The sequence below is a fragment of the Pseudoxanthomonas sp. YR558 genome (assembly GCF_900116385.1).
GTDB lineage: Bacteria > Pseudomonadota > Gammaproteobacteria > Xanthomonadales > Xanthomonadaceae > Pseudoxanthomonas_A.
Map to the genome: position 1 here is coordinate 1,694,376 of NZ_FPCI01000001.1, position 230,686 is coordinate 1,925,061.

The 230,686-nt window shown below is 64.8% G+C and carries 174 protein-coding genes, 2 tRNA genes and 2 pseudogenes (1 of these 178 running past the window's edge); 65 read left to right on the forward strand and 113 right to left on the reverse strand.

The genetic code is table 11. The features are described 5' to 3' along the window. Positions 1-36: 36 nt before the first annotated feature. Both BM365_RS08130 and BM365_RS08135 read left to right on the forward strand, forming a co-directional pair. On the forward strand, positions 37-693 hold the full coding sequence (locus tag BM365_RS08130; protein WP_093488153.1) for a protein-L-isoaspartate O-methyltransferase family protein: 657 nt from the start codon (positions 37-39) through the stop codon (positions 691-693). 22 nt (positions 694-715) lie between these two features. Further along, a complete protein-coding gene (locus tag BM365_RS08135) occupies positions 716-2,062 on the forward strand; it encodes a TolC family outer membrane protein (RefSeq protein ID WP_093488155.1) in 1,347 nt (448 codons plus the stop codon). A 178-nt stretch (positions 2,063-2,240) separates the two neighbouring features. Here the strand turns inward: BM365_RS08135 and BM365_RS08140 are convergent, their stop codons facing one another. Then, positions 2,241-3,461 carry a CaiB/BaiF CoA transferase family protein gene (locus BM365_RS08140; protein ID WP_093488157.1) on the reverse strand — a complete coding sequence of 407 codons (1,221 nt, stop codon included), beginning with the start codon at positions 3,459-3,461 and terminating at the stop codon, positions 2,241-2,243. Next, positions 3,458-4,759 carry a lipid IV(A) 3-deoxy-D-manno-octulosonic acid transferase gene (waaA, locus tag BM365_RS08145; protein ID WP_093488159.1) on the reverse strand — a complete coding sequence of 434 codons (1,302 nt, stop codon included), beginning with the start codon at positions 4,757-4,759 and terminating at the stop codon, positions 3,458-3,460. Before waaA ends, BM365_RS08140 begins: the two co-directional genes overlap by 4 nt. Before the next feature lie 87 nt (positions 4,760-4,846). Between waaA and lpxL the strand changes: the two genes are divergently transcribed. Continuing rightward, positions 4,847-5,731: an LpxL/LpxP family Kdo(2)-lipid IV(A) lauroyl/palmitoleoyl acyltransferase gene (gene lpxL / locus BM365_RS08150; RefSeq protein ID WP_254772666.1), complete on the forward strand. Its 885-nt coding sequence runs from the start codon at positions 4,847-4,849 to the stop codon at positions 5,729-5,731. On the opposite strand, the gene BM365_RS08155 is transcribed toward lpxL, so the two are convergent. From BM365_RS08155 to BM365_RS08180, 6 genes are all read right to left on the reverse strand, one after another. Continuing rightward, positions 5,722-6,627: a lysophospholipid acyltransferase family protein gene (locus BM365_RS08155; RefSeq protein ID WP_158253535.1), complete on the reverse strand. Its 906-nt coding sequence runs from the start codon at positions 6,625-6,627 to the stop codon at positions 5,722-5,724. The genes lpxL and BM365_RS08155 overlap by 10 nt on opposite strands. Next, the gene (locus BM365_RS08160) at positions 6,617-7,939 is read right to left on the reverse strand and encodes an O-antigen ligase family protein (protein ID WP_093488165.1); all 1,323 of its coding nucleotides are present in this window, start codon (positions 7,937-7,939) and stop codon (positions 6,617-6,619) included. The genes BM365_RS08155 and BM365_RS08160 overlap by 11 nt, the downstream gene beginning before the upstream one ends. Continuing rightward, entirely contained in the window at positions 7,911-9,050 is a 1,140-nt protein-coding gene (locus tag BM365_RS08165; protein WP_093488167.1) for a glycosyltransferase, read from the reverse strand. The genes BM365_RS08160 and BM365_RS08165 overlap by 29 nt, the downstream gene beginning before the upstream one ends. Before the next feature lie 36 nt (positions 9,051-9,086). Then, positions 9,087-9,284: a zinc-finger domain-containing protein gene (locus tag BM365_RS08170; protein WP_093488169.1), complete on the reverse strand. Its 198-nt coding sequence runs from the start codon at positions 9,282-9,284 to the stop codon at positions 9,087-9,089. A 145-nt stretch (positions 9,285-9,429) separates the two neighbouring features. Next, a complete protein-coding gene (locus BM365_RS08175; RefSeq protein WP_093488171.1) occupies positions 9,430-10,008 on the reverse strand; it encodes a YceI family protein in 579 nt (192 codons plus the stop codon). A gap of 23 nt (positions 10,009-10,031) precedes the next feature. Beyond that, positions 10,032-10,619 (reverse strand): malonic semialdehyde reductase, encoded by a 588-nt coding sequence (locus BM365_RS08180; protein ID WP_093488173.1) that lies wholly within the window; start codon positions 10,617-10,619, stop codon positions 10,032-10,034. A 138-nt stretch (positions 10,620-10,757) separates the two neighbouring features. Between BM365_RS08180 and BM365_RS08185 the strand changes: the two genes are divergently transcribed. Beyond that, complete coding sequence (locus BM365_RS08185; RefSeq protein WP_093488175.1) at positions 10,758-11,708, forward strand: mitochondrial fission ELM1 family protein; 951 nt, start codon at positions 10,758-10,760, stop codon at positions 11,706-11,708. 4 nt (positions 11,709-11,712) lie between these two features. Here BM365_RS08185 and glnE read toward each other — a convergent pair whose 3' ends face one another. The 4 genes from glnE to BM365_RS08205 form a co-directional block, all read right to left on the reverse strand. Then, positions 11,713-14,529 (reverse strand): bifunctional [glutamate--ammonia ligase]-adenylyl-L-tyrosine phosphorylase/[glutamate--ammonia-ligase] adenylyltransferase, encoded by a 2,817-nt coding sequence (gene glnE / locus BM365_RS08190; protein WP_093488177.1) that lies wholly within the window; start codon positions 14,527-14,529, stop codon positions 11,713-11,715. 34 nt (positions 14,530-14,563) lie between these two features. Next, on the reverse strand, positions 14,564-15,232 hold the full coding sequence (gene lipB / locus BM365_RS08195; RefSeq protein WP_093488179.1) for a lipoyl(octanoyl) transferase LipB: 669 nt from the start codon (positions 15,230-15,232) through the stop codon (positions 14,564-14,566). Continuing rightward, complete coding sequence (locus tag BM365_RS08200; protein ID WP_093488181.1) at positions 15,220-15,498, reverse strand: DUF493 family protein; 279 nt, start codon at positions 15,496-15,498, stop codon at positions 15,220-15,222. Before BM365_RS08200 ends, lipB begins: the two co-directional genes overlap by 13 nt. Before the next feature lie 99 nt (positions 15,499-15,597). Beyond that, positions 15,598-16,509: a CsgG/HfaB family protein gene (locus BM365_RS08205; protein ID WP_093488183.1), complete on the reverse strand. Its 912-nt coding sequence runs from the start codon at positions 16,507-16,509 to the stop codon at positions 15,598-15,600. A 271-nt stretch (positions 16,510-16,780) separates the two neighbouring features. Here BM365_RS08205 and BM365_RS08210 point away from each other — a divergent pair, with 271 nt between their 5' ends. Then, positions 16,781-17,644 (forward strand): EamA family transporter, encoded by an 864-nt coding sequence (locus BM365_RS08210; protein ID WP_093488184.1) that lies wholly within the window; start codon positions 16,781-16,783, stop codon positions 17,642-17,644. Between the two features lie 59 nt (positions 17,645-17,703). Here the strand turns inward: BM365_RS08210 and BM365_RS08215 are convergent, their stop codons facing one another. The 8 genes and pseudogenes from BM365_RS08215 to BM365_RS08250 form a co-directional block, all read right to left on the reverse strand. Then, positions 17,704-18,906, reverse strand: a complete 1,203-nt coding sequence (locus tag BM365_RS08215; RefSeq protein WP_093488186.1) for a D-alanyl-D-alanine carboxypeptidase family protein — start codon at positions 18,904-18,906, stop codon at positions 17,704-17,706. 112 nt (positions 18,907-19,018) lie between these two features. Then, on the reverse strand, positions 19,019-20,161 hold the full coding sequence (locus tag BM365_RS08220; RefSeq protein ID WP_093488188.1) for a septal ring lytic transglycosylase RlpA family protein: 1,143 nt from the start codon (positions 20,159-20,161) through the stop codon (positions 19,019-19,021). Continuing rightward, entirely contained in the window at positions 20,158-21,294 is a 1,137-nt protein-coding gene (mltB, locus tag BM365_RS08225; RefSeq protein WP_093488190.1) for a lytic murein transglycosylase B, read from the reverse strand. Before mltB ends, BM365_RS08220 begins: the two co-directional genes overlap by 4 nt. Before the next feature lie 61 nt (positions 21,295-21,355). Further along, positions 21,356-22,492, reverse strand: coding sequence for a rod shape-determining protein RodA (rodA, locus tag BM365_RS08230; RefSeq protein ID WP_093488192.1), 1,137 nt, complete (start codon positions 22,490-22,492; stop codon positions 21,356-21,358). Then, on the reverse strand, positions 22,489-24,462 hold the full coding sequence (gene mrdA, locus BM365_RS08235) for a penicillin-binding protein 2 (RefSeq protein WP_093488194.1): 1,974 nt from the start codon (positions 24,460-24,462) through the stop codon (positions 22,489-22,491). Before mrdA ends, rodA begins: the two co-directional genes overlap by 4 nt. 3 nt (positions 24,463-24,465) lie before the next feature. After that, entirely contained in the window at positions 24,466-24,951 is a 486-nt protein-coding gene (gene mreD, locus BM365_RS08240; RefSeq protein WP_093488195.1) for a rod shape-determining protein MreD, read from the reverse strand. Between the two features lie 74 nt (positions 24,952-25,025). Beyond that, positions 25,026-26,021 (reverse strand): annotated as a pseudogene (mreC, locus tag BM365_RS08245) (rod shape-determining protein MreC); the annotation flags it as partial. 171 nt (positions 26,022-26,192) lie between these two features. After that, positions 26,193-27,239, reverse strand: a complete 1,047-nt coding sequence (locus BM365_RS08250; RefSeq protein WP_055937350.1) for a rod shape-determining protein — start codon at positions 27,237-27,239, stop codon at positions 26,193-26,195. A gap of 318 nt (positions 27,240-27,557) precedes the next feature. Here BM365_RS08250 and BM365_RS08255 point away from each other — a divergent pair, with 318 nt between their 5' ends. Further along, a complete protein-coding gene (locus BM365_RS08255; protein ID WP_093488199.1) occupies positions 27,558-28,490 on the forward strand; it encodes a carbohydrate kinase family protein in 933 nt (310 codons plus the stop codon). 214 nt (positions 28,491-28,704) lie between these two features. Continuing rightward, positions 28,705-30,054 carry a GGDEF domain-containing protein gene (locus BM365_RS08260; RefSeq protein ID WP_158253534.1) on the forward strand — a complete coding sequence of 450 codons (1,350 nt, stop codon included), beginning with the start codon at positions 28,705-28,707 and terminating at the stop codon, positions 30,052-30,054. Between the two features lie 18 nt (positions 30,055-30,072). Here BM365_RS08260 and BM365_RS08265 read toward each other — a convergent pair whose 3' ends face one another. The 6 genes from BM365_RS08265 to BM365_RS08290 form a co-directional block, all read right to left on the reverse strand. Beyond that, positions 30,073-30,810 carry a hypothetical protein gene (locus BM365_RS08265; RefSeq protein WP_093488203.1) on the reverse strand — a complete coding sequence of 246 codons (738 nt, stop codon included), beginning with the start codon at positions 30,808-30,810 and terminating at the stop codon, positions 30,073-30,075. Continuing rightward, positions 30,807-31,784, reverse strand: a complete 978-nt coding sequence (locus tag BM365_RS08270) for an alpha/beta fold hydrolase (RefSeq protein ID WP_093488205.1) — start codon at positions 31,782-31,784, stop codon at positions 30,807-30,809. The genes BM365_RS08265 and BM365_RS08270 overlap by 4 nt, the downstream gene beginning before the upstream one ends. A 3-nt stretch (positions 31,785-31,787) precedes the next feature. Continuing rightward, positions 31,788-33,701 carry a M1 family metallopeptidase gene (locus BM365_RS08275; protein ID WP_093488207.1) on the reverse strand — a complete coding sequence of 638 codons (1,914 nt, stop codon included), beginning with the start codon at positions 33,699-33,701 and terminating at the stop codon, positions 31,788-31,790. Between the two features lie 84 nt (positions 33,702-33,785). Next, positions 33,786-34,547: a bifunctional demethylmenaquinone methyltransferase/2-methoxy-6-polyprenyl-1,4-benzoquinol methylase UbiE gene (gene ubiE, locus BM365_RS08280; RefSeq protein ID WP_093488209.1), complete on the reverse strand. Its 762-nt coding sequence runs from the start codon at positions 34,545-34,547 to the stop codon at positions 33,786-33,788. Between the two features lie 44 nt (positions 34,548-34,591). Beyond that, a complete protein-coding gene (locus tag BM365_RS08285; RefSeq protein ID WP_139227358.1) occupies positions 34,592-36,190 on the reverse strand; it encodes a metallopeptidase domain-containing protein in 1,599 nt (532 codons plus the stop codon). Positions 36,191-36,424: 234 nt separating this feature from the next. Next, positions 36,425-38,047 (reverse strand): metallopeptidase domain-containing protein, encoded by a 1,623-nt coding sequence (locus BM365_RS08290; protein WP_139227360.1) that lies wholly within the window; start codon positions 38,045-38,047, stop codon positions 36,425-36,427. 146 nt (positions 38,048-38,193) lie between these two features. On the opposite strand from BM365_RS08290, the gene BM365_RS08295 reads away from it, so the two are divergent. Further along, positions 38,194-38,640: a nucleoside deaminase gene (locus BM365_RS08295; protein ID WP_093488217.1), complete on the forward strand. Its 447-nt coding sequence runs from the start codon at positions 38,194-38,196 to the stop codon at positions 38,638-38,640. Between the two features lie 17 nt (positions 38,641-38,657). Here BM365_RS08295 and BM365_RS08300 read toward each other — a convergent pair whose 3' ends face one another. The 13 genes from BM365_RS08300 to BM365_RS08360 form a co-directional block, all read right to left on the reverse strand. Then, positions 38,658-39,122, reverse strand: coding sequence for a DUF2269 family protein (locus BM365_RS08300; protein ID WP_093488219.1), 465 nt, complete (start codon positions 39,120-39,122; stop codon positions 38,658-38,660). Between the two features lies 1 nt (position 39,123). Next, a complete protein-coding gene (locus tag BM365_RS08305) occupies positions 39,124-40,440 on the reverse strand; it encodes an SDR family oxidoreductase (protein WP_093488220.1) in 1,317 nt (438 codons plus the stop codon). A gap of 43 nt (positions 40,441-40,483) precedes the next feature. Continuing rightward, complete coding sequence (locus BM365_RS08310; protein ID WP_093488222.1) at positions 40,484-40,819, reverse strand: zinc ribbon domain-containing protein YjdM; 336 nt, start codon at positions 40,817-40,819, stop codon at positions 40,484-40,486. A 94-nt stretch (positions 40,820-40,913) separates the two neighbouring features. Then, entirely contained in the window at positions 40,914-42,305 is a 1,392-nt protein-coding gene (gene hslU, locus BM365_RS08315) for an ATP-dependent protease ATPase subunit HslU (protein WP_093488224.1), read from the reverse strand. A 38-nt stretch (positions 42,306-42,343) separates the two neighbouring features. Then, a complete protein-coding gene (gene hslV, locus BM365_RS08320; RefSeq protein ID WP_093488226.1) occupies positions 42,344-42,895 on the reverse strand; it encodes an ATP-dependent protease subunit HslV in 552 nt (183 codons plus the stop codon). 85 nt (positions 42,896-42,980) lie between these two features. Further along, positions 42,981-43,856 carry a tyrosine recombinase XerC gene (gene xerC / locus BM365_RS08325; protein WP_093488228.1) on the reverse strand — a complete coding sequence of 292 codons (876 nt, stop codon included), beginning with the start codon at positions 43,854-43,856 and terminating at the stop codon, positions 42,981-42,983. Positions 43,857-43,884: 28 nt separating this feature from the next. After that, positions 43,885-44,556, reverse strand: coding sequence for a DUF484 family protein (locus BM365_RS08330; RefSeq protein WP_056879244.1), 672 nt, complete (start codon positions 44,554-44,556; stop codon positions 43,885-43,887). After that, positions 44,553-45,383, reverse strand: a complete 831-nt coding sequence (gene dapF / locus BM365_RS08335) for a diaminopimelate epimerase (protein ID WP_175502054.1) — start codon at positions 45,381-45,383, stop codon at positions 44,553-44,555. Before dapF ends, BM365_RS08330 begins: the two co-directional genes overlap by 4 nt. Before the next feature lie 25 nt (positions 45,384-45,408). Beyond that, on the reverse strand, positions 45,409-45,621 hold the full coding sequence (locus BM365_RS08340) for an LPS translocon maturation chaperone LptM (RefSeq protein ID WP_093488232.1): 213 nt from the start codon (positions 45,619-45,621) through the stop codon (positions 45,409-45,411). A gap of 43 nt (positions 45,622-45,664) precedes the next feature. Further along, positions 45,665-45,997, reverse strand: coding sequence for a YbaN family protein (locus BM365_RS18140; protein ID WP_233210947.1), 333 nt, complete (start codon positions 45,995-45,997; stop codon positions 45,665-45,667). Positions 45,998-46,315: 318 nt separating this feature from the next. Further along, complete coding sequence (locus BM365_RS08350) at positions 46,316-48,487, reverse strand: S9 family peptidase (RefSeq protein WP_233210921.1); 2,172 nt, start codon at positions 48,485-48,487, stop codon at positions 46,316-46,318. A gap of 65 nt (positions 48,488-48,552) precedes the next feature. After that, positions 48,553-50,658: a prolyl oligopeptidase family serine peptidase gene (locus tag BM365_RS08355; protein WP_093488236.1), complete on the reverse strand. Its 2,106-nt coding sequence runs from the start codon at positions 50,656-50,658 to the stop codon at positions 48,553-48,555. Positions 50,659-50,734: 76 nt separating this feature from the next. Then, positions 50,735-51,049, reverse strand: coding sequence for a hypothetical protein (locus BM365_RS08360; protein ID WP_093488238.1), 315 nt, complete (start codon positions 51,047-51,049; stop codon positions 50,735-50,737). Between the two features lie 142 nt (positions 51,050-51,191). Between BM365_RS08360 and BM365_RS08365 the strand changes: the two genes are divergently transcribed. Continuing rightward, positions 51,192-51,776 carry a lipocalin family protein gene (locus BM365_RS08365; RefSeq protein ID WP_233210920.1) on the forward strand — a complete coding sequence of 195 codons (585 nt, stop codon included), beginning with the start codon at positions 51,192-51,194 and terminating at the stop codon, positions 51,774-51,776. A gap of 24 nt (positions 51,777-51,800) precedes the next feature. Here the strand turns inward: BM365_RS08365 and BM365_RS08370 are convergent, their stop codons facing one another. After that, positions 51,801-52,772, reverse strand: a complete 972-nt coding sequence (locus BM365_RS08370) for a helix-turn-helix transcriptional regulator (protein WP_093488242.1) — start codon at positions 52,770-52,772, stop codon at positions 51,801-51,803. A 203-nt stretch (positions 52,773-52,975) separates the two neighbouring features. Between BM365_RS08370 and BM365_RS08375 the strand changes: the two genes are divergently transcribed. Both BM365_RS08375 and BM365_RS08380 read left to right on the forward strand, forming a co-directional pair. Further along, entirely contained in the window at positions 52,976-53,626 is a 651-nt protein-coding gene (locus BM365_RS08375; protein WP_093488244.1) for a hypothetical protein, read from the forward strand. Between the two features lie 343 nt (positions 53,627-53,969). Then, positions 53,970-54,707, forward strand: a complete 738-nt coding sequence (locus tag BM365_RS08380) for a DUF481 domain-containing protein (protein WP_093489604.1) — start codon at positions 53,970-53,972, stop codon at positions 54,705-54,707. 7 nt (positions 54,708-54,714) lie between these two features. On the opposite strand, the gene hemC is transcribed toward BM365_RS08380, so the two are convergent. The 4 genes from hemC to BM365_RS08400 all read right to left on the reverse strand — a co-directional run bounded on the left by hemC (position 54,715) and on the right by BM365_RS08400 (position 58,134). After that, positions 54,715-55,623, reverse strand: a complete 909-nt coding sequence (hemC, locus tag BM365_RS08385; RefSeq protein WP_093488246.1) for a hydroxymethylbilane synthase — start codon at positions 55,621-55,623, stop codon at positions 54,715-54,717. 37 nt (positions 55,624-55,660) lie between these two features. Then, a complete protein-coding gene (locus BM365_RS08390; RefSeq protein ID WP_093488248.1) occupies positions 55,661-56,395 on the reverse strand; it encodes a LytR/AlgR family response regulator transcription factor in 735 nt (244 codons plus the stop codon). A 95-nt stretch (positions 56,396-56,490) separates the two neighbouring features. After that, positions 56,491-57,171 carry an alpha/beta hydrolase gene (locus BM365_RS08395; RefSeq protein ID WP_093488250.1) on the reverse strand — a complete coding sequence of 227 codons (681 nt, stop codon included), beginning with the start codon at positions 57,169-57,171 and terminating at the stop codon, positions 56,491-56,493. A gap of 36 nt (positions 57,172-57,207) precedes the next feature. Then, entirely contained in the window at positions 57,208-58,134 is a 927-nt protein-coding gene (locus BM365_RS08400; protein ID WP_093488252.1) for an energy transducer TonB, read from the reverse strand. A gap of 325 nt (positions 58,135-58,459) precedes the next feature. On the opposite strand from BM365_RS08400, the gene BM365_RS08405 reads away from it, so the two are divergent. Beyond that, complete coding sequence (locus BM365_RS08405; RefSeq protein ID WP_254772669.1) at positions 58,460-60,664, forward strand: sensor domain-containing protein; 2,205 nt, start codon at positions 58,460-58,462, stop codon at positions 60,662-60,664. Here BM365_RS08405 and BM365_RS08410 read toward each other — a convergent pair. The 6 genes from BM365_RS08410 to BM365_RS08435 form a co-directional block, all read right to left on the reverse strand. Then, on the reverse strand, positions 60,639-61,487 hold the full coding sequence (locus tag BM365_RS08410) for an NAD-dependent protein deacetylase (RefSeq protein ID WP_093489606.1): 849 nt from the start codon (positions 61,485-61,487) through the stop codon (positions 60,639-60,641). The two genes, BM365_RS08405 and BM365_RS08410, sit on opposite strands and share 26 nt — an antisense overlap. Positions 61,488-61,519: 32 nt before the next feature. Then, a complete protein-coding gene (locus BM365_RS08415; protein WP_093488256.1) occupies positions 61,520-63,025 on the reverse strand; it encodes a tryptophan halogenase family protein in 1,506 nt (501 codons plus the stop codon). Between the two features lie 12 nt (positions 63,026-63,037). Then, positions 63,038-64,024, reverse strand: coding sequence for a cupin-like domain-containing protein (locus BM365_RS08420; RefSeq protein WP_093488258.1), 987 nt, complete (start codon positions 64,022-64,024; stop codon positions 63,038-63,040). A 13-nt stretch (positions 64,025-64,037) separates the two neighbouring features. Beyond that, complete coding sequence (locus BM365_RS08425; RefSeq protein WP_093488260.1) at positions 64,038-64,739, reverse strand: SapC family protein; 702 nt, start codon at positions 64,737-64,739, stop codon at positions 64,038-64,040. A 117-nt stretch (positions 64,740-64,856) separates the two neighbouring features. Then, the gene (locus BM365_RS08430; protein ID WP_093488262.1) at positions 64,857-67,844 is read right to left on the reverse strand and encodes a TonB-dependent receptor; all 2,988 of its coding nucleotides are present in this window, start codon (positions 67,842-67,844) and stop codon (positions 64,857-64,859) included. Positions 67,845-68,201: 357 nt separating this feature from the next. Further along, positions 68,202-69,212 (reverse strand): LacI family DNA-binding transcriptional regulator, encoded by a 1,011-nt coding sequence (locus tag BM365_RS08435; RefSeq protein ID WP_093488264.1) that lies wholly within the window; start codon positions 69,210-69,212, stop codon positions 68,202-68,204. Between the two features lie 428 nt (positions 69,213-69,640). On the opposite strand from BM365_RS08435, the gene BM365_RS08440 reads away from it, so the two are divergent. Both BM365_RS08440 and BM365_RS08445 read left to right on the forward strand, forming a co-directional pair. Further along, positions 69,641-71,011, forward strand: coding sequence for a glycoside hydrolase family 30 protein (locus BM365_RS08440; RefSeq protein ID WP_093489608.1), 1,371 nt, complete (start codon positions 69,641-69,643; stop codon positions 71,009-71,011). A 4-nt stretch (positions 71,012-71,015) separates the two neighbouring features. Beyond that, positions 71,016-71,840 (forward strand): polysaccharide deacetylase family protein, encoded by an 825-nt coding sequence (locus tag BM365_RS08445; protein ID WP_233210918.1) that lies wholly within the window; start codon positions 71,016-71,018, stop codon positions 71,838-71,840. Positions 71,841-71,847: 7 nt separating this feature from the next. Here BM365_RS08445 and BM365_RS08450 read toward each other — a convergent pair whose 3' ends face one another. From BM365_RS08450 to BM365_RS08460, 3 genes are all read right to left on the reverse strand, one after another. Then, positions 71,848-72,798, reverse strand: coding sequence for a hypothetical protein (locus BM365_RS08450; protein WP_139227362.1), 951 nt, complete (start codon positions 72,796-72,798; stop codon positions 71,848-71,850). A 591-nt stretch (positions 72,799-73,389) separates the two neighbouring features. Further along, positions 73,390-74,409, reverse strand: a complete 1,020-nt coding sequence (locus tag BM365_RS08455) for a sulfotransferase family protein (RefSeq protein ID WP_158253533.1) — start codon at positions 74,407-74,409, stop codon at positions 73,390-73,392. Continuing rightward, positions 74,406-75,416 carry a glycosyltransferase gene (locus BM365_RS08460; RefSeq protein ID WP_093489611.1) on the reverse strand — a complete coding sequence of 337 codons (1,011 nt, stop codon included), beginning with the start codon at positions 75,414-75,416 and terminating at the stop codon, positions 74,406-74,408. The genes BM365_RS08455 and BM365_RS08460 overlap by 4 nt, the downstream gene beginning before the upstream one ends. Positions 75,417-75,699: 283 nt before the next feature. Between BM365_RS08460 and BM365_RS08465 the strand changes: the two genes are divergently transcribed. Beyond that, entirely contained in the window at positions 75,700-76,419 is a 720-nt protein-coding gene (locus tag BM365_RS08465) for a response regulator (RefSeq protein ID WP_093488268.1), read from the forward strand. Beyond that, a complete protein-coding gene (locus BM365_RS08470) occupies positions 76,416-77,831 on the forward strand; it encodes a sensor histidine kinase (protein ID WP_093488270.1) in 1,416 nt (471 codons plus the stop codon). Before BM365_RS08465 ends, BM365_RS08470 begins: the two co-directional genes overlap by 4 nt. A 4-nt stretch (positions 77,832-77,835) precedes the next feature. Here the strand turns inward: BM365_RS08470 and BM365_RS08475 are convergent, their stop codons facing one another. The 12 genes from BM365_RS08475 to BM365_RS08530 all read right to left on the reverse strand — a co-directional run bounded on the left by BM365_RS08475 (position 77,836) and on the right by BM365_RS08530 (position 111,911). Next, positions 77,836-79,965: a TonB-dependent receptor family protein gene (locus BM365_RS08475; protein ID WP_233210916.1), complete on the reverse strand. Its 2,130-nt coding sequence runs from the start codon at positions 79,963-79,965 to the stop codon at positions 77,836-77,838. 111 nt (positions 79,966-80,076) lie between these two features. Then, the gene (locus BM365_RS08480) at positions 80,077-81,078 is read right to left on the reverse strand and encodes an OmpA family protein (RefSeq protein WP_093488272.1); all 1,002 of its coding nucleotides are present in this window, start codon (positions 81,076-81,078) and stop codon (positions 80,077-80,079) included. 11 nt (positions 81,079-81,089) lie between these two features. Next, positions 81,090-84,500, reverse strand: coding sequence for a TonB-dependent receptor (locus tag BM365_RS08485; protein WP_093488274.1), 3,411 nt, complete (start codon positions 84,498-84,500; stop codon positions 81,090-81,092). Continuing rightward, complete coding sequence (locus BM365_RS08490) at positions 84,497-94,069, reverse strand: SdrD B-like domain-containing protein (protein WP_093488276.1); 9,573 nt, start codon at positions 94,067-94,069, stop codon at positions 84,497-84,499. Before BM365_RS08490 ends, BM365_RS08485 begins: the two co-directional genes overlap by 4 nt. 534 nt (positions 94,070-94,603) lie before the next feature. After that, positions 94,604-96,127 carry a tryptophan halogenase family protein gene (locus BM365_RS08495; RefSeq protein ID WP_093488278.1) on the reverse strand — a complete coding sequence of 508 codons (1,524 nt, stop codon included), beginning with the start codon at positions 96,125-96,127 and terminating at the stop codon, positions 94,604-94,606. Positions 96,128-96,193: 66 nt separating this feature from the next. Beyond that, the gene (locus BM365_RS08500) at positions 96,194-97,177 is read right to left on the reverse strand and encodes a carbohydrate kinase family protein (RefSeq protein ID WP_093488280.1); all 984 of its coding nucleotides are present in this window, start codon (positions 97,175-97,177) and stop codon (positions 96,194-96,196) included. Positions 97,178-97,349: 172 nt separating this feature from the next. Beyond that, entirely contained in the window at positions 97,350-98,501 is a 1,152-nt protein-coding gene (locus tag BM365_RS08505; RefSeq protein ID WP_093488282.1) for a LacI family DNA-binding transcriptional regulator, read from the reverse strand. A gap of 75 nt (positions 98,502-98,576) precedes the next feature. Then, positions 98,577-100,976, reverse strand: coding sequence for a GH92 family glycosyl hydrolase (locus tag BM365_RS08510; RefSeq protein WP_254772682.1), 2,400 nt, complete (start codon positions 100,974-100,976; stop codon positions 98,577-98,579). A 198-nt stretch (positions 100,977-101,174) separates the two neighbouring features. Continuing rightward, positions 101,175-104,276 carry a TonB-dependent receptor gene (locus BM365_RS08515; protein ID WP_175502055.1) on the reverse strand — a complete coding sequence of 1,034 codons (3,102 nt, stop codon included), beginning with the start codon at positions 104,274-104,276 and terminating at the stop codon, positions 101,175-101,177. Between the two features lie 312 nt (positions 104,277-104,588). Continuing rightward, positions 104,589-107,891: a GH92 family glycosyl hydrolase gene (locus tag BM365_RS08520; protein ID WP_093489614.1), complete on the reverse strand. Its 3,303-nt coding sequence runs from the start codon at positions 107,889-107,891 to the stop codon at positions 104,589-104,591. A 43-nt stretch (positions 107,892-107,934) separates the two neighbouring features. Beyond that, positions 107,935-109,215 (reverse strand): AGE family epimerase/isomerase, encoded by a 1,281-nt coding sequence (locus BM365_RS08525; protein ID WP_093488286.1) that lies wholly within the window; start codon positions 109,213-109,215, stop codon positions 107,935-107,937. Further along, positions 109,212-111,911, reverse strand: coding sequence for a beta-mannosidase (locus BM365_RS08530; RefSeq protein ID WP_233210914.1), 2,700 nt, complete (start codon positions 111,909-111,911; stop codon positions 109,212-109,214). The genes BM365_RS08525 and BM365_RS08530 overlap by 4 nt, the downstream gene beginning before the upstream one ends. A 264-nt stretch (positions 111,912-112,175) precedes the next feature. Here BM365_RS08530 and BM365_RS08535 point away from each other — a divergent pair, with 264 nt between their 5' ends. Then, complete coding sequence (locus BM365_RS08535; RefSeq protein WP_093488290.1) at positions 112,176-114,524, forward strand: GH92 family glycosyl hydrolase; 2,349 nt, start codon at positions 112,176-112,178, stop codon at positions 114,522-114,524. A 15-nt stretch (positions 114,525-114,539) separates the two neighbouring features. Here the strand turns inward: BM365_RS08535 and BM365_RS08540 are convergent, their stop codons facing one another. Genes BM365_RS08540 through BM365_RS08550 form a run of 3 tightly spaced genes read right to left on the reverse strand, consistent with a single transcriptional unit; the run spans position 114,540 to position 117,306 of the window. After that, a complete protein-coding gene (locus BM365_RS08540; RefSeq protein ID WP_093488292.1) occupies positions 114,540-115,289 on the reverse strand; it encodes a copper homeostasis protein CutC in 750 nt (249 codons plus the stop codon). After that, a complete protein-coding gene (locus BM365_RS08545; RefSeq protein WP_093488294.1) occupies positions 115,286-116,299 on the reverse strand; it encodes a glycosylasparaginase in 1,014 nt (337 codons plus the stop codon). Before BM365_RS08545 ends, BM365_RS08540 begins: the two co-directional genes overlap by 4 nt. Next, positions 116,296-117,306, reverse strand: a complete 1,011-nt coding sequence (locus tag BM365_RS08550) for a glucokinase (RefSeq protein WP_093488296.1) — start codon at positions 117,304-117,306, stop codon at positions 116,296-116,298. Before BM365_RS08550 ends, BM365_RS08545 begins: the two co-directional genes overlap by 4 nt. A gap of 626 nt (positions 117,307-117,932) precedes the next feature. Here BM365_RS08550 and BM365_RS08555 point away from each other — a divergent pair. The 3 genes from BM365_RS08555 (at position 117,933) to BM365_RS08565 (ending at position 119,296) form a co-directional block, all read left to right on the forward strand. Beyond that, positions 117,933-118,025, forward strand: a tRNA-Ile gene (locus BM365_RS08555). 71 nt (positions 118,026-118,096) lie between these two features. Beyond that, complete coding sequence (locus tag BM365_RS08560) at positions 118,097-118,648, forward strand: 3'-5' exonuclease family protein (protein WP_093488298.1); 552 nt, start codon at positions 118,097-118,099, stop codon at positions 118,646-118,648. Further along, entirely contained in the window at positions 118,649-119,296 is a 648-nt protein-coding gene (locus BM365_RS08565; RefSeq protein WP_093488300.1) for an antitoxin PaaA2 family protein, read from the forward strand. 70 nt (positions 119,297-119,366) lie between these two features. On the opposite strand, the gene BM365_RS08570 is transcribed toward BM365_RS08565, so the two are convergent. The 6 genes from BM365_RS08570 to BM365_RS08595 all read right to left on the reverse strand — a co-directional run bounded on the left by BM365_RS08570 (position 119,367) and on the right by BM365_RS08595 (position 124,594). Further along, positions 119,367-119,888, reverse strand: coding sequence for a cyclophilin-like fold protein (locus BM365_RS08570; RefSeq protein ID WP_233210913.1), 522 nt, complete (start codon positions 119,886-119,888; stop codon positions 119,367-119,369). A gap of 27 nt (positions 119,889-119,915) precedes the next feature. Next, positions 119,916-121,094, reverse strand: coding sequence for an MFS transporter (locus BM365_RS08575; RefSeq protein WP_233210912.1), 1,179 nt, complete (start codon positions 121,092-121,094; stop codon positions 119,916-119,918). Positions 121,095-121,187: 93 nt separating this feature from the next. Further along, positions 121,188-121,976: a carboxymuconolactone decarboxylase family protein gene (locus BM365_RS08580; protein WP_093488304.1), complete on the reverse strand. Its 789-nt coding sequence runs from the start codon at positions 121,974-121,976 to the stop codon at positions 121,188-121,190. Then, positions 121,954-122,445: a (R)-mandelonitrile lyase gene (locus tag BM365_RS08585; protein ID WP_093488306.1), complete on the reverse strand. Its 492-nt coding sequence runs from the start codon at positions 122,443-122,445 to the stop codon at positions 121,954-121,956. The genes BM365_RS08580 and BM365_RS08585 overlap by 23 nt, the downstream gene beginning before the upstream one ends. A 57-nt stretch (positions 122,446-122,502) precedes the next feature. After that, complete coding sequence (locus BM365_RS08590; protein ID WP_093488308.1) at positions 122,503-123,531, reverse strand: alpha/beta hydrolase; 1,029 nt, start codon at positions 123,529-123,531, stop codon at positions 122,503-122,505. 13 nt (positions 123,532-123,544) lie between these two features. Then, the gene (locus tag BM365_RS08595; protein WP_093488310.1) at positions 123,545-124,594 is read right to left on the reverse strand and encodes an NAD(P)-dependent alcohol dehydrogenase; all 1,050 of its coding nucleotides are present in this window, start codon (positions 124,592-124,594) and stop codon (positions 123,545-123,547) included. Between the two features lie 139 nt (positions 124,595-124,733). Between BM365_RS08595 and BM365_RS08600 the strand changes: the two genes are divergently transcribed. The 5 genes and pseudogenes from BM365_RS08600 (at position 124,734) to BM365_RS08620 (ending at position 130,661) form a co-directional block, all read left to right on the forward strand. After that, the gene (locus BM365_RS08600) at positions 124,734-125,621 is read left to right on the forward strand and encodes a LysR family transcriptional regulator (RefSeq protein WP_093488312.1); all 888 of its coding nucleotides are present in this window, start codon (positions 124,734-124,736) and stop codon (positions 125,619-125,621) included. Between the two features lie 343 nt (positions 125,622-125,964). Next, positions 125,965-126,687: pseudogene (locus BM365_RS18145) on the forward strand (2Fe-2S iron-sulfur cluster-binding protein); the annotation flags it as partial. Positions 126,688-126,769: 82 nt separating this feature from the next. Then, positions 126,770-127,762, forward strand: coding sequence for an FAD binding domain-containing protein (locus BM365_RS08610; protein WP_093488316.1), 993 nt, complete (start codon positions 126,770-126,772; stop codon positions 127,760-127,762). An 11-nt stretch (positions 127,763-127,773) separates the two neighbouring features. After that, positions 127,774-129,960 carry a xanthine dehydrogenase family protein molybdopterin-binding subunit gene (locus BM365_RS08615; protein WP_093488318.1) on the forward strand — a complete coding sequence of 729 codons (2,187 nt, stop codon included), beginning with the start codon at positions 127,774-127,776 and terminating at the stop codon, positions 129,958-129,960. A 230-nt stretch (positions 129,961-130,190) separates the two neighbouring features. Beyond that, a complete protein-coding gene (locus BM365_RS08620) occupies positions 130,191-130,661 on the forward strand; it encodes a YybH family protein (protein WP_158253532.1) in 471 nt (156 codons plus the stop codon). A gap of 145 nt (positions 130,662-130,806) precedes the next feature. On the opposite strand, the gene BM365_RS08625 is transcribed toward BM365_RS08620, so the two are convergent. Together BM365_RS08625 and BM365_RS08630 are read right to left on the reverse strand one after the other, a co-directional pair. Next, positions 130,807-131,922 carry an alpha/beta hydrolase family protein gene (locus BM365_RS08625; protein ID WP_093488322.1) on the reverse strand — a complete coding sequence of 372 codons (1,116 nt, stop codon included), beginning with the start codon at positions 131,920-131,922 and terminating at the stop codon, positions 130,807-130,809. Positions 131,923-132,111: 189 nt separating this feature from the next. After that, complete coding sequence (locus tag BM365_RS08630) at positions 132,112-132,912, reverse strand: transglutaminase family protein (RefSeq protein ID WP_093488324.1); 801 nt, start codon at positions 132,910-132,912, stop codon at positions 132,112-132,114. Between the two features lie 322 nt (positions 132,913-133,234). On the opposite strand from BM365_RS08630, the gene BM365_RS17990 reads away from it, so the two are divergent. The 6 genes from BM365_RS17990 (at position 133,235) to BM365_RS08655 (ending at position 144,236) form a co-directional block, all read left to right on the forward strand. Then, on the forward strand, positions 133,235-133,393 hold the full coding sequence (locus tag BM365_RS17990) for a hypothetical protein (RefSeq protein WP_158253531.1): 159 nt from the start codon (positions 133,235-133,237) through the stop codon (positions 133,391-133,393). 176 nt (positions 133,394-133,569) lie between these two features. Continuing rightward, complete coding sequence (locus BM365_RS08635; protein WP_093488326.1) at positions 133,570-142,272, forward strand: glycoside hydrolase family 94 protein; 8,703 nt, start codon at positions 133,570-133,572, stop codon at positions 142,270-142,272. Next, positions 142,269-142,529 (forward strand): hypothetical protein, encoded by a 261-nt coding sequence (locus tag BM365_RS08640; protein ID WP_175502056.1) that lies wholly within the window; start codon positions 142,269-142,271, stop codon positions 142,527-142,529. Before BM365_RS08635 ends, BM365_RS08640 begins: the two co-directional genes overlap by 4 nt. A 555-nt stretch (positions 142,530-143,084) precedes the next feature. Then, complete coding sequence (locus BM365_RS18150; RefSeq protein ID WP_233210911.1) at positions 143,085-143,297, forward strand: tyrosine-type recombinase/integrase; 213 nt, start codon at positions 143,085-143,087, stop codon at positions 143,295-143,297. Positions 143,298-143,383: 86 nt separating this feature from the next. Then, positions 143,384-143,725 (forward strand): cupin domain-containing protein, encoded by a 342-nt coding sequence (locus tag BM365_RS08650; RefSeq protein ID WP_093488328.1) that lies wholly within the window; start codon positions 143,384-143,386, stop codon positions 143,723-143,725. Positions 143,726-143,753: 28 nt separating this feature from the next. Continuing rightward, positions 143,754-144,236: a DUF421 domain-containing protein gene (locus tag BM365_RS08655; protein WP_093489616.1), complete on the forward strand. Its 483-nt coding sequence runs from the start codon at positions 143,754-143,756 to the stop codon at positions 144,234-144,236. 39 nt (positions 144,237-144,275) lie between these two features. Here BM365_RS08655 and BM365_RS08660 read toward each other — a convergent pair whose 3' ends face one another. Beyond that, the gene (locus BM365_RS08660; RefSeq protein WP_093489617.1) at positions 144,276-144,896 is read right to left on the reverse strand and encodes a hypothetical protein; all 621 of its coding nucleotides are present in this window, start codon (positions 144,894-144,896) and stop codon (positions 144,276-144,278) included. Positions 144,897-145,309: 413 nt separating this feature from the next. Between BM365_RS08660 and BM365_RS17995 the strand changes: the two genes are divergently transcribed. From BM365_RS17995 to BM365_RS08685, 6 genes are all read left to right on the forward strand, one after another. Further along, complete coding sequence (locus tag BM365_RS17995) at positions 145,310-145,474, forward strand: hypothetical protein (RefSeq protein WP_158253530.1); 165 nt, start codon at positions 145,310-145,312, stop codon at positions 145,472-145,474. Positions 145,475-145,641: 167 nt separating this feature from the next. Further along, a complete protein-coding gene (locus BM365_RS08665) occupies positions 145,642-146,394 on the forward strand; it encodes a hypothetical protein (protein ID WP_093488330.1) in 753 nt (250 codons plus the stop codon). Positions 146,395-146,457: 63 nt separating this feature from the next. Further along, positions 146,458-146,859, forward strand: a complete 402-nt coding sequence (locus BM365_RS08670; RefSeq protein WP_093488332.1) for a host attachment family protein — start codon at positions 146,458-146,460, stop codon at positions 146,857-146,859. Further along, positions 146,856-147,203, forward strand: coding sequence for a thioredoxin family protein (locus BM365_RS08675; RefSeq protein WP_093488334.1), 348 nt, complete (start codon positions 146,856-146,858; stop codon positions 147,201-147,203). The genes BM365_RS08670 and BM365_RS08675 overlap by 4 nt, the downstream gene beginning before the upstream one ends. 12 nt (positions 147,204-147,215) lie before the next feature. Next, positions 147,216-149,312 carry a catalase gene (locus BM365_RS08680; RefSeq protein ID WP_093488336.1) on the forward strand — a complete coding sequence of 699 codons (2,097 nt, stop codon included), beginning with the start codon at positions 147,216-147,218 and terminating at the stop codon, positions 149,310-149,312. A 54-nt stretch (positions 149,313-149,366) separates the two neighbouring features. Continuing rightward, a complete protein-coding gene (locus tag BM365_RS08685; RefSeq protein ID WP_093488338.1) occupies positions 149,367-149,624 on the forward strand; it encodes a hypothetical protein in 258 nt (85 codons plus the stop codon). A 13-nt stretch (positions 149,625-149,637) separates the two neighbouring features. On the opposite strand, the gene BM365_RS08690 is transcribed toward BM365_RS08685, so the two are convergent. Further along, positions 149,638-149,820, reverse strand: a complete 183-nt coding sequence (locus tag BM365_RS08690; protein WP_093488340.1) for a hypothetical protein — start codon at positions 149,818-149,820, stop codon at positions 149,638-149,640. Between the two features lie 116 nt (positions 149,821-149,936). Between BM365_RS08690 and BM365_RS08695 the strand changes: the two genes are divergently transcribed. Further along, positions 149,937-151,637, forward strand: coding sequence for an ABC1 kinase family protein (locus BM365_RS08695; protein ID WP_093488342.1), 1,701 nt, complete (start codon positions 149,937-149,939; stop codon positions 151,635-151,637). A 19-nt stretch (positions 151,638-151,656) separates the two neighbouring features. Here the strand turns inward: BM365_RS08695 and BM365_RS08700 are convergent, their stop codons facing one another. Beyond that, positions 151,657-152,700 carry an SDR family oxidoreductase gene (locus BM365_RS08700; RefSeq protein ID WP_093488344.1) on the reverse strand — a complete coding sequence of 348 codons (1,044 nt, stop codon included), beginning with the start codon at positions 152,698-152,700 and terminating at the stop codon, positions 151,657-151,659. A 950-nt stretch (positions 152,701-153,650) separates the two neighbouring features. Between BM365_RS08700 and BM365_RS08705 the strand changes: the two genes are divergently transcribed. Then, positions 153,651-156,572 carry a bifunctional diguanylate cyclase/phosphodiesterase gene (locus BM365_RS08705; RefSeq protein WP_158253529.1) on the forward strand — a complete coding sequence of 974 codons (2,922 nt, stop codon included), beginning with the start codon at positions 153,651-153,653 and terminating at the stop codon, positions 156,570-156,572. Positions 156,573-156,802: 230 nt separating this feature from the next. Here the strand turns inward: BM365_RS08705 and BM365_RS08710 are convergent, their stop codons facing one another. The 11 genes from BM365_RS08710 to BM365_RS08755 form a co-directional block, all read right to left on the reverse strand. Continuing rightward, on the reverse strand, positions 156,803-156,994 hold the full coding sequence (locus BM365_RS08710; protein WP_056878581.1) for a hypothetical protein: 192 nt from the start codon (positions 156,992-156,994) through the stop codon (positions 156,803-156,805). A gap of 603 nt (positions 156,995-157,597) precedes the next feature. After that, complete coding sequence (locus BM365_RS17790; RefSeq protein ID WP_139227364.1) at positions 157,598-158,401, reverse strand: hypothetical protein; 804 nt, start codon at positions 158,399-158,401, stop codon at positions 157,598-157,600. A gap of 118 nt (positions 158,402-158,519) precedes the next feature. Then, positions 158,520-159,467: a hypothetical protein gene (locus BM365_RS08715; protein ID WP_139227366.1), complete on the reverse strand. Its 948-nt coding sequence runs from the start codon at positions 159,465-159,467 to the stop codon at positions 158,520-158,522. Positions 159,468-159,709: 242 nt separating this feature from the next. Beyond that, a complete protein-coding gene (locus tag BM365_RS08720) occupies positions 159,710-161,251 on the reverse strand; it encodes a GH39 family glycosyl hydrolase (RefSeq protein ID WP_233210945.1) in 1,542 nt (513 codons plus the stop codon). Between the two features lie 149 nt (positions 161,252-161,400). After that, complete coding sequence (locus tag BM365_RS08725; protein WP_093488352.1) at positions 161,401-162,294, reverse strand: NAD(P)/FAD-dependent oxidoreductase; 894 nt, start codon at positions 162,292-162,294, stop codon at positions 161,401-161,403. 107 nt (positions 162,295-162,401) lie between these two features. Further along, the gene (locus tag BM365_RS08730) at positions 162,402-162,989 is read right to left on the reverse strand and encodes a TetR/AcrR family transcriptional regulator (protein ID WP_093488354.1); all 588 of its coding nucleotides are present in this window, start codon (positions 162,987-162,989) and stop codon (positions 162,402-162,404) included. Between the two features lie 26 nt (positions 162,990-163,015). After that, positions 163,016-163,849 carry an oxidoreductase gene (locus BM365_RS08735; protein ID WP_199186268.1) on the reverse strand — a complete coding sequence of 278 codons (834 nt, stop codon included), beginning with the start codon at positions 163,847-163,849 and terminating at the stop codon, positions 163,016-163,018. Between the two features lie 15 nt (positions 163,850-163,864). Then, entirely contained in the window at positions 163,865-166,963 is a 3,099-nt protein-coding gene (locus BM365_RS08740; protein WP_093488358.1) for an efflux RND transporter permease subunit, read from the reverse strand. Next, positions 166,960-168,060, reverse strand: a complete 1,101-nt coding sequence (locus tag BM365_RS08745; protein ID WP_093488360.1) for an efflux RND transporter periplasmic adaptor subunit — start codon at positions 168,058-168,060, stop codon at positions 166,960-166,962. Before BM365_RS08745 ends, BM365_RS08740 begins: the two co-directional genes overlap by 4 nt. A gap of 77 nt (positions 168,061-168,137) precedes the next feature. Beyond that, on the reverse strand, positions 168,138-168,755 hold the full coding sequence (locus tag BM365_RS08750) for a TetR/AcrR family transcriptional regulator (protein ID WP_093488362.1): 618 nt from the start codon (positions 168,753-168,755) through the stop codon (positions 168,138-168,140). A gap of 105 nt (positions 168,756-168,860) precedes the next feature. Next, a complete protein-coding gene (locus tag BM365_RS08755; protein ID WP_093489618.1) occupies positions 168,861-169,415 on the reverse strand; it encodes a TetR/AcrR family transcriptional regulator in 555 nt (184 codons plus the stop codon). 176 nt (positions 169,416-169,591) lie between these two features. Between BM365_RS08755 and BM365_RS08760 the strand changes: the two genes are divergently transcribed. The 3 genes from BM365_RS08760 (at position 169,592) to BM365_RS08770 (ending at position 172,202) form a co-directional block, all read left to right on the forward strand. Further along, the gene (locus BM365_RS08760) at positions 169,592-170,383 is read left to right on the forward strand and encodes an oxidoreductase (RefSeq protein ID WP_233210910.1); all 792 of its coding nucleotides are present in this window, start codon (positions 169,592-169,594) and stop codon (positions 170,381-170,383) included. Positions 170,384-170,420: 37 nt separating this feature from the next. Next, positions 170,421-171,431, forward strand: coding sequence for an NADP-dependent oxidoreductase (locus BM365_RS08765; RefSeq protein ID WP_093488366.1), 1,011 nt, complete (start codon positions 170,421-170,423; stop codon positions 171,429-171,431). A 339-nt stretch (positions 171,432-171,770) separates the two neighbouring features. After that, the gene (locus BM365_RS08770; protein WP_233210944.1) at positions 171,771-172,202 is read left to right on the forward strand and encodes a tyrosine-type recombinase/integrase; all 432 of its coding nucleotides are present in this window, start codon (positions 171,771-171,773) and stop codon (positions 172,200-172,202) included. 83 nt (positions 172,203-172,285) lie between these two features. On the opposite strand, the gene BM365_RS08775 is transcribed toward BM365_RS08770, so the two are convergent. Next, positions 172,286-172,558 carry a metal/formaldehyde-sensitive transcriptional repressor gene (locus BM365_RS08775; RefSeq protein ID WP_093488368.1) on the reverse strand — a complete coding sequence of 91 codons (273 nt, stop codon included), beginning with the start codon at positions 172,556-172,558 and terminating at the stop codon, positions 172,286-172,288. A 50-nt stretch (positions 172,559-172,608) separates the two neighbouring features. Here BM365_RS08775 and dmeF point away from each other — a divergent pair, with 50 nt between their 5' ends. Beyond that, complete coding sequence (gene dmeF, locus BM365_RS08780; RefSeq protein ID WP_093488370.1) at positions 172,609-173,553, forward strand: CDF family Co(II)/Ni(II) efflux transporter DmeF; 945 nt, start codon at positions 172,609-172,611, stop codon at positions 173,551-173,553. Positions 173,554-173,735: 182 nt separating this feature from the next. On the opposite strand, the gene BM365_RS17795 is transcribed toward dmeF, so the two are convergent. Continuing rightward, positions 173,736-174,008, reverse strand: coding sequence for a hypothetical protein (locus BM365_RS17795; RefSeq protein WP_139227368.1), 273 nt, complete (start codon positions 174,006-174,008; stop codon positions 173,736-173,738). Positions 174,009-174,065: 57 nt separating this feature from the next. Further along, complete coding sequence (locus tag BM365_RS08785; RefSeq protein ID WP_093488372.1) at positions 174,066-174,542, reverse strand: Hsp20/alpha crystallin family protein; 477 nt, start codon at positions 174,540-174,542, stop codon at positions 174,066-174,068. Between the two features lie 567 nt (positions 174,543-175,109). Here BM365_RS08785 and BM365_RS08790 point away from each other — a divergent pair. Beyond that, positions 175,110-175,928, forward strand: coding sequence for a transglutaminase family protein (locus BM365_RS08790; protein ID WP_093488374.1), 819 nt, complete (start codon positions 175,110-175,112; stop codon positions 175,926-175,928). Positions 175,929-175,958: 30 nt separating this feature from the next. On the opposite strand, the gene BM365_RS08795 is transcribed toward BM365_RS08790, so the two are convergent. The 4 genes from BM365_RS08795 to BM365_RS08815 all read right to left on the reverse strand — a co-directional run bounded on the left by BM365_RS08795 (position 175,959) and on the right by BM365_RS08815 (position 179,087). Next, the gene (locus BM365_RS08795) at positions 175,959-176,384 is read right to left on the reverse strand and encodes a response regulator (RefSeq protein ID WP_093488376.1); all 426 of its coding nucleotides are present in this window, start codon (positions 176,382-176,384) and stop codon (positions 175,959-175,961) included. Beyond that, entirely contained in the window at positions 176,305-177,474 is a 1,170-nt protein-coding gene (locus BM365_RS08800) for a two-component system sensor histidine kinase NtrB (RefSeq protein ID WP_093489619.1), read from the reverse strand. The genes BM365_RS08795 and BM365_RS08800 overlap by 80 nt, the downstream gene beginning before the upstream one ends. A gap of 385 nt (positions 177,475-177,859) precedes the next feature. Continuing rightward, complete coding sequence (locus BM365_RS08810; RefSeq protein WP_093488380.1) at positions 177,860-178,234, reverse strand: CSS-motif domain-containing protein; 375 nt, start codon at positions 178,232-178,234, stop codon at positions 177,860-177,862. A 271-nt stretch (positions 178,235-178,505) separates the two neighbouring features. After that, positions 178,506-179,087, reverse strand: coding sequence for a TetR/AcrR family transcriptional regulator (locus BM365_RS08815; protein ID WP_093488382.1), 582 nt, complete (start codon positions 179,085-179,087; stop codon positions 178,506-178,508). A 173-nt stretch (positions 179,088-179,260) separates the two neighbouring features. Here BM365_RS08815 and BM365_RS08820 point away from each other — a divergent pair, with 173 nt between their 5' ends. Further along, the gene (locus BM365_RS08820) at positions 179,261-180,211 is read left to right on the forward strand and encodes an alkene reductase (protein ID WP_093488384.1); all 951 of its coding nucleotides are present in this window, start codon (positions 179,261-179,263) and stop codon (positions 180,209-180,211) included. Positions 180,212-180,724: 513 nt separating this feature from the next. After that, the gene (locus tag BM365_RS08825) at positions 180,725-181,057 is read left to right on the forward strand and encodes a YkgJ family cysteine cluster protein (RefSeq protein WP_093488386.1); all 333 of its coding nucleotides are present in this window, start codon (positions 180,725-180,727) and stop codon (positions 181,055-181,057) included. A 492-nt stretch (positions 181,058-181,549) separates the two neighbouring features. Here BM365_RS08825 and BM365_RS08835 read toward each other — a convergent pair whose 3' ends face one another. Beyond that, entirely contained in the window at positions 181,550-182,002 is a 453-nt protein-coding gene (locus BM365_RS08835) for a fasciclin domain-containing protein (RefSeq protein ID WP_233210909.1), read from the reverse strand. A gap of 613 nt (positions 182,003-182,615) precedes the next feature. On the opposite strand from BM365_RS08835, the gene BM365_RS17800 reads away from it, so the two are divergent. Further along, on the forward strand, positions 182,616-182,858 hold the full coding sequence (locus tag BM365_RS17800) for a hypothetical protein (RefSeq protein ID WP_139227372.1): 243 nt from the start codon (positions 182,616-182,618) through the stop codon (positions 182,856-182,858). Between the two features lie 524 nt (positions 182,859-183,382). Here the strand turns inward: BM365_RS17800 and BM365_RS17805 are convergent. Together BM365_RS17805 and BM365_RS17810 are read right to left on the reverse strand one after the other, a co-directional pair. Further along, a complete protein-coding gene (locus tag BM365_RS17805; protein WP_139227374.1) occupies positions 183,383-184,186 on the reverse strand; it encodes a DUF5677 domain-containing protein in 804 nt (267 codons plus the stop codon). Next, positions 184,179-184,910, reverse strand: coding sequence for a hypothetical protein (locus BM365_RS17810; RefSeq protein WP_139227376.1), 732 nt, complete (start codon positions 184,908-184,910; stop codon positions 184,179-184,181). The genes BM365_RS17805 and BM365_RS17810 overlap by 8 nt, the downstream gene beginning before the upstream one ends. A 1,742-nt stretch (positions 184,911-186,652) precedes the next feature. Between BM365_RS17810 and BM365_RS08840 the strand changes: the two genes are divergently transcribed. Together BM365_RS08840 and BM365_RS08845 are read left to right on the forward strand one after the other, a co-directional pair. Next, positions 186,653-189,001, forward strand: coding sequence for a Mu transposase C-terminal domain-containing protein (locus BM365_RS08840; protein WP_093488390.1), 2,349 nt, complete (start codon positions 186,653-186,655; stop codon positions 188,999-189,001). Then, positions 188,994-190,028, forward strand: a complete 1,035-nt coding sequence (locus tag BM365_RS08845) for an AAA family ATPase (protein ID WP_093488392.1) — start codon at positions 188,994-188,996, stop codon at positions 190,026-190,028. The genes BM365_RS08840 and BM365_RS08845 overlap by 8 nt, the downstream gene beginning before the upstream one ends. Before the next feature lie 1,522 nt (positions 190,029-191,550). On the opposite strand, the gene BM365_RS08855 is transcribed toward BM365_RS08845, so the two are convergent. Continuing rightward, positions 191,551-191,626, reverse strand: a tRNA-Ile gene (locus tag BM365_RS08855). A gap of 988 nt (positions 191,627-192,614) precedes the next feature. Here BM365_RS08855 and BM365_RS08865 point away from each other — a divergent pair. The 3 genes from BM365_RS08865 (at position 192,615) to BM365_RS08875 (ending at position 195,868) form a co-directional block, all read left to right on the forward strand. After that, positions 192,615-193,400: an HNH endonuclease gene (locus BM365_RS08865; protein WP_093488396.1), complete on the forward strand. Its 786-nt coding sequence runs from the start codon at positions 192,615-192,617 to the stop codon at positions 193,398-193,400. Between the two features lie 183 nt (positions 193,401-193,583). Further along, a complete protein-coding gene (locus BM365_RS08870; RefSeq protein ID WP_158253527.1) occupies positions 193,584-194,960 on the forward strand; it encodes an AAA family ATPase in 1,377 nt (458 codons plus the stop codon). After that, a complete protein-coding gene (locus BM365_RS08875) occupies positions 194,957-195,868 on the forward strand; it encodes an HNH endonuclease (protein WP_093488400.1) in 912 nt (303 codons plus the stop codon). Before BM365_RS08870 ends, BM365_RS08875 begins: the two co-directional genes overlap by 4 nt. 222 nt (positions 195,869-196,090) lie before the next feature. Here the strand turns inward: BM365_RS08875 and BM365_RS08880 are convergent, their stop codons facing one another. From BM365_RS08880 to dtd, 5 genes are all read right to left on the reverse strand, one after another. Beyond that, on the reverse strand, positions 196,091-202,483 hold the full coding sequence (locus BM365_RS08880; protein WP_139227378.1) for an HTH domain-containing protein: 6,393 nt from the start codon (positions 202,481-202,483) through the stop codon (positions 196,091-196,093). A gap of 412 nt (positions 202,484-202,895) precedes the next feature. After that, a complete protein-coding gene (gene mdoH, locus BM365_RS08890) occupies positions 202,896-204,866 on the reverse strand; it encodes a glucans biosynthesis glucosyltransferase MdoH (RefSeq protein WP_093488406.1) in 1,971 nt (656 codons plus the stop codon). A 2-nt stretch (positions 204,867-204,868) separates the two neighbouring features. Next, on the reverse strand, positions 204,869-206,413 hold the full coding sequence (locus tag BM365_RS08895) for an OpgD/OpgG family glucan biosynthesis protein (RefSeq protein WP_093488408.1): 1,545 nt from the start codon (positions 206,411-206,413) through the stop codon (positions 204,869-204,871). A gap of 149 nt (positions 206,414-206,562) precedes the next feature. Continuing rightward, the gene (rpoD, locus tag BM365_RS08900; protein WP_093488410.1) at positions 206,563-208,416 is read right to left on the reverse strand and encodes an RNA polymerase sigma factor RpoD; all 1,854 of its coding nucleotides are present in this window, start codon (positions 208,414-208,416) and stop codon (positions 206,563-206,565) included. Positions 208,417-208,517: 101 nt separating this feature from the next. Then, positions 208,518-208,958, reverse strand: coding sequence for a D-aminoacyl-tRNA deacylase (gene dtd, locus BM365_RS08905; RefSeq protein ID WP_093488412.1), 441 nt, complete (start codon positions 208,956-208,958; stop codon positions 208,518-208,520). A 94-nt stretch (positions 208,959-209,052) separates the two neighbouring features. Between dtd and BM365_RS08910 the strand changes: the two genes are divergently transcribed. From BM365_RS08910 to BM365_RS08925, 4 genes are read left to right on the forward strand one after another with little or no spacing between them, the layout of a single operon-like run. Further along, positions 209,053-209,952 carry a lauroyl acyltransferase gene (locus BM365_RS08910; protein ID WP_093488414.1) on the forward strand — a complete coding sequence of 300 codons (900 nt, stop codon included), beginning with the start codon at positions 209,053-209,055 and terminating at the stop codon, positions 209,950-209,952. A gap of 24 nt (positions 209,953-209,976) precedes the next feature. Next, positions 209,977-211,434 (forward strand): tetratricopeptide repeat protein, encoded by a 1,458-nt coding sequence (locus BM365_RS08915; RefSeq protein ID WP_139227380.1) that lies wholly within the window; start codon positions 209,977-209,979, stop codon positions 211,432-211,434. Then, on the forward strand, positions 211,434-211,934 hold the full coding sequence (locus BM365_RS08920; RefSeq protein WP_093488418.1) for a PH domain-containing protein: 501 nt from the start codon (positions 211,434-211,436) through the stop codon (positions 211,932-211,934). The genes BM365_RS08915 and BM365_RS08920 overlap by 1 nt, the downstream gene beginning before the upstream one ends. Further along, complete coding sequence (locus tag BM365_RS08925) at positions 211,934-213,460, forward strand: PH domain-containing protein (RefSeq protein WP_093488420.1); 1,527 nt, start codon at positions 211,934-211,936, stop codon at positions 213,458-213,460. The genes BM365_RS08920 and BM365_RS08925 overlap by 1 nt, the downstream gene beginning before the upstream one ends. A gap of 22 nt (positions 213,461-213,482) precedes the next feature. On the opposite strand, the gene BM365_RS08930 is transcribed toward BM365_RS08925, so the two are convergent. The 7 genes from BM365_RS08930 to def form a co-directional block, all read right to left on the reverse strand. Continuing rightward, positions 213,483-214,511: a CDP-glycerol glycerophosphotransferase family protein gene (locus BM365_RS08930; RefSeq protein WP_093488422.1), complete on the reverse strand. Its 1,029-nt coding sequence runs from the start codon at positions 214,509-214,511 to the stop codon at positions 213,483-213,485. Continuing rightward, positions 214,511-215,326, reverse strand: a complete 816-nt coding sequence (locus BM365_RS08935; protein ID WP_093488424.1) for a glycosyltransferase family 2 protein — start codon at positions 215,324-215,326, stop codon at positions 214,511-214,513. The genes BM365_RS08930 and BM365_RS08935 overlap by 1 nt, the downstream gene beginning before the upstream one ends. A gap of 66 nt (positions 215,327-215,392) precedes the next feature. Continuing rightward, positions 215,393-216,460 (reverse strand): glycosyltransferase, encoded by a 1,068-nt coding sequence (locus tag BM365_RS08940; protein WP_093488426.1) that lies wholly within the window; start codon positions 216,458-216,460, stop codon positions 215,393-215,395. A gap of 116 nt (positions 216,461-216,576) precedes the next feature. Next, a complete protein-coding gene (locus BM365_RS08945; protein WP_254772683.1) occupies positions 216,577-217,860 on the reverse strand; it encodes an O-antigen ligase family protein in 1,284 nt (427 codons plus the stop codon). 183 nt (positions 217,861-218,043) lie between these two features. Then, positions 218,044-219,339: a 16S rRNA (cytosine(967)-C(5))-methyltransferase RsmB gene (gene rsmB / locus BM365_RS08950; protein ID WP_255412351.1), complete on the reverse strand. Its 1,296-nt coding sequence runs from the start codon at positions 219,337-219,339 to the stop codon at positions 218,044-218,046. Next, the gene (gene fmt / locus BM365_RS08955) at positions 219,336-220,256 is read right to left on the reverse strand and encodes a methionyl-tRNA formyltransferase (RefSeq protein WP_093488432.1); all 921 of its coding nucleotides are present in this window, start codon (positions 220,254-220,256) and stop codon (positions 219,336-219,338) included. Before fmt ends, rsmB begins: the two co-directional genes overlap by 4 nt. A 71-nt stretch (positions 220,257-220,327) precedes the next feature. Next, on the reverse strand, positions 220,328-220,840 hold the full coding sequence (gene def, locus BM365_RS08960; RefSeq protein ID WP_093488435.1) for a peptide deformylase: 513 nt from the start codon (positions 220,838-220,840) through the stop codon (positions 220,328-220,330). A 132-nt stretch (positions 220,841-220,972) separates the two neighbouring features. Between def and BM365_RS08965 the strand changes: the two genes are divergently transcribed. From BM365_RS08965 to BM365_RS09005, 9 genes are all read left to right on the forward strand, one after another. Beyond that, complete coding sequence (locus BM365_RS08965; protein WP_093488437.1) at positions 220,973-222,097, forward strand: LysM peptidoglycan-binding domain-containing protein; 1,125 nt, start codon at positions 220,973-220,975, stop codon at positions 222,095-222,097. A gap of 78 nt (positions 222,098-222,175) precedes the next feature. Then, entirely contained in the window at positions 222,176-223,351 is a 1,176-nt protein-coding gene (dprA, locus tag BM365_RS08970; RefSeq protein ID WP_233210908.1) for a DNA-processing protein DprA, read from the forward strand. Next, positions 223,348-223,821, forward strand: a complete 474-nt coding sequence (locus BM365_RS08975) for a DUF494 family protein (RefSeq protein WP_093488439.1) — start codon at positions 223,348-223,350, stop codon at positions 223,819-223,821. The genes dprA and BM365_RS08975 overlap by 4 nt, the downstream gene beginning before the upstream one ends. 27 nt (positions 223,822-223,848) lie before the next feature. Further along, positions 223,849-224,571 (forward strand): GYF domain-containing protein, encoded by a 723-nt coding sequence (locus BM365_RS08980; RefSeq protein ID WP_093488441.1) that lies wholly within the window; start codon positions 223,849-223,851, stop codon positions 224,569-224,571. Positions 224,572-224,621: 50 nt separating this feature from the next. Then, positions 224,622-225,524 carry an RDD family protein gene (locus tag BM365_RS08985; RefSeq protein WP_093488443.1) on the forward strand — a complete coding sequence of 301 codons (903 nt, stop codon included), beginning with the start codon at positions 224,622-224,624 and terminating at the stop codon, positions 225,522-225,524. 64 nt (positions 225,525-225,588) lie between these two features. Next, a complete protein-coding gene (locus BM365_RS08990) occupies positions 225,589-226,626 on the forward strand; it encodes an RDD family protein (protein WP_093488445.1) in 1,038 nt (345 codons plus the stop codon). Positions 226,627-226,832: 206 nt separating this feature from the next. After that, positions 226,833-229,334 (forward strand): DNA topoisomerase I, encoded by a 2,502-nt coding sequence (locus BM365_RS08995; RefSeq protein WP_093488447.1) that lies wholly within the window; start codon positions 226,833-226,835, stop codon positions 229,332-229,334. Between the two features lie 21 nt (positions 229,335-229,355). Next, positions 229,356-229,919, forward strand: a complete 564-nt coding sequence (locus BM365_RS09000) for an L-threonylcarbamoyladenylate synthase type 1 TsaC (RefSeq protein ID WP_093488449.1) — start codon at positions 229,356-229,358, stop codon at positions 229,917-229,919. 60 nt (positions 229,920-229,979) lie between these two features. Next, positions 229,980-230,686 carry the 5' portion of a DUF4124 domain-containing protein gene (locus tag BM365_RS09005; protein WP_233210907.1) on the forward strand. Its footprint extends 16 nt past the window's final position, so only the first 707 of its 723 coding nucleotides appear in the window; the start codon lies at positions 229,980-229,982; the stop codon falls past the right edge of the window.

Below are 230,686 nucleotides of genomic sequence, written 5' to 3' on the forward strand. Positions count from 1 at the left end.
GCCCGGCCCAGCCTCCCGCGTCGGATGACCACCCCCATGACGATCAACTACACCCAGGCCCGCGAAAACATGGTCGAGCAGCAGGTACGTCCCTGGGACGTGCTGGATGCGCGCGTGCTGGAGACGCTGGCGACGCTGCCGCGCGAGGCGTTCGTAGCCGAATCGCACCGCGCGCTCGCCTACGCGGACCTGGAACTGCCGCTGGGCCACGGCCAGTCGATGATGAAGCCCATCGTCGAAGGCCGCACCCTGCAGGCGCTCAAGCCGCAGGCCGCTGAAGACGTGCTCGAGATCGGTACCGGCAGCGGCTATCTCACCGCCTGCCTGGGCAACCTGGCGCGCGAAGTCGTCAGCCTGGAAATCCAGCCGGAACTGGCCGCCGCCGCGCGCGCGCGCTTGGACGCGACCGGCTTGGGCACCAACGTCCGTATCGAGAACGTGGATGCGCTCACCTGGGACACCGATCGTCGCTTCGACGTAGTCTGCGTGACCGCCGCCGTCGCCACCGTGCCGGCGCGCTTCCTGCAGTGGCTGCGCCCCGGTGGTCGCCTGTTCGTCGTGCGCGGTGCGTCGCCGGTGATGGAAGCCGTGCTGCACGTCAACGATGTCAACGGTCCTCGCATCGAATCGTTGTTCGAGACCGACCTCCCCTATCTTGTCGGCGCCGCGCCGGCGCCCCAGTTCGTCTTCTGAAGCATTACAAAAAGGAACCCGCATGAGCCGTCGCCCCCTCGCACTTGCGCTCGCCCTGGCCCTGCCGTCCGCGGCCAATGCCACCGACCTGATGCAGACCTATGAGCTGGCGCGTGCCGGCGACACCACGCTGTCCATCGCCGAATCCACCCGGCTGATCGACAAGGAAGGCGCCGTGCAGGCCCGCGCCTTGTTGCTGCCGCAGATCTCCGGCAGCGCCGGTTATGACCTCACGCACAGCAGCCGTCCGGGCGACCCCACCGGCGACGGCAAGAGCCGCAGCTACGGCGCCTCGCTGAACCAGACGATCTTCGACTGGAGCCGTATCGCCGATCTGCGTGGCCAGAAGGCCATCAGCCAGGCCGCCGATTACGACCTGGCCTCGGCGAACAACGACCTGATCACCCGCACGTCGGCCGCCTACTTCAACGTGTTGATCGGCATCGAATCGCTGGCCGCCGCGGAAACCAACGAAGCGGCCTCCAAGAAGCAGTTCGACTACGCGCAGAAGCGTCTCGACGTGGGCCTGGCGCCGATCACCGACGTGCACGAAGCCCGCGCGCAGTACGACAGCGCTCGCGCCAACACCATCCTGGCCCGCAACGCGCTGGACGACAGCTACCGCGCGCTGGCCGAGATCACCGGCCAGCCGATCAGCGGCCTGAAGGGTCTGCCGGACGACTTCCGTCCTGAACTGCCGGCCGAACAGAACGCGCAGGCATGGGTCGATCGCGCAGTCGAGCAGAACCCGGACCTGAAGTCGGCGCAGTACCAGTTGGAGTCGGCGCAACACGGCGTATCCAGCGCGCGTGCCGGCCACTACCCCACCCTGAACTTCCGCGGCAATTACTCCAACGGTACCGACTGGGACAGCGTGCCGGGCACCCTGTCGCAGGATGGCGAAGGCTACTCCTGGGGCGTGACCCTGACCGTGCCGATCTTCTCCGGCGGCGCCACCCAGTCCGGCGTGCGCCAGGCGCTGGCCCAGCGTGATCGTGCCTCCGATGGCCTGGAGCAGACCCGCCGTGCGCTGATCCGCAATACCAGCAACGCCTATCAGGCGCTGGTCGCCGGCGTCAGCGAAGTGGAGGCTCGCCGTCTGGCGGTGGTCTCCGCGCAGAGCGCGTTGGATGCCTCGCAGGTCGGCCTGGAAGTCGGTACCCGCACCGTGCTGGACGTGCTGCAGAACCAGCGCACGCTGTTCCAGGCGCAGGTCGAGTACGCGCAGGCCCGCTACAACTTCCTGCAGAACCGTCTGCTATTGGAACAAGCCGCCGGCACGCTCGACGGCGCCGACGTACAGGACGTCAACCGTCTGCTGACCGCCGACGCCGAAGCGCGCCTGTCGTCGCAGCCCGTTTCGCAGTAACCCCCGCGCACTTCGCGCGCACGCAACGGCGGGCTTCGGCCCGCCGTTGTCGTTTTCGCACGGGGAGAAGATCCTGTAGGAGCGACGTAAGTCGCGACCGGACGCTCACTGATCGACGGCCAGTGAGCCTACGCTGAAGGTTCCAGGTCGCGACTTACGTCGCTCCTACAGAGGTCTTTCAGATCGCACCGCTTGCCCGCAGCGCCGCGATCTCGCTGTCGCTGAAGCCGGCTTCGCGCAACACGCCGTCGGTGTGTTGCCCCAGCAAGGGCGGTGCTCGCGGCGGTTCGACCGGCGTTGCCGACAATCTCAATGGACTACTTACCAGCGGCACCGCGCCGGCCAACGGATGCGGCGTCTCGACGACCATGCCGCGGGCCAGCACCTGCGGATCGGCGAAGACATCGTCGAGATCGTTCACCGGCCCGCAAGGAATGCCGGCTGCTTCCAGCGATGCCAGCCACGCGCTGCGCCCGCGCGTGCGGAACGCGTCCTGCAACACCGAGATCAACGCATCGCGATGGCGCACCCGCGCCGCGTTGGTCGCGTAGCGAACGTCCTGGGCCAACGCCGCGAGTCCGAGCAGTTCGCACAGCCGCGCGAACTGCCGGTCATTGCCGACCGCGACGATGAGATGCCCGTCGGCCACGGCGAAGACCTGGTACGGCACGATGTTGGCGTGTGCATTGCCCTGCCGTGGCGGCCGCTCGCCGCCGACCAGTGTGTGGCTGCCGAGGTTGGCGAGCATCGCGACCTGCGCATCCAGCAGGGCCATGTCGATGACCTGCCCTTCACCCGTGGCATCGCGATGGCGGAGCGCGGCGAGGATGGCGACGGTGGCATACATGCCAGTGAAGAGATCCGATACCGCCACCCCCACCTTCTGCGGCTCGCCATCGGCTTCACCCGTAAGACTCATCAAGCCGCCCAGGCCCTGCACGGCGAAGTCATAGCCTGCGCGCTGCGCATACGGTCCGTCCTGGCCGAAACCGGTGATCGAGCAATAGACCAGACGCGGGTTCAACGCGCGCAACGCAGCGGCATCCAGGCCATGGCGCGCCATGTCGCCAACCTTGAAGTTTTCCACCAGCACGTCGCATTGCTGGGCGAGGCGACGGATGACGTCCTGTCCCTCCGGGATCGACATGTCCACCGTCAGCGAACGTTTGTTGCGATTGGCGCACAAGAAATACGCCGACTCGCCTGTTTCGTCGCCGGACGCATCACGCAGGAAGGGCGGGCCCCAACCGCGCGTGTCGTCGCCGGTGCCCGGGCGCTCGACCTTGATGACGTCGGCGCCCAGGTCGGCGAGCACCTGCGTGCACCACGGACCCGCCAGCACGCGCGTGAGATCCAGCACGCGCACGCCGGACAGGGCACGCGGCGTGGCAGCGCTCACGCGACGGGCGCCGGCAGGTGCGGCGCGATCATCACCAGGGTGCGCGCGAGTGCACCACGGCCGTGTTCGACCAGTGCCCTGCCGTGGGCGGCGACCGCTTCGCGGCGCACCTGGTCACCCAGCAGATCCTCCAGCGCGCGTGCGACTCCAACGGCATCCGGCGCGATGACGAGTGCATCGGCTTCCTTCAGGCGGCGGGAGATCTCGCTGAAGTTGTGCAAGTGCGGGCCGGTGACGGCGGGCGTTCCCACCGCCGCGGGCTCGAGCAGGTTGTGGCCGCCGATCGCTTGCAGGCTGCCACCAACGAAGGCCACGTCGGCGCAGGCGTAGAACGCCATCAATTCGCCTAGCGTGTCGAGCACGAACACGTCATCGTCGCTGGCGGGCCACTGATCCGCACGACGCGTGCCCACCTTCCAGCCCGCTTCGCGCGCACCTTCCGCCACCCGGGGGAAGCGTTCCGGGTGCCGTGGCGCCCACAACAGCAGCAGGTTCGGCCAGCGCTGGCGCAGACGGGCGTGGATCTCGCGCACCGGCGATTCCTCGTCCTCGTGCGTGCTCGCCGCGATCCACACAGGGCGACCCTGGGGGAGGTGCCCACGGAAGCCCGCGACCACCTCCTGCACGTTGGCCGGCACCGGAATGTCGAACTTGAGGTTGCCGACATCGCGCACCTGTTCTGGCGCCGCACCGAGCTGGACAAAACGCGCGGCATCGCCTTCGGACTGCGCCGCCACGCGGCGCACCGTGCGCAACGTGCGCGCGATCAGTGGACGCAATACGCTGTAGCCTCGCAGCGAGCGCGCCGATAAGCGCGCATTGAGGATGTAGACCGGCACCTTGCGGTCGTGGCAGCCGAACAGCAGGCTGGGCCACAACTCGGTTTCCATGATCAGCGCGAGCCGTGGCGGAAAGTGGTCGAGGAAGCGTGCGACCGCGCCGGGCAGGTCGTAGGGCGAGTAGACATGCAGCACGCGGTCGCCCCATAGCGCGCGCACGCGTTCCGAACCGGTGGGCGTGATCGTGGTGACCAGCAGCCTGAGCCCGCGGTGTCGTTTCAGCAGTGCGTCCACGACGGGCGCGGCGGCGTTGACCTCGCCCACCGACACGGCGTGCAGCCACACATCGACCGGACGCGGCGAGGCGGCGTAGCTGCCATAGCGCTCGTTCCAGCGCTGGAAGTATTCCGGATAGCGGAAGCCACGCCAGATCAGGTGGTAGACGGTGACCGGCGTCAGCACGTACAGCACCACCGAATACAGGGCGCGCAGCAGGCGTTCGGCGGTTCGGTTCGGCATCGTCGACAAGGATACCCGGGGCCGCCGCTACAATGGGTCATGGCCGAATCCGAGAAGCGATCCCCCGGCGCGAACGAGCGCCCTCCCATGGGGCCGCGCCAATGGCCCTCCTGGGCCGGCGTCGGCCTGGCCTGGCTGGCTGCGCGCGTGCCGTGGGCCCTGCAGCGTCCGTTGGGGCGTGCCATCGGCGCCCTGCTGTTCGCGCTGATGCGCGGGCGCCGGCACGTGGCCCGGCGCAACATCGCGCTCTGCTTTCCCGAGATGGAGGCTGCCCACCAGGAAGCTCTCGCACGCGCGAGTTTCGGCGAACTCGGCATCGGTCTGTTCGAATTCGCACGCGCCTGGTGGGGCAGCGTGGCGCCGATGCGCGGCAACGTGCGCGTGGAGGGCCTGGAGCACCTGGCGGCCGCGCAGGCCGGCGGGCGCGGCGTCATCGTCGTCTCGGGCCATTTCACCACGCTGGAGATTTCCGCCCGCCTGATGTGCGACTACGCACCGCTGGCCGGCATGTACCGCCCGCACGACCAAGGGGCGATGGAGTGGGCGGTGAAGCGCGGACGCCTGCGTTACGCCACCGCCATGTTCACCCGAGACGAGTTGCGCCCTGCGCTGAAGCACCTCAAGCAAGGCGGGCTGTTGTGGTTCGCGCCAGACCAGGACACGCGGCGCGGCGAGAGCGTCTTCGTGCCGTTCTTCGGCCATCCGGCTTACAGCCTGACCTCCACGCATCAACTGGCGCGATTGTCCGGTGCCGCCGTCATGGCGTTCTCGCACGTCCGCCGCGAGGATGGCGGATACACGCTGAAGCTGTCGCCCGCGTTCGAGGATTTCCCGTCTTCCGATGCCACCGCCGATACCGCACGCGTGATCGCCGCCATCGAGGGGATGGTGCGCGAGGCGCCCACCCAATATCTGTGGATCCACCGGCGCTTCAAGCGTCAGCCCGACGGCCGCGGCGAGCTCTACCGGTAGAGGCCGGGCTCGCCCGGTGGTCGCGTCTTGAAGCGACGGTGCACCCAGAGATACTGCTCGGGATGCTGGCGCACGACGGCTTCGAGTTCCGCCATGTAGCGCCCCGCATCCTGCGCGGGATCGCCGCTGGGCCAGCCGTCCCACGTGGGTTCCACACGCAGCTTGTAGCGTCCCTCCGCATCGCGGTGGAACCAGAAGGGCAGCACCGCGGCATTGCCGCGCCGGGCGAGATCCGGCGTCGCCACCAGGGTGGCGGCCCGGACGCCGAAAAAGGGCACGAAGGCGTTCTGGTAGTTGAAATCCTGATCAGCCGAGTACGCCACGATGCCGCCGCGAGACAGCGCGCGCAGCAGGCCGCGCACGTCCTTCTTGCCGATGACATCGGCGAAGGCGCGGCGGCGCGCGCCATCGAGCCAGCGCTCGACGCAGGCATCGTTGTTGTGGCGCGCAACGATCGTCACGCGTTCGCCCAGCGCTTCACCGAGCAGGCGCGCGCACAGTTCCGAATGCGGAAAGTGGCCGCCGAACAGCAACACGCCCTGCCCGCGTTCGCGCGCGGCACGCACGTGCTCGAGGCCTTCCACGTCGGCGAGGCCGCGGAGCCTGCCAGGCGACGCGAACCAGCCGCGCACCAACTCCAGCACGCCGGTCACGGTCGCGCGCAGGTTGTCGCGCAGCAGGCGGACCCGTGCCGTCTCATCCAGCTCCGGAAAACACAACGCGATGTTGGTGGCCGCATAGCGGCGCCGCTTGCCCAGTGCAGGCCAGAGCACCCACGTCGCTACCGAGCCGAGCGCGAGCAGCGCACGCTGCGGCAGTGCCGCGATCGCGGTGGCGATCAGGTTCGCGGGTGCGATGAAGGCGCAGCGCCGCGCACGTGCGGCCTCATTCGTCATCGCGCGCCAGCAGGCTGCCGGCATACAACGCGGCCAGCAGCAGCGTCAGTCCACCCCAGAACGTGGAGTAGAACGCGAGGTGCGTGTTGAACGGGAATACCGTCACGGCCAGCGCCAGCATCGCCGGACGCGCGCGCTCCTTCGCCTGGGGCGTGGCGTAGCGCCAGGCGCGCCACGCGAGCGCAGCCCCCGCCAGCCACAACAGCAGACCGATGACGCCGGTCTCGCTGAGCACTTCCAGCACCAGTTGGTGCGCGTGGAACGCGGGTCCCTGGCCCCAGGCCGGCCGCGACGCGGGGCTGGCGTCGCAGTCCGGGTAGGCCTGGCGGAATCCGCGCGCGCCGACACCGTTGATCGGGTGCTTCGCGATCATGCAGGTGGCGGCGGACCAGATCTGCGCGCGGCCCGACAACGCGGTATCCACGCCGGCTTCGTCGGCGGTCAGCGCATGCGTGGTCAATAGGATCCGCTCGCGCACCTGCGTCGAGGCGACGGTGAGTACGCCCAACAGCAAAAAGCCGAACCCGAACACGCCGAGCAGTCGCTTCCAGCCCAGCAGTTTCCAGCCCGAGAACACCAGCACCAGCGCATAGGTGATCCACGCGGCACGGGCGCCAGCGAGAAGCACCACCACGCCGATCGCCGCGGATGCGAGCAGCCAGCCCGCCACGCGCAGGCGCGCGGCGGCCGCGAATAACAGGAACGGCGATAGACTGGCCATCACCACCCCTAGCTTGCGATTGCATGGGCCGAGGAAGCCGCTCAAACGATCGATGCCGGCCATCTGTTCGACCGTGCACATGGGCCGCCCACTGATCCATTGCTTCAGCTGGTCCAGGCCCCAGAACAACGGACTGGTGCCGAATGCCACCTGCGCCAATGCATCGAGCGTCCAGACACCCACGATCACGGCCAGTCCGTTGAACGTGGTGCGGCGCGCGCGCGCATTCGCCACCGACGCCGCCACCAGCCACAGGAACGGCAGGTAGCGCAGGTCAACCGCAGCTTCCCGCAATGCACGCCCCACATCGACGGCGTCGATCGCCGAGATGGCTTGCGGCAACCAGTAGGCGGCAAACAGCGCGCTTGTCAGGGCCCACGCCGCGCCGCTCAGCAAGCGCGTGCCGCCGCGAAAGCGCCCCAGCAGCAAGCGCACGATCGCCGCCAGCGCTCCGAGCACCATCACGGCCTCCGCGTAGCCGGGTGCCGGCCACAGGGCGACGAACGTCAGCACCCACGCGGGCGCCCAGCGCCAGCCGTGCCGGTCGCGTCTTGCGGTCGTGTCAGGGGTCGATGGCGGGTCGGCAGTCATCGGCAAGATCGTGGTAGAGGGCGAGCGTGGCGTCCTGCATCGCGCGCAGGGTGTAGGCATCCATCGTAGCCAATCGCGATGGCGGATGGGCGAGCATCGCCGTCACGGTAGCGCACAGGCGATCCTCGTCGAAGGTCGGCACGGCACCTTCCGGCTGCAGTTCGGCCAACAGTTCGCCCACGCCACCGTGCGCCCAGCCCACGACGGGACGGCCGACCGACAGGCTCTCGATGACGGTGCGGCCGAAGGCTTCCGGCTTGCGCGACAGCTGCAGCACCACGTCGCTGGCGGCGTACGCGCGTGCGATCTCCGAGGTCGGCGCGGTGATCGCGAGCGTTTCCGCGACACCGCCACGCTGCGCCTCGGCTTCGAGCTCGGCGATGTAGGGTTCGCGACCCGGCTCGCGCGTACCCGGCATCCACAGGCGCGCGTCCATACCGGCCTCGCGCAACCGCCTGAGCAGCGACAGCGCGTCGCCATGCCCCTTCAATCGCGTGCCGCGTCCTGGCAACAGGAGCAGCGGGCCATCGCCGGCCAGCGCGGGGTGCTGTTGGGCCGCCCACGCGCGCGCGGAAGGATCGGGCGAAGATGCGCGCGGGAATTGCGCGGGATCGATCCCACGCGGGATGACGACGAGCTTCGAGGGATTCGTCCGCGGATAGTGCTGCAGCAGATAGCGGCGCACGGTATCCGACACGCAGATCACGCGTTCGCCCTGCGTCATCACCGCGCTGTAGCGGCTCGGCGAGTTGAGACCGTGCATGGTGGTGATGAAGCGGGGTCGCGATGCGGCAGGCATGCCGCGCACCGCCCACAGCCCGAGCCATGCCGGCAGGCGCGAACGGGCGTGCACGATGTCGGCGCCGGCCTCGGCGACCAGCCGTCGCAACGCGCCGACATGGCGCAATGTCAGCAGCGACTTTCGGCCGATCTCGAGCGTGATGTGTTCCGCGCCGGACGCCTGCAGCGTCGGCACGAGGCGACCGCCGGCCGACACCACGATGGCGCGATGGCCGGCCCGCACCAGCGCATCGGCGATCTCAAGGGTGGAGCGTTCGACACCGCCGGATTCCAGCGCCGGCAGCAGTTGGACGACGGTCAGTCGGCGCATGGTCGGCGGGCCATGCGAGGGGCCGGCATCGTCCGGTCAGTCGGCCAGGACGAAATGCGAACCGCAGTACGGGCACTGCACCTCGCCGCCTGTGGCGTCCTCGATGGGCAGGTACACGCGCGGGTGCGAGTTCCACAGCGCCATCGACGGCAGCGGGCAGCTCAGCGGCAGGTCGGCGCGGCTCACGGTGTAGCGCTTCTCGGCGTTGGCGGGCGCGGTGGCGGTCTGGCTCATGACGGTGCACGGTGTGAAACAGGGGCGGCCAGTCTACCAGCCGCTCCCGGACGCCCCAAGGCGCAGGGCCGGGAACGAAGAACGCCGCCCGGGACAGGGCGGCGTTCTGGAGCGCATCGGCCGGGAAAAGGCCGAGGGACGCGGCTTACTTCTTGGCGTCGGCGGTCGCTTCGGTGGTGATCTTCAGCGTCACGTCGTCGCTGACCATCGGGGCGTACGCGCCCACGCCGAAATCGCTGCGCTTGACGGTGGCAGTGGCGTCGAAGCCGATCGCCGGCACCTTCTTCATCGGGTGCTCACCGACCTTGTTCAGGGTCACGTCGAGCACGACCGGCTTGGTGATGCCCTTGATGGTCAGGTCGCCGGTGACCTTCAGCTTGCCCTCGCCCGCGGCTTCGACCTTGGTGCTCTTGAAGGTGGCGGTGGGGTACTTGGCGGCGTCGAACCACTTGTCACTGGTCAGGTGGTCGTAGAACTGGTCGGCCAGCGCGCTCAGGCCGGTCAGCGGCAGGGTGACCTGCACGCTCGAGGCGGACACCTTGTCGGCGTCGTACACCAGGGTGCCGTCGGCCTGGCCGAAGTTGGCGCTCGGGTTCGAGTAGCCGAAGTGGTTCCAGCTGGCCAACACATTGGTGTGGCCTGGGTCGAGCTTGTAGGTCACCGGTGCAGCGAAGGCGGAACCGGCGAACGCGAACAGGGCGGCAACGAGCAGGGTCTTGCGCATGGGGAATCTCCAGGGGGTGGGGGTCAGAGGATGCGTGCGGCTTCGTCGAAGCCCAGGCGCGGGGAACGCGGGAAAATGCTGGCCGGGTCGCCATGGCCCAGGTTGACCAGGATGTCGGACTTGATCGCCGTGCCGGCGAAGAAGGCCTCGTCGACCTTCGCGGCGTTGAAACCGGTCATCGGGCCGGCGTCCAGGCCCAGCGCGCGTGCGGCGACGATTAGGTAGGCCGCCTGCAGGCTCGCATTGCGCAGCGCAGGCTTGGTGCGGTTCTCGCGCGGACCGTCGAACCAGGCCTTGGCGTCGGTGTGCGGGAACAGGAACGGCAGCTTCTCGTGGAAGTCCTCGTCGCGACCGATGATCACGGTAACCGGCGCCGCCATCGTCTTGGCGTAGTTGCCTTCGTCCAGCGCCGGGCCCAGCTTGGCCTTGGCCTCGGCCGATTTCACGAACACGAAGCGCGCCGGGGTGGTGTTGGCCTGGGTGGGACCGAACTTCAGCAGGTCGTACAACTGCCGCAGCGTCTCGTCGCTGACCTCGCCACCGAAAGCGTTGTAGGTGCGGGCGGTGCGAAACAATTGGTCCAGCGAAGCGGCGTCGAGAGCTTGGGGCATGGGAAACCTGCGGCAGGAAGAAGACGGAGCCCGATGTTCCGGGCCAGCAAATGCGGGGGCAGTGTAGAGTGTCCTGACTATGGCAACATCCAGCCGCCCCGGAACGGATTGTTTTAACCAGTGGAACGAAAACGCCCCGTGACGGCCGATTCGCCCCGCACCTGCACCTTCACCGACGGCCATGCCGGCAACGTGCGCCAGGCGCTGGCGCTGGCGCGCGCACTGGGGCGGGTGGCGGACGAGATCGTGCTGCTGCCCCGAGCGCCCTGGCGCTGGTTCGCGCCGCGAAGGTTGCCGGGTGCATCGCAATCGTTCGGACCGGCATTCCAGACTGCATGGAACACGCCCCCCGCGCTCGCCATCGGTTGCGGCCGGCAGGCGGCGCTGGCGACGCGCTTGCTGCGCGAACGCGGCAGCCGCACCGTCCAGATCCTCGACCCGCGCCTCGACCCGTCGCACTGGGACCTGGTCATCGCGCCGGCCCATGACGGACTTGCCGGACCCAACGTGCTGACCCTGCTCGGCAGCCTCAACCCGGTCGACGATGCCTGGCTATCGGATGCCCGCACGGCGTTTCCGTCCTTCGCCGCCCTGCCCTCGCCGCTGACCGCGCTGCTGATCGGCGGCGACAGCGCGCACTACGCTTTCGATATCGATGCGTTCGCGCGGCTCACCACCACCCTCGACGACGCGATGGGAGCGGGAAGTCTGTTGATCACGGCATCGCGCCGGACGCCCGCCGATGTCGCGCAGGCCCTGCGCGCGCGTTACGCATCGCGTGCGGACACCTTGCTGTGGTGCGATCCGTCCGACGGCCCGAATCCTTATGCAGGCCTGCTGGCCTGCGCCGACCGGATCGTCTGCACGCCAGAGTCGGTCAACATGCTGTCCGAAGCGTGCGCGACGACGGTGCCGGTTTATGTGTTCGAGCCGGCACGCGTCAGCGGACGCCCCCGCCTGTTCCTGGATGCCCTGCTGGAACGCGGACGTATCCGCGCATTGACTGCTGCAATCTCGCCTTTCGATGTCGAGCCGTTACGCGAGACGGCTCGCATTGCCGCCGAGGTACGCGCGCGACTGTCGCTCTGATCCGTTACGCCGTCGCGTCGAAGTCCAACCCGTGCGCGGACGTCGTCCGCATCACCAGCTCACGCGCAGCCGCCAGCGCCGCGTTCTCCACCACCAGGCGCGGACGCCGGTCCAGGGTGCAGGCGAGGCCTTCCGCCACGAAGGTCGCATGCACGGCATCCAGCGCAGCGGCCTGCTCCGGCGACAGCACACCCGCTTCCACCAGTGCGACCAGCAAGCCGGGCGTATCGCGCGGCCGCTGCAGGCCCGGTCGCCGTCCCGCATCGCGCAGCACCAGGTACTGCAGCAGGAATTCGAGATCGACTAGGCCGCCCGCGCCCTGCTTGAGATCGAAGCGCGCGGCATCGCTGCGGTCGAGCTCGGTGCGCATGCGCGCGCGCATCTTCACCACCTCGGCGCGCAACGTATCGGCATCACGCGGATGGGCCAGCGTTTGGCGGCGGACCTCTTCGAAGGCGTCGCGCAGGGACAGGTCGCCGGCCATCGCGCGGGCACGGACCAGCGCCTGGTGTTCCCAGGTCCATGCGCGTTCGCGCTGGTATTCGGTGAAGCTCGCCAGCGACGACACCAGCAAGCCTTTCGCGCCGTCGGGGCGCAGGCGCACGTCGACGTCGTACAACCGTCCTGCCGCCGTGACCGCGCCGAGCAACGCCACGATCTTCTGCGCGAGGCGCGCGTACCAGCGCCCCGCTTCCAGCGGACGCGCGCCATCGGATTCCGCGCCCGCCGGGGCGTCGAACAGGAACACCAGATCGAGGTCCGAACCGAAGCCCAGTTCCTCGCCGCCCAGGCTGCCGTAACCGACCACCGCGAAGCGTCCGTCGGGCACGCGGCCATGCGCGGCCAGCACGTCGCGTGTCGCCACCTGCACCACGACGCGGACCACCTCGTCGGCGAGCCAGGCCAGCTGGCGCACGCTGTCGCGCGCCGCCTGTCGTCCATCCAGCGCGGCCAGCGCCACGCGGAAACTCAACGCCAGGCGTCGTTCGTTCAAGAGGCGTAGACAGGCTTCCGGATCGTCTTCGAGCAATGCCGCTTCGCATTCGGCGCGTAGCTCGGCGCGGTCGGGCATCGGCCCGGCCACGCGCGTGTCCAGCAACTCGTCCAACAACAACGGGTACTGCGCGAGCCGCTCCGCGAGCAGCGCGCTGCGCGCCAGCACATCGACCAGGCGCGCCAGCGCGCTGGGCTGCTCGTCGAGCAGGGCGAGATAGCTGGCACGACGCAGGATCGCCTGCAACAAAGGCAATACGCGGCGCAGCGCGGCATCGGGCTGGCGCGAGCGCACGCAGGCGTCGAGCAGCGATGGCACGACGCGATCGAGCCGTGCGCGGGCAGCATCGGATAGCGCACGCACGCCGCTGGATTGCGCGAACTCACGCAGCGCGTGGTCCGCGCTGCCCGGATCGGCGAACCCCGATGCCGCGAGCGGCGATGCATCTCCTCCTTCCGGCAATGCACGCCAGTACAACGCCAGCGCGCCCGGCTCGGCATCGCGCTGGCGCGGTGCGAGCAGTTCCGCGAACTCTGCCGACACGCGTTCGCGCTGCACATCCAAGTCGGCGCGCAGCGCGTCCCAATCCGGATAATCCAACCCGCGCGCGATGCGGTGGCGGTCCAGCGCCGACTCCGGCAAGGCGTGCGTCTGCGCATCGCGCAGCATCTGCAGGCGATTCTCCAGGCGGCGCAGGAAGCGATAGGCTCCCGCGAGCATCTCGCCTTCCTCTTCCGATACCTGTCGCGTAGCCACCAGTGCGGGCAAGGCCACGCGCAGGCGCCGTTCGCGCAGCGCTGCTTCGCGCCCGCCACGGATGAGCTGCAACGCCTGCACGAGGAATTCGATCTCGCGGATGCCGCCCGGGCCGCGCTTGATGTCGTCGGCCAGTTCGCGGCGCGCGACTTCGGCGGCGATGGCCGCCTTCATCTCGCGCAGGCCATCGAGCGCGGTGTAGTCCAGGTAACGCCGGTAGACGAAGGGGCGCAACGACTCCAGCCACTGCTCCCCTGCCTCGATGTCCCCAGCCACGGCGCGCGCCTTCAACCAAGCGTAGCGCTCCCAATCGCGGCCCTCGCGCTGGAAGTACTGGTCCATGCCGGCGAATGACAACGCCACGCGCCCGGCGTTGCCGAACGGCCGAAGGCGCAGGTCGACGCGATGGCAGAAGCCGTCGGCCGTGGGTTCATCGAGCAGTTTCGCCAGGCGCTGGCCCAGCCGCATGAAATAGTCCTCTGCAGCGAGCGAACGCGCGCCGTCGGAGTCGCCGCCCTGCGGATAGGCGTAGACCAGGTCGATGTCGGAGGAGAAATTCAGCTCGCCGCCGCCCAGTTTGCCCAGGCCGAACACCACCAGTCGCTGCGCACTGCCATCGGCGGCACGCACCACGCCGTGGCGTTGCGCGAATTCGACTTCCAGCGCGTCGAGTGCGGTCTGTAGGCAGACCTCGGCCAAACGCGTGGTGCCCGCCAGCGTGTCGTCCACGGTGTCCAGGCCGTGCACGTCGCGCCACACTAGGCGCGTGGATTCGGCCGTACGGTAGCGGCGCAGCAGTTCGGGCCACTGCGTCGTGTTGTCCGCGAGCAGCGCGGGTACCGGCCATGGCGCAGCGCCGTCATCGTAGAGCAGCGTCGCGAGCAGGTCGGGCTGCCGGCGCAATGTTTCCAGCGCGAAATCGCTGGTGGCGATCACGCGCGATACGCGTTCGACCTTGCCAGGATCGGCCAGCAGCGCATCCGATGAAGTCGACGCGGCGCGCAAGCGCGCCAGGCCGCGTTCGGTCAGTGCATCGCATTCGGCATTGAGGGACAGGGTCGCATCGTTCATGGCGACCGATTGTGGCACGCGGCCAAGGCCGTCGTTATGCGGCCTGCGACAGATCCGGCAGGGCGGTGTCGTGGCGAAGCGCAAGGCCGAACTGGTCCGCCATGTGCTTCAACAGCACTGGCTTCACCTGGTCCATGCCGTTCGGGCCGCCGAGATCGGCCAGCGAAACCACCTGCAGACCCTGATAGCCGCAGGGATTGATGCGGTGGAACGGCTCCAGGTCCATCGCGATGTTGAACGCCAGGCCGTGGAAGGTGCAGCCGCGTCGCACGCGGATGCCCAGCGCGCCGATCTTCGCACCGGCGACATAGACGCCGGGTGCGCCATCCTTGCGCGCGGCTTCGATGTTCCACTCGGCCAGCGTATCGATCATCGCCTGCTCGATCTTGCAGACGTAATCGCGCACGCCCACCTTCAAGCGCTTCAGGTCGAACAGCGGATACGCCACGATCTGGCCGGGGCCGTGGTAGGTCACCTGGCCGCCACGATCGACATGCACCACCGGGATGTCGCCCGGCGCGAGCACGTGCTCGTCCTTGCCGGCCTGGCCCAGGGTGAACACGGGATCGTGCTCGACCAGCCACAGCTCGTCGACGGTGGCGTCGGTGCGCGCGTCGGTGAAACGCTGCATGGCGCGCCACACCGGTTCGTACGGCTGGCGACCGAGCTCGCGGACGATGCAGGGCGCGCTCACAGCGTCCACTTCACTTCCGGATGCTCGCGCAGCGCGTTGTGCGCGGCGTCGTACTGGGCGCGGTCGTCGGCACGGAAGCGGATGCGCACGGACACGTACTTGCCGTTGCTCGAGTGCTTCCAGCTGATGTCCTCGTGCAGGACCTCCACGCCGGCCGATTCCAGCAGGCGCGGCAGCTCGCTTTCCAGCCCGGTGCCGGCGGTGCCCATCGCGCTGAGCTCGAAGGTGCCGGGGAACTGGAAGCCGTGTTCGGGGTTGTCGGATTTGATTTCCATGCGGGAATTATTGGGACGCGGGGCCTGAAAGCCAAGCCGTGGCCCCGGAAACGCGAAGGGCCGCCCTGCGGCGGCCCTCCGGCGGACAGCGGTCGCGGTTCAGCGCGCCAGCTGCACCAGGCTGGACGAGACCCAGCCCTTGTTGCCCAGTTCGTCCTCGACTTCCCACATGACACCCTCCTTGTTGCCGGTGGGGTACAGCATCATGCCGGGGTCGAGGTCGCGCACCGCCTTGCCGGTGCCCTTGGGGTTGGCGAACAGCCGGCCCGGCTTGGTCATTTCCACCGCCTGCTGGGCGTTGGATGCCGAGGCGTTGCCGGACACGCCGCCCAGCTGGGCGACCAGATCGGTGTAGGCCTGCAGGTAGGCCAGCGTGATGACCTGGCCGATCTCGGTGTTGGCGTAGCCGCTGGCGCCGCCGCCGCCCCAATGGCTGCCGGTGAACAGGCTGCCGCCCGCGCCCCAGCCGATGTCGGTCTTCTTGGCGCTGCCTTCTGCCATGGCGACCTGCTCGGACGAACGCACGTCGGTGACGGTCAGCACGACGTCGGCGGTCTTCTTCTTGAAGTCCAGCCCACCGACCACGCGGCCGACGTTGCCGCCCACCAGACCGCCCAGCAGGCCGCTGATGGCGTTGCCGCCGGCGTTGCTGTTCTGCGAGATCAGGTCCGGCACCAGCACGTAGTCCGCGGCGCGGATCTGGCCCTTGCCGATGTTGGAACGGTTGCGCAGCTCGCCGCTGGAGGCCAGCGCGCGCTCGCTCATCGCCGCATCCATGCCCGCGCCGCGGTCGACGAGGGTGAAGCAGCGCGACTTGTTGACGAACACCTTGATCAGCTTGGACGGTGCCGGCAGCTGCTGGCCGCTCCACCAGTTCACGCCGTCCTCGGGCTCGATCACCGAGATCGTGCCCAGCGGCTTGGCGCAGGTCGGGATTTCCGCCATCTGCTGCTTGCGCTGGTCCTGAGCGCTGGCGCGCTGGGCGAATGCGGGCGTCGCGGCTGCCGCCATCAACAGGCAGGCCGTCGCCAGTACCGTGTTTCGTGTTCCCCTGTTCACTCGTGCATCTCCTTGAAAAATGGTGATCCGCGTGGCGCGGGTGATTCCGTGGGCCGGGCGGACGACGCGGGCCGCGTCGCACCTCCCGGACCCGATGATAGGCGATGGTGGCCGTCCTTCCCGATAGGCACGCGAAGAGCGGGATGCGACGGCCATGCGGCGCGCGGCCACATCGGCCCGCGTTCAGGCGCGATAATTCCGCTCTCCTCCTCAGAGTTCGGCCGTGGTCTACCTGCTCATCAGCGTCGCCTGCAGCGTGCTCGTCTCCGTGCTGCTCAAGCTGATGCAGCGCCGCGGGATCGATACCGCGCAGGGCATCACCTGGAATTACCTGGCCGCCTCGCTGCTGTGCTTCGGCCTGCTGGATCCGCCGCTGGCGACCCTCCGCCACGCGGGCACGCCGTGGACCGAGCTGGTACTGCTGGCGCTGCTGCTGCCCGGCATCTTCCTGGCGCTGTCGGCGTCCGTGCGCGCTGCGGGCATCGTGCGCACCGACATCGCACAGCGGATGTCGCTGGTGCTGTCGCTGCTGGCGGCGTTCCTGTGGTTCGGCGAGCAGGCGAATGCGCTCCGCATCGCCGGCCTCGTGCTGGGCGTGGTGGCGATCGCGTGCCTGGTGGCACGGCCGGAACGCGGCACGCGCGGCGACGGATGGCAGGCCTGGGCGCTGCCGCTGCTGGTGCTGGTCGGCTACGCGAGCGTGGATGTACTGCTCAAACGCCTGGCCGCGGCCGGCACCCCGTTCGCCGCGTCGCTCCAGGTGGCCTTCATCGCGGCGTTCGCAGTGATGCTGCTCGTGCAGGGACTGCGCCTGTGGCGTTCGCGGATCGCGCCAACGCGGGCCGCGCTGGGCACGGGCCTGCTGTTGGGCACGCTGAACTTCGCCAACATCCTGTTCTACGTGAAGGCCCACCGCGCGCTACCGGATCATCCGGCGGTGGTGTTCTCGATGATGAACATCGGCGTGGTGGTGCTGGGCACCCTGGTGGGCGTGTTCGGTTTCGGCGAGCGGCTCAACCGGCTGAACCTGCTGGCGATCCCGCTGGCCATCATCGCCATCGGGCTGATCGCCGCCGGCATCCGCTGACGCCAGAAACGAAGAAGCCGGCATGCGCCGGCTTCTCCATCATCATGCGGCGAGACGGATCACTCCGACTCCCACCACATCCAGAACGCATCCCACAGACGCTTGAAGAAGCCGGCCTCTTCGATGGGAGAGATCGCCACCAGCGGCGACTGCGCAACCACCTTGCCGTCCAGCGTGACCTTCACCGTGCCGATGGCCTGGCCCTGCGTGATCGGCGCGACCAGCGTCTTGGGCACGTCCATCGTCGGCTTCAGATCGCCGTAGCGGCCACGCGGCACGCTGACCAGCATCGGCTGGGCGACGCCCAGTTGCACTTCCTTGGTCTGGCCCTTCCACACGCGCTGGCTGGCGATGACCTTGCCGGGCTCGTACAGGCGGTGCGTCTCGTAGAAGCGGAAGCCCCAGTTGAGCAGCGCCAGGCTGTCGTCGGCGCGCTGCTTCTCGGAGGTGGAACCCATCACCACCGCGACGAGGCGCTGGTCGCCACGCTTGGCCGAGCTCATCAGGCAGTAGCCGGCGGCCGAGTGGTGGCCGGTCTTGATGCCGTCGACGCTGGCATCGCGCCACAACAGCAGGTTGCGGTTCGGCTGGGTGATCGTGCCGACCGTGAATTCCTTGATCTTGTTGAAGGCGTACTGCTCGGGATAATCGCGGATGAAGGAGCGGCCCAGCAGCGCGAGGTCGTACGCGGTCGAGTAATGCTCCGGCGCGGACAGGCCGTGCGCGTTGACGAAGTGCGAGCCCTTCATGCCGATCTGCGCGGCGTAGTTGTTCATCAGCGAAGCGAAGGCTTCCTGGCTGCCGGCGGCGTGCTCGGCCAGCGCGATGGCGGCGTCGTTGCCCGACTGCACGGCCATGCCCTTTTCCATGTCCAGCAGCGCAGCGGTCTTGTTGACGGCAAAGCCGCTGTAGCTGCCATCCGTGCCGGCGCCGCCCTCGCGCCAGGCGCGCTCGCTCATCATCACCTGGTCGTCGGGCTTGATCTTGCCGTTCTTCTGCTCGGCCGCCAGCACGTACGAGGTCATGACCTTGGTGATGCTGGCCGGCTCGACGCGTTCGTTGTAGTTCTCGCCCGCCAGCACCTGGCCGGTGATGTAGTCCACGAGCACCCACGCGGTGGCGGTGGGCTTGGGCGGCGGCGGGATCTCGACAGGCGCGGCGGGCGCGGCAGCGACAGGTGCCGGGGTCGGCGCGGGGGTCTGGGCAATAGCCAGGCCCATGGCGGTGGTCGCGAGCGCGGCGAGGACGAAACGGAACTTCATCGGCGGAAAACTCCTGGCAAGGCCGTGGGCCTGACGATTCAAGGCCGATATTGTAGGGACGCCGGCCCGCCCGTGGGTTGGAAGAACGTAAAAAACCAGCGGTTTCCCGCGACTATTCGCGCACCAGTTGCGGACGGCCGAAGCCGAGGCCCGCGATGCGGCCCGCCAAGGCCTCCGCCGTCGCCGCATCCGGCGCACCGACGCGCAACCGCCACAGGGTGCCCCCGTTGCCAGGCACATCGGTCAGCCGCGCGTCGGCGATACCGGCCGCCGCAAGGCGGGCCAGTGCACGATCGGCGTTGTCCCGACTGGAGAAGCTGGCCACCTGCAATTGCAGCGGCGACGTCGTAGCGGGCGCCGAGGCCGGCAGCACGGACGCGGCCGCGGGTGCCGTCACCACCGGTGTGGCCGCGCCACCGGGCTTGCCGGTCGCCACGCGCACGCCGTTGGCCTGCATCCATTGTTCGAACCCCTGCGCGGTCGTGGCCGTGCCCTGGGGCAAGCGGTCGACCAGCGCATCCATCGCCGACGGCGTCGCCGGGGGCGTGGTGGCCATCGGTGCGGATACCGCGGGCGCGTCGGCCAGCGCGCGTCCATCCGGGGCCAGGCCACGCACTTCGACGCGCCCGGTGCCGCGCTGGGTGATGCCCAACTTCACCGCGGCGGCGTAGCTCAGGTCGATCACGCGCCCTTCGTGGAACGGGCCACGATCGTTCACCCGGACAACGACCGACTTGCCGTTGTCCAGGTTGGTGACGCGCGCGAAGCTCGGCAGCGGCAGCGACTTGTGCGCCGCGCTGTAGGCGTACATGTCGTACACCTCCTGGTTCGACGTGCGACGGCCATGAAATTTGTTGCCGTAGTACGACGCGGTGCCCTGCTCCACGTAGTCGTCCACGCGATCGAGCACGCGGTACTGCTTGCCCAGCACCGTGTACGGCGATTTGTTGCCCACGCGCGAGCGCGCCTCGGCGGTGACGACGGGCTCGTGGATGCAGTCCAGGTCGGGCACGTGATCAGGGGTGGTGTCGGCCACGCCCGGCTTGTACAAGCCGCCGGCCTTGTAATCACCGCGCGTGGACAGGTCTTCCTGCGCGGGCGCGTAGCGCGAACAATCCTTGCCCGCCGTCGGGCGCGAGGGCGACGAAGGCGATGTCGTCGCGCCACCGGACAACGGCGGTGGCGGGGCCTTCTTCGGTGCCGTGCTGCACGCGGCCAGGGCGACGACGACCATCGGCAGCGCGAGCCACTTCATGCCGGCGGAATCTCGCGGCCGGCGATGGCCTGCGACAGCTGGTACACCGCCATCGCGTACATCTTGGAGTTGTTGTAGCGGGTGATCGCGTAGTAGTTCTGGAAGCCCAGCCAGTACTGCTTGCCGTCGGCGCCGTCCAGCTGCACCAGCGTGGCGGTCGCGTCGGGCGCGACGGCGTCGAGCGGGCGGTAGCCCTTCTCGGCCAGCTGCGCGAGTGTGTAATCGGGCGTCCAGGTCTCCGGGTTGAATTCCGGATAGCCGTCCTGCAATTGCGCACGCGCCACCACCGCGCCGCCCGGCACCCAACCGCCGCGCTCGCCACCCTTCTTGCGGAAGTAGTTGGCGATCGAGGCAAAGATGTCCGGATACGTGGTGAACAGATCGCGGCGGCCGTCGCCGTTGCCGTCCACCCCGAACTCGCGGTAGCTCGACGGCATGAACTGGCCCAGGCCCATCGCGCCGGCGTAACTGCCGGTCAGGGTGGCGATATCGAGCTTCTCTTCGCGTCCCAGCGCGAACAGCTGCGCCAGTTCGTCGCGGAAGAACTGTTCGCGGCGGTACTCGTAGGCTACGCGTTCGGGATTGCCGCTGCGCGGGTAGCGGAAGGCCAGCGTGTACAGGGCGTCCAGCACCTTGTGCCGGCCGGTGAAACCGCCGTAGTTGGTCTCCACGCCGATGATCGACACGATCACTTCGGGCGGCACGCCGTACTGCTGCTCGACGCGCGCGAGTTCGTCGCGGTGCTGCGCCATGAACGCACGGCCGCCGTCGATGCGCGTCTGCGTGAGGAAGCCCACGCGGTACTCGCTCCAGGGCTTCACGCGCTCGGCGGGGCGCGACATCGCCGCGACCACACTGTCGAGGAACTGCGCCTTGGCCAGCGTCGCCTCGATGTCGGCCGGCGCGATGCCGTATTTCGTCGCGGTGTCGCGCACGAATTGCGCACGCGCCGTGGGAAAGTCGACCGGCGCGAGCGCCTCTGGCGGCACGTCGGCCACGCGCTCCACCGAGGTTTCGGCGGGCGTCGTCGTCGCAGCGGGAGGAGTCGCCGAGGAACCCGGCGGCGGCGGTTGCGGTGTGGCGCAGGACGCAAGGGCCAGCACCAGAAGACAGGGAAGTACGCGTCGCATCATCGGCGCGAGGGTAGCACGCGATTTTCCGTGCAGGGTGAACAGAGCACTGCGCGGCGTAGCCTCAATAGCCGTGCACCGGCCGGTGCGCGCGCACCGCCATCACCAGGCCCAGGCCGGCGAGCAACGACACGGCCGACGTGCCGCCATAACTCAACAACGGCATCGGCACGCCGACCACCGGCAGCAGGCCGGACACCATGCCGCCGTTGACGATCACGTAGACGAACAAGGCCATGCCCAGCGTGCCGGCGATGAGTCGTGAATAGGTGTCGCGCGCATCCATCGCGATCCACAAGCAGCGGCCGACGACGAACAGGTACAGCAGCAGCACCACGGCCACACCCATCCAGCCGAACTCCTCCGACAACACAGAGAAGATGAAATCGGTGGTGTGCTCGGGCAGGTAATCCAGGTGCGACTGCGAGCCTTGGCCCCAGCCCTTGCCGGTCCAGCCCCCGCCGCCGATGGCGATCTTCGATTGCAGGATGTTCCAGCCGGCGCCCAGCGGATCGTTCTCCGGATCGCGGAAGGTCAGGATGCGGTTCTGCTGGTATTCGCGCAGGAACGAGAACCACGAGATCGGCGCGAACATCACCAGACCCACGGTCGTGCCACCGAGCACGCCGGCGGTGATGAACCACCACCACGACAGGCCGGCCAGGTACAGGCCGAACACACCGCTGGCCGCCACCAGCATCGCGGTACCGAAATCCGGCTGCAGCAGGATCAGGCCGGTCGGCAGGCCGATCAACAGCGCCGACACGATCGTGGTGCGCCAGCCCGGCGGCAGCGGCTCGCGGTGCAGGTACCAGGCCAGCATCATCGGCAACGCGATCTTCAGCAGTTCCGAGGGCTGCAGGTAGAAGAACTTCAGGTCGATCCAGTGCGCGCCGTGCTTGCCGGTGCCGATGAACAGCACCAGCACCAGCGGCACGAGCGCGACCGCAAACACGCCGGGCGTCCACGCACGCAGCCGCACCGGCGTCACCCGCGACAGCGCCCACATCGCCGCCAGGCCCACGCCGAAGCGCACGCCCTGCGCGAGCACCAGGCGCGAACCGAGCGCTTCGCCCCCCGCGCTGTACAGCACGGCCAGGCCGACCGCCATCAGCGCCAGCAATGCGCCCAGCAGCGGCCAGTCCAGGGTACGCAGCAGGTAGCGCAGGGCGTCCAGCGCCCAGCGCAGCAGGTCGCTCATCGCCGCTCTCCCTGCGGTGCGGGGGATGGCGTCGCCGACGGCGGCGCGGCGGTCGGCGCCGCGGCGGGTGCGGCCGGCGGCGCGACGGTCGCGTCGGGCGTCATGGGCACGCCTGCCGGGTCCACCTTCTCGGGCATCTGGCCGAGCAGGTAGGCGTCGAAGATCTTGCGCGCCATGGGGCCCGCGGTGCTGCCGCCGTAACCGCCGCCTTCCACCGCGATCGCGATCGCGATCGTCGGGTTGTCCGCGGGCGCGAAGCCGACGAACAACGAACGGTGGCGCAAGTGCATCGGCAGGCTGCGCGGATCGACTGCCGCAGTACCGCGACGGCTGATCACCTGCGCAGTGCCGGTCTTGCCCGCCATCAGGTAGGACGCGCCCTGGGCCACGCGCCAGCCGGTACCGCCGGGCTGCATGGTGTCCTGCATGCCCAGGCGCACGACGGCGACGTTGGCCGGATTCGGGCTGATCGGCACGGCCGCCGGCTGCGGCATCGATTCCCACGGACGATCGAACCCGATCCGCGATTGCGCCACCAGGTGCGGTCGGCGCAGTTCGCCGCTGGCGATGCCGGCCGTCGCGCGCACGAGTTGCAGCGGGGTGACCTTCCAGTCGCCCTGGCCGATGGCCACGTTGACGGTATCGCCGGGATACCAGCGCTCCTTGCGCGCCTTCAACTTCGCCTGCGGCGAGGGCAGGATGCCGCCGATCTCGCCGCGCAGGTCGATGCCCGTGGGCTCGCCGAAGCCGTAGTACGCCATGTACTCGTCGAACTGCTGGATGCCCAGGTCCAGCGCGAGCCGGTAGTAGTAGGTATTGACCGATTGCGAGATCGACTTGCGCAGGTTGGTCACGCCGTGGCCGCGCCGGCTGGCATCGCCCCAGCCGCGACTCGTACCCGGCAGATAGAACATGCCGGTCGACACCACGGTGTCCTCCGGCTTGCGCTTGCCGCTGTCCAGTCCTGCCAGCGCGATCAACGGCTTCAGTGTCGAACCCGGCGCCACGCCGCCCAGCACGAGGCGGTTGAACTGCGGCCGCGACGGATTGTCGTTGAGCAGCTTGAAGTCCTTGCTGGAGATGCCGTTGACGAACAGGTTCGGGTCGTAGCTCGGCAGGCTCACCATCGCCAGCACCTCGCCGGTACGCGGATCGACCGCGATCGCCGAACCCTCCAGCTCGCCGAACGAATCCACGATGGCTTGCTGCAGCTTCGCGTCCACGCTCAGGCGCAGGTCGGTGCCGGCCTGCGCGGGGACGCGCCCGACCACGCGCAGCGCGCGGCCTTCGACGTTCGTCTCGACTTTCTCGTAGCCGATGCGTCCGCGCAGCTGCTCGTCGTAATAGCGCTCGAGCCCGGTCTTGCCGATGTGGGTCAGCGCACTGTTGATCTCGCCGAGTTGCTCGAGATCCTTCTCATCGACACGGCCGACATAGCCGACGATGTGCGCGAACAATTCGCCATAGGGATAACGTCGCGTCAGGTAGGGCACCAGCTCCACGCCGGGATAGCGCCAGCGGTCCACCGCGAAGCGCGCCATCTCCTCCTCGGAGACGCGCAGCTTCAGCGTGATCGGCCGAAAACCGCGCGACGCCTTGCGCGTGGCTTCGAACCGTTCGATGTCCTCGGGGGAAAGCTCGATGATCCTGCCGAGTTCGGCCACGAGCTTGGCCGGCTCCTTGACCTTGTCCGGCGTGATGTCCAGTCGGAAGGCGGGGACGTTTTCCGCCAGCAACAGGCCATTGCGGTCGTAGATCGTGCCGCGGCCAGGCACGACGGGGCGCGGCCGGATGCGGTTGGCTTCCGAGCGCGTGGCGTATTCGTCGTGGTCCAGCACCTGCAGCTTGAAGTACCAGGCCGCCAGCGCGACGAGGCACGCGCCGACCACGGCGAAGCCGATCACTGCGCGGCGGCGGAACTGGTCAGCCTCGGCATGCGGATTCTTGCTGCGCCGGCGCAGGCCCGCCATCGCTCAGCCCCGCTTGCGGCGGCCGAGCCGCAGCGCATCCATCAGCACGAACAGCGGCGGCCAGAACAGCATGCCCACCGCGGGTGCCCACCAGTACGTCCATGGCAGGGTGGGTTCGCCGAGCGCCAGATGCACTACCGTGGTCACGATGCGGTCGTTGAGCAGCAGGCCACCGATGGCCAGCGCCTGCTGTGAGACCGGGAAGAAACGCAGCCGCGCACGGAAGCGCTGCAGGATGAAGGCCATGATCAGCAGGCGCAGCGCCTGTTCACCCAGCAGCGTGCCGAACATCAGGTCGGCGATGAGTCCGATGATGACGGCGAAGCCCAGGCCCGCGCTGTCCGGCGCCTCGATGACCCAATAAGCGAGCACCAGCGCGAGCCAGTACGGACGCAGCGGCTGCAGCAGGTCCGGCAGCGGCAACAGGCCCAACAACAAGGCCACGATGATGCTCAGCGGCATCAGCCAGCCGGTACGTGCGCGGCTCATCGCTGCGGCTCCTGCGGTGGCGTGGCCGCAGGTGGCGTGCCGCCGGGCCCGGACTGCGCACCCTGCGCAGGGACGGAAGGTGAAGCGGCTGGCGCACTCGCAGGCGCTGGAGCCTGCGGCTGTGCGGGCGTGGACGACGCAGCCGCAGGCACCTCGGCTCCCGCACCCTGTGTCGTGGGGGCGGCTTCGGGCAGGAACCTCGTCGGATCAGCCGGCGGAAGCGGCTGAGGTGGCGCCGATTTCAGCAGCAGGACGTCGCGACCGCGGTCCAGGCGCGCAGCCGGGGTCACGTCGCCCACGAGGAAGGCATGGCTGTCGTCCGGCCGCAGCGCGGCGACGGTGCCGACCGGGAAACCGGCAGGAAACCGCCCGCCAAGGCCCGACGTTACCAGCACGTCCCCAACCTCCACGCCGCTGTTCAGCGGTACGTCGGCCAGTTCCAGCAGATCGCTGCGGCCGCGCCCGTAGACGATCAGGCGCACACCGTTGCGCGCGACGACGACCGGCACGGCGTGATCCGGGTCGGTCAGCAGCAACACCGTGGCATGCGCCGGCGTGGTGTCGATGATCTGGCCCATCAGGCCACCGGCATCGATCACCGCTTGGCCCAGGGTCGCGCCGTCGCGGCTGCCCGCATCCAGCACCAGGCGCTGCCGACCGGGCGCGAGGTCGATGTCGAGCACGGGCGCGAGCTGGACATCCAGGCCGCGCGAGGTCTTCACGCCGAGCAGTGCGCGCAGTTGCGCGTTGTCCGCGGCCGCGGTCTGCAGGCGGGCCAGGCGTGCATTGGCCACCAGCATGTCGTTGCGCAGGCGCCGGTTTTCTTCGATCAGGCCGGTGCGGGTGGCGGCATCGTCCTGCACACGCGTGGTGACGCGGCCCGGCAGGCCGGCCAGCCACCACAACGGCTGGGTGACCACGTTGGCCTGCGCGCGTACCTGCGCCAGCCAGCCGCCACGATGGTCGAGCACGACCAGGGCGATCGTCAGTGCGAGATACGCGAGCAGCCGCAGCGTGCTGGCGACTTCACCGGGGCGTGATGCGACGGGAGGACCGGCGTAGGAAGGCACTGGGGGGCCGTCAGGAGGAAGGTCGGCGGCAACGCCGCCCGCAAGGAACAAGGGTAACGCGCAGATCGTAAGGAAGGCGCAGGCCGGCCGGTTCCGCTTCGCCTGCGACGCGCATCCGCGTCCCCCTCCCCTGTACCGCCCGCGGTGCGGGCGGCCTTACCGCTGTGCCGTTCACTCCGGCGCGAAGAACTCGTTGCCGTGCATATCGACCAGCTCCAGCGCGCGGCCGCCACCACGGGCCACGCAGGTCAGCGGATCGTCGGCGACCTGCACGTGCAGGCCGGTCTCCTCGCTGATCAGCCGGTCCAGGTCGCGCAGCAGCGCGCCGCCGCCGGTCAGCACGATGCCGCGCTCGGCTACGTCGGCGCACAGCTCGGGCGGGGTCTGCTCCAGCGCCAGCTTGACCGCGCTGACGATGCCGGACAGCGGCTCATGCAGCGCCTCCAGCACTTCGTTGGAGTTGATCTTGATCATCTTCGGCACGCCCTCGGCGAGGTTACGGCCAGAGATCTCCATCTCCTGCACTTCGGCCTGCGGGTAGGCGCAGCCGATTTCGAGCTTGATGCGCTCGGCCGTGGCCTCGCCGATCAGCATGCCGTGGTTGCGGCGCACGTAGTTGGTGATGAACTCGTCGAAGCGATCGCCGCCGATGCGGACCGACTGCGAGTAGACGATGCCGTTCAGCGAGATGACGGCCACTTCGGTGGTGCCGCCGCCGATGTCGATCACCATCGAGCCGCGCGCCTCGGTGACCGGCATGCCGGCGCCGATCGCGGCCGCCATCGGCTCCTCGATCAGGTAGACGTCGCGCGCACCGGCCTCTTCTGCCGATTCCTTGATGGCGCGACGCTCCACCTGGGTGGAGCCGGCCGGCACGCAGACCAGCACGCGCGGGCTCGGACGCAGGAAGCGCGACTTGTGCACCTTCTTGATGAAGTACTTCAGCATCGCCTCGGTGTAGGTGAAGTCGGCGATCACGCCGTCCTTCATCGGGCGGATGGTGGTGATGTGGCCCGGGGTACGGCCCAGCATCTGCTTGGCCTCGGCGCCGACCGCCGCGACCGAGCGCGAGCCGCCGATGGCGCGGTCCTGGCGTACCGCCACGACCGAGGGTTCGTTGAGGACGATGCCCTGCCCGCGCACGTAGATCAGGGTGTTGGCCGTGCCCAGGTCGATGGACAGGTCATTGGAGAACATGCCGCGGAGCTTCTTGAACATCGGGGGACGGGTTCCTGCTGGGGGCTGGAAAATCGCGCGAGGCTGGCGATTTTTTGGGCAAAAACGAAGTCGGCTAGCCTAACAATCCGGCATGGAGCGGGCAAGGAAAAATCTCGTGAATCCGCGGGGAAAACCCGATACGCCGGCATCGCGCCGCGGCTCCTCCAGCGTCGCCGGTGCGCGCGACGTCCCCAGCCAAGACTGGTCGCCGCCGGTCCCAGCCGGTAACCTTCGCACCGGCGCGCCGGGAATGGGGCGCACGTCCCGCTTTTTCCGGGCGGCCCGGGACGGCCGCACCCTCTCCAGCCGAGTTCGCCGATGTCCGCATTGATCTGTGGTTCCCTTGCCTACGACACCATCATGGTGTTCCCGGACCAGTTCAAGAACCACATCCTGCCGGACAAGGTGCACATCCTGAACGTGTCGTTCCTGGTGCCGCGCATGCGCCGCGAGTTCGGCGGCTGCGCCGGCAACATCGCCTACAACCTGAAGCTGCTGGGCGGCGACCCGATCCCGATGGCCACGGTGGGCCAGGACTTCGGCCCCTACCGCGAGCATTTCGTCGAGCAAGGCATCAACCTGTCCCAGGTGAAGGTGATCGATGAGCTGTTCACCCCGCAGGCCTTCATCACCACCGACCACGACAACAATCAGATCACCGCGTTCCACCCGGGCGCGATGATGCGCAGCTACGAGAACCACGTGAAGAACGTGCCCGGCGTGACCTTCGGCATCGTCAGCCCCGACGGGCGCGAGGGCATGCTGCAGAACGCGGCGGAATTCGCCGACGCCGGCATCCCCTTCATCTTCGATCCCGGCCAGGCCATGCCGCTGTTCAACGGCGAGGAACTGCGCCAGTTCATCGAGCTGACCGACTACGTGACGGTCAATGATTACGAGTCCAACCTGCTGCAGGAACGCACCGGCTGGAGCGAGGCCGACATCGTCAAGCGCGTGAAGGCCTACATCACCACGCGCGGCCCGCACGGCTCGCTGATCCACACGCCCGAGAAGACCTACGACATCCCGCCGGCGCACGAACGCCGCGTGACCGACCCCACCGGCTGCGGCGACGCCTTCCGCGCCGGCCTGATCTACGGCATTGAGAAGGGCTACGACTGGCTGACCATCGGCCGCATGGGCAACCTGATGGGCGCGCTGAAGGTCGAACACCCGGGCACGCAGAACCAGCGCTTCGACTTCGACGAGTTCAATGAGCAGTTCAAGCAGCAGTTCGGCTACGCGCTGTAACACCAGCCGTCCGAGCACTTTCCCGACCGCCATAACCATGGCGTAAGGTAGCCCCGGGGCCGTCGAGCATGTCGCGTCCCCTCGCAGTCGGTCATCGGGCAGGGGCAACATGGTCGTGCAGGTTCGGCATTCCACTCCACGGGACCCCGCGACCCACGAATCGCCGTTCGCGACGTTTCGCCGGCTGGCCCTGCAGGCCCTGTTGGTGGCTTGCATGGTCTTTGCCGCGAGCGGTCTCGGCATCCTGACCCGCCCGGAACACCAGCTGGCCTCGTTCTGGCCTACTAACGCGCTGCTGTTGGGCCTGTTCGCCCGCAAACCCCGGCTGGCTTCGCCCGCTGGCTGGGCCGCTGCTGCCCTGGGCTACGTGGCGGTAGACCTGCTGACCGGGACCTCGCTGCCCACTACGCTGCGGTTGACGATGGCGAACCTGGCCGGCGTGCTGGCCGGCTACCTGCTCTTCCGCCATGTGCGACACGAAGACCGGCGCTTGCAGCACCCACTGTCGATGCTGTGGGTGCTGGCCGTCTCGGCCGTGGCGGCGCTCGGGGCCGCGCTGGCCGGCAGCCTGAGTTCGCACGCGATGATGCGCATGGGCTTCCTGACCGCGAGCGGCTTCTGGTTCTCCGCCGAGCTGGTCAGCTACGTGGCCATCCTGCCCGTCGTGCTGCTGGCACCGACCCCCACCGGCTTCATGCGAACGCTGCGCGGGCAAGCGGGCCGTGTGCGGCAGCGGCCTGCCTTGGTGCTACCGGTGGTGGCGTTGGCGCTGGCGATCCTGCTCGGCGTGGCCATCGGCGGCCCCGGTGCTATCGCCTTCCCGGTCCCGGCGCTGCTGTGGTGTGCGCTGGCCTATCGGCTGTTCACCACCGCCCTGATCACCCTGCTGCTGTGCATGTGGACGTTGATCGCCATCGCCACCGGCATCATCGATCTGCAACTCCTGGAAAGCAGCGTGCAACCGGTGATTTCCCTGCGGATGGGCATGGCCCTGCTCGCGGTGGCTCCGTTGACGGTCGCCAGCGTCAACGCCGCCCGCAACCATCTGCTCGCCACGTTGAACCATGCCGCGGACCACGACGCACTGACGGGCGTGCTCAACCGCAGCGCCTTCCTCCGTCGGGGCCGGCGGCAGCTCGACCAGTCCCGCGAGGACGGGGTGCCCGTTGCCGCGATGATGCTGGACCTGGATCACTTCAAGTCCGTCAACGACCGCCACGGCCATGCCGCCGGCGATGCGGTGCTGGCGGCGTTCGCGCAGCGCGTTCGCACTCACCTGCGCGAGGACGGCCTGTTCGGGCGCTTCGGCGGCGAGGAATTCGCGGTGCTGCTGCCGGGCGTGCAGGCCGATGCCGCGCTCGCCGTCGGCGAACGCCTGCGCCACATCGCCAGCGAACCGGTGATCCTCGACGACGGACGCGCGTTGGACGTGACCGTCAGCGTCGGCGTCGCGACCTCGTTGGGCAACCGTCTGGAACGCCTCGAGGACCTGCTGCACCAGGCCGACAACGCGCTCTATCGCGCAAAGGCGATGGGGCGGAACAGGGTCATCGCCGCGCCGTGAGGCGCTGCGCGGCGTTGCTTAATCCCACCCGGGCATCTGGCTGCCATCAAGCCCGCCCACTTCGAACACCGCCTTACGCAGGCTGCCATCCTTCACCGGGAACTCGATCTCCAGCACTTTCGTCTTGCGGGCCAGGCGCCACAGCGCCTTGTTGTCGTCGATGAACATCGCCGTGGCTTCGTCGGTATCGGGCCGGTTGGCCGACATCTTTCGCGCCGCTGCGCCGTCGGCGACCACGCTGACGCTGCAGCGGCTGTAGCACGCCTTGGCGAAATCGCTGGCCTGCAACACCAGGTAGCTGCTGCGCTTCCACTTCGGATGGTCGCGGAACACCAGCTGCACCGGCTTGGCGCCGCTGCCATCGACGTCGACCGGCTCTTTGCTGAGGAGGGCCGCCGAACGCTGCGTGCCACCCTCCGCGGACACCTGCGAGTAGTCCCACAGCGATTCCATCCGCCGTTGCTCGCGTGCCCCCTCGGCCTTGGCCTTGACCTCCTCCAGGCCGGGCGCGATGCGCTTGGCCGCCGCGCTGTCCGGGTACTGGTCGAGCAACGCCACGCCATGGATGCGCGCCATGTCCCAATCGCGCGAAGCCAGTGCGCTGTCGTACTTCTTCGCCACTTCGTCGGCCTGCTGTTCCTGCGCCGCCGCCTGCACCGCGGCGGCCGCGGCGCGCTCGGCCTCGCGGTCGCCGCAAGCCGCCATCGCGACGGTGCACGCGACCAGCAGCAGACCCTTCCACACATGCTTGTTCATCTTGCCGTTCCTCGTTGGATCAACAGGGCGATGGAGGCCGCCACGTCATCGGGTCTTTCCATGATGGACATATGGCCGCAACCATTGAGTGAAACCTGCATGGCCTGCGGCATCTTCGCGGCATACAGCGCCATCGCGCTGATGTCGATCACCTTGTCCTGCCGGCACCAGAGCAGCAGCGCCGGCTGCCGGATCGCAGCCGCTGCCTCGCCGGGTAGGAAGCGCTCGCTGCTGCGCCCGATGCGATCCAGTACCTGCTGCTCGAACGGTGCCTGTGCGATGCGCCAGTCGATCACCGCGCGCGAGACAGGCCATGGCAGCGGGGGCTGCGAGGCGCGATCGTTGAACACCGTGTCCAGGTAACGCTGCAGGGAGGCTTCGTCACTCACGGCGAACGGGTTGCCGCCGGCCAGCACCTCTTCGCCGAATCGGTTGTCGCGGAAGCGCACGCCGGCGGCATCGATCAGCGCGACGCGCGCGACCAGGTCGGGATGGTCCGCCGCCACCAGCGCGACGATGCCGCCGCCCATCGAATGCCCCACCAGCACGATGGGGCTGCCGTCGCGCCGGATGCCCTTCAGGAACTGCGCCAATCGATCGGCCTGGGCCAGGAACCCGTAGTCGGCCCCTGCGATGCGCTGGCTTTCGCCCCAGCCGGGAAGATCCGGAATCACCAGGCGGTAGTGCCCACCCAGGCGCTCCGCCAGCGGGTACCAGTTTTCCTTGCTGCCGGTGAAGCCATGCACCAGCACGACGGTGGGGGCGCCCGGCTCTGCTGCCTCGCGCGTGTCGTAGGCCCAGCGATGGTCGCCCACGCGCACGCGCGCCTCCGACAGGCCGATCCACCATCCTTGCAACGCCATCGCGGCGCGCAACGGCGCCATCGGGTCGCGCCATATCCAGACCGCGACGCCGCAAACGAGAACGGCCGCCACGAGGGCGACCGTCCTTGCACGGGTCGAACGGACCGGCATGCCTTACTTGCCTGCCGAGGCCTTCGCCAGCACGGCCTCGACCGAGCCGGTCGTGATCGGGTGGTAGCCCGGCTTGGCGCGCGCGAAGGTGTCCTGCGCGAAGGCCAGGCCATCGGGCGTCTTCACCAGTTCCTCGTAGATCGGCATGATCAGCTTGCGGCGACCGACGCGCTCGATGAACTTCGCGATCTCCGGGCGCGCATCCACGTAGCCGCTGCGGATCGTCAGCGGGTACCAGCGCATGGCGATCTCACCGTTGGCGGTGCCGGTGAAGTGGTAGGCATCATCCAGCTGCTTGACCTGTTCGACGGTCAGCTTGTCGCCCATGCCTTCGATGAAATGCACCCACTGCTGGGTGATCCAGGTATTGGTGACCTGCGGGTTGGGCAGCTGGCCGCTGCCCTGCCAGGCAATGCGCGCGGTGTCGGTGTTGGAGAAACCGCGGGATTGCACCTGGGGCGCACCAGCCGGGATGCCCGGCGCGTAGATCCATTCCTGGATCTCGGCGTCGCTGACCAGGTTGGGGTGCTTGTCGAACAGGTTCTTCTTCGCGTACGCCAGGAACTGCTCCGTGGTGATGCTCTGGAAGGCGAAGTGATCGAAGTAGCCGCGCAGGAAGGCGTCGAACTCCTGGCGACCGAAGCGTTCCTCCAGCATCTGCAGGAACCACGCGCCCTTGTCGTAGGACACGGCGCTCAACGCGTCGTCAGCATCCAGCTTCGTGCCGGGCTTCACCGCCAGCGCCTGGGTGGCCTCCGGCATGGTGACGATTTCCTTCCTCAGGCCATTGCGCGCGATCGCGTACTCCATGCTCGACTGTTCTTTGCCGTACAGGGATTCGACGATGCGGTTCTCGACGTAGCTGGTGAAGCCTTCGTTGAGCCAGCCATGCTTGGCGCTGGAGAACGTCACCAGGTTGCCCGACCAGCTGTGCGCCAGCTCATGCGCAATCAACGAGACCAGCGTCTTGTCGCCGACGATCACGGTAGGCGTGATGAAGCTCAGACGCGGGTTCTCCATGCCGCCGTACGGGAACGACGGCGGCAGCACCAGCATGTCGTAGCGGTCCCAGCGATAGGGACCGTACAGCCGCTCGGTGGTGGCGATCATCTTCTCGGTGTCTTCGAACTCCTTCGTGGCCTTGTCGACCATCGCCGGTTCGGCCCAGACGCCGCTGCGCGCGGAGATCGGCTTGAAGACCAGGTCGCCGGCGGCGATCGCCATCAGATACGACGGGATCTTCTGCGGCATCTTGAAGGTGTAGTCGCCATCGCGCGCGGCAGCCGGATCGTTGTCGGCGCTCATCAGCACCATCACGTCCGGGCGCGAGGTCACGTGCGCGCTATAGGTGTAGCGAACCTGCGGCGTGTCCTGCAGGGGCACCCAGCTGCGCGCATGGATCTGCTGCGACTGGCTGAACATGAAGGGCAGCTGCTTGCCTTCGGTCATCTCCGGCGTGAGCCACTGCAGGCCCGAGGCCTCCGGGGAGCTCGTATAGGTGACCTTGACCTTGGCGTTGCGCGCGGGGGTCTCGATGGTCAGCTTGCTGCCCAGCACCGGGTCCTTGGCGGCCAGCGCGTACTGCAGCGGGGCCCAGGCATTGTTTGCTTCGCCCTCGACCTTCGCGATGGTCAGGTCGCGCGTGTCCAGCACCAGCTGGGTGGCGGTCTTGTCCTTCCAGTCCAGCGTATAGGTGGCGGTGCCGCCGATGGTCTTGGCGTCGAAATCGACCGCAATGTCCAGTGCCAGGTCGGCGATGGCGACCTTCTGGGGCTCAGCGTAGGAGTGCTCGTCGTGGTCGGCGACCTGGGCGACGGCGGGTTTCTTGGGCGTGGCCACGGGGGTGGACTCGGGTTCCTTGGAGCACCCGGCCGCCAGCACGGCGGCGCAGGACAACAGCAAAGCCAGTGAACGCATCAGGGGACTTCCAGCGATCGGGGGAAGCCCCCAGTTTACCGCGCCATGCGGCGGCCAGCCCCTACGACCCCTGACCGGTACCCGTCAGACCTTGTAACCGGTGTGGATGGCGACGATGCCGGCAGACAGGTTGCGGAAGCTGGTCCGGGCGAAGCCGGCGCCGTCCATCATTCCCTGCAACGCCGCCTGGGGCGGGTGCTGGCGGATGCTCTCGGCCAGGTACTGATAGCTGCCGGCATCCTGCGCGAACAGCTGCCCCAGCTTCGGCAGCACCTTGAACGAATGGAAGTCGTACACCGGCTTGAACCAGTCCACGGTCACTTCCGAGAACTCCAGCACGCGCGCCTGGCCGCCCACCTTGAGCACGCGGTGCATCTCGCGCAGCGCGGCGTCCTTGTCGGTGACGTTGCGCAGGCCGAACGCGATGGTGACCAGATCGAAGCTGGCGTCCGGGAACGGCAGCGCCTCGGCGTTGCACTGCACGTACTCCAGGCCCTGCACCAAGCCGCGATCGGTCATGCGGTCACGGCCCACCGAGAGCATGCCGGCATTGATGTCGCCCAGCACGATCTGCCCGACATCGCCCACGCGATCCTTCAGCAAGGCGGCGATGTCGCCGGTGCCGCCAGCAAGGTCGAGCACGCGGTCGCCGCGCTTGACCTGGCAAGTGCCGACGAAATAGCGCTTCCAGACCCGATGGATGCCGAGGCTCATCAGGTCGTTCATCAGGTCGTACTTGCCGGCGACCGACGTGAACACCTCGCCGACCAGCTTCTGCTTGTCTCGGGCGGCGACGTCACGGAAGCCGAAATGGGTGGTGCCGCGCTCGTAGGGGGATTCGCTCATGCCCCGATTATCGCACTACGGCCGGGCCGCGTGGCCCCGCCCACTCAACGCTCCAGCAATGCGCAGAGCATCGGGTGCCGCAGCAGCGCAGGCAACGCATCGCAGCGCCCGCGGGCCGTCGCGGCGCGCGCCGTTGCGACAGGCGGCGACGGCGTTCCCGTGTTCACGGGCGGCTGCGACGAAGCGGTCTGCGTGGCGGGCTTCACCAGCGCCGGGGCCGGCGAGCTCATCGACCTTGGGCGCGGGCCGACGCGAATCCGGAAACCGTCCGCCGTGGCTGCCACGACCTCGATCCAATGCCGCTCGTCCGGGGTGTTCCAGCGCTCGCCGACCTGCAACATGGAGCCTTCGTTGTTGGATACGTCGGCTGCGGGGGTGTCGGTATCGATGCTGTAGGCGATGCCGTAATCCTCCAGCTTGTGGATGATCACCGCGTCACCCGCCAGCCTCGACTCGTACGTGCCCGTGCGGCGACGCGCCTCCAGCGTGTAGATCACCGTCTTGTACGGATCCGGTTGCGCCGGCGTCGCCAGGACGACCAACTGCGTGTTGGTCGAACCTTGCAGACTGCCGGCATCCAGCACGAACTCCTGCGTCTCACCGTTGTCGGACGCGATGACGCGCTTGCGCGTGGCGGGCAACCAGCCCAGTCGTTCACGCTGGTACATGTTGACGTGCTTGGGCAGCGTGCCGAACGTGGCGTCGCTGGTGGCGTTGCGCCAGGCATCGCTCATCAGATCCCACGGATTGTCGTAGGTATCGGCGTCGCCGTCCGAGTTGTTGGAGTGCGGCAGGCCGTAGCCATGGCCCATCTCATGGGCGAGCGGCGCGAGGTTGGCGAACGACCAGGGTGGGCTCCACGTCACGCGTGTGCAGGTGTAGGCCCCGTCGAGCGTTGCGCAGGCACCGCCGCCCCAAGCGTTGCCATCCAGTTCGCCGTTGAACATCAGGTTCACGCCCTGCGCGCCGCGGAAATCGACGTCGACGTCCGCCGCTGCGGCACAGTCGGCGAAGAGCTGCGACAGTTGTGCCTTCTGCTTGCCGTTGACCAGCGCCAGGTAGGCCTCGCGCGGTTGCGGCAGCGTGTACCAGCCGTGCGCGGAACTGCCGGCCAGGTCGATCTGTCCGTACGACACTTCCGACCAGTAATGGCCGAGTTGGCCCGGCGCATCGCCGTACTGGGACTGGAAGAACTCGCGCGGCTTCTGCTCGGCGGCGATGTCGGCGAACTTGCACATCAACGTTACCCAGCGGGTACTGCCCAGTACCGGGGCCGAGGCCATCACGCGACCCTCCGCGCCCAACGCTGTCGCGCGCGCGGCCACGCGACCGGTGGGCACTATCGCGCCGATCGACGGCGACGAAGACGCTGCACGCGCTGCTTTGGACAACGGAGATTCGTATGAAACGGCGACATGGCGATTGGCCAGCGCATACAGATCACCTGCCGCACGACGCGCCTGCGCGGCATCCAGCGCGACACGCTGTCCTGGCGCGGTCTCGAGCCAGACATCCAAGTGCGGCGCTGCCTGCGCGCGGCCGGGCAGCGCGCGCGGGGGATCCGCCCACTGCAACTGCAGGATGCCTTGCACGACGGTGTCCGCGTACGACGGCGGAACCACGAACATGCACGCCAGTGCCAACACGAATCCGACAGCCCACGCATGCGCGCTCGACCGTCGCGTATCGGCGGATCGTTGATGGACCACGCGCGACTCCACTCACGGCTGGCGCGCCGGAATGGCGGCGCCATGCTGCGGTGTCGGCCGCTACGCGGGCGGCTTGAGAGTTTCTGTCCGCGGATGTTCCGAACTGCGATGCGCGTCCGCAATTGCGATGGCGAATCGCGGTCGTGATGTCGGGAATTTCCCTACACGTCAGCGCTCACGCGTGGTGCATGCCGCCGCGCGCGCACTCCCCATTCGGCTGCAACGCTCCGTGGACGATGCACGTTCGCCCTCGGGAGCGACCTGCGCTCCCGTCGACGAAGCGGCGGAGGATGCCGACACACCACTGGCTTGCAAGCGGGGCGGCAACGGCGCGCTCATCACCCGAGGCGGGCCGACGGTCAGCAGGAACCCCGTGGCGGTCTGCGCGGTGACGGTAACCGCGTGCGTCCCTTCCGGCGTCAGCCAGCGTTCGCCGACCTTGAACATCGACCCTTCGTTGTTGGACGTGTTCGCCGGCGGCACGTCCGCGTCCACGCTGTATGCCGTACCCGACGCCTGGATCTTGTGGATGATGACCGCATCGCCCGCCAGCGACCCCTCGTAGGCGCCCTCGCGCTTGCGTGCCTCGAGTGTGTACACCACCGTGGCATAGGGATCGGCCTGTGGCGACAGCGACAGTACGAGCATCTGCACGTTGCCGGATCCAGCCAAATGCGCGTAGTCGAGCGCGATCTGGCGTGTTGCGATGTCGCCAAGCGTGAGGACCTGCTGCCGCGCAGCGTCCACCCAGCTCAGGCGATGGCGCTGGAAGATATTGATGTGCTTGGGCCGCGCACCGTAGGTAGCATCGCGCACCACGTTGCTCCAACCATCGCTCATGACGTCCCAAGGGTTGTCGTAGGTGTCGTCGTCGCCGTCGGAGTTGTCCGAATGCGGCAGGCCGTAGCCATGCCCCATCTCGTGGGCGAGCGGTGCGAGATTGCTGAAGGACCACGGCGGATTCCAGGTCACGCGCGTGCACAAGCTCGCGCGACCTTCCAGCGGCGCGCAACTGCCGCCGCCCCAGGCGTACCCGTCGAGGTCCCCATTGAACATCATGTTCACGCCCTGCACGCTGCCGAAGTCGACCGCCGCATCGGCCGCCGCGCCGCAGTCGGCGAACAGCTTCTTCAGATCCGCCTTGTCCTTGCCGTTCTCCTGGGTGACGTAATAGCTGCGCGGTTGCGGTAGGGCGAACCATCCGTAGGCGCTGCTGCCGGTGAGGTTGATCTTGTTGTAGGACACTTCGCGCCAGTAGTGGCCAAGCTGGCCGACGCCCTCGCCGTATTGCGACTGGAAGAACGGCAAGGCTTTCTGTTCCGTCGCGATGTCGCTGAACTTGCACATCACCGTGACCCAGCGGGTGACGCCATTGATCGGCGCGGCGGCGGCCACGCGCGCGGTGACCGCGCTGGCCTGTGCGGACTGGGCGGTGCGGTCCGCCGGTACGATGGCTTCGATCGAAGGCGCGGCCGACATCGCTTTGCCGGGGGCTCCGAATGCGACCGCCACGCGCCGGTTGGCGAGTACGTACAGATCGCCCGCGGCGCGGCGCGCCTGCACGGGATCGAGCGCGATGCGGCTGCCGTCGTCTTTCACCAGATGCGCGTTGAAACGGGATTTCGCCCGCGCCTGTCCTGGCGGCGCCGGGGCCGGATCGCCCCACTCCAGTTGCAGCAGCCCCTGCTCGATGGTCTGGGCACGCGCGTTGGCGACGCCTGCGGTGGCGAGCACGAGCGTGGCGACGATCGCCCATGCGCGACCTGTCGTGGCGCTTGTCTTCATGTCCATGGTCCCCTGGCTCCCTGGCGTGGCGACGCAGTCCACGGCCCCTGGATGCCAGAGGGTCCCTTTCCGTGCTGCGAGTAGCGTCACAGTAGGCGATATGTGAAGCTGGATTCCTAGAGCCGCGTCACGCTCCCCCGCCCGAGAACCCCATGATCGACTACCGCGCCCTGCTCGAAACCGCCATCGCCGAAGCCCGCCAAGGCCTGGCCGAAGGCGGCATCCCGATCGGCGCGGCGCTCTACCACGATGACGGGCGCTTGCTCGGCTGCGGCCACAACCGTCGCGTGCAGGAAGGCGACCCCTCCGTGCACGGCGAAACCGATGCCTTCCGCAAAGCCGGTCGCCAGCGCCGCTACCGCGACACCATCATGGTCACCACACTGGCGCCGTGCTGGTACTGCAGCGGGCTCGTACGCCAGTTCAACATCGGCACGGTGGTGGTGGGCGAATCGGTCACGTTCCAGGGCGGCATCGAATGGCTGCGCGAGTCGGGCGTCAACGTCATCGACCTGCAGAGCGAGGAATGCATCACGATGCTCGGCGACTACATTCGCGCCAATCCCGAGGTGTGGAACGAGGACATCGGCGAGGACTGAGCTCGCCGGGCGCCGGATCAGGTGGGTTTCATCACCATCAGCCAGAAGATGGCGATGACGCTGAGAAAGGCCGGCCAACCCAGCCAGAACCACCACCGCATGGCACGGTGATACGCAGGCGGCAGCGGCGTGCCGTCCCCAACGGCGCGTTGCGCGAGGTTGCGCGCGCGAACCTGCAGCCACAGTACGGGCAACCAGCACGCGCCGATCACGAAGAACAGCATCAGCGCCGCCTTAACCCACAAGACGTCCAGCGGCAGGCCGAGCAGATGCGTCAGCCAGACGCCCGTGACCAGTTGTACGACCACCGCCGGCGCGGTGAAGCAGGCGTCGGCGATCACCACCGTCCGTGCCGTCGCGGCGATCACGCGCGCATCGCCACGCAGGTGCGCGAGCCACATGAAGAACGCAATGCCCAGCCCGGTGCCGAACAGCAGCGTCGAGGCGAGGATATGGATCCACTTCACCCACAGGCAGGTCATCTCAGCGCCGCTCCGTCAGGACCCACAGCATCGCCAACGCCGGCATCAGCACCAGATTCTTCGCCATGCCACCCAGCGGGTCCCACCACGAGGCAGGCACCAGGCCCCCAAGCACCAGTGTGTAGGTGAGCAACAAGAGCAGCATCGCGCCGATGGCGGTGCGCGACCGCCAACCGCTCGCCAACCAGAGGCCGAGGACGAGATCGGCCGCACCGCCTGCGCGCGCCAGCATCACCGGCTCCCAGGCCGCCACCGACGTATCCGCCGAGAGGCGCAGGATGTCCGCCGCCGGCGTGATGAAGCCCGCCAGCGCCGACAGCAGCCACAAGCCCACCACGGCCCAACGCAAGGCGGGCGCGAGGAAGTAGAGCTGCGCATGCCAACGGTCCTGCACCTGGCTGGGCACCTGGCCCAGCGCTTCGGCGAGCGCGCGAGGCCGCAGGCCGAAAGCGGCCGTCAGCCGCTCTGTCGCATCCGGCGTGGTGGTATTGCCCCTTCGCAGCATGCGCCACATCGTCCGTCCCACCGGTCCGCGGCCCACCGCCTCCATCGCCGCTACCGCGAGCGACACGCAGGCCTCGGGCACGGCCACCACGCGCTCGCCGGGAATGCGCAGCCAACGTCGCCATTGACGCTGGTAGTCGCGCAACGACATCGGCGCGGGGCCGCCCACTTCGTAAATCCCACTGACCGTGTCGTCGGCCGCGCGCGCGACCAATTCACCCAGATCCTCCACTGCAACGGGCTGCACCTGCCATCGACCGTCGCCCGGCAACCATTGCGCGCCGGGAAAGCCCGCCAATGCACGCAACAGCGAGGTGCCGCCGTAGGAGCCGCTTACCGAATAGACCACCGACGGACGCAATACGACGGACGACAGCGCGAGCCCGCCGAGTTGTTCGTCGAAGCGATGTTTGGAGGCGACGAACGGCCCATCCTCGGGCAGGCCCAGGGCGGATATCTGCACGAAGCGCCTGATGCCGCGCGCTACGCAGGCCTCCGCAAGCGCCAGCGGTGCGACCACATGCACGATCTCGAACGTCTGTCCCGCTCCCTCGCGGAGGATGCCTGCGGCGTTGACCACCGCATCCACGCCGTCCAGCAGTGGCACCCAGTCCTCTGGCCGCCGCATCGCCTGCAGATCGCACGCGCGCTCGTCATCCGCGAGCCGAGTTCCCTTCGGCCGCACGGCACGCAGGACGCGCCAGCCATGGCGGCGCAGCGCCGCCACCAGGTAACCACCGATGAACCCCGCACCCGCCACCACCAACACCGTTCGCGCCTTGCCGTCCGGAGATGCCTGCGAAGGGATGTGCATGCGGTCGTTCCGTGTCCGTCGAGGGTGATGGGAAACGCGCGGGTCAGGCCTTGCGCACGAACTCCGACTTGAGCTTCATCGCGCCGATGCCATCGATCTTGCAGTCGATATCGTGGTCGCCGTCGACCAGGCGGATGTTCTTGACCTTGGTGCCGACCTTCACCACCAGCGACGAACCTTTCACCTTCAGGTCTTTGATGACGGTGACGGTGTCGCCGTCCTGCAACAGGTTGCCGTTCGCGTCCTTGATGACGCGCACTTCATCGCCGGCGGCGGCATCGGCAGACCATTCGTGGCCGCACTCCGGGCACACCAGCTGCACGCCGTCCTCGTACGTGTAGGCGGAAGCGCATTGGGGGCAGGGAGGCAGCGTACTCATGGGAAAGGAGAAGGAGTGCGGGGATGCATCGATTGTAACCGACGCCCCCATGCACCCCGGAAACGAAGAACCCGCCTCGCGGCGGGTTCGGGACTCAGAGGATGTAGCGGCTGAGGTCGGGGTCCTGCACCAGCTCGCCCAAGTGCGCATCGACGTAAGCGCGGTCGATGACCACGCTCTGGCCATCGCGGTCGGGCGCTTCGTAGCTCAGCGTGTCCAGCAGGCGCTCCAGCACCGTATGCAGGCGGCGCGCGCCGATGTTCTCCTGGCGCTCGTTGACCAACGCGGCGATCTCGGCGAGACGGTCGATCGCATCATCGCTGAAACGCAACGCGACGCCTTCGGTCTTCATCAGCTCCACGTATTGCTTGCTGAGCGCCGCCTTCGGCTCGGTGAGGATGCGGATGAAATCGTCCTTGCTCAACGCCGACAGCTCGACGCGGATCGGGAAACGCCCTTGAAGCTCCGGGATCAGGTCGCTGGGCTTGGCCAGGTGGAATGCGCCGGAAGCGATGAACAGGATGTGGTCCGTCTTCACCGTGCCGTACTTGGTCGATACGTTGCTGCCTTCCACCAGCGGCAACAGGTCGCGCTGCACGCCCTCGCGGCTGACATCGGCGCCGCCGACGTTGCCGCTGCGCTTGGCGACCTTGTCGATCTCGTCGATGAAGACGATGCCGTGCTGCTCGCAAGCCTCGATCGCGGCCGCACGGATGTCGTCCTCGTTGACCAGCTTGCCGGCTTCCTCTTCGACCAGCTGCGGACGCGCTGCCTTGATCGTAACCGTGCGTTTGTGGGTCTTGCTACCGCCCAGGTTGGAGAACATCTGGCGCAGCTGCTGGCCCATCTCCTCCATGCCCGGCGGAGTCATGATGTCGACACCGACGTTGGCGGAGAGCTCGAGTTCGATCTCGCGCTCGTCCAGGTCGCCATTGCGCAGCTGGCGGCGCAGCTTCTGCCGGGTCTCAGATTCCTTCGACGACGGCTCCGCGCCGATGTCAACGGTCGTGGTGGCGGTGTTCGCGCCGAAGCCGAACCCGCCGCCGGCGCCCTCGCGGCGCGGCAGCAGCGCGTCGAGGATGCGGTCTTCCGCACGCTCCTCGGCCTGGGTGCGCATGCGCGCCTTGGCCTGCTCGCGGTACATCTTCACCGCGGTATCGGCCAGGTCGCGGACGATTTGCTCGACGTCCTTGCCCACGTAACCGACTTCGGTGAAGCGCGTGGCTTCCACTTTCACGAACGGCGCATTGGCCAGCGTCGCCAGGCGCCGCGCGATTTCGGTCTTGCCGACGCCTGTGGGGCCGATCAGCAGGATGTTTTTCGGCATGACTTCGTTGCGCAGGCCTTCATGCAACTGCATGCGGCGCCAACGGTTGCGCAGCGCGATGGCCACCGCACGCTTGGCCGCGTGCTGGCCGACGATATGGCGGTCGAGTTCCTGCACGATCTCGCGCGGGGTCATCGTGGATGAAGTGTTTTCTGTCATGGGGATGGATTCGTTGGAATGCGAGCGGGCGTCGGAGCTCAGAGCTCTTCGACCACCACGTTGCGGTTGGTGTAGATGCAGATGTCGCCGGCGATGTTCAGCGACTCGACAGCGATGGACTTCGCATCGAGTTGGGTGTGGGCGAGCAGCGCGCGCGCGGCGGACAACGCGTAGGAGCCGCCCGAGCCGATGGCGATGATGCCGTCCTCCGGCTCGATGACATCGCCGGTGCCGCTGATGATCAGCGAGGTTTCCTTGTCGGCGACGGCGAGCAGCGCTTCGAGCTTGCCCAGGCGGCGCTCGGTGCGCCAATCCTTCGCCAATTCCACGGCAGCGCGCGTCAGCTGGCCGTGCTTCTCCAGCTTGGCTTCGAACAGTTCGAACAGCGTGAACGCATCCGCCGCGGCACCGGCGAAACCGGCCAGCACCTGTCCGTCGCGACCGAGCCGGCGCACCTTGCGCGCATTGCCTTTCATAACGGTGTGGCCCAGCGTCACCTGGCCATCGCCCGCGACGGCGACATGGCCGTTGCGGCGCACGGACAGGATGGTGGTGGCGTGGAAGACGTTCGGGTTCTGGCTGGGGTCCATGGAGGCCTCCGGGGTGTTCCCACAGAGGTGGGGACGCCGCTCCCCGGTTCAAGCATGACCTTTGGGAGAAGGCCCCTCCACGCGGCTACTTCTTCCGCTTGGCCCGAGGATGCGCGGCGTCGTAGACCTTGGCCAGATGCTGGAAGTCCAGGTGCGTGTAGATCTGCGTGGTCGCGATGTCGGCGTGGCCCAGCAGCTCCTGCACGCCACGCAGATCGCCGGAGGATTCGAGGATGTGGCTGGCGAAACTGTGCCGCAGCATGTGCGGGTGCACATGCTTGAACAGGCCCTGACGCTGTGCCAGTTGCTTGATGCGGATCTGCACGGCGCGTTGCGAGAGCGGTCCGTCGCCACGACCGGGAAACACGAACGCTTCGTTACCAGCAGGACGTTCCTGACGCCACTCGTCCAGCGCGCGGCGCGCGTGCGACCCCACCGGCACGCGTCGTTCCTTGTTGCCCTTGCCCAGCACGTTGACCATGCCACCGGCCATGTCCAGGTCGCGCCAGCGCAGCAGACACAGTTCGCTCAAGCGCAGGCCGGAAGAATAGAACAGCTCCAGCAAGGCGCGATCGCGCAGACCCAGCGGCGCATCGGTGGGCACTTCCACCAAGCGTACCGCTTCGTCCGCATCCAACACTTGCGGCAGCTTGCGCGGCGCCTTGGGAGCGCGCAGCGCCGCGGCCGGACTGGCCGCGATGCGGCCATGCTTCAACAGCCATTGATAGAAGCTGCGGCACGCCGAAAGCCGCCGCTGCAGGCTCTTGGGCGACAAGCCGCGGCGATGCTCGGCGGCGACGAAGCTGCGCAGCTGTTCCGCCTGGATATCGGCGACGTCGGCGATCTCTTGTGCCTGCGCCCACTCCGTCAGCGCGGCGAGATCGCGGCGGTAGGCATCCAGCGTGTGCGCGGAAACGCGACGCTCGACTTCGAGATAGGCGAGGAAGTCGGCGACGGTCATGCGCGCAGGTCCGCGCGATGCGCCCGGGTCAGGCGAACCGCTTCAGCGCCGTCGCCAGCGTCTCGCCCATCATGCGCAGGAACAGTGTGCCCATGCCGGGATAGAAACGGTTGCTGTCGCGGCTGCCGACGGCCACCAGGCCGATGCCGGGCAACGGCAGCAACGCCGACGAGGCGACTTCTTCCGCACGCGAGCCGTACAGCAGCACATGCTTCTCCGGCTGCAGGCGCCCGCAGATCGGCTCGCCATCGCGGAGGCAGTCGCGGAACGGTGCCATGTGCGGATTATCGGCCGGCACGACCTGCAGCCATTCGCTCTCTTCCAGTCCCGCGACGGGCTCGAGCAGGACGATGCTGACGCGGTCGCCGTTGAAATCCTCGGCCAACGAGGCGGCCATCGCCCGCACGGTGTCGGCGGCGCTGCCCTGCTTCATCAGCGTGAGCGCCAACTGGTGCGTACGCACGGCCAGGCGCTCGTTCTCCTGCGCGTTGCCGAACAGGTCGTTGAGGCGCTTGGACAGTTCGCGATTCTTGTCGCGCAACACCTCAAGCTGGTAGCTGGCGAGCGACGCGGTAGGGCCATCGTCGCGCGGTACCACCAGGCTCAGCGCCAGGTCGGGGAACTGCTTCAGGAACGTCGGGTGCCGCCGCAACCAGGCCGCGACTTCGTGGGCGCCCAGCTTTTCGAGTGTCTCGCTCATGCTTTCCATTCCCCTTCGAATACGAATGCCGCCGGCCCGGACATGATGACCGGCGCGTCGTCCGACGGCCAGCGGATGCGGAGTTCGCCGCCCGGCAATGCAATGGCCACGTCGCGGTCCACCCGGCCACGGCGGATCAGCACGGCCGCCGCCGCGCAAGCGCCACTGCCGCAGGCGAGCGTTTCGCCGACGCCGCGCTCGTAGACGCGCAGGCGCACGCGGTCGCGCGCGACCACTTCGGCGAAGCCGACGTTGACCGATTCCGGGAAGTGCGCCGAGCGCTGCAGCAGCGGACCGTAGTGGTGCACCGGCGTATCGTCCACCGACCGCACTTCGATCACGGCGTGCGGATTGCCCATCGATACCGCACCGAAGCGCAGCTTCACGCCCTCGTCCACGCTCGCGTCGTACTCGCCGCGTGGCTCGCCGAACCCGTGCAGCGGGATGCGGTCCGGCACGAACTCGGGCACGCCCATGGCGATGGCGTAGCGGTCCTCGCCGAGCCGCTCGACCCCATGCGTGGCCAGCGGACTGTCGACGACGAACGTGTCGCCGCGCGCGACACCGTCGCGCACCAACCAGGCCGCCACGCAGCGCGCGCCGTTGCCGCATTGCTGGGAGGGCGAGCCGTCGGCATTCCAGATGCCGTACGCGGCGACGGCCCCGGCCGAGCGCGGGGCTTCGATCGTGAGGATCTGGTCGCAGCCCACACCGCGATGGCGGTCGGCCAGGCGCGCGGCGAGCGATGCGTCGGGCGGCGCCAGGCCGTCGCGGAGATCCAGCACGACGAAGTCGTTGCCGGCGCCGTGCATCTTGGTGAAGCGCATGGACGTCTCCCGCGTGCGGGCCGGCTCAGCCATTCCCGTCGGTGGCCGGCACCGTGGCGGGATCGATCGGCGGTTCGGCGGGCACGGCGGGCGCGGGCGTCGTCTCGGGGGTCGTCGCCGGCGTCACCGGCGCGTCTTCCGCGGGCTTTTCCGGGAGGAACAGCGGGCCCTTGGCTCCGCAGGCGGACAGGACCGCCATCAGGGCGGCAGCGGCGAGAAGACGGGCGTTCCGATTCATGCCGCGAGTATAGCCACAGGCCGATGAACGCGGCGGCCGAGGGTCAGCCTGGTGGCTCCGGCCGCCGCCACAGCCACAGGCCGACCACGGCCATGCAAACGATCGGCAAAGCCACCATCCACCAGTGGTGCGAACCGACCCACTGCATCAGCGCGAGCAGGATCACGGCGCTGGCGAGCATCGTCCACGTGGCCGCCCACTTGGCGCGCCGCGACACCGCGCGATGCAAGTGCCAGTCGTGGATCATCGGGCCGAAGCGCGGGTGCGTGACCAGGTAACGATGCAGCCGGTCCGAACCGCGCGAGGCCGCATAGGCCGCGATTAGGATGAAGACCGTCGTCGGCAACCCCGGCACGAACACGCCGAGGATGCCCATGCCCAGGCTTGCGTACGCCAGCAGCCACCACGCCCAGCGGAACCGGGCGGGCCTGGGGTCGGGCAGATCGCGGGGTTTGGGGGAAGACGTATCGGGCACCGCGCCCTTGTACCCCAAATCCGCCGCTGATGGCGCGAACACGACGTGCGCGCAGCGGACGACCGCGCCCCACCTCGCCATGGCCCACCTCTCCGTTCCGCTGCTGCTCTCCCCCTGTTATCGGCGGGAAGGCCGCGACGCTGGAGCGCCGCTCATCGGCTGGCCCTGAAAAGAAAAAAGCCGGGTCGCCCCGGCTTTCTTCGTGCCTCGCATCGCTGCTTACTTCGACGCGACGCCCAGCTGGTCCAGCATGAAGGCGAACATTTCGGCGCGCTCGCGGTACTGGCGGAAGCGACCCGACTTGCCGCCGTGGCCCGCTTCCATGTTGGTGCGGAACACCACCGGGCCCTTGCCGGTGTTGAGGTCGCGCAGGCGGGCGACGTACTTGGCCGGCTCCCAGTACTGCACCTGCGAATCCCACAGGCCGGTGCCGACGAACATCGACGGGTAGGCCTTGGCCTGCAGGTTGTCGTAGGGTGAGTAGGTCAAGATGTAGTCGTAGTAGCCCTTCTCTTCCGGATTGCCCCACTCGTCGTACTCATTGGTGGTCAGCGGAATGGTGGGGTCCAGCATCGTGGTGACGACGTCGACGAACGGCACCAGGGTCAGGATGACCTTGTACTTCTCGGGGGCCATGTTCGACACCGCACCCATCAGCAGGCCGCCGGCGCTGCCGCCCATCGCGGCCACGCGATCCTTCGCCGCGTAGCCTTCCTTCACCAGGTAGTCGGTGACGTCGATGAAATCGGTGAAGGTGTTGACCTTGTTGTAGAGCTTGCCGTCGTCGTACCACGCGCGGCCCATTTCCTGGCCGCCGCGGATGTGAGCCAGCGCATACACCACGCCGCGATCCAGCAGGCTGACGTTGGTGATGCTGAAGTTCGGATCCATCGAGCTGCCGTAGCTGCCGTAGGCGTACTGCAGCATCGGCGCCTTGCCGTCGCGGGCGACGTCCTTGCGGTACACCAGGGTCACCGGGATCTTCGTCTTGCCATCGCGGGCCGGCGCCCACACGCGCTCGGTCACGTACTTCGAGGCGTCGTAGCCCGGCACGGGCTGCTGCTTCAACTGCCGGCGCTCGCCGGTCTTGGTATTGATCTCGTAGGTCGTGGCCGGCGTGGTCATCGACGTGTAGCTGTAGCGCAGCCAGTCGGTACCGGTTTCCGGATTGGCGGACAGGCCCATCGAGTAAGCCGCTTCGTCGGCCTTGACGTAGTCGCTGCTGCCATCGGCCTTGATCACGCGCAGGCTTTCCAGTGCGTTGGCGCGTTCGGCCACCACGCTGAAGCCGTCGAACAGTTCGAAGCCCTCGACGAACACGTCGGCGCGGTGCGCGATCCAGTCCTTCCAGTCCTTGCGCGAGGTCGAATCGGTCGGCGCCGTCACGATCTTGAAGTTGGTCGCGCCATCGGCATTCGTGCGGATCACCCAGCGATCGCCGAGGTGGTCGGCCTGGTACTCCACATCGCGCTCGCGCGGGGCCAGCACGGTGAACACGCCCGGACTCGCGGCCGGCGTGCAGCGCATCTCGGACGACACGGTGCTCTCGACGCTGATGCAGATGAACTTGTCGTCGCGGCTGCGGCCGATGCCCATGTAGAAGCTGTCGTCTTCCTCTTCGTAGACCAGCTTGTCCTGGCCGGCCGGCGTGCCCAGCGCGTGCGACTTCACCCGCTTGCTGAGCAAGGTCTCCGGATCCTTGTCCACGTAGAACAGGGTGCGGCCGTCATCGGACCAGACCAGGTTCGGCTCGGCGTTGGTGACCGTGTCGGGCAGGATCTCGCCGGTCTGCAGGTTCTTGAAGCGGATGGTGTACTGGCGGCGGCCGTTGGTGTCGTCGGCGTAGGCCAGCAGTGTGTTGTCCTGGCTGACTTCGTAGTCGCCGACGTTGTAGTAGTCCTTGCCGGCGCCCAGCGCATTGACGTCCAACAGCACCTGCTCACCTGTGAAATCGCCGGCTGCGTTCGCCGCCTGGATCGACACCGCATCGACGCCCGGGCCGTCCTTGCGGCGCGCATGCACGGGGTAATCCTTGCCGGTCACGAAGCGCGCGTAGTACCACCAGCCGCGTTCGCGGTACGGCACGCTGGCGTCGTCCTGCTTGATGCGGGCGACGACCTCGTTGTACAGCTTGTCCTCCAGCGGCTTCAACGGCGCCATCACCGAGTCGGTGTAGGCGTTCTCGGCGTTGAGGTACGCCAGCATCTCCTTGTTCTCGCGCTTGTCGTCGCGCAGCCAGTAGTACTCGTCGTTGCGCTCGGCGCCGTGCGGGGCCTTCACGACGTGCGGCTTCTTGGCCACATCGGGCGCGGTAGCGGTGGCGGCGAGGGCGGAGGTGATCGGGGTGCTCATCAGGACGGTTGCGGCAAGCAGGAAGGAGGTCGTCTTCATGGATGGGGTCCGGGAATGCGGGATGCAATGGCAGCGCCCCTCCGCGAGGGAGGGGCGCCGGGGACTTACTTGGCCAACTGTTGCCAGAGGAAGGTGTAGGCCAGCGCGCTCATGTGCGCCGCCTGCGCGTTGTTCGCCGCGCCGCCGTGGCCACCTTCGATGTTCTCGTAGTAGCGCACGTCCTTGCCCGCTTCCAGCATCTTGGCGGCCATCTTGCGGGCGTGGCCCGGGTGGACGCGGTCATCGCGGGTGGAGGTCATGAACAGCGAGGGCGGGTAGTCCTTCTTCGCGTCGAACAGGTGGTACGGCGAGAAAGTCTTGATGAATTCCCAGTCGGCGGTGTCGGGGTTGCCGTACTCGGCCATCCACGAGGCGCCCGCCAGCAGGTGGCTGTAGCGCTTCATGTCCAGCAGCGGGACCTGTACGACCACCGCACCGAACAGCTCCGGGTACTGGGTCAGCATATTGCCGGTGAGCAGGCCGCCGTTGCTGCCGCCCTGGATGCCCAGGCGCTTCGGCGAGGTGATCTTGCGGGCGACCAGGTCCTGCGCGACCGCAGCGAAGTCCTCGTACGCCTTGTGGCGATTGGCCTTCAGCGCCGCCTGATGCCAGCGCGGACCGTACTCGCCGCCGCCACGGATATTGGCGACTGCGTACACGCCGCCCTTCTCCAGCCAGCCCTTACCCACGCCGCCGGAGTAGCCGGGGGTCAGCGAGATCTCGAAGCCGCCGTAGCCGTACAGCAGGGTCGGGGTGCTGCCGTCGTACTTCAGGCCTTCCGGGCGGACCAGGAAGTACGGCACCTTGGTGCCGTCCTTGGACGTGGCGAAGTGCTGTTCGATCGTCTTGCCCGAGGCATCGAAGAACGCCGGCATCGACTTCAGCTGTTCCGGCTGCTTGCCGATCTCGGCGAGCGACAGCGTGGTCGGGGTCAGGTAGTCGGTGACGGTCAGCCACACCGCATCGCTGTCGTCGCTGTCCACGTCGCTGACGCCGATGGTGCCGAAGGACGGCGCGCCGACGAAGGCGCTGGTCTTCCAGCCCGAGGCCGACGGCGTGAGCACGCTCAGGCGGTTCTTCACGTCTTCCAGCACGTTGAGGACGAGGTGGTTCTTCGTCCAGGTGAAGCCGGCCAGCGAGGTCTTGTCGGTCGGGGTGAACAGCACGTCGAAGTCGCGCTTGCCGGCCATGAAGTCGTCGAATTTCGTCGCCAGCAGGCTGCCCGCAGCGTAGGTCTTGCCGCCGACGGTCCACGCTTCGCGCAGTTCGAGCGTCAGCCATTCCTTGTGCACGCCCTTGTTGGCCGAATTCTGGACATCGATCTTGGCCAGCTTGCCGTCGGCACCGCGCAGGTACAGCTCATCGTTGTAGAAGGCGATCGTGCGGCTGACGAAATCGCGCTGGAAGCCGGGCGTGTCGTCGTGGAATGCGGCGATGTACATGTCTTCCGCCGTGCCTTCGTAGACCACCGAGGCCGATATCAGCGGCGTGCCGCGCTTCCATTCCTTGACGATGCGCGGGTAGCCCGAGCTGGTCAGGCTGCCGGCGCCGAAGTCGCTGTAGACGTAGACGGTGTCGGCATCCTTCCAGCCCAGCGCGCCCTTGGCTTCGGGACGGTAGAAGCCGTCCTTCAGGAACACCTTGTTGGCCAGGTCGAATTCGCGGGTCTCGTCGGCGTCGGCGCCGCCGCGCGACAGCGCGACCAGGCAGCGGGTGTAGTCGGGCTTGCGGCAGTCGGCGCCGTGCCAGACCCAGTTCTTGCCCTCGGCCTTGTTCAGCGCATCGAGGTCGAGCACGGTCTCCCACTGCGGCTGGGCCTTGCGGTACTCGGCCAGCGTGGTCCGGCGCCAGACGCCGCGCTCGTGCTGCTTGTCCTTCCAGAAGTTGTAGTAGAAATCGCCGATCTTCTGCACGCCGGGGATCTTGGCGTCGGAATCGAGGATGGCGCGGATGTCCGCTTCCAGCTGCTTGAAGGCCGGGGTCGAGGCGATCTCGGCCTCGGCCTTGGCGTTGACGCCCTTCACCCAGTCGAGCTGTTTCTGTCCCTCGACGTCCTCCAGCCAGGCATACGGGTCGTTGGACACGTCAGCCTCCTTGGCGTGGACGGGGGCGGTCATGGCGCCCGCAACGGCAAGGCCGGCGGCCAGGCAGGCGTGGGTGAGTCTGGGCATCGGGAGTGGCTCCGGAGGTGCAATTCATGAACCTCTCACGCTAGCACAAGGCCCGGAGGCCACCCCATGCCGAAGGTCAGGCCGCCTTGACCAGGGCCGGGTGGCGAGCGCGCAGGCGGCGGGCCTGCGGGGTGCGGCGGCGGGCGGCATAACGAAACCGGCGCGCTGCCGCGGGCAGGCGGAACCGGTGCAGCGCCCACCATGCCGCGGCCGGCATGCCCACCAGCCATAGCGGTAGCCACCCCAGCGTGTCGGTGCTGGCGCGCGCCAGCGGCACCAGGAGCACCAGCGCCAGGCCTGTCAGCACCACCCGACGCAGCACGCGGTCCAGCGCGGCATCGGGGCGATCGGAAGCACCTGGGCGGGACGAGGTGAATGACGCGATGGACATGGCGAGTGGCTCCCGTGAGTTGATGTCGGTACGACGTCACACTCGCGCACCTGCATCTCACGGGTTGCGACATCCCCGGTTAACATCGCCGTCGCATCCTGATGACTAGCGTGTCCGTATGACAGGGAGGAAGGAGTCCCGCATGCCCATGTCGTTGTTCTCCCGCGTCGCCCGAAGTGCCCTGATCGCCTTGCTGCTGGTGCTTTCCGCCGGCTGCGCCAGCCGTGGCGAGGCGCAAGGGGGTCCGGCGCCCGTGGACCTGCCCCGCTTCATGGGCACCTGGCATGTGGTGGCGCACATTCCCTACTTCGCCGAACGTGGGCACGTCGCCGCGCGTTATGAATATTCCTTCCGCGACAGCGACAAGGTCGGGGTGGCCTACCACTACCGTGAAGGATTCGACCAGCCCGAACAGGTGCGCGAAGCCCGCGCGTCGGTGAAGGAAGCCTCCGGCAACCGCGAGTGGACGTTGTGGTTCGTCGGCGTGGTGCCGGCCAAGTGGCGCATCGTCGACGTGGCCCCGGACTACTCCTGGGCACTGATCGACTACCCGGGCCGCGACATGGGCTGGATCCTGGCGCGCGATCCGGTGATGGACGACGCGCAGTATCAGGACCTGGTGAAGCGCGCGCGCGACCACGGCATCAATGCCCGCCAACTGGTCCGCGTACCGCAGCTGCCCGCACAGCTCGGCAAGCCGGGCTTCGGCGAGTCGAAGGGGCCCTGAGGTTCGGTCGGACCGCTTGGCGGCTTATTTCTTCTCGTAGTTCGATAGCGCGAGTTCCAGCAGCGCCTTCGCCTGTTCGCGCAGCACGGCGGGTTCGACGATCTCCGCGTCGGCGCCGTAATGCAGAATGTCCATCAGCAGCTCGCGCGAAACGCTGTAGGGGATCTTGAGCTCGTAACGACCGTCGGGCAGGTGGCGGCCCTGTTGCTTGGAATGCCATTGCTCGTCGGCGACCCAGCGCGCGGCCTTGGCGCTGAACAGGATCGTCGCCCAGCCTTTCGGTTCGCCGGAGAAGATCCCGTAGCTCGATGCCAGGTGCTGGTTGAGTTCCTCGTTGGGCAGGTCGCGTGCGGGTTCTTCAGCCAACCGCGCGTTGCCCACGCGATCGACGGCGAAGCTGCGCAACGCGTTGCGCTCGTGGTCCCACGCATCCAGGTACCAGTTGTCGCGGTAGTGGGTGATGCGTTGCGGCGACACCGTGCGGCGCGTGCGCTCGTCGGTGGAACGCGCGCGGTATTCGAACTGCAGCTGCTTCCGTTCCAACACCGCCGAGGCGACGGTGCGGAAGCTCGCTTCGTCCAGCTTGCGGCCGCGATGCGGGATGACCCGTACGCGGTCTACCGGCCAATGCGACACGCCGGCATGGTCGGCCAGCAGTCCTTCGATGCGCTTCTGCAGCGGCGCCAGCGCGCCCGACAGCACGCCGCCGCCGGTACGGACCAGTAGTTGTTGTGCCGCGAGCAGGGCATACAGTTCTTCCGAGCTCAGCCACAGGCCCGGCAGCTCGAAGCGCTCGCTCTCCGCGGCGTGGTAGCGGAAGCCCGCTTCACCATCGCCCTCGATCGGCGCCATCAGCGCATCGCGCAGGTACGCCAGGTCGCGGTAGACGGTAGCGCGCGAACAGCCGAGCTCCTCCTGCAGGCGTTTCACCGTGACCGGGTAGCGCGCCGCCTTGAGGATGCGGTGCAGGGCGGTAATCCGTTCGATCTTGTCCATGGGGGGCACGGCAGGGGGCGTGGCCGGATTATCGCCGACGGGTGGCCGTTTTCGCTGCCCGCCTGACGTTGAGCGGAATACAGGGGACAAGCGCCGGCGGCGCCTTGGGCCCGTGCGGTGCCAGGCGTCCCGGCGTGTTTGCGCCGCCGGAACACCCTCAACGCACGGACCCAAGACGCTGCCCCTTCGACGAGGCTGCCGCCATGCCTTTGCGTACCGCCCTGCTGTCCACGGCTACCCTGCTGATCCTGTCCGGCCTGGCCGCATGCCAACGCACACCGCCTGCGGCGGGAGGCACGACCGCCTCCACCGCCGCGCCGGTGCCGCCGCATCGTGTCTCTGCAACGGATGCCGTCGCGGAGGTGAAAGCGTCGATGCACCGGTTTCTGGATGCCCGCAGTTTCCATGCCCGGATGGAGATGGACGGCGCACACCCGATGACCAGCGAGATGGAGTACGTCGCCCCGGACCGCTACCGGATCACCCTGCCCACCGGCACGCAGACCGTCATCGGCAACATGTTGTACATGCAGGTGAACGGCCGATCCACGCGCGTTCCGCTGCCTCCCGAGACGCTGGCCCCCTGGCGAGATCCGCTCAAACTCCAGCAGGCCCAGCAAGGCCTGTCTGCGGACTTCCTCGGCGAAACGGAGATCGATGGCGTGTCGGCCAGGCACTACCGCGTCCGCAACACGGTGCCCGAGCCGGTGGCGTTCGAGTACTGGATCGGAGCCGGCGGCTTGCCCTTGCGACTGCGCCACGACGGCACCGACAACGAAGGCCGCGCCTACACCGTGGTGCAGACGTACTCGCGCTACGACGATCCGGCCATCGCCATCGAAACGCCACCCTGAACGTTCGGTTGGCAGGCGACCAGGACCGGTACTACAACCGTGACGAGGGTCGCCGCCCGTGCGTTCATCCATGGCACAATCCATGTCGCAAACCTGAATCGGAACAAGCACTTGGCTTGTGACTCGATCGGGTGACGCCTACCATGTAACCGATTACACCCTCCCCCGAGGCCCCATGTCCCCGTCCGCGCCCTCCTCCCTGCTGACGCTCGCCCTGCTCACCGTTCTGGCTTCCCCGGCCCTGGCCGCCGACGTACTGCTCCCGCGCAACGAGAAGGTCGACGTGGCCAAGAGCACCAAGTCCTTCGGCAAGGAGGCGACCACGCTCGTGCCGGTGGTGGCCATGGCGGTGCGACCGATCCCCGAAACCCCGGCCGCGCCGCCGCCGCCGACACCCAAGCTGACCGGTGGCGGTGAGCTGGGTTTTGCAGCCGCCAGCGGCAACAGCAACACCGAGAGCTTCAACGGCCGCCTGGACCTGACCTACACCGACGGTGGTGCCTGGCGACACAGCGCCAGCCTGTTTGGCCTGCATTCGCGGTCGGAGTACACCCGCACCAACGACGACGGCAGCATCGTGCGCGACACCCGCACCACGGCGAACCGGTACACGGTCAACGCCAACAGCGCCTACCTCATGGACGATCGCGGCACGCTCAACACCGCGCTACGCCATGAGGAAGACGACTTCGGCACGTACAGCCGTCAGCAGTCACTCAGCCTCAGCTACGGCAACCGGGTGATCGAGAACGAACGCGCCCACCTCGACCTGCAGGTCGGCCCGGGTTATCGCCGCGCCTACGACACCGTCGATGGGCGCACCGAGGCCAGCTTCATCGGCCGCGGCCTGATCGACATGCGCTACGCGCTCACCGACAGCACCGAGATCGTCAACAAGCTGCTGGTGGAATCGGGCGAATACAACACCTTCGCGCAGAACGACCTGGGCGTGTCGGTGACGATGAACTCGCATCTGGCCCTGAAGGCGGGCTGGCAGGCGCGCCACAACAGCGACGTGGCCGAAGACATCAAGAAAACCGACACGCTGACCACGATGAACGTGGTCTACCGCTTCAAGTAAGCGACGGTCAGGCCAGGAACGCGCCCGCGCCCTGGTCCAGCAGCTGCGCAGCCACGCGGCGCCCCAGCGCTTCCGGATCGCTCACCGCGCCCGCGCTTTCGGCCCGGATCACCTGGCCCTCCGCGGCGGAGCCCACCAGCCCCACCAGCACCAGCGCGTCGCCTTCGCGTTGCGCGAACGCCGCCACCGGCACGTGGCAACTGCCGTGCAGCGCGCGGTTCATCGCGCGCTCCGCCTCCACGCACAGGCGCGTAGCGGCATCGTCCAGCGATGCGAACAACGCGTGCACGTCGGGATCTTCCGCGCGGCATTCGACCGCGATCGCCCCCTGCGCCGGCGCAGGCAGCCAGTCCGGCGCCTGCAGGCGCGTGCGGATGCGCGCATCGAAGCCTAGTCGCTGCAGGCCCGCGCACGCCAGCACGATGGCGTCGTAGTCGCCCGCATCCAGCTTGGCCAGGCGCGTGTTGACGTTGCCGCGTAGGTCGAGCAACTGGAGGTCCGGCCGCAACGCGCGCAGTTGCGCCTGACGGCGCAGCGAAGACGTACCAACGCGCGCACCCTGCGGCAGCGCCGCGATGCCGTCGTAATGGTTCGAGACGAAGGCATCGGCGGCGTCGGCGCGCGTGAGGATCGCCGGCAGCGCGAACGGGCCTTCCAGCTCCATCGGCACATCCTTCAGCGAGTGCACGGCGCAGTCGGCTTCGCCGCGCAGCATCGCGAGTTCGAGCTCTTTGAGGAACAGACCCTTGCCGCCGATGGCCGCCAGCGAGCGGTCCAGCACCTCATCGCCGCGCGTACTCATCGGTACCAGTTCCACGACCAGGCCCGGATGGACGGCGCGCAGGCGGTCGGCGACGTGTTCGCTCTGCCATAGGGCGAGCGGGCTCTTGCGGGTGGCGATGCGCAGCGTGGTCATGCGGGCATTATCCCGCATGCCGCGACGTCCGCGGGCCTCAGAGCGTCTTGACGGTCTCGCGCAGGCCGGCCACGCAACGCCGGCTGACTTCCAGCGGCGCCTTGCCGTGGCGCAGGATCGCCTGTACGTGGCCATCGCCGACGCGCTTGATCTCGACCAGTTCGTGGCGCGCCACCAGGCAATTGCGGTGGATGCGCACGAAGCGCCCACCGAACTCTTCCTCCAGCGATTTCAGCGACTCCTCGATCAGGTCCTCGCCGCGCGCGTGATGCACCACCACGTACTTCTCCTCGGCCTGCAGGTAGTGCACCTCGTCGACCGGGATCAGGCGCAGGCTGCCGCGCAGACGCGCGCACAGGTGGGTGCGCGGCTGGCCACTCGATGCGGCCGCAGGCGCCTGGGTCTCGCGCCCGGCAATGAACGTGCGTGCGCGCTCCAGTGCCGCGGCCAACCGTTCGGCGCGAATGGGCTTCATCAGGTAGTCGATCGCGGCGGCCTCGAAGGCCGACAGCGCGTGCTCGTCATAGGCCGTGCAGAACACCACTGCCGGCCGCGGGTCGAAGGCGGCCAGATGCCGGGCTGCTTCCAACCCGTCCACACCGGGCATCGCGATGTCGAGCAGGACCATGTCCGGGCGGTGCTGCGAACAGGCTTGCAGTGCATCCAGGCCGTTCTCGGCCTCGGCCACCACGTCGATGCCCGCATGTTCGGCCAGCAACGCGCGCAGGCGCTCGCGGGCGAGGGGTTCGTCGTCGGCTATGACCACTTTCACGGCAAAGGCGTCCTCGATGAACGTTGGCGTGATCCCCCGTGGCCTAGGTTACCCATGGCGGCGCCACGCGTCACCCGGGTGGGGACGCATGGGGATTACAACGCAAACCGCCGTTCCATCCAGTCACCCAGGTCACGGATTTCCTCGGCGCAGACCTGGTGCGCCATCGGATAGCGGTGCCAGGCCACGTCGAAGCCCATATCCCCGAGCGCCCGGGCGCTCTGCTCGGCATGGACCAGCGGGATGACCGGATCGCCCGTGCCATGCGCCATGAAGACCGGCTGCGAGGTCGCTGCGGCAGCGAGGTGCGACGCCGCCTGCGACGCACCCGGCAGGTAGGTGGACAGCGCGATCAGGCCAGCCAGCGGTACCTGCCGCCGCAAGCCGGCGGACAGGATGATGGCACCGCCCTGCGAGAAGCCGGCCAGCAGCAGACGCTCCGGCCTGATGCCGCGTGCATGTTCGCGCTCGATAAGCGCACCCACCTGTACAAGCGACTCCTCGATGCCCGCACTGTCCGCACGGGTCGGGAAGTCCATGCCGACGATGTCGTACCAGGCGCGCATGCGCACGCCGTTGTTGATGGTCACCGCGCGCACCGGCGCATGCGGAAACACGAAACGCAGCGCGGGCCAGCCGGGTCGCACGAGTTCGGGCACGATCGGCGCGAAGTCATGGCCGTCGGCGCCCAGGCCGTGCAGCCACAGCACGGACCATTGCGGGGAAGGACCGGTGTCCTGTTCGACAGTGTCGAGAAGCGGGTCGGGGGTCGTCATGCCGCCATTCTCGCCGCAGTGCCACGTGGAAACCAATCAGTCCGCGCCACCCTCCGCGTCCGCGGGCAACCGGAACCGCACCGTGCGCTGCGAGGCATGCGCCTGTCCGCTCGGTTCGAAACGCCAGCGCTGCGCCACCGCCAGCGCGGACGCGTCGAACAGCCCGGCAGGTGACGACGACAGCAGGCGCACGTCGCGCACGCTGCCATCGGGCTGGATGGTGAAGGCCACGTCCGCCTGCCCTTCGATGCGCGCGCGCAAGGCGGGCAATGGGTAGCGCGGCTGGGCGTCCTGTATCAGGCGAGGCGTGCGGATCATCGGCGCGGCACGGGCGGCCGCAGGTAACGGAGGAGGCATCTCGGCCATGACCGGCGCTGGCGGTGGCGCGGGGTTGGCCGCCGCGGGTGCGCTCGCGGATGCGGGCGCCGGTTCATCGGCCACCGCGGGTGACGGCGGCGCGGTCGTCGGTCGCGGCGCGACCATCACCGACGGCGGCGGCGTTTCCAAGGCCGCGACCGTGGCCTGCGCGGCCTGTTCCCGTTGCAGCGCTGCGATGTCCTTACGCAGGCGCGGCAGGGCGGGCGCGCGCGCGTCGACTCGTTCGATCAACACGAGCAACCGTTCGCCCTCGGCCGCATCGCCGCGCGCAATGGCCTGCTCGGCGGCGATCACGACGTAGGGCTGCAGCTCGGCCAGCGCGGTTTGCGCACGTGCGGCCTCGGTCGCGTCCTCACGGGCCGCCAGATAGTGTTCGATCGCGTTGTCGCCGCTGGGCGACATCAGCCGTCGCTCGGCCAGCGCGCGGGTCGCGCGCGCGTACGGCGTCACTGCGTCGTCGTCGCTGTCGGGCAATACCGCACGGATGGACGCCCCGGACGCCGGCTCTCCCGACGCGGGCCCGGGCGCTCGCCCACATGCTGTCAGGCCCACCACCAACGCCAGGCCCATTCCGATCTTCTTCATGCTTGGATCACCCCCGTCATGCGGCCGGCAAGCCTAGGCGGCCTTCATGACGGCGATGCGTCAGGGCGATGCATCGACCGCCCCTGTCCTTTCGGACACTGGACACCGGCTTCGCTCGCGTCGCGTCGGCAAGGCCTCAGGCATGCGGATGATATGGAACCGTTTGCATGCATCCACCCACGCGTGCGGCGCGTAAGTTCGGGTAAAGTGCTTTGATCCGGGGCCGATACCGTTTCGTATGGCCCCACCCCGGGGCGGCGTAGCAGGGACTGCCGTGGCGAACCCGGACCATCCGACGGATAACGTTCTTGGGGAAGACGCGACCGTGAGGCCCACTGCCATCGCCATGCCTGCCTTGTCTGCGCCTGCCGAACCCGATGTGTCCTGGGTCATCGACCACAGCGACAACGCCGTCGTGGTCTGCGACGACGACGCCCGCATCACCTACATCAACCAGGGCTTCACCCGGATGCTCGGATACACCCTGGACGAAGTGGCGGGCCGCCGGCCCAGCGACTTCCTCGCGGGCCCGCATACCGATCCCGAAACCGTCGAATGGGTGCGTGGGCAGTTGAATGCGCAACAGGGATACCGCACCGAACTGCTGGTCTACGCCAAGAATGGCGTGCCGCTGTGGATCTCGGCGGTGGTCAACCCCGTGTTCGACGGCGATCGCGGCGCGCGCTACCTGCTCGGTGTCTATACCGACATCACCCACAGCAAGCTGCACGAAGAGCTGCACCGCAAAGTGCTGGGCGCGATCGTCCGCGAACAGCCGTTGCAGGACGTGTTGACGCTCGTCTGCCGCGAGGTGGAAAAAGTGATGCCGGAGGCGGTGGCGTCGGTGATCGCACTCGACGACTACGGCCACCTGCGCGTGCTCGCCGCACCCAGCCTGCCCGACCACATCGCCGGCGCCGTCAACGGCGAGCGCGCCGGTCCGATGGTGGGCGCGTGTGGCTCGGCTGCATGGAGCGGGCAACCGGTGGAATGCACCGATATCGATCGCGACCCGCGCTGGCAGGCCTACAAGGCACCCTTCCTCGCGCTCGGCATCCGTGCCTGCTGGTCCAGCCCGATCAAGGGCCACGATGGCCGCGTGCTGGGTACCTTCGCGCTGTACTACTGGGAAAACCGCGCCCCGGACGAGTTCCACCAGCGCGTGGTCGACGTCTGCCTGCACCTCTGCGCCCTGGCGATGGACCGCGAACGCGCGCGCGCGCGCATGCACCAGCTGTCCTTCTTCGACACCCTGACCGGGCTGCCCAATCGGGCGCTGTTCAACAACAAGGTCGAGCAGATGCTGCTGGACGCCGCGCGCCGGGACAGTGCGGTGGCGCTGCTGTTCGTCGACATCGACCGCTTCAAGATCGTCAACGACACCCAGGGCCATACCGCCGGCGACGCATTGTTGCGCGAACTGGCCCGGCGGCTGAGCGGGGAACTGCGCGAGGCCGACGTGGTCGCGCGCCTGGCCGGCGACGAATTCGTGCTCGCCGTACCCGACTACGACGCCGAGGACGCCGCCAATCTCGCCGACCGCCTGATGGCGCGCCTGTCGCAGCCGGTCAATGCCGGCCGGATGATGCTGACGCCTCAAGCCAGCGTGGGCGTGGCGATGTTTCCCAGCGACGGCTGGGACGTGGACTCGCTGGTGCGCCACGCGGATATCGCGATGTATCGCGCCAAGTCCGAGGGCGGCGCCCGCATCGTGTTCTACAGCGTCGAAATGAACCAGGCCATGCAGGAACGCCTGGCGCTGGAGAATGCGCTGCGCGAAGCCGTGCGCAGCGGCCAGTTGCGCCTGCACTACCAGCCGCAGGTCGGCATGGACGACGACACCCGCCTGCACGGCGTGGAAGCCCTGTTGCGCTGGCGGCATCCGGAGATCGGCGAGATCTCGCCCGGGACCTTCGTGCCGATGGCCGAGGAATGCGGCTTGATCGACGATCTCGGCCGGTGGACGCTGGAAGAGGCCTGCACGCAGATGGCGGACTGGCGCCGTCGCGGCGTGCCGGTGCCGCGCGTGTCCGTCAATCTGTCGGCGATCAACTTCGAGCAGCAAGACCTGCCCACCTTCATCGGCAACGTACTGGGCAAGTGCGGCCTATCGCCCGACGAACTGATGGTGGAGGTGACCGAGAGCGTCATGCTGGCGCAGAAGCCGGAGGTGCTGGCGAACATCGATGCGATCCACCGCATGGGCGTGCACTTGTCGATCGACGACTTCGGTACCGGTTACTCCAGCCTGAGCCACTTGCACCGCCTGCCGATCAGCGAGCTCAAGCTCGACATGAGCTTCGTCCGCGACCTCGAGCACAGCGAATCGGCGCGGGCGCTGACGACCTCCATCCTGCGCATCGGCGAGAGCCTGTCGTTGAAGGTCGTGGCCGAGGGCGTGGAGAACCAGGCCCAGCGCGCGGTCCTTGCCTCGTTGAACTGCGACATCCTGCAGGGCTATTACGTGTCGCGGCCGCTGTCCCCGCATTCGCTGGAGCGCTGGCTCAGCCTGCAATCGCCGGCGGAGTGACGCGGTAGCGCCCGCCGTCCAGCAGGAACGCCAACGCGTCGCCGCAGGGCGCGGCGATCCGGAACTGGAGCAGATCGTCGGCACGCGTACGCCCCAGGTTCACGGCCGCCACGGGCATGCCCGCGCGCATTGCGGCATGCACGAAGCGCAGACCCGAATACACCATCAGCGACGAGCCCACCACGAGCATCGCATCGGCGCGCTCCAGATGCGCCATCGCCGCCTGGACACGCTCGCGCGGCACGTTTTCGCCGAAGAAGACGACGTCAGGCTTGAGCATGCCGTCGCACGCATGGCAGGTCGGGATACGAAACACGCTGAAGTCGCGTCCTTCCAGGTCCGCATCGCCATCCGGCGCCGCACCGGCGGTCAGGCCCGCCCACTCGGGATTCGCGTCGACGAGCCGGACCTGAAGCGCTGCGCGCGACGATCGTGCCCCGCAGCCGAGGCAGACGATGTCGTCCAGCCGCCCGTGAAGGTCGATCACCGACCGACTGCCCGCAGCCTGGTGCAGGCCGTCCACGTTCTGGGTCAGCAGCATCTCGCATGATCCGTGCGCCTCCAGGGCCGCCAGCGCACGGTGCGCCGCATTGGGGTTGGCCTCCGCGATACGTGGCCACCCCAGCAGGCTTCTCGCCCAGTAGCGCTGGCGCGTCGCCAGATCGCCAACGAAAGCCTGGTAGGTCACCGGCGGCGTGCGCTTCCATGCCCCCTGCTCGTCCCGGTAGTCGGGAATGCCGGAGCCGGTGCTGCAGCCGGCGCCGGTCAGCAGGAACAAGCGGCGGTGGGCCGCCACGAAATCCTCGAGTCGCGTATCGCTCATGCCGGCAGCATAGGCGATGCGTCGCGCGGCGGTCAGGGTTTGGGCGCGGGGCAATAGCTGCGCAGGTAGTCCATGTGCGCCGGCATCTGCCGCGCGGTGTCCAATACGTTGCGGCGGATGTCGTCGAGGAAACGTTGCAGGTCTGGCGGAGACATCACGTCGGCGGTGGGATGGTACCGCTTCGGCACGATGCCCTGCCCCATCATCACCTGGATCCAGGAATTCTCGCCGAACAATTCGCCAGGTACGTGGAACACCGTACCCGTCTCACGGAACAGCTCGATGCGGTGGCGCAGCGTCGCCGGGATTTCCATCTCTGCGATCTCGCGCCAGTAGGGCGTGTCGCGGCGGTCGCTGACGTGGTAGTGCATCACCACGAAATCGCGCACGTGCTGCAATTCTTCGTCCAGGCGCGCGTTGTACTCGTCGATGGCCGGCTGCGTGATGGCCTGCGGGAACGTCTGCAAGAGCCTCACGATGCCGCGCTGGATCAAGTGAATGGTGGTCGATTCGAGCGGCTCGATGAAACTGCCGGCCAAGCCCAGCGCGACGCAGTTCTTCGCCCAGCACTGCTGCCGCTGCCCAGGCTTGAAGCGGATCGGCCAGGGCTGCTTGATGACCTCCCCCTCGACGCTGGAGAGGAATTGCTCGCGTGCCTCATCGTCGCTGATGTGGCGGCTGGAATAGACGATGCCGTTGCCCACCCGGTGCTGCAATGGGATACGCCACTGCCACCCCGCCGTTCCCGCGATCGCTCGCGTGTACGGCACGGCGTCGCGGACGGCAGTGGTCTGAGTGGCCAGTGCGCTGTCGTTGAAAAGCCATTGCGACCAGTCGGTATAACCCACGCCCAGCGCCTTGCCGATCAGCAGGGCGCGGAAGCCGGTGCAATCGATGAACAGGTCGCCTTCGATCACGTCGCCACGCTCCAGCTTGATCGAGGAGATGCAGCCGTCGGCATCGGTGGCGACGTCGACGATCTTGCCCTCGATTCGCTTGCATCCGTGACGCTCGCTGAAGCCGCGCAGGAAGCGCGCATACAGCGCGGCGTCCATGTGGTAGGCATAGTTCACATGGTAGCGAGGCAGGTGCGAGAAACGATCTTGGAGCGCGGCCTGAAGTTCGATGCAGTAATCGCTGTAGTCGCTGGCGATGCCCTCCGCATGGCCGCGTAACCAGAAATGCTGGAACCCCGCCGACCAGTGATCCTTTCCGCTGATGCCGAAGGAATGGATGTAGCGATGGCCCAGCTCTTTCCAGTGTTCGAACGAGATCCCCAGCTTCACGGTCCCCTGCACGGCCGCCATGAAGTCCTGCTCCTTGATGTCGAGCAGGCGGTGGAACACGACGAGCGTCGGGATGGTGGCTTCGCCGACGCCGACCGTGCCGATCTCCTCGGACTCCACCAGGGTGATGTCGAGCGTCTTGCCCAACGTCTTGGATAGCGCCGCGGCAGCCATCCAGCCGGCGGTACCGCCGCCGGCGATGACGACGCGCTTGATGGTGCGGGGCGTGGCGATGGGATCTTGGTTATGCATGCGGTGGGGCACTCAACGGTTCAGGCGCTGCAGCAGCAGCGCACGCAGGTGGCGGACGCGCGCCTCGTCCATGGACGACAGCGAGCGACGCGCGGATTCGGGGATATGTCCGGCATCGGTCGCTTCCTCGTAGCCGAAAACATAGTGATCGAAGACATCCTTCCAGATCGCGCGCTCGTGCGCGGGCAGGTCGCGCACGCTCATGATCGCGAGCATCAGCGCATTCATCGGCGTATCCATCCAGCCTGGCGAACGCCGCCACCAGTAATTGACGAGCACGTTGAATGCCTCCAGCCCTTCCATGTGGTGCCACCACATACTGGGGATGAGGACCGCATCCCCGGGACCCAGCTCGGCCTGAAAGGCGTTCCGCAGCGCGTCCGCGAAACGCGGGAAACGCTCCGGATCGGGCGATGCGAAGTCGACCAGGCTGACCGCCTGACCTGCGGGCGTGTGGTCGAGCGGGCCGACGTACAGGTTCTCGAGCTGGTCCGGAGAGAACAGCGTCACGCGACGACGGCCGGCCACCACGCACGCGAGGTTGTCCGGCACGTCCTGGTGCGCCGCGATCCGGCTTCGATTGCCGATCCAGATGCTCGCCAGCGGATCGCGCGGATCGAGATCCACGTCGTTCTCCGCGCGGAATCCCGGCAAGAACGTGTCCAACGTGGTGGATGCCACGTAGATCGACGGTGGCGCCGGGGCGTCGAGGTACTTGCGCAGGGTGTCCAGCGCGACGGACAGCGGTACTTGCTCCCGCCGGAAGTTGAAGCCGCTCAGGTCGTCGTTGTAGAACACGCGCCCCTGCATCTCGGGCGCGGCCACAGTCGCGACGACCGGCATGGTGCCGTGGTCGAAGCGCTTCAGGTAGTCCATGGCCGCCAGCGCAGACGTCCTGGCGGCTTCCACCATGGGCCAGCGCGACGCCACGCCGCGCAGCACCAACGGCAAGGTGGAATGCAGGAGCTCGCCTATTGGCGCGCCCGGCTCGACGTCCATCTCGCGGATGGGCTCAGGCTGCGGAAGCACGGCGTCGGTTCGTCCGCTCGATCAGATCGCGAAACCGCGACATCGAAGCCAGCACCATGTAGATAGGCTGCAGATGCCCCGCCCGCGCGAGCGTCTCCAGACTCGCACCATCCAACGCCCCAAGCCGCGCTTCGTCGATGGTGTGGAAGCCGGCGAGGCGGTTGTTCGACCCGTCATCCAGGCGGACGTCCAGCACGAACGATTCCAGCAGCGCGTGCCGCTCCAACGCATCGATGAACGCAGGTGTGGCGCTGACGCCGTCATGTAGGGCCAGTAGGACCGACTTGATCCGCTCCAGGTGCTCGGTCGCGACTCCGTGTTCATGGAACAGCGCCTCGCCACCTCCGATGCGCGGATGGTCCATGTCCACGTGGATCAAGCGCTCCTCGCCGGCGACACCGACGAGGAAAGGCTGGCGCCGGATCCCGAGCGGCACGTACGTCGCGTCCCAGCGGTCGCCATCGAGGAACAGGTTCGTGCCTTCCTCGAGTCCCATCAGGGCGAACGGCACGAATCCTGCGTCGCGGCCGCGCCGGAACACGATCGGATAGTGTCCCTGGATGTCCCGGAACTCGGCGGGGAAGGTCAGCACCTGCATCACGGCATCGCCGAGCGCAGCGCCGTGGCCGGCACGCACGCGCAACGCACGGTGTTCGGTGGGGGTCAACAGGACAGGCTTGCTCATCGGCTCTCGCAGGCGTGAGGGCAGCACATCATGACCAAAGCATCGTGCCCGATCACGCCGTGCAAAGAAAGACGGAGCCGCCGGCTTGCCGGCGACTCCGTCGGTCCATCCCTGCGATCAGAACTTGTAGCGCAGGCCGAACATATACCGCGGACCGGTCTGCGTGGCGAACCGCACCATGTTCTCGTGGCGCGCATGGGTGCGCATCGTCTCGTCGGTGAGATTGATGCCTTCCAGGCTGAGCGTCAGTCGCGGCGTCAGCTGGTAACTGACGTTCATGTCGAACTGGCCGTACTCTTCGACGTAGTTCGGGTTGTTGCCCTGCCCGCCGACGCCGTTGAAGAACTCGTCGCGCCAGTTGTAGGCCGCGCGGATCTGCCACGGCCCCTTGTCGTAGAACGCCACCAGGTTGGCGGAGTCGCTCAGTCCCACCAACGGGTACTGGTCGCCCAGGTCCGTGTTGTCGAACGTCAGGCCCGAATCAACCTTGGTGTAGTTCGCCGCCAGGCCGAAGCCGCTGTCGCCGAACAGGTGCTGCACGTTGATTTCGAAACCATCGAGCTTGTCCGAACGCTGGTTCGCCGGCACGGTGATGTTGAACCCGGCGATCGGATCGCCCGGCTGGCCCGTGATGGTTCCCGCCGCCACATCGACGCCTGGATCATTGGCATGGTTGGTGAAGATGTAGGTGCGGATGCAATCGCCATCGGTGGGCAGGCAGCCCGCCGCCAGGGCGTTGTTCCAGTAAGTGCCGCCCACCGGCGTGTGCAGCGCGAACGGTTCTTCCCGGACCACGGTATCGCTGATGAAGTTCTTGATGTCCTTGCGGAAGTAGCCGATGGAGAAATAGCTGCCTTCGCCGTAGTACCACTCGAAGGACAGGTCGAAATTGTCCGAAAGCAGCGGTTCGAGCGCCGGATCGCCCCGGTTGCCGTCGCCACCGGTGATACGGACCACGTTGGCGAGTTGCTGACCACCGCGGATCGCGCCCCATCCCGGCCGACCGATGGTCTGGCTGTAGCTGCCTCGCAGGACCATGCTCTCGCTGAGGTCCAACTTCAGATCGAGGTTGGGCAGGAAGTAGTCGTAATCGCCCTCGCGCCGGCCGAACGTGCGCTCATCGGCATAGTTCACGTAGAGCTCGTTGGCCGCGACCCAGGAGATGGTCTCGCCCACGCGCTCCAAGGCAGTGGATACGACCTCGGTCTTCTCGTAGCGAACGCCCAGGGCCACGCTGAGCGGCATCGACCAGTCGAACTTGGTCGTCCATTGCACGTACGCGCTCTTGGACTTCTCGGACGTGCGCATGTCGTCCGTGAACTCGGTCGGCATCTGGTAGCAGGTGGCGCATCCGGATTCGGTGATCGCCGCCTGGCGCAGGCGCTCGAAGTCGAACACCAGGAAGCCGTCGGTCCAGTTCGGGTTGTTGCTGTTGCCGAAGGCATCGAAGTACCGCGACATGTGGTCGACGTACCAGATGCTGTCGTCGTAATCCGCCGGCGTACCCACGCCGCCCCAGGTGTCGCGCTGCATGACGGCCGACGCCGAGCGGTTCTGCACGTCGATCGCCGACACGCCGAAGTCCAGCCCGGAATACTCGCCGAACTCGAAGCGACCCTTGGCCTGCAACTGTTCGACGTCGGACTTGTTGTAGCTGTTCTGGAACACCGAGCCGGTGACCAGCGCCTGCGACGGCAGCACCTCGGTCTGGCCGGGCGGGAGCTGGACGTTGACGATCGGGATCTCGCCGCTGTAGTCCACCGTGGTCGTGCCACGGATGTACGCGGCGACGCCCAGCACGCCTGCGGAGCCGAGCGGACTGTCCGGCTTCGATTCAGACGTGGAGTTGTGGTAATCGAACTCCAGGCTCAGGTTGTCGGTGACTTCCCATTCCACGTTGAAGCCCAGCGAATCGCCGGTGGTCTTCGTTGCGAGCTGCATGCCGCCCATGGAGAGGTCGGCGCCGGTCATGTCTTCGGAATAGATGATCGGCGCAGCTACCGGACCATCGGTCCAGGAACTGTCGCCCGGACCGTAGTTGAACCACACCGACAACTCGCTGCGCTGCTGCTGCACCTTGTTCTCGATGTAGTTGTAGTCCAGCGTGGTCGTGACGCGGTCGCTCGGCGCCCACTGGAACGTCACTTGGCCATTGGTGCGCTGGCGCTGCACGCCATTGACGCTGTAGCCCGTGTTCTGCGGGCGCGCATAGACGTCGTCAGGGCCCGGCCTGTTATCGATCCGGTCGTAATACGATTCGCCCGGCAGCGGCAGACGCTGCCAGCTGTTGGAATTGTCACCGTAAAAGGTCAGCCAGCCATCGGCGACCGAGGCCTGGTTGAAGCCCGAATCGCGCTCCTGGTAACTGCCGCTGAGCGCGATGCCGAACCGGCCATCCGCGAACGTCCTGCTGAAGATGCCGGACATTTCGCCGGTGAAATCCTCGCCCTGCTGCGTCTTCGGCAGATTGCCGTTCGACGTATCGTGGACGGTCTTCAGGCCGAAGCTCGCGACCGGTTCGGCTTCGAGCGGACGCGCCGTCCTGACATCGATGGTGGCACCGATGCCGCCCGTCGGGTTGTCGGCACGGCCGGTCTTGAAGACGCGGATCTCCGAGATCGATTCGCTGGCTAGGTTGGCGAAGTCGAACGACCGCGAGGTCGAGTTGCCCGCACCGCCATTGCCGAGATTGGACGCCGGCATCTGGCGACCGTTGAGCAACACCAGGTTGTAGTCCGGTCCCATGCCGCGAACGGTGACCTTCGAGCCCTCGCCGCTGGACGTGCGGTCGATCGATACGCCGCTGATGCGCTGCAGCGATTCGGCCAGATTGGTATCCGGGAACTTGCCGATGTCCTCCGCCACGATGCCATCGACGACACCTTGCGCGTCGCGCTTGAGGTTCATCGAGGACTCGAGGCTGGCGCGGATGCCCTTCACCACCACTGTATCCAACGTGGTCGGGTCGACTTCGGTAGCCGTCGTCGACGGCGTTGTGGTGGTGCTCTGCGGCTCGGCTTGCTGGGCCCATGCGGGACTCGCCATGGCGATCAGCAATGCGGACGTGAGCACCCGCTTCCTTGGAACGGACTGCACTTGCTTCATGGACTTTCCCCTCTCCGGAAATTCACGAATAGCGTGTTGGTATGCGTTGGCGCGACGTGCTCGAGGCCCCCTGTCCTCTCACATTGGGCCGCATTGGACGCGCGATTGACAGCGTTGTCAACTTTCCCACAATTGCTCCGCTGAGCGCAGAAAACCCCTTGTTTTAAGCTGTTTCATCGATGCTGCGGCGCAGCTGAAATCGTTTTCCATTCTTCGCATCGCTTTATCGGATGGAAGAAATTTGTTGCCCGCCGGTGCGGAAGGTTTTTGATTGGTATGGCGATCGAGGCCACTCAGCGCGCAGGGCTAGACCTCGCGCTGGCCGCGATCGATGAGTGGAAAAATGCGCGCGTGCCCTCAGCGCCGCGCAGGCGACTGGGTCGACTCCCGGAACACCACTTCGTGCTCGACATGCACCATGCCGCCCGCCTCCGCCGTGCGAATGCGGGCCAGCAGCTGGAGCGTAGCCAGTCGGCCCATTTCAGAGGTGGGCTGACGGACGGTGGTCAACGCGGGATAGATATGGCGCGCGATGGGCGTGTCGTCGAAGCCGCACACCGAGATGTCCCGGGGCACGGCCAGGCCACGCTCGCAAGCCGCACGGATGACGCCGGCCGCCATATCGTCGTTGGCGGCGAAGATCGCGGTCGGAGGGCGCTTGAGGTCGAGCAGGCGGTTGCCGGCTTCGATGCCCGACTCGTACGAGAAGGCGCCCTGTACCACGAGGTCCTCGTCGAAATCGAGCCCCGCCTTGCGCAGCGCCTCGCGATAGCCTTTGAAGCGCCATTGGCATGCGCCGTGCGCGGGCGGGCCCTTGATGTGGGCGATGCGTCGATGGCCTTGCGCGACAAGGCCTGCCATCAGTTCTAGCACGGCTGCGGTCTCGTCCATCGATACGCCGATGCGGTCCTGCGGGTGCTTGGGTGCAATGCAGGCGAAAGGCACGTCGTGCTGCTCGAGGAACTCGAGCACCGCCGGGTCGTCGGTCAGCGGCGGGATCAACACCACGCCGTCAGGTGCGAAGTGCTCGAAGACCACCTTCAGATCCTCGGCCTTGCGTTGCTTGGCCGATCCGACGGGTGCGAGCACCAGGTTGTAGTGGTTGTCGCGACAGGCATCCAGCATGCCGCTCTGGATCTCCATCAGGTAGTTGCGCGAAGGATTGTTGTAGACCAGCGCGATGACGTAGGAACGTTGCCCTGCAAGGCTGCGGGCGGAGAGATTGGGCCGGTACTGCAGTTGTTCGACTGCCTTCATGACGCGCTGGCGCATCTCGTCGCGCACGTTGGGCTCGTTGTTGAGCACGCGCGACACGGTCTTCATGGACACGCCGGCGGCGGCGGCCACGTCCTCGATCCGACTACGCATTCGGCTGCTCCCGCTCCACTCCGCACATCCTCCTGGCAAGACCCCGGATTCTGACAGCGACGCCCGTTCCCTGGATACCGCAGCGCGTGCCTGCACGCTGCAGCGGCTCCCCGATCGCGCCATCCACACATGCGACGCGCGCGAATCGTTGTTGCAAAGCAGCACATCAGTGCGATGGACGCGCGATGCGATGTGCCCTGCATCGCGCGTCCCGCCACCGAACACCGCTTACGGTTGACACCAAGATGTACCAACGGTATGACAGCGCTGTCAACTACCGCGTGTCCGGCAAGCCGTTGCCGGCACTGCATCCACCTTCGAGAGGCACCACGATGCATTCCACCCGTATGTTCGCCGCCGTCGCGCTGGGCGTGACGATGGCCGCCGGCCTGACGCACGCCGATGCCGCGCAACCCCGGGAGACTCCCATGCCGACGTCGGCGACCGTCACCATCTACACCACCGCGCAGGACACCGGGCAGCGCCTGAGCAAGACCGGCACCGCCACCTTGAAGGCCGGCCACAAGCTCACCGAGGTCGAGAATTCGGTTTTCGTCGATCCCGCGAAGCGCTTCCAGTCGATGCTGGGTATCGGCGGCGCGATCACCGATTCCACCGCCGAGGTGTACGCCACGCTGTCGCCGGACAAGCGCGGCGAGTTCATGAAGGCGTACTACGACAAGGATGCCGGCATCGGCTATTCGCTGGCGCGCACGACCATCCACAGCTCGGACTTCAGCTCGGCCAGCTACACCTACGTCAAGGAAGGCGACAAAGCGCTGGCGTCGTTCTCGATCGACCACGACCGCCAGGCACGCCTGCCGATGATCAAGCAGGCCATCGCGGCCGCCGGCGGCGACCTGCCGCTGTTCGCCAGCCCGTGGAGCGCGCCGGCCTTCATGAAGACCAACAAGCACATGCTGCGCGGCGGCGCCTTGCTGCCCGAGTACCGCCAGGCGTGGGCGAACTACTTCGTCAAGTTCATCCAGGCGTACGAGAAGGAAGGTGTCCCCATCTGGGGCATCACCGTGCAGAACGAGCCTATGGCCACTCAGACCTGGGAATCGATGCTCTACACGGCGGAAGAAGAGCGCGACTTCCTCAAGGACTACCTCGGCCCGACGATGCACAAGGCCGGCTTCGCCGACAAGAAGATCATCGTGTGGGACCACAACCGCGACATGATGCTGTACCGCGCACAAGTGATCCTCGGTGATCCCGAGGCGGCGAAGTACGCTTGGGGCCTGGGCTTCCACTGGTACGAGACCTGGGCGGGCTTCGACCCGATGTTCCGTAACGTCGCCGCGGTGACGCAGGCTTTCCCCGATAAGCCCGTGCTGCTGACCGAGGCGGCGGTGGAGAAATTCGACCCCGCGCGCTACCAGTACTGGCCGAACGCCGAACGCTATGGCACGTCGATGATCAACGACTTCAACAATGGCGCCGTGGGCTGGACCGACTGGAACATGCTGTTGGACGAGAAGGGCGGCCCCAACCATGTGGGCAACTTCTGCTTCGCCCCGCTGCATGCCGATACGCGCACGGGCGAACTGATCTATACGCCCAGCTACTACTACATCGGCCACTTCTCGAAGTTCATCCGCCCGGAAGCTCGCCGCGTCAGCACCGCCACCAGCCGCAGCACACTGCTGGCGACGTCCTTCGTGAATCCGGACGGACGCTTGGCTACGGTGGTGATGAATCCGACCGACAAGGAGATCGCCTACAACTTCTACGTCGGCCAGGCCTCGACCGTGGTCACCATCCCGGCGCGCGCGATCCAGACGCTGGTTAACTGACGCCGTGACATTCTCGCTGCGCCCGATGCGCTGCTGGCCGCTGGCGTTGCTGCTGGTGGCGACGCACGCACTCGCCGCGGAACCGTTTGCCTGGCCGGGCGGCAAGCGAGCCGCCGTCAGCCTCGCCTACGACGACGCGCTGCCGTCGCAACTGGACCATGCGATCCCGGCGCTGGACCGGCACGGCCTGAAGGGCAGCTTCTACCTGACGCTGGCGTCGGACACGCTGCGCACGCGTCGGGAGGCGTGGGTAGAGGCTGCCCATCGTGGGCACGAGCTCGGCAACCACAGCCTGTTCCACCAGTGTTCTTCTTCGCTGCCGGATCGGGCGTGGGTGCCGCCGCATCGTGATCTCGACACGACCACGGTCGCGCAGATGGCCGATCAGGTGCGCCTCGCCAACGTCATGCTCGCCGCGCTGGATGGCCGTACCGCGCGCACGATGACCGTGCCCTGCGGCGACACGCAGGCGCAGGACGGCAACTACATCGATGCCGTGGCGTCGGAGTTCGTCGGTATCAAGCTGGGCCAGGGCGGCGTGGTGGTGGACATGGCGACGCTCGATGTCGCGGCCGTGCCGGTGGATGTCCCGGTGGGCGTCACTGGCGAGCAGCTGATCGCGCGCGTCGAGGAAGCCGCGCGACGCGGCACCCTGGTCAGCTTCACCTTCCATGGCATCGGCGGCGACTACCTGTCGGTATCGAACGAAGCACACGACGCGCTGCTGCGGCACCTTGCCGCCCATCCCGATGTGTACTGGGTGGCGCCTTTCGTGGACATCATGCAGTACGTCGCGCGCGTGCGCTCCACCCAGCACACGACACCCTAGCCCGCGCTCAACGATCGCAGGACACCAGCTTCTTGCGGGCGTGCCACAGGGCGCGCCGCGCCAGGGTGTAGGCCATATCCGCTTCGCGCGGCAACAGGTGTTCGGCGCGCACGGGATCGGCACCATGCGCGAACGCGTACTCGATGCCCTCCAATTGGGACAGGTGCAGGCGCACCGGTCGCGCGAAGTCGGCGAAAAGCGATGCTTTGCAGTGCGCGAAGTCGCGGCCAAGCAGCGCCAGTTGGCCGCGAATGGCCCGACTCGCTGCCCCCTCCAGTCCCGGCGCCGGCTCCTCCGCGATCGGCGCAGCCTTGTACGCATCGCCAGTGGCTTCGCTACCCAGGTCCGCGATCCGCTCGTGCAAGGCGGGATTGAAGCGCACCGGCGGCGGCGGCCGTGCGCGCGCGGGTTGGTCGCCCGTACCGAGCGGGATACTCACCGCCCCGCCCGTGACCGTGCCGTGCGCGTTCTCCAGCGCGACGTCGCCCGCCGTGCCCTTGCCTCGCCACACGCGATCAAAACGGGTCTCGCGGTACTCGACCGGATTGACGCGATCGAACGGCCCGCGCGCGCCCGCCTGCCGCCCATCCGGCGGGCTGCCGGGCGGTTGCCCGGGTGCGGGCGGCAAGGCGCCGATGCCCTCGGGCACACGCACGCGCCCGTCGCGCCCATACAGACGCATCTGCGACGGCACCGGCTGCGTGGACGTCGCGACAGCCGATGTGGGCTGTGCCATGGGCGGCGCATGCGACGTGGCACCGCTACGCGCCGCAGCATCGAGGCGTGCAGGGTCCATCACGGCGTCCGGGGAAGCGCGTTCCCGGACGATGAAGCGCAACCGCAGCGGCGACGCTTCCCCTTCGGCCAACTTCGCCGTCGGATGCTGAAACAGCAGCACCATCAGCGCGAACGCCATGACGGCCGCACTGGAGACGCCTGCGATGAGGCGATCCAGCACGTCCGTATCCGGCGCGTGCGCACGCGGATCAGGCGGCACGCACTACCACGCGAGCCGACCACTGATCGCAGCTCACTCCCTCCTGCACGACGGATAGGGTCACACAGGATCTTCGATGTCGTGGGGTTCGCCCGGCGGAGGCGGATATCCCCGATCCTCGAGACAGGCGTCCAGTAGCGCCCGCTGGTCATCGCTCAATGCTGACGGGGGCGCGTCACGGTCACCGGACGAAGGAGGGGGCAAGTCGAGTTCGTCCGCACACGTCGCGATCGCTGCATCGATATCGGGCGGCGGGAAAGGCATATCGCCATGGCCCCGTGGCGGAGGTGGCGGCCCACCGGGCCCGAAGGCGTGTGGCAACGAACGGTGCGCATGAGGGAACGGCGTGCAGCAGGCCGCAAGGCCGATGGTCAGCCCGGCGAGCGCCAGGCCACGCAGGAAAGGAACGTAAGACACGCGATTTCCTCGCAGGATCAGGGTGAACACGGGCGACGATGGAGCAAAGCCGGCACGGGGGACGGAACGGGACGTGGGAGAGGTTGGCCACCGTGCCGTCCCACCATGCCGGGCGGAACACGGATGCAGCATGAATCACGCGTGTGGCATGCGAATGCCGGCCTGTGTCAGCCTCGTCGCACGCGATGCCGGCAGGTGTGCGACCGCGCGTATGCCCACGCGGCTGGCAAGGGCGGATTCCACCCAGCGACGCTGCGCGGCGTCGAGCACATCGCCGAACGGATCGCGCGCCTGCAGGGGTTCCAGGTTGCCCGCCTTCCACGGCTCGTCCGTGCGGATCAGGCCACCAGCGAGGGTGCGATAACGCGACCACAGCGTGTCGTCGGGTTCGCAACCGAGGAAGGCCAGCACGCGGCCCATCGTATCGCGCGGCGTCCGCACCAGTGCTTCGTAGCTCACGTGCAGGTGGCGTGGATCGTTGCGCCAGCGTTCGCTTTCACGTCGCGCAGTGTCCCAGCGGTCCACGCACTTCTCCAACGACAGGAACGGTCGCCAACCGGGATGGTCGCGAGCGGCGCGGTACAACGAACCGACAACCTGCGTGCCTTCGCGTTGCACATGGATGAAGCGTGCGTCCGGCACGCCGCTGCGCAGATGGTCGATGTAGAACAGGTGATCAGGCGTCTTCTCGACCCAGATCGGCTTGTGCATGGCCAAGGCATGGGCGTCGAGGGTCCGCACGAACGCGTGCAGCTGCGCGGCGAGCCGCCATCGATCCCGGTCCGGCGCATCGACGGGAAGGTTGAGCTGGCGCAGGAACGTCCAGGTGCGCTTGGCGCGGCGCGGATCGACCAGCGACCAGCGTGTGAACGCATCGCGACGCCAGTGCCTCAAACGGGCCATGGGCGCGCGGGGTCGGTCGGCATCGCAACGACGGTGCTCCTCACTGCCGAGCATCATCGGCAGGAAGTGGGTCTCCGGTTGTGATCGGATCTGACGGTGCGCATGCAGCAGCGACTGCAGCAGTGTGGTGCCGGAACGGGGGCAGCCGACGACGAACACGCGGCGCCGTACATGACCCGCCTGCGTACGGCTCGCGGCTTCTCTGAGAGCGTCGGCCAGGCAGGCCTGTTGTTGAAGACGACGCGCGCTCACGAAGCACACCCGGTGGCGAGGCCGGGGGTCGTCTCGCCAAACAGCATGGGTACGGTCGCCTGCACGCGCGCATGGAACGCGCGGCGGCCCGCAAGGAAATGGGTGCGCGCCGCCTCGCCCATCGCGGCGCGCTGCCAACCCGTGAGGCACAAGGCATAGTCGACCGCGCGTTCGATCGCCTCGATGGTGACCTCATGGGTCGTATCCAGCCCTTGCCTCCGACCGGGTAGCGCCTTCATCAACACGCCACGGTCCGGCGTCACATGCTCGTTCATCGGCGCTGCATCGGTCGCCAATACCACCGCGCCCACGCTCATCGCCTCGACGAGATGATGACCGTAGCCCTCGACTTCAGAGGGGCAGACGTGAAACACGTGCCGGTTCTGCAACCACCGTAGCGCACTGTCGTCGAGGTAGCCGACGTGATGCTCGATGTTCGTCGCAGCCGGCCCTCGGCGTGCATGGCGCTCGGCCTGGACGACGGTAAGTCGCGGCCACTCCGGGTGCCGGCGCCAGGCCGCCAGCAGTACCTTGGTGCCCTTCGACGCGCTGCTGCCGGCGAGATGGAAGAAAGCGCGTTCGCGCGCCACCGACACATCGCGCCGGTCATCGCTGGTGAAGCCGAGATACGCCGTGGGGCACCCGCGCGCCTCGAACAACCGCTGCGCATGCCGGGTCTTGCACAGGACCAGGTCGAATCGCGGCAGCAACGGCTGCCACTTGTCGAGCAGCCATTCCGGGTTGGGCACCAGCACGTTGCGTTTTGCCAACGGCAGGCAGCGCGGATAGACGCGCTCGAGGAACACCTGCACATCGAGACGGCCGTGGCGCAGTCGGCTCGCCCAGAGATCCAGCTCCATCGCCTTGCCAGAACGGCCACCAGCGCCGAACGCAACCCGCTCGCAGTCCAGTCCGGCATGGAACAGGCCCTCCGCCATCAACCTGAGGTCGCGGCTGAGGCCCACCCCGTTGTCGCGGGTGAGCAGACGCAGTGAAGGAGCGGGCATGGCGTGCACCGGTGTCGGGAGAGTCGTGAGCCTGCGCGGGCGATGTCGCGTGGATTTGCCCCTGTGTCGCCGTTCGAAATGCCACACGACACACAGCGCCACACGCCGACACACCGGCGCCATGCGTAGCGGGCACGCTGCCTTGGTGTTGGCGTCAGACCAACCGTGTCCTCAATCCCCGGAAATCCTTGCCGCCACACCGCGTGGCGGCACTTTTTTCCTCGGTAGGGCCGGTCCCGGGATGGCGCATACTTCCCATGGACGCCGCCTGCGACGCTGCACGATGGACCTGAGCTCCCACATCCTGGTGGTCGACGACGACCCCGAACTGCGCACCCTGATCGGCGATTTCCTGCGCGACCACGGCTATCACGTGGAGGTGGCGGCCGATGTGGCGACCATGCGCGAAGCGATCGCTCGCCGACGGCCGGACCTGGTCGTGCTCGATGTGATGATGCCGGGCGAGGACGGCCTGTCGGCGGCGCGTCGGCTGGCGAACGAGGGTGGCCCGCCCGTCATCATGCTCAGCGCGCTCGGTACCGACACCGACCGCATCATCGGCCTGGAAGTCGGCGCCGACGACTATCTCGCCAAACCCTGCAACCCGCGCGAGTTGCTCGCGCGCGTACGGGCGCTGCTGCGGCGCAATCCGCCCGCAGCGGAAGGCGAGCCCGCGCCATCCGGCGGCTTGCAGTACCGCTTCGATGGCTGGAGCCTGGATGTGGCGCGGCGCGAGTTGCGCGATCCGACGGGCATGCACATCACGCTGTCCGATGGCGAGTTCAGCCTGCTGCGCACCTTCGTCGAGCACCCGCAACGTGTCCTGAGCCGCGACCAGTTGCTGGACTACGCGCGCGGCCACAACGTGGATGTCTACGACCGCGCCATCGACAGCCAGGTAAGCCGCTTGCGTCGCAAGCTCAGCGAACGTGGCGGTCCGGACATGATCCGGACGATCCGCAACGAGGGCTACATGCTGCTGCCGTCGGTCGTGCGCCGATGAGCGCACGCCTGCGCCGCATGCCGCTGTTCGCGCGGACGTTCCTTCTGCTGCTGGCCGCGCTTGCGGTGGCGTACGCGATCGGCATGGCGGTACTGCTGTATCGCCCGCCGGTGGACGGCATCGCCTTCAGCGAACTGACGGCGCTGCTGTCATCGCGCATGCCCGCGACCGGTCCGGACCTGAAGGTCTACGACGCGGAACAACCGCCCATCCCGGACCCTGCGCGCTACCGCGCGTCGCCCTTCGTGCGCGACCTGCTTGCGCAATGGCTGGGCAGCGACGCGCAGCATGTGCACTTCTATCACCTGCAGGGGCCGCAGCCGTTCTCGCCGGCACAGCGTGCGCCGGGCGGACCGCCGCCCATGGCCGGCGCCGGGATGCAGGCACCCCCCATGGACGGTCCCACCCGTCCGCCGGAAGACGCAGGCAATCCGGCGGCGCAACGCTTCCCACTGGCATGGCGACCGGATGCCCCGCTGCGGGGCGATTTCGTCGCCGCGTTCCGACAGACCGACGGACGTTGGCGCGTCGTCGAGAACACGCGCAACCGCACGAGCTTCATGATCCGGCTCGCCACGCTGTTCCTCGCCGGCATGCTTGCCCTGCTGCCCCTGGCGTGGTGGTTCTCGCGCGCGCTTGCCGCACCGATCCGCCAGTTCACCCGCGCGGCCGACCGCATGGGACGCGAAAGCGGCGCGCCGGCACTGCCATTGACCGGCCCCAGCGAGTTCGCCAGCGCAGCCGCCGCGTTCAACGCCATGCAGGCGCGCCTGGACCGTCTGCTGCAGGAGCGCAGCGAGATGGCAGGCGCCATCGCGCACGACCTGCGTACGCCGCTCGCGCGTCTGGCGTTCCGGTTGGATGCATTGCCGGACGAAAGCCGCGACAAGGCGAGTGCCGACATCGCCGAGATGTCGCAGATGATCGATGCCACCCTCGCCTTCATCCACGACCAGAACCGCCGTCCACTGCGCGAGCCCCTCGACCTCCGATTGCTGGTCGCAGGCGTGGCCGACAGCCTGCGCGACACGGGGCACGATGTACATGTCGAGCCCGGCGCGCCTGCGCCGATGAAAGGCGATCCGCTGTCGCTGCGGCGCATGGTGGGCAACCTCGTCGACAACGCGCTGAAGTACGGGCATCGCGCGCGCATCACGCTGTCGCCCGAAGGACAGGGCTATCGTCTTTGCGTGGATGACGAGGGTCCTGGCATCGATCCGGCGCAGACGGAACAGCTGTTCATGGCCTTCGTGCGCGGCGAGGCATCGCGCAATCGCAGCACCGGCGGGATCGGACTCGGCCTGGCCTCGGTGAAGCACACCGTGCTCGCGCACGGTGGCGAGGTACAGCTGTCCAATCGCAATGAAGGCGGCCTGCGCGCCAGTGTCTACCTACCGCGCGGCGCCGAATGACCCATCACTGGGCAGCCCAGTGCCAGCGGGCACCCAACGTGAAGGTGCGTCCGGCGCCGGGTTCGTAGAAGCGCCCGTTGCCTTCGTTGACGATCACCGAACCGATGTGGAACCGGTCCATTGCGTTGTCGATGCGGCCGAACACCTGCAGGCGTCCGTTCGCCCACGACCACGCGCGATCCGCTTCCAGATGGAGCAACCCATAGCCCGGCGCACGTTCGCTGCCGGTGTCGTTGACGGTGACATCGCCCATGCCGACCAGCTGCGCCGCGGCCTGCCAGCGCTCGCCCTGCCAGCGCAACCGCAGCGATGCCTGCTGGCGCGCAATGCCGGGGATCCGGGTTCCCGCGGCGACCTGCACGCCGGGCGTGGTGCAACCGGCAGCGGTGCAGATCGGGAAGCTGTCGCGGAAGGTCGCGTCCAGCCAGGTGTAGGCGAACTGCACCCGCCACGCATCGCCCAGCGGCACATCCGACTGCAGTTCGAACCCCTGCCGGCGTGCGGCGCCCACGTTGCGGTAACTGCTGCGTCCACCGACATTGCGCGCCACGGCGAGTTCGTCGTCGGTATCGGCACGGAACACCGCCGCTTCCAGCGTCGTCCCGCCTGCCGCGCGCCACTTCGTGCCCAGCTCGAGGTTGCGGCTGGCCGCCGGTCGCAGGTCGAAGGCCAGGCCGGCGGCGCCATCGGCGCGATAGCCCAGTTCGTTGAAGGTCGGTGTCTCGAAACCTCGACCGATCGACGCATACACGCGCAGCGCGTCTTCCGGCGCGAACACCAAGCCTGCCACCGGCATGACACGGTCGTACGCGACCCTTCCGCTGTCGTCGGGATTGGTCGCGGTGACGTAGGCATCGTCGGACGTGAAGGTGATGCGGCTGCGGCGCGTGCCCGTCAGCAATGACCAGCGCGGTGCAAACTTCCACCAGGCCTGCAGGTACTGGTCCGCGTTCTCCACTTCGTTGCGTTCATCCCGCTGCAAAGCGCCGCGCACACCCAGCACGAGGCCGACGAAGTTCTCGTAGCCGCGGCGCCGCTGGCGTTGCCGGTCCGCATTGAGGCCGGCCGTGAGTTCCACCGGTTGCCCCGCGAGCTGCCCTTGCCACGACCAACGCAGATCGGCGCCACCGTAAGTGGTGTCCAGATCGATGACGCCACCGGAATTCAGCGGATTCCCTTGCGCTGCAACCGGCAGGGCGAGGAACTGCTCGACGTCGCGCTGACCGCCATACCCCATCACCCGCACTTGGTGTCCCTCGCCGAACGGGAGCGCATAGACCGCACCCATCTGGTCCTGGGAAGCCGACTTGCGCGTGTTGAACGCGATGGCCACCGGCGACGCCTGCCGTGGCGCTTGCCACGCCTGCGCCCGCGTCAGTCCCAGCGGGTCTTGCGCATCGGGCGCATCGAAATGATTGGCGACCAGATCCAACGTGCCCGTGCCAGGGCGGAAACGCAGCAGGACATTCAACGACTCGCGGCGTGCGGCCGCGTGCTCGCGGTAGCCCTGCGTATCAAGCACCGAGGCCGCCAGGTTGTAGCCCACGACATCGCCCGCACCTCGCAGGCGTGCGCCCAGCAGATAGGTGTCGTGGCTCGCGGCGCTGGCCTGCAGCCGCGCATCGCGTCCTTCTTCGGGAAGGTCGCTCCATGCCTGGATCACGCCACCGGACGAGTTGCCGTGCAGTGCGGAGAAAGGCCCGCGCAGGATTTCGACACGGTCCGCGCCCAGCATGCTGAAGTGCGACACCTGGCCCTGGCCATCCGGCATCGTCGCCGGCACACCATCGGCATACAGGCGCACGCCACGCACGCCGAAGGTGGAACGCGCGCCGAAACCGCGGATCGAGAGCTGTGTGTCCTGCGCGAGGTTCTGGCGCTCGCGCGCCTGCAGCCCGGGAATGCCGTCCAGCACGTCGGACAGTGCGGCCTGCGTGCGCGCGCCGCCGTCGCCCAGCGACACCACGTCGATGGAGGCCGGCGTATCGAAAGCAGTGACGCTTTCGAGCCGCGTCGCGGTGACCACCACGCGGTCCAGCGTCTCCGCCCCCTGTGACGTGCCATCGACCGCCAATGCCGCGGGCGACAGCATCGCGCCGCCCACCATCCATGAGAACCGCGATGTTGCGCGCATGCAGGAAACCGAACCGAGAGGCGGACGCTCGATTGTCCCATAACTCCCGGAACCCGCCCGACACCGCCGAGAACGCGGCAACGCCGCGTCACGGCATCCACAGGGACGTGCTTATCGCGCGACGCTGAACCGAACCTCGACCCGGCGGTTCGGAATCAGGCATTCGCGCAAGGCAGCCTGCGGCTTCACACCGTCGCACTGCTGCACCTGCTCGCCGTCGCCCTTGAAGCTGTAGCTGACCTTGCTGGCGTCAATGCCGCGCTCGACCAGCAGCGCACGCACGGTTTGTGCACGACGCTCCGACAGTGCCTGGTTGTAGTCGTGGCCACGGCCCTGCAGTCGATCCGCGTGACCCACCAGCTCGATGCCGGTGAGCGTCAGGCCTTCTTCGCGCAGGCGGGCCAGTTCGCGATCCAGGCTTTGCAACGAGTAGGCGCGGATGTCGTTGCGGCCGGAGCGGTCGAACTCGAACAACACGTTCGCGGTCAACACCGTGTCCGCCGGCAACACCGCCGGCGTGTTCGGCGTGGCGCCGCACTGGCGCGAGAGCGCTTCGGCATCGCTCACCCAGTCTTCGGCGATCTGGATGTACGGCTTGGCGTGGCGCCACTGCTGCTGGTTGAACTCATTGCCGGCGTGCACAAGCTCCACTTCGCCGCATGCGACCGCCTGCTGCGCGCAGGCGAAGCCGGGCGTACCGTGGATCGCGCCCAAGCGCTTCCAGAGATCCTCGCGCACGCGCGCGGCGTTGTTCACCAGCGGCGTGTCGGTCGGCAGCGGCGTGACGCCCTGCTCCATGCCGACGATCAGCTTCTCAGACTCGCTCAGTGCTTCCTGCGGGAAGGCGCTGCGGTCGTTGCGCGAATACTCGTGGAACGAGACGTCCAGCCAGCACTGCGCTTTCGACAGGTGGTAGTCGCGGACCGGTCGGCCGCCATCGTTTAGCGCCTGGATGCGCCCCTGGGTGTGCTCGTAGCCGGTGAGGTCGGCGTGGATCGCCTCGTCGGTGATGCGGTCGCGCGCCGGCGTCAGCTGCGTCTGCTGGGCATGCGCGGTGGAGACGAGGCCGGCCAGCACGGCGGCGCACAGAAGGGCGGTTTTCGTATGGGTCATGTCGGTAATCCTCAGCGCACCGGATCGCGGTAGCGGGCGTCTTCCCTGCGGAAGAGGTCTTCGTCGAACTTGAAGCGCAGGCGGATGAACGCGCCCTGCTGCGTGTACTCGTAGCCGGTCAGGTCATCGTCGCCGCGGAAGCCGGTGGCGTTGTAGCCCACCGACAGCCACAGGTTCTGCCGCAGCAGGCGACCGACTTCCATGCCGAACGCATACTGGTTGGCACCGTCCTGGCCCCGGAAGGTCGAACCCAGCACGCCGATGTCCCAGTGTTCGGTGATGTCGTAGACGATGCGGCCGGACACCAGCACCGCGTTGAAGTCGTCGTCGACGCGACCGGTGTCGGCGTAGAAGAAGCTGTCCTGCTGCCACTTCGCCGCCACCCGGCCGGTGAGCCACCATGGCCGCGACGGGTGCCAGTCCGCGTGTGCCGAGACGATGTGCGCGCTGCTGCGGATGTCCTGGCCGGTATCCGAGCCGAAGCCGGTACCGTCCATGCCGCTTTCGTCCTTCTCCAGCTTGTACTCGTAGCGGGCCAGCGCATTGACGCGGTTGGTGTCGGTATCGCGATACGCCGCGCCGATCTGGAAGCGGTCCTGGAGCACGTCGCCGCGCGCGTCGTACTCGGTGCGCAACAGGTAGTTGCGCGCCAGCAGCGTCCAGTCGCGGTTCAACTTGCGCGCCGCCAGGAACTGCAGCAGCGTGGTGTTGTAGGCCTCGTTGGTCGGCGTGCCGGCGACGTCGTCGGAGATGCGGTGTTCCAGCCGTACGTTGCCGCGCCACAGCGGATTGGCGCTGTAGTCCAGCGCAAAGCCGATGCCGGTGGAATCGCCGATGCTGCCGGAGATGACGTTGGTGTGCTCCAGCGTTGTATCCAGGCGCAGGCCTTCGCGCAGGTCCCAGCGGTTGCGCATGCCCGAGGCAGCCTGGATATCGCGGCCGGCGATGGCATCGCGCAGGCGGTACTCGGAGAACAGCTGCGTGTCCTTGATGAAGCTGGTATCCACACCTAGCGCGACCGTATCCGCTTCACGCCCATCTTGGGTCAGGCCGTTCACGCCGCTGATGCCGGTCTGCTTCTCGTAGCGGCCGTAGATCCGGCTGCGTTCGCGCAGCTGGTAATCCATGCCCAGCGCCACGCGGTTGCGGTCCTCGCCATGGATGTCCTGCTCGATTTCGCCGCCGATGCTGAAACGGTCGCTGGCGCGGTAGCCGGCACCGATGCGCAGCATGTCCGATGACAATTCGGTGCCCACCGGCAGGCCGCTGGCCACGTCGTTGGGATTGCCGCTGCTGATGATCGGCAGGCCGGTCAGCGGATCCAGCGGTTGCTGGCCGTAACCGAGCGCACCACCGCCCGAGCCGGTGGCATACCCGCCAGACAGCCCGCCGATGTTGCCGTAGCCGCTGCTAGTCGCCCAGGTGTAGTACGCGCCGACGGTTTCGCGGATGGCGCGGTAGCCGAAGTCCAGCGTCAGCCTGTCGGTGACCTTCACCCGCGTGCCCGCACTGGCGGCATCGCGCTCGCCACCATCGGGATTGCGGTCTTCGCTGCGCAGGCCTTCGGCATACAGCTCGAAGCGCTCGTTGAGGCGCCAGCGCGTGTTCACGCTGTACTCGCCGCGACCGCCGTACAGCGGCGACGCCGGGTTGTTGAACGCGGGATCGGACTGGCCGGCGAACAGTTTGAAGTCCAGCGCCTTGCTGGCATGTCCCAGTTCGACCCGCCATGCATCGCCTTCCACCAGCCCGCTCAAGCCCTGCAGGCCCGGCGTGCCGTACTGGTTGACGCTGTTGGTGTTGACCTCGCTGCGCGTGCGCGCGGCTTCGGCGACCAGCCAGGTGTTGGCGCCCAGCTTGTAACCAATGTTCGCGCTTCCCATCTCGAAGGCGGCAAAAGGATTGCGGTCGTCCACGTAGGAACCGCCGATCTCACCGTTCGCCCCGAGACGCAGTTGCGCATCGGCGCCCACCACCAGGAACTTCTCGGTGCCCTGGTCCAGTTCGTAGGTGATGCGCAGCGACACCGGGTTGAGGTCGCTGTCGAACGAGGGCAGGAAGCTGTTGAGCAGGATGCGGCCGGAGAATGGCTCGAAGCTGTAGTCGACCAGCCGGCCCAGCGGACGCACCGAGACGATGCGCGAAGGCTGGTTGCGGTCGCGCACGACCACTTCCACGCGCTCGCTGCCTTCCAGCACTGCATTGTTGCGCAGGCCGTAAGGGCCGCTGCCAGCGGCCGGCAGTTCTTCGATCACCTGGCGCAGCGAATCCTCGATGGCGAACACGTTGCCGCGCACGCGCGCATTCTCGAAGTGCCAACCCAAGCCGGTCGCGGTGCGGTTGTACGTGCCCAGCACGCGCTGGCCCGCCCGCGCACCGAAATCCACGCCGGTCTGCGTCGCGATGTTGTCGCCGGTCTGGAAATCGCCGTACAGCAGGTAGCTGCGGTCCTTGTCCACGCGTACGTACAGGCGCTCCGCCGACCGCGCATCGAAGCCGCGCAGCGACGCATCGCCGTACACCGGATAGAACTCTTCCGGCTGGATGTCGCGCAGCAGGCGCGCGCGCACCTCCTTGTCCGAGTCGTAGGCGGCAGTCAGCAGGTACTCGCCCTTGATCGTGCCCTTGACGAAGAACGCAGCACGCGCCGCGCCGTTGGCTTTGCCGTTGTTGAACTGCTTCTCCCAGCGGCGGATCTCGCGCTCGAATCCGTCGCCCTGCTGCGTGCCGTTGATCAGGCTGTCGCCCTTGCGGCGGAAGTTGATGACGCCTTCGATCAGGCCGGTCGCGATCAGCTCCCGCATTTCCGGCACGAAACCGATGACGCCTTCCGCGCTGTGGCTGCCCGAGGTCACGCGCAACAGCACATCCTGCGGATCGTGCGGTGCCAGCAGCTCGAACTCGGCGCGCCCGTCGCGCACCGGCAACTGGATACCGGGCGTGACCTCATCGGCGTCCAGCCGGCCCGGACCGAACTCGTCCGTGCGACCGTCGGCCAGCTTGATGCGGCCGCCGCTGTGCTCGATGGTGGCGAACGACTCGCCCGCCATCGGTTTGCCGTCGGCGCCGTACAGCTGCACGACCACCTTGACCGGCGACTGGCCATCGGCCGGCACGCCGTCGCGGTCGACCTCGACGACGACGCGGTCCACGCCGGCGTTGACGCTGTAGTCGACGTTGCCAGGCTGCGCGTACAACGGTTGCGACGCGGTGCGCTGCGATTCTGGCGATTGCGGGTAAAGCGGCGTGGCCTCGCCCAGAACGGGCGTGAAACGCTGGTCGCCGGAAACGGCCTGCGCCTGCACAAGCGCCGGCGTCACCGCCAGGGCCAGCGCCAGCGCGAGCGGATGGAACGAAGGACGCGGAGCAGGCATGGCACGGGATTCCATGAAGATCGACGGACGCGGGGCGAAGCGGCTCATGGCTGCATCTCCCCGTTGCGTGCGCCATCCGTGCTTGTCGGCCCACTCGTCGTGGGCCTGGGGTCGACGATCGGCCGCTGGTTGGCCGAATCGGTGCCCTGCTGCGGTGCGCGTGCCGGCTTGCTCTCGAATCGCAACGGCTGTTGGTTGCGCTCGGTCTCCGGCGCGCGGATCTCGCCCTGCGTGCGGCGCGCCTTCACCTGTTCGATCACCGGGTTGGAGCAGCTGCCTTCGATGAAGTCGGCGCGATGCAGCTCGCCGTTCTTGAGATCAATGAACAAGCTGTCCGCGTCGCCCAGATTGCGGTTGCTGCTGGTGGTCAGGCGCGAACCCACGGGCAGGGTCGACGGATCGACCTTCAGCGTGTGGCTCTTCGGCGGCAGGCCGCAGTAGCTGTACTTGCCTTCCACGTCGCTGACCATCCAGGTGCCGTCCTCGAAGTACATGCGCACACCGGGGATGCCCAGTTCTTCTTTGTCCTGCACGTGGTTGACGTTGCAGTCCACGAAGATCTTGCCCAGTACGCAGCCTTCGTCGGCGAACACGCCACCACTGACGATCACGCGGTACTCGGCCGGATTGGACGGCACCACGCCGCCGTTCGGATACGGCGTCAGCGTGGTCGGATCCACACAGCCGCCGTCGATCGAGCAGCCCCAGGCGCGCGCGCGGTTGATGCCGTCGCCCTGCTGGCTGCCGACGCCCACGCGCACGCGATACGTCAGCACCTTCTGCTGGCCGACCGCGAGCGGTCCGACGTCGAACACCAGCGTCGGGCCCGGCTTGCCGAGCGGATTGGCGATGCCGGCGTTGTCGACGCGCGCGGTGCCATCGATGAAGGTGAAGCCGTGCGGCAGGCGGTCGATTACGTTGACCGTGCCCATCGATGCACCCGCGGTCTGGCGGATGGTGATCGTGTAGACCAGGCTATCGCCCACTTCCACGGTCTTGCGGTCGCCGGTCTTGGTGATGACCAGGCCCGGCGCGATCTGCGGATCCAGCGGGATGTGGTTGTGCACCGGCACGGCGACGCCCGAACCCAGCGTCAGTTCCAGGTAATACGTCGTCGACGTCCCGACCGGACCGGTCGGCGCGGTCGCGTTGGTCTGCACCGGATAGCCTTCGCCCGGCGTGGACGGCGGCGTCAGCGGCGAGGTCTCGGCCGGAATCATGCCGGACTCGAACGTGTAGCCGGCCGGCGGCGTCACCGCCAGCTGGAAGCGGCACGATGCGGGCGCGTCCGGCCCCAGCAGGAACTGGTAGAAGCCTTCCGCACCTACCCTCATGGATACCGACGTGCCCTGCACGGTGTAACCGCCCAGCGCGGCGTTCAGCACGTGCTGCTCGGGCGAGTAACCCGCACAGGTGCCGATCGGCGTCAGGGTGACGCGCGAGCCGGGGACCGGCGTACGCGTGGTCGCGTCGTAGACCACACCGCCCGGATTCAGCGGCAGGCTCTGCTGCGGCAGGTTCGCACCCGGCGCCAGCACCACCGACAGGTGCGTGCTTCCGCCATCGCTGCTGCGGCAGGAACTGGCGGTGCCATTGGCGATCGCGCTGGCGGCATCGCAAGGCACCGGCGGACCGGCGATCGTCTCGCCACTCACCGGCAGGCCCCACACCACGCCCGTCGCCGGATCGCGGAAGCGGATGCTCAGCGGAATGCCCGGCACCTGGTCGGCGATCGAGTACGAGCCGTCGGCGCCGGTGGTCGTCGTGCCGACGACCTGGCCATTGCCGTTGACGACTTCGACCACCCAGCCGGACAGGCGGCGGTCGCCGCCGTCGATGCGGCCGAAATCGCTGCCCTGGTCGAACCACACCGTGCCCGAGACGGATGCCGACAACTGCACGGGCGTCGGCAGGCGGCAGGCGTTCTGCGTGATCGCCGGATCGCACACTGGCAGGTCGCCGGGGTTGCCTTCGAAGTCGGCGCGTTCGTCTGGCGTCGGCGTGCGGAACTCGTTCTCGCCACCACCCTCGACGATCACCGCGTTGTTCACCGGCGTACCGGTGGCGGCCGTGGCCGCGACGCGCACCGACGCGACGATGGTGTCGGCCGAGGTCACGCCAGCGCCGATCACCGTGCTGCTCGCGCAGCGGAAACGGTCGTCGCCGAGCGCGCCGGTGCAGGTCCAGCCCGCGCCCACCGGCGTCGCCGCCAGCGTCAGGCCGGCCGGCAGGCGGTCTTCCACCACGTACTCGCCTGCGCTGGGCTGCTGCCCGATATTGCGTACGCGCAGCGTGTAGGTGGCGGTGTTGTTGACGGTGAAGATCGCCGGCGTGGCGGTCTTGCTGACCACCAGGTCGGGCGAATCGCCGATCTCGCCGAAGTTATTGTCGATCGACGCGCCACCCGGCGGCAGCACGATGCCGCTGATCGCCGACGGCGTGGTCGTCACCGGCGTGGCGGTGCCGACGGCCGTGCCGTCGATGGTGCCGGCGCTGGTGATCCCGTTGAGCGTTTCCGGCGGCTGCGTCGGTTCGGTCACGGTGTACGTGCCCGGGCGCAGGTCGTCGAAGCGGTAACGGCCGTCGGCATCGGTGGTGACGGTGACGTTCACCGTCTGGCCGAGGTCGTCGGTGCCGGTCAGCACCACCTGCACGTTCGCGTAGCCGCCCTCGCCCGTGTCGATGGCGCCGTTGTTGTTGCCGTCGTTGTAGACGCGGCCGCTGATCGCGCCGGCCGGGACTTCGCCGAAGTCGTTGCCGGTGACGTCCTCGCCCACGCCCAGGGTGATGCCGCTGATGACGGATGGCGTAGAGGTCGGCGGCGTCGCAGTGCCGCCACCGGTGCCGGCGTTGGTGATGCCGTTGAGCGTGCCGGTGGGCTGCTCGGGCTCGGTGATGGTGTACGTACCCGGCGGCAGCTCGGTGAAGGCGTAGGTGCCGTCCGGCTGCGTGGTCACTTCGCGGGTGATCGTGTTGCCGGCCAGGTCGGTGCCGGTCAGGCGCACGACGACATTGCCGATGCCTGCTTCCGACGGATCGACGACGCCGTCGTTGTCGGTATCGCGCCACACGCGGCCGCCGATCGAACTGTTCAGCGGGATCTCGCCGAAGTTGTTGCCCACCGAGTTCGCACCGGGCGTCGTCAGATCGATCGCACTGATCGCGCTGGGCACGGTGGTGATCGGCGTGGCGGTGCCCGACGGCGTCCCGCCGATGGTGCCGGCGACGGTCTGTCCGTTGCTGGTACCGGTCGGCTGCGTCGGTTCGGTCACCGTGTAGGTGCCCGGACGCAGGCCTTCGAACGCATAGTCGCCGTTGGCGTCGGTGGTGGTGCTGAGCGAGACACTCGCGCCGGTGTCGTCGGTGCCGGTCAGCGTGATGGTCACGCCATCGATGCCGGTCTCGGCCGCACCCGACTGCAGGCCGTCGTTGTTCGCATCGAAGAAGACGCGGCCCGACAGCGCCACGCCGAGCGTTTCGCCGAAGTTGTTGTTGATCGACGCGCCACCCGCGGGCAGCACGATGCCGGCGACCGCGCTGGGCACGGTCGCGACCGGCGTGGCGGTGCCGCTGGCGCTGCCGCCGACGGTGCCGGCCACGGTGGAGCCGTTGATCGTGGTCACGCCGCCGACCACGGGCTGGGCCGCCTGTTCGCTGACGGTGTAGGTACCGGCCAGCAGGTCGTCGAAACGGTAGTTGCCGTTGGCGTCGGTCACGATCGCGATGACCGCATTGCCCAGCGCATCCACGGTGCCCGCGGGCAACGAGACGCTGACGCCGGCGATGCCGTTCTCGCCCGCATCGCGCACGCCGTTGTTGTTCGCATCCAGCCACACGTTGCCGGACAGCGCTGCCGCGCGTTCGCCGAAGTCGTTGCCGCTGGAACCGCTCGCCGGCAGGTTCGTGACGGTGATGGTGTTGGTCGGGTTTTCCTGGCCGTTCGCCAGGCCGGTCGGCTGCGTCTCGACGATGCGGTAGTTCTGGCCGGTGATCGCACCGCCATAGCTGTAGCCGCCGCTCGCGTCCGTCGTGAGCGTGACCGGCGGCAGGTCGTCCGGCGTGCCGAACACCCCATCCGGGCCCGCACCCTCGATCACCACGGTCACGCCCGGAAGGCCGGACTCGCCCGCATCCTGGCCGCCGTCATCGTCGCGATCCAGGTAGACCGTGCCGCTGATGATGGCGTTGGCGAGTTCGCCGAACAGGTAACCGGTGGCCGCCTGGCCCTCGGTGATGACGATGCCGTCGATGACGTTCGACGTGGTCGCCGTGCCCGGCGTCGCCGCGTTGCCCGGCGTGTGCCGGCCATCGATGTAACCGACCGGCTGGGTCTCGGTGATCGTGTAGCTGCCGGTCGGCGGCAGCAGGTCGCGGAACACATAGGCACCGCTGGCGTCGGTCTGCACGGTGACATTGACCGGATGGCCGAGTACGTCGGTGCCGGTCAGCGTGATCGTGGCGTTGGCAATCGGATTCTCGCCGCCATCGAAGCTGCCGTTGTCGTTGTTCGCCGCCGTAGTCGAGAAGTCTTCGTACACCGCGCCCGCCAGCGATCCCAGCGTTTCGCCGAAGTCGCGGCCGGAGACGCCGACCGAGGGCAACGCGGCGACGTCGATGACGTTGGTGGGGTGCTCGGTGCCGTTGCCGTAGCCCGCGGGCTGCGTCTCGGTGACGCGGTAGTTCTGGCCGACCACCAGGCCGGTGAACTGGTAGGCACCGGTGGCATCGGTCTGCAGCACCACCGGCGCAGGATCGTCGCCGTTGCCGAAGATGCCGTCGGCGCCCGCGCCGGTCAGCGTGACGGTGACGCCCTGCAGGCCGCCGTTCGGCCGCGAGTTCGTCGTGCCGGCATCGCCCGCATCGAAGTCGCCGTTGCCGTTGCGGTCGACGTAGACGCTGCCGCTGATGCCGGCCACGGCGTCTTCGCCGAAGTTGAACACGGTGCCGTCGGTGCCCGCGCCGAGATCGATGGTGCTGATGCGGTCGGTGGTGGCGGCATCGCCGGCCACGCCCGTGCCCGGCGTACAGCCGGTGGCGCACGCGACGCCGCCGATCAGCCCGGCGTTCACCGCGGTCGGACGGTTCTGGTAGGTGCCGGCCGGCAGGACTTCGCGCAGCGTGTAGACGACCAGCGGATCCAGGTTGGCGAAGCTGTACGCGCCGCTCGCGTTGGTCTGTGCGGTGGTGATGACCACGCCGGTGGCCGCGTTCAGCAGTTCGACCGTGGCGTTGGCGATGGCGCCATCGCCGCCGTCGCGCACGTTGTTGAAGTTGCCATCGACGTAGACGAAGCCGGACAGCGAAGGACGGCGCACTTCCGGGAAGTTGTAGCGCACGCCGGCCTGGCTCGCGCCGACGGCGATCGCGCTGATCGCCGAGTTCGGCGCGCCTGCCACATACGTTCCGCCCAGCGACGGCGCACTGCCGCCCGCGGTCGGCGGATCGATCGGGCCGTTGACGTAGCCCGCAGGCTGCGTCTGCGTCAGCGTGTAGCCGGTCGCGTCGGCCGGCGACAGGTTGGCGAAGCTGTAGGCGCCGTTGGCGTCGGTGGTCGTGGTGCGGTTGACTGGGTTGCCGTACGCGTCGGTACCGGTCAGCGTAATGGTCACGCCAGCGATGCCGGGCTCGGTCGCGGTGCCCTGGTGCGTGCCGCCGTTGGCGCCCGCGCGATTGCGATCCTGGAACACCACGCCTGCCAGCGACGAGCGGGTGACGAGGATGTCTTCCGTGCCCGTGTTGTTCGTCGGGTTCGGATCCACCTGCTCGGTGGTGATGCTGGTGGTGTTGATCTGCGCCGTGGCACCCGGGTACGTCGTCCAGCGCACGGGAATGATCACGCGCACCTTGCCGGTCACCGTCATATCGCCGAGGCGGCAGGTCAGCGCCAGGCCTGCGGCCGTGCATTGGCCCGTACCGTTGGGCTGCTCATCCCCGCCCGGCAAGGGTCCCTTCTTCTGCCAGGTCGTGCTGCCGAGGATTTCCAGGCCGGCGGGCAAGGTATCGGTGATCACGGTACCGGTGCCGTTCAACGGACTGGTGCCGGTGCGGTCGCGCGACAGGCTGGCGCCGGGACCGTTGTTCGCGCCTTCGATCACCCAGTAGAACGGCTGGCGCAACGCGACCGTGGTTGCCGGCGATGCCGGCAACGCCACATCGGGATCACTGCTCGGAAGATCGGTGAACACATGCTTGGTCACGCCCACGTCGGCGCGTGCGCGGATCGAAGTCTGCTCGTCGACGCTGTTGTCGGCCGTGTTGAGATCGAGCTCGGCGCCGCCCACGGTGACGTAGTTGCGGGCGGTATCGCCGCTCGCACCCGGCGGCGTTTCGTAGCGGTACTGCACGTAGATGTAGCTGGTCGCGTTCACGCCGAGGATGCCGGCGGTGTCGCTCGCACCGAAGCCCGCACCGGGCACGTCGCATTCGATGCTCAGTCCCGTGTCGCCCGGCGTCGTGCCGGTGCCGGTGAACGGATTCACCGAAGTGACCGTGCAACCCGCCGTGCTGAAGCCGGCGGACGGACCGCCGATCGGACCGGGCGCGATGCCCATGAAGCGCACCTGGCGGCCGTTGGGCACGCGGTAGGTGTCCTGGATCCTGACGTTCGTCGCGACCGACGGCCCCACGTTCCGCACCGAGATGCGGTAGGTGATCAGGTTATTGGCAGGATTCAGGGCGTCGTAGCCCAGCGGATCGACGCCGCCGGTGAACCCGAGATCCGTCTTGTTGACGATCAGGTCGGCCACGCCCTGCTGGAAGGTCAGCGACGCGGTCTTCTGGTCGTCCGCGACCGAGGTGTCGGTGTTGTAGTCGAAGGCACCGTTGGCATCGCTACCCGTCGCGCCACCGGCGATGCTGAAGCCCGCCGTGTTGTCGAATTGCCGACCGGTCGGATTGTTGCCGCTGTTGACGTTCGGGCGGATAGTCACCCGCATGTCTTCGCTCTGCCGATGCGCCATGTTCAGCGCAGGGCAGTCGATCGCCAGTTGCAGCGGCGCACCGGTCGGGTTGGCATACGACATGCCACCGGCCGTGTTGGTGGCGGTCAGGCCGCCCGCCGGCGTGGCGGTGCACGCCACGGTGCCCGGCGTGCGCGTCGCCGAAACCAGCACGAAGCCGGCATCGTTGGCCGGAATCGTGAAGGTGTCGCGGAAGACCACGCCGGGCACGGCGGCGGTGCCTTCATTGAGGTACGACATCACGTACTGGCTGTTCACGCCGGCGCGGCCGACGTTGCCGGTGGTGATGTTCTTGGCGGTCGTGCGGATGTTCGCTTCGCGCTCGATGCGCACCCAGTCGCTGGCCTGGTTGTTGGCGCCGTTGACCTCGCCCACCGAATCCGCAACGGCCGGATCCACCGCGACGCCGGCGATGTTGCAGAACGCGCCCGATGCGGGCGCGCCTACACCGCAGCTGCCCGGGCTCTGGCCGACGCTGTCGAACAGCGGCCGCGAGACGGTGATGACGATGTCGGCGAACGCGCCCGGATTCAGCGCGGTCGTATTCGACCGGCAGACGATCGACGCGCCGTTGACGGGACAGTTCCAGCCGGCCGGCGCATTGACGGAGATGCCCGTGCTGGGCAGGCCGTTCGACGCCGGTACGAAGCCCGGCAGCGTGTCGTTGACCACGATGCCGGTGGCGGGCACCGCGTCGGTGATCGCCAGGTTGGTCACGCGCAGCGTGTAGGTAAAGCTGTCGGTGCCGACCGCGATGGTGTTGTCGCCCGCGCCGGGCGCGTTGGTCCACTTCTCGATCTGCAGGTCGACGCGATCGTTGGTGGTGCGCGTGCCATCGCCCGCGCAATCGTTGGTCGTGTTGCGGTCTTCGTCGATGCTGCCGGTGAGCGGTTCGAGCGAACCGCCCGAACCGCCGGTGCAGGCGTTGTTCGTCAGGGCGATGTCGGCGGTGCGCGCGCGCGTGATGATGCGCAGGTCGGGCGCATCCTGGTTCCTCGCCAGCGGATAGCGCGAGGCATCCAGATCGCAGGTGACGACCTGGGTCGGGCCACCCGAATTCCAGACGGGCGGCGCCACTGAACAGGTCCATTCGCCCGCGTTGCCGCCGCTGACGTATTCCTCGCCCGGCGCCAGCGTATCCACGACGCGCACGTTGCCGGTGGCCGCACGCGGACCGTAGTTGTGGACGGCGATGGTGGACGTCATGCGGCTGTCGCTGTCGTCGCCGGTGCCGGGCCAGATCGCGACCAGGGCCGGCGCCTTGCTCTTCGCTAGGCCCAGGTCGGCGCCGTCGGGCACCACGCTGAAGGTGGTGCTGCCGGTGTTGTTCGTGGACACGGGATCCGCCGTGTCAGAGGCCACCGTGGCCGTGTTGGTCACGTTGCCGCTGCTGTTGGCACCGTTGGACGGCACCATCGCCTCGATGGTGAAGTTCACGATCGCGCCCACCGCGAGATCGCCGGCAAGCGTACAGCCGCGCACGGTGTCGCCCGCACTCGTGGTGCAGGCCCAACCCGCGGGCTGGTTGCCGCCGGTGACGGTGAATCCGGCAGGCAACGTGTCGGTCCAGCGGGGGTTAGTGGCCGCGCTGGGGCCCAGGTTGCGGACCTGGATGTTGAACGTGATCGGCTCGCCCGCGATCGCCGGCGCCGGATTGGCGCTCTTGCTGATCATCAGGTCGGCGCCGGGCGTCACCGGCGTGGTCACATCCGCCGTGTTGTTGCCCACGTTCGGATCGGGCATCGCACCGGCGTTGACCACCGCCGCGTTGGTGACGTTGCCACTGCCGACGTTGACCTTCGCGCGAAAAGTGAAGGAACTGCTGGTGCCGCTGGCGAGTGATCCGGCGTGCGTCGCCGTCATCGTGCCGGCGTTGAACGTCCAGCCCGACCCGAGGAAGCTGCCCGGCACCAGGCTGACGCCGGCCGGCAACGTATCGACGACATTGAAGCCAGCCGACGCATCGGGGCCATCGTTGAACACCTGCAACGTGTAGGTGACCTCACCGCCGCCGATCACCGGCGACGGCGTCGCCGACTTGGTCAGCCGCAGGTCGCCCGACTGCTGCAGGGTGGTGCCCTGGCTCAGGTGGTTGTTGTCGGTGTCGCTGTCGCTGCCATAGAAGGGGTGCGTAGGCGGCAACGCGTTGAGCGCTTCACCTGCACCGGGCAGCGTGCCGGAGAAGCCCACTGCGCCATGGATCTGCACGGTGCCGGCCGTCATCCCGGCGGTGTTCATCTGGATGTCGAAGGCGGCCGACGACGCGGCCTGCGTCAAGGTCGGGATGTCGCAACGGATCCGCACCGGCGAACCGCCGAGGCTCGTGCAGAACGCGGGCAGCGTGCCGGGCGTCGCGCCCACCGGCAGATCGAACAAGGCAACGGCATTCGACACCGTATCGATGTCGCCGTTCTCCACCACCACGTGATAGACGACGGGGCCGCCTACCGGGGTCGGGTCGTAGCCGGTATCGGATAGGTTGCTGATCTGCAGGTCCGCGCCCCAGGCAGCAGGCGCCAGGCAGCACAGTGCCAGGAAGGCCAGTCGTCGCCAGGACGAGCGCTTCGGTGCCTGCCATTGCAGAGCGTGCCGCTGGGGTAATTCAGATTTCGCACATACGCGCGCAGCGACACCTGCCGCCGGGCCAGACTGCTTCATCACTTTGAATTTCCCCTGGTACCGCACCCATCGCGTTCGCGATGCCAGCTCTCCAACCCGGGCCTACGGGGCACCTGTGGTCATGGAAAGCAGTGCGTCGATCAATCTTTATGCGGCCGGCAAAGCGCAGCCGCATACCCCGACAACGGGGCGAATTGTGTAATTCGAATCACACTTGGTCAAGACGCCTATCACAAATGTGATGTGATTCATGTATGTGAATACATAAGCAAGCGGTCTCACGCGGTTCCCAGGCGCAGGTAAACCCCTGAATCGGCGGGCGATGCGGATGCACTGGACCTGTGACGTCGCGGCGTTCAGCCGATCAGGGCTGACGCGAAGTGCGTCGAAAGAGGCGCGCCGACAGGATCGCTAGGGATTTCATCGTGGCTGCTCGAATCGAGTCCCGATTCCCCCGCCCCATCGCGCAGCGTGGACGCCGGCAAGCCCGCATCAAACAACGACCCTGCGCCGGTGACGGCACCGGGTCCTCGCGGACGGCTCAACATCCGCTGCCCGTCGCGGGCAGCCGCGTCACATCGCCAGCGCCTTGCAGTGCCTATCGATGAATGCCTGATGCGACGGCATCTCCGCCGCGCACATTGCCAGGGACCGACGCACGCGCTCGACATGATCGACGAGCGCCTGTTCCGGCATGTCGTCGACGATCGGATGGTAACTGGCGGGAACGATGCCTTGACCGAGCATCACCTGGACCCAGCTGGGCAGCGCGAAGAATTCGTCACCGCTGCGGAAGTACCGACCTCCGTTCCGGAACATGTCGATCTTGTGACGCAAGGTGTCGGGAATGGACATCGTCCTGCAGTAGTCCCAGAACGTACTGTCGTTCCGCCGCGTAGCGCAGTAGTGGAGTATCAGGAAATCACGGGTACTTTCGTACTCGAACGCGGATTCCTCATTGAACTGGCGCGCGAGCAGCGGATCGAAACCCCGGTTCGGGAACAAGCCGAGCAGGCGCTGGATCCCCGACTGCGCCAGGTAGATGCTGGTGGATTCCAGCGGTTCCATGAACCCGCTGGCAAGGCCGAGAGCCACGACGTTCTTGTTCCACAGCTTCTTGCGCACACCGGTGGTGAAGCGCAACGGGCGTGGATCGGCGAGGGCGCGGCCGTCGAGATTCGCCAGCAGCGTGGCCGCGGCTTCGTCGTCGCTGATGTGTTCGCTGGAGTAGACGTAGCCGTTGCCGACCCGGCTCTGCAGCGGAATGCGCCATTGCCATCCTGCGGAAAGCGCGGTGGCGCGGGTGTATGGCGTGGGTGGCCCCATCGTGGCGCACGGTACCGCCATGGCCCGATCGCAGGGCAGCCAGTGCGTCCAGTCGTTGTAGCCGGTCCCCAAGGTCTGTTCGATCAACAGGCCGCGGAAGCCGGAGCAATCGATGAACAGCTCGCCCTCTACCCGCTCTCCGCTCTCGAGCACCACGGCTTCGACGAAGCCATCCTCGCCACGCTGCTGCACGCCGGTGATCTTTCCCTCGATGCGCTGCACCCCTCTGCTTTCCGCCAGTCCGCGCAAGAAGGCCGCGTAGAGTCCGGCATCGAAATGGTAGGCGTAGGCAATGTCGGCCAGCGGCGATTCCATCGGCGCGTTGGCGGGGCTGGACATGAACTTTCCCAGCGGCGCGGCCACCGTAGCCAGCGAATAGTCGCCAATCGGCGGGGCGCGGCCCGCGAGGAAGAGCTTGAGCCAGAACTGGTGGAAGGGCAGCGGCCCGACGCCCTGGCCGATCTTGCCGAAGCCGTGGATGTAGGAGTCGCCGATGCGGTCCCAGTCATTGAACTGGATGCCCAGCTTGAATGTCCCCTGGGTGCGGGCGACGAAATCGAACTCGTTGATGCCCAACAGCCCGGCGTTGAACTGCTTCATGTAGGGAACGCTGGCCTCGCCGACGCCGACGATTCCGATCTCCTCGGATTCAACGAGGCGGATCGATGCCTGCTTGCCCAGGTACGTGGCCAGCGCGGTAGCGGCCATCCAGCCCGCACTGCCACCTCCCACGACGACGACGGACGTGATGCGATTGTGGGTGGCCGTCATGATGGGCTCAGTCGGTAGGGAAGCGTGGCCCGCCGGACGCGGGAGGGATGTTGCGCGCTGCGGGTTCTAGGCCACCAGCGCATCCACTTCTAATACGGACGGCATGGCGGCGAACGCGCCTTTGCGCGTGACGGCGAGCGCGCCCACCGCGGCGGCAAACCGGATGGCGTCCGCTACTGCGTCCGTGTCGGACAGAAACGATGCGAAGCCGGCCAAGAGCCTGTCATCGCGCGTCATATGGAACAGCAGCCCACCCACAAATGCATCTCCCGCAGCCGTGGTGTCGCGAGCGGTCACCCGGAAGGTGTCCACCGTGCCGCGGCTGGCACGCGTATACCATCTGATCGGGCTCGCACCGTCGGTGATCACCAGAAGCTGTGCCCGATGCTGCCAAAGGCGCGCCATGACAGCGTCCTCCCCGCCCAACGGGCCCGCCAGGTACTCGAACTCTTCGCGCGACAGCTTCACGAGGTCGGCCTCGACGAGTGCCTGCCAAAGCCGCGGCGAGGGATCCTCACCTTTCGGCCACAAAGCGGGTCGCAGGTTCAAATCGATGCTGACGACCGCGCCGCGCGCGTGCGCGCGACGCATTCCTTCATAGGTCGCCTCGGCGATGCCGGCTTCGGTCAGGCTGTTCGAGCAGACATGGAACACGCGCGTACCGTCGAAGCAAGCCGGCCCGAAGTCCTGGGCACGGAACAACAAGTCCGCTGCCGGCGGTCGGTAGAAGCTGAAGCTGCGCTCGCCATGTTCGTCCAGCGCCACGAAGGCCAGTGCCGTCTTCGCCTCGCTGGTGCGCACGATGCAGTCGGTGGCGACGCCGGCCGATGCCAGGCTGTCGAACAGGAAGTCGCCGAACATGTCGTTGCCCAACATGCCTGCGAAATGGACATCCGCGCCCAAGCGGGCCGCGGCCACCGCGACGTTCGCGGGCGCCCCGCCGGCGAATTGCAGGAAGTTGCGCGGCTCCTCCGGCGACGCAGGCGGCTGCGCCAGCATGTCGATCAACGCCTCGCCGAAACAGACGATCTTGCCGGTGGAAAGACTCATGCGGCGCCCCCGGATCGACGTACGCGCGACAGGATCGGGACCTCGGTGCGAACGGAGGTCGGCGTGTGTGATGCGGTGTGGTTCATGGGGTACGGGGCGATGGAGAAGAGGAAGGATGGCGGCCGCGATCGCACAACGTCGCGTGGCGGGAAGGCGCGCGGCGTCGCGAAGATCATTTCTGGCGCGCTCCGCTGCTCTCGCGAACGGATAGCGTGACCGGGGCGATCGTCCTGCGGGGCGATGCGCCGGCCTCGAGTTGCCTGAGCACGAGCTGCGCCGCCTGCCGTCCGCGCTCGCGCGGCTGCGCAGCCAGCGTGGTCAACGGCGGTGTGCTCACCGCCGCTTCGGGAATGTCGTCGAAGCCGGTGACTGCGAAGCCTCTGCCGGGCTGTATGCCTCGTGCGACCAGGCCCAGCATGAGGCCCAGCGCGACCGTGTCGTTGTAACAGACCGCCGCCGTCGGGGGAGCGTGCTCGCCGAACAGTTCACCGGTACGCGCAGCCGCTTCCAGACGGTTCGGCGCCGACTCGATCAACCAGGCCGGATCGATGGGCAGACCGGCCGCCCGCATCGCCTGCGCATGGCCCGCGCGCCGCTGGCGGCACGAACTGGAGTCGGCATGTCCGCCGTAGAACGCGATGCGGCGATGGCCTTGGGAGATGAGGTGTTCGGTGGCGAGCTGCGCACCGTGCTGGTTGTCCAGCCCGAGGAAACCCCAGTCGTCGGCGCCGGTCAGTTCGCGGTTGAAGAGCAGCACGTTGGCGCGCGCGTCCAGCACTTTATGCAACTGCGTGGCATCGCTGCCTTCGGCCGGCGAGAGGATCACGCCGGCCGGCGTGTGCTCCATCAGCGAACTCAGCACCGCCTGCTGCCGCTCGGGCGACTCGCCCGTGCTACCCAGCAGGGTCACGAAACCCTTCTCGCCCAACGCCTCATCGACACCGGCCGCGAACTCGGCGAAGAAGGGATTGGCCAGGTCGTTGATGACCAGCGCGACGCTGGACGACGTGCGCCGGCGTAGATTCGCTGCGCCGCGGTTATAGACGTAGCGCTGCCGCTTGAGTTCGGCTTCCACCCTCGCCCGCGTGTCCACGTGTACCAGCGGACTGCCACGCAAGACCAGCGACACCGTGGCGCGCGAGACACCGATGGCGTTGGCGATATCCGTGACCGTGACCACGCGCTGCGGTTCGCGGGCGCGTTCGGTCGCTGCCGGTTTGCCAGCCTTGGGCTGGGGCGCCGCGCCTGCCTTCTTGGCCGCCTTGGACGCGGCGGCCTTGGGCGTGCGTGTCGCACCCGGCCGGGACGGGCGTTTCTGACTCATATGGATCGATCCATTGCGACGGTACGCCCAGCGTAAACCATCACGTCGGCCCCCACGCTCTCGCGCCGCGACGCCTCAATGCCCCACTCCCGACGCCAAGATCGGATCGGCCGCGCAGGGCGATGCCGGCAGATCCTCTTGCCGCGTACCCCAGCCCTGCGGCTGTGGCGTGTCGGTCAGATCGAAGCGCAGACGGCCGCCTTGGCGCAGGCGCTCCCAATCCAGCCAGACCGCCGCATGCGGACGACCGTCCAACGAGACGCCACGGATATACCTGGGCTTGCCATCACCGGCCTGCTGCGCCTCGATGCGCAGCGTGCGCCCCGGCGCCACATCCACGTCCACACGGGAGAAGCGCGGGGCGTGCAGCACGAATTGCCCCGTGCCCGGCACCACCGGGTAGAGGCCCATCGCACTGAACAGGTACCACGCCGACATGGTGCCCAAATCATCGTTGCCGGTGACGCCATTCGGCGCGTTGGTGAACAGCTGCTGCGCCGCATGCAGGACCGTGGAGGTCTTCCATGGCTGGCCGATCAGCGTGTACATCCACGGCACGTGCAGATCCGGCTCGTTGTTGGGGTTGTAGCGAAACTGGTTGTAGTAGCTGTAGGGCCCCACTACCCATTCCTTCCGTGCCGCGCCAGCAGGGTCGGACACCAGCGCCTCGTAGGCGAAGAAGTCGTCCAGGCGACGGCCGGTTTCCTGTGCTCCGTGCATGGCCTGCACCAGCCCCGACACGTCCTGCTGTGCCAGCCACTGGTACTGCCAGGCGGTGCCTTCATGGAACCCATGGTGCGATCGTGGGCTGTAGTGGCCTTCGGACGGCGTGTACCACGCACCGTCAGCGGTACGCGGACGCGGGAAGCCGCTGAAGCCGGCTTGCTCGTCGCGCACGGTAGCGTCCCAGAGCGTCTGCCAGTTTCGGCCACGGCGCTTCAGCACGGCCGCATCGTCACCGTGTCCGAGCGCGTCGGCCATGATCGACAGCGAGCAATCGGCCAGGGCGTACTCCAGCGTGGCCGAACCGCCGTGGTGGGGATCCACGTCCATGCCCTTGGAGGGGAATGCGCGGTCGTACTGCACGAACCCCTGCGCGAGGTAGTTGGGATTGCCGGAGCGCCCAGCATGCCGCGAGTTCAGCGGTGGTACCTCGAACGCATTCTTGCGTAGCGCCGTGTACGCATCCGCTTCGCGCCCCTGGAGGGCGCCGAACCGCCACAGATCCACCAGGAAGGGCGTCACCGGGTCGCCCGTCATGATGTTGGTCTCGAAGCTCGCGTAGCCCCAGCGCGGCAGCCAGCCGCCTTGCGCGTCGATGGCCAGCAGCGTGCGCGCGATATCGGTAGCACGCTGCGGTCGCAGCAGCGCGATCAGCTGGTTCTGCGAACGATACGTGTCCCACAGCGAGAAGTACTCGTAGTAGGTCCAGCCCTCCGCGCGATGGATGACATCGTCGTAGCCGCGATAGCGGCCATCGGCATCGCTGCCGGTCATCGGCTGCAGGAGCGCGTGGTACAGCGCGGTGTAGACCACCGTCCGGTCGTCGCGCGTACCGCCATGCACACGTACGCTGGACAGTTCGGTATCCCATACTTTCTGCGCGCGCGTACGCATCGCATCGAAACCGAGGAGCTTGCCGCCCACCTTGCCGTCGCTTTGCAGATTGTCGCGCGCGCCCTCCGCATCCACATGCGATATCGCCGAGATCGCGGTGACCGAGCGGTCCTTGCCCAGATCGAAGGTCAGCCACGCGCCACTGGGCTTGCCTTCGCCCTCCATACCATGGCGCGAACCCGGCACGCCTCCCGCTTCGCCCCACGTGCCGAACGCCTTGAACGGCCGATCGAACTCAAGGCGGAACCAGGTCGTGTACTGGTGGCCACCGCAGAAACTCTGGGTGACCAGCTTGCCTTCCACCGCCCGGTCGCCCACCACCGTCACCGTGCTTCCCGTCACCGCATGGCGTTCGTTGGCCTGCCCGATGTTGACCAGGACATGGCCCTCGCCCATCGCGGTGAAGGTGTAGCGCTCGGCTGCAGCACGGGTCAGGGCCGTGGCCTCGGCATCGATGCCGCCGTAGTCGGTCAATCGAACCTTGTAGTAACCCGCTTGGCCGCTCTCGTCGTCATGCCGGTAGCGCGACCCATAACGACTGTGGTCGAACGTCTTGGGGTCGGCCGTATCGAAATCGCCGCCCGGGCCAATGCGTCCGGTCACCGGCAACACCGACACCTGCCCGCCCTGTTCCCAGCAACCCGCGCCGGACAGGAAGGAATGCCCGAACCCTCGAATCTTGGAGTCGTCGTAGCGCCAGCCCGAATAGTGCGAGCCGATGGGACTGACTTGGATCATGCCGAACGGGGCGGACGCGCCGGGGAACGTGTTGCCGTCATCCTTGCTGCCGATGAACGTGTTGACCTCTGCACTCGGCCCCTGCGTGGCCGCCGTCGCCGGTACCGCCAGGACGAACATCAGCGGCAACATGCGAAACAGAGGAAGGAGCGAGCTGGGGTTCATGCGTTCATGCCCTGTCTTGATTCAGCGCACACGACGGCGATCGAGCCGTCGCATGCAAAGGAAAAGTGGCCCGGCTCACGCCGGGCCGTTGGTCCCACGCCGCCCGTTGCCGGGCGGGAGAGAAAGCATGGGGCCAAAACACGAAGCACGATCTCAGAACTTGTACGTCAGGCCCAGGTACGCCATGCGGCCCGCATAACCGTTGGTGTAGAAGCGGTCCTTGGTGTCATTGCCCAGGTGCGCGCGGGTCTCCTCCTCGGTCAGGTTCAGCACCGAAGCGCTGATGGTGAGCGCCGGGGTGATGTTGTAGGCCGCATTGAGGTCGACCTGGTAGTACGGCTCTTCGTAGACATTCAGACCGTTGACCAAGCCCTGCACCACTTCACCGCGGCGGTTGTACGAAGCGCGCAGCAACAGGTCTTGCGTCTCGTAGAACACGGTGAAGTTGGTCTGGTTCTTGGCGCTGCCGGGCATTGAGGTCTTGCCCACTTCGGTACCGTCCTCCAGCGACACGGCCGCCTTGCTGGCGTCGTTGTACGTGTAGTTGAACTGGAAACCGAGGCCGAAATCCAAGGTGTGCTGCGCGTACAGTTCGACGCCTTGCGAGACCGCATCCTGGCCACCGGCCTGGGTGCTGTAGTTCTGCACGGTGACGGTCTGGCCGCCGACGACCATGTTGACGTCGGTGATCACGTTCACGGCGAAGTTCTGGACGTTCTTGCGGAACAGGCCCACACCAGCGACCGAACCCGGCCGGAAGTACCACTCCAGCCCCAGGTCGAACTGGGTGGCCTTGTAGGGTTCGAGCCCCTTATTGCTGCCCGAACCGTACCACCCCAGTTCACCCGCGCCACCGGTCAGACGGCGGTCGTCGACGTATTCCTGGCTGTAGTACTCCAGGCTGCCGGGCGATGCGATGTCGCCGTAGCTGGGGCGCGACATCACCTTCGACGCGGCCGCACGGAGCACCAGGTCATCGGTGAGGTCGTAGGCGAGATTGAAGCTCGGCAGGATGTCGGTGTAGGTGCGGTCCAACGCGGCGATCTCGTAGGACTCTGGGCGCGCCACGCGCTCATGGAGCCTCCAGTAGCCTTCGCTGCCGCAGTACGTGTCGGCGGGCGCGCCGACCGGAGTCGCGGCACCCTGCACGCAGGCCAGCGGGTTGCCGTCCGCGCCGTCGAAGAAGTAGTCGTCGTAGGAGGTGATCTTGTCCGTCGAGTCGGCATGCTGCTTCGTGCGGGCGATGCGTACGCCGACGTTGCCGCGCAGGCGTTCGGTGCGGAAGTTCGCCTGCAGGTAGGTGGAGTAGATCTTCTCGTCGACGTTGTAGACGAAATTCTCTTCCTCCCGCGTCTGCATGGCACCGTAGGTGCTGTTGAGGTAGGCGATATAGCCCGGGAAATTGATCGCTGGGAATGCGCTGGCGCTGATTCCACCCGGCAGATTGCCCAGTTGGGTGATCAGGTTCGGCGCGAACTGGGTGGCGACACTGTTGCAGCGGCCGGCCCAATAGCGATTGTCGTAGTCGCTGGGATCCGTGCCCGGGCACACCCAGTAGCTGTTGCCGGTGCTGCGGTGGATACCGCCGTCACGGCCCTTGATGCCGAACTGGAGCGATTCGAAGACGTCGCCATCGAAGTGCCACGTGCCGTCCACCTGGGCGTACTTCTGCTTGGTGTCGTTGCGGGTCCAGGACGAACCGGTCGAGCCGAGGTCGACCTGCAGGATGCCGTTCTGCAGGTTTTGCATCAGCTCCGGCGAGAACGTCATCGTCGGCGTGCCGGTCAGGTCCCACGCGCTGGCGTAGTTGCCGTTCGTCCAGCTGCCATCCGCATTCTGCAGGCGCGGCTTGATCGGCAGCGAGAATTGCAGCTCGGGACCGCCCTTGGCCCAGGTGCGACCGACCTTGAAGGACAGGTCCAGCTTCTCGCCTTGCCATTCGCCACCGAAATCGGCGGTCTGAGACAGCGACTTCTCGATGTTGTAGCTGCCGGTGATCTGCGGCGTCGGCACAGTGCAGTCGTCCGATCCCCAGCCACCCGGCGCCATACCGGCTGCGGCGGCTTCATCCTCACTGCAGTAGTAGGGCTTGTTGGGATGCAGGCTGTAGTTCGCGCCGGTGACGATGGTGCCGCTGGGGTCCAGGGTGAGTCCGTCGAGCAGGCGACCACCGCGCCAGTTGCCGTCGCCGTAGTAGCGCGCGATGTTCCATTCCGGAATCTTCAGCGTGTTGGTCTGGGAATCCTGCGACAGGTCGAAGCGGAAGTAGTTCGCCGTCAGGGTCAGGTTGTCGGTCGGCTTGAACTGGAACGTCAGCTGGCCACCCTTGCGCTCGCGCTCTTCTTCCTTGACGTTGAAGTTGACCGACGTCGGCATCATGAAGCCGGTGTAATAGTTCCCGTTCTGGTCCCAGAAACCCGTGCCGCCCCACCAGTTCGAGTTGAAGTCGGAAGGCTTGCCGTTGACGTCGACCGCCGTACCGCCTTCATCGCGGCCGTACCACTGCCAGCTCTCGGTGCTGGCGCCCATGGTGCGGGTGGTGCGCTTCTGCTGCGTGTAGCCGACGAAGACGCCGAAGCGGTCTTCCTGGTCGTGCCAGGAATAGGACCCGGAAACCTGACCGTCCGTCTTCTTGGTGGTGTCTGCCCACGTGCCTTCGATGTTGACGAAGCCGGAGTTCGGTTCCAGCTCGAGCGGACGGCGGGTATGCAGGATCACCGTGCCGCCGATGCCGCCTTCGTCGATGCGCGCTTCCGGCGTCTTGAACAGCTCGGCGCTGCCCAGCATGTTCGAAGGCAGCAGGGTGTAGTTGAACGAACGGGTCGGGTCGCCGTTGGACTCGGCGCTCGCGATGTAGTTGCCGTTCAATTCGGTCAGGACGAGTTCCGAAGACAGGCCTCGCACACTGACGTTCTTGCCCTCGCCACCATCGCGGCTGATGAGCACGCCCGGCACGCGCTGCAGCGCATCGGCAACGTTCTTATCGGGGAACTTGCCGACGTCCTCCGCGGTGATCACTTCGACGACGGCGTTGGCGTTGCGCTTCTGTTCCAGGCTCTGTTCGATCGAATAGCGGTAGCCCTTCACCGTCACCGTGTCCAGGTCCGTGGCCTGCGTCGATGCCTGGTCGGAAGCGGCCGGCGCAGCGTCAGCCTGCTGGGCGAACGCGCTGCCGGAAACGGCGGCGGTGGACAACGCGATGGCGATCCCGACGTACAACGTGCTGCGATTGCGTGCGTGTGGCGTGCATTTCATTTCAATCACCCTCTCCCAAGATTGATCGGCTGCTGACGCGATGGATTTGTATCGATCTAAATTTGCGGAAAATAAAAAAGAACCACTGCTGCGAGACACCCCGTGCTCCTAAAACGGCACGCCGCGGCAGCCTCGCCTCCTCCCTGACTCCGGATCGAATTAGATCGGTCTAATTCGACGAATTGCATAATTATCACAGCCCTCCCCGGGATGCATGCTGCCTCGCAGCAACCCTGGGCGACGGGACGACAAGCGGGGCGGGCGGCGATGTCCGGCAGGGGCGCTGGACGCTCCCCGCCGGACCCCGTCCGCTCACTGCATGACCCGCCCGCCTGTCGGCTGCAACAACTCGATCTCCGACCACGCCACTTCACCGCCACCGTCGAACCGCAGGCGGTATTCGGCATAGTCGCCCGGCCGCTCGATCCGGAACGGCCGCAACTGCCGAACCCAGGGAAACGCTTGGTCGCGACGGCGGTCCAGCTCGACCCAGGCGCCATCTGCATTTCGCGCTTCAAGCGCCCAAGACGCGCCCGTGATGGCCGTCTCCGCGCTGGAGAGCGTGTAATGACTAGCGTGCACGGGCGCAGCGAAACGGAAATCGACCTCCGCGCGCGCCGGCAGTACCTGCGACGTCGCGGCATCGTCGTCGACCAACGCCGCCGCCCGTCGCGTCGCGCCTTGCATCGCGACGCGGGCGTTCGATGCCACGTCGACGAGGCCACGCGGCGTATCGCCGACCGCGGTCAGCGACGGCGGCAAGGCATCGACACCGCCGCCCCAGGTGGATGGCGTGTCGCCCATGACGAACTCCAGGGTGGCGCCACCGGCGATGTCCTCATGGCGGATCCAGGCCTTGTTCCAGGGCTGACCGTTGACCTTCAGCGACTGCACGTACACGTTGGCGGCACTGTTGTTGTGCGCAATGACGGTCAGGCTGCGGCCGTGACCCAGGTCGACCCGCACGCGCTCGAAGGCGGGTGAGCCGATGACGTACTCGGGCGCCCCCATCCGCAAGGGATACAACCCGAGCATGCCGAAGAGGTACCACGCCGACATCTCGCCGTTGTCTTCATCGCCGGGATAACCCTGCCCGATCTCGCTGCCCAGGTAGAGCCTGCGCATGATGTCGCGGGTGATGTGCTGCGTTTTCCAGGGCTGTCCCGCCACCACGTACATCCAGGGGATGTGGTGCGATGGTTGATTGCTGTGCGCATACATGCCCATGCGCACATCGCGTGCCTCGGTCATTTCGTGGATGACATCGCCGTAGGCACCGGAGAACTGCTTCTCCGCCGTTTCCGGCGTGGCGAAGAACGCGTCCAGACGCTTCGCCAGCCCGTCCTCGCCCCCGAACAACGAGGCCAGCCCGGCGCCATCATGAGGCACCGTGAAAGCGAAGGTCCATGCGTTGGCTTCGGTGTAATCACCACCCCAGACGCGCGGATCGAACCGGCTGGCGGGCGTGTGCCAGTCGCCTTCCGCCGTCCGGCCGCGGAAGAACCCGGTCGCGGGATCGAACAGATGCGTGTAGTCGGTCGCGCGGGCCTGGAAATACTCGGCTTCTTCCCGATAGCGCCGCTCGCGCGCCGGGTCCTTCTCGTCAGCGGCGAGCGCCAGACCCAGTTGGGCCAAACCGAAGTCGTTGAGCGCACCCTCCAATGTCCACGACAAACCTTCGTGCACGCTGCTGTCGGCGTAGCCGCGATACATCGACCGCACCAGACCCTTCCGCCCCACATTCGAGACCGGAGGCACGACCGTGGCATTGCGCAGCGCGGCCTCGTAGGCTTCGTGCGCGTCGAAGCCACGCACACCCTTCAACCACGCATCGGTGAACGCCACGTCAGAACTGGTACCGACCATCAAGTCCGCATAGCCGGGCGAGGACCACCGGGCGATCCATCCGCCATCCCGATACTGCTGAAGGAATCCGTCGACCATCTCGCCCGCACGCTCGGGTGCGAACAACGCGTAAGCGGGCCAGCTGGTGCGGAACGTGTCCCAGAATCCGTTGTTGACGTAGATCTTGCCCGCACGGACGGTCGCGGAGGTGCGAAGCGCATCGCCGCCGGCGTTCTCCTTGGACCAGCTGTTCTGGTCGGCGTGCCGCCAGTCCGGCCTGTCGGCGGTGCCGATGTTCTCGTGCGCGACATTCGGATACAGGAACAGTCGGTAAAGGTTGGAATAGACCGTCACCCGCTGATCTTCGCTGGCGCCTTCCAGCCGCACCCCGCTGAGAACTACGTCCCACGCCGACTGCGCGCGCGATCGGACGCGCTCGAACGTTTCGCTGCCGATCTCCTGCTCGAGATTGCGACGCGCCTGCTCCACCGAGATCAGCGAGGTCGCGATGCGCATCGTCACCTCGCCATTCCCATTCGGCGAGAACTTCACGTAGCCCGTGGGCCGACCGGTTTCGATCTTTCCGCTGCCCCGCCAGGGTTGGTCGAAGCGTGCGTAGACGAACATCCGCGTCGCGCCGTTGGACAGGCCGCTACGGGTGTCGGTGTAGCCTTGCAGGCTCTGGCTGGACGCATCCAACGTCAAGCCGCCACGCGCATCCACATTGTCGAACAGCAGGTTGGCGTCGCCCTCCTTCGGGAAACGGAAACGGAAGATCGCTGCACGCTCGCTCGGCGCCAGCTCGGCACGGACGCCGTTGTCGAAGTCCACGCGGTAGGTGTACGGGCGAGCGTCCTCGCGGTCGTGCGAGAACGACAATGACCGCTTCTGCCGATCGGCCTCGGGCACGCCGGTCGCCGCCGAAGGCATGACCTGGAACGTCTGCCGATCACCCATCCAGGGGCTCGGCTCGTGGCTGATCGATAGCGCCTGCAATCTTGGCCGGTTGTCGGGTCCGTTCTGCTCGTTCCACCGGTACAGCCAGCTCAACGATCCGGCGTCGGTGACCGGCGTCCAGAAGTTGAAGCCGTGCGGCATCGCTGCCGCAGGGATGTTGTTCCCTCGCGAGAACGTGCTGTTGGACTGCGTGCCGCGCGTCGTGAGCACATAGTCGCTAGGACGCCTATCGCCGGGCTGCCCGCGTTGAGCGATCACGATGTCGTCGATCCAGCCGGCAGCCGCGCTGCGCGACCCAGGCTGGAGTTGCAGCTCGACCGCGCGGATGCGCTTACCTCGCAGCGCCGGTACGTCGCCCACCCGCACCTGCTTGTAGGCCCATTGCTGCGGATAGAGCGTCATGGATGCCGCCTGCCCGGCCGCGGTGACTAGCGCGCCGTGCTGGTCGTGCGCACCGATCGAGGACAGGCGCACGTTGTCATCGAAGACCACGTCCAACGACACACCCGTGGACGCTGCTGCGTCGTCCGCGACAATCTCGGGCAGCACCATCCACGACAACGTCGTGTCCTTTTCCACCGTGATGTCGACGTCGAACAACATCACGCGTCCGGCAGTGTCCGCGTGGTAGTTCAGCGCATGGTCGCCGCTGTAGCCCTTTCCGGCCTTGGCGGCGTAGGGCTGCGCTGGACCGTCGCCGATCGTGATGCGCACCGCCCCCGCCGGCGCACCAGCGGGTGCCGGCTCTCCCGCTTCGAACGAGGTGGCGAAACGCGCATCGCCCGCGAACGCCACGTGCGAGGCCAGCAGCATCGCGATGGCGACCGGAAGGATCCGGCCGCGCACGAGGGTCGACTCAACCACGCGCGCGCAGTACGGCAAGTACGTCATGGCAAGCTCCCATCGTGTGGTAGTCGGTCTTCCCTGCGGGGCTCTTGTCGTCGTCGTATTTGCGGTTGCGCCGGTCGAGAATACGGAACCAGGCACCGTGGACATGGTCGATCATGTGCGTCCAGGCGTAGTCCCACAACCGGTCGTACCACTGCCAGTAGCGTTCCTCGCCGGTGGCGACGGCCAATCTGGCCGCACACGCCAGCGACTCGGCCTGCACCCAGAAATACTTGTCGTCGTCGCAGATGAAGTAGCGGCCATCCGGAAGCGAAGGGCCTTCGATGTCCTTGCGCAACGACTCGGGCGCGAAGCCGTAGACCAGACCGCCGCTTTCCGCATCCCACGAGGCCGCCATCGACCGGTCGAACAATTCCGCGGCCTTCGGCACCAGCCAGTCCGCCGGCGAGCCGACGCGGCGCAGGTGGCCGTCGAGGATCAGCAGCAGTTTGGCCCATTCGGTCTGGTGGCCCGGCTGGAAGCCCCAGGGACGGAAGAGGTGCTTCGGATCGTCGCGGTGGTAGTCGGTGTCCACGCGCCACTGCGCGTCGTAGTGCTCCCAGACCAGGCCGTCGGCCTGGGCCGCCTGGCCACGCGTCATGCGGTCCGCCAATTGCAGGGCGCGTTCCAGATACCTTGCCTCGTGGCTCGCCTCGTACGCGGCAAGCATCGCCTCGCACATGTGCATGTTGGCGTTCTGCCCGCGGTAGTCACTGAACCGCCAATCGCGCGTGGCTTCGTCGCGGTACAGGCCATGTTCTGGTTCCCAGTACCGCGTCTCCAGCAGCGACCAGTGCGCCTCCATCCACGGACGGCAGGCTTCGACCCCGGCCTTCAGGGCGATGGAGTAGGCCAACAGCACGAAGGCCGCACCGTAGCAGTGCTGCGTGGTGTCTTCCGGCTGACCGTCACGCAACGTCCAGAAGTAGCCGCCGCTCACCGGATCCAGGTGGCGTTCGCGCAGGAATACCAAGCCGTGGCGCACGGCGTCCATGTAAGCCTGATGCAGCGCCGGATCTTCGCCTCCGAACTCGATCGCCGCCGTCGCGTAGTTGAAGACGAAGCGCGTGCTGCTGACCAAGTGACGGTGGGACGCGTCGTATACGCGGCCATCGTCCTTGAAGTAGTGGAAGAAACCGCCTGCCGGATCGATGCAGCGCGGGTGATAGAAGGCCATCGTGCGGCGGATGTGGTCGCGCAGGAAGGCTTCACTGCGGAAATCGTCGTGCGCGGGAACGGTCAGACTCATGGGGTAGCGGTGCTCCGGGGAGAGGAAGGTGCGGACAGGACATCCGCCAAGGTGCTGACGTGCAAGGCCTCGCGCAGCGCGTCTGGCGTGGCGCTTGACGATATCCGCAGGGCGATAAGCTCGCCGGGCAGCAGCGTCATCGCGTTGTCGGAGATATCGGCTTCGAGATCGCCGAAGTCGATCCACACCGCGCGCGCCAACGCGTCAGCGGTCAGGTCGAGCGTCGTGCCCTGCCGGTCATGGCGCAGCCGTGCCTGCACAGGGGACGAGGGCCATGCGACGTGCTTTGCTTCGGTGAAGTACACCACGTCACGCGAGGCCGGCTCGCCGGCGACGCTCAGGTCGAAGACCGCCACGGTCCGTGAGGGATCCGCATTGCCGAGCAGCTCCGCATCATCGTAGGCGCCCAGGCGCATGGCCGACAGCGGCGGCACATCGATCGTCTTCCGCTCCTCGCGCAGCACCCGGCCGTGCAGGTCCATCACCCGCATACGCCATTCGCCCTGGCGTGACGTGGTGCGATCCGACACTACGGCGACCGTGGTGCGTCCCTCCTTGCGCAAGGCCGTGACGGCCACCGGTGCGAAGAAGCGTCGCGCATGAAATTGCAGGGCCTTCCAGCGCCCGAACCAGTCGATGCCCGACCACGACGCGCCGGGCCAGACATCGTTGAGCTGCCAGTAGAGCGAGCCCATCGTGTGGGGTCGGCTGGCGCGATGGTGCCGCGCGGCCAATCCGATGCCTTCCGCCTGCATCACCTGGCTCAGGTATACGAAGTCGCCGAAGTCTTTCGGCTCGCCGAACTCCATGCGAATGTAGTGCAGGAGGCGTTCATTGCCCTTGCCTGCCATGAATTTCTGATGCGCCTCCACCGTCGGCGAATCCGTACGCTGGTCTGCGCGATCGATCACGCGATCGATCGTGCGGCGCACCGGCCATGCCTGCAAGCCGTACTCGGACATGAAGCGCGGCGTGACGTCGAGGTAGGCCGACGGCGGACGCGCCGGATTGCCCCAGACTTCCCAGTAATGCATGTCACCGCTGGTGGGTGTGTTCGCCAGCTCCGCCATGTCGTCGCTGGGCGAGCTTGGCCAGTACGCGATTCCACCCCCCTCCTCGGTCACCACACGGCGCAGGTCGCGGTCGAACAATTGCACGTACCCGTCCCAGACCCGGGCTGCGAACGCGGGATCGGCCTCCTTCAGCGTCTTGCCGTGGCCCCAGTACTTCCAGGCGATCTCTTCTTCGTTGTTCCCGCACCACAGCACGAGGCTGGGATGGTTGCGAAGGCGCCTGACCTGATCCTGCGCCTCGGCGACCACGTTGGCCCGGAAAGCGGAGTCGTATGCCGGCTGCATGCCGCCGCCGAACATGAAGTCCTGCCACACCAACACCCCGAGCTCGTCGGCGATGTCGTAGAACGCATCGCTTTCGTAGTAGCCGCCGCCCCAGCTGCGCACCATGTTCATGTTGGCGTCGACGGCGGACTGCAGGACGCGCCTCAGCTGCGCGGGCGTCACCCGCGAGGGGAACATGTCGAATGGGATGGCATTCGCGCCCTTGGCGAAGATCGGGATGTCGTTGACGACAAAGGCGAACTCCTTTCCCCCCGCATCGGGCTTGCGGCTTAGTTCGACGCTGCGCAGGCCGGTGCGCACGCTGCGGTGGTCGGCGACGTCTTCTCCCTGCAGGACCTCGGCTTCGAACGTGTACAGCGGCTGCGCGCCGTAGCCGGCGGGATACCAGCGCTGTGGGCGCTCGATGCGCAGCGTCTGCGGGACGCGGCTGACGCCTGCCGGCAAGGCGATGCGACGTGTTGCGACGATGGCCCTGCGTCCTTCGGGCGTGGTCTGCCATACACGCATCACGTACCCGCCCGGAGTGACGACATCCACCGTCGGAATCACCGTGATCTCGGCGACATCGGCCGTCACGCGATCCTGGCGTATCTGCAGGTCCTGAACGCGCGCGACGTTCCAGCTGGTCAGCTGCACATCTCGCCAGATACCGGCCGTGACGTAGCGCGGCCCCCAATCCCAACCGTAGTGATAGCCGGGCTTGCGCACGAAGTTCGCCGTCAGCACATCTTTGGGTTCGTCCCCGTAAGGCGAAGGGTAATTGCCGGCAATGCGATGCGGCATGTCCTGCACGTGCGGCAGCAGGCGCCCGATCGGCGATCGCAGCACCACGCGCACTTCATTGGGGCCCTCGCGCAACCGCCCCTCCACCGGGATGCGCCACGTGCGGAACGCGTTGTCGGCTTCCAGTACTTTCTCGCCGTTAATGAACACTTCGGCGAATGTGTCCAGGCCATCAAAGGCCAGTTCGCTGCGCGCTGCATCGCGCATCGCGGCCGTCGCCCTGAAGGTGGTGCGATATTCCCAGTCTGCCAGGCCGATCCACTGCAACCCGGCCTCGGGCGCGCCGACGTACGGGTCGGGGATCAGACCGTGCGCGAGCAGATCGGTATGCACGGTGCCCGGCATCGATGCGGCACGCCATACCGTGAGATCGTTCGACGCGGCCTGTGCGGTCGACGGGACTTGCCGGAACTCCCAAGCCTGGCCCAAGCGCTCCCGGTCCACCGCGTGGGCTGCCGCCGTGAGCGCCAACAGTGCGATCACGCAGAGGGCGCGCACCCCTTCCAAGCTGCACAGCGCGCGGAACGCGACGAACATCGTGGCTCGTGTCTGCATGCGGGTTCCTGTGGCGGCGGCCAACATCGGGTGATACCTCGCCTCCTGCAGGCGCATCCAGGATGTGGCCACAGACGGTTTTGGATCGATCCAATTTGCGATAGATTTATCATGCCCTCCAGGATGTTGCATGTTGCTCCGCAGCAGCCAGCAGCGACGCACCGGAAGGATGATCAAACGCACGTTCCGTCGCCCGCGCAATGATCACCGGGCGCCCCTGTGCTAGCTTTCCGGCGAATTCAACCGATCCAAAAGGGTGCGGCAATGAAGCAGCTGGGCGCGATGGCGGCCGTGTGGATGGGGCTCGCGGGGGCATCCGCCCTCGCATCGGACGATGTGCTTGCAGCGCCGGTGGACGTCGGTGAGGCGGCCTATCAGGCGGTTGATCCTTTCATCGGCACCGGGGGCGAGGGCCACACCTACCCCGGCGCCACGGTGCCGTACGGCATGGTGCAGCTTTCGCCGGACACCCGCATCCAGCCCAGAAAGGATGGCTACGGGTGGGCGGCAGGCTATCGCTACGACGACACGACGATCGTTGGCTTCTCGCATACGCACTTCTCCGGCACCGGCCACTCCGATCTGGGCGACTTGCTGCTGATGCCAACGACCGGCGAACTGAAGCTGGATCGCGGCGATCCCGACACGCCCCGCAGCGGATACACGTCGCGCTTCCGTCATGCCACGGAAACCGCGCAGCCCGGCTACTACGCCGTCACCCTCGACGATCACCAGGTGCGTGCCGAACTCACCGCCAGCCTGCGCGTGGGCATGCATCGCTATACCTTTCCGAAAGGCCGACCCGCGCACGTGGTACTGGATCTGCGCACCAGCATGTACGACTACCCCGGGAAGGTGTCCTGGTCGCGGGTGCGCGTGCGGCCGGACGGTACCGTGACCGGCTTCCGCGAAACACGCGGCTGGGCACCCGGTAGGCAGCTCTACTTCGCCGTGCGCTTCTCCCAGCCGATCACCGGCTACCAGCTGCACAACACCGAGCAGGACATCCCCTACAAGGGTTTCCCGCCGCCGGGGGAAAAGGATCCTCGGCAACGCGCGCAGATCGAAGGGCGCCAGCTCGTGGCCGCCTTCGACGTCGCCCCACCCGTCGGCCAGCCCCTGCTGGTGAAAGTGGCCATCTCGCCCGTCAGCGAAGAGGGCGCCATCGCGAACCTCGATGCCGAATCGCCGGGTTGGGACTTCGACGGCATGCGCTCCGCTGCCAAGCAGCAATGGCGCGATGCGCTCGGCGCCATCGAGGCGCGCGGCACGCCCGCCCAACGCACGAGCTTCTACACCGCGCTCTACCACACCCTACTTGGCCCTACGCTTTTCATGGACAGCGACGGGCGCTATCGCGGGCCGGACAATGCCGTACACCAGACGAAGGGATGGACGAACTACTCCACCTTCTCCCTATGGGATACCTATCGCGCGCTGCACCCGCTGACCACGTTGGTACAGCCGGAACAGCGCACCAACGATTTCGTCAATTCCCTGCTCGCCTCGCGCCGCGAAAGCCCTTACGGCGTACTGCCCGTGTGGTCGTTCCATGGCCTGGAGACCTGGTGCATGATCGGGTATCACGCGGTGCCCGTCATTGCCGATGCATACATGAAGGGCATCCGCGGCTACGACGCCGACGAAGCCCTGCAGGCGATGGTGGCCAGCGCCAACCACGGCCCGTACGACGGCATCGCCGCGTATCGCGAACTGGGTTACGTGCCGATCGATGAGGAAGGCGAGGCGGCGAGCAAGACGCTGGAGTACGCCTACGACGACTGGACCATCGCACAGATGGCGCAGGCGATGGGCAAGCGCGATGTCGCGGATGCGTTCAACCGTCGCGCGGACAACTGGAAGAATGCCTTCGATCCTGCCACGGGCTTCATGCGCGCACGCAAGCGGGATGGGGCATTTCGTGAGCCGTTCGACCCGGCCGCCAGCGGCTACGGCACCGACTACACGGAAGGCAACGCTTGGCAGTATTCCTGGTACGTGCCGCAGGACATCGCCGGCATGGCGAAAGCGCACGGCGGCAGCGACAAGCTGCTGGAACGCATCGACGCGGTGTTCGATGCCAAAGTCGATCCCGCGGTGTTCGAACACATGGAAGACATCACCGGCCTGATCGGGTGGTACGCGCACGGCAACGAGCCCAGTCACCACGTCGCCTACCTGTACGCCTACGCAGGCCAGCCCTGGCGCACGCAGGCGCGGCTGAAGCAGATCATGGACACCCAATACGCACCACGACCGGACGGCCTGGCGGGCAATGACGACCTGGGCCAGATGTCGGCGTGGTACGTGTTCACTTCGCTGGGTTTCTATCCGGTCACGCCGGGCAGCAACCAGTACGTGCTGGGCCGTCCGTTCCTGCCCCGCGCCACCCTGCACCTGCCCAACGGCAAGCGTTTCACGGTCGTCGCCGACGGACTGGACGATGCGCATCCTTACGTGGGCGGTATCACGCTCGATGGCAAGCCGCTGGATCGCACGTATCTGGAGCACGCGGAGATCCTTGCCGGCGGCGAACTGCGCTTCACCATGCAAGCGGCCCCCCAGCGGACACGCGTCGGTCAACTGGAATTGCCGTACTCGATGTCGCGATGAGGCAGCGTGGGCTCGCTACGCCAGAGCGCCTGTATCCAGTGCGATGCGCAGCGCACGGACACGCTCGGAGTCGGTCTCAGACCAGTCGGACGCGAGCCCTTGGAGAGCGGGGACCTGGAACCGCATCGCTGACGAACGGGACGTCTTGGCGGAGGCATGGAACTCACGAGCACCGGTAGCGCGGGCAAGTGCGACGACATTGTCGGCCGTAATGCCCGCACCCGGCATCACCACGATCCGTTCTGCGGCTTGACGCACGCGCGCTGCGATGGCGTCGGCACCCTCCACGGCCGTACTGGTCCCGCCTGACGTCAGTACCCGCGTGAACCCCAACTCGATCACCTGCTCCAAGGCCGTCGCAGGATCGCGCACGACATCGAATGCCCGGTGGAATGTCACCGACAACGGCCCTGCCGCAGATATGAACTGGCGGCACAGCGATGGGTCGACGTCTCCATCGGCATCCAACGCGCCCACCACGATGCCGTCGCATCCCAACCGGACGCAGCATTCGATGTCGCGAAGCATCACGTCCGCATCCTGCGACGTGTAGAGGAAATCGCCGGCTCGCGGACGTACGAGCACAAACAACGGAATGCCCAGTTGCTCGCGCGCTGCGGCCAGCGTGCCGTAGGAAGGTGTCGTGCCCCCTGATTCCAGCCCTTCGCACAGCTCCACGCGGTCCGCGCCGGCCCGCTGCGCCGCCAGCGCGGACGAGAGCGAGCCCGCTGCGATCTCGAGCACGCTACGCGCCGTGGTGCTCACGCGCCCTCGCCATAGATCGACTCCGAATCCTGCAGTGCGTCCTGCCTGCCGGCGTCGCAGACCGCATACACGAAGCCCGCGTGCAGCGCGAAAGCACCCACTTCGCCATGCCGATCGATCGCCAGGAAACAGACCTGCAGCGATTTGCTGGCCTCTGGTCGCTTGCGCACCAGCCGCTCGATGGCTTCGCGGCAAGCCTCCATCGGCGTGCGCCCCTGCCGCATCAACTCGACCACCAGGAAGCTCGCCGCGTTACGGATCATCTCCTCGCCCACGCCCGAGGCCGTCGCGGCACCCACCTCGTTGTCTACGTACAGGCCCGCGCCGATGATGGGGCTGTCGCCCACGCGCCCATGCATCTTCCACGCCATGCCGCTGGTCGTACACGCCCCGGCGAGACGGCCATTCCGGTCGATGGCCAGCATGCCCAACGTATCGTGGTTTTCCTTGTTGCCCGGTCTCAAGGTGCGCTCGGCATTGATCTGCGGCGCATAGTTGGCGCGCTCACGCCATGCCCGCCATGCCTGCTCGGCATCCGACGTCAGCAAGCGCTGCCTGTCGAACCCCTGTGCTACAGCGAACTGTTGCGCGCCCTCGCCGACCAGCATCACGTGCGGCGTGTCTTCCATCACCCGCCGGGCGACGCTAATGGGATGCGCGATGTCCTCCAGCGCCGCGACCGCACCGCAGCGGCCATCGCCGTCCATGATGCTGGCATCCAGCGTCAACACGCCGTCCCTGTCGGGATTCCCGCAACGGCCGACCGTCGGGTTGCACAGGTCGGCCTCGGCCCAACGTGCGCCCTGTTCGACCGCATCCAGCGCACTGCCACCTGCCGACAAACGCGCCCACGCCGCCTGATTGGCACCTACGCCGAAGTCCCATGTGGACACCACACGACCGCCCTCGGGCGCGCGGCGATCCGGAGACCCGACGACGCCGCCGCGTGACATCGCCATCGTCGCCGTCGAAAGAGCCATTTGGCCCAGGAACCTTCTCCTGCCTTTCATGCGTACTCCTCGGGAAGATGCCCGGGGCGAGTATCGGGATGCGTCCGCCAGTACATGGCCGCACCCGCCAGCCCCAGTTGCCCATGATCGATGCGCCAGATGGGCGGCGGCAACCGATGCGTCGTGAACCTATCGGCGTAGCGCTGTTGGAAGGGCCCACCATGCAGGAACGAGGCGATGTGCGTCGTTACTCCGCCTGCCAGGTAGACCTCACGCGCGCCCAGCGTCAGCGCCAGGTCTGCGACAAGACTGCCGAGCCAACCGCCAAAAACATCCAGCGTCTCCCGGGCTACCTCGTCACCGGCCAGTGCCGCGTCGACGATGTGTTCCGACCGCTGATGACGAGGCGTCTCACCGCGCATGCAGGTCAGGATGTCGTACAGGTTCATCATCCCGGTGCCCGACAGCACGCGCTCGTTGTCCACGTGGCGCCACCGTGCAGCGAGGTGGCGCAGCACCTCCAGCTCCAGCGGTGTGTTCGCTGCCAGGGAGGCGTGGCCGGACTCGGTCAGGAGCACCTCAGAACCTTGGCGATCGAGGCACATCGCGGCACCGAGACCGGTGCCCGGTCCGAGCACCAGCGCCGGTGCCCGCATGCCATCGTCCCTCTGTCCCGGTAACAGCGGAACAAGCGCGCGTCGCTGGATACCCGGAAGGGCATGCGCGACTGCACCGAAATCATTGATCAGTACCAGCGACGCAAGCCGCGCGGCATTGGCAGTTCGCGCAACAGAGACTTCCCACGGCAGATTGGCATTCACCAAACGGTCGCCGTGCAGGTAGCCAGCGATGGCGACGACGGCATCCCAGTCGGCCCGTCTAGCCGCATCGCCCGCTACCCGACTCAGATAAGCATCCAGGATATGCGCAAGGCTGGCATGTTCCCCACAGCGATAGACCACCACATCCCGTATCGCGTGGCCATCCTCGGTCCATCCCAGCCTCGCATTCGTCCCTCCGACGTCGGCGACAAGGCAGGCCCTGAGGTCGCTTCGCACAGCATCCACCGATGACCCCCTTGAAGGCAGCGTTTGAAGGCACGCCTAGATCATCTCATTTAATCGATCCAAATCGGCGGCTAGTGCCAACACCGGAGATCTCGCCGGGGAAGGCTTCTCTGTTCGGCAAGTGTAGATATCGCGAAAACTATGGTTGATCACATAGCTTTTTTTCGGGATTCTTCAATGATTCCCGGATCAATTCTGGTATTACGCCGGAATAGTGACACCGCATACTCTGAAATAAAGACAGATTTCGCCTCCACGAGCGACGTTCGGTCCAGAGACTACGAAGAAATAACGTCACTAAGCGTGTCGAGAGGCATGAGGCGCGATACGCCACCCCCGGATCGATCTGTCGCGCGCCACTGGAGCGCGACCGGATGATCCACTTTTGGTGCTTTCTGCGCTGACATGCGGCCCGGTCAGTGGCAGCCATTCACGTCTGAGGCCAAGAGGTTCACAAGGACGGGGACCCTCTTTAGTTTGCAATTCGTCCTGTTACCCGTAATGCCCCAAATTTGGGAGCGACATTCGGCTGACCTCTTGCTTTGCCGTCCAGACTTGCTAGATTCGCTCCCGTGGACATCATCTGCCGCCCGCTCCGAATACCTGGCTGATCAGTCGACTGATCAGCCCCTGTAGCTCAATGGTTAGAGCAGCGGTTTTATAACCCGTCAGCGCCAGATAAGCGGCTTATGCCGGTTCGAGTCCGGCCAGGGGCACCAAGTCTGTTATTCCTGTGCCCGCGGTTCGGGGAGAACAGGATTGGCCAAGAAGTACGAGCCAAGCTAACGTCATGACCTACCTCTTCCTAGACACCGAATGGGCGGACCCGACCGGTTCCGAGCTAGTGAGCTTGGCGCTCGTCAGCGAGGACGGAATCCATAGGTTCTACGCCGAGCGTGATCCCCTGCCGGATATGGCAACCGACTTTGTGCGGTCGGTGGTCTATCCCCTGCTGGAGCGGGGTCAGTGGTGCATGCCCGACCAAGCGATGACAACGGGGCTACGAGCCTTCCTGGCAGCCGTTGTCGACCCCATTGTGGTGGCTGACTACCCCAACGACCTGGCACTTCTGCAGTACGTGGTAGCGGGCTTCGATCTCCCAGACGATCAGGCTGCAGCATGTGGACCGATCCCTAAACCCGTGATGACGAGAATGCTCAAGGAAGGTGCCATGGGCATGTTGATTGAGGACTACTTCGCAGGTCACCCCGGTGCTGCGGCTCGGCGCCATCATGCACTCATTGATGCAGAGGCCCTGCGCATGGCCTGGCTGGTCGTTACGGGGCGTGTTTCTACGCCGCCTTGGGCGACGACCATGCTCCGCCATAAGGCCCAGTCTTAGATGATCCGACTCTTCCTCGACACCGAATGGGCCAACGACGCGCTGCGTGAGCTCGTCAGCTTGGCCCTAATCAGTGAGGACGGCGAGCATGTCTTCTACGCGGAGCGAGATCCGCTACCTGGCATGCCCTCCAGCTTCGTACGCGAGAGTGTTTACCCGCTCCTCGACCGCGGGGAAGCGGCGATGAAGGACAGCGCCATGACGCACGCGCTGCGGAGCTTCTTGGAGCCCCTAGGTGATTGCGAGATCTTCGCAGACGCGCTGCTGGACTTCTCGATGCTCAGCCGGGTATGGAACGGAGTTGACCGGACACAACCCGGACCGCCATTCCGTACGAGGCTTGCTCGCGAAGGGAACCTGATGCCGAGGGTTGAGCGCTATTTTGAGCTCAACCCCGATCAGAGAGCGCTTCGGCACCATGCTCTCGTAGACGCTATGGCACTTCGATCGGCTTGGATCGTGGAGTACTACGGCTTTGATGGCGTTGTCGGCAGCGCTACCTCATACGATCCCCACTATGACGAATGGTTACTGACAAAGATTAGGGCGGCGAGAGCTGATCCCCGGCCGTCCATCCCTCACGAGATCGCCATGGCGACGCTCATGAAGCGCCTCGAAGGCATGAGAGCGGGGAAAGACGATAACTAGCCGGTTCGATGTCTGCTAACGGCCAGAAGCGGACCTAAGCGCACTCGGCCGATCGTCTGCTTCAAACTGGCTAGTTCTCGGTGAACGTCACTCTGCTGTTGCGCGGTCCGAGTGCCTCGCTGAGGCCATTGGGATCGTCAACACGTCCGAGCCGTGTATACGAGTACGACGAACGGAATGTCTTGTAGAAGATGACAACCGTACTGGAGCCGTAAAGCATTAGATCGCCGTTTTGTATCGTGCCTGGACGCTCTGCATGGGTTGGCAGCGCTTGCGGCATATCGGCGTGCTTCTCATTGCCGTTGAGCTCTGCCATATCGAGCGTCAAGGGAAGTCTGGCCACGAACGCGCGCGCGGCCGCGGTATCGGCGAAGGTTATTGCGAAACGACGTTCTCCGACGGTCATCCACATGCGGGCTTCCTCTGGGAGAGAAGATGTACGACTTGTATCCTGGGTAACGATAACGGGCGCCTCGAATTGACTGGCCTTGCATCCTCCCATGACCGTCAGGCTGAGCAGCACGCTCAGCCCTCGCAACCATCCGTCTTTCGACGGACGATTATCGGTGAAACCAGCAGTGTTGGAACTCATGGCACGACTCCTCGAGGGATGGACTGTTTAAGTCGATGGATGCACGTGCGATCGTGCGGCCGTCCGTGTCAGAAAGGCGGCAAACAGGAGCACGGCGGCGCTCACCACGAAAGTCGCCTGGTAGCCGGCATGGTCGAACAGCAATCCACCTGCGGTTGAGCCCAGGGCGATGGCCAGTTGGACCACCGCTACCATCAGTCCACCCCCTGCTTCTGCGTCCTTGGGCAACTCCTGCGCAATCCAGCTCCACCAGCCGACGGGCGCGGCGGTGGCCATTAGCCCCCAAAGACCCAGCAGGATCGCGACGCCGGTCACCCATGCACCCAGCGGGATGAGCGCCAGCGCGATCGTGCCCATCAACACCGGGATGGTAACCAGCGTCCGATAAACGCCGTGTTTCAGGAAGGTACCGATGACCGCGGTGCCAATGAAGCCCGCAACGCCAATCACCAGAAGCACGAGTGAAAGTGTCGATACCGTCGCGTGCGTGACCGTTTCGAGGAACGGCCGGACGTAGGTGAACAACGCGAATTGCCCCATGAAGAACGCACCACAGGCCGCCATACCCAGCGCGACCGATCGGCGCTGAAGCAACCGGAACACGTTGACCGACGCGACCACGTTCGCGGCGGGCATGGTGGGCAGGCTGATCCACTGCCAGACCAGCGCCACCAACGCCACGGGCACGAGACAGGAAAACGTGCCGCGCCAGCCGATGATCGAGCCCAGATAGCTTCCCAGGGGCGCCGCGATCACAGTCGCCAGCGCGTTACCGCCATTGAAGATGGCCAAGGCGCGTGGCACCTGCGAGGGCGGCACCAGGCGCATGGCCGTGGCGGCGGACATCGACCAGAATCCGCCGATCACTACGCCCAGCAGTGCACGGCCCACCATGTAGGTGGCGTAATTGGGCGCCCAAGCCACGACGGCACCTGACACCGCCATCAGGCCAGTCAGCGCGAGCAGCAAGGACTTGCGGTTGATATTGCGGGCCACAATGGAGATCGACAGGCTGGTCAGCACCGCGAACGCGCCGGAGATGGCGATGCCGTAGCCCGCGGCCCCCTTGCTGACTGCCAGATCGGCGGCGATCGGCGTGAGCAGGCTGACGGGCATGAACTCCGACGCAATCAATGCGAACACGCACAGCGTCATGGCGAACACACCACCCCACCTCGCGGGTCGTGTCTGCGTCAGATCTTCCATGCCCTCAGCCGGCACGGTGGTTGCAGCGCCCGTCATGCCCTTGACCCCGGTCGTTTGGCATACTGATAAAAGTTGAATGCTGTGGTTTGCATGTCAGTGAGCACCAGTTGCCCGGGTTGCATTGGACAGTGCTTGCCGGGCACGGTATGCGGATTCACTGCCCACGTGATTGGCCAGCACTTCAGCAAGCTGCCGCAGTTGGTCGGCGGTGATACCCACATTCATGCTGATGCGCATGTGCGATTGCAGCTGGGATTCCGCGCCCGGCAGCATGGACAGCATGCTGACCGTGGCGATCTCCCGGCTCTGCCAGTCGAGGTTGTCGCGCTCGAAGATGTCGCCGAACAGGTGTGTCTTGAGGTATTCGTCGATGACCGGTGCGAAGTCGAACAGCGGGCCCTCTGCAGGCTTCGCCAACAGTCTGGTCTGGTTTGCGGCACCCGCCGCTAGGAGTGCATCCCCTTGCGGAATCACCTTGCCGGGTCCGCGTCCGGGCGCATCCTCGATGCCGCGCTGCCTGCGCGCGTCCAGGACGGTCATGAACTCGTCCAGTGCGTTGAGGCTTCTGGGAAAGCCGGCGTAGGCGTAAACCTGCACCAGGACCTCTTTGACATCGCTCACCGTCAGTCCCGCGTCCAGGCCCCGCTCGAGGGCAGCGCCCAGCCCGGCCATCTCTCCCGATGCAGCGAACGCCGCAATGGGGACGATGGCGCGCTGCCGATCCGAGAGCGTGTCGGATGGGGTCTGATCACCGCGCATTTCCGGGTCATTCCGTTTGTCGGGTGCCGCGTGGCAGACCGCTGTCGTGCAGAAGAGCACGCCCGCAAGGAAGCCTGCACTCGCCAGGCGACATACCGCTTCAACGCGCGTTGTACTGGGCATCGCTGACCTTCTCCATCCACTCCACGTTCTTGCCCTCCACCGTGCCTGTAACGGCCAGGTGGCTCATGGCCGTGGCAGGCGCCGCACCGTGCCAATGCTTTACCCCGGGTGGACACACGACCACGTCACCTGGATGCAACTCCTGCACAGCTTTACCCCATTGCTGGGTGAGCCCCCCGCCAGAGACGATCATCAAGCGCTGGCCTGCGGGATGGGTATGCCATGCGGAACGCGCGCCAGGCTCGAACGTCACCATGGCACCCGAGGCATTCAGGTGATCGTCCGCCTGCCAGAGGGGGTCAATCCGTACGTGGCCGGTGAAATAGTCGGCCGGACCAACCTGCGAGGGCTGGCTTCCCACACGCTTGATCTCCTGGGCATCAGTCGACCCCATGGGCTCGACTGCGTCGACCGAGCCGATGGGCAGCATCGCTGCCAGCAACCCGGCTCCAAGCGCAGAAGTATTCATTCAAAGGTTCCTCGGAAGTGATGTCAGCGACCGAACCGCGTTCGCAATGGACGCGCGTTAGCGGAGGTTCTGCTTGAAAAAGGAGGTCAGCTTCTCGAACGGGATCACGTCGGTTCTGTCGTAGAGATCCACGTGCCCTGCACCTTTCACCCAGTAGAGCTCCTTGGGTTGACCTGCCAGGCGATAGGCTTCTTCGCTGAATTCCTTCGAGTGGGCCTGATCGCCGGTGATGAACAACATGGGCCGTGGCGAGATGGTCTCGATGTCGTTGAACGGGTAGAAATTCATGAACTTGATATTGCTGGTGACCGTCGGCTTGGTGGTTCTCTGGTCGGAGGCGCCAGCAGGGGTGAACTCGCCACGCGAGGTGCGATAGAAATCGTAGAACTCGCGCTGGATGGGATGGGTATCCTCGGTCAGCTCCAGGTCCGTGCCGCCCGCTACCGCAACTTCCCCGCCCTCGAACTCGGCATAGCGTTGTTGCGCCGCCGCGGCGATGATCTGCTTGCGCTGATCGAGCGTCAGTGAATGGTTGAGCGCATTGCGGTTGGCGGCACCCATGTCGTACATGCTCACGGTGGCAATGGCCTTCATCCGCGGATCGATCTTGGCTGCACTGATGACGAAGCTGCCACTACCGCAAATGCCTAGCACGCCAATCCGTTCGCGGTCCACGAACGTCTGGGTGCCCAGATAGTCCACGGCTGCGCTGAAAGCTTCCGCATAGAGGTCTGGCGCTACCGCGTTGCGTGGCTGACCCTCGCTCTCGCCCCAGAACGGCAAGTCGATTGCCAAGGTAATGAAACCCTGCTCGGCCAACTTCTGCGCGTACAGGTTGGCGCTTTGCTCCTTCACCGCACCCATCGGGTGACCCACGATGATGGCCGGATACCGGATGCCCGGCTTCCGGTCCTTGGGCAGGAACAGGTTACCGGCGACCTTCATCCGGTATTGATTGTTGAAGGCGACCTTTTCCGCGACCAGCCGGTCACTCGTGTAGAAGTTGTTCGCACCGTTTGACATGTCTTGCCCCGACGCAGTGAATGAGCTGGCCAGCATGGCCAGTGACAGCAATGTCTTCCTCATGTTTGTTCCTCAGTTACGCGGACAACGTGGCGTTGTCGATGACGAAGCGGTACTTGACATCGCCCTTGAGCATCCGCCCATAGGCATCGTTGATTTCATCGGCTCGGATGAGCTCGATATCTGCGACGATTCCGTGCTCGGCACAGAAATCGAGCATCTGCTGGGTTTCCGGAATCCCACCGATGGCCGACCCCGCAATTGATCGCCGCTTCAGGATCAGATTGAAGACGCCGGGCGACGGGTGCGGGCTGGCAGGCGCGCCGACAAGGGTCATCGTCCCATCGCGCTTGAGCAGCAACAGGAACGCATCCAGATCGTGCGGTGCGGCCACCGTGTTGACGATCAGGTCGAAGCTATTGGCGTGCCTGGCCATTTCCTCAGCATTACGGGACACCACCACCTCGTCGGCGCCGAGATCCAGGGCGGCCTGGCGTTTGGAATCGGAGGTGGTGAAGGCCACGACATGGGCACCCATTGCATGGGCCAGCTTCACGCCCATGTGGCCCAAGCCACCAATGCCGACGATTCCCACTTTCTTGCCTGGTCCGGCGTTCCAATGACGCAGAGGCGAGTAAGTCGTGATGCCTGCACAGAGCAGCGGGGCGACTGCGGCCAACTGTTTCTCCGGATGACGCACGTGCAGCACATATCGCTCGTGCACCACGATCTGCTCGGAGTAGCCACCCAACGTGTGACCAGGCGCATCGGTGGAAGGCGAGTTGTAGGTCAGCACCGTGTTGTCGCAGTAGTTCTCCAGTCCGTGCTCGCAGTCCTCGCAGTGCTGGCAGCTGTCCACCAAGCAGCCCACGCCGACCAGGTCGCCGACGGCGAATCCCGAGACGTGTGCACCGACGGCGGACACCCGGCCCACGATCTCGTGGCCCGGCACGCAGGGGAACAGGGTGCCGGCCCATTCAGCGCGGACCTGGTGCAGGTCGGAATGGCAGATGCCGCAGTAGGCGATGTCGATCTGGACATCGTGAGACCCAGGGGAACGGCGGGTGATCTCGATGGGTTCCAGCGGCTTGTCGCCCGCGTGGGCGCCATAGGCGTTGACGGTCATGTCGGCTCCGGACAGAGGGCGTGCCTGGTGGCACGGGTATCGGCGGTCAGTCTGCCGGGCGCGCGTCGCTTTGATTAGATAATAAATACTGATTTACCCTATAAGCGCACCTAATCAATGGCGGTGGCAGACTAGTCCCATGGCCAAGCGCAACCTCAACGATCTTGTCGCCTTCGTGACCGTGGCCCGGGAAGGCAGCTTCACGCGTGCCGCTGCGATCCTGGGGGTCACCCAGTCGGCGCTGAGCCAGGCGATCAAGGCGCTGGAAGCCAGGCTGGAGATCCGGCTTCTGACGCGCACTACACGCAGCGTGTCTCCCACGGCCGCGGGCGAGCGCCTGCTCAAGGCCATCGGCCATCGTTTCGATGAAATCGAAGCCGAACTGGACGCCATCACGGCGCTGCGGGACAAGCCCGCCGGCTCGGTGCGGATCACCTCCGGCGATCAGGTGCTCAAGTCGGTGCTCCTGCCCAAGCTGGTTCCGCTGATGCGGGAGTATCCGGACATCAATATCGAATTCGATGTCTGCTATGGCTTTCGCGACATCGTGGCCGACAGGTTCGATGCAGGTGTTCGTCTTGGCGAGGCCATCGATCAGGACATGATCGCCGTGCCGATCACCCCACCGCTGAGGATGGCCGCCGTTGCGGCGCCCACTTACTTCGCCACTCGCCCGTTGCCCAAGAAGCCGCAGGATCTGGTGAACCACAACTGCATCAACATCCGTCAGTCCACGCGTGGCGGTGTTTACGTCTGGGAATTCGAGAAGAAGGGACGGGAGCTCAACTTCAGGGCAAGTGGTCAGGGCATCTTCAATACCTCGCCGCATATCGTGGAGGCTGCCGTGATGGGGTTGGGTATCGCCTTCCTTCCCGAGGGAGAGTTCGCGCCTTATCTGGATGATGGCAGGTTGGTGCGTGTCCTCGAAGACTGGTGCCCTCCTTTCCCCGGATACCACCTGTACTACCCCAGCCGTCGGCAGCCGTCGCCTGCCTTCACGCTTGTCGTTGATGCCCTTCGTCTCTGACGCGACACGCGAGCACTGACGCCGAAAGCGCTTGTGCATGCGTAAGTGGGCTGGCCGACTTCGACAGCGGCATCAGCCAAGTCCCTCCTGTGAATGGGCCGCGCAGTACATCCGTCGTCCAACGCACCAGCTTCATCCGAGGGAGGCGCTTCGTCGCAGATCCCACACCCTCCATCGCAAGGTCGATTGATTAGCCCGGCTTATAAGGGCTAGTTTCGTGCGGATATGCATTTTTAACCGTAAGTTAGATAAGTTCCGGATCGGTCCCTGCTCCCCTTGCGACCGATCCATCCTGGGCCAGCCACATCGCCAACGCTAAACGCGTTCCAGAGAGGACCCTGTCATGCCGCACACGCCCCCGAACGAGCCCGTCGAGTTGAATGAAGACGAGGCAGCCCTCCTCGAAGAGATGCCAACGCTGGACGGAATAGGCCAGTCGCGACGCGACTTCATGGTTACCTCCGCGGTCGGTGGCATCGGGCTGTTCGCTGCCAACCTCCTTGCCCAGGAATCGGCGCTAGCGCACATGCCCTTGGCCGAGGGTGCGGCGATGGCACCGATCAAGGCGCAGAACGTGGTCAAGGTGAATCTGACCATCAACGGAAAATCGCAATCGCTTGAACTGGACTCGCGCGTGGTGCTGCTCGACGCCCTGCGTGAGCGGCTGGGCATGACCGGCACGAAGAAGGGCTGTGACCAGGGCCAGTGTGGTGCATGCACCGTTCTCATCGACGGCGAGCGCGCCCTGGCCTGCCTGACGCTGGCTGCCACGCTGGAAGGTCGCAAGGTCACCACGATCGAGGGGCTGGCTGAGGGTGATCAGCTGCACCCCTTGCAGGCCGCTTTCATCAAGCATGATGCCTTCCAGTGCGGCTATTGCACTCCTGGCCAGATCTGCTCGGCTGTCGGCGTGTTGAGCGAAGCCCGCCGCGGCCACGTCAGCCATGTCACCGCTGACCTGGGTGCTGGCACGACGTCATTGAGCAATGATGAGATCCGCGAGCGGATGAGCGGCAACATCTGCCGGTGCGGTGCCTATCCCGGCATTGTGGCGGCCGTCCAGGAGGCGCATTCGGGACGTCAGAGCGCCCAGACCTGGCAGTTCGCGACCGAAACCCAGCTGGCTGCGGTACGCAAGGAGACGGGCCATGAGACCGTTTGAATACGTCCGTGCCGAGAACGCGGGCGCCGGGGTGGACGCTGTCATCGATGTACCCGGGGCGAAATTTCTGGCTGGCGGCACCAATCTGGTCGACCTGATGAAGGAGGACGTGGAGCGGCCCACCCGCTTGGTGGACATCTCCCACCTGCCGCTGCACAGGATCGAGCGTTCCCGAGCGGGCCTGTCGCTGGGCGCCTTGGCCACCAATACGCAGACGGCCAACCATCCGCTGATCCGGGAGAACTACCCACTGCTGACGCAAGCCATCGTCGCCGGGGCCTCCGGCCAACTTCGCAACATGGCCACCAACGGCGGCAACCTGCTCCAGCGCACGCGCTGCAACTACTTCTACGACACCGCCATGCCGTGCAACAAGCGCGAGCCGGGCAGTGGCTGTGGCGCGCGCGAGGGCCTGAACAAGATCCACGCGATCCTAGGCTGGAGCGAGGGATGCGTGGCGACCTATCCCGGCGACATGGCCAATGCGCTCTACGCCTTGGATGCGAGCGTGCGTGTCCGTGGTGCTGACGGTAAAGAACGCTTGATTCCCATTGCCGAGTTTCATCGCCTGCCAGGCGAAGAGCCGCACAGGGACACAGTGCTGGGACATGGCGATCTTATCCTCGCCATCCAGTTGCCGGTGGCTTCGGCCGAGTTTGCCCGCCATTCCTATTACCTGAAGGTCCGCGACCGCAGCTCCTACGCGTTCGCCCTGGTGGCCGTGGCTGCTGCGCTCCGGGTGGAGAACGGCGCCATCAAGGATGCACGCGTGGTATTGGGTAGCGTGGCGCATAAGCCATGGCGCAGCGCCGACGCCGAGGCGGCATTGAAGGGCCAGCGTCTGGGTGAGGCTGTGTTCCAGCAGGCCGCCCAGGCGGCGCTGCAGCAGGCACGGCCTCTGGCCCACAACGCCTACAAGATCGAACTGGCTCAACGCTCCATCGTGCGCGCCCTGACGCGTGCGGCGCACCTGGCTTAAGGAGAACCCTCATGGCTCGCTACCTGGGCAAGGAAACAACACGCGTAGACGGGGTTGCCAAGGTCACCGGCAAGGCCAAATACGCCGCCGAGTTCCAGATCCCCCACCTGACGTACGGCTTCATCGTCCTGAGCACCATCGCAAAGGGGCGGATCACCCAGATCGACACCAGTGCGGCCGAAGCCTCTGCCGGCGTGATCAAGGTGTTTACCCATCTCAATGCCGGCAAACTGGGCGAGGCGCCTGCGGCCGATGCTTCGCCCGGGTGGGCGTGGCCTCTGCAATCGGACCAGGTCTTCTTCAACGGCCAACCGATCGCCCTCGTCGTGGCGGAGACCTACGAGCAAGCGCGTCATGCCGCGCGGCTGGTACAGGTGAGCTATCAAGCGCAGCCGCATGAGACAAACGTCACCACCCTGCTGGATCGGGCCAAGCCGGCCCCACAGGAAGCGCCGCCGCGGGGCAATCCGCAGGCCGCCATGCAGACTGCTGCGGTCAAGGTCCAGTCCGAGTACCGCATTCCGATCGAGCACCACAATCCGATGGAGCCGCATGCCGCCATCGCATTCTGGGAAGGCGATCAACTGACGATCTTCGACAAGACCCAGAACGTCTACGGTGTACAGCAGCATCTGTCGCAAGGCCTCGGGGTACCTCCCGCCAACATCCGCGTGGTGTCTCCCTTCGTGGGCGGTGCCTTCGGCGCCTCGCTCAAGCCCAACTACTACCCATCGCTGACCGCGATGGCCGCGCGCGAGCTCAAGCGGCCGGTCAAAGTGGTCTTCACGCGCGCGCAGATGTTCACTGGACACGGGTACCGCCCCGAGACGATCCAGAAAGTTGCGCTGGGTGCAGCTCCTGACGGCAAGCTACAGGCCATCATCCATGAGGCCTTCCACAACACCTCATCCTTCGAGTCCTTCTCAGACAACACCACAGGCTTTCTCAAGCAGGTCTATGCCTGTCCCAACCTGCATGCGCCTCTGAAGATCGCCGCCACCGACCTGGCCACGCCCACGTGGATGCGAGCTCCCGGTGCGGTGAGCGGCATGTTCGCCCTGGAAAGCGCGATGGATGAGCTGGCCTACGCGCTGAAGATCGATCCCCTCGAACTGCGTCTGATCAATTACGCCGAGGTCGATCCGGAGAGTGGCAAGCCCTTCTCCAGCAAGGCGTTGCGCGAGTGCTACCGGCTAGGCGCTGAAAAATTCGGCTGGGGCAAGCGCAATCCCGAGCCACGCTCTATGCGCGATGGCGACCTGCTGGTGGGTTGGGGTATGGCGTCCAGCGTGTGGGGCGCCATGCAGATGCCGGCCAGTGCGCGAGTGACTTACCGGGCCGACGGCACTGCCAGCGTCGCCAGCGCGACCAGCGATATCGGGCCGGGCACCTATACGGTCATGACTATGATTGCCGCCGAATTCCTGGGCTTGGCACTAGACAAGGTGAAGTTCGAGTTGGGTGATACCGACCAACCGCGCGCGCCTGCGCAAGGCGGCTCATGGACCACGTCCAGTGTCGGCTCCGCCGTACGCGGAGCTGCATTGACGATCGCCGGGAAGCTGCTGAGCCTGGCCAACCAGGACGCCGGCTCGCCGCTGCAAGGCGCTTCGATCGATGAGGTGGAAATGTTCGAGAACCGCTTGCGCCTGAAGAGCGACGCGGCACGTTCGGTCGACATTGCCGCGATCATGCAACGGGCTGGAACGCAGGAGCTGACCGAGGTCTACGACTCCAAGCCTTCACCCGAGCGTGAGAAGTACGCATCGCTCGCCCACGGCGCCCAGTTCGTCGAGGTCAAGGTCGATCCCGAACTGGGGACGGTCCGCGTCAGCCGAGTCATCGAGATCACCGCGTGCGGCAAGATCCTCAACCCCTTGGCTTCGCATAGTCAGGAGATCGGCGGCGTCGTCTGGGGTATCGGCATGGCACTGGAAGAAGCCACCGAGATCGACCACCGCTATGGCCGCATCATGAACGCGAGTCTGCAGCACTACCACGTGCCGGTGAATGCCGACATCCACGCCATCGAGACGATCTTCGTCGAGGAAGACGACACCATCGTCAACCCGCTTGGCGTCAAAGGCATGGGAGAGCTGGGAATGGTCGGCATTCCGGCTGCTATTGCCAATGCGGTGTACCACGCCACGGGCAAACGCATTCGTGATTTGCCCATCACGCCTGACAAACTGGTCTAGCCAGCCCGCAACTCGTTTGTAGCCGAGCTAAGGCGCAGGGGCCGGTCAGCCCGCTGCATCGAAGTGGGCCAGCACATCATGTCCGCTTCGGGTCGAAAGCTGCCTCGACGAGCTTGTTCGTCGAGGCGCGTTTGCCTACGATGCAACGAAGGGAGGCTGGGCTCGTTAACGCGCCGCTTATCGATGCGGAGAAGGGTCTCAGCGTTCAGGCAATCTGCGGAGATACGTCAATGAAGATCACGTTGCACGTTCTACTATTCATTGTTTCATTTCTAGTGCTCGGCAGAACGAACGCAGAAGAAGCGGCACCTTCAATCCGGGCTCAGCTGACACCGCTCTTAGATGAGATGCTTGCGGCTGCCAATGCGCACGACACGGACCGCTTCATGGCCATGTATGCTCGTAACAACGAACTCGTCGTAACGTTCGACGACCAGACGATGCACGGTTGGCAGACTGTGCGCGATCAGCAGTTCGAATGGTGGGACGGCGGGAACTCGGATGCAGTCTACCGTCTGCGTTCCGAACCTGAGATCACAGTGATTACCCCAGATGTCGTAAGCACACTGCAATCTATGGAGGTTGCCAGCACGTTGCCCGATGGCAAGAAAGGGGCCGTCCTTGTGGTGGCAACCTCCATCTGGCGGAAGCTCCCTGAGGGCTGGCGCATCGTCGTCGCCCACGAGTCACTAATCCAATAGCATCTAAGTGGCGTGCGATCTTCCAATACATTCTGGCATGGCGGACGGTGTCGCAGGTCCGCTTCCGGCCAGAAGCGGACATCAGTCATTTCCACAAACAGAGCGCCGCACTCGATTGGGCGGCGCTACGCTGGGGATGGCCCGTTCACTCGGTGCCAGGGCGCTGCCCGCTTTCAACCCAGTCAACCAGGACCTGGAACGCCTCGCCAATCTGCGTGGACGAGAATCCGCAATGCCCATCACCGACAGCGGGCAGCGTGACTGGTCTTGTCGTTGCTGCCGCGCTGGATAGATCCGCGAAGATGGACTGGAAGTGCGGGGTGATCGTGGGGTCGGCGTTGTTGTACTGGAGTACCAAGGGCCGGGAGGGCTGGCCCGTCAATGCAGGAGCAGAGGCAACGTATTGCATCGCTTTCGCGTCTCCGGCGTAACGACGCACGTCGGCATTGAAGGCCTTATCGTCGTCGAAGCCGCGGTAGACGGTCACCCGGTTGTCGACAGGCATGCCGCCGGCGCGCTGCGCGATGTCCTGGAACACGACGTAGTGAAGGCTTACGACGCCGGGCAATGCGTCGACAGGCACCTGCAGCGCCCGGGCAAGTTGATTGGTGACCTCGGGTTTGCCGGCGAGCGCGTCGGCGATGGCCGACATGGCCTCTCCCTGGTTGGATGCGGCCTGTGGCATTGACAGTCCGCCCACCGCGCCCACTACGTCGGGAAAGAAGTAGTCAAAGGCCACCAGGGTGGTCAGTAGTTCCTGTGCTAGGCGCATGCCGGGCACGTTGGCTCCGCACAGAGACAGAGCGCCTTGGTAGGCGCCGGCATGCTGCTCCAGACTGGCCGCGGCGATGCCGCCTCCCATGGAGAAGCCCACGAGATAGGTGCGGCGGGCAGCCCCGTACTGTCGAACGAACCTTTGTCGCAGTCTTTCGATGTCGACGATCGCGTCCCGCACGGCCCATCCCTGCGAGGAATATCCGCTCTGCGCGACGGCATAGCCCCGCGACAGGAAGATGGATGTTGCCTCATTGGGTGGCATCGGTAGGGTGCGCGGCATTCCCAACGGCTCGAAGCCGCGGGCAAGGATGACGAGTTCACCGTTCCAACGCTCGGGAATGTTGATTAGATAGGGCGCTTTGCCCAGCGAGCCCGCCTGCTCGACCGGAGCCTTAGTGCGGTGCGTGGCAGGCTCCGCAGCGGAAGCCTGGAACGCCAACGCGCAGGCCATCGCGAGACAGAGCGATTTTCCCGGGTTCGACATGACTCTTCCTGGTCAGGTAGATGACCCACGTTATCAGAGGCTGTGCCATGGGGCATGGCGCCGTCCCTGGGCTAGGGATCGCGCTTCGCGCCTGAGGGGGACCGGCCATCGTTCTGATGCGCGCCGGCCTCAGCGCCTGCAGGACGGACACTACTGGCCGATAGCTGCCAGCCAGGCATGCAAGTCCGCTTACGGCCGCGGCAGGTCGCTGGTCCGCTCACCTACCCATACCTGCATGTCCACCGTCTGCAGCCAACCGTAGTTGGTCAGGAAAGCCACATCGGCCGCATCGCGACCGTAAGCAACAACGATCCGGCCGCCACGGGGCGCGACTTGCGTCGGGTCGAACGTGTACCAGCGGCCGTCCAAGTAGGCCTCGAACCAAGCATGCAGGTCCATGGGTTCCAGCCCGTACAGATAGCCCACCACCATACGTGCGGGAATGCGCAGGCTCCTGCACAGCATGATCCCTACATGGGCGTAGTCGCGGCAGACGCCCGCACCTGCTTCCATTGTACCGAGGGCGTCCGTGCTTGCGTCGCTCACGCCGTACCGGTACGCGATATGCGTGCGGATCCATTGCACGATGGCGCCGACCTGGCCGGTGCGGGAATCGGCAGTATCCACGATGGCCTGCGCCTGGTCGAACGCACGGTCGCTCGGACAGTAGCGACTCGGTAGCAGGTACTGCAGTGCGTGATCGGGCAAGAACGCGGCCGATGCCGGCGGGACCCACGGCGCGATGGCGATGTCGCGCTCGGCCTCGACCTCGAGCTCGGCGCGGATCTTCATGCGCCCACGCCGCACAACGAAACGCTGGCAGAGGTTGCCAAACACGTCGACGAACTCCGTCGGCCGGACGTGCGGCTCGAAGGAATAGGTTTCGCTGATCAGCCACTGTGCTTCGCCGCTGCGCGGGCGCAGCATCGCGACCACCGCGCAGTCCTCAATGGATTCGACGATCAGCTCGCATCCCGCTTGCAGGCGCATGTTCGACCAAATGGGAGAATAAGTTCGCCGCGAGGACGTCGTCCTTCGATATTTCGCCGACGGCGTAGCAAGGATAGTCTCATATCCTTCGCAGCTCTGGCGTTATGCGCCAAAGAGGCGCTTGGTACCCGTCATGGGCGCCAACAATCAAAAAATAAGAATTTGTGCGACTCGCCCCGCTGAGCATTGTCCGCCTCTGGTCCACTTAAGAGAAGCACTCAAACGGCAGCTCTCCACTCCTGGGCAATACACCCGGCCTCAGCCGGGGCCGGACGATCTGCGCTTACTCTGGGCGACCGCTTGCGAGTCCATGGATATATACGTGAGCCGCCGCGTTCAGCAGAGCGGCGCGGATGGTCGCCGACCATGCTACGGCCTATGGGCGCGGCGCACCTTCAATCCCGTTGCCGCCGAGGAGCGCCTGCGCGCGATGCTGGATGCGCGCGGCTACCTGTTTACGCTGACACCGATCCCCGTCTAGGCTTTTCGTTCGGTGCGCACCGCGCATGCGTGCAGGTTCGACGAATGGTCGTATGCAGCGCTTGTGCCAGCTGCGCTCCGTTGAAGGACTGGCGCAACCGCGTCCTTCACATCCACCTCCTGATGTGCGTGCAAGGATGGGGTCCACGTCGGTCAGCCGCCCCCACAGGATTTCCGATGCCCCAGGTCTGGAGAGTCTTCAGCCACTGGTTACGCCTGCGTCGGCGTCTGTGGCGCTGGCGCCGCGCCGCGATCCAGAAACCGCTGGGCGCAGAAGCGCCATTGCGGGCGCAGCTCTTCAACGTCGAGCAGATGGAACTGCATGGACGTGCGCTGGCGCGCACGCACCGGTTGCGCGCGCATGCAGGGCCGGAGCGCCTGCTGAATCGACTGACCGAGAACGAGGGCCTGCTGGATGATGTCTGCGCGCTGCTGACGCGGATGGTGCAGGACGACATGCGTATAACGCCAGCCGGCGAGTGGTTGCTGGACAACTACTATCTGGTCGAAGAGCAGATCGTCACCGCACGCCGGCACTTGCCGAAAGGCTACAGCCGGCAGCTCCCGTCGCTGAGCCAAGGGCCATCGAGCGGCCTGCCACGCGTGTATGACCTGTCGCTGGAAGCCATCGCGCACGGCGATGGTCGCATCGACGCGGAAACGCTGCGCCGCTTCTTCGCCGCCTACCAGTCCATCACGCCGCTGAAGCTCGGCGAGTTGTGGGCGATTCCGATCATGTTGCGGCTGGCGCTGATCGACAACCTGCGTCGTATGGCGGTGCGCGTCATGCGCGACGGCGACGATCACCGCTTGGCCAGCGATTGGGCTGCCCAGCTCAACCGGACGGCGGCAGAGAATCCCAAGGACGTGGTGCTGGTCATCGCCGACATGGCGCGGTCGGATCCGCCGCTGAGCGGCGCGTTCGTTTCCGAGCTGACACGGGGACTGCAGGGACGTGGCGGCGTGTTCTCCATGCCGATCACCTGGCTGGAGCAATGGGCGGCAGACGGCGGCCTGCGCATCGAGGAGCTGGTGCATCTGGAGAGCCAGCAGCAGGCCGCGGACCAGGTGTCGATCAGCAACAGCATCGGCAGCCTGCGTTTCCTGGCCAATATGGACTGGCGTGAGTTCGTCGAAGACATGAGCGTGGTCGAGCGCACGCTCCGTGCGGACCCGGCACGCACGTACGCGCTGATGGATTTCAGCACCCGCGACAGCTACCGGCACGTGGTGGAGAAGATTGCTCGGCTCGCGAATGTCGGTGAGGATGCGGTGGCGGAGATCGCGCTGCAGTTGGCACAGGCCGCCGCCACGACCGCGCCGGGCCATTACCAGGCACACGTCGGCTTCTATCTGGTGGACGATGGCGTCCGCCACACGCAGGCAGCGGTGACCGCCTCGTTACCCGGCGCGCGGCGGGTCCGCCTGCGTCCGCGCAGGATTCCGCTGGCGATCTATCTGCTCCCGATCGCCAGCATCATCGGCGTGTTCACCCATGGCCTGCTGACGGCGGGATCATCCTTACAGGGAGTGCCGCTCTGGTTGCCTGCCATGCTGGCGCTGCTTGCCTTCAGCGAGCTCGGTATCGCCCTGGTCAATTGGGCAGCAACGTTGCTGGTGCCACCCCGACCACTGCCCCGAATGGATTTCTCCAAAGGCATCCCGGCGACGGCACGCACGCTGGTGGTGGTCCCCAGCATGCTCGGCAGCGTGGAGGGGGTGGACAGTCTGATCGAAGCACTGGAAGTACGCTTCCTGGCCAACCGCGACCGCCACCTGCACTTTGCCCTGCTCACCGATTTCCTGGATGCGGACGACGCATCACTGCCAGGCGACGCCGCGCTGCTGGCCCATGCCGTACACCGGATCGAACAGCTCAATCGCCGGTATGCGCCGGAACGCGCCGACGAAGGCGGCGGCGACCTGTTCTTCCTGTTCCATCGACCGCGCCTGTGGAATCCGCGCGAACGGCGCTGGATGGGCTACGAACGCAAACGCGGCAAGCTGGCGGCATTGAACCGGCTGCTGCGGGGCGGGCTGGGAGAAGACTTCCTGCAGGTGAGCGGCAACATCGGCGTGCTCGCGCAGGTGCGCTACGTAATCACGCTGGACACCGACACCAAACTGCCGCGCGACGCCGCACGCGAGTTCGCCGGCACGCTCTCGCATCCGCTCAATCAGGCCGTGTTCGACCCGCGGCGGCGGCGCGTGGTCCGCGGCTACGGCATCCTCCAGCCCAGCGTAGGTACCAGCCTCAGCGGGCGGCCGAGTTCGCGCTATGCGCGCATGTTCGGCAGTGAGCCCGGCATCGATCCCTACACGCGCACGGTGTCGGACGTCTACCAGGACCTGTTCGGCGAAGGATCCTTCGTCGGCAAGGGCATCTACGATGTGGATGCGTTCGAGCACGCGCTCGCGGACCGCTTTCCCGACAACCACATCCTCAGCCACGACCTGCTGGAAGGGTGCTACACGCGTGCCGGCCTGGTCAGCGATGTGCGCCTGTTCGAGGATTATCCGTCGCGCTACGCGGCTGACGTCAAGCGTCGCTACCGGTGGATCCGGGGCGATTGGCAGCTGTTGCCCTGGTTGTTGCCGTGGGTGCCGCGCCGCGACGTCGGGTTCGAGCGCAATCCGCTGTCCTGGCTCTCGCGCGGCAAGCTGCTCGACAACCTGCGCCGCAGTTTGGTGCCGGCGGCCACCTTCATGCTGCTGGTGCTGGGCTGGCTGTTCTCGCCGGACCCGCTCGCCTGGACCGCGTGGCTGCTGAGCCTGTGGGCCCTGCCCGTGCTGCTTCCAGCGCTGCGGGAGGTGGTCGCCCTGCCGGTGGACATGCCACTGGAAACCCACCTGGTCCAGGTGGGTAAATCCTGCCTGAGACAACTCTGGCGAGCGGTCGTCAATGTGGCCTGCCTGCCCTACGAGGCTTTTTTCAGTCTGGGTGCGGTCCTGCGCACGCTCTGGCGCCTCGTGGTCTCGCGACGGCACCTGTTGCAGTGGAATCCGTCCAGCGAAGTCGAGCGCAGTCTCGGTAGCGGCGTGAGCGCGGAGCTCTACAGCATGGCGCCGGCACCGCTGATCTCGGCCGCCGTCGCCGCACTGCTGGTGATGAAACAGCCGGCCGCACTGTGGGTGGCCACGCCCTTGCTGTTGCTCTGGCTGCTGTCGCCGGTGCTGATGGCCTGGCTTGGCCGCCCGCCGGACCGGCGGACGGACAAGCTGTCCGCACCGCAATTGGCGTTCCTTGGAAAGCTGTCGCGACGCACGTGGGCCTTCTTCGAAACCTACGTGCGCGCAGAGGATCACTGGCTGCCGCCCGACAACGTGCAAGAGCATCCGGCGCTGGTAGTGGCGAGACGCACCTCGCCGACCAACATCGGCTTGTCGCTCTTGGCCAACCTGGCGGCCTACGATTTCGGCTACCTGCAGGCGGGCGGTGTGATGGAGCGCACCCGCCTCGCGTTCGACACACTGGAGATGCTGCCCCGCCATCGCGGGCACTTCTACAACTGGTACGACACCGAAACCCTGCAGCCGCTGCCGCCGGCCTACATTTCCACGGTCGACAGCGGCAACCTGGCCGGACATCTGTTGACCTTGCGACAGGGCCTGCTGGCCATGGCGGATGCCCCCGTCCTGTTGCCTGCCACGTTCAACGGACTGGCCGACACCCTGGCCGTGCTGGAGGATGCCGTTGCGGACACGCCGTCCGATGACGACGCGTTGTCGTTGGCGGTGATCGAATTCCGGACAGTGCTGATGCAGGCCCAATGGAAACCGCCATCGACCGCCAGCGATGCCGAACGCATGCTGGCGCGCCTGGTGGTGCATGCGGAAGCCATCGCCGCGGCTTGGCCTGCGGCCGATCCCGAACAGATCCATCAGCACCATTGGCCGACCGCGCTCGTCGAGGGCTGCAGGTCGGCGCACGCGGAGCTTCAGTTCCTGCTACCCGATGCCGACGCATGGGCCGGCGATCACCTGCCCACCCTGCGCGAGCTGCAGGACGGCCCTGCCGGTGCGCTTGCGACCCGGCGCGCACGGGAACGGATCCACCAACTCGAACGCCTGGCGCACATTGCCGGCCAGTTCTCGCTGATGGAATACGAGTTCCTCTACGACTGCGCGCGCCACCTGTTGGTGATCGGCTACAACGTGGACGAACACCGCCTGGACAACGGGCTCTACGACCTGCTGGCCTCGGAGGCTCGCCTGTGCAGCTTCGTGGCGATCGCGCAGGGACAGTTGCCGCAGGAAAGCTGGTTTGCGCTGGGCCGCCTGCTGACCGAGGTCAACGGCGATGCGACGCTGCTCTCATGGAGCGGCTCCATGTTCGAGTACCTGATGCCGCAACTGGTGATGCCCAGCTACCCGGACACGTTGCTGGACCAGACCTCCCGGCATGCGGTGGAAGCCCAGATCCAGCACGGCGAGCGCCATGACGTGCCATGGGGCATCTCCGAATCGGGCTACAACACCGTCGACGCGCGCATGAACTACCAGTACCGCGCCTTCGGCGTACCGGGACTGGGCCTGAAGCGCGGGTTGGGCCAGGACCTGGTCATCGCGCCTTACGCCACGATGATGGCGTTGATGGTGGCGCCGGAAGCCGCCTGCCAGAACCTGCAGCGACTGGCCGCCCTCGGCTTCGGTGGGCACTTCGGGTTGTATGAGGCCATCGACTACACGCCTGCACGCGTTCCACCCGGTCAAGACTACGTGGTGGTGCGCTCCTTCATGGCGCATCACCAAGGCATGGGGTTTCTCTCGCTCCTCCATCTGCTGCGACAGCAGCCGATGCAGCGGCGCTTCGTGGCCGATGCCGAGTTCCAGGCGACCCTGCTGCTGCTTCAGGAGCGCATCCCGCATACCGGCGTGTTCCATCCGCACGAGGCGGAGACGCTGGGCACACGCGCCGCGCCTACCGACGCCGAGACGCAGTTGCGCATCTTCCGCAACCCGAGCATGTCGCGTACGGCGGTGCAACTGCTCTCCAACGGGCGCTACCACGGCCTGGTCACCAGCGCCGGCGGCGGATACAGCCGCCACCGCGACATGGCGGTCACGCGCTGGCGCGAAGACGGCACGCGCGATCACTGGGGCAACTTCTGCTACCTGCGGGACGTGGAGAGCGGAGAATTCTGGTCCACGTCGCTGCAGCCGGCATGCGCGCCCGTGGAGCAGTACGAAGCGATCTTCTCCGATGCCAAGGTCGAGTTCCGGGGACGCAAACGCGGCTATGAGACCCACCTGGAGATCGCCATCTCCGCCGAAGACGACATCGAACTGCGCCGCCTGCGCCTGAGCAACCGGAGCCGGCGGACACGCACCATCGAGATCACGACCTATGCCGAGGTGGTGCTGGCGCCGGCCATCGCGGACGAATTGCATCCAGCGTTCAGCAATCTGTTCGTGCAGTCGGAGATCCTGCGCGAGAAACAGGCGCTGTTGTGCACACGCCGACCACGCGCGCACGGCGAGATACCGCCATGGATGTTCCACCTGGTGGCGGTGCATGACGCGGATATCGATGCGATCTCATACGAAACCGATCGCGCGCGTTTCCTCGGTCGCGGCAACACGCCGCGCACGCCGGCGGCATTGACGGAGCAGGACGCGCTGTCCGACAGCGAGGGCTCCGTACTGGACCCGATCGTGGCCATCCGTTGCCGGATCGAGCTGGCGCCGGGTCAGACGGCAATGATCGACATGGTCCATGGCGTGGGCGTGGACCGCGAAGCGTGCGCCGGACTGATCGACAAGTACCGCGATCGCCGGCTCGCCGACCGCGTCTTCGACCTGGCTTGGACGCACAGCCAGGTCGTCCGCCGCCAGATCAATGCATCGCAGGCCGATGCGCAGCTCTACGAAAGGTTGGCCGGGCTGATCGTCTATGCCCACCCGCTACTGCGCGCAGACGCCGACGTCCTGCTGCAGAACCAGCGTGGCCAGTCCGGGCTCTGGGGTCACGCCATCTCGGGCGACCTACCCATCGCGCTGCTCCAGATCTCGGATGCCGACAACATCGAACTGGTGCGGCAGATGGTGCAGGCGCACGCCTATTGGCGCCTCAAAGGACTGCGTGCGGACCTGGTGATCTGGAACGAGAGCCAGGCCGGCTACCGGCAGCAGTTGCAGGATCTCATCCTGGGCATGATCTCGGCCGATCCGGAGGCGAACGTGCTGGATCGGCCAGGCGGCATCTTCGTGCGGCCGGGTCAGCAGATGTCGCAGGAAGACCGCATCCTGCTGCAGTCCGTAGCGCGCGTCATCATCAGCGATCAGCAGGGTTCGCTGGCTGCACAGATCGGTCGTCGCGAGCCTGCCGGACGGATCATGCCGCCCCTGTTGACCGAAGGTCCCCAGGAGGATCATGTCGAGCTTCCCGCACTGGAGGCATCGACCGGGCTGCCATCGCCGGCGGACATCGACGAAGAGAACGACCCCTGGCCGTTCGAGGCCGTGGCCAGCACCTTCGTTCACGACAACGGCACCGGCGCATTCGCCGCCGATGGCCGTGAGTACGTGATCATCACCCGAGAAGGGGGGGCGACACCGGCGCCGTGGTCCAACGTACTGGCCAACGACCGGTTTGGCACGGTGGTCAGCGAGAGCATGGCGGGATACACGTGGTTCGAGAATGCGCATGAGTTCCGCCTCACGCCCTGGCACAACGACCCCGTTGTCGACAGTGGTGGCGAGGCGTTCTACCTGCGCGACGAAGACACGGGTTACGTATGGTCGCCACTGCCATTGCCACGTCGGGGCCGTGGGGCGTACCGGACTCGCCATGGCTTCGGCTACAGCGTCTACGAGCACATCGAAAATGGAATCGCCAGCGAACTGTGGGTGTATGTGGCCGTCGAGGATGCGGTCAAGTACTCGGTACTGAAGCTCCGGAACCTGTCCGGACGCGCACGCCGCCTCTCGGCCACCGGTTACGTGGAATGGGTGCTGGGCGACCTGCGAGTCAAATCACAGATGCACATCATCACCGCGCAGGATGCCGCCAGCGGCGTGCTGACGGCCCGCAACCCGTACAACACCGAGTTCGGCGGCCGCGTCGCGTTCTTCGATACCGATGCCAGCGGCTGCAGCTTCACGAGCGACCGCACTGAGTTCCTGGGCCGTAACGGCAGCATGGCCGATCCCGCAGCGCTCCAGCGCGAGGGATTGTCCGGCCGCCTGGGCGTCGGGCTCGATCCGTGCGCCGCCATCCAGGTGCCGATGTCGCTGCTCGATGGCGAGGCGTCCGAAACGGTGTTCCGTCTTGGCATGGGAAAGGATTACGAGGATGCCCTGTATCTGGCCCGCCGTGTTCAAGGCACGCAGCGGGCACACGATGCGCTGGACATCGTACGCATCCACTGGCGTGGACTGCTGACCTGCGTGCAGGTCAGCACGCCGGAACCCGCCGTCGATGCGTTGGTGAACGGCTGGCTGATGTACCAGACCCTTGCTTGCCGCTATGTGGCGCGCAGTGGCTACTACCAGTCCGGTGGGGCGTTCGGCTTCCGTGACCAGTTGCAGGACACCATGGCCACGCTGCACGCCGATCCGGCGTTGACCCGTGCGCACCTGTTGCTGTGCGCGGCCCACCAGTTCCCGCAAGGCGACGTGCTGCACTGGTGGCATCCGCCCCAGGGGCGCGGGGTACGCACGCGCTGCTCGGATGACTACCTGTGGCTGCCACTCGCGGCATCGCGCTACGTGCAGGTGACCGGTGACGCCAGCGTGCTGGACGAGCAGGTCGGCTTCGTCGACGGCCGAGCGGTCAACGCCGACGAAGAGTCCTACTACGACATGCCGGCGACCTCACATCTGCGGCAATCGTTCTACCAGCATTGCGTACTGGCCTTGCGGCGCGGTTGCAGCCTGCTTGGCGAACGGGGTCTGCCACTGATCGGCACCGGCGACTGGAACGACGGCATGAATCGTGTCGGCGAGGCAGGCCGCGGCGAAAGCGTGTGGCTCGGCTTCTTCCTCTACGACACGCTGCAGCGTTTCGTCGACGTGGCGCGCGTGCGCGGCGATGAGGCATTCGCCGACGAATGCACAGAGCACGCCGAACGCTTGCGGGTGAATCTGGAAGCCCATGCCTGGGATGGCCAATGGTATCGGCGCGCTTGGTTCGATGATGGCACGCCGCTGGGCTCCAGCCAGAGCGATGAATGCCGAATCGACTCCATCTCGCAGAGCTGGTCGGTGTTGTCGGGGGCCGCGGATCCTGTGCGCGCTCGGCAGGCGATGGCGTCACTAGATCGCCATCTCGTGAAGCGGGAGGCGGGGCTGATCCAACTACTCGACCCTCCCTTCGACAAGACCTCGAAAGATCCCGGCTATATCCGCGGCTACGTGCCGGGCGTGCGTGAGAACGGGGGTCAGTACACGCATGCCGCAGTGTGGGCCGCGATGGCGTTCGCGCATCAAGGCGACACGGAGCGAGCCTGGGAGCTGGCACGCATGATCAACCCAATCAATCATGCGCAGGATTCGGATGCCACCGCGCTCTACAAGGTGGAACCGTACGTGCTCGCGGCCGATGTCTATGGCGTGGCACCGCACGTCGGTCGTGGCGGCTGGACCTGGTACACCGGCTCGGCCGGCTGGATGTATCGCCTGCTGACCGAGTCGTTGCTGGGCTTGCAGCGCATCGGGGGCGAGTTGGCACTGCATCCCTGCCTGCCACGCGAATGGACGGAATACGAACTGCGCTACCGCTTCGGATCCAGCCTCTACGTCATCTCCGTCAAGCAACAGGATGCCGGCGCTACCACGCTACAACTCGATGGCGTCGAACAGGCAGGATTGCGTTTCGCACTCGTGGACGACGGCAACGTGCATCGGGTGGAAGCGAGCTGGTCCCGCGCGCCGATATGAAACCTCGTGCGCAGCTCGATGCGGAACTGGATCGACTGGCGGCCATGATGCCGCACTGGCTGCGGCATCTCCGACATGAAGCCCAGTTCTGGCCTCAGTTCAATGCGCTCGCGAAAGAGATTCTCGATCAGGCTGCTGATGAAGATATCCCGTACGTGCAGGGACGCCTGGATCTCATGCTCAAGACACATGTGTTCGGGTTACCGGGAGCCGCCATCAACACTGACGCAGATCCTGCTGGCCGCCAGCCCCTGTAGACCGGGCCTCGATGTCCGCTTTGGGTCGGAAGCTGCCACGGCTGACCACCCCGCGGGTTCATAACGACTAAAACACATAGGCAACTTGAGCCTCTCCTTCCCATCCGGGAATAGGAGACAGCTATGAAGGGCTTCACCAATCACTCTCCGGCTCGGCCGGCTTGGCCGGCTTGGCCGGCTTGGAACCTTGGCAAGATCGTCGGCCAGAAGGCGCCACTCAAGCTTAAGGAAATCTGGTCAGTCAGGGTCCGGCTTCAGCTGAAGGGGGATAAGCGTCAGCTCGCACTCTTTGATCTCGCAATCGATAGCAGGCTTCGGGCGTGCGATCTGGTTGGACTACGCGTCCGTGACGTTGCACATGGCTCCCACATTGGTACTCGAGGATGCGTCATCCAACGGAAGACGAAGCATCCCGTACAGTTCGAGATCACTCAACAGACCAGAGAGGCCTTGGCTACATGGATCGATAGCCAAAAGCTCGGGCTAGACGATCACCTCTTTCCAGGCGGTCAGCGTGGCTCTCCTCATCTGTCTACGCGCCAGTAGGCCCGTCTAGTGAAGGCCTGGGTCTCAAGCATCGATCTGGATCCCGTGAACTACGGCACGCACTCCATGCGTCGCACCAAGGCATCACTCATCTATCAACGGACCAAGAACCTGCGTGCTGTCCAACTGTTGCTTGGGCACAACAAGATTGAGAGTACCGTCCGCTACCTTGGCGTGGAGGTGGACGACGCCCTGCTGCTCGCTGAGCAAACCGAAGCATAGTTCGTCGAAAGAAAGCGCCCTCGCGCTCACAGGATCCTGACGCAATCCGTCGCAAGCTTGAACTGCATCCGTCCTGACGTGAGCCAATGAAATCCCGACATCTCCGCATGGGCAAGGGCTTCCTGCCCATCTTCACATGCCATGGCGTCCAGGCCGCGCAAATGGTGATCCCGCCGGGCGGCCGCGAGGGCGGGCCGCACAACTGTCACCGGGGTGCAGACCAGTGGTTGTTCGTGATGGCGGGCAATGGCCTCGCCATCGTGGAGGGCGCGCGACGGGTCCTCAAACCCGGCAGTCTGCTGCTGATCGAGCGGGGCGAAGTGCACGAGATCAGGGCGACCGGGCGCACGCCGCTTAAGACGGTCAACTTCTACGCTCCGCCTGCCTACACGGCCGCCGGCAACGAACGCGCCGCGGGCCGGCCGTGAAGAAAGGTGCGGCGAAATGACCGGCGTAGTGCGAAGCCTGTTCGAACTCGGCATGCCATGGTGGGAATTCGTCCTCAGGGCGGTCGCGGTGTATGTCGCGGTGCTGCTGATGGTTCGCGTCACCGGAAAGCGCACCATCGGACAGTTCACGCCCTTCGACCTGCTGGTCGTGGTGCTGCTGGGCACGGCGGTACAGAACTCCCTCATCGGCAGCGACACCTCGCTGCTCGGTGGGCTGATCCTCGCCGCGACCCTGTTGGCGATGAACTGGGCGGTAGGGCGGCTTTCCGCCAGAAGCCGGCGCTTCGACCGCTGGGTGGAAGGTCGGCCGGTCATCCTGATGCGGCACGGCGAGCTGTTCCGCGACGAGTTGCAGCGACAGGCGGTGAGCGAACAGGATTTCGCCATCGCGCGACGGTCTGCCGGTTACGCGACGCTCGCCGATGTGGAGCTGGCGGTCCTGGAAACCTCGGGCGAGATCACCTTCATCGGCAGCAAGGGCGATCGCTGACCGCCCCCGCGCCGGATCAATGCCGGTCGCCCAGCAGCTTCAATGCTTGCGACCCAGCATCTCGTCGCGGCTCTGCTCGGCACGCGACGCGCCAATGGCGGTTTCCACTTTCTTGACCTCTTCCGGCGGCGGCAGCACTGCGGGCATGCCAAGGGCCTGGATCCACAACTCCCGGCACCATCCCATCGTGTGGTAGAGATGGTGGTCCTCGTCGCTTTCGACCGCCTTGTAGGCCGGCTCCAGGATCTTGGCCAGGGTGCGGTCGTGTTCCACCACTTTGCCGATGAGCTCCCAGTTCTGGTGATCCTTGGTTTCGGCCAGCACCACGCACTCGGCCGCGACGAGCTCTGCACCAGCCTTGTCGCCCTTCTGCATGGCCATCTCGATCGCGCGGACCAGCGAGGCGCCCATGTGCGCCACGACCTCGCGCCCGGGCGACATCTCCTCGGTGTCCATCTCCAGTTGTTCGAAGACGCGCGTCAGCACCTGCTCGTGGGTGCGGGTCTCCTCCAGGTATTCGCCCCATTCCTTCTTCAGGTCCTTGTTAACGGCGGCCTTGATGGCGGCGGTGTAGATCTGGATACCGCCACGCTCGGTCTCCAGCGCTTGCAGGAGCAACTCGTGGACCTGGTCTGAACTGATTTTGCCGGCGCGTGCCATGGCGCTCATCCTCACGTTGGAAAGAACATACTTGATAGCGCTGACGTCGCGAACTCCGTGTGAGCGCATCGTGAGCGTCGACTTCACCAAGCTAAGCAGGCGTGGTGCGTGTTTCGTCCATGCAGACATTTCGCGACTTAGCGCGACCGCACAGCAAGAGGTTGGACGCGATTAGGCGGTCGTGGATATCGCGTTGCATGCGCTCGTCGTCGCAGCGACCTGAATCTCACGATCCAAAAGCGCGTGTCCAAGCATCGCGCGATGCAATGCCCGTAGTGATGTGAAGCTTTGTCGACGAAAAGTGAGTTCAGTGAAGTCGATCTTCATTAACTCAGCGTGCATTCCGCGCTCACATGCAACGGCGCAGAGTGGCTTCGCGATCACATGAGATCGCGTCCATCAGGAACACCGACATGCCGAATCAGACACAAGACGACAAGCAGCAGACGCCCGGTCGCAACCAGGGCCAGACCACGCAGGGCACGCAGCACAATCGCGGCAAGGATGAGCAGCAGGGCCAGCAGAGGCCGCAGGGCACCCCGCAGCAGAAGCCGCGCGACGATCGCGACGACGTCTGAGCGCACGCCGCAGCGAGGAGGCGAAGTCTTCCTCGCTCGTGCCGCACAGCGAGGCTCTCGCACACACCGAACCACCCGCGGGGCGCTACGGCGCCAGCGCGAAGCGAACACACCTCATACCCCTCCCGGCATGCCGATGCATGCCGTCAGCCCCAAAGGACACGCACATGGCACGCGATACTTCTCAGCGAGATGCAAACAGGGACCCCATCACCGGCGCACCGGGCTCGCACCCGGTCGGTGTCGGCGTAGGTGGCGTAGCAGGCGGCGTGGCCGCCGGTGCGCTGGCGGGCACGGTATTCGGACCGATCGGCACGCTGATCGGCGCCGCGGCGGGCACCATCGCGGGCGCGGCAGCTGGAAAAGGCGTCGCCGAGCGCATCGATCCCACCGGCGAGGTCGAGTATTGGCGCACTACCGCCCCGACGCGGCCGTACTACACGGGCGAGCACGACTTCCAGCGCGATTATGCGGGCGTCTATCAGGCCGGCGCTGTGGCGCGAGGCGAATACCCCAATGAATCATGGGAAGACGCCGAGCGTCGCTTGCAGGCCCGGTGGGATGCCGACCGCGGCGACTCGCGCCTTGACTGGGATCGTGCACGTCCTGCCGCGCAGGATGCGTGGGAGCGTGCAGACCGCACCTACAACGCCTACGCCTGGAGCGACGACACGTATTCCCGCCGCTTCGAAGCCGCCGATTACCGCAAGGAAGGCGACGAGTACGACGATTACCGCCCTGCGTATCGCTACGGCACCTATGCGCGCGGCGAGTACGCCGACCGCGACTGGGACGACAGCCTCGCGTCGGATCTGGAGCGTGGTTGGGACCGGTTCAAGGGCTCTTCGCGCCTGACCTGGGAGCGCGCCAAGCACGCGGTCGCCGATGCATTCACGCTGGATCGCCAGCGCCCGCACTGATGAGGGGAACGTCGCCGCCTCCCAGTGTGGGGGCGGCGTCGGACTATCGACGAGGAGGACGACATGACGTCATTACCGCTGGACGCGCTGGTCGTGGTCGCCGATGGCGAGGGCGCGCGGGTGTTCCGCAATCGGGGCGAGCAGGGTGCGGTGTCGTTGCACCAGTACGATCTGCTCGAACTGATGAACATGAACGACGACGGGCCTGCCCGCAGCATGCCGGGGGAGTCGACGAGCCGGCAGCTCGACGAGGCCACGTTTGCCAAACAACTGGCCAATGGTCTCAACGAAGCCGCACTCAAGCAGCAATACGAACATCTGGTGCTGGTGGCGGATCCGACCACGTTGGGCCGCGTTCGCCCGCTGTTGCACAAGGAGGCCACGCAGCGCCTGCTCGCCGAAGTGGGCAAGGACCTCACCAACGTGCCGCTGGAAAACATCGAACGCGCGATCGCCGGGCCATGAGCTACCAGCCGCATTACGCTACGCGCGAACCGTTGCGGTCCAGGTTGGACGGCGAACCGGGCCTGGCCGTACTGGAGTTCGGCGCGCCCTGGTGCGGCCATTGCCATGCCGCCCAACCGTTGCTGCGCGATCTACTTGGTGAGTATCCCGATGCCGTCCACCTCAAAGTGGAAGACGGCAAGGGACGCCCGATGGGCAGATCGTTCGGGGTCACGCTCTGGCCCACGGTCATTGTCATGGAGCAGGGCAAGGAACTTGCCCGTGCCGTGAGGCCCACGACGCTCGATGACCTAAGTTCCCTCGATGACGCGCTGTCCGCGCGCGTCGTGCCCCCTGTCCGATAGAACGGAGACGCCATGGCCACCCGGAAGAAGCCGACGACCGCATCCAAGACCTCGGCGACGCGCTCGTCTGCCCGCGGCGCAGGCGACGAACGCCACGATCAAGCGGGAGGCCGCCATCCTCCGCTGACGACCAACCAGGGCATTCCCGTCGCCGACAACCAGAATTCCTTGAGGGCCGCCCCGCGCGGCCCCACGCTGCTGGAGGACTTCATCCTCCGGGAGAAGATCACCCACTTCGACCACGAGCGCATCCCCGAGCGGATCGTCCATGCACGCGGCTCGGCCGCGCACGGCTACTTCGAACTCAAGAAATCGCTGGCCAAGTACACCACCGCCAAGGTGTTGACCGAAGTGGGCGCGCGCACGCCGGTGTTCACCCGCTTCTCGACCGTCGCCGGCGGCGCGGGCTCGGTGGATACGCCGCGTGACGTGCGCGGGTTCGCCGTCAAGTTCTACACCAGCGAGGGCAACTGGGACCTGGTGGGCAACAACATCCCGGTGTTCTTCATTCAGGACGCGATGAAGTTCCCCGACGTGGTCCACTCGGTGAAGATGGAGCCGGACCGCGGCTTCCCGCAGGCCGGCAGCGCGCACGACACGTTCTGGGACTTCGTGTCGCTGACGCCGGAAACGATGCACATGATCATGTGGGCGATGAGCGACCGCACGATCCCGCGGTCGCTGCGCACCATCGAAGGGTTCGGCGTGCACAGCTTCCGGTTGCTGGACGACGCCGGAACGTCCACGTTCGTCAAGTTCCACTGGCGGCCCGTGCTGGGCATCCAGTCCACCGTCTGGGACGAGGCGGTGAAACTGCAGGCCGCCGACAACGATTTCCACCGCAGGGACCTGTTCGAGGCGATCAAGTCCGGTGCGTTCCCCGCATGGGACCTGGGCGTGCAGCTGTTTACCGAGGAAGAGGCGGAGGCGTTCCCGTTCGACCACCTCGACCCGACCAAGCTGATCCCGGAGGAAACCGTCCCGCTGACGATCATCGGCCGCATGGTGCTGGATCGCTGGCCCGACAACTTCTTCGCCGAGACCGAACAGGTGGCGTACTGTCCGGCCAACATCGTGCCCGGCATCGACTTCAGTGACGATCCGTTGCTGCAGGGTCGGCTGTTCTCCTACCTGGATACCCAGCTGTCGCGGCTGGGCGGGCCCAACTTCCATCAGATCCCGATCAATGCGCCGAAGTGCCCCTTCGCCAATCTGCAGCGCGACGGTCACATGCAGATGGCCGTGCCGAAGGGACGGGTGAACTACGAGCCCAGCTCGTTGCAGGCGGACTCGCCGCGCGAAACGCCGGCAGGATTCCGCAGCCATGCGACGCCGGTGGAAGCGGGTGGAAAGCAGCGCCTGCGCCCCGAATCCTTCGCCGACCACTACAGCCAGGCGCGCCTGTTCTTCCGCAGCCAGAACGCGCATGAGCAGGCGCATATCGCGTCGGCGCTCGTGTTCGAGCTGTCGAAGGTACAGGCGCCGCATGTCCGGGAAGCGGTCGTCGGCCATCTGCGCCATATCGACCCGGCGCTGGCAAAGCGCGTGGGCGCCGGGCTCGGGATGGCCGGACTGCCGGAAGCGCCGCCGGCCGCGGTTGCACCGAAGGATCTGCCGGCCTCCCCGGCGCTGCGCATCATCGACCGCATGCGCAACACGCTGGAAGGGCGCGCCGTGGGGCTGCTGGTCGACGACGGCTCCGATGCGGGTTCAGTGAAGGCCCTGCGCAAGGCGATCGAGCGGGAAGGCGCCACCGTCAAGATCGTGGCGCCTCGAGTGGGTGGCGCCACCCTGGATGATGGCGTGTTGCTGCCCGCCGACGGGCAGCTGGCCGGCACCCCGTCCGTCGTGTTCGACGCGATTGCGGTCTTGCTGAGTGCCGAGGCGGGCAAGCGTCTGGCGAAGGAAGCGGCCGCCGTTGATTTCGTGCGCGACGCGTTCGGCCATCTGAAGGCGATCGCTGTCGATGCCGGCGCGCAGGCGCTGGTGAAAGCGGCGGGGATCGGTCGCGATGCGGGGGTGATCGATGCCGACCTGACCGACGCCTTCATCGCCGCCGCGCGCACCCGGCAGTGGGATCGCGAGAAGAAGGTGCGGACATTGGCTTAGATGCGTAGCACGTCCGCGCACGCATGACACTCACGACAGATCGAGGACTCGCACATGGAAAACCTGACCGCTGGCTATACCTTCCTGGGTTTCTTCCTGTTCGCACTGGGCCTGGTGCTCTCGGTGCTCTGGATCCTGGTGCCGTTCGCGGTATTCGGCATCAAGGGCCTGCTGCGGCGGCAGATCGAGGAGCAGCGACGCTCCAACGAGTTGCTGGCCACGATCGCGCAGCGGCAACAGATCTTCGCCGACACCTATGCGGCGACGCCGACCACCGTGATACGCGAGCGACCGGTCGTGCCGCCGCTCTGAGGCGCGCTATCGGTCAGCGCGGGACGCCTTCGCGCGCATCCGGGTAGTCCTTCTCCGGGTCGGGCCGATCTTTCCGAGGTGCTTCGGGTTGGTCGTGCTCCTTCCAGCGCGCCTTGTCGTTGCGATGCTTGTCCGGCGTGTTCGCCTTCTCGCCGTCGCTGTGCGGGTTGGGCTTGTGCGTAAGAGGCTGGCTCATCGGGTTCACCCAAGGTATCGACCGATGCGATTGCAACCCTTGCCGGGTGAGCAGGGCGTGAGCCGTGACCTTTCGCATTCACTTCGCACTCACTGCCTGCGGGCGACAACAGCTGCATGACGGAAACCAGCACGCGCACCCTGCCTTCGACAGCCGCTGAAGAGAGCAGGCTCTCACGACGAGCGGCGATCCTCGGCTTCCTGTTCCGCTATCGGAAGTCGGGCGTGTTCAACGGCCTCTCGTTGGAACCGACGATGCTGGACGAGGAGATCGCCGATGACGGCAGCCCGGAGAAATTCGCCGACGAACTGGAAGCGTTGGGCCCGACATTCGTGAAGCTCGGCCAGATGCTGTCCACCCGGCCGGACCTGGTACCTGCGGCCTATGCCGCTGCGCTGGAGCGGATGCAGGAGAAGGTTACGCCTGTGTCGTTCGAGGTGATTCGCGACCAGGTGGAACAGGCGCTGGGCGTGCGCATCAGCAAGGCGTACGCGAGTTTCGACGAGGCACCGTTGGGATGCGCATCGCTGGCGCAGGTCCACCGGGCGACGCTGCGCGACGGTCGGGAAGTGGCCGTCAAGGTGCAGCGGCCCGGCGTGGCGCAGCAGCTGATGGCGGATCTGGAGCTGTTGCGCGGCATCACCGGCACGGCGGACCGGTTCACCGACGTCGGCCGGCACGTGCGCTTCTCGGAATGGCTCGGCGAGTTCGCCCGTTCGCTGACGGCCGAACTGGACTACGTGGCGGAAGCCGAGAATCTCGAACGCTTTCGCAACCACCTGGCGCCCTTCAAACAGTTGTGGGTGCCCGCGCCCGTCTGGGACTATACCGCCAAGCGTGTACTGACGATGGAACTCGCCGATGGGCGGCGCGTGGACCAGATCTCCGGTCTGCGCCGCACCGAGCAGGGCATGACGCCGCTCGCGGAAGATCTTCTGCGCGGCTATCTGGACCAGGTGTTCGTGCACGGCGAGATCCACGCCGATCCGCACCCCGGCAACCTGCGCGTGACCGACGACGGGCGCCTGGCTATTTTCGACTTGGGGATGGTGGCGAATGTGCCGCCGCGCCAGCGTGATCGCCTGCTCAAGCTCCTGTTCGCCGCCGTTGATGGGCGGGGTGAGCAGGTCGCTGAGGAGTGCATCGCACTCGGCATCCGGCTGGAGGACTACGACGAGCCCCGCTTCCTGCGCGAAGTCGGCCAGCTGATCGCGCGCTACGGCGCGCACCAGGCCTCGATGTCGGAGGGCCGGGTGGTGCTGGATCTGGTGCGGATCGCTACCCAATGCGGGTTGCGCCCACCGCCGGAACTCAGCCTGCTGGGCAAGACGCTGCTCAATCTGGACACGGCTTGCCATCTGCTGGCACCGGACCTGGACACGCAGCGCGTGGTGGAAGACCAGTTGCAGCACGTGATGCGCGCGCGCCTGCGCAAGTCGTTGTCCTCGCCGAGCCTGGCCAGCGAGCTGATGGAAGTGCAGGCCTTGCTGCGCGATGGGCCGCGCAAGCTGTCGGACATCCTGTCATTGGTGGCGGAGAACCGCTTCCAGATGCGGGTCACCGGCCTAGAGGAATCCCGGCTGATGGAGAACCTGCAGAAGATCGCCAACCGCATTTCGGTGGGCGTAATCACGGCCTCGTTGATCCTCGCCTCCGCGATGATGATGCGCGTGCCGTCATCGCACACGCTGTGGGGCTACCCCGTGGTGGCGCTGGTGCTGTTCCTGCTGGGCGTGGCGCTGGGCGCCAGCATCATCGTCAGCTCGCTGCTCAGCGACCACCGCGCGCGGTCGCGCGAGGAGCGCGGGCCACGCTGATGGGAATGGTGTGCTCCGTTCAGCCCTTGGGTCCGCCCATCACCGGCAGGACGATGCCGTTGACGTAGGACGACATCACCGGGGACGCGAGGAAGACGAAGGCCGGCGACAGTTCCTCCGGCTGCGCGGGGCGTCCCATCGCACTGTCCTTGCCGAACGCGGCGACCTCGTCGGCTGGTTTGTCGGCGGGATTGAAGGGCGTCCACACCGGACCGGGCGCGACGGCATTCACGCGGATGCCGCGTTCTAGCAGGTTGGCGGCCAAAGCCTTGGTGAAGGCGTGCACGGCGCCCTTGGTGGCGGAGTAGTCGATCAACTGCGGGCTGCCGAACAATCCGGTGACCGAGCCGCAGTTGACGATGGATGCGCCACGCTCCATGTGGGGCAGGCACGCCCTGGCCATGTGGATGTAGCCCGCCACGTTGGTCTGCAGGGTTTCCTGAAGGTGTTCATCGGTCAGGTCTTCCAGCCGCTCGGCGTGCAATTGGAATCCCGCGTTGTTCACCAGCACGTCGATGCCGCCGAATTGTTTCGCCACTTTGTCGGCGGCGCGCTTGCAGAACGCGGAATCCCGGACGTCGCCGGGGATGAGCAGCGCGTTGCGACCTTCCTTCTCGATCCAGCGTGCCGTTTCCCTCGCATCGACGTGCTCGTTGAGATATAGGACAGCGACATTCGCGCCCTCGCGCGCGAACAGCACGGCGACGGCGCGGCCGATGCCAGAATCGGCTCCGGTTACGATTGCGGTAAGGCCTTCCAGCTTGCCGCTACCGCGGTAATCCGGCGCCTCAAACGCGGGAGCGAGCGCGAGGTCCGCTTCAGTACCCGGCTTGCGTAGATGTTGCGCAGGCATGTGTACCGGCTGAGTTCGCACGCCGGCCTGCATGGCCTTCTTTGGAGACTTCTTCTTGGAGGCGACGTCCTTGCGGTCAATCTCGTTCTGCAGCTTGCGTTGGCGTTTGACGGTGTTCTGCGCGGCCGAAGGCGAAGCACTTTTCCTCGATGCGGTCTTCCTGGTTCCCATTGCGTAGCCCTCCGGATGACGATGCCATGATGGCGCCATCGTGCGTCGCCAGCATGTGATCGCAGCCGGCTTACATCCCCACGTGTGCACGAGAGCGTCGCGCATCGCAAGAGGTACTTTGTGGCTCCCCATGCATTGGCGTTGAGGCCGACGTTGACGGAGCACGGGGTCTAACGTGGTGGGCCCAACCAACTTCAAGATAAGGACTGCATGTCCGACAAGGCTGCTGGCGGGTCAGATCAGGTACCCCTCATCTACTTGATGTAGGTTTGCTCTCAGGGTTGGTATCCATGCGGTCCAGACGGCCAGGGCTTAAAGACCTGACACGAGCCTCACGCAACCAGTCTGAATCGTTCAGCTAGCGCCCCAGCCGTTTCTACGCGCGAGAGCGAGCACAGAGGCTTCGGCGCTCTTGGACGTCTGGTGACGTGCGGAGGTAATTACGTCAACGCGTGCTCGCTCGCCAGCAACCCGAAACATTGCGCGGCCTTGCCAGTATGTGGCGCCTAGGTGATCGGTCTTCTCGATGGTCTGGACTGTGACCTGGTGCCCGTTTTCCGTAATGGTCGCGACGCTCATCGGCCAGCTACCTCCGTTCACAACGGAGCGTACCTCAAGATTCGGCGTCAAAAGAAGCAGCCGAAGCGCGCGCTAGATACCAGAGGAGGCGGATGTCCATTTCCGGCCGGAAACCGAGTTGCGAGTATCAGTTGATGGGCGCATCCGCGCAGTACGGATGCGCCGACGGTAGCTGAGGTGCCCCGGAGGCCGTTTCTCGGGTTGCGATGGAACCGACCATCAAGCCGCCCCGATGCATGCCGCTATCGTGGAGTACGGTGGTGTTCCGCCGTACTCAAGAAAGAGGGCTTCACGCCGATCGTGCGCACTCTCAGTTAGCTTCCCGCCACCATGAAGCCTCTCTTCGTGTCATGGATCTATCACGAAAAAGACAAACCGGCGGCGCTTTCGAACCCAGAGGGGAAAGCACCATGGATCCCGGCGGACGTTCATGGAGGCGGCTGGGTGTGGCTCTGGGTCTGGTGCTGTCGGTGGCCGTGGTGGCCGCCATCTATCACGATCGCACTACGCGCATCGAGGCAGCGGAGCGGCGTGCGCTGGGGGTGGCAAAAGGCATAGACCGGTTGCTCTTCTACGAGATCCGCAATCTCGAGCGCGCGCTACGCGGCATGGCGAGCGTGGCGGACGGTTTCGCAGCCCAGGGCGGCGCGGCCGGGCCGTGGGATATCGCGAGCGAGATACGCGGCGTCATCGGGCGTAATTCCGAGATCCAGGATATCGATCTCTATGCGCGCGACGGCACGCCGATACGCGTGGGTGTCAGCATCGATACCGCGCCAGCCTCCCTGCCAAGATTCGAGGACCGGGACTTCCTGGTGGGGGATCTTCAGTCCGGCGGGCGCGGCGAGCCTGTGCTTCCGTTGTATTTGCTGACGCCGGAACACCACGTGCTGGCCGCCCGCCTGAGGACATCCGAGTTGTCGCGCATGCTAGAAGGCGCCGACATCGGTACGTGGGGCAGCGCCGTCATCCTCGACGAAGGGGGCCGCATCCTCGCACGCACCGGCAACAGCCACCGCTTTACCGGGCGGGTCGTGGACGTGCCGTCGCTGGGTCGTGGTGGTACCGCGCAGGCGACGTTGATCAGCCCATTGGACGGCGTGAAGCGCCGCGCCAGCTTCACCTCGACGAGCCAGTATCCCTTCATCGTCGCCGTGGGCATTGCCGAGCGCGAAGTCTTGGCCGCTTGGTGGAACTACAGCGGCGCGGTGGCTCTGTTCCTGCTCGTGTACTGGACGGGTTTCTTCTACTACACGTACGCGCTGGAGAGGACGGAGCGCGCCCGCGTCGCGACGCAGGCAGAGCTGTTGCGGCACGCCGACTGGCTGAGCAAAGCGCAAGACGCATCACACGCGGGGGTGTGGGCGTTGGACATCGAAAGGGAACTCGTGCGCGCGACGGCGCAGGCGGCCTCGCTGTTCGGTTTCGCGCCGAGGGATGCGGTCATTCCTCTCGAGGACTTCTTTTCGCGCATGCACGAGGACGATCGCCACCCTGTTCAGGTCCAACTCTCGGACGCACTGGCCGACCAGCGCAGCTTTCGGTCCGAGTACCGCGTGGTGCTCCCCACAGGAGAGACCCGCTGGATCGAGGCTGCAGGTGCGATGGTGGGGCTGAATGAAGGCGGACAACTGATGACGGGCACGATCGTCGATATCACCGAGCGTCGCGAAGCGAGCGCTCAGGTGGAACGCGCCGAACGCCAGTTCCGGGAGTTGTTTGACCGCAATCCTTTGCCGTTCTGGGTATTTGACGGCTCGACGCTCCGTTTTCTAGCGGTCAACCAAGCCGCGGTTGACCGCTACGGCTTCACGACGGAGGAATTCCTGGCCATGTCGATCCTCGACATCAGGCCGGAGCAGGAGCGTGCCGATGTGATCGACGATGCCATGCGCCTGAATGGCAGGGGCGACCCCGGTCGCGTGTGGGTGCACCGGCGGAAGGATGGCAGCACCCTGTTCGTCAGGGTCTACAGCAGCGATATCGTCTTCGATGGGCGTACTGCGAGGCTCGTGCTTGCCGAGGATGTAACCGAGCGCGTAGAGCACGAGAGATTGTTGGCGTGGCGCGCAACCCATGAAGAATCCATCGGCCTCCTGAAGCTGAGTGCATTGACGGCGGAGGTTGATGCCTGGCGCGCGCAGCAGGCAGCGGCCTTCGCGGTCGTCTACGTGCAACTGCGGGACCTGGAGATCGTCGCCCCCACGTTGGGTCGTCGGCTGGGCCTGACCCTGCTGACGGACATCGCGGATCGCCTGGCACGCATAGGCGCAGCCCACGGTCCGGTCGCGTACGTGCCCTCCGATGCCTTCGTGCTGGTGGCGAAAGACGCCGCTCAGGCGGGCATCCTTTGTGCCGCGATCGCGCACGCATTGTCCCTGCCCGTCGAGTTCGAAGGCGGCAGCTATCGCGTGGACGGGTCACTCGGCGTCGCGCACGCCGCTACCGGCGATCCGTCGCCGGCGGAACAGGTGGTCGATCATGCGGCGCTTGCCGCGCTGGAATCGCGGGCGACCGGCCAGAAGGAAGTGGCTTACTCCGAAGGGATGGCGGAAATCGCCGCGCATCGGCTCGCCATGGTGGAAGGGCTGCGTGCGGCGATCGCGGCAGGCACGCTCGATCTCCACTTGCAGCCTATCGTGGATATCGCGTCCGGCAAGGTCGTCGCCGCGGAAGCGTTGTTGCGCTGGCACAGCCCACGTTGGGGCCACGTCTCGCCCGCCACGTTCGTGCCACTTGCGGAGGAATCCGGACTGATCGTGCCGCTCGGGTGCTGGGTTATCGAGCAGGCGGCCCGGGCACGGGCGCAGCTGCGCGCGCAGGGGCATGGAGACATTGCCGTGGCGATCAACGTATCCGCACAGCAGTTGTCAGCCGGGGGCGTGGCGGAATGGTTGACCCGCGTAGCAGGTGAACACGGCCTCGACGGTCGCGGCTTCCATGTGGAGATCACCGAAACCGCCATGATGCGAAGCCCGGAGGAAGTGCGTCGCTCGCTTGAGGCGCTGCGCGATGCGGATGTCTGCATCTCGGTCGACGACTTCGGTACCGGCTTCTCCAGCATGACCTACTTGCGCGAACTTCCTTTGGACTATCTGAAGCTGGATCGGAGCTTCGTGCGCAACGTCCACTGCGACCAGCGCAATGCCGCGATCTGCAGGGCGCTGATCGAACTGGCGCATGGCATCGGACTGAAAGTCATCGCGGAAGGCGTCGAGGTGGAAAGCGAGTTCCATTGGCTACAACAGCACGGGTGCGACCAGGCACAAGGCTACCTTCTCGGCCGGCCAGCACCCTTGGATACTCTGATGGGACGCCTCCCTTCCGCATGAAGTTGTCCGATCTGCTGCGAGGTAGCGATTGAAAGTCACGCCACCGGCGGGCGGCATGAGAGCCGCATAGCGAGCCTGCCAATGCTTTCTTCCTTACCAATGTCCCAGCGCAGCGCAGACAACCTTCCACACTAGTGGAGAGATCATCCTGCGGATGTTTCCCAAGCGCGGGGGGGACGCATCGCCGATACCGATGCGATGGCCGCTTCTGGCCGGAACCAGACAAATAGTCACGAAGCTTGCCCTTGATTGCCGTCCAAGTGAGCTGGCAAAGGCAATTGCCGAAACTGTTCGTCGGACATCTCAGCTAGATCAAAGCGAAGATCGTTCTCAACTTCGGACTTCAGTCGACCGACCAGCTCTTGAACCGTGGACAACAGCTCTGCAAAGTCCATAGCCTCCAGTTGCCCAAGTGCGAACATGGGGATTGGCTCGCAGCGGACGTGTAGAGCGCTGCTCGCATCTAGCAGCGCCTCAGTTCTGTATGTGCGCTCAATTCCACCAGGGTGGCTGACGAGTGTGTCTCTCAGACGCCTGAAGTGACGGTGTCGGGCAAGGAGCATCTCGGTTAAACCTCCCAGCACCCTAGACGCACCCCATGCGGGTGCGCGCTTCCCAAAGCACCGTCCATAGCGGACAAGCGCGTCCATCCAAGCCAACTCCAGCTCCTCTTTGGGTCCGCCCCTAAGGACCCGATCAACGCTGACGACCGATCGATCTAGATCATCCGAAATACCCGCCAACAGCTCCAGCCGCCGTGCGTGGCCACCATCCAACAGTCGAATGTCAGCCATGTAGCACCTCTCTGCCACTCACTCGGGCGAGCACTTTGCAGGTTCTAACGACCTTCCTGGGCGAAATAGGTAGCCGCACATCGGAACATTTCAGTAAACGCAAGTACTGCGCCTTGTAGAGGCGCGTGCGCCAGACAGTTCCGGCGGATAGACATCAGCCTCCGGCCATAAGCAGGCATTCAACGCCTGACTTTAGTCGCGCCGCCAGGCGGTGTCGGCCTGAAAGGACTGCTAAGTTGCTGTCTCTAGTCGCTGCAGAAGCTCCTTCATCCAACCCCTAATGTCGCTGAAGCCGGAACCGTAGCTGCGCACGGGTCCAACCTTCGTAGGAAACTGAGTGTCTTCGGATAGGCAGGAACCAACGCAATCCAGAGCTGAAAGCGCGTGAGAGAATGACCATGCGACGAAGCGGTCAAAGTAGGCCACGTTCTCATTGTGAAGCATGAATGGCTTTGAAACCATATTGCGAAGCCCGGAACCATGCACTTGAAACAGTAGCCAATCATTGCCGTCGCTAAACACCATTGGCTGCGCGCCATCGTGAACAATGCTGTCTCTGATCGCCCTTAGTTCGTCAAACCAATGGGCCGACGAAACCATTGAAGCAATTTTCGGATGAATTTTCTGCTCGTACTTTTCAATAGACTCTCGGAGAGAGCGAAAGGACGTTGGCAGCTGTCCACGCTTTGGTGCTGATTCCGCTATCAGCACGGCAAGGTAATCTAGTGCTGAGCGAACCTGTACGTAGTAGTGCTCGATATCTAGTTGACTATAGGCACGCCACGAAGCCTCATGAAGGTCCCCGCTGCGTGTCATTTCTCGCATCCAAACGAGCCTAGACATCAATGCGGAAATCTGCCACAAGTCGTGGTTAATGTTCCGAATTGCTCGCGCCTCACGGAAGTTGGCCGCTTCAGAATTGACGCGATAGTTAATCTCAAGATCGAAGATCTGAGATCGAATGTGACAGCCGCGCTCGTCATCATGAAAAAGACTGAGCGCCCGCCTTAGAGCTGTCAGATCTGATGTGCCCACCCTTCAGCCCAATCGCCTAACAGCCGGACTCTCGGGCCCGGCCTTGTGACTAGTGTACAGGTCGCCGAGTGCTGGCCGCTTCAGATGAAAAATTCCAACTGTATAGGACCCAGATCAACTAAGGGTCGATTGCTGGGTGCTCAAAGGTGAAGGTCTCTCCCGGAACGAGCTTGAAGTTGCAATCCTCGGGCTCCAGCCCATTCACCTTAAGCCGAATGATCGCTTCTGCTTTCTTGCCTAGATCGTCAAGCATCCGCTCCTCCAGCGTCTGAAGATGCGAGAGCATATGGAGAAAGCCCGATAGGATCTTCTCACCGTCTACCAGGAGATTCTCTTTCGACTCTTTGATAGACCGAATCTTCAGAGCTTGGATGCCTGAGTGCGCTGCCTGTGAGTTCCGAAGCCTATTCACTAGGTCCATGTGATCCATGGCGCAGTGTTCGAACTCGAGACAGAGATGAAACGGATGTGCAAGCGTTCCTACCAAGGACACTTGGTGAGGCTTTGCTCCATTTTTCTCCTTACAGCTAGGACATGGTGATTCTAGAAGTGCTCCGAGGGCCATCCGCCTGTACCGAGACTCGGGAATGTTTGTGCAGTAGAGCAGCTGCTTGATTGCTACTTCGCAAATCCGAGCGGAGTACAAGATGATCTCGTTGTAGAGCCGAATCCGCTCTATCTCCGTATCGGTTTCGTCAAGCTCTGGTGATTCTACGGTGGTGAAATCATGAAAAGCATTGACCACCCGCGCCATTGCTAAGGCTAGAGCTGAGCCACTGTACGCGTAGGGGTTGTAGTAGCTGTCGATCTCCAGATAGTCTGCAGTCGACAGAATGGGTAGATTGCCCTGCTGCAAGAACCAAGCGCGCATATCTTTGGCTAGAGGGACGAAGTTTATGCCCACGATCTGCGGGCCCGCCCAACGAAACGCATGCGGCCTGAAGATCCATGCATGGTGAGTGCCGTGCCATTCCCGGTGGGGAGGCTTGTCTTCGCTGGTTTCCATGCGCATAAGGTAGAGCGTTGATGGGTCCGCCGCCATGCTCTCGACCTTCTGAAGGCGCACCATTCGCTCGGACGCGCGCGGCCGTCCCATCTATAGCTTGTTCGTGGTAGCCCCAGAAGCTCGCTTCCGGGTCCATGCTTGGCTGGCGATCCTCAAAACGTGACGGCACTGCGCCGCGGAGAGTTGTCCGTTAGGTGAGGAGATACGGATGTCCGCCCCCGGCCAGATGCGGACATCACGTACGAGCTCACCACCGACTCGGGTGTGTCCGAGAATCTCCCAACAACACCCCACACCTACGCCTACTTGTCCGACCGATCTAAGATTAGCAGCACCACGTCGTTGCTCCGCATCGTTTGATCGAGATCTATCGCGCCATCGCTGCCCACCGTGACCAGCGTGTCCCGTTCTGGCTGATCCGTTGTCTCGGCCTGCAGATCATCTAGTTGTACCGCGTTCAGCGCCGTCGGAAGACCCATGTCGATGTAGGCAGTCAATGGATCGTTGTTGAGGTAGCCGGTACGGTGCACCTTCAGGCGATAGCGCCCGGGTTCGAGGTTTCGTACTCGCAGCGAAAGCGGCACTGCCAGGGCGGAAGGCAGCTTGCGGCTATAGAACGGTCTATTGCTCGTATCTTGAACGGGCTGTTGCCAATCCCAAGCTAATATCGCGATCCTGCGCCCATCGACCGATGCCCACGTGTACGCGTCCGTCGTGGGAATCTCGCGCCCCGCAAGCTGGTTCAAATACTTGTAAGCGAACCATGTCGGCTTTCGCACACCCTCGCGATTCATTAGGCCGAAGCCCCCGTGGAACGGCGTCGGCGGCGGCCCGGCCTCTTCGAACAGATCGGTATAGGCCCAGTAGCTCATCGCTTGGGCAATCCCTCTTGTCTGCTTCAGCTTGGTCAGCACGTAGGGAGCGTTGACGTAGCTGTCATGGACCATGTCGCGCGGGCTGTAGCTGCTGCTCCACTCCGTGAAATAGAGCGGAAGGCCGGGGAAGGCCGACGCCTCGATCTCCTGCCGCGCTCGGCGCACATCGGCGACGATGGCATCGGGTGAACTGATGAGCTTGGTGTCCTGCTTGCCCTCTTCATCCAGAAATCCGCCATCGACGCCATAGGTATGCGTCGTAACGAAATCTACAGGCACTTTCTCCTTCTCGCAGAACGCCAGGAACTCTGGGATCCAGGCTGCACCGGCGGTGGATGGTCCTCCCACACGCAGCCCAGCGTCCACCTTCTTCAGCGCCCTAGCCGTATTGGCGTAGAGCGCGAAGTAGGCATCCCTGTCAGCGCCTTCCCAGAAGTCCTTCAGATTGGGCTCGTTCCAGACCTCGAAGTACCAGCGACGCACTTCGTCCATCCCGTATCTGGCGATGACATGCCTCAAGTAGGACTCGACGAGATTGCGCCAGAGCGTAGGATCGGGATGCGAAGTGTTGGCTTTCCAGTAGAAGAGCGATTGATCTGATGTTTTCAGGGCCGAGGGCGTGAAGCTAAGCTCCACGAAGGGACGTACCCCCTTAGCCAGCATTGTGTCATACAGCTGATCGATCTTGGTCCAGTCGTACACGATCTGGCCATCGACGCGACGCACCGTGCCGAGCGCGTCGTGGAAAAGGTCATGGAAACGCAGGTACTGGAACCCGAGCTCGTCAGACGCGGCGGCTAGATGTGCTTGCGAATCCTCTCGGATCAGTGTGCCAGGGTAATCCGAGCCCACCGACAGTGCGTAGAAGCGATCAATCGGCTGCGACGCTTTGGCTACGTCCAACTCAATCCTACGTGCGGATTGATCCGCCGCAGCGCAAGAGACCGCGACACTGCAAGGAACGCAAATAGCACTCGGCGCATGGCAACCAACTTCACGTACTGTGTAGCCATGGAGCATAGCGACGGATCAGCAAGTGAGGTATTCGAATACTCGCTCCAGCTATGCTGATAAAGCTATTGTTGCCGGCGACGTACGAACCACGCCGCGGCTTGCTCTCAAGCCAACATCGACTGCTGAGCGGAGATCCCAGCCGTTGCACCCTGCCACGATGCCGTGGTGACCGAGGGCATTCCGGGGTTGGTGAGGTCGCCGGCGGCGTAGATGCCGGGCATGCTGGTTTCGCGGCGCTCGTCGACTTTGAGGGCGATGCCCGTAGGCGTAGTGACTGTGCCGAGGCCCAGTGACTCGTGCAGGCTCGCGGACGGCTTGGTGCGCGGATGCGCGAACAGAATGTCGACCGCAACATCCAGCGCGGTATCGAGCTTGACGCTGGCTTCATGCTCACCGTGACGAACAATCTCGACGATCCGGCCATCAGCGATAGCTACGTGGCGGCGCCCCAGTTCGGACCGGATATCGGGCGCAAGGTCGTGGCCATCGGCGAGGACCGTCAACCTGTCGGTCCAATCGTGGAACAGCCTGACCTGATTCATCGACTGGGGGCCGGACCAAACAAGACCCCAGTGTTGTCCCGCGACTTCGAAGCCGTCGCAATAGGGGCAAGGCACGATGGCTGTGCCCCAGCCTTCGGCATAACCCGGGACCTCAGGGATTTGGTCGACAACCCCGTAACTCAGGATCAGACGGCGTGCTCTAAGGCTTTCGCCATCTGCAGTAAGAACAGAAAAGTCGTCAATGTCGCCCGAGATGCTGTCAGCGCGTGCATTGACCAGCGTGATTGTGGGATAGCGTGTCAATTGCCTCCGCGCGTCGGCCAGGATGTCCAGCGGCGGCTTGTGATCGTGGCCGAGCATGCCATGCGAATGGCCGGCGAAGCGATTGCGCGGTAGGCCGGTATCGAGAACGGTGACTTTCCGGCGGGCGCGGCCAAGCTGAAGGGCCGCGGCGAGACCGGCAAAGCTGCCGCCAATGATGATGACGTCGTTCATGGTTGTGGGCTCCGCGTTCTTAGTGAAAGGGTAGTGGGCACGCCGGGGTTTTGCCATTCAACGACATATGCGAGACGTACCAAACATTGAGGCCTGGGTGAAATGGACTACTCACGTGAGCATTGGCTGTGAAACGCCCTGCGAAAGAGGCTCAGCGTCGCGTCGGCACTCGTCGACGCAAGCGGCGTAACCTGCAGCGCGTTGGCCTGTTGTAGTAGCTGCAGATACAGACTGGCGTGCTCGTCTGCCATGTCGATTCCCTCGCGAGCCAGGGCCAGGCAAATGTACGCCCTGTAAGGTGCCAAATAGGCGTTCCAGAGTTCAGCATAGAAGCCAGCTCCGCTTGCGGAGCGACGGAGAGTTCCACAGAAGCTGCGACACGTGTCCACCTGAGCCAACTTCTGAATCTCGAGGGCAACATGGGCCAACGCTTGTTTCAGCCCGGACCCCGAATGGGAAGGAACTACGAGCACAGGGAAGCCCGACGCATGTAGGTCCATGACGGCTGCAAACAGCCGTGCCTTGTCGCGATAGTGCGCGTAAATCGTCGCCTTGGTGTATCCCGCGGTCTCCGCGATCCGATGCATGCATGTGTCGTCGTAGCCGGATGCCTCGAACGCTTGGGAGGCCGCTTCAAGGATGCATGTCCGGGTATGACTCCGCACACGCTCCCAGCGCTTCGTGGTTGCATTCATCGCAAGAGCATCCGATGCGCCTTGGCTCAGGCGAGGCCGAAGGTCTTGCGCAGGCTGGCGTCGACCGGCCCGGCAGGCATGAAGCGCCGCAATTTCGACAGCAGCGTGGCCTGACCGGCCGGCGTTCGACGCATCCTCCACTTTCCGAGGGCTGCCTCGACAATGGTATCGGCCACAATCGCGGCATCCGGGGCCTCACTCGAGGCGCGCGCGACCGCCCGGAGCGCGAGCTCGCGCTCCCGGTCATAGTCAGAGATCGAAGCGCCGACCCGCTTCGTGTTCGCCTCGAAGCTGGTGTTGGTAAAGGAGGGCTGCACCAGCGTGACCCGCACCCCAAACTGGCGCAGCTCGTGATCCAGACTTTCGGACAGCCCCTCAACAGCGTGCTTGCTGGCGGCATAGACGCCCATGTACGGAGCCGGCAGAAATCCCAGCACCGAGCTCAGGTTGATGATCCGACCGGTTCGGCGCGCGCGCATGTGGGGCAGCACGGCTTGGATGGTCCTCATGACACCAAGGACATTGGTGTCGAACAGCGACTCGACTTCCGGTATTCCGGTCTCCTCCACCGAGCCGACCAGGTTCTGGCCCGCGTTGTTCACCAGAACATCGATGCGACCCTCCCTTGCCATGATACTCGCGACGGCATGATCAATGCTCGCCTGCTCCCGCACGTCCAACTGCAAGAGCGTTACACCCTTGACGGGCTCGGCATGCTCAAGCTCACGGACGCTGCCATACACCACGCACCCCGCGTCAGCGAGCGCCCTTGCACTGGCGCGACCGATACCGGAAGAGGCACCGGTGACCAGAACGACCTTCTTATCCATAGCTGCCTTCTCGATCAGATCTGAGTTCATGTGTCGGACCGCGCTTCAGTGGGCAGGCGCGAGCACGGGCTCGGCCTTCTCGTTGGGAGACGACGGTTTGATCTTGAACCAGATCGCGTACATCGCCGGCAGGAAGACCAGGGTGAGGACGGTTCCTGCCAGGGTGCCGCCGATCAACGTGTACGCCAGCGTTCCCCAGAACACGGAATGCGTCAGGGGTATGAAGGCCAGAATCGCAGCCAGCGCCGTCAGGATGACGGGGCGCGCTCGTTGTACCGTTGCTTCAACAACGGCATCGAACGGACGCAAGCCTTCCTTTTCGTTCTCGTGGATCTGACCTATCAGGATCAGGGTGTTACGCATCAGGATGCCGGACAGCGCGATCAGTCCGACCAACGCGTTGATGCCAAAGGGCTGCTGGAAGAGCAGTAGCATCGGTACGACACCGATCAGGCCCAGTGGGCTGGTGGCGAACACCATGATCATCGCGGCGATGGAGCGCACCTGCAGGATGATGATCAGTAACGTGAGAGCGATCATGATCGGGAATAGGGGGAGCATTGCCGTCGTGGCTTTGCCGGATTCCTCGATCGCACCGGCCTGTTCAATGCGGTAGCCGGCCGGGAGTCGCTCGATCAGCGGTTGCAGGTCTTTGAGGACCGCGGTGGAGACGTCCGGCGGTTGCAACCCTTCGGCAATGTCGCCCCGGACGGTGATCGCAGGCGTGCGATCGCGCCGGCGAAGGATTGGGTCCTCCATCCGCACTTCCACGGTGCCTACTTGGGAGAGCGGGATGCGTTGATCGGCACTTCCGACCAAGGTGAAGTCTGCAATCTTCTGCGGATCCAGACGCGTGTCGCCCGCTGCGCGGCCTACGACCTGCACTGAGCGGATGTCTTCGCGCACGTCCGTGAGCGGCGCACCGCTTAGCAGGAACTGCAATTGCAGCGCCACCGAATTCGAAGTCAGGCCCACAGCATTGAGGCGATCTTGGTCCAAGGCGAAGTGCAGCGTGGGTACGCGAGGGCCCCAGTCGGTATTGACCGTACGCATCATCGGGTTGCCCCGCATGATCGCGCCCGCCTCGTCAGCGATCTCACGCAGTTTGCCCGTGTCCGGCCCCATGACGCGGTAGGCGACAGGAAACGGGGACGGTGGACCAAACACGATCTGGGTGACACGCACCTGCGCTTCCGGTGCCAGCCCGTCGGCAATCGCCTCGCGCAAGCGGAATTTCAGGGCCTCGCGCTCCTTGTCATCGCCGGCCAGCACCACGATCTTGGCGAATGACGGGTCAGGCAATTCCGGCGCCATCGCCAGGAAGAAGCGCGGGGCACCCTGCCCGATGTAGGCCGTGACAATACGCGCCTCTTCCTGCTTGGCGAGCCAGGCTTCGACTTTCGCCGCTGCGGTGCTGGTCTGCTGAATTGAGGTGCCATAAGGCATCTGCACTTCGACCAGCACTTCCGGTCGGTCCGAGGTAGGAAAGAATTGCTTCTTGACGGCCCCCATGCCGACAACAGCCAGCACGAACAGTCCCACCACAGTGCCTGCGACCAGCCACTTGCGAGCGATCACACGTGCCAGCAGGTCCCGGAAGCGGTTGTAGTTGCGGGTGTTGTAGATGGCCTGATGCCCGCCTTCCACCTTCTTGATGTCCGGCAGCAGCTTTACACCCAAGTAGGGGGTGAAGACGACCGCCACCACCCAGGACACGATGAGGGCGATGCCAACGATCCAGAACATGTTGCCGGTGTACTCGCCCGCGGTCGATCGCGCGAAGCCGTTGGGCATGAAGCCAATGGCGGTGACCAAGGTGCCGGATAGCATCGGCGCGGCAGTGTGGCTCCAAGCGTAAGCCGAGGCAGCCACACGGCTGTACCCCTCTTCCATCTTCACCACCATCATCTCGATGGCGATGATGGCATCGTCCACCAGCAGCCCCAACGCCAGGATGAGCGAGCCCAACGTGATACGGTCAAAGTTCTTGCCCGTGGCGGCCATGATGACGAACACTGCGGCCAGCGTCAGGGGCACGGCTGCGGCGACTACGATGCCGACCCGCCAGCCCATGCTGACGAAGCAGACCAGCATTACCACGAGCAGCGCGACGAAGAACTTGACCATGAACTCGTCGACTGCCGAGCTGATGTTCACAGCCTGGTCGGTAACCTTGGTGAGCGAGATGCCCAAAGGCAGCTGCTGGTTGATCTTGGCGACTTCAGCTTCCAGCGCTTTGCCAAGATCAAGCCCGTTCCATTCGTCGCGCATGATGACGCCCAGCAGAAGCGCAGGCTCACCATTGTTGCGGACAAGAAAGGTAGCGGGATCTTCATAGCCACGCTCAACGGTGGCCACATCGGAGAGCTTCAGGGTACGTCCGCGCGCCACGATCGGCGTCTGGCGGATCTTCTCCAGGCTGTCGAAGGCGCCCTCGACACGAACGAAGACCTGCGGTCCACGCGTCTCGATCGAGCCGGCGGGCGTCAGCACGTTCTGGCTGTTGAGTGCAGCGAAAATGTCCTGTGGGCTGACGCCTACGGTGGCCAGCCGATCATGCGAGAAGGATACGAAGATGCGCTCAGGCTGCTCGCCAATGATGTTGACCTTCTTGACCCCGGGCACATGCAGCAACTGCTGGCGTAGCGCTTCGGCATCGCGCACCAGCAGGCGTTGTGGCTCGCCCTTCGCTTTCAGGGCAAAAAGGGCGAAGGTCACGTCCGCGTACTCGTCATTGAGCATCGGCCCGATGACACCTGCGGGTAGCCTCTTGGCCTCATCTCCCAGCTTCTTGCGGGCTTGGTAGAACTCCTCCTGCACTTGGGAGGGTGGCGTCGCATCGCGCAAGGACACCATCGTAAAAGCGAGACCTGGCCTTGTGTAGGTCTCGGAGCGGTCGTACCAACGCAGTTCCTGCAGCCGCTTTTCCAACGGCTCGGCCACCAAGTCCTGCATTTCTTGCGCCGTCGCTCCTGGCCACGCAGTGACGACCGTCATCTGCTTGATGGTGAACGGCGGATCCTCGGCGCGACCCAGCTGAAAGAATGCGAGGACGCCCGCCACCGAGATCAAGACCAGCAGGAAGACGGTGACGGAGCGCTCGCGAACCGCGAGCGAGGAAAGATTGAAGCGCCCCTCACTCATGGTTGAGCTCCGGAGGGTGCTGCGCCCTCACCCAACGGCCTGACGATCTGGCCGTTCTTGATCAGGTGCGCGCCGAGCGATATGACTTTTTGACCTGATTGCAGGTCGCCTTTGATCTGCGCCAGGTCATCTGAGAGGCCCAGCACTTCTACTGGGCGCCAGACGGCTTTGACAGGCTTGCCCTCTAGCGCCCAGACGCCGGTCCCGTTCCCTGGATCGAAGAGTGCGCCGATCGGAACCTGCAGTGCGGCAGCGGCGGACGCGCCATCCGCGATTTCGATCGTGACCGTGGCGCCCAGCGGGGCCTCTGCAAGCGCGCCGTCCAGGACATACCGGGCCTCATAGGTGCGTGTCAGCGGGTCGGCCGCGTCAGAGAGTTGCCTAAGCGTGGCGGGCACGGGATCTCGATGATCGCCATAGAGCTTCGCCTGCCCGACCGAGCCCAATGCGGGGCGCAGCGTCTCGGGGAGCTGCACGATGGCTTCGCGCTCGCCTGTTCGTGCCAGCCGCACGACGGGCTGGCCAGCGCTCACTACCTGGCCCGGCTCGGCCAGCGTCTCCATCACGACGCCGTCCGCGTCGGCGAGCAACTCGGCGTATCGATTGGCATTGCTGGCCACTTGCGCCTGGGCTTTGGCGGCACTGAGCTGAGCGCGCGCCGCATCGGCCGCAGCCTTGCTCTGATCGTATGACGAGGCGGAGATGGCGCCGGTGCCGAGCAGGGCGCGATATCTGGCCTCATCGGCGACTGCTTGTGTGGCTTGGGCTTGCGCGGCCACAACGGCCTGCTGTTGCGCTTGCGCCGACAACTCCAGGTCGACCGGGTCAATGCGCATCAAGACCTGCCCGCGGCGCACCTTCTGTCCCGCATCCACTAGCCGCTGCGACACCTTGCCTGGCACGCGGAACCCGAGATCGCTCTGGACTCTTGCCGCTACCGTTCCCGTGAATGCACGAGACGAGGCGCCATCACCTTTGACGGTGGCTGTGCGCACCAAGGGCGCCTCAGTACGCGGGTCAGCAGGCGCTTCGGTACCGCACCCGGCCAGAAGACCGACAAGCGCGAAAGTTAATGAATTTTTAACAAAAGAACGCATGGGGAGTACCGTCGGTCCAAGTTCGACGGCACTCTGAACCTAGTGACCATATTAGTCAATAGTCACAACCGACCTTCTCAGGGGGACAAGCTCCGCAGTACGAGGTTGCAGAGCAGCATGGGAGCCTGCTCGCCGTATTCGAGGCTATGCGGCAACAGAAGTGGATTCAGGTAGGGGCGCAACACCAGATGGATAGCATCGGTGGTTTCGTCCAATGGCGTTTTGCGCTCGAAATCGCCTGACTCCCGGCCTTGCTGGAGAATTTCCTGGAGTAGTGCGCGTAGCCTTGCCTCATAAGCCAATACGGATGGCCACCGCTCGGCGGCGGCCGACTGCGCTATCTCGTAGAGCTTGCGATCTTGGGAAAGGAGCTTCTGATGCGCCTCAGTAGAGGCCTTGAAAAGCCTTCTCAGCCGCTCTGCCGGCTGCTCCACCCCCTCAAGGGCCTGGAGGATTTCTTGTTCGAGCTGACGCAAGCAGTTGGCGCAGATCGCCTCGCCAATGGCCTGCTTGGATTCGAAGAACTTATAGACGTAGGCCTTTGAGAAGCCGATCGCCTTGGCCAGGTCAGAAACGGTGGTTTTCTCGTAGCCGTAGTGGCTGAAGTGCTCGGTAGCCGCGACGACAATCTGGTCACGAATGTCGTGCGTTGCGGGCCCGCGGCCAGACCCAACTGGAGCAATTGTGGTGTTCATGCGTCCAGCTTACCGGCGCCACCATGAACGATCAACGCATGTCCATTAGGGATATTAGTCACAAGGTGGTCGTGCACCTTGTCTCGTGATCCGTGCGCACTCCGCTTATCGCGCCTCTTTGGTAGCTAGTGACGCAAGAATTTGCCTGCGGCACGTCTCTAGGATCTCGTCCGTCAATGGTGAGTCATCCGGGCAAGCGCGAGAGAGGACCAATGCACCCACCGCGTGGGCGAATGTATCGATCATCTGGGTGCGATCCAGTGCGCTGCCATGAAAAGCGGCCAGGCTCCGTTCGATCCCGTCAGCAAACGTCGCTTTGATGTCCTCGGATTGACGTGCAGCGTCGCCGCCAAGTGCCGCCATCGTGCAGCCGGCACCGCGAGCGTCGCGGTGCTCCCGGGTCAGGTAGCTTTCAACGAAAGCTTCCAGCTCCAAGCCCTCACTGTCTGCCACGCGCTGGGAAATGCTGCTCGCCGCCGCTTCCCCCATCAGGTCGGCCTTAGAACGGAAGTGTTTGTAAAAGCCCCCGTGGGTGAATCCCGCGGCGGCCATCAACTCGGCCACACCGACCCCGTCGTAGCCGCGCTCCCGGAACAGGGTTGCCGCCGTCTCGACGATCCGGGCCCGGTTCTCCTGGGCCTGTGCTTTGGTGACCTTCACATCAACGCTCCTAATAGAAAGCAACCCATTGTCTCATTTGATGATGATCATAATCAAAGTGTTGACATCATAGATGATGATCATCATCATTATTGCTCGGAGTTCGCCCGCCCTCTATGTAGAGGAGGGTGCCCCCAACCTCCAAGGCGTAAGACATGACAAGACAACACAATGGCGTGGCCCTGGTCACCGGTGCCTCCTCGGGGATCGGCCTGGCAACGGCTCGGGCGCTATCGGTGGCAGGATTTCGGGTGTTCGGCACCAGTCGAAGGCCGGTCGAGAGCGAACAGGGCGTCACCATGCTGGTCTGCGACGTGACCGATGACGCCTCAGTGCGTGCGGTGGTCGAGGCAATCGTGGCCCAGGCAGGTCGGATCGACTTAGTGGTCAACAATGCGGGCATCGGCCTGCTCGGTGGCGTGGAGGAGTCGTCCATCGCACAAGCTCAGCGCCTGTTCGACGTCAACGTCTTCGGAGTTACTCGTGTCGTCAACGCCGTGCTGCCGGTCATGCGTGAGCAAAAGAGCGGACGGATCATCAATATGAGCTCGATCCTTGGCTTGATCCCGTCGCCGTTCAATGCGTTCTACGCCTCGACCAAGCACGCCATCGAGGGCTACACCGAATCGCTGGATCATGAAGTCCGCGCCTTCGGCATCCGCGCCCTGCTGGTCGAGCCCGGGGTCACGCGCACGTCCTTCGAAGAAAACCTGACACGCGCCGACCAACCGCTACCCGTCTATGCCGCCGAGCGCAATCGTAGTGAAAGCTTGATGCGCACATGGGTGGAAGCAGGCGACCCGCCGCAGGTAGTGGCGGACGCCGTGGTGCACGCCGCGACCGCACGTAAGCCCAAGCTGCGCTACCCCGCAGGCAAGCAGTCGCACCAGGTGCGTTCCCTGCGTCGGTTCATGCCGGAGAGACTAGTGGACGGCATGCTGCGCAAGTTCAATGGGTTCGCGGCGTAATGGAACACATCGTAAGCGGACGAGTCCGGAGCCGAACATGAAGGCCTTCGTTGTAGAGAAGTACGGGAAGGACGGCGTCCGCGCCGCCCACGTGCCGGTGCCCTCCGTTGGACCGCGTGATGTGCTGGTACGCGTCAGTGCCGCCAGCATCAACCCGCTGGACAAGATGGTGCGCAACGGCGATTTCAAGCAGCTACTCAAGTACAAGCCCCCGTTCGTACTCGGTCACGATCTCGCAGGCGTCGTGACCGCGCTGGGCAAGGACGTTCAGGACTTCAAGGTGGGCGACGAGGTTTACGCTCGGCCCCGCGATCTGCGTATCGGCACTTTCGCAGAGTACATCGCCGTTGATCGCGCCGACCTTGCCCTCAAGCCCGGGTCGCTCACGATGGCAGAAGTAGCAGCGGTTCCGCTTGTCGCGCTTGCAGCCTGGCAGTCGCTGGCTGAGCTGGCGCGGATAAAGCCGGGTCAAAAGGTTCTCATCCATGCTGGTGCTGGTGGCCTCGGCTCGACTGCCATCCAGCTTGCCAAGCACCTCGGCGCGTACGTGGCCACCACAGCGAGCGGGAAGGATGATGAGAAACTTTGCGCCCTCGGTGCCGACGAAGTCATCGATTACACGACACAGAATTTTGCCGAATTGCTGTCCGGGTACGACGTGGTGCTCGACTCGCTGGGCGGCGAAAATCTCACAAAATCACTAACGGTTCTTAAGCCTGGTGGCTTGGCCATCAGTGTTGTGGGTCCGCCGGATCCTGCATTCGCCGCCCAGCTTGGGCAGCCATTGCTGAAGCCAGTCATGTGGCTATTGAGTCGCAAAGTGCGATCACAAGCCAAGAAGCTTGGTGTGCGCTACGAATTCTTCTTCATGCGCGCCGATGGTCGACAATTGCAGACACTATCATCGCTCTACGACGCCGGATTATTGCGGCCAATCCTTGATCGTACGTTCGGGTTCGACGAGACGCCAGCCGCGATCGCATACGTGGAGCAGGGCCGAGCAAAGGGGAAGGTCGTTGTTACCATGCCGGCCGTAAGCGCAGCCTGATACTCCACTCAGGCCTCATGGCGCCGTTTGATGGTTGTCCGCTTTGGGTCGGAAGCGGCCAGGCAGGCCGTCCGGCATCTCTTAACTGAGGCGACACGCAGGCAACTTGAGGCTCTCCATTCCATCTCGGGATTGGAGAATGCTATGAAGCGAAGTTCAGGCCGCTCAGCGGCACGCCCTGCTTGGAACCTAGGCAAGCTGGTTGGACAGAAGGCACCCCTGAAGCTCAAGGAAATCTGGTCGATTCGAGTCAGGCTTCAGCTAAAGGGCGACAGCAGGTAGCTGGCGCTTTTCGATCTCGCGATCGACAGCAAGCTGCGCGCATGCGATCTGGTTGGGCTGCGTGTCCGTGACGTCGCGCATGGCATGCACATAGGCTCGAGAGGATGCGTCATCCAACGCAAGACGAAGCGTCCTGTCCAGTTCGAGATCACGCCGCAGACCAGAGATGCGTTGGTCGCATGGATCGATAGTCAGAAGCTCGAGCTCGACGACCACCTGTTTCCCGGAAGACAGAGAGGTTCTTCCCACCTTTCTACTCGCCAGTATGCCCGCTTGGTGAAGGCTTGGGTGCTGAGTATCGATCTGGACCCCGTGAACTACGGGACGCATTCCATGCGTCGCACCAAGGCGTCACTAATCTATCAACGGACCAAGAATCTACGTGCCGTCCAGCTGCTGCTGGGACACAGCAAGATTGAGAGCACCGTCCGCTACCTTGGGGTCGAGGTGGATGATGCCCTCTCGCTAGCAGAGCAGACCGAGGCATAGCCCATCCCGAAAGCGGCCTTCGAACGGCCGCTTTCGACCCAAAGCGGACATTCGGGGCAGATACGCCCGGCCTACGACTGGGCCTACTTCGTGTAACCCTTCAGAAGCTCAATGATCGTAGTGGCTTCCTGCGCCCGTTTTGACGCAGACGGTTCAGCCACGACGTGCTCGGCTAAGTGTCCCGTCAGGACCTCCATCATCAGCCCGTGCATCGCTCCCTTCGCGGCAGCGATCTGGATCAGCACGTCGGTGCAGTCGGCATCCGATTCGAACGCCCTCTCTAGGGCGGCGACCTGTCCTGCGACGCGACGGACTCGGGTCAGAAGCTTCTTTTTTTCGCGGTTGACGTGCGCCATGGCGAAGGAATATATACCCTATGGGGGTATATTGTCCAGCGGCATTGCCCATGAATCTCGATGTTATTGCCGATAGCCGGCGCCATTCCCATACCTTCAGCGAAGGGAACCCGCTCGCCGAGCGGAATACCCGCCGCGCCATGTGGCTGACGCTGGCGATGATGGTCGTGGAGATCTCCGGCGGATGGTGGTTCAACTCGATGGCCGTTCTGGCGGACGGTTGGCACATGAGTTCGCATGCGCTTGCGCTGGGCCTGTCGGCCTTCGCCTATGCCTGCGCGCGCCGTTATGCGAAAGACCGGCGATTCTCGTTCGGCACTTGGAAGATCGAGATCCTCGGCGGTTACACCAGTGCGATCCTACTTATGGGCGTGGCGCTGCTGATGGCCTTCCAGTCCACTGAACGCCTGTTCCGACCCAGCCAGATCCACTACGAGCAGGCAATAGCCATCGCAGCGGTTGGTCTGGCGGTGAACCTGCTGTGCGCGTGGTGGCTCCGCGATCATCACGCCCACGATCATGACCACGACCACCATGGGCACGAAGATGCCCACGATCATCACCATGACCTCAACCAACGCTCCGCTTACCTGCACGTCGTGGCGGACGCGGCCACTTCGGTCCTCGCGATCGTGGCACTGTTGGGTGGTATGTACTTTGGCGCCGCATGGCTGGATCCGGTGATGGGCCTGGTCGGTGCGGTGCTGGTCGCGACGTGGGCGTGGGCGCTGATCCGCGACTCCGGACGCATCCTGGTCGACGCGCAAATGGATGCGCCGGTTGTCGAAGAGATTCGAGAGGCTATCGAGGAAGGCGACATTCCGGCACGTATCAGCGACCTGCACGTCTGGCAGGTGGGTCGGGGGAAGTTCGCGTGCGCGGCTGAGGTCGTGACTTCGATGCCCGTGCCCGCAGAACAGTTTCATCGGGCATTGTCCATTCATGACGAGATTGTGCACGTGACTATCGAGGTCAGGCCGAGCCAAGCCGGCTGATCGACATCCGCTCCGGGGCGGCTGCAGACTGCCCAACCGACTACCCTGCTGACACTTTCGAGTCTCCTAACCGGGAGACTCCCATGCCGTCTCGACACGCGCCGCAGAATCCAGATCCTTCTAGGTTATGCGCTCGAGAGCACCTTGCATACGGGGCACGGCATCCCCTGCGTCACGAGGACCTAGTTGGTTGTCCCTTGTCGCGGCACGGCCAAGTCAGCCAACTCTGCTGTCCAATCCTCGGCAAATGCCTGGCACCGCTCGGCAAGATATTCGCTGCGACGGGCATAGGCAGGTACTACCGGGCCTAAGGAGGCAATCTCCAATGCATCGCGCCAACTCGCCAGCAGTGTCTTTGAATCTCCGTGAGCGCGGGCCAAGGCCTGCAAGGCAACACGCAGCACATAGACCTGTGCTTGCAGGTCGCAAATGACCTCTTCGTTCTCTCTGTCCACGACCATTCCTCCTCGACGAGCGTTGCCCGGGCCAAGCCCGGGCAACGAAAGTCGGCATCACGAGTTGTATACCGCGCCCACCTGAATGCGCCGAGGCGTGGTTTCCGGACGCTTGGGAATGACGATCTGCAACACGCCATTGTGACCAGAGGCAGTGATGCCATCGGGATCGGCGCTATCGGGCAAGGCGAACCGGCGGTAGAAGCTGCCGTGGCGGCGCTCAATGCGCGAGAAGCTATCCGTCTCCAGCCTCTCTTCGCTACGTCGCTCGCCTTTAATCGTCAGCATGCCTTTTTCCATTTGCACATCGATCTCCTGAGGATCGACGCCGGGCAAATCGGCAAAGAGCACGAAACGATCAGTTTCTTCCTTGATGTCTACACGGGGCACCCATTGGCTTGTGACCACTGAGGACTCATCCGTCGAGTCGTTCTGGAACAGGTTTCCTTCGAAAAGGCGGTCCAGCACTTGCTTGATCGGGTCATGCGCAACACCTTGGCCGGCCCATGGGGAAGAGCGAACTAGATTCTTCATGGCAGGGGTCTCCTATTAGTGTCTGAGGGCGATACGCCGCCCATTCCGCAGATAGAATCGGCCCCACAATTTTCAAGAATCGAAAAAACGCTACGAGCTGGATATTAAGTATTTATTCAGGCATGCGAAAGCTACGTTTGGCGCGCCTCACAGCTGCCTAGGAGGCAGAAAAGTCGAATTGCGGCTGGTGCCTGGTTTAAGCAAAGAGAAGCCGGTGCCCACGTCTGGGCGCGGGCTCACAGACTGACCAAGGCCCCGGTGGCGACGCGATTAACAGAAAGGGCGGCGGGGATTGCACTCCCTCCGCCTCTCATACGCCTATCGATTCCGCGGAAGAGTCAAGCCTTCATTCCTGCGGGGGTCGCAACGCGATGATAGAGTCACTGTCGGCTATCGCAATCCTGTCGGCGTCGAGCCTGGGCAAAGAGAGGTCGACCAGCTCCGCTGTCCAGTCTTCCACAAGAATGCGACAGAGCTCATCTGGGTAGGCACCTTCTTGCACGCGTGCCGAGACCTGTCCGGCTTCAGCGTCGAGCTCTCGCACCGAGCCCCCATCTCATACAGAACATGCGCCTTCTTGCCGGCTGTGAACTCGTAGTCGAATCCATCGAGGACTGCTCGGTGGTCGCGATGCTTCGGCCGCGTAGCGGGGAAGCTCAATGGCTGATCAGCGAAGCCTATACATTCGACCCTAACGTCCGGCCGACAGAATTTATCGATGTGTTCGGAAACCTGTGCCAGCGCTTTGTGGTGCCGCGTGGGCGTATGCGGATTCGGGTCGAGCTTGAAGTCGAGACTGAGCGCGATCTTGCCATCGCGCCGTGGGTCTCGCCCGCATCAGCGGCGCTCCTTCCCGACCACACGCTGCAGTATCTACTGCCAAGTCGTTACTGCCCCAGTGATCGAGCGTTCGAGCAAGCGCGGGCCATTGTGAATGCCGCAGGCCCTCGCAATGGCCAGATCGGCGCCATTGTCGATTGGATCCGCACGAATATCGTGTACCAGTATGGTGTTAGCGACGCTAGCACGGACGCACTTGGCACTATGGCGGCAGGTGCAGGTGTCTGCCGCGACTACGCTCATGTCGGTATCACACTATGCAGAAGCCTACGCATTCCCGCCCGAATGGTGGTGGGCTATCTGCACGGGCTGGAGCCCATGGATATGCATGCTTGGTTCGAGGCTTACCTGGACGGTCGTTGGTATACGTTCGACCCCACACAATCCGCGCTTCTTGGCGGGCGGATCGTGGTCGCCTACGGTCGCGACGCTGCCGACGTGGCCTTCTTGACCAACTTGGGCTGGCTACAGACCGTGGAAATGCAGGTGTGGGTTGGTGAGAAAACTATCGAAGTTTTATCTTCGCATCCGGACGGCGGTCGATAAAACTTGAGTGGTCACCGTGTGGGCGCGGACTTATCGCGGGAGGGCGCGGAGGAGATCGACCAATTGCCTCACCCGATATGGCTTGGACAGGAACTGCGCGCTCTTGGGGATCGGAGGAAAGTGGGATAAAGGGTGACCGGAGGTGAGGATGACGCGCACGCCTGGTTGCGTATCAATTGCCTCCTGCGCCACGTCGATCCCTGTCAGCTCGCCGGGCATTGCGATGTCCGATATCACAGCATCAAATGGCTCCCCGCCACGCAGCGCATCGAATGCCTCGCTGCCTGACGTGGCCTGAATCACCGTCATGCCGTGGAGATCCAGCGACTCTGACACCAGTGAGAGCAGGTCTGCTTCATCTTCAACAAGAAGGACTCTAGGCATCGTGCACGCTCGACAACGGAAGGTAGATATAGACAACCGTTCCGTGGCCAGGCGTGCTGCTAAGGGACGCATGGCCACCGGACTGCTTGGCGAAGCCAAAAATCTGGCTCAACCCAAGGCCGCTGCCCTTGCCAATCCCTTTGGTCGTGAAGAAGGGTTCAAACACGCGTTCCTGGATATCCAACGGGATGCCGGTCCCGTTGTCCGCAACGCTTACGCACACCATATCCCTTTCGGATGCAGCTGAATCGGAAGGGTCGGCTAAACGGCGTAGACAGGTTGTGACCGTGATCTTCCCGCCCTCCGGCATGGCATCCCGACTGTTAACGACCGCGTTAAGTACGGCCGCCTCGAACTGCGGCTTGTCTACCTCCACATGGGGCAGGTCAGCCGCAAGCTCATAGCTCAGTTCGATATTGTCTGGACAACTGCGCCGCGTCAGATCCTGGAGCTCTCGGATCGACTGGTTAACGTCAAGAGGCGCGGCAACTAGATTCTGGCCTCGACCGAAGGTCAGAAGCTGCCGCGTCAGAAGTGCACCCCGCTCCGCGGCGCGGAGCGCGGCTTCTACATTGCGTGAAACCCGGGGATCGTCCGTTACACGGATGGCAATGAGATCCAAGGCGTTGATGACGACAGCAAGCAGGTTGTTGAAATCGTGGGCTAAGCCGAGCGTCAACTTGCCAACTGCCTCAAGCTTTTGCGCCTGCAGCAAAGACGCCTGGGCCTCTTCCAACTGGCGTTGTGACTCAAGGCGCTCAGTGATGTCACGAGTTACCTTGGCAAATCCGACCAGTTCGCCGTCCGACCAGATCGGGTCGATGGCGATGCTAGCGAAGAATCGGCTGCCGTCCTTGCGCACTCGCCACCCTTCAGAGGAGTAGCTCCCGTTTTGGCGTGCGGCCTCCAGCTCACGCTGTGGCAAACCCGCATCAACGTCGCCAGGTTCATAGAACCGCGAAAAGTGCGCGCCGAGGACCTCGTCCCGGCTGTAGCCTTTGACCCGTTCACCCCCGTAGTTCCAGGTACGGATGCGACCGGTGGGATCGAGCATATAGATGGCGTAGTCGGTTACGCTGTTAAGGAGGAGGCGAAATTGCTTCGATTCGTCCGTCCAGCTTTGACTTTCGCTATCGCTGCTCGCTTTGTGGAAGTCTGTCATAGGAGCCTCGACGAAGCAGGTCAACTTAATTAGATCGCTGTGAAGGCCTGCTTCACTGTGGTGCATCGCACACTACTGCCACCGCGCGACCGACGCGGGGCGAACCGCGCACCTGACCGCCCCGGTCGCACGCAAGGCGTGATCCGCATCGACGTAGTTCGTGGACTCACCATGCCTGGCAGAGGCTAACCACGCAGGCGCCATATCGCCCCGCGCGGCCAGCACCTTGCCTGCGTGCGTCACCACTGCCAGCGCCACATCAGTCTGGGTCACCGCAACATCCAGCGGCAGTTCCTTGGAGGATCGCGGCGTTGCCGCCTCGATGGGCAACGACGAACGTCTTGGCGCCGATCAGGACGTTCTGGCGGAGTAGTATTCCCGTCGGCTACAGCAAGTCGGGGGGGCCGAGGTCGATGACCTCGCCAGTTTCCGCCAAGGACGAGCAAACCAACTGATTACCGCTGACATGGCCGAGCGCCTGAATGTAGCTGGATGAAAGGTCCAGTTCCTTCATGGCGGCGATAGCATCAGGACCGCAAGGATCCTGATTCCCAAGTCTGTCGATCTGGTCGAAAGCCACCTCCATCTGGTCGCCCATGAACTCAGTGCGGAGGAGTACCTCATTGGCACGGGCTACCACCAGGTCCATCTGGCGCCCTACAGCCAGTTCGTTGACCAAGTAGAGCGACAGCGCGAGCGGCGCAAGGACAACGGTGAAGACCGCTATCCATGTCCTCCATTCGATACGTCGCTCGAACACATGGTCCCCGCGGTTCCCCGCCGCAGGGATGACTATAGGGCCCGCGTCACATTAGCTCCAAGGAGCAGGGGTATTGGCGCGGCAACGAGGGCTAGGGAGTCGGCGTAGATTCCCGCCAAGCCCTCCGAATGGTCCGGACTACCATAGATGGTGCGTACGGCACTTCCCATGAGGGACTTGCCGCTCTGATGACGTCTGTCGGCCAGAAGCGGACATTATTCGGAACACGCACACCGCAGCGTTCTTGCCGCTTCACGAAGACCCTGAAGCCTTAGGCTGGCTGTTCTTTGGAAAGACGCGCCAAGATGTGCGTCCTGCACACATCCAGTATTTCGTCCGCGAGAAGCGAGTCGTCCGGACAGGATCTCGACAACACGACTGCGCCTACGGCTTGGGCCATCAGAATGATCCGGCGAATGCGCGCTTCGTCGTTCTCGCCATCATCCGGAGTGTGCGCTGTGCGCGATGGCGCTGACAACTGGCGCTCGATGCCCGCCGCAAACGCCGCCTTCACCGACTCGGGCTGACGCGCCGCATCCGCACAGAGCGCGGCCATGGTGCAGCCCTCGCCCGGATTGTCCCGGTGCTCCCGGGAAATGTAGTAACTCAAGAAGTCGGCCGGATCGCTGCTCATCGCAGCGTCTGCGGAACTCGCCAGGCCGCACGCCGCTGCTTCCGCCATCAGGTCGGTCTTGGAACCGAAGTGCTTGTAGAAGCCGCCATGGGTAAAGCCCGCGGCCGCCATCAGGTCGGCGACGCCCACGCCGTCGTAGCCCCGCGTCCTGAAAAGGGTGGATGCGGTTTCGACGATGTGCGCCCGATTCGCCTGGGCCTGTGCCTTGGTGACCTTCATAACCCGTCTCTCTGACCGTTACAGCTGCGGAAGGGCTGCACTATATCACTGATAGATGATGTTCATAATCAAACCATTGACATCAATGATGATGATCATCATCATTGTGGCCTCTCAACAGAGGCCGGACATGGACGCGCTCCGGTAGGCGATCCTCCCATCCAAGGCACGACATGACCGACACCACGCTGTTCCAACCCTACCTACTGGGTCCGCTGACCCTCGCCAACCGGATCGTGATGGCGCCTTTGACGCGCAACCGCGCCGGCGCTGGTCTGGTGCCCGGCGTGTTTGCCGCCACGTACTACGCACAGCGCGCCTCGGCCGGACTGATCATCACCGAGGCCACCCAGATCTCGGCCCTGGCCCAGGGGTACCAGGACACCCCCGGCCTCTACACGCAGGACCAGATCGATGGCTGGCGCCAGGTCACCGATGCCGTACATGCCCGGGGCGGGCGCATCTTCGCGCAGCTCTGGCACGTCGGCCGCGTCTCCCACGTCGATCTGCTCGGCGGTGCGGCACCCGTCGCTCCTTCGGCCATCCGCGCGCAGACCAAGACCTTCGTCAACAACGGCTTTGCCGATGTTTCCGAGCCGCGTGCGCTCGATATCGACGAACTGCCAGGCATCCTCGACGACTTCCGCCAGGCCGCCGCCAACGCGATCGCGGCCGGCTTCGACGGCGTGGAGATCCACGGCGCCAACGGGTATCTGCTGGAACAGTTCATCAAGGACGGCGCCAACCAGCGGACCGACGCCTACGGCGGCTCCATCGAGAATCGCGCGCGCCTGTTGCTGGACGTCACCGCCGCCGTGGTCGAGCAGATCGGCGCCGACCGCACCGGCGTGCGGATCTCGCCGGTATCGCCGGCAGGCGCCATTTACTGCAGCGATCCGCAGCCGCAGTACGACTACATCGTCGAACAACTCGATGCGCTTGGCGTCGTCTACCTGCACGTGGTGGAAGGCGCCACGGGTGGCCCACGCGAGGTGGCGCCGTTCGATTTCGATGGCCTGCGCCGCCGTTTCTCGCGCACCTATCTGGCCAACAACGGTTATGACCTGCTTTTGGGGAGGTCCGCTTCGGTTCGGAAGCAGTCAGACGACAGACGCCGGTGCTAAACCGATCTTGCATCGGAGGCGCCAACGCCGCACAGGGAAGATCCTGGTCCGCATTAACTGGTAACACCTGAGAACCCAGAGTCCCGCGTTAGCAGACCTTGTTCGGTGATGCTTGGAGGCATGGGCGTTTCTCTTGCAAGCCACAGTTTCAACGTCGCTCAGCGCTAATGCAGTGCTAGCACAGCTGAATGGCGAGTCATTAAGCCCTCCCAGGAGTCAAAGGCCTTGTTGCGAGCCTTAGAAGGGCGTACAACGATAGCGCGCACATTCTCGGCGCCCACGAGCGCCAAACATGGAACCTAGAGAAGCCTCCGAAGCGGGAGTGTTGCTTCGCATCTATTTTGCTGAGCGCAAGACCGAGAATGGTCTCTATGTGGAAGCCAGGGCCAGCTTTAGAAGCCCGACAGCACCCTGCACCATCCACCTAATTACTCAGAAGCGTCATCCCACTCGTGAAGCCGCTGATGAGGCTATTGTCAGCATTGCAAGACAGCATGGCTGGGGCGCCAAATAATGGGGCCCGACGCTCAGGAGAGCGGCGACCAAGCAAAGCCGTTATGTGCGCGATGCGATGCTGTATGTTGCCGCCTGACCGTCGTCTTGCTGCCGGAAGACGGCATTCCCTCGCATCTCACCGGGCACACATCAGCTGGCTTGACGGTGATGGCACGCGACGCAGAGGGCTGGTGCGTCGCGATTGATGCAAGTCGCATGCGCTGCACGATCTACGAGACCCGACCCGACGTCTGCCGCCGTTTCAGAATGTCCGGACCCTATTGCCTCGCGGTGCGAACAGAGTATTTCGATAGCACTTCCCGCGGCATCCCTCTGACGCTTTACTCGTGACGAAGATGGATGGCACGTTCTCACGGATCAGCAGCCAACATGCATCACGTGCAACGCAAAGAGCCGCGAACAGTTTCGCCCGCCCCATCATCATGTGCTGCCTCGATCAGTCATCACCGGTAAGGCTGGCATAGCGAAGTACTGTTCCCGCATCCTGGGTCGCCTGCTTGGTTGATTCCAGCCAGCGAGCTGCAGCACCATAATTCTTGATTAGACTGCCCAGTTCATCGGTCAGGCACTTCGCACAGGGTTGGCCACCCGGGCTCGGCCGGCAGCATCTCGCACAAGGCGACATGGTCGTCTTGCTTGCGGGTCTTAACTGATAGGCAATCTTGTCCATCAGGGCTGTCGCAGCCTGTGCACGATCCGCAATACCGCCGATCGAAGCTGATACGTGGCGGTTAGCTTCTAGGTTCATATTACTCTAAGCGGCGGGAGGGAAGATGCGGCGAGAACTTCTTCCCGCCGCTAGCAGTCCTTTTCATCCACCCTCTAGTTAGGTTTGGATTCCGGAAGGTTGACCTTGTCGATGCCATGGATCACGCCATTCTTGGCAAGGATGTCCGGAAGCGTGACGTGAGCGACGCCGATGCTGAGCTTGCCCTCAGTGACTTTGATCGGCGCAGCCTGGCCTTGCACCGTACGGGCCGATTGCCACTTCCCGACATCGGTCGTCGTCTTGCGGCCACTCACCAAGTGATAGTTGATCACCGAAGCCAACTCATCCTTGTTGGCAGGCTCGAGCAACCGGTCGAGCGCGCCTGCCGGCAGGCCAGAGAACGCTTCGTCGGTGGGGGCGAAGAGCGTGAACTGCTCGTCACCTGCCAGGGAGGCCGTAAGGCCTGCCTTGTCGACGGCATTGATGAGGGTCGAGAAGGATTTGTTGGTTTTCAGCGTACCCAACAGGTTCTGCTGGACGAGGCCTTCTTTCTGTTGCATTTCCATGGGAATTTCCTACGAAGTGGACCCGTATCAGGGTCAAGCGGACGGCCAAAGCCGTGGCCGGGCGAAATGCCAGGCGCGAGCTCAATGCGGAGAGTAGGAGGGGGTGGAGCGCGGCTGAGCAGCCGATACGGTATTGCACCGCAACCTCCGCACCGTGCGCCTTTGGTTGTTAGTCTGGCGTGACGCTGCCAGGAATATAAAGCGCTGCCGCCTCAAGAAACGTGGTAGCGTCATGCAACGCGAAATTCCGATGCTTGGTTAGTTTTCGCGCCCGCAGTGTGCCGGCTCGCACAATGTGCCGGAGCTCCCATGACTATCAAACGACATCGCGTCGTTTCGACCGAATCTCCATTTCAGAACATCACTCATGCGCTGAGGGAGCGTGCGCTGCAGTGTGCTGAGAACGAGGGTTGGCCCGTCCTGGAGGACGAGATCGAACCCTCTTTCGTAATCGCCCAGTCAAATCTTGCTCAATGCGTCGCGGGACCACTCGATCGGCGTATCCAAGAGGAAGCGTCTTTCTGGTCTGGGAGATCCCATGCGCCTCGTCGCATAGGACCGAGCACACGACGTGGATTAGCGCTTGTCACCTCGCGCGCACTGCATCGCAGCCATGGATAGCATTTCGTTGATTATCTCCCTGCAAAGAGTTGAGTGCATCGAAGGTCGCCTCGATCCGGAAATGGATTCGCGATTGAATTCATTTCGTCTTGTTCATGAGCAGAAGCATCATAGTGGAGACGCTTGCTGGTTCTTCTTCGCCAAGGCCGACCTTACGAAGCCAGAAGCCCTTTCCCGCGCGGAGCAATGGCATGCATCGACACACCATTCTCTTTGGCCGGGCATGCTCTATTAGCCGTCATATAAGCGATCAAGACCAATGCCACTACGCGCCTATCGAACGAAGGCTCAGAGCGAAAGAAGGCAGGTCTTCGTTCTTCGTCTTGGCCTTGGCCAGTCAATTGGCCCGCTCGCACTGAGGTCGATATGGGCTACGGCCTGCGACTCGCCAGACGTTAGCGTCAGCCGCAGGACACAGAACAATCCCGGCTACGGGGTTCGCCCCTGTTACGGCTTGTGGGCAGGATATGCCTTCAATCGTATCCCAGCCGAGCAGAAGCTACGCGCGATGCTGGATGCGGACGGCTACTTCTTTACGCTGATCTCAATGGACGCATAGAACTTAGGACGGTAGCCGCTGCTACTTGGGGGAGCCATCGGTCTCATGTCGGTGTGGGCGTCCCTTGGCCAGGTTCGTAGCGACCGTTCTCAGGCTGTGCCAATTTTCATCTCGCGAATGTCCGCTATCGGCCAGAAGCGGACATCGAGTAACGCCTGAGTTAAGCCGTGCCGCAAAGCGGCATCGGCCTGAACGAACTGTTAGCCGACATTGCCCGCGTCATTGAGTCGATCGCGCTCTTGCAAGAAGAACTCCACTGGAAGGATTGTTTCGACCTGCAACCCCAGCTCAGATGATAGGGCAGAGTACGTACGTGAAACGTACTTGGATGATCTGTAGAGATAGTCAATGTCTGGACTAAAGCTCAGAATTTGAGGGATTCGATGTCCTTTGTGCAGCGCTCTCTTACAACGTTCGACGTTGTATATGCCAACGTGCTGCCACATGCTATGCGCTGCACCACTGAATGGCATATAGGCGAATTTGTAGAGTGACTCGCACTCTGCTTCCATCGCCATATCTCGTGTGGATTTTCCGGACCAACTCCCAAGATTCACATCAATTGCCCATTCTTGGAGCTGCGAGTTGAGCCACCGCCTTCGGTGTTCTATCAGCTCCGACAACGCAGGGTGCTTTTCTTCATCTGGTATGTTCTCTTCTTCATTTTCAAGAAGCTCAATTTGCAGCTTCTCCTGTCCAAGACCGTATTTGATGTACTCGCGACCCCGATCAATAGGACTCTTGAGAATCCAGGCAAGAGTAATGTGCGTGTCCGTCATTGCTCTTAGAACAAGCGGCGCAAGGTTGCCGTTCCACATTCCAGGATTCTGAGCGAACTCAATGGCTAGCGTGGCTTGTCTCGCTACCAACCCAGCTATTGCGTCGGAGCCTTCATGATTGTATGTATCTGGCCGGTATAGCGCCCACCGGTCACGCATGCCTTGGGAAACGTTATCAACGTAACGCTCCAAGAAGTCTTCAAACTCAGCGCGTGACTCATTCATCATGAGGGTAGTCGCAAGCAACTAGATCGTAGCTGGAATTCCAGAAATATTGAGCCCATTCCTTGGGTGGGTCCACGAATCCAATCTGTGCCATCGTCGATGCACGTATAAAGCTTCCCGCTCTACGGGCGTCTTCTGAGTCTGGGCGGTCCAATACCGCGTTAAAGTCCGGTAGCTCGATATGAGAAGCAAAATGCACACGGCCCGCAATTAAGTTGTTCATTAGTAGCGCACCATGCAGCATGATCCCAGGTGTCTGATACTTGTCTGCTGCGCTACCAACGACTCGTTCTAGGCGTTCGACAAGCCTGTCTACGGGAATCGCTTGCGCCGGTGGTCCGACGAATCGTAGCGCGCAGCTATCGTAGAGCAAGATGAGTGGAGACAGGGCGCTGCGTATAGAGTCCAGAAGCCCCGCTGACTCCCACGAGTCCAGAATCTGAAGCTTCTGCTGTTCGGAAAGTGAGATATACGCTGACTGGAGTGCAAAGTTCCTGATCGGCAAGTCCCAATCTTTTCCAACCGTTACGACACGCTCCAATACATCGCGTCCCCTTAGATAGCCGCTATGGTCATTTATAAGCCCTAGCCACAACAGCTCGGGAAGCAGGTCGTTTACGTAGCTGTACGACTTCATATTCTGAAGCGCGTTCAAGGGAGAAACGAGCTTCTTCCCTCGTTTAACGTACCCAGCTAAAGCTTTCCGCTTGCCACGATTCTTCATATGACGGCTAACTACCTAATGGTCGGATCCCTCGGATCCTGGGGTCCGGTTATACGACTTATCCAGAGCGCACCGTATGTTGGGCTATTCCTTTGATGCAGCATGATCTTAGGGCCGCCGGATCCGGCTAACAAGCCGATGTATGGCCGGACCCAGGGTGGTCTGGACTTGGGTGCGCCGCCCTCGTTTGAGCCTCGCTAATGCGACTCTCACCCGCCTCTGAATCTGCGCTCTCGTCGGACAATTGCCCAGTTTCTACGCATGTCCGCTTTGGGTCGGTAGCTGCCGTTCCCCTATTCTGCCCAGCCTCCGTCATCGATACTGGTACTCGAACGCGCCAAACTCCTGATACAGCGCTTAACGCAGCGTCATTCGAGAGATCACAGAGTCGGAGGTGGATGGACCACGCTACTTGCAGTAGCGTGGGTTGACGGTGATCACTAACTCCTTCTGCTGATGCTTGGCGATCTCTTCCTGGTCTCCGAACACGCTATAGCGGATCGATCGCATTACTGTCTCTCCAGCAGCAATGCGAGTTTGACCACACCCTCCTGGACAATAGCGAGATCTAAGCGCTCCCATTGCAGATGCTGAGCGGTCTCCGTACCTGAGCACGAACGCATCCGTATCGCTGGAGAATGAACCGTCCTCTCTAGGCCAAGAATCAACATCGATACATATAGCACTGGTTGCGGCTGAGGCGAACTTTAGCTCGAAGGATCGATCGCTCGGCACGTCTACGTGCGTGAGCTCGAAATGGTTGTCAAGAACGTCCTTGACTGGCGCCTTACAGCCGACGGCAAGCGTGGCGATGACAGCAAGCGATAGCCATCTAGCGTAAGTATTCATTGCGCATGATCCATGATGTGGTCGGGGTTCTTCAGCCTCAGAGGGGACGGCATTTTCCTGAAAGAATCTTGTTGATCCTTACTGCCGTCCTTGTACGCCTTATGCCCATTGAACAGCACATCCTTATAGCCGAGGACGCCATGCGCCATCTCGTGCCCCGCCGACCAAGATAGCTTTGAACGATTCCCGTACTATGCATGCGTCGTGTTGGCGATGGCGGATTTGCCATTCCATGCCGCGAGAGTATTGGAATGCTCTTCCTTGGTCCCATCGTATTTCGCAACACAGACCGCTCTTCGTTAGTAACGTAACGTTACGTTAGATGCTGTTACATGCTGTTATATGCTGTTGGCTCGCTTGCGACCGTTTGTCGGATACAACCATCTACGCAACAAAAAATACCGTCGTTACCCAGTTTATGGCTTGACGGGTTGTGATGAAGTCCATACGGTCAAGCGCAACGCAACCGAACCACTCCGAACGCATGAGTGCCGTTGTCAACCTCTCTCACGCTCGCGTGGAAACATCCTCTTGGCTTCTAGAGGTGCATGGTGGTGTTCTTGACTCTTCGACTACCGCCCGCGTAACGGGTTTCCGAACCGCAAGCGCCCTTCAACAAGCAAGACGAGCGGGGCGCTTGCCATTCCAGATGTTTCAAATCCCCGGGCGGCGTGGCTGGTTCTCCAGCACTCTGGAGATTGGCCGCTGGCTCGACTCGCTGAACAGGAGGACTGAATCTGGCTTATGAATGCGCGAAATAGAAGCGGGCCACGCATTAGAGGTGCGTGACCCGCCAGGATTGTCGACTTGAGTCCGCCGACAACATCTATTTAGCGCTCCCTACGCAAGAAATCAAGCGCTGGTCCGGCCTCAGGTCGGACTAGGGAGAGCTCATGTACGCCGAACTAATGGATCTGGCTAGATCGCTGGGATTGCCTGCCAGCGGCCTAGCATACATAGAAGAAGCTATCGCCCAGCCTTCTAGGCTCACAGCCGCAGGGCCGGTACCAAATCGCAGTACGCGCTTCGCTTCGCTAAAGATGCGCGTGGTCATTCAAGCAGAGAGTGCGACGGTAGAGCTTGCATTTGTTCGGCGATGCGAGCTGGATATGAGCATCATCGCGATACTGGATCAACCACCGAAGATCTTCTATCAGGACTTCGACTCGATCGGCCGCAAGCGAACGTTCTCTTACACACCAGACTACCTGATCTTCTTTCGCACATCGATTCTAGCTATTGAGTGCAAGAATCGATCAGGCTTACTCAAGCTTTTGGAAAAGAATCCAACTTGCTATGAGCTATCTGAGAATGGAATTCAGCACCCCCTTCGCGAAAGGGCTTTCGCCGCAATGGGAATCGGATTCCAGATATTCGATGCGAGTTCTCTGACCTTTGTCGAGAAGGCTAATAACGCCTTCTTCGTTAACCATCTTAGAGGTGGCGCTACGGCACTACCCTCTCACATAGCGATTGTCGCGCGGAAACTTCTGGCACGAAAGCCGCTCACTATCACGCAACTCCAGTCGCGCCTCGGGCTTCCAACTGTTGATCAGATAGTCGCAAGCGTGGTTTCGCGCGACCTCTTCATCTGTGAGCGAACTCATCTCGCAACATCACCAGACACGACATGCATATTCAGTGATGAGGCGCAGTGCAGAATGCTAGAACAGGCACTGGAACAGAGGCTCATTGAACAAGAGTATTCCGAGTACGCCGTGGTGGTTGATTCGCTGACCGAGCGCCAGTCGAGCGTTCTTCATTCCAATATCAAGGCGATTCTGGATCACGTCAATGCGGGAGCTTTGCTAACTAGGCAACAGTACCGGTACTACGCTAGATGGAACGCTGCTCGCGCGAGTGGATCCTCAACAATAGATGCGTTGACTCCAGATTACCGCTCCAGGGGCTGTGAGCCGTACCTTGACCCAAGAGCGGAGGAGGCGGCTGATCAATTTCTTCAGAACGTCTACCTGACCCCCTCGGCACCGACACTGCTAGCAACATGGAGGCTGCTCGATCAGTATCTGAAAGATGCGGGAATGAGCATGTCATACGAGACACTGCGGAAAAGGCAGCATTCGCTAGAAAGCCGAAGAGTGCTCTCGCGCCGTATTGGAATGAGAGCGGCGCTAGCCGGAGCTCCTCCCGTGTCAGCGTTTGATCGAGAACTGAGCCCCACTGTGGGCTGGCAACGCGCACATGTTGATTCGACTGAAATTCCGGTTAAGGGATTCCTCGATTGGCTTGGATCTCTCTCTACAGGAAAGCTCAAGCTGTATGCGCTTGTCGACGACGCGCACTCATACACATATGCCGAGTGGATGTGCTTCCACGGCGGCACGGACGCTCTATCTCTCCTCCTCCGAGAGTGCGCTCGACGCCATGGCAGAGTTCCTCACTGCATCGTCGGTGACCAGGGCTCGGAGAACATCTCCGTTTACTGGCAGTCAGTCACAGCCTTCTTTTCCATCGATCTCGAAGAACGACCCGCAGGTGCGTCACGCTATGGCGGAAAGGGTGAGTCCTTCTTTGGAAGAATAAAGAAGCTGTTCTTTCGAAACATGCCGGGAAACACAAAGAATGACAGGAAAGGGCGGCACTCGGATTCGAAACATCGAGGACGAGCTCATGCCATTCACACCATCCGAGCTCTTGTCGGCCTGTCAAAACGTTTTACTTCTTTCTTGAATCGCCGACCTCTTTCGAAAGAACTTCTGTCACCGGAATCCCTCATGGCGCTCGATGACGAGCGCTTCTCATGCTTGGGAATTAAGGTCGATGCGAGCTCCATGGAGTTCTTGGCTAGGACTGCCATCCTGGATGGGACCCGCATGTACTCCTATCTCAAGGGTATTACTTACTGCGGAGAGCAATATTTCTCCGACGAGCTTCGCGACCGGTCACTCGATGGCAAAGTCGTCAACATCTCTTACGAGCCGTACGACCCGACGACCATTTACGTTGAGGCCAATAATCGCTGGTACACCCTTCACAGCAGCGCTCACGTGGTAGTCCGCGCCTTGGGCCGGGACGAGCGCACAGCCCGGGTCCATTTCATGCGCAACTCTGGAGAAGCACGTGCGCGCGCCAAGCGCGAGTTTGATCGCGAGACTGCTGACTTGACCATGGACGGCATGAGGTCGGCCGCCGCCTTCAAAGCGCTCGATCCGCCAGAGCCATCGACTGCTGACTACTTTGCAGAAGCTCGGAACCTCCTTGTGGGGCCGCCCAATGAATGATGCTCTTCCGTTTGAACCTTTCAAGCATTCACGATTCGAAGACACGATCGGGCTTGCACATGCTGCCGCCGTGATGGCACGGCCTGGCGACGTCATCTTGATAGTAGGTCCCTCAGGCGTTGGAAAGACCGTGCTACTTGATGCTTTGATGGACAGGCTCGTCGGCGAACCAGAGCTCTGGCCTCCAGGCGACCGGCCCATGGTCCGCGTCGATCTGGACGTCATCGAGTCGGGAGGACTGATGAAAGCCGTCGCTTACGAGTACAACCGGGCATTGAGCAATCCATTTATGACCCCGGAGCTCGACCCCCTGGCATCTGTAAGAAAGATCAATACCGAGACCGCTCTTAGAGCTAGCGCAAGATCTCTCGCGCATGCACGCGGCGTTCGATATCTAGCCATGGACGAAATCAATCACATTCAACCTAGCCGTCCAGCTACAGCTTCAAATAGGCTTGACAGCCTGAAGATGCTTGCAGGATCTAACAACAAGAACCCGAAGAAGGGCGACGTTGTTCTGATCTTGGCCGGCCATTACTCGGTGCTCGATCTGCTTAGATTCAACCGTCAGTTGCATCGCAGAATATTTGTGATTGCTATACATCCATACTCCGATCTAAGCAGGTCTGACGTCCTAGAGTGGGAGAGAATTCTCGTGTGGGCCGAGGGCGTGTTTGGATTCGAGTCCGGCATGCTTAGGTCCATCAATGACCTTATTTTCGAAGCCAGCTTTGGCTGTATTGGCCACCTTACTAGGAGGCTGGAGTTTGCCGAAGCAATCCGGACCAGCAGAGGCGATGATCGCCTTACGTTGGAACATGTCGCCATGGCTGCACCTTTCGCATCCTTTATGGAGGATATGAAAGATGAGATCCATGGCTTCTCTCAACTCACCGCAACGAGCGATTGGGGCGGGCGAGTCATTGCTCGCATGCAGGGGCCGACCAAGGCAGAAGCCCGCAAAGAGAAGCGTGGTCGTCGTGGCCGCAGGAAGGTTGGAGCTCGCGACAACGTCGGTGCGAAATGAGGGACGTCCTCGCTCCGGTCAGGCCTTACCATCACGAGGTCCATGGGATTGAGTGCTTTCCCACCTATTTCACGCGGGTGGCGCGAACCCATGGCGCATCCCCCGGCCAGCTTGCTCATCTTCTCTCGAAACTAGGCGCATCTCTAGAGCTGGCAGACACGGATTTCCAGTCATCTATTCCAAACAATATCTGGCGCCTGGCCGGCCATACGGTTTCCAGCGAAAGGCTGACTAGGCGGATGGATTATTGCATGCTTGGCGGGCGTAGCCGGCTAACCTGCACACTCAAGCTTCGCCAAGCCCTGTCCCAGAACCATGTCGGCTCCGTTAGGCCGACACCGGGATACTGTCCCGCTTGCCTGGCGAAGATGGTTGATGAGGCGGAGGGGGAACTTTGGATTCCGCTCTCGTGGTGCTTATCGGTCGTGACGCATTGCGTGGTGCATGGCTGCGAGCTACACAGCGGCCTCCGCAACACACGGGACCTTCCCTCGCTACCGCGGATCAAGAGTGGCTCACTCGGACCGGAGCTCATCTGGACGCATCAGGCCGCACATCGGATATGCAGCTATGTTGCGGATGAGCGGTCAACCAACGCCCCCTCTGATGGTTACTCATCATTCCTCCGAGAGCTGAGGGATCACTTTAGCGATGTTTCCGATTTTTCCTTCGCAATCGATGCCGGACTAGATCTTGCGAACGTCAGAAGGAGCCTTGATCAGGGAAGTAAGCCCGGGCTAAACACTGTATTCAAAGTTGCTCGCAGATTCTCATTTAGCCCGCTGGATGTACTCATGGATGGCGGCAAGTGCCTCATCAATGGCGAGCTCTTCAGAAGATCTAGCACCGACCGTTCGCCGAGGAATAGCATGATGTCACGACTGTACTCAGACGCGGAGAGACTGGCCGTTCGACAGCAGTTCGTGCGAATACTTTCTTGCGATGATGACCTCCCATCGCTCCGAGAGTTCGCAAAAGATCATGGAGTCTCCACGAACATGCTGCGGTATTCGTTTCCGGAATTGGTTGAAAGGCACATTGTCAGGTGGACGGCTCAACAAGACAGCTTGCGCGCGCGGAAAGAGCAAGATGCGCGAGACGCAGCGGCCGCCTATGTAAAGTCGCGAGGGGTTCGGATTTCTTGTAAGGCGGCAGTTGCAGCGCTCATGCAATCGACCGGGCTTCCGAAGCACGTTCTGGAAAGAGCAATCCGCTTTGCGTTGGATCCAAGCTGACTCAGTCGGAAGGTCAGTAGGGACCGCGGTGGATAGCCATCCAGCCCGCACCTAGACAGTCGGAGCGATAGCAACACCTAGCCAATCTCAGGAGCAACTGAGATCAGCCTTCTGCCCCTCTTTGGCAGCAGGTATTACTGGACTGCAGAGAACGTCATGGCATTAGCCGACCAACTGACATCTAGCGATGTCCCATCAAATAATGTCAGCAACGTTTCCATCAAATAACGTCAAAATTGACGCTATTCCCTCGGAACACCAAATTCGAACGTTCTCGGATTGCTTGTTGGTGGGCCCACCAGGACTCGAACCTGGAACCAAAGGATTATGAGTCCTCTGCTCTAACCATTGAGCTATAGGCCCTGTAAGGGTTTGGGGGTAGTTCCCGAACCTTTGTGTGTAATTTGCGTGTAATTCTGACCCCGGTGAGGCGCCTCTCTAGGGCGTCCATGGCGTCCTGCAAAGAGGCCGCATGAGTATAGCGTTCGGCCATCGCCCTCGTCTTCCAACCCCCCATGGCTTGAATGGTTGCCGCATCTAGCCCGGCGTGCGCCGCGTTGGTGGCCGCCGTATGCCGCAGGGTGTGGGGGGTGACATGCTTTGTTATCCCTGCGCGCTGCACGCAGCGAGCAAAGATTGTGTTCATCTGATGCACCCGGCCGGTAGCCGACCGGCTAGAACCGAACAGGAGTTGCCCGGGGTCAAGGCCCTGCGTAAGTCCCCCCAGGTAGTCGGCCAGCACCGCGGGCATGGGCTGCTCTCGCCGCCCCGCTTTGTCCTTCCCGATCCACAGGATCCGACCGGATACGTCTACATCACCGGCCCGAAGGTTGAGGATCGGACTATGCCGCAACCCCGTGAACAGCCCAATCATCACGAAGGGCAGTGCATGGGGTGATGGGTCGAGCCTGGCAGCCTCGAGCAGACGCTGACTTTCCTCCGGCAGGAGGTAGATCAGCTTACCCGCAGGCTCTCGTTGCCGGGCCAGGAGGGGCATCGCTTGGATTTGTTTACGCCTGCGCATGGTGTTGAACATGTGCAGGAGCGCTGATCGCTCTCGATTGATGGTTGCAGGGCTGGCACCCTCTTTCTTACGCCGGTCTACGTAGGCCAACCAATGATCGTCAGTGATCTTGTCGACCTGCATCGTGCCGAAGAAGGGTTCGTGCTGGGCGAGACCGGCGTGCCGTGGACGTGGGAGTACGGCAACAAGGTGTTCGTACCCTGAGGCGGACGAGCATCGCGTAGAGCTGCCAGCCCACCTCTAGCGACCTGTGGTGAAAGGCATCCGACTTGCGCTGAAGGCCCCCTGGCGCAAGCATATGCATACCTTCGCCCATAACAGACGCCTATGCCTGCCAAGTTCAATCCAAGTTTCATCGGACTGCAGATTGACTGGGACGATGATGGCGAGATTGAGTACATCGGGCCAGCGATCCTATATGGATCTGCTGCGTTCGTTCAAACCGCGGCCACATGCAAGTATGGCCGGAACACGATCCACTACCGTTACCCAGCCGCCGCCAAGCGCGAACGCAACAAGCTCACCTTGAGCTACGCGCAGAACCCGATCCAGTGGAATCCTGCTTGGGAATGGGAGGTCTACAGAGGCGACCTGACAATCGAGTTCGCCGATGGACGGCCCCACAAGGTGTCTTTCAAGTACGAAGGCAACGAACTTCCCCACACCGTACTGGATCAGGGCGCGGACTGGACCTATCAATCTGAGCAAACGCGCACTCTACCCACCCCCACGCCTCGAGGGCGACTGGTGACCACCCAGTTTGAACGAAAGGGCCAGGCTCTGCTTCGAAATCTACTCATCTCCGAGCATGGGCAGTGCCAGGTCACCGGCATAACGTGCCCGTCGGCGCTCGAGGCCTGCCATATCCTGCCAGTGGCCAACGGTGGCCACGACAATCTCGAGAATGCGCTCTTGCTACGCCGAGACATCCACGCGCTGTTCGATGCGGGCTTGCTCGAGTTCAAACTCAGGAGCGGTGCTTGGCATATCCAACTGGACCCTAGTATCAAAGACAAGCCTTACGAAGCACTAGCTGGCAAGCCGCTATTGCATAGTTTTGATACTGCCTCTCCCTATCTGACGGCAAGATCCGAGCTGAAGCGAAACGACTGAACTGGTCAGTCAAATGCCAACAAAGTCGCTCCGCCATCGATACGCGACCAGCAGCTAATCGGGTCCGTGAAGAACGTCGAAAGTGCCGACGGTCAACGCCCTACGACCCCAAGATTTCTGACTACTCTTGACAACAAACGCCGCGATCCTTGAATGTCGCATTGGGGACAAAAAGGGGGCCGCGTGTCGAATATTGCGATTCGGGAGATCACGATCGATCTTCCCTTCATTGGCGAGAAAGACCTCGTGCTCTCACCTCAGGTGAGGCATGGCTCCTACGTGACCGTGCTTATCGGAAAGAACGGCAGCGGGAAGTCGACACTCCTACGCGACTTGACGACTGCGCTGCGAGATTCCTACGCCGGATCCAAGCGATCCAGCAGAGCCAGTTCTCGCGTCACTCGCATCAAGATAGAGAATGATGGCCACGTCGTTACGATCGAGGGGTCGCGCTCCGGAAAGTCTTCTAGTGAGCAAGACCACTACGCCGCTAGAGCTGCCATCCCTAAGAAGATCATTGCGCTCTCGTTCACTCCCTTTGACAAGTTTCCGACGAATGATGGATACACGAACAAAGACAAGCTAAATCCCGATTTAAAGAAAGAGACCTACGTCTATTTAGGCTTTAAAGGAGGCGTTCGCGCTTCACCACGATCTCTGCTCCGTCGATCTATCGATCAGTTGGCGCTTGCCAATGCTAGCTACGCTTCAGATCATCACGTTTCTGATGTATTTGCAGTGCTTGGGTATGAACCAAGACTTACGATCCAGTATCAGATGAATCGTCTGGACAAAGTACTCAACTCACCGCACATCGATCGTGGTTATATCGAGAGTCTCATTGAGCAAGTTCGACCGGCCTTTCGATCCGGTCGTGGCGTTAGCGGCCCCGCGCTCTCTTACGAGTTTGACTTTCTTCATGGAGGGAGCTATTCCTCAAACAACGTCGAGTTCGAAACCTTTCGTCAACTAGTAAGAGCGAATGTTCTGCAGATGACATCTGCAAATCTCCGGCGTCATAACGGCCAAGAGGTTGAACTCCTTGACCTCTCCTCAGGTGAACTCAACCTACTGTCAGGATTTCTTGGGCTGGCGGCGAACCTAGAAGATGGCTGCCTAGTCCTTATCGATGAACCCGAGAACAGCCTTCACCCGGCTTGGCAACTTGAATACATCCAGATGCTGGATGCCCTACTCAACAGCAGAAGAGGATGTCATTACATCATTGCCACCCATTCTCCGCTTATCGTGAGCGGCTTTGCTGGCAGAGACTGCTCTGTTCTAAGGCTAGATCAGAACCCCGTCGTAGTCGACGACGACGCTATTTCCAATTCCTCGCCAGACGCGACGCTAGTTAGCGCGTTCAGCATCGTCACTCCCGACAACCATTTTTTGAAACAGCTTGTGCTCGAAGCGCTGGCGCTTATTGAGCAAGGAAGGCACAAGGAGGAGCGAGCTCAAAGCATCGCAAAGTTCTTGGCGTCTCTTCAAAGCCGAATTCCAGATGAAGGACTTCGGGTCCTAGTCCGCAACGTCTGCGCTTCGATACTAGAACTATGACCACAATCTTTCTGGACAGCGAGCAGGCCGAGATTGATGCGGTTCGGCGCGACTGTACGAGCGAAGAGCTGAATGCCTGGTTTGATCAGTCAGCGATCAAAGCGCGATTCAAGAAGTCGTGTATGAAGCTGCAAGGACTAAGATGCTGCTACTGTCAGAAGTACTCGAACACCATTAATAGCAGTCAATGGGATCTCGAGCATGTCTTGAGCGAAGATGACTACCCTCAGTTCTTCACAGTGGATGGAAATCTCGCGATCGCCTGCAAGAAGTGTAATCTTGCAAAACGCAACCAAGATGTGCTCGTGCAGTCGCACCCGCGGCCACCCGTGTCACTTCCCAGCAACTCCATTCACTATTCAATACCGCATCCTCGCATCGACGATTGGGCGCAGTGCCTTTCTCACGTCAACTATGAGATCTACAAGGGCCTGAATGATAAGGGCACTGAACTGATCACTGTCTGCCGGCTCAATGAGCTTGCTGTCTTGAATGGCAACCTCAGTTATGAGGACGTTGTTTTTGCTGCAAAGAGCAGATTCTTCGACAGAATGGGCAGCGATCTTCCTGCCGACTTCCCGGAAGATGATGCAATCGAACGGATGGCTCAGCTGACGCGCGACAACGAGGACGCACTGAAGTACCTGCAAATGGCTCCGCTCGAGAATGAACTAAGAAAGCTCAATAACAAGGCCGCCAAGAGGACTGCAGAGTCAGCTGTACTTGCGGCCAAAGAGCTTGCGGCTAGGAAACTCAAGAAGCGACTTCTTGATAGCATCTCGAAATGCGAAACTGCAGACTTTGAGATCATACGCAAGGCACTCGTCCTAACCGTCGACGAAAGTGCTCCATTGCTCATTGGAAATGATAAGCAGCCTCCTGGAGTGGCGGATCCAGAACCCACTTGAGTCGGTCCGCTGAAGCCCACGCTCGCCACGTAGTCAAGGATGTTCGGCTAGACTAGCAATCCAGCACGCATACATTTCTATGCTGAAGTAGGATCGATCTGGCCGGCCCGTATGCGCCGCCCGCTGCAACTTGCTGCATGGATTTAGTCAGCAAGAGTCCGCCAGAACGCAGGCCCAGCTTCAAACCATCCGCAAGCAAAGTTAAGTGTCTGTGCGTGTGACCTACTGGATGCTCTTTGCCATTCCCTGCAAACGGGCGATTGTCCTTCCGATTGCAGGGCGTAGCATAGGTTGGGACCTTCCCAGCACATGCACGATGTCGAGCAGAAGACCCGCCTCAGACTTGTCCAGATCCAGGCGAACACATGACTCTATGAAGTCAACCACTGAGGCGACCCACTCCCCTGTGTCGGCGTTAGCCCCACATGCCGTCAAGCCTGCCAGCAAACGAAGGCTCAGTCCAACGTCCGCTCTATCATTAATGAGTGCGATGACCGACTTTGCGAAATGAGACTGACGTGAGGCAGCGGCATTAAGAGCAAGATGCATGAAGAGCGGCTCCCAGCTCTCTCGCTCTTCAGCCGTAACATCTGAAGCCCTAAGCTCGTTAACGAATTGAGTGAGTCTCGCATACAACTCATGATCACCTCGGCCCAGTGAGGCCAGGTGGGCCGCCATCGTAAGCCTTTCAGCCAGACATCTCTCCTCACTGTTCAACAGCGTGTGCAACTCAGCTAGGAACCGGGGAGGTAGGCTATGCAAATCCTCGAGCCCCCCCTCTAATGGCCCGGGGAGTCCGCTGAACTGCATTACTCGCTGTGACTCCAATGACTGCGGATCGTCGCCGAACGCGAGGCCATCCAGTGAACCTTCGAAATCCCCTTGTCTATCAAGTAGGGGCTTAATTACCCGGCCTATCAGCTCTTGCTTGAGCTGCCACCACGACATGAGCCAGCCACTCCATCTTGGCTCCCTGGTCAGATCCGCCATGGTGGAAAATTGAAATCTAGTTCGCTGAGCCCATGCCCAGCTCGCAAGCTCGTCGAGCGGCGCTCCAGCCGCCAGCGCTGCTCGTTCTATTAGTGCTGCGTGGGCAAAACTTGCATGACGCCGCCAGAATACAGGCGCCTGCGTAAAGACCCCGCTCGTACTGAGCCTGCCATCCACCAGCATGGCAATGGAAGCAGCGAACTTAAGGCGACCGCTTTCTTGCGCAATGGATGTTCGGAACACGCGCAGAGCACCCTGGAGAACATCCAATAGTTCTGTTGAAGCATCTGGCCTTTGCGATAGCGCCTCTAGCAAACCGGTGAGCGACCAGATGTCTACGCCGGGCAGCAGGTCCTCGCAAAGCAAACGAATAGACGAGGCATTCAACGCCACTATCGCAGAGACTGGAACTAAACTGGAGTGCGACGACCACATGAGCTCATTACGGACCCGACCTACTACATCCAGATCCGCCTCTTGCTCGCGCTCGCGCAGCATCTCTGCGAACGTAGAAAGACTTTCACTCTTTCCATGCGAGAGCACGAGTCTTTCATAGTAGCGTCGTGACAGTGGGATCAGCTCAGCGGATTTGATAGATCCATTCTCGAAAGACGCTTGGATCCGGCTAAACAACGGATTTGGTGCATCCGCAAGATCGCTGTCGAGCTTACTGAGGCTTTGCGGCTCAAGAGGAGCAAGCGAGGCACTCTCAAACCAACTTTTCAGGTCTTGCTCCTTGAGTCCAGCCTCTTCCGCCATCGCTCTTAGGCGCTTATGCCGCAACACCACATCTGGGGACACTAGTGCCGCATGCTCAAGATTGAAGCGTCGCCCCGTCTCCTTCTGATAGCAGACGACACCTTCCAAGTTATCGCTTGAGTCAATGCGCCATGAAGTACCAGCTTTATCCTGTACGTTGATATCAGACGCACCTGACATCGCTTTCGATACTTCTGCGTAGAGCGTATTCACGTCGAAGCTAGGATGCCCCTCTACTCCGATTGTGATCCGACTCGACTTGGAGAGCCCTATCGAACTCAGCAATTTCTCGTCCTCCAACAGACGACTCTGCACGGACTCCGGGAGCCTATCGAGCTGCGATTTACAGATCCTTGCATTCATTCCGGCAACATCGCTCTCCGACATGCCTGGTCTAGCTTCAGGTATGAAAGACCTGATAGCTTGCAACTGACTAGAAACCTGTTCACATATAGCGTCGAAGACACGAGGCCGCTCCAGCTGCAGTGAGCCCAGAACCGAAGCCTCAATCCACTCGTTGTACGCACGTCGCTTCCCAGCGGTAAGATCGAAGTTTGTCAGCAAGCGCGCAACGCCTATCGCGTCGATAACGATTAGTCGCTCTTCATTCCAGGGAGGCAACATACTGCTAGCTAGTCCATCCCATTGACCGTACTCAAGCAGCCAGTTTGATTTAGCCTGCGCTTGGATAGGATCATCGGTCGTCAGCCATACGCGAGCGAGAGTAGCGGCTGCTTGCGCCCCATTGTTAGTTATCCAAGCCGCCTCTCCGGGCAACCTAGCGATACCGGCAACCTGTGCAAGTAAGTGATTCTCTCGAATCGCGCGAGCGGCGCCTGCCTCAATCAGGATTTCGCCTTGTACTGAGGCGCCTTCCAAGGCCGTCTCCAGTTCGCCGGACTCGACCGGAATCAACAGATAGCCAGCGCGTCGAAGTTCATTCCTATAACCGCGCCGGGACTTCTCGTCTATAGCGTTGCTGTCTCGTAGCCAGTCCAGAACGTCAAGACTGGTCCGCATGGCGATCGCCGCCCCATCAGCATGCGTATAGGTCACAAATCCATTGGCCGCCCTATCATCCACAACGACCGCCTCAACGCCAGTCTGCTGCTCCATCGTTTGAAGGAGTATGAACTGCGGATCCACCGACAGAACATCGTCGGCTTCAGGCCCGCGAACTGGTCGGCGCAGAAAGCTTAGTCGGCCACTCTTCTGGCCATCAACCACGAACTGCCGGATTGCTTCGATGACCTCGTCAATCCTACCCGTGGTCTTTTCAAGATTTAGGAGTTCAGCCGCTTCTCGTTGAGCATCTTGGTGGATAAGAACCCGATAGGCGTTCTGTAGCTCCCCCCACACTCCAGTACTGTGGAGATAGGAAACCGACAAGTCGTCCAAGTAGAGCGTAGCGCCAATCGGCAGAATCGCATCATCCTGCCATCCATGATCGTGCCTTACTAGGAAGGCCTCGCTCCTATCAGCCTTGTCTTCACTGATGGCGCCATGAAACCGTAGACTTCGAACCAACTCTCGCGTACTCCGGATAACGTGCGAGTGTTCGCTTACATCCGCGTTCTCTTGGCCGAATGAGCTAACCAAGTGTATGGGAGCCGCTCTTACCACATAAGCATCAGTACCTTTGCTGCGATCTACATTGGCCGCCTCAATGAGCTCGGCTAGATCTGAGCCAATACGCCTCGTGAGTTCGCGAGATACGCTTGGGTGACGTTGAGCAATATGTATGTTCCCTGTTGCGAGATAAGCCACAAGAATCTTTGCATCAGCGATTCGACTAGGCTGGTGAAACTGGATTTCCTGGCGTTCCGCGAAAAGCCAACCACCGATGGAGTGAGGCACCCAGAGACGCTCAAAGCCCTCTAGGACTTTCGGCAAGAGATCGAGGAAACCAAGCGTCAGGAGAGCGGTCTGATCCAGCGCGATGCTTCTAGGCGTCTCGGGAAGTGAAGGGCGCTCCACACCTGCGAAAGCGATGACCGGGCTCCGACGACGGAAATCCTTCTCCACGCGGTTACTTTCGGCAGGGCCGAGCATCATCGATGCTAGCGGCCGGCTGACCTGTCGTGCGGCCATTGAAAGAAAGACTTCACCCTTTGTCAGGCCCTCAACCAAGGTGTCGGTGCGCTCGCGCCACTCGGGCATCATGGCCGCAAGATCCTCAAGGCTCTTGGACTGTATAGGGCCCTCATCGGAGGCCTGAGCAACCGCGGTTCTCACCCACTCGGCTGTAATGGGGTCGCTCTCCCATCGCCCACGCACGGCGAGCATGTAGCACTCCATAAGAAGAGCAGGATCACTATTGCATTGATCGGCAATGCTGACAGCGTACTTTCTGGCGACCGCTACTCGCCCTAGGTTCGTGGCGAGGCGCGCAAAGACTCGCATGTCATCCAGGCTTGGTGACTCTTCCTTTAGAGCGACCTCAAGCATCTCCCATAGTCGATCCCAGTCACATGAGTAGACTGCGATTTGTATCTCGAGGAGTGTGCGCTGTTCGGTGAGTTCAGGACGGTTGTTTGCTACATTTCGTGCATCCCCCCATCGACCATGCCGGAGGAGCGCCTCCAGATACAGCCCCGGAAGCTTGTCAGACTGCTCGACCTGACCAGGGTTCTGATCAAGAAACTCCTCGATCTCCTGCCATCGTTGCTGCTTGTATAGAAGCCGAAGCCATTGCTCGGCATCACCATGATGTTTCGTTAGCTCGTAGAGCTTCTTCGCATATTCGGATGCCGTCGCCATGTCGTTAGCATCGATGAGCGCTGCAACGAGTATCTGCAAGCTAGCCGGCAAATGCTTCTTATCGTTGGAAGATGCCTCGAAGACGGCCATTGCTTCGACAGCGCTAACTGACTTGTCATTCTGAAGCTTCAGTCGCTGGAGCATCAGAGGCGGAGTGTGCTCGGCGCGCTCGATGGCCGCCCTCGCCTCGTCTGTTCGCCCGAGCTGCACCAGGGCCTCAAGTTCATGGTATTCAAGGAATGCAGCGGTGAAATAGGGCTTCAGCCAGCCTCTCAACTGGTTCCAGTCGTCTATCCATTCGCTTCCGCGACTGCTTAGTATCAACGCGAGGCGTCCACGCGCGTCTAGGAAGTTCAACGACCCGTAGGTCGTCGCCTGTCGGTCGAGACGAGACGCCTCCTGCGTCTTGTCAATTGATACATTTGCCGCTAGCGCGAGCGGCAACCAGCGCGAGTCGCCGTTAGACGAAGCCCATCTTTGTGCGATGTCCGTAGCAGCTGAGGCCTCAGTCAGCCGATCCTGAAGCCTCAGCCAAAGATGGAACTCAAGCGCTTCATCGCTTTTCTCTTGAGCACCAATTTTTACCGCTGCTTCATGAAACCTAAGTAGCAATGCCGACGCTCGGCGGCGTGCATCCAGCGCTTGAGGATCATTGCTAAGAGGAAGGTCCGTGAAGATGGGCGGACCCTCAAGGATTATATTTTGCAGGGGCGGTGCGACGCAGTGCGTCAAGAGACCAACGCTGATTCCCCAGAGCAGCGCAGGAAACTCGTCGCACGCTTCGTTCGGAATGTCATCCAACCATACGAGGGCGTCGCTCCAGCGCTGATGATGCAGATAGTCCATAAGTATCATGAACATTCCATCTGCATCGACGTCTTCAGGCTTTAGGCCAGCCGCAGCTACCCACTCCAGTCCCGCCTCATTCGCGTCGCGGCGATGAATTGCATAGCGAATGGTTTGTGATGACCTATCTTTTAAATCCGCAATCCGGAGTAGAGCATCCGTCTTGTCCTGCTTTGCTACGAGTAAAGCGTCGACAAGTTCAGCGTGATCATGGCGATCGAGACACTTAGATTCAGAAAGCAATCGATTGGCTAAAGGCTCGTCGCTCTCGACAAGCATACGCGCGCACCAGCTGAGAGCTATAGCCCTCAGAGCCGGCTTTCCAAGCTCGAACCTTCCCCCTTCTGATACTTCACCTGCCAGCTCTCGGGCTCGGTCGCTGAGCTCACTGCCAAGAAAGAACCGCGCTTTGCGAAGTTTCTGCAAGCGCAGATCTATGTCGCGATCTAGTGGGTCTGTAGCGACGTTTCTCGCTAGCGCTGCGTCATGCTGCAGTTGCTGATACTCGGAGTTCAGGACCTTATGATGCGTCGCGTCTTGAATGACCTTTACTAGGTCAGTTCGCCTCAGTTGCCGATCCTTCGGATTGGGTCGTGTAGAGGTCTCTGTGACCGAATTGATTACAATCGGCGTGAGTGGATCGGTCTCATTCCATGGCACATCGAGCTCATCATGAGCAAACTCCGCAACCCTTTTTGCCAGTTCAGACTGCAATGAGATCGGAGTGGACTCGCTCCATGCCCAGGTGACTGCGGAGATTAGACCTGCCACAACTTCTTCTGGCGTTGAACTGATCAGAAACGCCCGCAACTTACTTTCTTCTTTTGCGGACTGCTGCAGCAGCTCTAGCAGTGGAGCTGAGTCAGCACCCCGTTTCACTCGATCCCAGTAAGCCAGCGCCGTCATTCCCTCCGGAATCAGATTGCTCTCTGGTCGATCCCCAAGCGGACTAGTCGTTCGATAGACGAAAGACAAGACATGATTAGGGTTTAATTCGATGAGTTTTACGACATGCTCGAGGAAAGCCAGCGCCGTCGACAGGGTCAGAGGGGCCTTGACGTTCCGAAGCTGGTGGACATCGAGACGCCCGCCCTCTTCTACGGCGTAGTCTTCGGCTTTCTCGATGTGCAGTGTCTGATCAGATTGCAATCGTAGCCATGCAAGCGCCGTAGCGACATCCTGATAGTAGTAGCCCCGCTTGCTCGCGGTCGCATCGGTGCCAGCTACGCCTTCAATCGGCGACTCTTGCCTCTCCGACATTGGAATACCCCGCCGTACTGATCCGTGTAAGACCGAAGGTATTGAGTTTAAGGCGCCTCCAGCCTGATGTGCGCTGGGGTGTGACCGGCCGGCCTGAGGGGTGGCTCGGGCGTGCGACTTTTCGGAGCTTGCCGTTGCGCGAGAGCGCTGATTCCCGTCTCAAACGACACCAACGCTTCCGAATGAACCGGATCCTCCGCGCCGGAAATCACTTCGGCCGCAAGCAGTTGGTGTTCACGGCACACACTGGCCAGACTACAAGTCTGTGTAATTTCTGTGTAACTGTGCCGCAAAAGGCTGACAACCTGCGGCTAAACTTGGAAAAGGGAGCCGCGGCTAAATGACTGTTTTTTAAGCCTTATTCCAAAAATATGAGGCTAGATAAAAAATGCGGAAACTAGCCGATTTCGGATTATGAGTCCTCTGCTCTAACCATTGAGCTATAGGCCCGCTGGGCCGGGATTGTACCGGACGGGGCCTGTTCCAAAGTTGCGGCGTCGGGCGTGCCGCGCAAAGTCAGTGCACGTACGAGGACGTCCGGCGGAGCGGACTCCTCCGGGATACGCAGCCACCTGCGCTCGCGCAAGAACTGCCCCACGGCCGGGGACGAGGTGAGCACGTTGATCGGCACCGACAGCACCATGCCCAGCACCACCGGCGCCATCCACGCGGCGAGCGCGGGCGATACGAGGTAAGCCAGCACGCCGCTCAGCGCACCGAACACGGTGAGTCCCGCGTAGCGACGCACCAGGCTGCCGAGCGGCACGCTGCCGTCGTCGCGGCGTTGGGTTTCCCAGCCCGAATCGCGGCCGGCCAGCACTTCCGCCACGCCGCGCGATTGCACGTACATGGTGACCGGCGCCATCAACGCCGCCAGCACCGTTTCCAGCACAGCGCTGCCAATGATGCGGATCGCACCGCCGCACTGCCGACGCAGCTCCGGTTGCAGCAGCGTTGCCATGCATCCCATCACCTTCGGCGCGAGCAACACAGCCATCGTGAAATAGAACACCCAGAGGAAACGCTCCGGGTCGCCGCCACGCCAGTACAGGGCCGGCGTGAATCCCTCCAGGTGCGGCTGGTCGAGCGAGAACCCCGCCTGCTGCAACGGGATCGCCAGGCCCGCCAGCATCAGCATCGCCCACATCGGCGCGGTGAAGTAGTGGCCGATGCCGACCAACAGGTGCATGCGACTGAGCCAATGCAGGCCTCGCGCGGGCAGTACCGCCCCATGCTGCAGGTTGCCCTGGCACCAGCGGCGGTCGCGTACCAGCATGTCGGTCAGCGACGGCGGACCTTCCTCGTAACTGCCCGACAAAGCCGGCGCCATGTGCACGGCCCAGCCGCCACGGCGCAGCAATGCGGCTTCGACGAAGTCATGGCTCAGCACCGCGCCAGCGAACGGCTTGCCGCCGCCCAGGTGGGGAAGCCCGGCATGCGCGGCGAAGGCGGAGGTGCGGATCAGCGCATTGTGGCCCCAGTAGTTGCCCTCCGCGCCGTGCCACCACGCAACGCCCTGCGCGAGGACCGGACCATAGACGCGCCCGGCGAACTGCTGCATGCGCGCGAAGAAGGTGCGTCCGTTGACGATCATCGGCAACGTCTGCACCAGCGCGAGCCGTGGATTCCTTTCCATCGCCGACGACAGCCTCACCAGCGTACCGCCGGTCATCAGGCTGTCGGCATCCAAGATCAGCATGTGCGGGTAAGCGGCGCCGAATCTGCGCACCCACTCGGCGATATTGCCGGCCTTACGCTCGGTGTTCTTGTCGCGACGCCGGTAGTACACACGTGCCGCGGGGCCGAGGCGGTGCCTCAGCTGCGCGAAGGCGCGTACCTCTTCCTGCGCGACGTCCGGCTTGGTGGTGTCGCTGAGCACGAAGAAGTCGAAACGGTCGGATTGGCCAGTCTCCGCCAGTGATTCGTGCATCGCCTGCAAGCCCGCCAGCAAGCGGTCGGGGTCTTCGTTGTAGGTCGGCAGCAACAACGCCGTGCGCGTCGCGAGCTCCGGCAGCGGCGCATCGGGATCGATGCCCAGCGGCATCGTTCGATGCGAAACCAGTTGGACGAAGCCCGCCAGCGCGCTCGAGAACGCCAGCGCAATCCATGCGAACAGCGCCACGAACAAGCCGAGCACCACACCTTCCAGCATGTCGATGCCGTCGCCCCGCAGCACCCACCACACCTGGTAGGTCGCCAGCAGGGTGAGCATCGTTGCCCCGCCCATCACGACCGCACGGCGCCACGGCATGTCGGTGGGCGACGTCGGCAAACGGCGCGACGCAAGCCGCCCCGTCGACAGGTCCTGTACGGGCATGTCGAGCGGTGCTTCCGGCGGCAGCCACGTCTGCGTACTGGAATCGTGGTCGGCGGTCTTGTTCATGCTCAAGTGCTCCAGCGGTACAGCCAGGTTTCGGACAGCGGCGCGTGCCCCTCCAACACGCGCGCATGCAGTTCGACGTCACGCCCGTCGGCGCTGTCGGTGTTCGGGCGGAACTCGAAGCTCAGGCGCCAGCCCTGCGTTGCCGGATTCGGATACACGACCGCACCGCTCACCTCGCCGCGCGCTGCCCAGACATCCGGCGTCAGTTTCGCGTCGCGCGGCATCGAGGCCAGGCGTCCACCTTCCAGGTCGATCACCACCAGCCGCCGCGCCGGATCCGGCGCCGCGCCGATGCGCGTGTCGCTGACCACGGCGAGCGCCGGTTGCCATGCATGCATGTCGCACCAGTGCATGCGGTAGTCGAAGCGATGCTCGCGACCCGCGCGCAATGGTTTCTCCGGGCGCCAGAACGCCACGATGTTGTCGTGGTATTCGTCGCCGGTCGGGATTTCGACCAGCGTCACCGCGCCCTTACCCCACCGGCCACGCGGCTCGATCCACAGGCTGGGGCGCTGGTGGTAGCGCGCCTCGATGTCGGCGTAATCACCGAAGCCGCGCTTGCGCTGCATCAGGCCGAAGCCTCGCGGATGCGCGTCCATGAAGGCGCTGCTCTGCACGCGCGGCGGATTGCTCAATGGCCGCCAGATCTGGTCGCCATTACCGTTGAAGATCGCCAGTCCATCGGAATCGTGCACGGCGGGCCGGTAGTCGTCGGTGCCCACGCGATCGCCCGCATCGAACTCGAACATGCTGGTCAGCGGCGCGATGCCGGCACGCGCCAGGTCGACGCGCGGATACAACCGCGATTGCACATCGATAACCGTCTCGGCACCGGGCTTCATGTCGAAGCGGAACGCACCGGCCACGCTCGGGCTGTCGAGCAGCGCATGCACCACCAGGTGATCGGCACCGGGTGCGGGCTGTTCGATCCAGAATGCGCGGAAGATCGGGAACTCCTCCGCTCCCGCATCGCCGCTTCCCAACGCGAGTCCGCGCGCAGACAAGCCGTATGCATGTCCCTTGCCCAGTGCGCGGAAATAGCTCGCGCCGAGGAAGGCGATCAGTTCGTCGTAAACGTCCGGCGCATTGAGCGGCGTGTGCACACGGAAGCCGGCGAAGCCGAGATCGCTGCCGAGTTCAGGCGTCGTGCCCGGCGGAAACGAAAACAGCTCGGTCGTGTAAGCGATCGGCGTCGCGCTATCGCCTTCCACGCGATACAGCTCGACACGCTGCTTGAACAGAAAGCCGCGATGGAACATCTGCACCTGGAAAGGCAGGCCTTCCTTGCGCCAGATCGCCTGTTGCGGATCGAAGCGCAGGTCGCGGTAGGCGTCGTAGCCGGTATCCAGCGCCGCGGGCAGCGTTTCGTCCGGCGCGCGGTACGGTTGCCGGGCCAGCGCGCGGGCCAAGTCTGGAACCGTTTCCATCGTGAAGCGTGTCGAAGGTGCGGCGGCATCCGTCGTTGTCGTTGCCTGCGCCAGCACGCGGGGCACGCCGCCCAGCAGTGCGATGGCGAGCGCGCTCTTGAGTGCGTCTCGTCGTTGCACGCGGTTCTCTAACCGTGGTGATGGCGTCAGTGTAGAGAGCGTGATGTGACGGTGATGACAAGGCGGCGATGCGCGAGTCGCCGACAGTGCACCAAAAAAAGCGCGACCCCGAAGGGCCGCGCCTGGATGGTGCATCACCGCGCGTTGCGTCAGTCGATATCGAGGAAGCTGCGCAGCTGTTCCGAGCGCGAGGGGTGACGCAGCTTGCGCAGCGCCTTGGCCTCGATCTGGCGGATGCGCTCGCGAGTGACGTCGAACTGCTTGCCGACTTCTTCCAGCGTGTGGTCGGTATTCATGTCGATACCGAAGCGCATGCGCAGCACCTTGGCTTCCCGCGGGGTCAGGCCGGCCAGCACGTCGCGGACGGTTTCCTGCAGGTTGATGTTGGTGGTGTTCTCGATCGGGGACTCCACGTTGGTGTCCTCGATGAAATCGCCCAGGTGGGAATCCTCGTCGTCGCCGATCGGGGTTTCCATGGAGATCGGTTCCTTCGCGATCTTCATCACCTTGCGAATCTTGTCTTCCGGCATGTCCATTTCTTTCGCCAGTTCTTCCGGCGTGGCCTCGCGGCCGTACTGCTGGAGCATCTGGCGGGAAATGCGGTTGAGCTTGTTGATCGTCTCGATCATGTGCACCGGGATGCGGATGGTGCGCGCCTGGTCAGCGATCGAGCGGGTGATCGCCTGGCGGATCCACCAGGTGGCGTAGGTCGAGAACTTGTAGCCGCGGCGGTATTCGAACTTGTCGACCGCCTTCATCAGGCCGATGTTGCCTTCTTGGATGAGGTCGAGGAACTGCAGGCCACGGTTGGTGTACTTCTTGGCGATGGAGATCACCAGGCGCAGGTTAGCCTCGACCATCTCCTTCTTCGCCTTGCGCGCCTTGGCTTCGCCATAGGCCATCGCACGGCTGATTTCCTTGATGTCGGCCAGCGTCAGGTGCATCGCCTGCTCGACCGCGATGGTGGCTTCCTGCTCGGAGACGATCTGGTCCTTAACGTCGCGCAGGCCCGAAGACCACTTCTGCTTGCGCTTGAGGACCTCGTCCACCCAGCCCAGATTGGTCTGGTTGCCTTCCCAGGCACGCAGGAATTCCTTGCGCGGCATCTTGGCGACGTTCGCGCACAGGTGCAGCACGCGGCGCTCGTGGTCCTTGATCTGCGCCATCACTTCGCGCAGCTTCCGGACCAGCGTGTCGGTCAGCGGCAGCGGCAGCTTCAGAGTGACGAAGGTCTCAGCCAGTTCGCTGCGCAGCTTGGCGACGGCCTTGTTCTCCGGACCATTCTTGGCGTACGACTTCTTGAACTTGGCGTAGCCATCGGCCAGCACCTGCATGCGGCGTGCGACCTCTTCCGGATCGGGACCCGTCGGCGCGGCTTCTTCGGCCACATCGTCGCCGCCATCCTCGTCGTCGTCCTCGTCCTCGCTCGCGTCGGCGGCCTCTTCGGCGACCGGGGCGCTCTCGACGGGTTCTTCGACGTCGTTGAAACCGACCACGACTTCAGCCAGGCGCTTCTTGCCGGCCTTGTGCAGTTCGTAGTCTTCCAGCAGCAGTTCGATGGACCACGGGAAGTTGCCCAGCGACGCCTGGACCTGGGCCAGGCCTTCCTCGATGCGCTTGGCGATGGCGATTTCGCCCTCGCGGGTCAACAGCTCGACCGTACCCATCTCGCGCATGTACATGCGCACCGGGTCGGTGGTGCGGCCACCTTCGGTATCCAGCGAGGTCAGCGCGGCGGCAGCTTCTTCCGCGGCGGTCTCGTCGACTTCGCGGTTGCCGGTGTTGCCGTCGGCGAGCAGCAGGGTTTCGGCATCGGGCGCGACTTCATGGACATCGATGCCCATGCCATTGATCATGCCGATGATGTCTTCGATCTGCTCCGGATCGACCAGGTCGTCGGGCAGGTGATCGTTGACTTCGGCGTAAGTCAGATAGCCCTGCTCCAGGCCCTTGCTGATCAAGAGCTTGATGTCGGACTGCTGGGCAGGACGTTCGTTGGCCATGGAGGTTGCGCCACCGGGAAGTGAGGAAGGGAGAACCCCGTATTATACCAGCCCGGACCGGGTAGGGCTCCTGAACCCCGGCCACCGACAAGGGGAGAACGTCATGGCCGAAGCAGGAAGGTCACGGGCCCGTCATTGACGAGGCTGACCACCATATGGGCACCGAAACGCCCGGTTTCCACCCTTCCGGTGTGCTTTTCCCTGCATATCTCGACCAGCCGGTTGAAGCCCTGTTCAGCCTCGGCCGGGGGAGCGGCGGCGGTGAAGCTGGGCCGCATTCCTGAGCGGGTGTCGGCGGCCAGGGTGAACTGGCTCACCAGCAGCAGTCCGCCGCCCGTATCGGCCAGGGACCGGTTCATCCGTCCCGCCTCGTCCGCGAACACGCGGTAGCCCAGCAAGCGTTCGGCCATGCGGGCGATCTGCGCCTCGCCGTCACCCGGCTCCATGCCCACCAGCGCCAGCAGGCCGTCGTCGATGGCGCCGACGACCTCGCCGTCCACCGTGACCGTGGCCGAAGCAACGCGTTGGATCAGGGACAGCATGGGCGGGCTCCGCGCGAGGGAGCGACAGGATAGCCGCAGCATCGGACCGCCTTCTTGCCTCGGGTGCGCCGTCCCGGTTGGCTACACTCTCCGGATGAAACCGGCCACGCTCGCCTCGCTCGCTTACCACGCCGCCGCCCTGGTCGGTCGCCTGCCCTGGCCCTGGCTGCGCACCTTGGGCGATGCCATAGCCTGGGCCTGGCGCCGATCCGACGCCCGCGAAAGCCGGGTCGCGCGCCGCAACCTGGAAATTGCCTTCCCGGACCTGTTGCCCGGCCAGCGGGAGGCGCTGCACGAGGCCATCCTGCGCACCACCTCCCGGCAGGCCCTGGAAACGCTCCGCTTCTGGACACGCCCCCCGGCCGAGAACCTGGCGCTGTTGCGCGAGCGCCACGGCGAAGCGCTCTACGACGCGGCGCTGGCCAGCGGCAAGGGCGTAATCGTGGCGGCCCCGCACTTCGGCAACTGGGAGCTGCTCAACCAGTGGCTGGCCTCGCGCGGCCCCATCGCGATCGTCTACCGACCGCCCGAATCGGCCGTCGGCGACGCCTTCCTGCTGCGCGTGCGCGGCGCAGACAACATTCGCCAGGTGCGGGCTGAAGGCCCTGCCGTGCGCCAGCTATGGAAAGTGCTCAAGGAGGGCGGCGCCGTCGGCATCCTGCCCGACCAGCAACCGAAAGCCGGCGACGGCGAGTTCGCCCCCTTCTTCGGCACGCAGGCGCTGACGATGACGCTGGTCTCGCGCCTGGCCGAACGCACCGGCGCGACCATCCTGTTCGCCTGGTGCGAGCGGATCGGACCCGGTCCCGACTTCGCACTGCACGTGGAGCCGGCGCCCACCGGCATCGCGGATGCGGATCCGATCGCGGCGGTGACGGTGCTCAACCAGGTCGTCGAGCGCATCGCGCGACGCGATCCCGCGCAGTACCAGTGGACGTACAAACGCTATACCCTGCGGCCGGAGGGCAGCGGCGAGGACAATCCCTACCGCTGAAGGGGACAACACACGGGGGATGCGATGCGCGCACGTAGGTGGCTGACAGGATGGTTGGCGGGATGGCTTGTGGTCCCCGCGGTGGCCGCGCAGGACCCGGCCGCATTGAATCAGGTGTCGCGGGCATGGGACCGCTATGCAGAGTTGAGTAGCCAGAACAAGGCGGAGAGCGTCGACCTGCTGGCTGCTTCCAGCCTGATCCACTTCGGCTTCCTGCGCGATATGGCGCTCTACGCCTCGCCGGAACAGGTCCGACGGCTGCCCAGCGGCGACCGCATCACGGTCTACCTGCTGCGCGCCACCCAGCAACCCGACGCGCTGAAAGCGATGGACAACCGCGCGGTGGCCCGGCTGTGCATGACCGAAGGCTGGTCCGGCGTGGAAGAGGGCAACGAAGACCGGCCCATCCTCTCGCTGTCCAATGTCACCGTGATCGAAGACCTGGCCGTGGGTGAGGTCGCGCCGCCGACGGAGAGCCAGTTCCAGTTCGGACCCATCCTGGTCCGCGAGGACGGCCAATGGCGCTACCGGTACGAATCGCTGATACCCGACGTGTCGGCCTACATGGACCAGACGTTCAAGCAGGCCGGGCTCGGCGAAGTCCGCAGCATGGAGCTGGCGCTGGCCGGCCTGCTGGAAGACGAAGCCCCGAGCATGGCCCTGCTGGACCGCACGCCGCTGGACGATGCGGCCATGCGCACGCGCCTCAGTGAAAGCTGGCCGGACTATGCCGCGCCGTTCCGCTGGCGCCTACGTGCCGTTCGCAGCAAGGCCGAGGCAGGCGACGCCTTCGCCCAGTTCGCCTACGGCGCACTGCAATACAGCGGAGGCCTGCCGCAGATGGTCCCGAAGAACACGACCGAAGGCCTTGCCTGGCTCGAGAAGGCCAGCGAAGGCGGCCAAGCGAAGGCCGCGTGGCTGGCTTCGATCGCGATCACCGAGGAAGGCAAGTATTCCGACGACGCCATGCAGCGCGCGCTTCCCCATCTCAAGCGTGCTGCCGCACAGGGCGTCGATCCCCAAGCGCTGCTGACATTATCCCAATACCACCACGACGGCCTTGCCGGCATGGCCCGTGATTGCCACCAGGCCGAGGAATGGGCCGCGCGCGCAGAAGAGGCTGGCGCGGAGCAGGCGCGCAACGAGCGCGTGTGGATCCTCGCGACCTGCCCCGTTCCGGGCCAGCGCGAGGCCGCCCGCGCATTGGAGCTGGCGCAATTCATGATCCAGCGCAAGGACGAACTCGGCTGGCACGAACTGGATACGGTGGCCTCTGCATTAGCGGCGAACGGCGATTTCACCCGGGCCGTGCAGTTCCAGACGCTCGCCATCGAGAAGATGACCGCCGACGCGGATGTCTCCAAGGAGAGGCGCGGCCCGATCCAGAAGCGCATGAAGGCGCGACTGGGCAAGTACCGCAGCGGGCGCGACTACGTGTTGGACTACCGTGCCATCGACGAAATGAGAGCGAGCAGGCTTTGATGCAGACCGATCACGACATCGCCGCGTCGCCGGCTCCGTCTTCCTGGCAGGCGCTGCCGTCGCGCGGCGCCTGGCTGGCCGCGCTGGGCGGTGCCGCGTTGCTGTTTCCGCTGGGGTTCCCCGCTTTCTTCATCTCGCGCACCAGTGACCTGGTCTCGCCCTGGGTGGCGGTGCCGTTGGCTGCAGGCGTGGGCGCCCTGCTGGGCGCCTGGGTCGCGGTGAAGCGCCATCGCCGCACGCGCTGGCGCCTGGACGACCAGGGCCTGGCCGTGCGCCGCGGCAACTGGTGGCAGAGCGAGACGCATGTACCGATCTCGCGCGTGCAACACCTGGACCTCAAGCGCGGCCCCTTGGAACGCAGCGCACGCCTGTCGACGCTGGTGGTGCACACCGCGGGAACGCGCATGGCGGCAGTCTCGATCTCCGGGCTGGATGTCGACGATGCCGAGCGCCTGCGCGAGCGCCTGGCGACCCAGTTGGACCACGACGACGCGCTGTGATGGACGACGTCTCCGTGGATACCGCCTCGCCCGAACGCCGCCTGCATCCTTGGTCGTGGCTGTTCGTGCTGTTGCAACAACTCAAGCAATTCATCTTTCCGCTGGCGGCGCTGCTCGTGTTCGGCGCGCGCAAGGGCGACGACGACCTATGGATCTCGCTGGCGCCCTTCATCGGCATCGTCGTGCTGGTGACGCTGGCGATCCTGCAGTACTTCACCTACCGCTACGTGATCGGCCGTGACGGCCTGACCGTGCGCGAAGGCCTGCTGCACCGCTCACGGCGCGAGATCCCGTTCTCACGGATCCACAACGTGGTCGTGCACCAGTCGCTGCTGCACCGGGTGTTCGGCGTCGCGGAAGTGCGGTTGGAATCCGCCGGCGGGCAGAAGCCGGAAGCGCAGATGCGCGTGCTCGGCCTGCGCGATGCACTCGCGCTGGAGGACCTGGTGCGCCATCAGGTCCGGGGTTCCGCACCCGGCCATGTGGCATCGCCGGACGCCGAAACACGGGAAGCCGATGCGACCCTGCTGTCGTTGTCGACCGCGGAAGTGATCCGGCTGGGCCTGATCTCCAACCGCGGCATGATCGTGGTGGCGGCGGCCTTCGGTGCCGCGTGGCAGATCCTGCCAGAGCGCATGATCGAACAGTTCTTCCGCCAGGGCGCCAAGCAGGCCTTCGGATATGCCGAACAACTGCACCTGGGATGGCTGGCCGGCGCAGCCGGCGTCGCGGCACTCGTGCTCCTCGCCCTTGGCTTGGTCCGCCTGCTGTCGGTGGTGTTGGCGCTGCTGCAGTTCCATGGTTTCCGGCTGACCGAAGATGCACGCCGGTTGATGGTGGAGCGCGGGCTGCTCGCGCGCCTGCGCACCAGCGTGGCGCGTCGGCGCATCCAGGCATGGACGCTGCAGGAAGGCGTGCTGCACCGCTGGTTCGGACGTCGCTCGCTGCGCATCGATACTGCGGTGGCCGAGAAGGCCGGCCAACAGGACCAGCGCGCACTGAAGGACCTGGCGCCGATTGCCACGCCCGAGGCCTGCGATGCCCTGCTGGGCCACCTGCTTGCGCAGGGAGCGTGGCCACGCGAGGACTGGCAGCCTGTCGCCGCATCCGCGCGCTGGCGCTTGCTGCTGCCGACCGTGGCCTGGCTGCTGCCCGTCACCGCCCTGGCCGCCTGGCACCTTGGGCCGTGGGCCTGGTGCGCGCTCGCATGGCTTCCTGTCGCCGCCTACGCCGCGCACCGGCAGTCGTCCCGGATGGGCTGGTCGCTGGACGATCATTTCGTTGCGGTCCGCGGCGGCTGGTGGTCGCGCTACTGGCGCTTCGCCGAGATCGACAAGCTGCAGGCCCTGCGCCTGTCTCGCTCACCGCTGGACCATGCCTGCGGCACGGCGTCGGTGTGGCTGGACACCGCCGGCGCGAATGGCATTGCCGCACCGCTGGCGCTGCGTTTCGTTCCGGAAGCTGAGGCGCACGCTACCTTCGAGCGCCTCTCCACCGCATTGTCCCGCCGCCGTCTCCGCTGGTGAGGCCCGCCGGCCCTGGCGGTGCTTAGGCCGGGCCCCAGTACCCGATGCGCTTGCGGATCTTGAGCTTCCGCCAGAAATTCATCGGCTTGGACTTCGGGTTTCGTGCGCCGGCCGCGATGAAGGCATCGATGGCATCGAGGACGCGCTCGCTGGAACGACCATCGCGGTAAGGATGGATGCTGTCGGCGTAAGCCGCGATCGCTTCCATCAGCTCGGGCGGCCGCGACAGTGCGCGGCGGATCGCAGGCTCGAATTGCGCAGGATCGTCGATATCGATCAGCTGCGGGCCGGGACGACGATTCTTGAACGTCACCACCGGCTTGTGGGTCAGCAGGAACTCGTTGAGCGCAGACGAGGTGTCCGAGCACATCATGTCCACCTGCGGGAACAATTCCAGGATGTTGTCGTCGTCGGCGAAGCGCAGGTGTCCGTTCTCCAGCGCACGGAACTTCGCCACCGTGGCCGGATCCATCTTGGGGTGGAAGGTGACGATCCACTTCCATTCGCCGGTGCGCGAAAGCCGCTTCACTTCCTCGTACAACGTCTCCGCGGCACTCCACGACGGCGAGAACGTCGAGTGGTAGAGGATGACCGGAGGTTGGCGCACGGGTGGCACGCCACCGGCGATTTCCTGCATGAAGGGGTCGATCTTCGGCCAACCCGTCTCGACGACGCTGAAGTGCCCGACCTTGTCGGCGATCGCCTTGAACTGCGCCGTGTCGCGCGGCCCGGTAGTGCAGTAAAGATCGAAGAACCCACGGATGTAGATGTGGCGCGGTTTGCCCGCGTCGAAGCCGTGGAAGGTTTCCACTTTCACGCCGGGGAAGAAGTGCGGCACCGCGTTGCTGCCGGTGATTACTGCGATCGCGCTCCAGCGACGGACCTCCTCGGTCGTCGTCAGCAGCTTCTCGTCGGGATGAAGATCCTCGGCGCCGGGACCGTCGAAGAACCAGGCCGCCTCGCCGCCGCGCGCACGGATGGCCTCCTGCACGGGCCGTAGGATCGCCAGCGCATAGCGCTCGGAGCCGTAGAGGAGGTAATGCTTGGCCATCAGTGTTCCAGTCCGTGTTGGGCGAGCTTGGTGTGCGCGGCGTCGATGGAGGCCGGGTTCCGCTGCATTTCGTAATAGCGCATGCGCTTGTAGACGGCGTAGCTGGCCGCGGTCTGCGCGATGATGAAACCACGCCAACCATCCAAGCAGGCCAGACGCAGCACGTAGTCCTTGAAGAAGGTGGACAGGTAGACCAGCGGCGTGAGCCACATCCGCACCGGGCGCCGCTTGTCGCGCCAGTCGAGCGCCTTGAGTTCGCTGTAGCGCAGGACCTTCAGCTGTTTGTGCGCCAGGCTGGGATTGTCGGCATGGTTGAACGGCGTCTTGAACTCGGCCGCCTCGCCGTCGAAACGAAGGGATTCATGCACACGCGCATCGGTCCATCGCGCACGTCCGCGATGGTAGAACCGCGCCATCCGCTCACCGACCATCGGCCTGTACCAGCGCATCGGCGCGCCCATCAGCCAGGTGCTCCGGCGCAACCAAGCGCCGGCCTTGTCGGAGGCGATCAGAGCGGGCAGCGCGCGCTCCAGGTCAGCGGCCAGTTCGGGCGACAGGAATTCGTCCGCGTCCAGCACCAGGATCCAGTCATGGGCCGCCTGCGTGCTGGCGAAGTTGCGTTGCGGGCCGAAGCCCAGCCAGTCCTGGTGGGCGACGCGCGCGCCATGGGCCTGAGCGATGGCGACGGTGGCATCGGTGCTGCCGCTGTCCACGATCAGCTTGTCCGCGGCGAACGGCACGCTATCCAGGCAACGCGCGATGTTGGACGCCTCGTTGTGGGTGATGACGACGAGGGAGACGGGCAGGCGGGGCATGCCACGATTCTACCCGCAGCGACGGCTGTGCCCGCGCGCCGCAGGGTCGGCCAGGCTGGTTGGGCGCTACGCTTGCGCTGCAGGCAGCGGGACGTACGCCTCGCCCGGGGTCGCGGGCAGGCGCCGCGTCGCGCTGACCGTGCCGGCGCCATCGATCATCGCCGCCACGGCTGCGGCCAAGCGCTCGCGAAAGGCCCGATCGTTCTGCAGATAGAAATCGCGGGCCGCCGCCTGTTTGGCCTTGATCTGCGCCTCATCCAGCGCCAGCGCCGCCGCCACCGCGCACTCCAGCGCCTCCGCTTCGACCAGGTAGCGCGTGGCCAGTTGCTGTTGGCCGGTCTGCGAGAACGGGATCAGTACGCCGCGATCGGCGGTCACCAGTTCGTTCATCGGTTCGGCATCGGTCGTAAGCACGATCGCGCCGGCACTCAATGCCTCGACGATGTAGTGGCCGAAGCCTTCGGTCTCGGAGGGACACAGGTGGAACAGATTGGCGTTCTGGATCTCGCGCAGTTCGGCGTCGTCCAGGTAGTCCACCCGGTGGACGATATTGGCTGCCTGCGGTCGGAAGTCCGCCATGCGCGGATGCTGCACTACCGTCAGCACCGGCCACTCGGGATGACGTGCCCAGGTCTCCAACACCAATCGCGTGCGCTTGGCGCTGCTGCGCCCAGCCAGGTGCAGGAAGCTTCGCTGGCGCGCGACGCTGTCCAGGTGGCGGTCCGTGCTGGTGAACCCGACGGGCGCGACCTCACAGCCCTGGCGATGGAAGATCCCCGTGGCATGTGAGGTCTTGGTCAGTACGCGATCGACCCGCGGCAGGCGGCGCACGTCACGCGGCAGGCACCATTCGGGGTTCGGAATAAAGGCGTTTCGCTCGGCCGCCCCCAAGAACTCCGGGGTGATGTGTTCGAGCATCAGATTCAGGTCGAAGCGTTTGCGCCGGGCCAGGCGCCGGCCCACGATCGCCGCGCGCTGGAACCAGGGACCTAACCATTTGCGCAGCTTGCCTCGCCCGCGCGCCGGCTGGATGGCGACCTGGAACCCCGCTTCGCGCAGCGCCTGCTCGATCAGTCGTAAGTCACGGCTCAAGCCGACACCGTTGTCCCAACCGATCAGGTTGACGTGGCGCATAGGGGGGCACTACAGGGGGGAGCGCAGAGTGTAGGAATCGCTTGATGACTCAAATGTGAGAGAACGCCCGGTCTACAACGGCGTTCCGCCCGCATTTAGAAATGTGAAACGAAACTTCAGCTACGTTTGCTTGGCCTGTCCGGCGCTGGCAACAGCGTCAATGCGCAGCCCAGTAGCAGGCCGACGATGACAACGTAGGCACTGGCGCTCAACGCATGCGAGAACATCGACTGTGTCAAACCCGATATCAGATAGACCGCGACCAGCATGCCCGCGGTCCAGGCAGCACCGACGGGGACGTCTGGGTTTAGCCGGCGGACTTGGCTCGCCGCGATCATCAGGGGCGCGCCATAAAGCAGCAGCAGGGCGGCGATGCCGCCGATCCCCATCGTCGCACCCCACTGCGCGAGATCGTTGTGCGCATGCTCAAGGCCGCAGAAGTGGCGCGGCGCCTGCTGGCAGTAACGGCTGTCGTCGACGCGCTGGGCGAAGCCCCCCACACCTACGCCCGCCAGCGGCGCCGACCTGAAAGCGCCCCAAGCGACCGTCAGCAGCCCCATGCGCGCGCTGATGGGCTGGTCGACCTGGTCGCCCGCGTAGCCGGAGACGTCCGCGTGCACCTGATCGAGCCGGAACTGTGTGGACAGCCAGGGCACCGTCCACAGCGCAACGAACAGCGCTGCGAAGAGGCCCGACACCATCGCCAGCCGCCGCCACCGATGCTGGGGAGCACCACCGACGAAGAGCATCAGCAGGACCAGACCCAGCCCCGGCAACGCGCCCCGGCTCCCGCTCAGGGTGATCGCCACTACGGCCAGCGCCACGATGAGGGCGAGCAGCAGCTGCATCGAAAAGCCGGTCCGAGCCGGACGGGCGAACACGGCGACTACGAGCAGAACCAGTACCGCGTTGGCGAACACGATGGGGTTGGCTTCACCGCCGGCGCGCGGCGCGCCCGACCACGTTTCCATGATCGACAGTACGAAAGCGACAAGTAGGCCGGCCAGCGCACCGTACCAGAGGCATGAGACGCGGACGCGGGTCACCCAGGCCAGCCATGCGCACCACGGCAGCAACAGGCATCGCGAGACGTTGTCGAGAGCGGAGAGATTCGCGCCACTGGCCCACGCCGAGAATGCCGACATCGCCAGGACGACGAGCACGGCCAGCGTCAGGCCCTTCACGGCGCGCGGAACCCGCTCGCGTGCAGAGCGCCAGGCCTCGGGCAACGCGACGCACGTCGCGACCAGCATCAAGGCGGCGAAGATCGAAAGTCCCTTGGGCACGACCAGCAAGGCGACGGCGCTGAAGCCCGCCAGCCACGCGAGTGCGCGTGCGACATCCTGTCGACGATGGCTCCTGACCTGCATGACCTCGGGTTCTGCGTAGTGCGACGGCACGTTCAATGATGCAGCGACCGGACTGGACGGGAACCTGAGTCTGCTCCTTCCATTCCGCTCAGGCGTCAAGCCTGGGTGACGCCATGGTGACACTGCACCAACTCGCAGTATCGCCGAAATGACCCGCAGGCATGCCGCGCGCGGTCGCATGCGCGCGACAGGGGCCGCATCCTGCAATCGCGTTCACGCTTTTTTGAGGGCGGCGTAGAAGAAACCGTCCATATCACCCTCACCGGGCAGGCGCTGGCGACCGCCGGCATCCTCGCGCCCCCAATCGGCACCGAGCGGCTCGATCACGGCCTCGGCATGGCGTCCTCGGAAGGCCTCTACCTGCAGCGCATTCTCCGCCCGCAGGACCGAACAGGTGGTGTACACCAGGCGGCCGCCCGGTCGCAGCACCTGCCAGGCCGCGTCCAGCAAACGTGCTTGCAGGCGCGTCAGCGCGTCCAGGTCATCCGCGCGCCGGTGCAGCAGGACATCCGGTTGGCGGCGCACGATGCCGGTAGCCGAGCAGGGAGCGTCGAGCACCACGGCGTCGAAGGGCTCGCCGTCCCACCATGCGGCCGGATCGGCCGCGTCGGCGGCCTTCGTCTCAGCGCCTAGGCCCACACGCTGCAGCGTCTCCTGGACGCGCTGCAACCGACGCGCATCCACATCCAGCGCCAGCAGGCGACGGGTCGGGTCGCGCTCCAGCAGGTGCGCCGACTTGCCGCCAGGCGCTGCGCACATATCGAGTACGCGTGCCCCGGAGGGAAGTTCTTCCAGCAGATCGGCAACGCGTTGCGCTGCGCCGTCCTGCACAGAGACATCCCCCTGTGCGAAGCCGGGCAAGGTCGTGGGCGCCACCGGCTCTCGCAACAACAGGGCGTCCGGCATGTCGTCCGGCGCTTCGGTCGGCAGCCCTGCCTCGACAAGGCGCTGACGGTATGCGTCGCGGCTGCCATGCTGCCGGTTGACCCGCAGCCACAACGGCGCCTCGCGCAGACTCTCGGCGAACACCCGTTCGGCCTCGGCCGGCCAATCTTTCCGGACCTGCCCACGTAACCAAGCCGGCCACGCCAACTCGGGCGTCGACGCAGGCAGGCCCTCGCGCTGAGCACGCCGCAGCAGCGCATTCACCAGCTTGTCCTGGTGGGAGCGCCCAAGTACGCGCACGGCCTCGACCGTTGCCGAGACGGCAGCATGCGCCGGCAGTTCCAGCACGACCAGTTGCGCGAAGCCCACGTGCAATAGCGACTTGAGTTCGTTGTCGCGGGGACCAAGGGGCCGCGGCATCCATTGCGCCAGTGCGGCATCGCTCCGCGTCCGCGCGCGCAGCACGGCGAAACAGATGGCTTCCAGCAGCGCGCGGTCGCGCACGTCTTCGATACCGGGCAGGGTGTGGGTCAACTCGGCCTTGAGCGAGCGGCCGCGATGCATCACGGCATCGACCACGCGGGTGGCCAGCACCCGCACCGCCACACCGGCTTGCCCAGTCACGACGTCACCAGATCGCGCCGCGCGTTGAGGTAGTCGGCGGCGGTGATCGCCTTGCCACCTTCGCGCTGGACGACGCGCAGGCGTAGCACGCCATGGCCGCACGCGACGTCCAATCCCTGGCGACTCGCGCCCAGCAAAGTGCCCGGCGCCGCATCGTGCGCTTCGTCCAGCGAAACAGCACCGTGGATCCGCAACCGTTCGCCCGCGAGGTGAGCTTCGGCCACTGGCCAGGGGTTGAACGCGCGCACCTTGCGCGCCAGTGCCTCCGCCGGCTGCGCCCAGTCGAGCTTCGCTTCGGCCTTGTCCAACTTATGCGCGTAGGCCACGCCCTCTTCCGGCTGCGGGTGCGGCGGCAGGCGGACGCCCGCCCGCAGCAGGCCCAGGGCATCGCGCAGCACCTGGGCGCCGAGATCGGACAGGCGATCGTGTAGTTGCCCACCAGTCTCTTCCGCACCGATCTCCAGACTTTGCGCTAGCAGTACCGGCCCGGTGTCCAGCCCGGCCTCCATCTGCATCAGGCAGACGCCGCTCTCGTCGTCGCCGGCTTCGATCGCGCGCTGGATCGGCGCGGCGCCGCGCCAGCGGGGCAGCAGCGAGGCGTGCACGTTCCAGCAGCCGTACTGCGGGATGTCGAGCACCGCCTGCGGCAGGATCAGACCGTAGGCCACGACGATCATCACGTCGGGCTGCATCTCGCGCAGCGCATCCTGGGTGGACTTTTTCTTCAGCGACAGCGGCTGCAGCACGGGGATGCCGCGCTGGATCGCTTCCAGCTTCACCGGCGACGGCGTGAGGCCGCGTCCGCGCCCTGCGGGACGATCGGGCTGGGTGTAGACGGCCACCACTTCATGCTGGGCATGCGCGGCGCGGAGGCTGGGCACGGCGAACGCCGGCGTACCGGCGAAGACGATTCTCATGGGGCGGGTTCCGGTAAAGGGCTGGCGGGACGGGTGGGGTCGGACCCGCGCATCCCGGCCCCGCGGTCGCCTCAGGCGACGTGCTTGCGCTGCTTGGCGAGCTTCTTGCGCACCATCTCGCGCTTCAACGGCGAGAGGTAGTCCACGAACAGCTTGCCGTCGAGGTGGTCCATTTCGTGCTGGATGCAGACCGCGAGCAGTCCATCGGCACGCAGTTCCTGCGGTTGGCCCTGGCGATCGAGGAAGCGCACCGTGATCTCATCGGCCCGGGTGACATCGGCGAAGATGCCGGGCACGGACAGGCACCCTTCCTGATAGACCTGTTCGCCGGCCTGCTCGCTCAGCTCGGGATTGATGAAGACCTGCGGCTGGTTCTTCTCCTCGCTGACGTCGATGACCATAAAGCGCTGGTGCACGTCCACCTGGCTGGCCGCCAGGCCGATGCCCGGTGCGTCGTACATGGTCTCGAACATATCGTCGAGCAAGCGCTGGAATTCGGGCGTCGTCACGTTTCCGGCGTCGACCGGCACCGCCTTCGTGCGCAAGCGGGGGTCGGGGAATTCGAGGATGGAGAGCAGTGCCATGGTACGTCTCGAGATGGGGGTGCCTGCGGAATCCGGCAAGGCCTCACGAATTCTAACAAGGGCGCTTGCGTTGCGCCGGGTTTTCTGGACTATAGTGCTGACCACCTGTCGGGGAATCAGGTAGATACCGCCATGTTTAAATATTTTCGTACGGTTCTCGCCGTTGCGGTGCTGACCGTCGGCACCTACGCGACCGCGGCCGAGATGGCGGGGAGCCATCCCGACACATATGTGGTCAAGCGGGGTGACACCCTGTGGGACATCTCGGCTCGCTTCCTCAAGAAGCCTTGGCTGTGGCCGGAGATCTGGCAGGCCAACCCGCAGATCCAGAACCCGCACCTGATCTATCCCGGTGACGTCATCAGCCTGGCGTACCTGGATCGCGTCGCCGTGCAGCCGGGTCCGCGCCAGGACGCGCCGCTGAATGCGATCCCCCTTTCCGACATCGAGCCGTTCCTGAAGGATCGCCGCGTGGTGGACAGCTTCGAGGGTCTGCCGCACGTGGCCGGCCTGGACGAAGATCGCCTGCGCAGCTCCGGTGGCCACAACATCTATGTGCGCGGCCTGGATGGCGCCCAGCCTGGCCAGCGCTTCGCCATCGTACGTCCGAGCGCCCGCTTCACCGACAATCCGCGCGCGCAGGACCTCGATTTCCGCGGCAAGACGATTCGCGGCGATGTCGACATGTGGAAGGAAGTCACCGAACAGACCGGCAAGGGCGAGTTCCTGGGTTACGAACTGGCCAAGGTCAACCTGGCCACGTTTACCCGCGGCGTGGTGCCCGGCACCGAGGTCAGCACGCTGCTGGTCGACATCGGCGGCATGGAAGTCCGCGTCGGCGATCGCCTGATCCCGGTGGACGCACAGCCGTACGACCTGCACTTCTTCCCGCACCCGCCGGCGACCGATCCGGCCGGCAAGCTGCGCGTGCTCGCCGTGGCCGATGCACTGACCTCCGGCGGCCCGCGCGACGTCATCGCCATTTCCGGCGGCCGCCTGGACGGCGTCGACAACGGCACCGTGTTCTCGATCTGGCGCAACGGCAGCCACACGGCTAACCGTATGGCGCATCCGGAATCCTCGCGCGTCAGCGAATCGCCGAAGTCGGGCGCCGGCCGCGTCGCATTGCCCGACGAGTACGCCAGCCATGCGATGGTGTTCCGCACCTTCGACAAGGTCAGCTACGCGCTGGTCATGGAAGGCGTGGAAGCGACCCGCGTGGGTTACGAGCTGAAGCACCCTGACGCGACCTACTGATCCGCGTCAGGCAACTCCTACGCACCACTGCGACGGCGCCCGAGGGCGCCGTCGTCGTTTCCTGCCTACGCTCGCGGGATGCCCAACGAAGACATGAACGCGCTGGCCCGGCTCGTCCTGGCCGGCGGCCCCGTACTACCCCGTCGCCGGCTGCTGGAGGCGCATGGCACGCCCTCCGCAGCGCTTGCCGCCGGTCGCGCCGCGTGGCGTGACGCCGGCTTGGCTGCGACGCAGGCCGATGCCCTCCGCAACCCGGACGACGATGTGCTGACGGGCACGCGCGCATGGCTCCAGCACCCGGGCCATCACCTGATCGGTTGGCACGACGCCGACTACCCCGCCCCTCTGCGGCGCGGCCCGAGTCCGCCGCTCGCGCTTTTCATCGAAGGCGATCCAGGCCTGCTTTGGCGACCATCCGTGGCCGTCGTCGGCAGCCGCTCGCCAACCGCAGGCGGGCGCGAGAACGCACAGCGTTTCGCCCGCGCCCTCGCCTCGACGGGCATCGTTGTCGCCAGCGGCCTGGCGCGAGGAATCGACGCTGCCGCCCATGAAGCCACGCTCGCCACCAAAGACGGCGCCACCATCGCAGTGGTGGGCACCGGCACGGACGTGGCCTATCCCCCGCACCACGTCGGTCTGCGCGATCGCATCGCCGCCCGCGGCGCGATCATCAGCGAACATGCGCCGGGCACTCCGGCCCTGCGCAGCCATTTCCCGGCCCGCAACCGGATCCTCGCGGGTCTGACGCTGGGGACGCTGGTAGTGGAGGCCGCGGAGCGTTCGGGAGCCTTGATCACGGCCCGCCTTGCAGCCGAAGCGGGCCGGGAGGTCTTCGCCGTCCCCGGTTCTATCCACAACCCGATGGCGCGCGGCTGCCACCGTCTGATCCGCGAGGGCGCGGCTTTGGTCGAAGGCGCGGAGGACATCCTCAGCGCGCTGGCGCCGCTGGCCGCTGACCTCGCCAATGCCTTGCGCGAACGCCTTGGCGAAACTGAATGGGGACCCCCGCCCGGCGCAGCCAACGCGCCCCGCGCGCTGGCACCCGACTACCAGACCTTGTGGGAGTCACTTGGTCACGACCCAACAGGTATGGATCAGCTCGTCTCACGCACCCGATTGACGGCCGCGGAACTGTCCTCCATGCTGCTGGTCATGGAACTGGATGGCTTAGTAACGGCGGAACACGGCCGATACCAGAGAAAGACCGGTTTCTTCACCTCCACAGCGTCGATGACGCAGGCCGAGGGGCAATGAAAGAGAGCATCCTGGACGTACTGCTTTACCTGTTCGAACACTACTTCACCGAAGATGCGGACCCCGTCCGCGACCGCGACTCTCTCCAGAACGGCCTGATCCAGGCCGGCTTCAGCCCCACCGAGATCAGCAAGGCCTTCGACTGGCTCGACGCACTCGCCGATCAACGGCCCAGTGCGGCGAACCCGCGCGTGGGCGGTCCCACCCGTGTGTTCCATGGCCCGGAATTGGAAAAGCTGGACGTGGAATGCCGCGGCTTCCTGCTTTTCCTCGAGCAGCACGGTGTGCTCGATGCAGACCAGCGTGAACTGGTCCTCGACCGTGCGATGGCCCTCGACCAGGACGAACTGGACCTGGACGACCTGAAGTGGGTCGTACTCATGGTGCTGTTCAACCAGCCCGGCTCGGAAGCCGCCTACGCCTGGATGGAAACCCAGATGTTTGCCGACGAGCCCGAACCGGTACACTGAGACGTCGGTACCGCTTCTGGGGGAAGCATGTCGGGTTGGTATTACGCCGACCGGAGCCGTGAACAGCACGGCCCGGTGACGGCGGAAGAATTGGGGACGCATTACCGCTACGGTCGCATCACGCTGGACAGCCTGGTCTGGCGCGAAGGCCTGCCGCAATGGCTGCCATTGCGCGATGTCGCCGACGAACTCGGCCTGCATGCGACCGCCGATGAAACGACGTCTACGTTGCCTCCGCCGGTGCCGCCAGTCATCGTGCCACCGCGGGCAGCCCCGTCTCGATCCATGCCGGCACCGCCCCAAAAACAAGGCATGTCCGGCGGCAAGATCGCCCTGATCGTCGCCGCCGTCATGGTGGTGCCGTGCATCGGCATTGCCGGCATCCTCGCCGCGATCGCGATTCCGGCCTACCAGGACTACACGCTGCGCACCAAGGTCACACAAGCCGTGACCGACAACTTCGAATTGCGTGCCGAAGTGAAGGATTTCCTCGACACACAGGGCCGCTGCCCGCGCAACGGGGAAGCCACGTTCGGCACACCCGAAAGCTATGCGAGCACCTACGTCACCCGCGCCACCATCGGCGAGTTCGAAGACGGCACCTGCGGGTTCGAACTGGAGTTCGGCAACATCGGCAATACCAACATCGACGGCCGCAAACTATGGTGGGACCTGGGTAGCGACCACGCCGAGTGGCACTGCTCGTCTGAAGTCGAAGACAAGTGGTTGCCGACGGATTGCCGCGGCTGACAACGTCAGCGCGGCGACGCGGGCCGCGCACATGACAGGGGAACACGGGAATGACGCACTGGTACTACGCCGACGCCGGGGGGCAGCGGCAGGGGCCTTTCACGGCCGATGAGCTCGCTGCGCACGCGCGCAACGGCCGCCTCACCGCGGAATCGCTGGTGTGGCGCGATGGCCTGGGCGATTGGCAGCCGTTCGGCAGCCTCGCCTCCGAGCTGGACGTCCCCGTTACCGCGCTGCCACAGAGGGAATCTGTTGCCGAGGAGGCACCCGACCCGGCGCACGTTCCCTACGCGCCGCCCAGCGCCCAGCTCACCTCGACGCACAGCTTCGTCACCGGCGGTCGTGTCGTGCAGGCGGGCTTGTGGAAGCGCTTTGCGGCGTCGTTCATCGACAACATCGTCACCACCGTCCTGAGCTACGCGTTGATCGTCCCGCTGATGCTGCTCGGTGTGGGCGTCATGGGTGCCGGCGGCGGCGACAATGCGATGGCGACCGGGGCCGGCGTGGCGGCCATCCTGGCGATGTACCCGATTCTGATCCTGGCACCCTGCGTGTACTTCGGCTGGATGCAGTCCTCGTCGATGCAGGCCAGCCTGGGCAAGCTCGCCGTGGGGATCAAGGTAGTGCGGACCCGCGGCGAACGCGCCGGATTCTGGCGCAACTTCCTGCGTGCGCTGGCCTATGTGATGTTCAGCGCCGTCACCTGCGGCCTGGGCGTGTTGATTTCGGCGCTGATGGTCGCGTTCACCGAGCGCAAGCAGGCGCTGCACGACATGATGTGCGACACGCTGGTGGTCGACAAATGGGCGTTCACCGCCCATCCGGAGCGCCAGCGGGAAGATCTGGGTACGGTGACCATCGTGATCCTGGTCCTCGCGGCTGTCGTGATCGTTGGCGCGATCGCCATGTATGCCGTGATGGGCGCCATGATGCTGGGCAACCTGCCTTCGTGAGCACCCTCCGCCCGTTCCCTTCTCTCTCCCCTTGATCGCGGGATCCTCCCCGCAGGCACGTCACATGACCCAGTGGTACTACGTCGACCCGCAACACCAGCGACAAGGGCCCGTCGCTGCGGAGTCCATCGCCCAGCTCTACCGCTCCGGCGCACTGACGCGCGCGTCGCTCGCATGGCGCGAAGGCATGTCGCAGTGGACGCCGCTGGGCGACATCGCGGCGGAATTGGGAATCGGCGATCCGGCGCCCGTCGGCGCACCTGTCTCGTCGGCGATCCCACCAACACCCATGGCCGTCGAAGCCGAAGCGCCCGTTGAGCGCCCGCTCACCGGTCGCGCGGTGTTCACCGCCAGCGAACCCACCCATATCCAATACACGCCCCCTCATGCCAGCCCATCCGAGTCCATGGCCGCGTACCCCGCGACGTCGATCGACATCGGCGCGCCCACCGCTTCGCCCTATGCGGCACCGCGGGCCGACATCGGCGGATACGCCGGCACGCCGGTGCACGAAGGTCACGTGGTCTATGCAGGATTCTGGAAGCGGGTGGCGGCCAGCGTCATCGACGCGTTCGCCATCGGTATTCCGGTGGGCATCGTGGCGGCCATCGTCGGCGGTCTGTTGGGGTTCGGCAGCTCGTTCGCCGGCGGCCTTTCCGGAGCCGCCGACGTGCTCAACCCCGGCGAGACGATCACGTCCTATCTGCTCACCGCCATCGCATACGCCTGGTTCCATTCCACGGCAGGCCTGACGGCCACGCCCGGCAAATTGGCGATCGGGATCAAGGTCGTCCGGACCGATGGCGAGCGGATCAGCTTCCTGCGCGGGTTCGGCCGCTACTGGGCCTACCTGCTCAGCGGCCTGCTCCTGGCCATCGGCCTGATCATGGCCGCCTTCACCGCCCGCAAGCAGGGCCTGCACGATCTGATCTGCGACACCCTGGTGGTCGACAAGTGGGCTTTCACCTCCCAGCCCGAGCGCCAGCGCGACGAGCTGGGGACGGTTGCCCTGGTCGTGTTGATCATCTTCGGCGTTCTGCTGGTAGGTGCCTTCATCCTGATGGCGGTGGGCTTCGCGGCACTGGCGTCCATGGGCCGCTGAGCCCGCCCAGGCCGCGACCCGGTTCACGGAACCCGCCCCCCGTTCGACGGCACGGCTTGACACGCCCGGCCCGGGCGTGATTCCACTATAAATAGGAAATCTGAACGCCCGGGGCCCCCGCCCTGGGCGTCCGCTTCTCTGGCGCCCACGTTTGGGCCACCCTAGCCGGCCCCGGACGGCCCCTCGAATCCCCCTGAATCCCTGACATGCCCAAGCACCTGCTCATCGTCGAGTCGCCCGCCAAGGCCAAGACGATCAACAAATACCTCGGCAAGGACTTCACCGTCCTGGCGTCCTATGGCCATGTCCGGGACCTGGTGCCGAAGGAAGGTGCGGTCGATCCGGACAACGGGTTCGCGATGCGGTACGACCTGATCGACAAGAACGAGAAGCACGTCGATGCCATCGCCAAGGCCGCCAAGGGCGCCGATGACATCTTCCTGGCGACCGACCCGGACCGCGAAGGCGAAGCGATCAGCTGGCACATTGCGGAGATCCTGAAGGAGCGCGGCCTGCTGAAGGACAAGCCGCTGCACCGCGTGGTGTTCACCGAAATCACCCCGCGCGCGATCAAGGAGGCGATGAACCAGCCGCGCCAGATCGCCGGCGACCTGGTCGACGCCCAGCAGGCGCGTCGCGCGCTGGACTACCTGGTCGGCTTCAACCTGTCCCCGGTGCTGTGGCGCAAGGTGCAGCGCGGCCTGTCCGCCGGCCGCGTGCAGTCGCCCGCGCTGCGCATGATCGTCGAGCGCGAGGAAGAGATCGAAGCCTTCATCGCGCGCGAGTACTGGAGCATCGAGGCCGAGTGCATGCACCCGCGCCAGGCCTTCACCGCCAAGCTGACGAAACTCGACGGCCAGAAGTTCGAGCAGTTCACCGTCACCGACGGCGATACCGCCGAAGCCGCACGCCTGCGCATCCAGCAGGCCGCGCAGGGTTCGCTGCACGTCACCGACGTGGCCAGCAAGGAGCGCAAGCGCCGGCCCGCGCCGCCGTTCACCACCTCCACGCTGCAGCAGGAAGCCTCGCGCAAGCTCGGCTTCACCACCCGCAAGACCATGCAGGTCGCGCAGAAGCTGTACGAAGGCGTGAACATCGGTGACGAGGAAGGCACCGTCGGCCTGATCAGCTACATGCGTACCGACTCGGTGAACCTGTCGGCCGAGGCGCTGACCGAGATCCGCGACGTCATCGCGCGCGACTTCGGTACCCAGGCGTTGCCCGACAAGCCGAACGTCTACCAGACGAAGGCGAAGAATGCGCAGGAAGCGCACGAGGCCGTGCGCCCGACCAGCGCCCTGCGCACGCCCGCACAGATGGCGCGCTACCTGAGCGACGACGAGCGCAAGCTGTACGACCTGATCTGGAAGCGCGCCGTCGCCTGCCAGATGGTGCCCGCCACGTTGAACACCGTCAGCGTGGACCTGGCCGCCGGCAGCCAGCACAGCTTCCGCGCCAGCGGCACCACGGTGATCGATCCGGGCTTCCTCGCCGTCTACGAGGAAGGCAAGGACCAGAAGAACGCCGAGGACGAAGACGAAGGCCGCAAGCTGCCGGCGATGAAGCCGGGCGACACGGTCCCGCTGGACCGCATCCATGCCGACCAGCACTTCACCCAACCGCCGCCGCGCTTCACCGAAGCCGCACTGGTCAAGGCGCTCGAGGAATACGGCATCGGCCGTCCGTCGACCTATGCCTCGATCATCCAGACGCTGATCTTCCGCAAGTACGTGGAAATGGAAGGCCGCGCCTTCAAGCCCAGCGACGTGGGTCGCGCGGTCAGCAAGTTCCTGTCCGGCCACTTCACCCAGTACGTGGACTACGACTTCACCGCCAAGCTGGAGGACGAGCTCGATGCCGTCTCCCGCGGCGAGGAAGAGTGGGTGCCGCTGATGGAAAAGTTCTGGGGCCCGTTCAAGGAACTGGTCGACGAGAAGGCCGAGACCGTCGATCGCAGCGAAGCCACCGGCGCGCGCGAGCTAGGTACCGATCCCAAGTCCGGCAAGCCGGTCAGCGTGCGCCTGGGCCGCTATGGACCGTACGCGCAGATCGGCGACAAGGACACCGACGAAAAACTGGAGTTCGCCTCGCTGCGTCCCGGCCAGTCGATGCACACCATCACCCTGGAAGACGCGCTGGAGCTGTTCAAGCTGCCGCGCAAGCTGGGCCAGGACAAGGATGAAGAAGTGAGCGTCGGCATCGGCCGCTTCGGCCCGTTCGCCAAGCGCGGCAGCACCTACGCCTCGCTAAAGAAAGAGGACGACCCGTACACGATCGACCTGGCCCGCGCCGTGTTCCTGATCGAAGAGAAGGAAGAGATCGCGCGCAACCGCATCATCAAGGAATTCGACGGCAGCGACATCCAGGTGTTGAACGGCCGCTTCGGCCCGTACATCAGTGACGGCAAGCTCAACGGCAAGATCCCGAAGGATCGCGAGCCCACCTCGCTGACGCTGGAGGACGTGCAGAAGCTGCTGGAGGAAACCGGCAAGCCTGCGCGCCGCGGCTTCGGCGCCAAGAAGGCCGCCGCCAAGAAAGTGGCCGTGAAGAAGGAAGCGGCGCCGAAGAAGACGGCGGCAAAGAAGGCGCCCGCGAAAAAAACAGCGAAGAAGGCCACCAAGAAGACCGCGACGAAGAAGGCAGCGACCAAGAAAGTGGCGAAGAAGTCCGTCGCCAAGGCCGCTGCCGGGGACGACGCCCCGTTCTGATCCTCTGCCACCCCGCACGCCATGCCCATCGAAAGGACCATCGAGGAAGCCGCGGAAGTGATCCGCAGCGGCGGGATCGTCGCCTATCCTACCGAAGCCGTATGGGGCCTCGGCTGCGATCCGTTCGATGAGGGCGCGGTGCACCGGCTGCTGGCGATCAAGCAGCGGCCGGTGGAAAAGGGCCTGATCCTGATCGCCGCCACGCTGGAACAGCTCAAACCGCTGATCGATGTGGCCGCGGTACCGACGGACCGTCTCACCGAGGTGCTGTCGAGCTGGCCCGGGCCGCACACCTGGGTGATGCCCGCTACCGCGCAGGCGCCGCGCTGGATCACCGGCCAGCACCGCGGCATCGCCGTGCGCGTCAGCGACCATCCCACCGTGGTGGGCCTGTGCCAGGCCTATGGCGGCGCACTGGTGTCCACCAGCGCCAACCTGAGCGGCGAGCCGGCCGTCAGCGAGTACGAAGCACTCGACCCGGCCTTGCTCGCCCGCGTGGACGCCGCCGTGCCCGGGCAGACGGGCGGCCTGGCCCGCCCCACCGCGATCCGCGACGCACTGAGCGGCCAAGCGCTGCGTGAATGACGGGACGCCTTCGACGGCGCCCGGCTTTCCATCTCCCTCCCGCGCGCGCACGATGGCGGCATGCCGCGCCTTGCCCCGCTCCTGCTGCCGGTTTTCCTGATACCAGCGCCGTCCTTCGCGCAGGCGACGAAGCCGGCCGCCCCTGCGGACGTCACGATCTACCGCTGCACCGCCGCCAGCGGAGCGCTGACGTTGCGGGATTCTCCTTGCCTGAGGGGCGAGAAGCAGGATGTCCGCACCATGCAGCGCCCGCGCGACCCCGCTCCGGTCGCACATCAGGCCACCACGCCGGTCGTGTCCGCCGCACCGGTATCGAACACCCGCGTCCAGGTGGTCTACGTGTCCCCGCCACGTCCGATGTACGAATGCGTGACGCCCGACGGCGAGACCTACACCAGCGATAACGGCGAAGGGAACCTGCGCTGGGTGCCGTACTGGTCGACCGGCAATCCGGTGTTGCCGCGCAACGACTACACGAGTTCGGCCAGCGTCTCCGGCAACGTATCGATCGGCAATGGCACGCTTTCGTTCCAGAGCGGCGATCCAAGGCCGCCTCGTCCTCCGCGGCCGGGCCACGGCGGCGCGGGATACGCTCCCGGTGGCGTCTGGATCCGCGACACCTGCCATGCGTTACCGCAGGCCGAGGTCTGCGCGCGCCTGTCGGACCGGCGCTACGAGATCCTGCGTCGTTACGGCAGCGCGATGGCGAGCGAACGCCGCACGCTAGACTTGGAACAGCGCGACATCGACGCGCGCATCGCCAACGA

Coding starts and splice junctions, on each gene's coding strand:
- BM365_RS08130 (WP_093488153.1), top strand. CDS start 37: ATGACGATCAACTACACCCAGGCCCGCGAAAACATGGTCGAGCAGCAG.
- BM365_RS08135 (WP_093488155.1), top strand. CDS start 716: ATGAGCCGTCGCCCCCTCGCACTTGCGCTCGCCCTGGCCCTGCCGTCC.
- waaA (WP_093488159.1), bottom strand. CDS start 4,759: ATGCCGAACCGAACCGCCGAACGCCTGCTGCGCGCCCTGTATTCGGTG.
- lpxL (WP_254772666.1), top strand. CDS start 4,847: ATGGGGCCGCGCCAATGGCCCTCCTGGGCCGGCGTCGGCCTGGCCTGG.
- BM365_RS08155 (WP_158253535.1), bottom strand. CDS start 6,627: ATGACGAATGAGGCCGCACGTGCGCGGCGCTGCGCCTTCATCGCACCC.
- BM365_RS08160 (WP_093488165.1), bottom strand. CDS start 7,939: ATGACTGCCGACCCGCCATCGACCCCTGACACGACCGCAAGACGCGAC.
- BM365_RS08165 (WP_093488167.1), bottom strand. CDS start 9,050: ATGCGCCGACTGACCGTCGTCCAACTGCTGCCGGCGCTGGAATCCGGC.
- BM365_RS08170 (WP_093488169.1), bottom strand. CDS start 9,284: ATGAGCCAGACCGCCACCGCGCCCGCCAACGCCGAGAAGCGCTACACC.
- BM365_RS08175 (WP_093488171.1), bottom strand. CDS start 10,008: ATGCGCAAGACCCTGCTCGTTGCCGCCCTGTTCGCGTTCGCCGGTTCC.
- BM365_RS08180 (WP_093488173.1), bottom strand. CDS start 10,619: ATGCCCCAAGCTCTCGACGCCGCTTCGCTGGACCAATTGTTTCGCACC.
- glnE (WP_093488177.1), bottom strand. CDS start 14,529: ATGAACGATGCGACCCTGTCCCTCAATGCCGAATGCGATGCACTGACC.
- BM365_RS08200 (WP_093488181.1), bottom strand. CDS start 15,498: ATGGAAATCAAATCCGACAACCCCGAACACGGCTTCCAGTTCCCCGGC.
- BM365_RS08205 (WP_093488183.1), bottom strand. CDS start 16,509: ATGGCGGCAGCCGCGACGCCCGCATTCGCCCAGCGCGCCAGCGCTCAG.
- BM365_RS08215 (WP_093488186.1), bottom strand. CDS start 18,906: ATGAAGTTCCGTTTCGTCCTCGCCGCGCTCGCGACCACCGCCATGGGC.
- BM365_RS08220 (WP_093488188.1), bottom strand. CDS start 20,161: ATGAAGTGGCTCGCGCTGCCGATGGTCGTCGTCGCCCTGGCCGCGTGC.
- mltB (WP_093488190.1), bottom strand. CDS start 21,294: ATGATGCGACGCGTACTTCCCTGTCTTCTGGTGCTGGCCCTTGCGTCC.
- rodA (WP_093488192.1), bottom strand. CDS start 22,492: ATGAGCGACCTGCTGCGCTGGGCGCTGGACGCCCTGCGCTACCTGCTG.
- mrdA (WP_093488194.1), bottom strand. CDS start 24,462: ATGGCGGGCCTGCGCCGGCGCAGCAAGAATCCGCATGCCGAGGCTGAC.
- mreD (WP_093488195.1), bottom strand. CDS start 24,951: ATGAGCCGCGCACGTACCGGCTGGCTGATGCCGCTGAGCATCATCGTG.
- BM365_RS08250 (WP_055937350.1), bottom strand. CDS start 27,239: ATGTTCAAGAAGCTCCGCGGCATGTTCTCCAATGACCTGTCCATCGAC.
- BM365_RS08255 (WP_093488199.1), top strand. CDS start 27,558: ATGTCCGCATTGATCTGTGGTTCCCTTGCCTACGACACCATCATGGTG.
- BM365_RS08260 (WP_158253534.1), top strand. CDS start 28,705: ATGGTCTTTGCCGCGAGCGGTCTCGGCATCCTGACCCGCCCGGAACAC.
- BM365_RS08265 (WP_093488203.1), bottom strand. CDS start 30,810: ATGAACAAGCATGTGTGGAAGGGTCTGCTGCTGGTCGCGTGCACCGTC.
- BM365_RS08270 (WP_093488205.1), bottom strand. CDS start 31,784: ATGCCGGTCCGTTCGACCCGTGCAAGGACGGTCGCCCTCGTGGCGGCC.
- BM365_RS08275 (WP_093488207.1), bottom strand. CDS start 33,701: ATGCGTTCACTGGCTTTGCTGTTGTCCTGCGCCGCCGTGCTGGCGGCC.
- ubiE (WP_093488209.1), bottom strand. CDS start 34,547: ATGAGCGAATCCCCCTACGAGCGCGGCACCACCCATTTCGGCTTCCGT.
- BM365_RS08290 (WP_139227360.1), bottom strand. CDS start 38,047: ATGGACATGAAGACAAGCGCCACGACAGGTCGCGCATGGGCGATCGTC.
- BM365_RS08295 (WP_093488217.1), top strand. CDS start 38,194: ATGATCGACTACCGCGCCCTGCTCGAAACCGCCATCGCCGAAGCCCGC.
- BM365_RS08300 (WP_093488219.1), bottom strand. CDS start 39,122: ATGACCTGCCTGTGGGTGAAGTGGATCCATATCCTCGCCTCGACGCTG.
- BM365_RS08305 (WP_093488220.1), bottom strand. CDS start 40,440: ATGCACATCCCTTCGCAGGCATCTCCGGACGGCAAGGCGCGAACGGTG.
- BM365_RS08310 (WP_093488222.1), bottom strand. CDS start 40,819: ATGAGTACGCTGCCTCCCTGCCCCCAATGCGCTTCCGCCTACACGTAC.
- hslU (WP_093488224.1), bottom strand. CDS start 42,305: ATGACAGAAAACACTTCATCCACGATGACCCCGCGCGAGATCGTGCAG.
- hslV (WP_093488226.1), bottom strand. CDS start 42,895: ATGGACCCCAGCCAGAACCCGAACGTCTTCCACGCCACCACCATCCTG.
- xerC (WP_093488228.1), bottom strand. CDS start 43,856: ATGACCGTCGCCGACTTCCTCGCCTATCTCGAAGTCGAGCGTCGCGTT.
- BM365_RS08330 (WP_056879244.1), bottom strand. CDS start 44,556: ATGAGCGAGACACTCGAAAAGCTGGGCGCCCACGAAGTCGCGGCCTGG.
- dapF (WP_175502054.1), bottom strand. CDS start 45,383: ATGCGCTTCACCAAGATGCACGGCGCCGGCAACGACTTCGTCGTGCTG.
- BM365_RS08340 (WP_093488232.1), bottom strand. CDS start 45,621: ATGAATCGGAACGCCCGTCTTCTCGCCGCTGCCGCCCTGATGGCGGTC.
- BM365_RS18140 (WP_233210947.1), bottom strand. CDS start 45,997: ATGGGCATCCTCGGCGTGTTCGTGCCGGGGTTGCCGACGACGGTCTTC.
- BM365_RS08350 (WP_233210921.1), bottom strand. CDS start 48,487: ATGAAGACGACCTCCTTCCTGCTTGCCGCAACCGTCCTGATGAGCACC.
- BM365_RS08355 (WP_093488236.1), bottom strand. CDS start 50,658: ATGCCCAGACTCACCCACGCCTGCCTGGCCGCCGGCCTTGCCGTTGCG.
- BM365_RS08360 (WP_093488238.1), bottom strand. CDS start 51,049: ATGTCCATCGCGTCATTCACCTCGTCCCGCCCAGGTGCTTCCGATCGC.
- BM365_RS08365 (WP_233210920.1), top strand. CDS start 51,192: ATGCCCATGTCGTTGTTCTCCCGCGTCGCCCGAAGTGCCCTGATCGCC.
- BM365_RS08370 (WP_093488242.1), bottom strand. CDS start 52,772: ATGGACAAGATCGAACGGATTACCGCCCTGCACCGCATCCTCAAGGCG.
- BM365_RS08375 (WP_093488244.1), top strand. CDS start 52,976: ATGCCTTTGCGTACCGCCCTGCTGTCCACGGCTACCCTGCTGATCCTG.
- BM365_RS08380 (WP_093489604.1), top strand. CDS start 53,970: ATGGCGGTGCGACCGATCCCCGAAACCCCGGCCGCGCCGCCGCCGCCG.
- hemC (WP_093488246.1), bottom strand. CDS start 55,623: ATGACCACGCTGCGCATCGCCACCCGCAAGAGCCCGCTCGCCCTATGG.
- BM365_RS08395 (WP_093488250.1), bottom strand. CDS start 57,171: ATGACGACCCCCGACCCGCTTCTCGACACTGTCGAACAGGACACCGGT.
- BM365_RS08400 (WP_093488252.1), bottom strand. CDS start 58,134: ATGAAGAAGATCGGAATGGGCCTGGCGTTGGTGGTGGGCCTGACAGCA.
- BM365_RS08410 (WP_093489606.1), bottom strand. CDS start 61,487: ATGAGCGATACGCGACTCGAGGATTTCGTGGCGGCCCACCGCCGCTTG.
- BM365_RS08415 (WP_093488256.1), bottom strand. CDS start 63,025: ATGCATAACCAAGATCCCATCGCCACGCCCCGCACCATCAAGCGCGTC.
- BM365_RS08420 (WP_093488258.1), bottom strand. CDS start 64,024: ATGGACGTCGAGCCGGGCGCGCCAATAGGCGAGCTCCTGCATTCCACC.
- BM365_RS08425 (WP_093488260.1), bottom strand. CDS start 64,739: ATGAGCAAGCCTGTCCTGTTGACCCCCACCGAACACCGTGCGTTGCGC.
- BM365_RS08430 (WP_093488262.1), bottom strand. CDS start 67,844: ATGAAGCAAGTGCAGTCCGTTCCAAGGAAGCGGGTGCTCACGTCCGCA.
- BM365_RS08435 (WP_093488264.1), bottom strand. CDS start 69,212: ATGCGTAGTCGGATCGAGGACGTGGCCGCCGCCGCCGGCGTGTCCATG.
- BM365_RS08440 (WP_093489608.1), top strand. CDS start 69,641: ATGCCGACGTCGGCGACCGTCACCATCTACACCACCGCGCAGGACACC.
- BM365_RS08460 (WP_093489611.1), bottom strand. CDS start 75,416: ATGCCCGCTCCTTCACTGCGTCTGCTCACCCGCGACAACGGGGTGGGC.
- BM365_RS08465 (WP_093488268.1), top strand. CDS start 75,700: ATGGACCTGAGCTCCCACATCCTGGTGGTCGACGACGACCCCGAACTG.
- BM365_RS08470 (WP_093488270.1), top strand. CDS start 76,416: ATGAGCGCACGCCTGCGCCGCATGCCGCTGTTCGCGCGGACGTTCCTT.
- BM365_RS08475 (WP_233210916.1), bottom strand. CDS start 79,965: ATGCGCGCAACATCGCGGTTCTCATGGATGGTGGGCGGCGCGATGCTG.
- BM365_RS08480 (WP_093488272.1), bottom strand. CDS start 81,078: ATGACCCATACGAAAACCGCCCTTCTGTGCGCCGCCGTGCTGGCCGGC.
- BM365_RS08485 (WP_093488274.1), bottom strand. CDS start 84,500: ATGAGCCGCTTCGCCCCGCGTCCGTCGATCTTCATGGAATCCCGTGCC.
- BM365_RS08490 (WP_093488276.1), bottom strand. CDS start 94,069: ATGAAGCAGTCTGGCCCGGCGGCAGGTGTCGCTGCGCGCGTATGTGCG.
- BM365_RS08495 (WP_093488278.1), bottom strand. CDS start 96,127: ATGACGGCCACCCACAATCGCATCACGTCCGTCGTCGTCGTGGGAGGT.
- BM365_RS08500 (WP_093488280.1), bottom strand. CDS start 97,177: ATGAGTCTTTCCACCGGCAAGATCGTCTGTTTCGGCGAGGCGTTGATC.
- BM365_RS08505 (WP_093488282.1), bottom strand. CDS start 98,501: ATGAGTCAGAAACGCCCGTCCCGGCCGGGTGCGACACGCACGCCCAAG.
- BM365_RS08510 (WP_254772682.1), bottom strand. CDS start 100,976: ATGTTCGTCCTGGCGGTACCGGCGACGGCGGCCACGCAGGGGCCGAGT.
- BM365_RS08515 (WP_175502055.1), bottom strand. CDS start 104,276: ATGAAATGCACGCCACACGCACGCAATCGCAGCACGTTGTACGTCGGG.
- BM365_RS08520 (WP_093489614.1), bottom strand. CDS start 107,891: ATGCTGCTGGCCTCGCACGTGGCGTTCGCGGGCGATGCGCGTTTCGCC.
- BM365_RS08525 (WP_093488286.1), bottom strand. CDS start 109,215: ATGAGTCTGACCGTTCCCGCGCACGACGATTTCCGCAGTGAAGCCTTC.
- BM365_RS08530 (WP_233210914.1), bottom strand. CDS start 111,911: ATGCAGACACGAGCCACGATGTTCGTCGCGTTCCGCGCGCTGTGCAGC.
- BM365_RS08535 (WP_093488290.1), top strand. CDS start 112,176: ATGAAGCAGCTGGGCGCGATGGCGGCCGTGTGGATGGGGCTCGCGGGG.
- BM365_RS08545 (WP_093488294.1), bottom strand. CDS start 116,299: ATGAAAGGCAGGAGAAGGTTCCTGGGCCAAATGGCTCTTTCGACGGCG.
- BM365_RS08560 (WP_093488298.1), top strand. CDS start 118,097: ATGACCTACCTCTTCCTAGACACCGAATGGGCGGACCCGACCGGTTCC.
- BM365_RS08565 (WP_093488300.1), top strand. CDS start 118,649: ATGATCCGACTCTTCCTCGACACCGAATGGGCCAACGACGCGCTGCGT.
- BM365_RS08570 (WP_233210913.1), bottom strand. CDS start 119,888: ATGAGTTCCAACACTGCTGGTTTCACCGATAATCGTCCGTCGAAAGAC.
- BM365_RS08575 (WP_233210912.1), bottom strand. CDS start 121,094: ATGGAAGATCTGACGCAGACACGACCCGCGAGGTGGGGTGGTGTGTTC.
- BM365_RS08580 (WP_093488304.1), bottom strand. CDS start 121,976: ATGCCCAGTACAACGCGCGTTGAAGCGGTATGTCGCCTGGCGAGTGCA.
- BM365_RS08585 (WP_093488306.1), bottom strand. CDS start 122,445: ATGAATACTTCTGCGCTTGGAGCCGGGTTGCTGGCAGCGATGCTGCCC.
- BM365_RS08590 (WP_093488308.1), bottom strand. CDS start 123,531: ATGAGGAAGACATTGCTGTCACTGGCCATGCTGGCCAGCTCATTCACT.
- BM365_RS08595 (WP_093488310.1), bottom strand. CDS start 124,594: ATGACCGTCAACGCCTATGGCGCCCACGCGGGCGACAAGCCGCTGGAA.
- BM365_RS08600 (WP_093488312.1), top strand. CDS start 124,734: ATGGCCAAGCGCAACCTCAACGATCTTGTCGCCTTCGTGACCGTGGCC.
- BM365_RS08610 (WP_093488316.1), top strand. CDS start 126,770: ATGAGACCGTTTGAATACGTCCGTGCCGAGAACGCGGGCGCCGGGGTG.
- BM365_RS08615 (WP_093488318.1), top strand. CDS start 127,774: ATGGCTCGCTACCTGGGCAAGGAAACAACACGCGTAGACGGGGTTGCC.
- BM365_RS08620 (WP_158253532.1), top strand. CDS start 130,191: ATGAAGATCACGTTGCACGTTCTACTATTCATTGTTTCATTTCTAGTG.
- BM365_RS08625 (WP_093488322.1), bottom strand. CDS start 131,922: ATGTCGAACCCGGGAAAATCGCTCTGTCTCGCGATGGCCTGCGCGTTG.
- BM365_RS08630 (WP_093488324.1), bottom strand. CDS start 132,912: ATGCGCCTGCAAGCGGGATGCGAGCTGATCGTCGAATCCATTGAGGAC.
- BM365_RS08635 (WP_093488326.1), top strand. CDS start 133,570: ATGCCCCAGGTCTGGAGAGTCTTCAGCCACTGGTTACGCCTGCGTCGG.
- BM365_RS08640 (WP_175502056.1), top strand. CDS start 142,269: ATGAAACCTCGTGCGCAGCTCGATGCGGAACTGGATCGACTGGCGGCC.
- BM365_RS08650 (WP_093488328.1), top strand. CDS start 143,384: ATGAAATCCCGACATCTCCGCATGGGCAAGGGCTTCCTGCCCATCTTC.
- BM365_RS08660 (WP_093489617.1), bottom strand. CDS start 144,896: ATGGCACGCGCCGGCAAAATCAGTTCAGACCAGGTCCACGAGTTGCTC.
- BM365_RS17995 (WP_158253530.1), top strand. CDS start 145,310: ATGCCGAATCAGACACAAGACGACAAGCAGCAGACGCCCGGTCGCAAC.
- BM365_RS08665 (WP_093488330.1), top strand. CDS start 145,642: ATGGCACGCGATACTTCTCAGCGAGATGCAAACAGGGACCCCATCACC.
- BM365_RS08670 (WP_093488332.1), top strand. CDS start 146,458: ATGACGTCATTACCGCTGGACGCGCTGGTCGTGGTCGCCGATGGCGAG.
- BM365_RS08675 (WP_093488334.1), top strand. CDS start 146,856: ATGAGCTACCAGCCGCATTACGCTACGCGCGAACCGTTGCGGTCCAGG.
- BM365_RS08680 (WP_093488336.1), top strand. CDS start 147,216: ATGGCCACCCGGAAGAAGCCGACGACCGCATCCAAGACCTCGGCGACG.
- BM365_RS08685 (WP_093488338.1), top strand. CDS start 149,367: ATGGAAAACCTGACCGCTGGCTATACCTTCCTGGGTTTCTTCCTGTTC.
- BM365_RS08690 (WP_093488340.1), bottom strand. CDS start 149,820: ATGAGCCAGCCTCTTACGCACAAGCCCAACCCGCACAGCGACGGCGAG.
- BM365_RS08695 (WP_093488342.1), top strand. CDS start 149,937: ATGACGGAAACCAGCACGCGCACCCTGCCTTCGACAGCCGCTGAAGAG.
- BM365_RS08700 (WP_093488344.1), bottom strand. CDS start 152,700: ATGGCGCCATCATGGCATCGTCATCCGGAGGGCTACGCAATGGGAACC.
- BM365_RS08705 (WP_158253529.1), top strand. CDS start 153,651: ATGGATCCCGGCGGACGTTCATGGAGGCGGCTGGGTGTGGCTCTGGGT.
- BM365_RS08710 (WP_056878581.1), bottom strand. CDS start 156,994: ATGTTCGCACTTGGGCAACTGGAGGCTATGGACTTTGCAGAGCTGTTG.
- BM365_RS08725 (WP_093488352.1), bottom strand. CDS start 162,294: ATGAACGACGTCATCATCATTGGCGGCAGCTTTGCCGGTCTCGCCGCG.
- BM365_RS08730 (WP_093488354.1), bottom strand. CDS start 162,989: ATGAATGCAACCACGAAGCGCTGGGAGCGTGTGCGGAGTCATACCCGG.
- BM365_RS08735 (WP_199186268.1), bottom strand. CDS start 163,849: ATGAACTCAGATCTGATCGAGAAGGCAGCTATGGATAAGAAGGTCGTT.
- BM365_RS08740 (WP_093488358.1), bottom strand. CDS start 166,963: ATGAGTGAGGGGCGCTTCAATCTTTCCTCGCTCGCGGTTCGCGAGCGC.
- BM365_RS08745 (WP_093488360.1), bottom strand. CDS start 168,060: ATGCGTTCTTTTGTTAAAAATTCATTAACTTTCGCGCTTGTCGGTCTT.
- BM365_RS08750 (WP_093488362.1), bottom strand. CDS start 168,755: ATGAACACCACAATTGCTCCAGTTGGGTCTGGCCGCGGGCCCGCAACG.
- BM365_RS08765 (WP_093488366.1), top strand. CDS start 170,421: ATGAAGGCCTTCGTTGTAGAGAAGTACGGGAAGGACGGCGTCCGCGCC.
- BM365_RS08775 (WP_093488368.1), bottom strand. CDS start 172,558: ATGGCGCACGTCAACCGCGAAAAAAAGAAGCTTCTGACCCGAGTCCGT.
- dmeF (WP_093488370.1), top strand. CDS start 172,609: ATGAATCTCGATGTTATTGCCGATAGCCGGCGCCATTCCCATACCTTC.
- BM365_RS08785 (WP_093488372.1), bottom strand. CDS start 174,542: ATGAAGAATCTAGTTCGCTCTTCCCCATGGGCCGGCCAAGGTGTTGCG.
- BM365_RS08790 (WP_093488374.1), top strand. CDS start 175,110: ATGCGCCTTCTTGCCGGCTGTGAACTCGTAGTCGAATCCATCGAGGAC.
- BM365_RS08795 (WP_093488376.1), bottom strand. CDS start 176,384: ATGCGTCCCTTAGCAGCACGCCTGGCCACGGAACGGTTGTCTATATCT.
- BM365_RS08800 (WP_093489619.1), bottom strand. CDS start 177,474: ATGACAGACTTCCACAAAGCGAGCAGCGATAGCGAAAGTCAAAGCTGG.
- BM365_RS08815 (WP_093488382.1), bottom strand. CDS start 179,087: ATGAAGGTCACCAAGGCACAGGCCCAGGCGAATCGGGCGCACATCGTC.
- BM365_RS08820 (WP_093488384.1), top strand. CDS start 179,261: ATGACCGACACCACGCTGTTCCAACCCTACCTACTGGGTCCGCTGACC.
- BM365_RS08825 (WP_093488386.1), top strand. CDS start 180,725: ATGGGGCCCGACGCTCAGGAGAGCGGCGACCAAGCAAAGCCGTTATGT.
- BM365_RS08835 (WP_233210909.1), bottom strand. CDS start 182,002: ATGGAAATGCAACAGAAAGAAGGCCTCGTCCAGCAGAACCTGTTGGGT.
- BM365_RS17800 (WP_139227372.1), top strand. CDS start 182,616: ATGGATAGCATTTCGTTGATTATCTCCCTGCAAAGAGTTGAGTGCATC.
- BM365_RS17805 (WP_139227374.1), bottom strand. CDS start 184,186: ATGAATGAGTCACGCGCTGAGTTTGAAGACTTCTTGGAGCGTTACGTT.
- BM365_RS17810 (WP_139227376.1), bottom strand. CDS start 184,910: ATGAAGAATCGTGGCAAGCGGAAAGCTTTAGCTGGGTACGTTAAACGA.
- BM365_RS08840 (WP_093488390.1), top strand. CDS start 186,653: ATGTACGCCGAACTAATGGATCTGGCTAGATCGCTGGGATTGCCTGCC.
- BM365_RS08845 (WP_093488392.1), top strand. CDS start 188,994: ATGAATGATGCTCTTCCGTTTGAACCTTTCAAGCATTCACGATTCGAA.
- BM365_RS08865 (WP_093488396.1), top strand. CDS start 192,615: ATGCCTGCCAAGTTCAATCCAAGTTTCATCGGACTGCAGATTGACTGG.
- BM365_RS08875 (WP_093488400.1), top strand. CDS start 194,957: ATGACCACAATCTTTCTGGACAGCGAGCAGGCCGAGATTGATGCGGTT.
- BM365_RS08880 (WP_139227378.1), bottom strand. CDS start 202,483: ATGTCGGAGAGGCAAGAGTCGCCGATTGAAGGCGTAGCTGGCACCGAT.
- mdoH (WP_093488406.1), bottom strand. CDS start 204,866: ATGAACAAGACCGCCGACCACGATTCCAGTACGCAGACGTGGCTGCCG.
- rpoD (WP_093488410.1), bottom strand. CDS start 208,416: ATGGCCAACGAACGTCCTGCCCAGCAGTCCGACATCAAGCTCTTGATC.
- dtd (WP_093488412.1), bottom strand. CDS start 208,958: ATGCTGTCCCTGATCCAACGCGTTGCTTCGGCCACGGTCACGGTGGAC.
- BM365_RS08910 (WP_093488414.1), top strand. CDS start 209,053: ATGAAACCGGCCACGCTCGCCTCGCTCGCTTACCACGCCGCCGCCCTG.
- BM365_RS08915 (WP_139227380.1), top strand. CDS start 209,977: ATGCGCGCACGTAGGTGGCTGACAGGATGGTTGGCGGGATGGCTTGTG.
- BM365_RS08920 (WP_093488418.1), top strand. CDS start 211,434: ATGCAGACCGATCACGACATCGCCGCGTCGCCGGCTCCGTCTTCCTGG.
- BM365_RS08925 (WP_093488420.1), top strand. CDS start 211,934: ATGGACGACGTCTCCGTGGATACCGCCTCGCCCGAACGCCGCCTGCAT.
- BM365_RS08930 (WP_093488422.1), bottom strand. CDS start 214,511: ATGGCCAAGCATTACCTCCTCTACGGCTCCGAGCGCTATGCGCTGGCG.
- BM365_RS08935 (WP_093488424.1), bottom strand. CDS start 215,326: ATGCCCCGCCTGCCCGTCTCCCTCGTCGTCATCACCCACAACGAGGCG.
- BM365_RS08940 (WP_093488426.1), bottom strand. CDS start 216,460: ATGCGCCACGTCAACCTGATCGGTTGGGACAACGGTGTCGGCTTGAGC.
- fmt (WP_093488432.1), bottom strand. CDS start 220,256: ATGAGAATCGTCTTCGCCGGTACGCCGGCGTTCGCCGTGCCCAGCCTC.
- def (WP_093488435.1), bottom strand. CDS start 220,840: ATGGCACTGCTCTCCATCCTCGAATTCCCCGACCCCCGCTTGCGCACG.
- BM365_RS08965 (WP_093488437.1), top strand. CDS start 220,973: ATGTTTAAATATTTTCGTACGGTTCTCGCCGTTGCGGTGCTGACCGTC.
- dprA (WP_233210908.1), top strand. CDS start 222,176: ATGCCCAACGAAGACATGAACGCGCTGGCCCGGCTCGTCCTGGCCGGC.
- BM365_RS08975 (WP_093488439.1), top strand. CDS start 223,348: ATGAAAGAGAGCATCCTGGACGTACTGCTTTACCTGTTCGAACACTAC.
- BM365_RS08980 (WP_093488441.1), top strand. CDS start 223,849: ATGTCGGGTTGGTATTACGCCGACCGGAGCCGTGAACAGCACGGCCCG.
- BM365_RS08985 (WP_093488443.1), top strand. CDS start 224,622: ATGACGCACTGGTACTACGCCGACGCCGGGGGGCAGCGGCAGGGGCCT.
- BM365_RS08990 (WP_093488445.1), top strand. CDS start 225,589: ATGACCCAGTGGTACTACGTCGACCCGCAACACCAGCGACAAGGGCCC.
- BM365_RS08995 (WP_093488447.1), top strand. CDS start 226,833: ATGCCCAAGCACCTGCTCATCGTCGAGTCGCCCGCCAAGGCCAAGACG.
- BM365_RS09000 (WP_093488449.1), top strand. CDS start 229,356: ATGCCCATCGAAAGGACCATCGAGGAAGCCGCGGAAGTGATCCGCAGC.